Raw genomic sequence first — 171,654 nt, 5'->3', positions numbered from 1 at the left:
GGCTTCAGAGCTTTTTTTCGATGATGTCCTTGAGCGCAGTGTTTTCCAGGCTGAGGTCAGCGAACATCTGCTTGAGTTTGCGATTTTCGGCTTCGAGATCCTTCATCCTCTGGATGTCGGATGCCTCCATGCCTCCGTATTTAGATTTCCACTTGTAGTAGGTGGCGTTGCTGATGCCGTTTTCACGGCATACGTCCTTGACGGTCCGTCCGCCTTCCACAGACTTGAGGATCCTGACGATCTGGTGCTCAGTGAATTTTGATTTGCGCATACGAAACTCCTGGGCGCAGTTTGAGCCAGAAGTCTCTACTTGGCAATGGCCCTACTTTACGGGGACTTTACAAATTCAAGGCTCTACGCGTAAGCGTAGGGCCTTTTTCTTTTGCCTGCCTATGGCCGTCAATCGCGCCACAAAAGATCTTCGCATGAGGACTTGAGTCCAATCAACTTGAACCGGGCAGGCCTAGGGAGCAATCAACTTCATTGCCCCATTGTACAGAACATACTATACCATCTACAAAGAAACGCGATTGTTGTTGGCGGTTCTTTATTTTCCATTCTGAACTTATAGCCCTGCTGGTAAGGAGAGTGAGCCAAATGTACCGATTGATAAGTATTGCCACCATACTTGTCATACTTGCTTTTCCGGCAACATGCTTTGCTGGTGAATATCTGGGGACGTTGAACAACCATGCGCATGACCCGAATTCCATAAATAATCCCCATGGTGCCGGGAGCGAGTACAAGACGAATGGCGTTAACAATCCTTATAGTGAATATGGCAGCGAATACAGCAACAAGTCGGCCAACAATCCGTACGCAACCAATGCTCCTAAAATCTATGACAGCGAAGGAAACTATCGCGGAAGATTGAGTAACAACCCCTATGACCCTGAATCCATTTCCAATCCCTATGGGAAATACGGCAACCCTTATTCCCCTGACAGCATTCATAATCCTTATGGGAAAGGAAGTCCGGACAATCCGTATGGACCCGAACTGAAGGTTTACGGCCAATAGGGTGCGAGTGTTCTAAACGGCCATCTGTGTACAGAATGATTTTGCTCGGATTATCCGAAAAGTTCGGTTAAAAGCATAGAAGCCAGAAAAACCATCTGACACGGAAGCATAACAAAGGCCGCACAGTGCACTGTGCGGCCTTTGGCGTTGCTGTAGGACAAGGGATGGGGGAAGGCGCAGGGGGCCCAGTGCAACAGTCAGCCTGAACCTCTTCGTCATTTCAAAACAGCCCTATCTTCCACTAACGACGATCCTGTTTCGCCCGCCTCTTTTAGCTTCGTAAAGTACTTTATCCGCTCGGTTAAGAATAATTTTGCAATCAAGGTCGGCACATTCCTTCGAGACGTTGAAGACCCCGATGGAAACTGTCAATGGGATTGTTGCCTCTGGCGTTACGAGTGTTTCATTTTCGATGTTGCGACGGATCCGTTCAGCAACTTTTTCTGGAATATCCGACACGTTAAACGGCAAAAGCATGGCAAATTCTTCACCGCCAAAGCGCGCAACAAAATCACCTTCACGCAAGGTTCTCTGCATAATATGTGTGACATGCTTCAAGGCTTTATCGCCTACATCATGCCCCCATGTGTCATTGACTCTTTTGAAATGGTCGACATCCAACAGAAGCAGACTGAAAGCATTACCTTTCTCTTTCAGTTCGTTCACCATTGTCACTAGCCGACTATCAAATAAGCCGCGATTGGCTATTCCGGTTAGCGAATCTAAGGTCGCCTTTCTGAGCAGCGTTTCCTCTTCTTTTTTGCGCTCCGGTATATCAATTACAATACCAGCCATTTTCCTCATCTGACCGTCATCATCCAGACTGATTTTAGCGATTACCTCAATCCACACATATTCCTTATCTCGTAAAATACGCAGGTCTTGGCGAAAACTCCGTTCCCCCTGCTCGACCTGACGACGCAAATAATTGAGCATCCTCACCCTATCCTGAGGGTAGACCCGACGCAAAAGCTGCAGAAAGGAAAGGTAAACATTTTCATTCAATTCACGGATATTGGAAAAAATTTTGGAACTGCACCAACAGTATCCATTTCTAAAATCCAATTCCCATGCGCTGGATTCCGTGAGGCTTGAGAGAATGTCGAACTGCCGATTCGCTGAATTGAGCCGCTTTCGAAGGACAGCGGTGGAGATCAGGTGTGCCGTCATACGCACCAAGGCAATCTCTTCATCATTCCATTGGTGAGGCCGCATACAATCGTCTAGCCCAAGCAGTCCCCACCACTCACCTTGAACCATCACAGGCATGCTCACTGTCGACTGAACACCTTGATCCATCTGATATTCTTTGAAATCACATTCATCAAGTTCATGTATAATGGCTGTTTGCCACTCTCGGCGCCTACGACTCTCAACCAATGTGCGATAAGTGCTTGAACAGGTTTCAAAGTCCCAGTGCTTGGTATCGTAGCGCCCCATTTTCTTAAGAGCAGGCGTATGCTCATCAACCCATTCGAGCGGGAAATTCATGAGCATATGTTTTTCGCTAAGCTCCAAAACCTGAAAGAGCCATACGCGGTTAACTCCGGAGATTCGGCCCAGGTCAGCCATGAGGTCCAAAACACCGTCCGGCCATCCTTTACCACTGTTGAGTTCTTCAGCGCCACGAGCAAGCGCGGCAAGAAGATGGCACTGTTTACCGGGATCCAACGGAAAGAGCTCGGATATTTTTCCGGTGACAACTCCGGGAACACTACTTCCTTTACTCATTAAACAGCCCGTTAAGTTACATGAGATGCGTGTGCATTTTGATAAATTTTCTCGGAATTAAGATTAAACAACTGCCACCCTGACTTCAATCATTTATTAATTCCAACCGTAGAGCTTCTTACGACAATCTGCTTACTTGGCAAAAGGAAAGGCCGCACAACTTGCACTGTGCGGCCTTTGGCGTTGTTATGGAACAAATGGCTATGCGCCGATGGGCAGGACGGTGCGGCCGAACTGCTCGTTGATGACCTCGGCCATGGCAAGGTAGATGGCGGACGCGCCACAGACAATGCCCTCGTAGCCCGCGAGGGTGCCGATGAAGGCGTTGTGCGTGAAGTCGCGAACGGCCAGCAGGAAGAACAGCACGGTCAGGGAAAGAAAGACGAACTTCAGGACCGCGTTGCCCTTGAGGGTGCCGACGAACATGAACAGGGTGAAGATGCCCCACATGGCGAGATAGCAGCCCATGAACGCCTCGGAGGGCGCTTCGGCAAGGCCCATTTTGGGCATGACGATCAGGCCAACGAGGGTCAGCCAGAACAGCCCGTAGGATGTGAAGGCCGTGGTGCCGAAGGTGTTGCCCTTCTTGAACTCCATGATGCCGGCGATGACCTGCGCGATGCCGCCGTAGAAAATGCCCATGGCCAGAATCATGGAGCCGATGGGGAAGAATCCCGCGTTATGAATGTTCAGCAGCACGGTCGTCATGCCGAAGCCCATCAGCCCCAGCGGCGCCGGGTTGGCAAGTTTGGATTCCATCAATCCTCTCCTTCAAGTAAATTCGTTTCCAACACGCAACCCGTTGACGATCCGGAACCGCTTCCAGTCCGCGACAGCCCTCCCCCGAGCTCCCCTGCGCGGAACGTGGTCTGTTAGTGCGAGAGCGCAGCCCTGTCAACGATGCGCTGCGGCTTCGCGAGCTGCGCATCTCCTGTATAAAAAACGCATTGATCTCCATGCGCAAAAATGCTTCTGTTTTCTGATTGTAATCCGTTTCAATCACGCAATGGCAGGAGGGTCAGGGATGACGGACATGGTACTGGAATTCTGGAAAAACAACTCTGAGACGCTGCTGGACGCGGGGTACAGCACGCTGCTTGCCGTGATCATCCTGATCGCGGGGTCCGTCGTGGCCCGGCTGGTGCGCAAGGGAATCAGGAACGCTCATGAACGGCTGGAAAAACTGGACGCAACCCTCGTCCCGATACTGAGCACGGCCGCCACCTATCTTGTGTACACCATCGCGGGCGTGTTCATTCTGGACATCTTCGGGGTCAACACCGCCAGCATCATCGCCCTGCTCGGTGCCGCGGGCATCGCCGTGGGGCTGGCGCTCAAGGACACCCTGAGCAACATCGCCGCGGGAATCATGCTGCTTTTCCTGCGCCCCTTCCGCTCCGGCGACTATGTGTCCATCGGCTCCACGAGCGGCACCGTGCATGAGATCAACCTGTTCACCACCATAATGGAGACCTTCGACGGTCTGTACGTCTGCGTGCCCAACAGCACGGCGTGGGGCAGCAGCATCACCAACTATACGCGCAACGGCAAGCGGCGCATGGACATCGCGGTGGGCATCGCCTACTCGGACTCCATTGACGCCGGACTGGAAGTGCTGCGCCGCATCGCAGCCGAGGAGTCCCGCTTCCTGCAGGACCCCGCGCCGCAGACGCTGGTAGCGTCCATGGGCGACAACTCGGTGAATCTCCAGCTTCGGGGCTGGGCTGCCACGGACGACTACTGGCAGACCCTCTGGGACCTCAACAAGCGGGTCAAGGAAGACATCGAGGCCGCCGGGCTGACCATCCCGTTCCCCCAGCGAACCGTGCACATGCACTCCGGGGAGGAGGCGGCGAAATAGCGTCTTGCCTGTATCCTGTCGGACAAAAGAGCGGGCCCCGCGAATCATTCGCGGGGCCCGCTCTTTCGTGTCGCTGTTAATCCTGTTGCGCCGGGCTCAGGCGGATCAGCTTCCCGTCGTCCTCGTCGGTGAGCACGTACAGCAGGCCGTCGGGCGCCTGCGAGATTTCGCGGACGCGTTCGTCCATCTCGATCCGCTTTTCTCCGGTGACGTTCCCGGCCCTGTCCAGCTCCACGAGCCGGATGGTCTTGCCGCGCAGGCCGCCCGCGAGCAGGTCGCCCTTCCACTCCGGGAAGGCGTCTCCGGTGTACAGGCACAGGCCGGACGGGGCGATGCCTTCAAGCCATACGAGGGAAGGGTCGACCTTGCCCGGCAGGCTTGTGTGCTCGGATATTTCCTGAGCGAAGAGGTACTCCTTGCTGAAGGTCGCCAGCGGCCAGCCGTAGTTGGCACCGGGTTCGATGCGGTTGAGCTCGTCGCCGCCCAGCGCGCCGTGTTCACTGGCCCAGACCGTGCCGCGCACGGGGTCGTGGGCCAGCCCCTGAATGTTGCGATGACCCGCGGAATACAGCTCCGGCAGGCCGCCTTGCCCGGCAAACGCTCCCGAGCCAACGGGTGAGCCGTCATCATTGAAGCGCAGGATCTTTCCGAGGTGACTGCGAAGGTCCTGCGCGTACTTGCGCGAGAGCTTCCCGTCCACCTTCACGGGCGGGTTGCCGCCGTCGCCGATGGTCATGAGCAGCGTCCCGTCCGGAAGCCATACCAGACGCGACCCGAAGTGCTGCGTGTCCGGCTTGGTCTGTGTGACGCGGAAAAGCTCCTGCACGTCCGTGAAGCGCTCTCCGTCGAAGGTGGCCCGGGCCAGAGCCGTTCGGTTGGCCTTCTCCGTGCCGATGGACATGCTGAAGTAGACATGGCGGTTCGTGGCGAAGTCGGGGTGCAGCGCGATATCGAGCAGGCCGCCCTGTCCCTCGGCAAAGGTTTCCGGCGCGCCGGGGACGCGTCGCACTTCGCCGCCCTGATACAGCTGCACGCGGCCCGGACGTTCCGTTATGAGGATGCCGCCTCCCGGGAGCCGTGCCATGCCCCATGGATGCGAGAGGCCTCTGACCAGCACGGTCCTTTTCACGTTCTCGATTTCCGGCACCTCGTCCGGTGACATGAACGGCGCGGCCAGGGCCGGGACCGAGAGCGACAGGGTGAGCATAATGACTAAAAGATATCGCATGATTGCCTCGCTTCTTGTGTTTTCGCGACCGCCGGAAAAACGGCGAATCCGTGACGCACGGAGTCACGATATCACGCTCTCCCCGAAATGGACAGGGCAAGGGGAGCGGGGCGCAAGGCCCCCTGACAAGACAAAAGGCTCCAGCCGAGGCTGGAGCCTTTTGTCTTTCGCTCTCAGGAGCGATTATTCGGCAAAGTAGAGGGCCTCGAACTCCTTGAGGGTCTTGCGCATCTGTTCAACGTACTTCAGGTCCACGTTCTGCTTGCACTTCATGGCGCCGGTGATCAGGCCGTGCAGCAGCTTCAGGCGCTTGGCGTATTCGGGCTGGTCCGCCTTGATGCGCTGGGCCAGGAAGTAGGTGCTCACGCGGTCCTGAATCCTCTGGGCGTGGTGCTCCTTGTTGTTGATCCAGCGCACCAGCTGGTTGTAGTTCACCGGAGATTCCTCGCGCAGCTTCATGATGCTGTTCATGGACTTCTCGATGGTGGTCAGGTCCTCCTCGATCATGTGGATGCGCATGTGGTCATCGTAGATGCCGCAGGGAACCTCGCAGTGCGCGCGCACCGTGGACGCCATGGCAAGGACCATGACAAGGCAGGTCGCCATCGCCGCAGAAAGCATTTTCTTGCTGTAAGACATAGATTTTCCTCGCTTGGGTTTGCGTTCACATTGGACAGCAGTGTGACGGTAACGCTTTTTTCCGGCTGCGTGCAACACCGCACCGTTATAAAGCCGTCCATGAACCGCCTCCCGAGCCGGTATCGGTTTGAAAAATTGCGCTCGGATTCAGATAGTTAACAGCAGAACGAACAGATCCTCCGCGGGCTGTTCGCTGTGTTCGTAAGTGATGTTATTATTCGAAATAATTGAAAATGTAATGTTGCTAACTGTTCGTCTCCGCTACCGCGACAAAAAAAGGCGACCCGCCCCCCTACGGGACGAGTCGCCTTGAGGGGCAAATCCCGAATAAGGCTAGTCCCGGAAACCGTCCTGCATGGAAAGGTTGCTGACGTTGGTCCTGATACCTTCCTGACGAAAGGCGCGGACGAGCCTGACGGCGATTTCGCTGCGCCGGGTCCACGCGGTGGAGGGTGTATCCGCCCAGACAGTGAGGGCGCAAAGAAAACTGTCGCGCTCCATGTTGCGAACCCAGAAGAAGGGCTTTTCCGGCGCGTCTTCCGGGGAGAGCTCGGCCCCGATGGTCTCGGCAATTTCGGTCACCTTGTCGATGTCGGCGTCATAGGACACCCGAAATTCCATGGTGGCCCAGATGCTCATCTCGTTGATGGTCAGGTTGATGAATTCCTTGGTCAGCATCCGGCTGTTGGGGATGATGTAGCGCTTGGACTCCCACGTCTTGACCTTGGTGTGGGTGATGGAGATGTCCTCCACCGAGCCGTACTGGTCGTCGATGACGAGCGTGTCCCCGACGCGCAGCTGGTTCGAGAACGAGATGACGATGCCGGAGAAGAGGTTCTCCACGAACGGCCGGGCCGCGATACCCACGACGACCGTCACCGCCGTGATGACGATGGAGACGTATGTCCCGGAGAGGCCGTTCATGAACGGGAACGTCATGGCGAATAGCCAGATGATGCCCAGCGTGAGGTAGATGGTGCGGCTGATGATGGTGAACCGCTGCGCCACGCCCTCGGTCAGGGCCTTCTGCTGCTTGCGGATTTCCTTGCGGGAGAGGTCCTCCACGGGAAACGCGCCCACCTGCTCGATATCCAGATTTCTGGCCCGCTTGATGCGCAGGGACTTGAACCGTGTGATGCGCAGGTGCAGCCAGAAAAGAAAAAGGATTCCGAACACGCTGACGAGCAGCAGGTACAGCATGTTGGGATTGTCGGTGAAGAAGTTCATTGCGGTCTCGGTTGTCTGTTGAGGCGGGCGGTGATCCGGCCGCGCCAGTGCGGAAACGTAGTGCAGCAAAAACGGGTCCGAGGCAATGCCCCGGACCCGTTTTTTTGCAAAATGCGTTTGCGTCAGATGACCCGCTTCAGGAACTCCGGATTCTCGGCCAGCCCGATGGCGGCGATGCGGGCGCAGGCTTCGGCGTCCGAGAGCGCGTTGTGGTGGTCGAGCTGGATGCCGAGATGCTCGCAGACCTTGGGCAGCTTGTTCTTCGGCAGCTGCCACGTGCGGCGCGAGAGCTGTACGGTGCACATGAATGGCTGCAGCGGCATGTCCAATTCGAAGAGGCGGCAGCAGGCCTCCAGCACGGAGCGGTCGAACGGCGCGTTGTGGGCGCAGATGAAGTCCGCGCCCTCCAGCAGGGGGGTCAGCTCGGGCCATGCCTGCCCGAAGTCGGGCTCGTCGCGCACGTCCTCCCAGCTCAGTCCGTGGATGGCCTGGCAGTAGGGATTGAACTTGCGTCGCGGGGGACGGATGAGCCGGTACGATTTATCCACGATTTCCCCGCCCTCGACAGTCACGAGGCCGACGGAGCAGGCGCTGTCGCGCTTGGCGTCCGCGGTCTCGAAGTCGATGGCGACGTAGCGGAGTGATTCTATGGTGCGCATGATATTTCGGTGGTTCGGGTTGTTTCTTCGGGCGGATTATACACGCCGCCCCCGGGACGGGCAAATCTTGCTCCGAAGGCGCCGTTGCGCTATGAAGGCGGTACGAACCGGACCTTTTTTCCACATGAACCATTCCGAGGAGAAGCCATGAAATTCGCCGTCCGCATCCTGCTCGCCCTGACCGCCGTGGCCGTGCTGGCCGGGTGTCAGAAGACCTATTACTCGGCCATGGAACAGGTCGGCTACCACAAGCGCGAAATACTCGTGGACCGCGTGGGAGAAGCCCGCGAAGCCAACACCGAAGCCAAGGAACAGTTCGCTTCCGCGCTGGACCGCTTCAAGTCCGTGGTCGCCGTTGACGGCGGCGAGCTGGAGCAGAAATACGAAGTCCTGAACGCCGAGTATGAAGCCTCGGAAGACGCGGCGGAGGAAGTGCGCGACCGCATCGAATCCGTCGAAAACGTCGCGGAAGCCCTCTTCGAGGAGTGGCGCGTGGAGCTCAAGCAGTATACCAGCGCCAAGCTGCGCAGCCAGAGCCGCAGGCAGTACGACGCCACCCAGTCCCGCTACCGCGAGCTGCTGGCCGCCATGAAAAGGGCCTCCTCCCGCATGGATCCGGTGCTGGCCGCGTTCAAGGATCAGGTGCTCTATCTCAAGCACAACCTCAACGCCAAGGCCATCGCCTCCCTCGAAGGCGAGCTGGCATCCATCCGCGCGGACGTGGACAGGCTCATCACGGACATGGAAAAATCCATAGCCGAGGCCGATGCCTTCATCGCCTCCATGGAGACGCAGTAACCCGCCGAAAGCGAGAACGATTCCCGAATCCGAGCGCCCCGCACCGTCCCGGTGCGGGGCGTTATTCTTTCAAAAGCGTTGCAAACCGGGGCTTGACGGTATGGAAAAGCCCGGTGTACCGTTTACACCTACACCTACACCTGTCACCGCGTTCTGCGGCGAGGTGCCGGGAAAGGGGAGAACAGACGATGTCCATGCAGGGCGTTACCGATTTCATAGTCGCCGGGCCTCCGGGTCAGGTGCAGGCCGGACCGGCCGGCAGTTTCCAGGCGGCCCCGGCGGGTCACGTGGTCACCGGCGAGCCGGGGCACGTGCCCATCGACACGCGCGCCGCCATGGTTCCCATCGACACGTCACAGGCTCGCATCCCGTATGCTCCCGTCACGGCGGGCGACTCCACGGCCATCGCCGGAGGCACCGGCGGCGGTTCGACCGCGGGCGGCGTCGGCAGCACGGCTCAGGTCGGCGGAGCGGGCAGCTCCGGCGTTTCGGTCACCGGCGGCGCAGGCGGCGGAGGGTCCTCCACGGGAGGCGGCGCGTCCGCTTCCGGCCAGATGACCGGCAGCGTCAACCCCTCGCCTTCCACGGGCGGGGGCAAGGTGGAATCATACAGCGCCGGCCCCGGGCAGCCGATCATGACTACTGAGGGCGGCAGAACCACCCTCGCCAGCCCGGGCGTATCCGCTCCCCCCATGGGGGCCGGTCCCGGTCGCGTGGTGACGGACCGTGGCGCGGGCTCGTCCCAGGCGGTGAGTTTTCCCCCGGTCGGCATCTCTCCGGTGATAGCGGCCGGGCACGTCATCACGGCTCCTCCCATGGGCATCGGCGCGGCGCCCACCCCCTCGGGCTTCACGCCCATCTCGCCGGGCGGGTACGTCATGCCCCACAACCAGACCAACTGGCACGGTCCGGGCATCGGCCACACCATGAACTGGCCCGCCAAGAACACCCTGCGGCTGTTTGAGGAAAAGGGCTGGGAGCCCGTTGATTTCGACCCCATGTGGATTCCCACCGGCGACGGCTACGAGGCGTCCCTCATGATCGACCCCAACAAGGGGGAGTCGGCCATGACCAGAGACGAGGCCAAGAAGGGCGCCTATTACGACTTCAGCACGTCCAACGAATTTCAGCAGGACAGAAGCTCCTCCGTCACCATAGACAACTCCCGCGACGTGCAGCAGGTGCGCGAGTTCAACCCCGACTTCAGCACCGAGCGCACCCTGCGGACCGAAAACATCCGCAATTCGCAGCAGGACGTTGACCGCTCCTCGGAAGTCACCATGGACCTCTCGCAGGAGAACGTGGAGAACAACAGGACGGAAGTGAAGCAGATAACCGAAAACGAAAACACTTCAACAATCAGCTACGAAACGTCCGCAGAATACAACAACGAAAAGAATTTCGTGAACGACGTGGACAACCATCGCACCAGCAAGGTTGAAAACACTGAAGAAAAGCACATCGACGCCTCGAACACCAAGTTCGTGGAGACCCGCAATGTCCATAACAATCCGGACAATTCGGTAACCTACAACGTCGAGCAGAACGACCGGACCTACAGCGAAGACAACTCGAGAAACGTGGTCAACAACGTTGAGCAGACCGACAACTACAACACCGAGTACACTTTCGAGACCAAGGACCTCTCCACCGACAAGACGGTCAGGGAGTCCGAGGTCAACTACGTCACGAACCTGAGCCCCGAGTTCGACTTCAGCCGTTCCCTCGACGTCACCTACGTCAACCCGCAGGCGCCAGAGCTCGGCAACGCCGTGATGGCCGCCTCTGCCTGATCCCCGCCCGCATGACAGGGGCCGCTCCCCGTCCGCAAGTCGCTCATGAAGGAAGGTTGAGCGTGTATCCGGCGACCTCTGCGTAGCGGTGACAGCTCACGAGATGGTCGTTGACCATGCCCGTGGCCTGCATGTGCGCGTATACGGTGACGGGGCCGAGGAACTTGAACCCTCTCTTCTTGAGGTCCTTCGCAATCTTCCGTGAAAGCTCGGTCTCGGCTGGTACGTCCTCCATCTTCCGGAACTCGTTCTGAACGGGGTTGCCGTTCACGAACCCCCAGATGTAGTTGCAGAACGTCCCGAACTCCTCCCGCACCTTGAGGAACGCCTTTGCATTGTTGATGGCGGCTTCGATCTTCTGACGATTCCGTACGATGCCGGTGTCCTGAAGGAGCCGCTCCACGTCGGCTTCGCCGAATCGGGCGACCGCTTCGGGGTCGAATCCGGCAAAGGCCTTGCGGTAGCCTTCTCGTTTCCTGAGGATGGTCAGCCACGAGAGGCCCGCCTGTGCGGACTCCAGCACGAGGAACTCGAACTGATGCGCGTCGTCGAAGACGGGCACGCCCCATTCCCTGTCATGATAGATTGTTTCCTCTTCGGACTGAAGCGCCCAGTCGCAGCGGCGGGGTTGGTCGTTTCGGGCCATGGCGAATCCTTTGTGGTCTGAGGGTGTTCCAAACGTGTTCGCAAATATGTTCCTAAATTCATTAATTGCTTGATTTGAAAGAAAAAGTAAATGCGAAACCATGCGGGCGCAAAAGTCCCCGCTTTTCGGGCGGATGCAACGGCTCCGGCAGAACGGCGGGGTTAGCCCCGGACGTATTGGCGCGGCGTCGCGCCTGTGTATCGGCGGAAGGTGTTGGCGAAGTGGCTCTGGTCGGAAAAGCCGCTCTGCAGGGCTGCTTCCGCGATGGGCTGGCCGGATCGCAGGAGGGCTTTGGCGTGTTCCAGCCGCTGTTGCGTATGATAGCGATGCGGCGGGATGCCGACGCATTGGCGGAAGGTTCTCAGCAGGTGGTAGCGGGAGAGACCGGTGACGCGCGAGAGGTCGTCCAGCGACACTTTTTCTGCGAGGTGGTCATTCAGATAGTCGCGGGCGCGGCGCACGGCCAGAGGTTCCCGTGTTTTCGGGACCCGCGGGCGCAGGTCGCAGTGCCGGGCCAGCAGCGCCGCGCAGGCGCGGGAGAGGGCGGTGTCGAGCGTGAGCCGGTCGGCACCGGCGGACACCGTGTTGCCGAGGATGCACAGCTCGCGGCGGGCCGGTCCGTCGCACGCCACTACCGAGCGAAACTCGGGCAGCGCGTCTCGCTTTGCCAGTTGCCGGGCGGCGTCGATGAGCAGGTCGTTGTCGAAGTAGAGCACGCGGTAGGTGATGCGTGTGTCGGATCGGGGGATGATGCCGGAGTGCACGAAGCCGGGGTTGAACAGGGCGAGCTCGCCCTTGCGGACGTACGATCCGGACGAACAATAGCAGCCGCCCGCCTCCATCACGCCCACGGAATGCACGTCGTGCGTGTGGTTGGGGAAGGAGTGCCCCGACTCCACCACGGAACGGATCTCGAACCCGTTCAGGCTCTCGGGGCGCATGTATTCTACGGAACCCCTGCTCATGGTCTTCTCCGGACCGGAATGATGCCGATCGGCACAAAGGATAGAACGGGACTGTCCGGGCTGTCTTGCAAAAAATTGCGGTCGGCTAGAGCGCGGAGCGGATCAGCCCGACGGCGATGCCCCACATGGTCAGGCAGATGACGCCGTCCAGAATCCGCCATGTCAGGGAGCGCGCAAAGACCGGGGCCAGCAACCGCCCGCCGAGAGTCAGCGTCAGGAACCACGCCACCGACGCGGTTATCGCCCCGGCCCCGAAGACGTAACGCGCCGGCGTCTGATACTGGCCGCTCACGCCGCCGAGGAGCACCACGGTATCGAGGTACAGATGCGGGTTGAGCAGGCTGACGGCCAGCGTCATGCCGATGGTCCGCCGCAGGGTGTCTGCCGTGTCTGCGTCAGCCCGAAGCCGCTCATCGGAGAGCATGGAGCGAAACGATCCCCAGCCGTACCAGAGGAGAAACGCGGCACCGCCCCATGCCGCGATGTCGCCGAGGGTCGGGTTGGCCGCCACCGCGGTTCCCACGCCCGAAACCCCGACCGAGATGCACGCGGCATCGATGAGGATGCACAGCGCGGCCACGGTCAGCGGCCGGTTGTTGCGCACCCCCTGCGTGAGCACGAAGGCGTTCTGGGCCCCGATGGCCACGATCAGCCCGCCACCCATGGCGAATCCCTCTGCGTACGGCGTCAGCATCATGTGTGAGTCCTCCTCTCGGGGACCCATCTAGCGTTGGCGTCGGCAAAAGGGAAACTGATTGTTTTAATGAACCATTACTTGTACTGATGATTCATGTTGGATTATCGACAGGTAGAAGCGTTCGCAGCGGTTGTGGAGGAGGGCGGCTTTGAAAAGGCCGCCAAGCGGCTGCACCTGACCCAGTCCGCGGTGTCGCAACGGGTGAAGCTGCTTGAGGAGAACACCGGGCGCATCCTTTTGGTGCGAACGAGCCCGCCCCGGCCGACGGACTCGGGGCAGGCGGTGTTGCGCCATTACCGGCAGGTGCTGCGGCTCGAGGACGATCTCTCCAACGGCATCGGTGAGCGACGAGGGTCTTTCACTTCCCTGCCCGTGGCCGTGAACGCGGACAGTATCGCAACGTGGTTTCATCCGGCGGTGCGCCACTTCATGCAGACCCGGCCCGTGCTGCTCGACCTGCGCGTGGAGGATCAGGACAAGACGCACACGCTGCTGCGCGACGGCGACGTGCTCGGCTGTGTCTCCTCCCGCGCGGAGCCGTTTCAGGGCTGTCGGGTAAGCTACCTCGGGACCATGCGGTATCGACTCGTGGGGGCGCCCGAGTATCGCGACCGCTGGTTTCCGGACGGGCCGTCCTTCGAGGCGGCGACCATGGCCCCCGTGCTGATCTTCAACCGGCACGACACCCTGCACGAGCAGCTCTTTTTCAGGGCTTTCGAGGCACAGCCGAATCCACCGGCAGCCTACGCTCCTTCCGCATCCAAATTTCCCGAACTCGTCGCCGCAGGGACCGTGAGCGGCATGATCCCCGACGAGCAGAGCCGCCCGCTGCTGGCCTCCGACGAGCTGGTGGACCTTTTCCCCGGCGTGACCGTGGACGTGGCCCTGCACTGGCACTGCTGGAACATCGACTCGCCGCTGCTGGAGGATTTCGGTCGTGAACTGCTTGCAGGCGCGCGGCGGGAAATGGAGGGTGTTCGGGAACCGCAGATGGGAAGTTGACATTTGTCCCGGCTTTTTGCACAGTTCGGCCCGTTCTTATTCTCAGGGCGGGGTGCAATTCCCCACCGGCGGTATCCCGGCGCGTCCGGGGAGCCCGCGAGCGCCTCTCCCATCGGGGGAGAGGGTCAGCAGACCCGGTGAGATGCCGGGGCCGACGGTGACAGTCCGGATGGAAGAGGATAAGCGCCGAACGATGCCGCGTTCCGCGGCGCCGCGCCCTCTGGCGTGCGTTACGGCATTTCCTGCGCCCTGATTCTGGTACCCGAACGCCAAGGAGCGTTACCATGAATCAGTCACTTCTCTCACGTTACGGCGATCCCGAGCAGCGGGTCCGCAAAGCCCTCGAATCACTCAGGGCCGGATCGGGCGTGCTTGTCGTGGACGACGAAGACCGGGAAAACGAGGGCGACCTCATCTTCTCGGCCGAACACCTCACCGACCAACAGATGGCCATGCTCATCCGCGACTGCAGCGGCATCGTCTGCCTGTGCCTCACGGACGAGCGGGTCAGGCAGCTCGGCCTGCCCATGATGGTCGAAACCAACAACAGTCAGTACGGCACGGCCTTCACCGTGACCATCGAAGCCGCGGAAGGCGTCACCACCGGCGTTTCGGCCGCCGACCGCGTGCGCACCGTCAAGGCGGCCTCGGCCTGCGACGCCGGACCGGACTGCATCCACAGCCCCGGCCATGTCTTCCCCCTGCGCGCCCGCCCCGGCGGAGTGCTCGAACGCGAAGGCCACACCGAAGCCACCGTGGACCTCATGCGCCTCGCCGGACTCGGCGACTGCGGCGTCCTGTGCGAGCTCACCAACCCCGACGGCACCATGGCAAGGCTCCCAGAAGTGGTGGAGTATGCCGAAAAACACGACATGCCGGTCATCACCATCGAAGACCTGCAGGCCTACCGTCGCAAGTTGGAAAAAGCAGAACAGGAAGCCGCCTAGATTACAGTCAAAGCAAGCGTCCGATCGCTTACCGACATCCTCAAAGGGCCTTTCCGCATTGATGCCGCGGAAAGGCCCTCTTTCGTTCTCTCCGTCCCCGGAATCACAAAGAAGGCCGCGCACGGCTTGTTAGAATCGGCCCAAAAGGGTTATGAGATGAAAAACCGGTAAACAAAGCACCAAAGGAAAAGAAAATGGAAATTCTCAGAATCATCATCTCCGTTTTGCTGCCCCCGCTGGGCGCGTTCCTGAAAGTGGGACTCGGCCTCCAGTTCTGGATCAACCTCATCCTCACCCTCTGCGGCTACTTCCCCGGACTCGTCCACGTCATCTGGCTGCTCGTCAGAAAACCCTCGCGAATCTAAATGCCTCCGGCAACCCTCCCGTGAGGCTCCCCGAGGGCCCTCCGGGGGCTTAAGAACCCTTTTGCAAAAGGGTTCTTAAGAATCTCCCAAAAACCTTTGGCTTGCCAAGCCGCTTTGAGTTTTCCGAAAGCCTCAGCGCGTAGGCGGCTTGGCGGGGGGCGAACGGCGGTCGCTGATCACAAGGGACAGGGAGCGCCTAGGGAGTATCAAGCTGATCACTCCAGAAAGCTCACACATGAATCTCCATCAGCCAAGACGCACAGAACTCAAATCCCCGTCAGCGGAGGTGCAGCTTGGACGCGGCTTGCGCGGTCGCATGAACCCTGCGCTGCAACTCCGCTGACAACCCGGGGATTGCAAAGGGGGCCCGCCCCTTTGCCGGGGTGCAGGGGCGGAGCCCCTGCCCGTCGGAGACCAAAAAGGCCGCCGGAATGAATCCGGCGGCCTTTTTGATGGTTCTTGGCGAGCGTCTTACAGAGAGGCGGCGGCTTTTTCGACGGACTCTTTGAAGCCGTCGCGTGCGGCCTTGATTTTTTTGGCCACTTCTGTGTCGTTCAGGGCGATGATCTGTGCTGCGAGCCATGCGGCGTTCTTGGCGCCCACTTTATCGAGGGCGAGTGTGCCCACGGGGAAGCCCGGGGGCATCTGGACGGTGGCGAGCAGGGCGTCCATGCCGCCGAGGGGCGATGCGGCAAGGGGCACGCCGAGGACGGGTTTGGTGGTTTTGGCGGCGACGGCACCGGCGAGGTGCGCGGCGAGTCCTGCGGCGCAGATGAACACCTGCACGCCGTCGTCTTCGAGTTCGGAGACGAGTTTGGCGGTGCGTTCCGGTGTGCGGTGCGCGCTGCTGACGGTGAAAACGTGTTCGACTCCGAGTTCCTTGAGCAGGTCGGAGCAGGGGCGCATTTTTTCCTCGTCGGAAATGGACCCCATGAAGATGGCTACCTTGGTCATGATCACTCTCCTTTATGCTTGGCGCTTGAGGCCTTTATCGCCGATGTCTCGGCGGTAATAGCTTTTGTCGAAGGAAATCTTTTCGACAGCTTCGTAGGCTCGTTTCTTGGCGTCAGCGAGGTCGGAGCCGAGGGCGGTCACGCCGAGGATGCGTCCTCCGCTGCTGAGGATCTTGCCGTCTTCGAGTTTGGTGCCTGCGTGGAAGACCTTGACGTTTTCGAGCTTGTCGGCTTCGTCGATGCCTTTGATCTCCATGCCTTTGGGGTAGTCGCCGGGGTAGCCTTCGGCTGCCATGACGACGCAGATGGCGGTTTCGGGGCGCACCTTGACGTCGATCTGGTCGAGGCGACCTTCGATGCAGGCCATCATGATGTCCACGATGTCGGTGTCGAGCCGCATGAGCAGGGGCTGGCACTCGGGGTCGCCGAAGCGGACGTTGTATTCCAGCACGTTGGGGGTGTCGCCGTCGAACATGAGCCCGGCGTAGAGTACGCCCTTGAAGGGCTGCCCCTTGGCGGCGAGGTGCTGGAGGATGGGCCGGATGACGGCTTCGGCGGTCTCTTCGTATTTTTCTTCGGGCAGGATGGGGGCGGGGCTGTAGGCGCCCATGCCGCCGGTATTGGGGCCGGTATCGCCTTCGAAGACGGCCTTGTGGTCCTGACTGGAGGGGAGCAGGGCGTAGTGTTCGCCGTCGCAGAAGGCGAGGAAGCTGGCCTCTTCGCCTGTGAGGGTCTCTTCGACAACGACGCGGTCGCCTGCCGAGGAGAAGCTCTTGCGGACCATCATGTCGTCGATGGCTTCGATGGCTTCTTGCTCGGTGGTGGCCACCACGACGCCTTTGCCGGCTGCGAGGCCGTCGGCCTTGACCACGAGGGGGGCGCCTCTTTCGCGTACGAAATTCTTGGCGTTCACGAACTCGTCGAACACGCGGAAGGGGGCGGTGGGCACGCCGGATTCGTGCATGACGTTCTTGGAGAAGGCTTTGGAGCCTTCGAGATTCGCTGCGTAGGCGTTGGGGCCGAAGCAGGGGATGCCTTCCTTGTGCAGGGCGTTTTCAAGGCCGAGGACAAGGGGCAGCTCGGGTCCGGCCACGACAAGGTCGACCTTTCGGTCCTTGGCCAGCCGTACCAGTGCGGGGATATCGTCATCAGGAACCGGGACGTTTTCGCCGGTCTGGGCCGTGCCGCCGTTGCCCGGCGCACAGATGATTTCGTCAACCTTGGGGCTTTGGGCGAGCTTCCAGCACAGGGCGTGTTCACGCCCGCCGGAACCGACAACCAGAACTTTCATGGAACGCTCCCTGTTTGGGTGTTGGGATGTGACGTGGTTTAGGGGAAAACGCCGATTTTTTCAAGACGTGAACGACTGTTTGGGGGTCGGATTCCATACGCGTTCCACGGCCTCGACCACGGCGCGAAGCACGGGGTCTTCGTCCCTGCGGCGTCCGTGAGCGAAGCTCAGGGGGATCTCCAGTCCTTCCACCTCATGGCAATAGACGCGGCTGCCGATGCGACCGGCCGCCTCGGCCTCGTCCCGGCGCAGCACGCCCACGCCCCGCCCGGCCGCCACGAGCACCTTGGTGACCTCGTCGCCGTCCACCTGCACCGTTGTTTCGGCCTTGAGTCCTCTGGAGGCCAGAATCCGGTCCAGCAGGCTCTGGCAGGGGCAGTCCTTGGCGGTCTGAATCCACGGCAGGGCGGCGAGATCGCTCAGGTCCCCGTCGCGAACCTCCTGCGCCCACTCTTCGGAGCAGGCGGCGTAATAGACCGTCTGCTCCAGATGGCACCCGTCGAGGTCTTTCGAGGAAAAGGGGCCGAACACGAACCCCGCGTCGAGTCTGCCCTGTCGCAGGGCGTCGAGGATCAGCCCGCTGGAGCTCTGGAAAAATTGCAGGGTGATGCGCGGATGGCGTTCGCCGAGCTCGCCCAGCAGCTGGACGATGCGCAGGTACTCGGCGTCGGTGTTCAGGCCGATTCGCACGTCGCCGACAAGCTCGTCACTGAGCAGCCTCGCCTCGGTCCCGAAGGACTCGGCCGCGGCAAGAACCTCGCGGGCCTTGGGCAGCAGGCGCCTTCCGGCGTGGGTCAGCTCCATGCCCTTCGGTGTACGCACGAACAGGCGCGTCTCGAACTCCCGCTCCAGCGCGCGGATGTGGTTGCTGAGGCTTGGCTGGCTCGCGTGCATCCGTTCGGCCGCGCGCGTCAAATGTCGCTCTTCGGCAACGGTTACGAGCGTTTTCAGTTGATACAGTTCCATTCCGGCTCCAGATTGCGATAAAAAAAACCGAACGACATCATAAAACTTAATTATTGGATTGGATGAGGTAAAGCAACTAGATTCCCTCGCAGACCGCATTTCAGGCAGGCAGGGCCGATGACCGCATCGCCTGTGGACCCGGTCGGCGGGACTCGCTGTAGAGCAGAAAAGCACCTGACCCTCGCGCCGACACCCCGCCAAGTCTTCTCCTCCGAAGCTGGCGGACCCTGTGCCTCCGACCCTGCCAACTGACCGTAACTGACCATGGGAAGGTCCGTCATTCACTCTCCTTCCGACGGATTTTCCAAGTAAAAACCCCGGCTCGTGCCGGGGTTTTTCTTTTGTCTTCCGCCTGATTCGACTGTTAGCGCGCTCCGACTTCCGCAGGGTAGAGCGAGCGGAACCCGTCCTCGATGCGCTTGACGAACTCCGGGTCGCGCCGGGTGGGGTCGGCATAGCGCGGGTCGCGCATCATCTCCCTGAGCTTCTGCGCGCTGGCTTCTCCCTCGTTCATGCCCTTGCGTCCTTTGAAGCGCCCCTCGAGCACCAGCGGGGCCATGCGCGCAAAGGCGCTGATCACGGCTGCGCGGTTGCCCGCGCGGGTGGCTTCCAATGCGTCCAGCAGTTCCTCGCCGCCCACGGCCAGCGCGGTCTGGCGAGCCTGTTCCAGCACCTTGGGCATATCGCCGCGATGCGTGCTGCGCAGGGTCTCCATTTCCTGACGGGAGCGCCGCTCCTCTTCCGCGCCCTCCTCGTGCATGGTGTCCAGCACGCGGGGGATGAACCATTCGAAGAGGCCTGCGGCCTGCTGTTCGTTGAGGCCGAGCTGATGGGAGCGGGCGAGGAATTCCTCCATGAGGTCTTCTCGGATTTCAACGCCGTCGGGCAGGTCGAAGTCCGGCAGGCGATAGGCGGCGGGGGATTCGGGGCGGCCAAGGGCGTTCCAGACCTCCTCCCAGCCCTGTCCGTCGTCCTCGGAGGGCAGGGGCATGTAGCCTTCGGGGCGTCTGCCGAGCATGCGCTGGGCGTGGACGAGGGCCTTCACCGCCTCGTCCTTGCTGGCGTACTTGGCCAGTGCCGGATGGTCGCGCAGGGGAATCTCCTGTTCGCCCTGTTCGCCGCGCACGCGCACGGTCCAGTCCTCGGGCAGGCTCTGGCGCCAGTCGTTGATCTGCGAGTCGTTCATCGGGGGTCTCCATTGTTCGGGTTGAAGTTGTCGGGGTCGAGCATGTGCCGGACGTGCAGGCTCATGCTGCGTCTGCCCTCGTTGAAAGCCATGCGTCCCGGATCGGGGGCGAAGCTGCTGCCGCGCACGAAGGAACGCGCTTCAAGGTCTTTCAGCACCCTGCGCCCGTCCGGTGTTTCGAAAACGCGGCGGTAGCTTTTGTGCAGTTCCAACGGATCATCAGGCCGCATCGCCACCTCCGTTGTCGGGTGCGGAACCGGCGGGAGATGCCGCCCCCATGATGACGCTCATGGGATCGCCGCCCGAGGCTTTGATCAGTTCGGTGAGGGCGCTCGGCTTGCTCATGTCCGCTTCGGAGAGCAGTTTGGCGATGCCCGCCATGCGCTCCACGGTCTGAGACCGTTGCGCCTGTCCGGCGGACTGTGCCCTGCCGTTGCGCTTCTCGGCCACGGCCTGTTCCGGGAGCAGGTAGTCCGCGGGCACGCCGAAAAGCTCCGCGGCATGGCGCGCCACGCGGTCCGGGTCGAAGTTGTCCATGAGGCCGAAGGGGTCGCCCTGACCCATGAGCGGGGCCAGGTACTGCATGGCCTGCTGCATGCCCTGTGCCTCGTAGCGCTTCTGCGCCATGTTCACCGGCGAGGCGTAGCGGACGGTGAAGTCCTCGGTTTCCATGCCTTCGGGCATGGGGGGCAGAGCCCCGGTGCGAGCCATGATGTTGAACACGCGGCGTACCAGCGGGCCGAGCAGTTCGGTCTGGAGTCTGCCCAGCACGGGGCCGAGTACGCGCATCTTTTCGCTCTGACGGATGATCGCCTCGGTGGCGGAGATGGCGGGGCCGTCGGCCGGAGCCAGCTGGTCGCCGAGGAAGATGCTGCGGATGGATTCGCGCCGCTGCTCCATCATGGCCTGCGTCGAGCGCAGGTCCGCGTGGACGGGCAGGGCCTCCACCCGGTCGTTGGACCCGGCGCGGTAGTACGAGAGGCCGCCGGGGCCGGAGCGGATGGGGCCGAGGAAGCCGTCGTCCGGCACCATCAGCGGCGGGTCGCTCATCTTCTCCGCCGCCATGAGCGCGGTCTTGGCCATGGCGTTGAGCACCCGGATGTCAGAAAGCGCGGTCAGCCCGGGGCCCCGGCCGTATGTTTCGCCGGACGTCTTGCACCAGCGCGGCACCATGTAGGGCATCTCCAGATATCCGGACTCCTCCAGCAGATGTCCGGAGCGCGCCTCGAGGTATACGCAGCACCACGGGAAGTTGATCACCCCGATGCCGAAGGGATCCCTGTCGTCTCGGGGGAACACCGCGTGCAGCACTTCGACCGTGGATTCGGGCTGATCTTCGGCCTGCCTGCGGGTCTCGTCCGAGCAGTCGTCGCCCCACTCCTGCACGGCCTGTCGCGCGGTGAGTTCGTAGCGGCGGAACACGGTGTCCACCATGCCCCGCGCGTCCTCGGCCACGCAGATTTCACCCAGCGGGCGGGTGTTGAAGCGCACCACGCAGTCCGGGTCCGCCTCCACGTACATGACGCCGGAACCGAACAGGGCCACGTCCAGATACAGCTCGTGCACGTGGGTCTGGAAACCGGTGTTCTCGCTGTTGAAGACAGCAGTCATGCGCTCGCGCACTTCGCTCAGGAAGGCGCGCACGTCTTCGCGGTCCGCGACCTCGCGGTCCGTGGGGCGGATGTCGAACCACGGCACGGCCGGGTTGGTGAGCAGGCCGCAGAGGGCGGAGGAGAGCAGCTCGAGCGAGTGGGAAGGGGTGGAGTCGAAGATGCGGTCGTCTCCCTTGACCGGCGCGCGGGTTTCTCCGAATCGATCCTTGCGCGGCAGCACGTAGGCGGCGAGCTCGCGCCATGCCGGAACCCAGCGCGCCCGCCGCTCCTCAAGCCTGCCGAACCGTTCCTTGACGGATTCGGCCAGTTCCTTGTTTTCCATGTCAGCCTCCCAGCGTGTCCTTGAGCCGGGAGTCCCTGTCGGGGTCGCTGTCCAGACGCGCGAGGGCTGGCCGTCCGGCCCTGGAGGATTTCAGCCTCTTTTCCTCCAGAAGAGCCGCTTCGCGCCGGCGCTCGCGCTCCTTGCGGCGCTCGTCGGCCTCGGCCTGACGCTTTTCCCTTTCGCGCCGTTTGCGCTGTTTTTCCATGATGTCGGCCTGCGAGGGGCCAGAGGAGCCTCTGCCTCCGGCGAACTGTGACGCCACCGTCAGAGCCGAGGACACAAGCGATGCGGTACCACCCATGAGTTGCCTCCTTTGCGGGTTGTGATTGCAAGAGGCGGCCAGTATAGCCCCGGTTCGCGACGCGGGGCGTTTCGAGGCGGTTCACGGGTGTTTCGGGGACAACATTCCCTGTTGACAGGACGTGCGGGAAGGACCCGGGCCGGGGCCGGAAAGCAGGAGGAGGGCCCCGGGGGGCTATTCTTCGAAGATGAGGCTGCGGATGATGGCGTTGGAGACGAGCATGCCGTTCTTGGTGAGCCTGAGCCTGCCCTGAACGATTCGTACAAGGTTCTCGCGATGCAGCGCGGTTATGAGCCGCTCCTGCCGCTTGACGAGGTCGTACCCGGCGCGCTCGCGAAAGGCCTTGAGGTCGAGCCCCTTGGCGGTGCGAAGGGAGAGCATGACCATCTCCTGAAGCAGGTCGGTGTCCGAGAGCTGCTCGAAGTCGTCCCCGGCAAACGCCCCGCGCACGGCGGCGTCGTATTCGTCCAGATATCGGGGATTGGTGAAGCGCCTGCGGCCGATGGTGGAGACCGACGAGGGGCCGAGGCCGAGGTAGTCGCGCCCTTCCCAGTAACCGCTGTTGTGGCGGCTGGCAAAGCCCATCCGCGCAAAGTTGGACACCTCGTAGTGCATGTACCCCATGGACTCCAGATACTCGGCACCGTAGATGAACATGCGCCCCTGCTCCGTGTCCGACGGCAGGGTGATCTCGCCGGATTCGAGCATGCGCGTCATGGGGGCCTTGGGTTCCATGGTCAGGCTGTAGGCGGAGATGTGCTCGGGCTTGAGCTCGGCCACCTCCTTGAGCTGGTCGACCCAGCTCCTGAGACGTTGCCCCGGCAGGCCCCAGATGAAGTCGAGGCTGATGTTCCCGAATCCGGCCTCGCGCGCCTGATGGAAGGAAGAGACGGCCATGCCCGAGGAGTGCGGGCGGCCGAGCAGGGAGAGGTCCTCGTCCTTGAGCGACTGCACGCCGAGGGAGAGGCGGTTGAAGCCCATGGAAAGCAGGGCGCGGAACCAGCTGGTGTCGCAGGCGGAGTCCGGGTTGGCCTCCAGCGTGATCTCCATGCCTTCCTGAAACCGGAAGTGCCTGCGCAGGGAGCGCATGGTCTCGTCCAGCTTGCCGAGAGGATACAGGCTCGGCGTGCCGCCGCCGAAGTAGACCGTCTGGAGCTTGGGCTTCTTGAGGCGCTTGCCCCAGAGCGCGATCTCCTGTTGGAGTATCTTGTGGTACCAGGCGAACTTGATGTCGTCGAAGGCCTGCGAGTGGAACGTGCAGTAATTGCAGCGCGAGCGGCAGAACGGGACGTGAATGTACAGCAGCATGCCGCCGGGCGCAGGCTTTGCCGCCTTGGAGCTGCCGGATTGATCGGCGAGGAAGGGAAAGGCCGGGGCCACCTGCGTGCCCGGCTTGTGGGTTCCCGGCATCAGCGGCGTTTCCACGAGGGGCGTTGGCGGAAGACCACGGTCCCGGCATAGAGGAAGTACAGGCCGATCAGCAGGTCAAGCAGATACAGCGGCGCGCTGACCGGGGATTCGAAGGCCCTGCCCAGAATAACGGCGGCACCGAAGTTGAGCACGGTCAGGCCGCCGTTGACTACCATGAGGATGCTCGCGCCCCATGTCGCCACCACCTGCCGGCGCCACGTGAACCACGCGAGAATCAGGTAGACCGCAAGGGCGAGACCCTGTGTGCGTGCCATCTCCATGTCACCGGCGGACAGGGCGCTGCTCAGTTTCATCAGGGGGTTGAGAACGAAGGCGAAGAGGATCACCTCCAGCCTGAAGATCTTGCCCACGGGCGAACGTTTGAGGTCGATCATTCGTGCCTCCCGGTGTTCAGTTCGCGGTGATACCGTTCGTATTCGCTGTGAATGCACCCGCAGTATTGCTGGCGGTAGATGCCCCACTCCTTGGAGGTCTCGATGCCCTCCTTCCAGCCCGTGCGGAAGTCCTCATAGTGAAATGCGGTCTTGGGTGTGGCCATGTCCCTGCCGAGCGCGGCGATTTCGTCGTGTTTCTGCATCTTGCTATAAAGCAGCGTGGAACTGAAGAAGGGGAACCCGCCGCGTTTGGCGATGGACGCGGTGCGTTCCAGCCGCATGGCGTAGCAGTGGAAACAGCGGTTGTCCTCGCGCCATGCCACGGTCCGCAGAAAGTCGCGCGGGGTGTATTCGTCGTCCTTGACGATGACCTTGACGCCAAGCCGTTCCGCCACTTCCAGACAGCCGTCGCGCCGCTTCACGTACTCCGTGAGCGGGTGGATGTTCGGGTTGTGGAACAGGCCGGTGACCGCGAAACCCTGATCCTGCAGCGATCGGATGACGCTGATGGAGCAGGGGCCGCAGCAGATGTGCAGAAGAATTCTCTTGTCCATGACGACTCGCCGCCCGAAGTGTCGGGCAGGGGCAGTGTGCGACGCTTCGACGCGCTTGTAAAGGCCGTTCAGTTCGAATACCGGTCAAGAATCTCGATGTAGGCGTCCGTCTGCTTGAAGCGCTTCAGGTGTTGCGAGAACTCCTCGACGAGCTCCTCGGAAACCGTCTCGCGGCTGAAGAGGGGGTAGATGTGCCGGGTGCCGATGGCCTCGCCTACGGGGCGAATCTCATCACGAAGGCCCAGCTTCGTCAGAATCCACATGGCGTTGTCGTGATCGGCGATGATGGCGTCGAGCCGGTCGTTGGCGAGCTTGCGGATGTTGGTCTCGTCCGAACTCACCTGCTGGACCCTGGTCCGCCGCTTCAGGCCGTCGAGGTAGCCTTCGGGGTACTGGTAGCCAAGCACAACGCCCACGCGCACATCCTGCAGATCCGCGTCGCCGCGAATCTTCGAGTCCATAGGGGTGAAGACTCGCCACATGGCGGTCATGATCGGCTCGTCGGGGTACAGGTACCTCTGCTCGCGCTTCGCAGTGCGTACGCCGGAGACGAGCACGTCCAGATCGCCCCACTCAAGCAGCTGCAACCCGCGCTTCCACGGAACCTCCACCACGCGCGAAACGCGCTTGTCCATGCTCCGAAGCACCATGCGGGTCACATCCGCCGAGATGCCGTGGAGCATGTCTTCCACGATGAACTCGTACGGCGGCCACTGGTCGGCGCCCATGCGCAGGAGCTGAGGCCCCGCAAGGGATGCGGGCCTGTTGGCGGGCACCAGAACAGCTGCCGCCATCACGAGTATGAGCGTGAGGAGTCTGCGCATGGTTTACCATAACGCAAAAATCCCCCTGCGGACAGATGTTCGCAGGGGGACGGGGATGATAATCTTCGCTTGCGGCGTTAGTGCCCGCAAATGCTTGGTTCTATTTCTACCTCGATGGTCTTGCCGCAGCGGCTGCCGAGGCGTTCGAGCACCTCGCGCTTGCTGTTGAGCAGGTAGAGAGCCAGTTCCTGATGGCAGGAATAGATGAGTTGCTCGGAGCAGTCGGATTTGCTCAGCATGCGGTGGATGTCCTTGAGCGCGGACAGCGCCTGCCACTCCATGTTGCGCCGGATGCCGGTTCCGCCGCAGCAGGGGCAGGGTTCGGTGCTCAGGGAGATGGCCGAGGAGCCGAGGCGCTGGCGGACCACCTCCATCAACCCGAAGCTTGAGATGCGGCCGACGTCCGTGCGGGCGCGGTCCACCTTCATGGCCGAGCGCATGGTCTTCTCGACTTCCCGACAATGCTTCGGATCCTTCATCTCAATGAAATCGATGACGATCTGGCCTCCGATGTCGCGAAGTCTGAGTTGCCTCGCGATCTCCTCGGCCGCTTCCATGTTGGTCTTGAGGGCCATCTTGTGGAAGTTGCGCTCCCCGCCGATCTTGCCGGAGTTGATGTCCACGGCGGTGAGGGCCTCGGTGGCGTCGATGACCAGCCGGCCTCCGGATGGGAGGGTTACTTCGCGGGAATAGACTTCATGAATCTGCTTGGTGATGTTGAAGCGTTCCCACAGGGAAAGTTCAGGGTCGGAGTGGAGCTTCACGAGGTTGGGCTTTCTGGGGAAGGTCAGGGCCGCGAACTGCTTGACCTCCTCGAAGGTGTCGGCGTCGTCCACCCAAATCTCGACCACGTCGGAGGTCAGGTAGTCGCGAACGGCGCGGGCCGCGAGGTTGAGTTCCTTGTAGACGATGGAGGGCGCCTTGACTTCCTGCGCCTTCTTGCGGACGTCCTTCCAGAGCCGGTTGAGATATTTGTAGTCCCGCTCCAGCGCGGCCTTGGACTGCCCCACGGCGGCGGTGCGGGCGATGAGGCCCACGCCTTCCTCGGGGGTCATGGTTTCGAGAATGCTCTTGAGGCGGGTGCGCTCCTTCTCGTCCTCGATCTTGCGCGAAACGCCCATCTGGTCGCGCCCCACAGTGTAAACGAAGCTGCGTCCGGGCAGGGAAAGATTGGTGGTCAGGAACGCGCCCTTCTTGCCGGTGGGTTCCTTGACCACCTGCACGAGCATTTCCTGACCCGCCTTGAGGACCTGCTGCATGAGCGGGTACTTGGAGCCTTTGCGCAGCTTGTAGCTGCCGGTGTAGTATTCGGGATGGACTTCGTCGATCTGCAGGAAGCCGTTTCGTTCGGCCCCGTAGTTGATGAACGCGGCCTGCAGCCCGTTGTCGATGTTGTGGATGTAGCCCTTGTAGATGTTGCCGCGCGTCTTTTCCTGATGCGCCATCTCCACATAGTATTCCTGCACGCGGCCTTCCTCGGCCACGACCACCTCGACCTGTTCGCCCGGCAGAACCGAGATGAACATTTTCTGCCGCTTCTTTTTTGCGGTCATGTCTTCCTCTCAATGAAATATCGTTGCAAACCAAACGAGGCGTCTACTCGCGCATCTCGCGGCCCGCGCCGTGGTAGAAGGTGCCGCCGGGTTCCCTGCGGGCGACGAGTTCTCCCCGCCGCTCAAGTTCGATGCACAGGTTCTCCATGCGGTTCTCCCCCACGCCGAGCGCCTCCGAGAGCTGCGCGGCGGTCTGCGGCCTGCGGTCCAGCGACGCGCGGATCATCTCAATGATCTGCTCGTCGTCCAGAGCGTCCTGTCGCACAACCTCCCGCTCGGTGACCGGGACTTCCCCGGCCTCCAGCGCCTCGCGCCAACGGGCAACGGTTTCGGGGTCGGCAGCCAGCGCGGACCGCTCGGTGCCGGGGCGACTCAGGGTCACCACGTCCACCCGCTCGAAAACGTTGCGTCGGCAGAAATCAGCCAGCAGGTCCAGGTTCCTGTCGGAATCGTTCACACCCCGGACCAGCAGAATTTCCAGAAATATCTTGCCCCTGAAGTCCTTTCGGAACTGTTCGAGGCCCTGAGCCACGGTCTCGGCTTCCACGCCGGGGACCGGGCGGTTCACGCTTCGGAACTCGTCCTGAACGAGCGAATCGAGTGATGGAAGGATGACGTCCGCCTGCGCCAGCTCGGCGCGCACGGTCGGGTCGGGCAGGAGGGTGGAGTTGGTGAGCACCGCCACCGGCACGCCGGGAAAGAGTTTTCTGGACTCTTCGATGACGTACGGGAGTTCGGTGTTGAGGGTGGGTTCCCCGAGGCCGCCCAGAGTGATCATCTCCGGCGGTTCATGCCCTTCGTCCTTCCACTGTTCAAGCTCGTCGAGGATGTCCTCGGCGGGAATGTAGGGAGCGCGGGCAATGGTCAGCTGCCGGGTGGCGCCCACTTCGCAGTACACGCAGTCCATGCTGCAGATGCGCCCGCCAAGCAGGTCCAGCCCCAGCGAACGGCCGAGGCGACCGCTCATTACCGGACCGAATACGTATTTGTAGCCCATGCGACTCCTTGCATGGCCGCCCGTGAACGAAAACGGGCAGCAAGTTTTCTCAATAGCTTATCTAAACCATGTGTTGAGATTGTCAAGGGAGAGCTTGACTTGCGGCGACTTTGACCATAGGGCAAGGGCATTCAAAACGCCCGGAGGCCTTCAATGATCGAAACCGGACAGCTCGTGCTGCTCATCAGCCGCAAGAACAAGCGGTACATGCAGAAATTCGACCCCGAAGGGGAACTGCACACCAACGAGGGGAAGATCCTCATGTCGGACGTGGCCGAGGCCGGTTTCGGCAAGTATGTCCACTCCCACCTCGGCAGACCCTATCTGGTGCTCAAGCCCACGCTCTACGATCTCATCAAGAGCGTGAAGCGGCAGACCCAGATCATGTACCCCAAAGAGATCGGCTACCTGATGCTCAAGCTGGGCATAGGCCCCGGCTCCACCGTCATCGAGTCCGGTACCGGGTCGGGCGGTCTGACCACCGCCCTTGCGTGGACCGTGGGCGATACCGGTCGCGTCATCACCTACGAGCGACGCGAGGAGTTCTACAACCTCGCCCGGAAGAACCTTGAGCGCGTGGGCCTGAGTCATCGCGTGGAGCAGATCAATCAGGACATCACCGAAGGGTTCCGCCACAGCGGCGCGGACGCGCTGTTTCTGGATGTGCGCACCCCGTGGGAATATCTCGACAGCATCCCGGACGCCGTCATCCCCGGCGCCATGTGCGGCTTCCTGCTGCCCACCACCAATCAGGTGAGCGAGCTGCTGCACGGTCTGGAGCGCGGCCCGTTCAAGAGCCTCGAAGTGCTGGAAATCCTCGTGCGGCAGTGGAAGCCCGTTGCCGAGCGCCTGCGCCCGGACGACCGCATGGTGGCCCACACCGGTTTCCTCGTTTTCGCCCGCTACATGCAGCCCATGGAGCGCCCCAAGATCGAAGCGCCTGAACCGGCCGAGCCCGAAGCCCCGGAAAATGGCGGCGCTCCGGCCGAGGAATAGCCCTCGCGCTGCGGTGACCTTTTCCTAAGGTCCCGAAATAAAGACATGCCGACAATCGGTGCGACGTGCTGTGCGTTGCACCGATTGTTTTTTGAAAGCATTTTGTAATACGAAACGTTCAGCGAACCGTGAAGGTCAGGCTGTCCGTGCGGCCCTGCTCGTCCGTGACGGAGACGCGATGGATGCCCGGCCGGGCGTGATGGAACAGTTTGTCGTCCCCGGTGCTTTTCCCTGCAAAGCGGTTGTCCACGTACCACCACAACGGACGGTCCGGTTCGCCGGTGGCGGCTTCAAGCACGATCTGCTGATATTCGGAAGGGGCGTCGTCTCGCAGCAGATAAGGGGTGTCCCCTGAGGGTGAGGTGATGGACGGCCCACCGTCCGGGACTCCCGTGCAGAGGGGGCTCGGTTCCGGGGGGGCCGGGACCGGCCTGTGCTGAGCCGCGAGCCACGCCGCCAGCTCCGGCGGCACGGTTCGCACCACCTCGGACGTGGCCGGGCGCCTGAGCAGGCAGTCCCCCTGAAGCCGCAGGCCGGTCTGCGCGTCCACGAGCACCCGCCTGTGGTCCGTGCACCGGGGCAGGCTCATGCGAGGCCCGGCAACGGTTTCCACGACCTCGGGGCAGTCCGGACCGGCGGGCAGGCGGCTGGCGGCGCAGAGTCTGATCGTCCGGAGTTCGGGGGCCTTCGGGAGGTGCAGGTCCCGTGAAGCGGGCTCCAGCGCGCGCAGAACGTCGAACAGCAGCGGGCCGGCGTGTCGGCTGCCGGAGATGCCCTTGACCGGCGACCCGTCCGGATTGCCCACCCAGACCCCGACTGCCAGCGTGGGGCCGAAGCCCACGGCCCATGCGTCGCGGTGCCCGAAGGACGTTCCGGTCTTCCATGCCGCCGCCGGCCGGTCCCGCGTGAGCCGCCATGACTCAGGCATATCCGGCCGGGCCACGTTCGTGAGTATTTCCGAAACCATATGCGTGGCTTCAGGGCTGAAGAGCGCGGTGCCGGGACCGGGGTCTCCCGGAGCGATGCGCCATGGTCGGTGTGCGCCTCCCTGCGCCAGCGTGGCGTACAGGTTGGTAAGATCCATGAGCCGCACTTCGCAGGCCCCAAGCGCCAACGGCAGCCCGTAGGACGCTGCGGGTCGGTCGATGCTCTCCAACCCTCCCTTGGTCAGCAGACGGTGAAAGTCATCCAGTCCGGTCCGGGCCAGCAGCCGCACCGCCGGGACGTTGAGGGAGCGCGACAGCGCGTGCGAGGCGTCCACCTGCCCGGAGAACGTGCCGGAATAATTGTCGGGGCGATATCCGGAATAGTCGGTGGGCACGTCCAGCAGTCGCGACCCGGGCAGGGCCGTGCCCTTGTCGAAAGCCAGCGCGTAAAGAAACGGCTTGAGCGTGGAGCCGGGGGAGCGTGCGGCGAGGGCGTTGTTGACCTGCCCCTGCGTGCGATCGTCGAAGAAATCCGCGGACCCCGCCATTGCCAACACCTCGCGCGTGCGCCGGTCCAGCACCACCACGGCGGCGTTGTGCAATCCCTGATGCTGAATGCGTGCGACGTGGCGGGCCGTGAGCCGCTGCACCACGCGCTGGCTGTCGCGATCGAGGCTGGTTTCAAGGACGGTGGCGGCTCCCAGACGGTGTCTTGCGAGCAGGGTGAAGTGAGGGGCGAGCATCCGGGAGCTGCGTCGCGAAGCCACCATGGGCTGTCGCTTGGCGCGCGCCGCCTCGGTGACCCCGATGACGCCGCTTCCGGCCAGGGTGTCGAGCACGCGGTCGCGCACGCGCCGGGCCGTCTTCGGGTGCCGCGCCGGGTCATAGCGGCTGGGTGAGCGGGGAAGCACGGCCAGCAGGGCGCATTCTCCAAGCGAGAGCCGGTCCGGCGGTTTGCCGAAGTAGATGCGCGAGGCCGCGTCCACCCCGTAGATGTTGCCGCCGAAGGGGGCCATGTTCAGGTAGATGCCAAGCAGTTCGTCCTTGGTGTAGTGCCGTTCAAGTTGCAGGGCGCGGAACGCTTCGATGATTTTTGCGCCGAGCGTTCTGGGCCGGGGTTCCGCCATCCGCGCGATCTGCATGGGGATGGTTGACGCGCCCGATACCACGCGGCCCTGTATGAGGTTGCTCCACGCCGCGCGGACCACGGCCAGCGGGTTCACTCCCGGGTGCAGGCGGAACCAGCGGTCCTCGGACTCGATGAGCGCGGTTACAAGCCGCGGAGAGATCTTCGCAAGCCCTGTCGGGAATCGCCACATGCCGTCCGAAGCCGTGAAGCGGCGCAGTTCGACGCCGTCGCGGTCCAGCACCCGCACCCCGGAAGGGGGCGAGAGCCGTTCCTGCGGGAACGGAAACATGGCGTCAAGCACCAGAAAGGCTCCGGAAAGCAGGAGCAGCAGCGCGACAATGCGCAGCCCCCTGCATCCGGTCCGGCTGGGTCCGGAGCAGCGGTGGACTGGCTTCACGGCCTACTCCTTGACGGTCACGTCGGTCCGCCCCACCACACCTTTGTTGACCTCGGGACCGAGGGCGAAGATCGACGGATCATACATGGCCTCCGCCTGTATCGGGGGCAGGGCGAAGCTGCCCGGAGTGATGGCCCGAAGCTGCGTGTATCCTGCGTGCCAGAGGCCGCCTCTCAGGTCCGTGAAGAACAGGACGCGGTCGTCGCGCAGGTCCTGATGCCCCCCAAGCGGGCGTTCGCCCTCCCCTGAAAAGGCCGCGGTCTCCGAGGATTCGAGCCTCGGGTTCTCCACTTCCATTCCGGCGGGAAGCAGCGCCTGCACCACCACGTTTTCCACGGCTGAGTCGGCGCGGACCTCGGTCTTCATGATCAGCAGCGCTCCCTGCTGCACCGTGGCGACATCCACCGGGCGGCCCTGCCTGTCGAGGAAGGTGCGTCGCACGTTCAGGCCGCTGCTCGCGGCTTGCGCCTCCTGCGGGATGCCGCGCGTGGTCACGGACCAGAACGCGGTGGCTTCGGCATTTTCCAGCCTCAACTGCATGGCGTCGCTGCCGTTGAAGGTCCGGGCGAAGCTCTGCGCATCCTTGAAGGGATGGTCCGCGCCGCCCTGAGCGAGGGTTCCGGAAAGCGGGTCGCCGTCGCCGAGGTTCAGCGCCTTGCCCACGGCCGCGAAGGCCAGCGCGTTTTCCTGCGTGGTTCCCCATGAACTCGACGCCATCAAGCGCGAGACCTTTTCGGTCAGTTGCGGCACGAGCCGGTCGTCCGGTGCAGCATCAGCAAGGGTCAAAAGCATCAGGGCGCTGTCGCGCAACTCGGAGCGCATGCCCCCGCCGGAAGCCCGGCCAGCCTTCATTTCGGGCAGTTCAGACAGAAGGACATTGAAGGAGTCCATGTCGCCGGACAGGGCGTAGGCACTGGCCAGCAGGGTGCGGTCGGCGGCCGAGAGCCGGTCCTTGCGGTTGTCTCGCAGCTCGTCCATGGAGCCGCGGTCCGGGGTGCCGGCCTTGGCGAGGGCGAACAGGGCGTAGGCGGTCGAGCCGAGATCGGAGCCGCGTTGTGTCGCGAGGGTGCGCATGTGGCCGAGACTGCGCTGAAGCATGCCGGGAGAGGTGAATCCTGCCTGCTTCGCCTCCAGCAGGAAGTGCGTGACATACGCGCTCACCCACGGATGGGAGCGCGTGCCGCCGGGCCAGAAGGCGAAACCGCCGTCCCCGGTCTGCATGGAGAGCAGCCGCATGATGGCGGACTGGACCATGAATGCCGGGCCCTTCTCGTCCACGGCGTCGGGAGCCAAGGCGCGGGCAAGGTCGCCGAAGCGGATCAGCGGGAACGCACGGGAAGTGGTCTGCTCGGCGCATCCGTAGGGATAGCGCAGCAAGGTTTTCAGTTTGCCCGCAAATCGGGTCAGGGGCATGGAGCCCACGCTGACCTCGCGGGTCACGGTGCCGGTAACGAAACCTTGGGCCGCCGGGACCAGTTCGTCGGAACCCTTGAGGCTGCCGAAGGCCGCTTCGCGCTTGTAGGGGAGCGCCGGGCGGACCGGCAGCTCCACGGTGACGGTGCGCGATTCGCCGCCGCCCTCAGCGGTGACCGTGACGGTCCCCTTGCCGCCCGCGCCGGATGCGGCGGCCAGCGGCAGATGGATCGTATCCTCGGCCTCGTTTGCCAGTTGCAGAGTCATCCCCTTCGCCTCGCTGGAGAGCGCGCCCTCGGCCTTCACCCGGACAGTGATGCCCGCTTCGGAGCCGAGATCGTTGCGGACCGTCACCGGCATCTGCACGGTATCACCGGTGGCCATGAAGCGCGGCAGGGTCGGGGTGAGCGCGATGGGGGCGCGAACGCGGGTCATGTGTCGTGCCGCGCCGAAGCGCTTGCCGTCGAGGCTCACCGCCATGATGCGAAGCGCGCCCTGAAAGTCCGGGAGTTTCGCAGTGTAGCGGACCAAGCCGTCCGCATCGGCGGTCAACGGGCCGGACCAGAAGGAGACGGGCTTGACCCGGCGGATGCCCTCGGTGCGCATGAAGCGGCTCTCGGCCATCATGGCCATGCCGCCGCCCGCGTCGGCCCGGCCCATGATCCGGGCCAGATCCGGGTACAGCAGGGCGAAGGTGTCGTAGCTGCGCACGCCCAGCGCGCGTCTGGCGTAGAAGAAGTCGAACGGGTCGGGATCGTCACTGCCGGAGAGTTGCATGATGCCCTCGTCAACCGCCGCCAGCGTGACCACGGCGCCGGGGCTGGCCTTGACCGTCATGGTCAGCTCGGATTCGGGGCGTACCTCGGCGGGCGCGTCCACGCTGAGGTCCATCCTGTTGGAGAGGTTGTCCACGAGCAGCGGCGTGACGCCGAAGGCACGGCCCACCGAGCCCTCCGGCACGTCCCCGGCCCTGCGGATCAGCATGGCGGTGACGTAGGCGTTGGGCGCGTACTCAGCCTTGACCGGCAGGGTGACCTCGCCGGTGTTGCCGTCAAGCTCTACGGTCTGCGAGTGGTGGACTTTGTCGCCTTCCACGGTCACCAGCAGGCGGCCCGGGAACGGGGCTCGCACCTGCACAGTGGCGGTGTCGCCCGGATCGTACTGCTCCCGGTCCGTGACCAGTTCGATGCGCGCGGGATTTTCCAGCGCCCACGGCGAGTATCCCCAGCCCCCGCAGAAAAATTCCACTTGAGCCGAGGCCCCGGGTCCGGGCGACGAAATGACTGCGCGATAACTGCCATAGGACGGCGGGGTGAAGTCCACGCTGCCCTCGGCCTTGCCTGCCTGAATGACGGTCTCGGAAACCAGTTCCGGGTCGTTGACCGATTCATAGCGATAGCCGCCGGAAGGTGACTTGCGGACCACCGTGCGCCAGCGGTCCCGGTAGAAGGCGGCGCGCAACTCGTCGTGCTCAGTCGGTTTGCCGGATGGATCCGTCGTCACAAAATCGAAAGTTGTCGGTTGTCCGTATTCATATCCGTTTTTGCTGAGTTTTTTAATTCCGATATAGGTCTTGCAAGGGTGAATCGTCACCCTTTTCCGGGCCGTGACGCCGCGTCCACCGGACTCGCTGACGCGGCCGAAGATGGTAGCGCTCAATGCGGAGGGAGGCGTCAGGCCGTCGGGCACGGGGATGTCGAACCGCGCCTGCCCGTCTTCGCCGAGCGTCGCGTCTCTGTGGAATATCTCCTGCGGCTCGAAGGGCTGGTCCGGGTTGCCGAACACGTAGTCTGGATAGTCTTGAGCGGTGAAGGGCGCGGCTTCCAGCCGGACGCGGGTGGTGACGGGCAGCTTGGATGCGGGTGGACCGAAGAGATAACTGGAGCGCACCTCGGCCTTGATGGTCTGTCCGGGCCTGAAGGTGTCGTGGGCGGTCTTTACTTCGACCTTGATGCGATCCGGTACGAATTCCTCCACCTTGAAGTCAAAAGTGCCGATGCCGCGGTCCCCGGCCCTGAGGGTGAGGCTGTGGCGGCCGGTGAGCGCATAGTCTGGCACGGGGACCTCGAAGGCGGCCGCCCCGTTGCGGTCCGTGGTCAGGCGCAGCTTGCGTATTTCACGGCCGCGCGGGTCGTGCTGCACGAGCACCAGCGGCATCCGGGGCAGGACGGTCAGGTCGTCCTGCCGCACCACGGCCATGCCCTTGAGGGTCTCGCCGGGTCGGTACAGGTCGCGCTCGCCGTACAGGTACGCGCGCAGGCCGGAAGGCACGCTCTGCGAACCGGAGACGTCCAGACCGGTGGTGTCCACCTCGAAGCGCGACGGCAGCAGGAATGTGAAGTCGCCGCCGGTGCGTTCGGCCAGAATCAGGTAGGGGCGTCCTTCGTCGCCATCGGCCGGAAGCGGCAGGGAGGCGGTCCCGGCCCGGTCCGTTCTGGTGCGAGCCAGTTGCTGATTCTTGTCGCTCACCAGCGTCAGCCGGACCCCGGAGAGCGGTTCGAGCGTGGTGTTGGACACGGCCCAGACAAGAAAGCGGTCCATGCCGCGCTTGGCCATCAGGCCGATGTCCGACACGATCATCCAGCGCTTGGCTCCGTTCTGCCCCTTGACGGACGCGCTGACCTTGAACAGGCCGCGCTCACCTTCATCGAACGTGTCGCCAAACTGCAGGGGCAGCCGCACGCTCTCGTTGCGTTCGGCGTCCACCGGCACGGAGCGTTCCATGACCTTGCCGCCAAGGCTGTAGGGAACGCCGGAGTGGTTCCAGTCGTTATCGAAGATGCGCCAACCGTATTCGCGCAGCATGGAAAAGAGGTTGTTGGGGTAGACTCGGTCCACGCGCACCGTGATTTCGTCCGTGTTGACGGCATCCAGCGCCAGTCCGGCGCGGCGGCTGTCGGGCAGGAACAGCCCCTGTCCCACGAAATCGACGGAGGGCGGCAGGTCCGGCACGGTCACGGAGGTGGCCGCGTCTTCGGCCAGCTCGGCCCCGTCCGCAGCCGTCAGGCCCTTTTTCAGGCTGACGTCGTACCGCTCGCCGGGGGTGAAGCCGCCCTGAAGCATCAGCCTGTCGCCGTCCGCGCGCAGGTCGAAGTCCGCCTCCGGGGATACCGAGAGGTGACCTGCCACTCTGCGGGCGTCCATGGGCGTGGAGAAGGTGAGCCGGATGCCGGTCTCCCCGTCCGAGGCGTACAGATCGGCGCCGCGGAACGTCAGTACCGGGTTCAGCTTCAGTTCGATCTCGGCCTGCGAGTCGCGATCCAGCGCCAGCTCGGACCCGGAGCGCTTCAGGCCGCTTTTGAGAGTCAGGCTGTAAGTGGCCCCGGCCGGGGTTTTCTCCACCGGGTCGGAGCGAAGCTCCATGCGGCGTGAACTCCACGAGGTGGTCACCTGCAGGGGCAGGGCTTCGCCGCCTGCCTCGGTGAGGGTCGCGTTTTCCAGCAGTTCCTCGGGAGATACTGGCCCGGTAAAGCGGACGAAGGCCGAGATGATCGCGGTGCCGGGGCGCGGACCGGCCTGCTCGCGCATCCGGATTTCCTCCACCCGGAAGGTGCCGGTGCGAAGCGTGAACTCGGTTTCGCCGTCGAGGTTCAGGGCCGAAGCCATCTTCAGCGTGTATTCCGCGTCCTGCTCAAGCGGGCTGTCGGCCCGGAAGCGCAGCAGGTACGGGTTGCTCCATTCCCATTCCCCTTCGGTCTGCGGCTTGATGGAGGCCGCCTTGTCGGCGGGGACGGCGTCCGTGTCCGCCGGAGCGGTCAACTCCACCTCCACGCCGGAGCGGTCCGGGGCAGTGCGGGCCTCCTTGACCGACGGGGTGGGCGGAATCTCGGGTATGGGGCTCAGGTGCACTATCCACGCGGCCTGCGCAGCCACGAGGATGCACAGCACGGCGATGACGGCGGTTTTCAGGTTGTCGGCGTTCATGGGGAACCTCGTTATTCGTCCCACAGGAAGCGGAAGCGACATGCTTCGGCTCCGGTGGCGATGGTGCAGGGGCGTTCAAGGGTCAGGCGCGGATCGTAGGCTTCGGCAAAGGGGCCGTCGCGGTTGCAGGAGATGGTGCGGCAGAGCGCTTCGGGCAGGCCGAGGCGGCGGTAGGCGTCGACGTACCCGCACCGGGTGACGCGGAAAGCGAACTCGTCGGGTTCGTCCGTGTCCACCTCGATGTCCAGCGCACCTCCGGCGCGCCAGATGTCCACCACGGTTTTGAAGTGGGCGAGGCTCGGCCCGTCCGGGGCGGACGCGGCGAAGGCCTCGCCCCCCTCGCGACCGGCGCGTTCGGCAATGTTCCCAACCGCCTTCAGCGCGGCTTCGTCACCCAAGGCGCGGCGAAGTTCCGCGTAGACCCGTTCCAGCATTTCCGCTTCTATTATGCGGCGTTCGATCTGCGTCACGTTCATGAAAAGAGGGCTAGCACATACCGGAACCCTGTGCCAGAAAAGGAGTGATTTTTCCGTATTGGAAATGCCGTTTTTGGGAAAGGTTCTTCGGGATCTCGGCCTCTCCCGCGGCGCTGGCGGGAAAAATTTTTGCAGAAAAAACGCAGGGCGCCGAGATGTCTAGACTTTTTTGAATTGTCGGAATTGCGGGGGGTTGCGTTTGCGTGGGGGGTGACGTAGTTCGCTGCGGAAGTGGCTATGAAGCGGATTTTCGCGTAAGGTTCGCTAAACTGAATGAACAATGGGCCGATAAGGATGATGAAGGCCCAAAGCCCGGAAATATAAGGCGTCTCATGCAGGAATACACGCAGGCGAGAAAATCGGAACTGAGCGAAAGGGTTCAGGCGGTGCGGCAGGAACTGGACGAGGCCGCGAAAAAGGCGGGCAGAGCCCCGTCCGACGTGGCCCTCGTGGCGGTGTCCAAGCTGCATCCCGCTTCGGACATTGCGGCGCTGGCGGATGCCGGGCAGCTGGACTTCGGCGAGAACTACGTGCAGGAGGCGGCCGGCAAGCAGGAGACGCTGCAGGGGCTCGACGTGCGCTGGCATTTCATCGGCGGGCTGCAGTCCAACAAGGCCAAGTTCGTGGCCGGGAATTTCGAGCTGGTGCACAGCGTGGATTCGCTGAAGCTGGCGAAAAAGCTGGCGAGCAAGGCCGCTGAGCGCGGCACCGTGCAGGACGTGCTCATACAGGCCAGCCTCGCGGGCGAGGAACAGAAGAGCGGCGCGGAAGCGGACGAACTGGAGCGGCTCGTGGCCGAGGCGTCCGAGCTGGACGGCCTGCGGGTGCGCGGCCTCATGACCATGCCGCCGTTTTTCGACGAGCCGGAACGGGCGAGACCGTTCTTCGCGCGGCTGCGGGAACTTCGCGACGGCATCGGGCAGCGGCTGGGGCTCTCTCTGCCGCACCTGTCCATGGGCATGACCGGGGATTTCGTCCCGGCGGTGGAGGAGGGGGCGACCCTCGTGCGCGTCGGGACAAGGATATTCGGGGCCCGGCCTCCGAAATAGCAACACCTAAACCGGGGATTCGGGATGGATCTGGCAACTGTCATAGGTCTGGTGCTCTCATTCGGTCTGGTGGTCGCGGCCATCCTGACCGGCGGCAGCCTGATCACCTTCATCAGCGTACCGTCGGCCCTCATCGTGCTGGGCGGGACCATCGGGGCCACCTTGGTCAACTACCCGTTGAGCTACGTCATCGGGGTCATCGGGGTCATCAAGAACACCTTCTTTTCCAGCATCGACACCCCGGCCTCCATCATCGAGCGTTTCAAGGACTACGCCAACCGCGCCCGCCGCGAAGGCATCCTGTCCCTCGAGCCGCTGATCAAGGAGATCGACGACGAATACATGAAGAAGGGGTTGCAGCTGACCGTTGACGGACTGGAGCCTCAGGTCATTCAGGAAATTCTGGAAACCGAGATATCCTACCTTGAGGAGCGTCACGAGCTGGGCGCGGGTGTCGTGGCCATCATGGGCACCATGGCTCCGGCCATGGGCATGATCGGTACCGTCATCGGTCTGGTGCAGATGCTGCAGACCATGAGCGACCCCTCCACCATTGGTCCGGCCATGGCCGTGGCCCTTCTGACCACGCTGTACGGCGCGATTCTCGCCAACCTCGTGTTCAACCCCATGGCGGGCAAGCTCAAGGCCAGGAGCAAGGAGGAGATCCTGATCCGCGAAATGATTCTGGAAGGAATCCTCGCCATCTCCAAGGGCGAGAACCCGCGCATCATCGAGGAGAAGCTCAACAGCTTCCTGCCGCCCAAGGACAGGGCGGCCTCGGATTAGCCCACGGTCCGCCGGGCGCACAAGGGACGACGAAGCCCCATGGCAAAGAAAGAGAAGAAGCAGGAATGCGAAACCATGCCGCCCTGGCTCATCACGTTCACCGACGTGATGACGCTCATGCTGACCTTCTTCGTGCTGCTCGTCTCCATGGCCCGCATCGACGAACGCCGCAAGCTCGTTGTGCTCGGCTCCATCGTCGGCACCTTCGGCTTTCACGAACAGAGCTACGAACTCTATTCCAAAGAGGACACCAAGCGCACCGTCGAGCCGGGACCCATCGACTCCGGCGACCTTGAACCGCTCAAGCCCTTGCTCTGGGAGGACGTGCGGAACGACCTGAGCTTCCAGTCCAGCAAGTTCGTGCAGGTGCTCTCCATCAACGCCGACGTACTCTTCGCGCCCGGCGAGGTCCGGCTCTCGCGGCGCGGCATGGAGATTCTCACCGTGGCGACCCCGGTGCTGCGCAATCTGCGCTGGCCCGTGCTCATCGCCGGGCACACCTCGGAGATGCGCGACGAGGAGGGTTTCAATTATACTCCCTCGCTCGAGCAGGAGATCCCCGATCCTTCGTGGCGACTGAGCCTGAACCGCGCGCTGGCGGTCTACCGATTCTTTCTCGACGAGGACGTGCCCGCGGACATGATGCGCGTGGAAGGCTACGGCCGCTACAAGCCCCGCTACGGCAACGCCACGCCCGAAGGCCGTCAGGCCAACCGCAGGGTGGACATCGTTCTCGACAAGCGCAGCGACAACTCCGCGCGGGAGCTGGACGCCGACCTGCCGCCCGAGCAGGAGGTCGACGACGGCACCGTGGAGATCGACGGCTTCATTTTCGACGTCGATGAAGAGCTGGAGGAGCGGTAGCCATGGCCAGAAAGAAAAAGAAAGCCTGCGAGCCCATGGCGTTGTGGCTGGTGACGTTTTCCGATCTGGTGACGCTGCTGCTGACCTTTTTCGTGCTCTTGCTGACCATGTCCAGCATGGACAACACCCTGTTGACCACCGTGACCGTGACGCAGGCGGACCTCGGTCTGCTCAGCGCCCGAGGTTCCGGGCGGGTGAGCGCGAAGGAGCGGCTGGTCGCGGAGCTCATGGAGAAGCCGTGGGAAGTGCTGGAGAAGCAGAACCGGCTCAAGGACCTGCTGTTCCCGGACGAGGTGCTGCCGCCGGAGATCAACCGACAGGAGCTTGAGAAAAACCTCACCGTGTTGAGCAAGTGGGACGGCGTGGGGCTCGTCTTTACGGACCGGCTGCTGTTCGAGCCGGGCGGGACGAGGCTTTCCGACGCGGGGCGTTCGCTGCTGGACGCGCTGGTGCCCATCATGACCGCCACGAGCGCCCCGGTGGACGTGGCCGGGTATGCGGACGCCGTGGACGACGCGCCAGACCCGTGGCAGGTCTCCAAGGAGCGCGCCATCGCGGTGCTGGCCTTCCTGCGGGAGGCCGGACTCTCCGCCGACCGGCTCCTGCTCTCGGCCTACGGCGACTCCCGCCCTGCGGTCGCGGGCGATTCGCCCGAGGCCAGAAGCCGAAACCGGCGCGTGGAGATTCTGCTCAAGACCCAGCGGCCCATCGGCGGATACCCCTAGCCGGGCCCGGACTTTGCACAGACGCTCTCCCCTCTGGTAATCGGCGCGTTTTCGGGCTAGAAAAGGCATGACCAACGATAATAAGGACAGGTGAACCGTGGCTGAAGAAGAACTCCCGCAAGAAGAGAAGAAGAAAGGCGGAAAGCTCAAGTGGATCATCATCGCCGTGCTGCTGTTGGCTCTCGGCGCTGGCGGCTACTTTGCCTATATGAAGTTCATGGCTCCCGAGGAACCTGCCGCCGAAGAGACCGCCTCCGAGCAGTCCGCAGGAGAGGTGCCGCAGGAGGGCATCCTCAAGCCGCTCCCCGTCTTTCTCGTAAACCTCGCCGACCCGCTGGGCCGTCGCTATCTCAAGCTCGGTGTGGAGGTGGAGGTGCGCGACGAGAAGGTCCTCGAGGAGCTCGAGACCAATCAGGCCAAGATCAAGGACAGCATGCTGCTGCTTCTCTCCAGCAAGAGGTACGAAGAGCTTTCGACCCTTCAGGACAAGATAGAACTCAAGAACCAGATAGCCGACAGGCTCAATCAGGTGCTTGGGAACGGCAGCGTCCTCAGGGTCTACATTACCGAGATGGTGATCCAGTAGCACGGATTTTGCTTAACCACCTTCGGCGTGTCGAAAACCGGACGCGCGAACCTGTACAACATCAAGGAAGGTGTGGAAATGGCTGACGAACAAGACAAGCTGGCCGAAGAATGGGCCGCAGCGCTCAGCGACGACTTCGATACCGACGATGACGCCGGCGACGGAGCGGAAGCCGCGGCGAGCGGCGATCAGGCGCTTGCCGACGAGTGGGCCAGCGCGCTCGCCAGCGAGGAGCACGACGAAGTGCGCAACGAGAAGGAGCAGGAGTACCTCTCCACGCAGGCGCACGACTACCAGTTCACCGACATGACCGGCGAGGCCAAGAGCAGCGCCGGGGACGGCTCCAAGCGCGATCTTGACTTCATCCTCGACATCCCGCTGGACGTCTCCGCCGAGCTCGGTCGCACCAAGCTGCTCATCAACGAGCTGCTGCAGCTGGGTCAGGGGTCCGTGGTGGAGCTGAACAAACTGGCCGGTGAGCCGCTTGAAATCTACGTCAACGGCAAGCTGGTGGCGCGCGGCGAGGCCGTGGTCATCAACGAGAAGTTCGGTATCCGGCTGACGGACATCATCAGCCCCATCGAGCGGGTCAAGCAGCTTGGCTGATATGGCCTCCGCAGCCAACGCCACGTCGGCGGTCGCCAACGGCACCGCGACACAGGGGCCGGTGTTCGACACGGGCATCTCCGTGTTCAGCACGCTGGGCTGGCTGTGTTTCGTGCTGCTGCTCATCTATGCGGCGTACTGGCTGGTGAAGCGTTTCGCCCCTGCCGGGATCGGCACCGGGGGACGCGGCGACCTGAAGGTGGAAGAGCGGGTGATGCTCGGCAACCATCAGACGGTCTGCGTGGTGCGTTACGGCAAGCGCCGTTTTCTGGTGGGAGCGACGGCCCAGCACATCAACATGCTGGCCGATCTGGACCGGAAGAACCTGAGCGATTTCGAGGAAGCCCTTGCTGAAAGTGTCTCGGAAGACGACTAGCCTCCTCGGGTGGGGCCTTCTGCTTGCGTCGGCGGCCTGCGTGCTGCTGCCGCTGGTGTCGTTCGCGCAGGAACCGAGCATTCCGAGGCTCTCCATGCAGCTCGCGGCCGGACAGGCCGAACCGAGCGAAGTCTCCGCGCTGCTTGAGATACTGTTTCTGCTCACCGTGCTCAGCATGGCCCCGGCCATCCTGCTGACCATGACCTCGTTCACGCGCATCATCATCGTCTTTCACTTCCTGCGTCAGGCCATGGGCACGCAGCAGATGCCGCCCAACCAGGTGCTGGCGAGCCTTGCCATCTTCATGACCTTCGTGATCATGTATCCGGTGGGCAAGGACATGAACAATCAGGCCCTGCAACCGTATCTGGCGGAGGAAATCACCTTCGATCAGGCGCTGGAACGGGCGCAGCAACCGCCGCGCCAGTTCATGTTCAAGCACACGCGGGAAAAGGACCTTTCGATTTTCTATTCCATCACGGGAGCGGAACGGCCGCAGAACAAGGAAGAGGTCTCCACCATCCTGCTGGTTGCGGCCTACACCATCAGCGAGCTCAAGACCGGCTTCACCATCGGCTTTCTCATCTACATCCCGTTCCTGATTCTGGACATGGTGGTGGCGAGCGTGCTGCTTTCCATGGGCATGATGATGCTGCCGCCGGTGATGGTTTCGCTACCGTTCAAGATTCTGCTGTTCATTCTGGTGGACGGCTGGAACCTCGTGGTGGGTTCGCTGGTCAACACCTTCCAGTGACGCGCGGAAAATAGGCAAACCGGGGGAGAGGTGCGTCCATGACACCGGAATTCGTCATCGGCTTTGCAAGAGAGGCCATCGAGCTGACCCTGACCATCGCCCTGCCCATGCTCGGCGTGGGGATGGCGGTCGGCATCATCATCAGTATCTTTCAGGCAGCCACGCAGATTCAGGAGATGACCCTGACCATTGTGCCCAAGATCATCGCCATCTTTCTGGTGCTGCTTGTGTCGTTCCCATGGATCATGGACAGGATGGTGACATACACCACCAACGTGTTTCTCAACCTTCCCACGTATATCCGCTGACGTGGGCGTCGGCATCGTTTTTTCGGCCCGCGCCGAAAATGACGGGAGCGCCCCGATGCTCGGAGCGCTCCCGTCGTTTTAGGAGGTGACTGTTCCCTATCTATGGAGGTGAGGTTCGCCTACACCATGCCCAAGAAAAGGGATGCAGTCCTTGATTCAGGTCAAGAAAGGCGAAAATCAGAGCACGAAGTCCTTCAGCACGTGCCAGCCTGTGTAGAACTGGAACAGGGCGAGGCAGATCAGGACCAGATTGTTGAGCCCGTGGAGCAGCGGCAGCACCTTCCGGGGTTCCTTGAGGCGGTTCATGACCTCACCCGTGGCGAACCCGAACAGGATGAGTGGCAGCATCCAGAAGGCCACCTGCCAGTGCAGACCGGTGAGCAGGGTGGTGGACCAGAATATCCGGGCCATCATCAGCCCGCCCACCATGCCGAGCATCCACATGCCCAGCGCAAGGCGACCCACGAGCACGTGACGCTTCCAATTGAAGGCGACGCGCTTCTTCAGGTGGTTGAACTGGAACCGGCGGAACCCAAGTGTCAGCGCATAGAGCGCCAGCAGGGTGGCCACGGCCTGAAAGACGGGATGGAAGTACAGCATGGTTCTGCTCCTGAGCCAGAGATTCGCGGACTTTGGAACACCATAGCCGAATCCGCACGAGATTCAAGGGGGCCGGCGGAATGCATTGCGGAAAAGCCGAGCCGGGCGAACGCCGCGGGGCGAGCTTTGGCGCATCTTTTGCTTTGTGGACATGCGGGATGTCATTTTTTCCGCGGCACGAGCCCGGACAATAGGACGCGGCGGATGAGGCCGTGTCCAAAACCTCGGACGATCACATGACGGAATACACCCACAGCCCCAAGATCATTTGCCTTACCGGCCCTCGCGCCGCAGGGAAAACCACCGTTGCCAAGCAACTGGCGGACGAGCTGGGATACCTTCACATCTGGCTCGACGGCATCAACGGGCAGGTCTGTGAGCAGCTCGGCATCGAACTGGCGCAGGTGAACATGCACACCGCCGAAAACCAGAAGGCCTACGCCGACATCTTCCGCGACATTCTCAAGGGCAACCGGTATCAGAACATCGTGTTCGAGGGCGAACGCATCCGTTTTCCGTACATCCTGCACACGTTTTTGAACAACGCCATGAACTATTACGGGGAGTACGCCGTCATCAAGGGCTTCTCCCTGTCCCCCGACCGGGAGACCCACTACAAATACTACAAGCTGCGCGAAATTCAGCGCATGAAAAAGTACATCAAGGACAACGCGCACCGTTCCCCGGAAGAGCGCAAGGGCGACAACATCGCCCGCGAGTTCGACCTGAACACCATGCCGGACCCGGAGGGCTTCGAAGTGGTGGAGAGCCCGGAGGCCATCATGGAGTGGGCCCGGACCAACGCCGAAGCGCACCACCCCTCGCTGCCCCTCGAGTACGCCGAGGTGATCAAGAAAGTGGCCGACTCCGAGACCTATACGCCGTTCTACCAGACCATCGAGGTGGACGGGAAACGCATCATCAGCGGCATGACCCGTTCGGACAGGTCATGGAAGAACGTGTCCATGCTCGGCGTGGATTTCAGCGGAAAGCGCGTGGTGGACCTCGGGTCCATGCACGGCTATTTCTCGTTCAAAGTGGAGGAGTGCGGCGCGTCGGAAGTAGTCGGGCTGGAACTCAACCCCAGTTCCGTGAGCGTGGCCGAGTATCTTGCCGGCGTTCGTGACTCGGTGGCGGAGTTTCGCATCTGCGATGTGAACAGGGACCCGCTGCCGGAGTGCGACATCATGATGGCCATGAACATGCTGCACTGGGTGAAAGACCTTGAAGGCTTCGTCACCGCCATGGGCGAGGTCTCGAAGGAGCTGGTCATGGAGATCGGGGAGACGCAGATCAAGCGTATCGTGAGCGTGCTCAAACCGCTGGGCTTCACCATGCGCAAGACCGTCAAATCCCACCGCCCGGACAAGTTCATAGGGCAGCGGTATCTCTTCCATTTCGTGAAAAAGTAGGCCGTCGGTCCGCAACGGACCGCAAGAGACTACAGCGGTCTGCGACAGGCCAGCGGCATGCGCCAGCCCGTGCCGAAGGAGCGCGGGGTGAGCTTGATGCCCGGCGCGGCCTGCCAGCGTTTGAATTCCGCGCCCGCCACCAGCCGAAGCACCTGCGCCACCGTATCCGCGGCAAAGCCGCGTTCCACGATCTCGGGCCCGGTCAGGTGTTTTTCCACATGCAGCTCCAGTATGGCGTCCAGCACTTCGTAGGGCGGCAGGGAGTCCTCGTCCTTCTGGTCCGGGCGGAGCTCGGCGCTGGGCGGCTTGGAGATGATCTCCTCAGGGATGGCGTCGCGCACGTTGCGGTTGTGCCAGCGGCACAGGGCGAAAACGAGCGTCTTGTTCACGTCCGAGATGACGGCGTAGCCGCCGGACATGTCGCCGTAGATGGTGCAGTAGCCCACGGCCAGTTCGCTCTTGTTGCCGGTGGTCAGCAGCAGCGCTCCGTACTTGTTGGAGAGCGCCATGAGCAGGTTGCCCCGGATGCGGGACTGGATGTTCTCCTCGGTCGTATCCATGCCGTAGCCCTTGAACGGCTCGGCAAGCGTCTTGGAGTATTCCTGCATGATCGGCTCGATGGGCAGGGTCAGGGTCTTGATGCCCAGCTTTTCCGCAAGACTCACCGAGTCATCGACGCTGCCCCTGCTGGAGTAGGGCGAAGGCATGAGCACGCCCAACACGTTCTCCGCACCAAGGGCTTCCACGGCGATGGCCGCGGTGAGGGCCGAGTCGATGCCGCCGGAGAGCCCCAGCAGGACCTTGGAAAAGCGGCTTTTCCGCACGTAGTCGCGCGTGCCGAGCACGAGGCTGCGCCATGCCTCCGGTTCGGTGTCGAAGCTGTCCTCACTCACCGCGTCCTGTCCGGGCGTGTCGATATCCACCACGAACACGCTCCGCTCGAAACCGGGCGCGCGGGCGCAGAGGGTCCCGTCGGCGTCGAAGAGGCTGGAGCGGCCGTCGAAGATGAGGTCGTCGTTGCCCCCCACCTGATTCGTGTAGATCAGCGGCACGCCGAATTTCTTGGCCACGGCGCTCAACATGCGCTCGCGCAGCCGCTGCTTTCTCAGGGACAGGGGCGAAGCGGAGAGGTTCAGGATGCACGAGGGTTTCTGCGCGGCGGCTTCCTCAAGCGGGTCGCGCCTGTAGCTGCGGGTATCCCAGAAGTCCTTGTCGTTCCAGGCATCCTCGCAGATGCTCACGGCAAAGGTTCTGCCCTGAAATTCGAGGATGGACGATTCGGGGGTGAACTCGGGGTTCGGCTCGAAGTAGCGCGCCTCGTCAAAGACGTCGTAGGTCGGCAGGAGCGTCTTGCGGAAGGTGCGCTCCACCTCGCCGTTGCGGCACCACTGGGCGCAGTTGAAGACGGGCTTGCCTTCTCCGAGGGCGTTCTCGCAGATGTTGCCGAGCAGGAACGGCGGGGCGTCGGCCAGCTCCCGGGCCAGCTCCTCGGCAGCCTCGGCGGCCTGTTTCACGAAGCCGCTGTACAGCAGCAGGTCGCGCGGGGGATAGCCCGTCAGGGCCAGCTCCGAGGTCATGCAGAAGTCCGCGCCCTGTTGCGCGGCGTCGCGCACGGCTTCCGCGATCATGCGCGAGTTGCCTTCAAGATCCCCCACCACCGGATTGAGTTGCAGCATGCCGATTTTCATGGGCCCTCAATACGCCAAAGCGTGCAAGCGGGCAATATCCGAAAGCGTGCGGACCAATTGCGAAAACCGGGAGCATGGTCTATCAGGGGAGCGTTGCGCCACATTCGGTAAGCCTTTTGCATCACTGCTCGCAACGGCAGCGGCGACGGAATTATGACACGGCGGACCCCCCCAAGGTTCGCGAGAGGAAGGCGGAAAAACGACATGGACATTTCGGTTGCGGTCATCGGCGCCGGGCACTGGGGCAAGAACCTCGTACGCAATTTTCACTCTCTCGGCGCCCTTGACGTCATCTGCGATGCCAACGAGGAAGCCCTGAATACATTTGCCGAACAGTATCCCGGCGTGGAAACCTCGGTGGCCCTGAACCACGTGCTTCGCAAGCCCTCGGTGGATGCCGTGGTCATCGCCACACCGGCGGAGACGCACGCAGCCATAGCTCGCGAGGCGCTGCTCGCGGGCAAGCACGTGTTCGTGGAAAAGCCGCTGGCGCTCGACGTGGCCGAGGCCCGCGATCTGACGCGGCTGGCGCGCGACAAGGGACTCGTGCTCATGGTGGGCCACCTGCTCCAGTATCATCCCGCATTTCTCAAGACGCTTGCGATGGCCCGCTCGGGCGAGCTTGGTCGCATCGACTACGTCTACTCCAACCGCCTCAACCTCGGCATGATCCGGCGTCAGGAAAACAGCCTGTGGTCCTTTGCCCCGCACGACGTGTCCATGGTCCTCTCGCTCATGCAGGAGGAACCGGAGGAAGTGTTGTGTCAGGGTGGTTGCTATCTGCACAGCAAAATCGCCGACGTGACGGTCTCCATGCTGCGGTTCCCGTCCGGCGCGCAGGCGCATTTTTTCGTGTCGTGGCTGCATCCCTTCAAGGAGCAGAAGCTGGTCGTGGTGGGCGACCGCGGCATGTTGGTCTTCGACGACGGGCAGCCGTGGGAGAGCAAACTGATGCTGTATCCCCACGCCATCCGCTGGGAAGGCGCGGTCCCGGTACCGGACAAGGCCGATGGACAGAACATCGCCGTGGAGCCGGAGGAACCGCTCAGGCAGGAATGCCTGCATTTTCTGGAATGCATCCGCGACGGTGCGGTCCCCAGAACCGACGGTGACGAGGGGGTGCGCGTGCTGCGCGTGCTCAAGGCCAGCCAGCGATCCATGGACACCCGCCAGCCGGTCTCGCTGGAAGTGTTCGACAGGTCCTGCGCGGATGACGACTGCTTCGTGCATCCCTCCGCCGTGGTGGATGCAGGCGTTCAGGTGGGCAAGGGGGCCTCGATCTGGCATTTTTCGCACCTGCTTCCCGGCACTGAGCTGGGGCGCAACTGCAAGGTTGGCCAGAACGTGGTGATCGGCCCGGACGTGAGCGTGGGTGACGGCTGCAAGATTCAGAACAATGTTTCCGTCTACAAGGGCGTAACGCTTGAGGAAGATGTCTTCTGCGGGCCGTCCATGGTTTTTACCAACGTGCACAATCCGAGGTCGCACACCCCGCGCATGGATCAGGTGCGCGAGACCTTGGTGCGCACCGGTGCGACGCTCGGTGCGAACTGCACCGTGGTCTGCGGCGTGACCATCGGCCGGAACGCCTTTGTTGGCGCGGGGGCCGTGGTAACCAGAAGCGTTCCCGACCACGCGCTGGTTCTCGGCAATCCGGCGCGGGTCTCCGGCTGGGTCTGCCGCTGCGCCGAACGGCTTGACGACGAGCTGTGCTGCCCGGTCTGCGGCATCCGGCACACCGAGGGCGAAAACGGGCTGGTGCCGCAGGAGGAAAACAATATCCATGAGTGAGAATCCGAGACTGGCGGCCCTGACCGAACTCGGGGCCCTGTTCCGGGGCGGCAGGGTGGACGAGTGCGCTGCCGAGCCCGCCCGTGAGGATACGCCGCGCCACGTTGTTTCGGACCACACGCCGCTGTGGGCGTTCGAGCGTCCCCAGTATCAGCGCCCGTTTTCCGGCTCAGAGCAGGCGGTGTACGACTTTCTGCCCGAGGGATGCTCCGTGGAGCGTGCACAGGCGTTCACACGGCTGCACGTGGTTCTCGGCGCGGTACCGAGCAAGGAGTTCGACACCCTTTGCGAGGGCGGAACCAACGTGGTCTTGGTCTTCGACCCGGATGAAGAGCGCATCGCGCAGCTTGCCGAAAGCCGGGGCGTGAAAGAGCTGGTGGGCAAGGGGCTGATCTTTTTCAGCGGCGACGTCTACGCTTTTTCCCCGCCGCTTCAGGAGCTGCTGCCGGAAAAGCTCTTCACCATGGGCTTTCCGGTCTTTCACATCTGCGAGTCCCTGCGCGAAGCCTGCCCGCAATGGATCCGCAGCGTGATCGACTACGTGGAGATACTCTTCTACCGCCACGTGATCTACAAGGTGTGCAACCAGCGCCTGCTCAAGTCCGTGCCCATCCGCAGCATCACGCGGGGCATGATGTACGACCAGCAGCTGCACGCCTACGAGAACATCCCGGAATTCCTGAAACGTCCGGGCATGGACGCCCTGCGCAACGCCTTCTCCGACGAGACCGCCATACTGGTGGCGGCGGGACCGGACCTGAGCGAGAAGATCGACTTCATCCGCGAGAACGCGGACCGGGCCGTGATCATCTGCGTGAACAACGCGGTCAAGCCGCTGCTGGAAGCGGACGTGCGCCCGCACTTCGTGATCATCAACGACAACTCGCTGGCCTCGGGCGAGGTCTTCCGCCGCATCCCCCAGTCTCCGGGAACCATCCTCGTGGGGCACTGCCTCTCGGACCTCGGGGGCGACCGTTTTCGCCAGAAATATCTGTTCGGCTCTTTCATGCCGGAAGTCTTTCCCGAGCGCCCCATGCTGCGGCTGCACGGCTCGGTGATCTCCACCGCGTTCTCGCTGGCGAGGCACATGGGCTGCGCTAGGACCGTGCTGGTGGGGGCGCGCCTGGGGTCCGACAACCCGTGGAGTCTGAGCTACGCCAAGGGCACGGTTCATCATGACTCCCGCGATACTGGCGCTCGCGAGCTCATCAACCGCCATCCACAGCTCTGTCCGGTGGAACTGCCCGACGGCAGGACCGTCTACTCCACGCCGAATTTTCGCGACGCGGCCCTCTGGCTGTGCGAGGAAATCCGCACCTCGGGCATCGAGTGCGTGAATACGTCGGAAGGGAGCCTGCTCTTCGGTAAAGGCATCGCGTACGATCCGGCTCCGGCGCTGGAGCGCAGGAGCATCGGCTCGCGTTTCAGCAGGCTCTTCTCGGCCTCGGAACCGAGGGTGAACCTGCGGGGCTGCACGACGTTCATCGAGCGTGACCTGTCCCTGTGGAAGCAGATCGCGGATGCATCCAAGCAGCTGCGGCAGGCGGACGACGCCTCATTGCTGGCCAAGGGCGCGGCTGTGCTGGAACAGATGGACGGCTCCAACATCAGCAACATGGTGGAGCGGTTCGACGGGTTCGATTCGCGTCATTTCCACGCGGAAGTGTTCGAATCGCGCGATCCGCAGCAACAGGCCGAGGGCCTGCGCTATTATTTCCGCCACGTGGAGCGCATGGCCAAGACCTTCCTTATGGCGCTCGGCAAGGCCCGCCGTGCCTGCGACGCGGCCCGCGAGCGCGGCTAGGGCAGTCCCTTTTCCGCCATGAGCCGTTCGGCCAGTTCGCGGTCGCGGATGTGGAAGAACGGGTCGTTGATGTTGCGGGACTTCACCCGGCAGGTCCGGCAGCTCTTGGGCTGCTTTTCGGTGTTTACCGTCTTGCGGAAGGGTTTGACCGTTTCTCCGAACCACATCTCGTCAAAATCCGTTTCCAGAATATTGCCAAGCGGCGGGGTGCTGCCGCAGCAGAAGCGCACGTTGCCCTCCATGTCGATAAGGCAGTTCTTCCACGGGCTGTGGCAGGTGTGATCCACCTCGGCCTCACTGAAACTTGCCGGAGGCGTGCCGAAAAAGCCCGGCACGGTCACGTCCACGCCGTGGCGTTTTCCGGCGTCCAGCGCGGCGGCCATGCATTCGTCGCTCAGGTTCTGATGCAGGAAGAGGGATTCGCGGGCCAGCTCCTCGCGGTTCTGGGCGTTCATGAACAGCACCAGCACGCGATCCACGCCGTGATCCGCCGCCAGCCGCACGAGGTCCGGCAGCTCACGGATGTTGCGCTCCATGGCCACGAAGTTGATCTGCAGCTGCGGCTTGTTCCGCCCCTTTCTGGAACGCTCGTCTGCCAGCGCCTTGAGATTGCCCAGCGTGGCGAAAAGGTCGCCGCCGCGGATGGATTCGTAGGTCTGCTGCGTGGCGGCCTCGAGGCTGACCTTGATCAGCGAGGTCTCGTTGTCCACGAACATGGACCGCCGCCGCTCGTCCAGCATGGAGCCGTTGGTGATCATCTCCAGCTCGCAGCGGTTCTCACGGGAGAGCTCGCACAGCTCTTCCAGTCTTCCATACAGCAGGGGTTCGCCGCCGAAGGCCTGCACCGTCTTGACGAAGGGCAGCACGTGCCGCAGCCGCTCCACGATGTTCCAGTCCATGTCGCCCTTGAAATGCTGCTGGTAGCACATCCAGCAACGGTAGTTGCAGCGCATGGTGGTGGTCAGGGTAATCAGCTTGGGGTAGGTGACGACGTCCTCGTGCCGGTTCTCGGCCACATAGCGGTCGTTGAGCTGGTCGTTGATTGCGGTGACTCTGGCGAGGTCCATGGCTGATCTCCTTGGCCTGACTCGTTTTCGGGCCCGTTCCTCGGGCCGGATTGCTGTTGCGGTCTACCTGACGGCCTTGAGGACCGCCCTGTAACAGTAGAGGTCCTGGTCGCGGTAATTCTTCCAGTGTTCGTGAAGGCGCTTCGGCGGCACGGGCCGCACGTCCCGTTCGATGACGGACACGTCGAACCCTTCGGATGCGAACATTTCCGCGATGTCGTTTATCCGCCACAGGTTCGTGCCGCGCTTCATGGCCTGCCACCGGCTCGGCTCATGGCTGAGAAATTCAAAGTTGATGTGGGAGAGGTCGTCATGGTCCTGAAGACCTATCTCGTGGATCATGACGCCGCCCGGTCGCATGGTGCGCCGCAGGTAGGCCGCCAGTCCCGGCATGTCCATCACGTGCTCCAGCACCATTCGGGAATGGCAGAAGTCTATGCTTTCCTGCTCCAGCGGCATGGCCTGTAGTTCCCCGTGATGGAATCGGCTCCGTTCGCCGAATGTCTCGGCCCTGTGCCGGACCGCATCGCCGGGCATGGGAGCCACGCCGGATTTGGCGAGCAGCCGAAGGAAGGCAAGACTGTCCGCATAGCCCTGTTCGGAATGTTTATACACGTCCGCACCGTGGACTTCGTCGAAAACGTGCGCCAGCAGCAGCGAGGTGAGCGGGGTCTTGCCGTGGCCCACTTCGAGCGATGCGTGCCGCCGCTGCGGCAAATGCGCGCAAAGACGTCTGGCCTGATTGATCTGCATGGCGATGCGCAGGCTGGGGTCGTACGGACTCATCAGCCGCAGGGCCTCGTCCAGCAGTTCGGGAGAGTGCAGGCCGTAGCGCTGTTGAATGAATGTGTCGAAGGATTCACGCGCAAGCCGGTCATTGCCGGTGAACGCGTTCAGGAATGCCTCGGCCACGGCCTGCGGCACGGCGTTTCGTTCGCCCGCGAACAGCAGCTCCCACAGGAAACGCTCGCGCGGGCTTTCCATGTCCGGCTCGGCCTCGATCATCAGCCCGCTGGCCTGCTGCGCCTTTTGCGCAAACACGAACGGCGGCAGAGGCGTGCGATGGTTTTCGTGGAGCACCTCGGCCGTCTTGCGGTTCAGAACCGCGAAAAACTTAGGCGCGATGACGTCGCCCGGATGGTACAGATCGGCGCGACCGTTGCGCACGGCTTCGAGTCCGTTGCGGATGGCGGGGGCGTCCATGAGCACGCTGTAGGAGGGCAGCACCGTCGCGGTGGCGAGGTCGTGCCGCTCCATATGTCTGAGAAGCCGTGTCTGCGGCGTGGCGTGGCGGCTGACTACCGTGCTTGCGTGTTTCATCCCGGCCAGTGCTGTGCGAACCGCATCCGGGGTCTCGTCCGGTACGGAGATGACGACTTCGTCGAACACGCCGAGCCGGAGTAGCTCGCCCAGCACCGTGTCCACGGCGAATCCGTCTCCGGTGGGCGTCAGGAGCGGGTCGCTGTGGTCCATGGGGCGGGCCAGCAGAATAGCCGTGTTTGCGCGGTTCATGGGCTACTCCTGTTCTCCGGAAAGAAACACCCCGTCCTCGATCCACAGGCCGTGATAGGGCCGCCACGCGTCCGCTTCCTCGCGGGGGATGATGTGGCGGATGTTCACGGTCAGCGGGCGTGGATGCCGGGCACGGGCCTCCGGGCCGATGAACGGCAGGCGGCTCTTGTCCAGCCCGCGGATTTCCTCGGTTACATCGAAATAGTCGGTCTGTCGCTCAAGAGGCGGGCGGTTGCGGATGTCCCAGTTATTGCGAAGCTGCTCGTCGCGCATGACCTTGAAGTTGCACTGCTCGTGCACGCGGTAGTGGTAGAGCTTTTCCGGGATGTAGCGGACCTTTTCCGGCCCGGCCAGCTCCGCCATGGGCAGATACAGGGCCAGATCGCCCGCCGCGCGGAAGTAGTTCCCGTCGCGGTCGCGGAAGGTCTCGTCCGAAAGCTGCGAGAACAGATACCCCTTGAAGGTTCGCAGCTGGGAGAATCGCCACGACTGTTTGCGCACGGGGGCGGACGGGATGAGCGGCGCGGCGATGGAGTGTCCGCCGCCGTCGATTTCCTCGTCCGTGTACACGAGGTCGAACCCTTCCCGATGTGCGCGCATGATCTTGTCGAGGCATTCGGGCAAAAGCCAGTCGTCGCCGTCCAGAATGGCCACTACGTCCGACGGAGCCGGGGCGAGGGAGCGCAGGGCCGCCAGCGTGTTGCCCATGAGCCACTTGCGCTGCTCGCCCTGACGCAGGGAGATTCTCGCATCCTCTCGCGTGTAGGCGTGCACGGCGGCGGCGGTGCCGTCGTCCGAGGCGTCGTCGGCCACCAGTGCGGTCCAGTCGCCGAAGGTCTGCCGTTGCAGGGAGTCGAGGCATTCGCCGATGTAGGCTTCACAGTTGCGGCACGGGATGACCACGTGCAGCCGGTTGGGATAAAGTGCGCTCTCAGTCATGGGTTCGCATCCAGTCGCCCGCATGGCGGATCATGAGTTCGAGGTTCTGGTACCGGGGCTTCCAGCCGAGTCGCCGGGTCGCCAGTCGTGCGTCTGCCACCAGTTTCGAGGGGTCGCCTTCGCGCACCGGACCGGCTTTCCACGCCACGGGGCTCCCCGCGACGCGTCCTGCGGTCTCGATGACCTCCAACACGGAGTACCCGTTCCCGCAACCGAGGTTCAGGGCGTGATTGCCGCCCTCGCGTCGCAGCAGGTCCAGCGCCAGCGCGTGCGCCTCGGCGAGGTCCGTGACGTGGACGTAGTCCCGCACGCAGGTGCCGTCCGGGGTGTCGTGGTCCGTGCCGAAAACCGTCAGCTCCCGCGCCGGATCCATGGCGGCCCCGAGAGCGAGGGGGATCAGGTGCGTCTCCGGATCGTGCCGCTCGCCCAGTTCGCCGTCCGGGTCCGCCCCGGCGGCGTTGAAATATCGCAGGGCCACGGACTCCAGTCCGTAGGCGGTGCCGAAGTCGCCCATGATCCGTTCGATCATCAGCTTGCTCGCGCCATACGGATTGATGGGCGCCACCTCGTGGGTCTCGTCCAGCGGCAGGCGCTTGGGCGAGCCGTAGACCGAGCAGGTGCTGGAAAAGATGATCCGGCCGCAGTCGTGCTCCCGCATGGCTTCGAGCAGGTTCAGGGACCCGGCCACGTTGTTGCGGTAATACTTGGCGGGTTCGCGGACCGATTCACCCACATAGGCGAAGGCCGCGAAGTGCATGACCGCGTCCGGTCGGTATTCGCGGAAGCACCGGTCCAGCGCGTCGCGGTCGAGGATGTCGGCCCTGACCAGCGGACCCCATTTTACGGCGTCCTCGTGCCCATGGATCAGGCTGTCGAGCGTGACGGGCTCATGCCCCTGCCGTGCCAGCGCCTTGCAGGCGTGGCTGCCGATGTAGCCGGCTCCCCCGGTCACCAGTATGCGTTCACCCATGCGCGCCTCCGGAGCGGGCCGCTTCGGCCATAATGGCGTCCAGCCGTCCCAGCTGTGTTGCAAAGTCGTAGTTGGCGCGGACGTGCTCGCGTCCGGCTTGGCCGTAACGAGCCGCAAGCTGCGGGTTGCGGGCCATGCGCAGCATGTTCTCCGTCATGACGTCCAGCTCGCCTTCCTCGCAGAGCAGGCCGGTGGTCTCGTGCACCACCGCCTCCCGGATGCCTGCGTGCCGGGTGCTGACCACGGGCAGGCCCGAGGCCGAAGCCTCAAGAACCGAGTTGGGCGTGCCTTCCTTGTCGCCGGTTTCCGGCGTGACCGAGTGCTGCACGAAGCACCGCGCCGCGCGCATGGCCTCCGCCACTTCTTCGTGCGGCAGGCTGCCGGGAAAGTCGATGCGGTCCGAAAGACCGAGGTTGCGGGCCAGCCGCATGGCGCTCTCGCGCAATACCCCGTCGCCGATCATGAGCAGGCTGGCCTCGGGAATCGACCTTGCCACTTCGGAAAAGGCGCAGATCACGGTCTCGGGAGCTTTCTTGTCCACGAAACGGCCCACCGAGATGAAGCGCGGAGCAGCGTCGGCCGGAGTTGCGCTGTCGAACAGCGACGCGTCCACTCCGTAGGGATTGACGTGCAGCCGGTCCTCAGGCGCGCCCAGATGCAGCAGGTCGCGCCGCATTTCCAGTGAAACGCCCACGATGGCGGCGGCTTGCTCGAAAAGCCTGGCGTAGCCCTCGCGGTATTTCGCGAGCACCGGCTTGAGCGAGGCGTCGAAGCCGTGAAAGTGTGTCACCAGCGGGACACCGGCGCGCCTGCACGGCTCCAGCATGGCCACGCCGGTGGGACCGTATTCCGCCAGCACCGCGTCGATGCCGTTATTGCGCAGAAAGTCGGCCATGGTCGCCGCTGCCTGCTCGTGCACTTCGTTTTCCACAGCACCGGAAGGCGAGAACAACCGGGCGGCATCGGCGGGAAGATTCGGGTGCAGCGAGGAGTCGTCCTGCCGGAAAAGCGGCATGTGCCCGCCGTACAGGACTTCCGCCACAGCGCGCAGGCGCTCGGTGTGCGCCCTGATGAAGGTCTCGCACGCCGGGCCCGGGTTGGGGTGGATGATGCAGATGCGCTGCGGTGCGGTCATCCGTCTCCTCCTTGTTTTCGCGCGGTGGCGTACAGGCCGGTGATCATGAGCCCCTCGCGGAAATCGTCTTTCGGTTTGTCCATGGCGTTCAGCGCCTTGACCGCCGGGGCGGCGAGCATCGAGAGCAGGGGGCGTGCGATGCGGGTGAAGATCGGGCGGCGTGACCTGCGCCGGACGTAGAGGCCGAGCATCTGGGCCATGGCCGCGTCGAAGCCGCCCAGCGGGCGAACGCGCGCATCAGTGAAACCCGCCTCGGCGAGCAGTTTTTCCAGTGTCCAAGGCGTGTAGCGGCAGACATCCTGCGGCACGTCGTGCAGGGGCCACAGGAACGGCACGGTCAGAAAAAGCAGGCCGCCCGGCTCCAGAATGCGGCGCGCCTCGCGCAGCACGGCGGCCGCGTCCTCGCAGTGTTCCAGCACCTCGGTGAGCACCACGGTTCCGGCAGAGGCGTCATCTAAGGGCAAGCGGCAGCCGTCCCATGCCATGTCCGGGGCGTCGTAGGGACCGCAGTCGAAATCCACCGCGAGGTAGCCTGAAACGTCCGGGGCGTCGAGAAAGAGATTGCGATACGGAGCGCTACCCGCGCCGATGTCCACCACGCGGCCCTTGGCCAATGGCAGGATGTCCTGCACCGCGCCAAGGATGCGTTTGCGCACCGTGTAGAGATCGGCGAAGCGCGGCAGACAGCGGGGATTCACGAAGGGATGGTGCCCGCGCGCGAAGAGGCTTGCGAGAGTCGTGCGCACGTCCTCAAGCGGCGTGGCGCGGTCGTCTTCTCGTAGGCCGTTGTTGGCGGGCAGGTCCAGCCGCAGGGGCATACGTATGCGTTTGGGTGTCGCGGAGCTGCCCGCGTCGCGGATCAGTTCGGCCCAGTTATCCGCACATGTCTCGGGCGAATAGCGCGAGCGGACGAGTTCGGTTGCGGCGGTGGAGATGCGCTCGAAGGTGCCGGGTGTCCTCAGCGCATCCACGGCCCGGTCGAGGTCCGCGTCGAGGTCCCGGAGCAGGAACCCGGTTTTGCCGTCCTCGACGAGTTCCGGGATGCCGCTTCGCGTGGGCGTCGCCAGCGGCACGAGTCCCGCGTCCATGGCCTCCAGCAGGCAGAGCGGAAGTCCTTCGTATTCCGAAGCCAGTATCGCGGCGTGATGCTCTCGCAGCACGTCCTGAATACAGGCGCTGTTCACGGGCGGATGCAGCGTGACAGCGGCGTCCGGGTATCGGCGCAGGACAGCCTCCACGCGCTCGCGGTCCGGTCCGTCGCCCACGATGGCGGCCTGTACATCATCTCGCCGCCGGGTGAGTCGGCACAGGGCTTCGGTGAGCGTGGAAATGCGCTTCTGACGTTCCACCAGTCGTCCCGAGTAGACGATCTTGAGCGGCTGTCCTTCCGTAGGTCCCGGCAACCCGCTGCGCGAAGCCGCGCCGCAGTGGTCGCAGCTCGAGGGAATGGCCTCGGCCCGGCTGACATGGGGGCTGATGCGATCGCGGAGGTATTCGGAAACGCAGACCCAGTGGTCCACGCGGTCCCGGTCGCGACCCGTGATGAAAAGCTCTTCGAGCTGATGATGAAAGTCGTCGTCCGAGCGCATGACGCCGATGGACGGGATGCCGCGCTTTTTCAGGTGCGCCGCCGTAAAATAGGCCGCGGGCATGAGGTTGGGCACGAACACGTCGGGCCTACGTCGTGATGCGGCCTCCAGCAGCCAGCGTACCCGCTGCTGCGTGGTAGGGTGATACGGAGCGTGCTGGAAGGGGATGTCGTTCTCCCGCAGAGTGCGCATGGCGGGGCATTGCCCCTCGTCTCCGAAAGTGAGCAGCAGACATTCCGGCCGCAGGCCCCGTGCCTTGAGCGCGGGCAGCAGCCGCATCAGCCCCGCGTTGGGGCCGCCCACGTAGCCGGGGCGGTCGTATGCGCAAAAGGTGACGCGCATCAGTCGAGGTCCTCTTCGAGCCTGTCGGGGATCGCCACCACGTCGAACACTGCGCCGATGGATTCGCGGGGGATGACGTACTCGTCGAGCTTGATGCGCCGTCTCAGATCGTAGGCCGCGACCCTCGAAGGCAGGACGCGCGTGTATTGGCCGGTTCTGGAGTTGAGGAAGTGCTCCACGTTGTCCTTCCACTTGGTGGTTCGAAGCGTGGTGAAGCCAACGTAGGCCACGTCTCCCTCCACGTGCAGTCCGCGGCACCAGCCCAGCGGGAGGTCGGTCTCTTCCACGGCCATGAGGTCGATCACCTCGTCGATGGCGAGCGTGGCGGTGTTGAGCACGATGATCTTGCCGTCCACGCTGGTGAAAAAGGCGTGGTCGCCGACCACGTGTCCGTCGTGAACGCGCTTGTCGGACAGGGGGACGGCCCGCCGGTCTGTCAGCCGCATGACGTCGCTCTGGTATCCGCGCGTTACCCACGGCTCGCCGTTCATGGACAGCAGGAAGTTCGGGTGGGCGTCGTGCGGCTGGGTGGTGTGAACCTTGCGCCAGTCGGATGCCGGGTCGTACTTGAACCACGGATCGTCGGAGACGGTGTTGAGGTACCGTTTCGGCGCGAGGGTTTCGTCAAGGTCTATCACCATGTCGAGGCCCGTGGACGCCACGGTCACGCCCCCGTTCATCGGGGCGACGTGGTGAATGTCGTGAAAATGAGGATGCGTGGAGTACTGCAGCTGTTCGAGCTCCGGCCACGAGTATACCAGCACCTCGGTGCCCGTGCAGAGGTAGAGGCGATCGCCCTTGAGCGTCATGGCGGTGAACCGGATGCCGGGGGTGTCGTCCGGGCGGGCGCCCTCCGGCGTCTCGTAGTCCATGAGCACGGTTTCCGACTTGTCGGGCCAGTCCAATCTGGAGAGCCTTGCCCGGTAGTAGTGGTTGCCGGACGTGGAGGCCATGGCCTCGGCCTCCGGGCGTTGCAGACCGCCGGTGATAAGCAGGGGGGATAGCTTTGTATATGTTTCTGATGTCATAAAGGCTCCTCAGGTGACTGTCTCGCATGAAATGGTGCGGAGTCTGGAATCGTTTGCCAAGTCGTGTCGCTTTTTTGTCTGCCGCTAACGAACAGCATTCATCATGCAAAAATCATGTGTATGCGGTTGATGCCGCATCATAAGGGTTAAAATTATCCGTCTCCCTTGGAGCAATCAGTCCGGTTGTCATGGGAAGGGGCGCTCATGTCAGTCAACAGCAACGCTTTCATCGTGTCGAAAAAGTGCGTCTGCATGTTTAGTGCTTGCCCGGGACTGAAGTCGAACATATTGAAACGGTGGAACATGTTCAGCGTCTGGTCGTCTTCGGGCGCATGGTGCAGTCTGGTGTGCTGATACGACTGACCGTTACCGGGGGGGCCGTTGATGCCGTTGTCCTCCATGTACAGAGTAGGGAGACGTTGACTGCCACCACGATGCCCTTGTGTGCGTTTTTCAGTTTATCGAAAGGCAGCACGTCCACGTCAGGAAAAATGTCTGTGTCGAGTGATTCGGACGGGTCGTACTCCTGCGCCAGCTCCATACGGCGAGGGGCGTCGTTGAGCAGGCATTCCAGATCCGTGAGTTCCTCGTACGGCTGCTGCAGAGAGATGGATTGCATGGACGAGTTCCTATTGTTTGTGATCAAGACTTACGACGATGTGTCGGTCGTCCTCATAAACGGTTTCGTAGCGATCCAGAGGGTAGTGTATACCTTGCTCGGCGGCCTTGGGGAGAAATGTCTTGTCGGCCACGACGGTGTCGATGCCGTAGGCGTTTAGGAAGTGGTCGAGGTCCGGTCGCGGCATTTCAAACCATGCATAGTCGTTTTCCTTGTACTTAAGGCCGTTCTTCGGCGTGTTGATGGCCCTGTAGTAGTATTTGTTTTTCCCGGACTGGTCAGAAAACTCGAAAGCCTGCTTGGTCGGGATTGTCAGAACGCGCAGACTGTTGTTGCGGACAAGAAAATCTTGGACTCCCTTTTCTGTGGTCTTCTTCAGGGCGTTTCGTACCAGAGAGTAATTGGAATAAATGGCGTTGATGAGCGAAAAGCAGATTTGCAAGAGCACCAGCAGCAGCACGGCTTTTTCACTCAAGAGCCCCTGTTGCAGGGCGTCTATGCTAACAATGGCGGCATAGGGAACGGTGTATTCGAAATACCGTTCTGCCTGTCCGAGGAAAAGGAACGGACGCAGTGAAGTGATCAGGAAGACGAAGGTCCCCGCGAAAACGACGTGGGCAGAGAAGTGCATGAAACTGTCTCCGCCGGGGGCGTCAAAGCTCCACAGAAGCACGACCCAGAAAAGAGGGAACGAATAAAGCGCGATGGAATAACTGCATCGGCGCATGAGCACGCCGAAGAAGATGTCGATGTTCGCCCGGGCCAGCTTGGGCAGCGCAAGGAGGTCTTTGAGTCGGTTGCGTGCCGAGCCGGTGGTCCCCGTGTGGATGTTTCTGACGTACCATGTGGAGTGAGCGTACATGAAGGAAAGGACGTCCCGCAGGCCCAGTCCGGGGATTGTTATGGCCCCGACGGCCGCCGCGGCCAGAACCATCAGGGGGTAGGGGTTCATGGTCAGCAGCGCGATGAACGGCGTCGTGAATATAATGAACTGCACGGCGAATTTTGATGTCAGGACGCAAAGGACTGCCATGGCGGCAGCGCCCAGGATGCCCGTGACGGGGTGCCCGTTCATGCCGAGCCACAGGAAGAGCAGATAGCCCGAGACCTGAAGATTGCCCAGCGTACGACCGCCCAGCGACTTGATGCGGGAGGTGATCGGAAGAAGGATCGGCGAGGTGCCGACTAGCAGAGCCGCAGTTTCGCCGGGGCTTAGCAGTCCCGATGCGTCGGGGAAGCAGTATTCTCCAGCTGCAAAAGCGCCGAGGACGAGAATGAGGTCATACAATACGTTGAGTGCCTTTCCCGCCATGCGCCAGGACTTTTCAGGAAAGAACGCGACAAGGTGGTGCGAAAGCGTTGGGTAGCCCCTCTTGCCGGGTAGGATCGAGTCGATCGGCGTGTGCGATTTCATGTCCCCGAGCCGTTTTCTCAGCCGGATGTTCCAGAGGTGCACTTGATCATCGGTGGAGGGAGAGGCCCAAAAAAGAATGCGCAAACAAAGGGCCAGAAAGAGAATGACCGGTGTGGAGAACATCCTAGCGCTCTCCCTTCAAGAGTACGCGCAGGAGGAAATAGCGAAGGAACTTCCCTGCATCCACCCAGTCCTTGCGGTTGATCCGCCGTGAGGTGATTCGGTAACCGAGCCGGCGCACCACATAGAATAGATGCATGACTTTTTTCGCAAAGAGCATGTCGCGTCTGTTTCTGTAGGGCCCCTGGGGGAAAGCCTTGTGGTTGAGGTAGTTGCTCCAGTCCGTGTCTTGGAGCTGATTCTTCTCCTTGAGCCTTTTGTAGAAGAGAGAGCCTGGCATCAGGAAGAGGGGGCCGGAAGAGTATGTGTCCGGGTCGACGCGGGCCAGAAAACCGGCATTTTTCCAGAGTGTTTTGACGTTTTCTCCCGGGATGCCCGGCGTCATGTAGATGTGCACCGTCATGCCGAGTGCCCGGATGCGTTCGCACAGGGCTTCGGTCTGTTTGAGATTGCATTCCTTGTTAATATATTTCTGAGTCTTAGGGTCACATGTTTCGATTCCGAGGCGAACGTCGATACAGCCCGCATCACGCAGAAGTTCAAGAAGCTCGTCATCGAAAAGTTCGACCCTGTTCTGCACACAGAAGCTGATTCCGAGTTCGGCCTGCGCCAGTAATCGACAGATGCTTTTGGCGCGCTTCATGTTGATGGCGAATTCGTTGTCAACGAAGGCGAAGAAATCGATGCCGTACCGCTTTTTGTAGAAGGCGATGGTTTCAAACACCTTTTGGGGAGACTGCATGCGCACCGGCCGGCCCTGATTCGACTGACAGCAGAAAAGGCAGTTGAAAAGGCAGCCGCGCGAGGTGTTGAGGTTGAAAGCCCTGGGATGGGAAATGCCCGGAATTTTCTCCCGTTTAGCAATGTATCGTTGCGGGTCGAAGTGTTTGCTGTGGGGCAACGGCAGGTTGTCCATGTCTTCCCAGGCCGGTGTTCCGGTGTCTCTCCATCCGTTCTTTTCCCGAACGAGAAAACCCGGAGTCATCCGGATGCGGCCAGTGTCGCGGAACTCCCGGACGGCGTGGCATACAGAGAATTCAATTTCGTTTTTACAGAGGTAGGGGGTGCGGAGGTCATAGAGTTCCGCCGCTTCCAGATGGTCTACGTTCTGATGAAGGATGATGCCTAGCGTGGGGTGGTCCAGTTCGGCGCAGTGGCGGTCGTTCGGAATGTGCAGTGCGGAAAGGTAGGTGATAATCAGGTCGGGCGATGTCTCATCGCAGTATGTCCGCACGGCCTCGTCATCCATGTCCTCCAGCTGGGCGTCGAGCGCGGTGATGCGGACATCGGGAAGTTCCTGCTCAAGAAGGGCTGCCAGTGTCTGCGAGGTCCTCGGGATGATGACCTTGGGGCTCGCGCCTATATGCTTGTCCTCCCGGGCGACCCATTGGCCGTCCACTTTTGGCGGTATCAGGATGAGTACGTTCATGCGGATGGCTCCGTGCGGTCCGGGTTGATTCGGAGTTCAAAGGTATTTCTGTAAAAAAGAGTGCTTCCCAGTCCTTCCTTGAAGCGAAGCAGGCCGTGGCGTAAAGGTGCGTCCGCCCGGCTGGAGGCGCCGAGATCGCAGTACAGTTTTCCGCGGTCAGAGTAGTATTCGAAGATTTTTCGGAACAGTAGGGCCAGCGAACCGCGCACACCGTTTGAATGGTCGTGTGCGTTATAAAACGCAAAGACGCAGGGAGATGCGTTTTCCAGCACGAGGACCCCCGCCTGGGGCGCTTTTTCCAGTTCGGCAAGGAAGACGCGCACGTTTCCGGGCAGGGACTGCGCAAGGTAAAGAAACTCCTCTCTCGAATGTGTCGGCCGGCTTCCGTGTTTTTCCTGAAGGGTTGCGAGCAGAAGGTCGTAAAACGCTTCATGAGAGCCGTCAGGAGTGACGCGCACTCCGGACTTGCGTGCGTGGGCGGCGTTTCGCTTCATGTTGGTTGATAAGGGCCGGGGAGCAGTCAGATTCACTACAGAGGTGACCCGGGGCGGGAAAACCCTGAATGCCGGGAAAGAGTGCAGCAGGAAATACTCCTGAGCCACGCCCTGCGTTCGGGAGTAGCACGCTGGAGGCTGGGACACGACGAGACGATCAATGCCCTGACGTTGAAAGTGTTCGTGAAGAGTCGCGCAGACAGGTTCAAGGTCTTTTGCGCGGGTGCTTGTCGTTACGAGCCCGCCGAAGCTGGCTCCCCACGGCGAAACAGCCACGCTGCCGGTATCCGTGTTTTCGGTCCGGTATGTCATGATTCCGACGATTCTGCTCCCCTGCCTAACCACGATGTCGTTTCTCCCTTCGACGTTGCCGTGGTAGGCGAGAAAATCGGTCCTGTGGAAGAGCGTTCCGTTGTCGGAGTTTTCAACGAACGCGTTCCATTCCTCGAACTCAGACGGAAGAAGAGGGCTGACGGTTAAGCTGTTCATGATGAAAGCCTTATGCTGATAGTGCTTTGATTTTCATACAGTATCTTGTCAAAGTCTTTCGCATGTCCATCAGCCGGTCCTCGTCGAGCCATGAATTGATCACTTTGTTGCGGCAGCCATTCAGAGCGTGGCGTTGCAGCGCCTTTCTGAACGCGCGTATGAATGGCAGAACCATGGGCGTGGCATGTGCGGCCTCCACTGTTTTGAGGAATTTGATTCCCAAAGCGGTGGTGTGCAGCTTTTCCAGATTGAAGTTAGCAAATTCAGTGCCGTAGATGGTTTCCTGCAGGTCCTGCACTTTGAATGCGGTCACATCCAGATACGTCTGGAAACTCAGTTTATCCAGAACGTCGCGGTAGTAGTGACGTTGCAGCTGGGTGCCCATGACCGGACGGATGGAGTTGAAACCAACGAGCAGGTACTTGTATCGGTTCATGTACTCCATGGCCTTGTTCACCTCGTAACGGATGTCCTCTTCCGTCTGCCACGGCAGGCCGAGAAGGACGGAGCCGGAAAGAAAAAGGCCGTATTGGTCGCCAAGTGTCAGCAGCTTTTCCAGGGCTTCCTTGGAATAATGCTTGTTGAAACGCTTCAGCGTGTCGGAGTTGAAGCTTTCCAGTCCGAAAAAGAGTCCTTCGCACCCTATGTCCGAAACAGCCCGAAATATTTCGTCGTCCGCGTCCTCGACGGTGACGTCCAGATAGCCGCCGATCGAGAGGCGCGAGTTGCCAAAGAGTTCGAGCGTACGCAGGGCGTGATGCTTGTCGTGGAAAAAGTTCAGGTCCTTGAGTTGGACCCTGACGGAGCCGTATACCTTTTCCAAGGACCGAAGATCCTCGTGGACGAGCTCCTCCGGACGCAGCGAATAGTCGGCGCCGATCTTGCGAAGGGTGTTGTTGTAGCAGAAGTAGCAGTTGTTCGGACAGCCGAATGATGTCTGGTATCCCGCCACTAGGTCGTTCAGGCGATACTTGTCGGGTTCCTTCAGAAAGCTCATATCCAGGGGGTAGGCCCCCCAGTCGCACGCTCCCTCCGCAGAGAATCGGGCCGAAAGCCCGTCAGCCTCGACCTGCCTGAGGAACTCGGCGATGCTGCCGATGTTGAGTCCGTGAATAATCGTGTTGAACGGGGCGAAAAGTTCGGGATAGACCTCTGGAGTAACGCAGGCCCAGTATCCGCCGATGGCCATGGGGAGCGTCGTGCTGCGGCGGAGACGTTGCGCGAACTGGAACAGGCGCATGATGTAGTGATGGCTCTTTGCCGCCTTGCTTTCCCACAGCAGAACCATGTCGTCAGGGCCGCAGGCCGTTTCCAGATAGCGCTGCACCGTGTCGCTTTCACCGGGAAAGACGGTGATCAGTTCACTCTCGACACCCAGTCTGCGCAGTTCGTAAGCCAGAAACATTTCTACCATGGGCAGAAACCTGGGGGGGGAAGCGCCAAAATTCACGATGTATACTTTCTTCATGAGAAAGCTCCCGTTTTGCCAAGGTGTTCAAAAGTGGTGGTCTGTTCTGGCGGGATGCGGTCCAGAACCTTGAAGAACAAATCCCTGAGTCCCGGATCGGGTCGATGGGCATTGTCCTCGGCCATGGCGCGAAGTCTTTCGGGGTCATCTCGCATCAGGCGCTTTATTTCGGTCCACTCGTCAATGCTCGCCGTGTTGAGGGCGATGTGGATGGGGTGAAAGTTGAATACGCGGATGGGACCGAAGGCATCGATGGCTTCCAGTGCGGCCTTGATGTTCTTCCTCGAATCCAGGAGGGACCAGTCACCCATTGAAATGGGGTAGCGATTGATTCCCGAGACTCGCAGGGGAGCCTTCAGGGAGTGCCCCGGCGCGGACAGAGAGCTGTCGTCAGTGAAGCCGAGTTGCCTGAGGTGTTCGCCCAGACCGTGCCACCAAAAGAGGCCGTGCGTCCTGCAGACCGTGCATGGGCCAACCTTTTCCAGCAGCGACTCGAGAATCTCTCTGGCCCGCCCGACCGCATGGGGCGAGAAGAAATCGGGGTGGATGCCAACCTGAACGCGGTTTGCCTGTGCCAACTGTGCACGCAAGGCCGGCGCAGGAGCGTCGGTTAGAAAGAAGGTGCCTGCCATTCCACGGGTTTTCAGAATGTTCAGCGTTTCTTGCAGCATCCATTCAGGGCACCAGTCGCTGTCGAACGTCAGGAGGTGAACCGGAGTCATGACGCTCCCTCCAGAAGACCTGTGCGGACCAGTTCCGAGCGGAGCTTCGTCCTGTCGGCGCACTGAAGCTCTTCCTCCGGAGTAAGTGCAGGAGCTTTGTTGGTTCGTGTCGGAGAGACCCCAAGCCGTTCGGAAGCGGCCATCGTCTTGTCGATAAATGCGTCCGGCGAGTTGCAGAGGTCGTTGTAGTTCACGTTGACGACCTCTGCGCCGTGGCTGCGAGCAGCACGAGGCAGGGACTTGTCCAGCATGTCGCGTAACCCGGCAAGCTGCGAGGCAATCTGTTCGGTCCAGCAGCGGTCTTCGATGCCTTTCCGGTAGCCGCTTCTCAAAGACCACCACCGGTTGCGGTCCCCGTAATAGGCTTCTCTGGCCCGCATGATGGAGATTGCATTGTCCAGCGGATCGCGCCAAATCCGGATGAGCACCACACGCGGAAGGTGGGCGGCGAGTTGTTCCACATGGTGGTTCAGCAGCAGGTTCTTGAAGGCTAGCGGGCGATCGAATTCTCCTGCCAGCAGAAAAAGTGTCTTCCGTAAGCCATCCCAGTCGACCTGGTCCGAAGTTTTCAGATGGTCCCTGCTTCCGAACAGCGAGGACCAGAAATACCCGAACTCGTGCGGGTCGGTGGGCAGCGGAGTGACCCCGAATTCAGAGTGGAACGAGGCCGTTCGTTGCCCGGAGAGTACAATTCGCGAAAGGCGAGCGCCATGCACCGGAGCGTCCCAGAATCGTGCTATGAGATTGTTTATGTACCCTACGTCAAGGCAGTGGGCCAGCAGCTGCATGGCCAGCGTGGTGCCAGAGCGAGGAGGGCCGACAACAAAGATGAACGGGAGATCCGCCCGTTCCTGTGCATGGGGAGGCAGCGACGAGGCTTTCAACGCCTCGTTGCAGCGAATCAGAAAGAGTTCGTCGTCATCGCTCTTTCGGTAATTGCTCCGACGCGATGCGTTCTCTGATTTGATGAATTCGTCCATGTCGTTACCTCTTTCGAGATTGTGGCGTCCGTCAGTCCGCAGGTTCCACTTGGCGGTTCATGCTCCATATCGGAAGCGAAAACTCCCATGGTGCGTCCAACTCGTATCTGTTTTTCCAGGGAACCAGCACGGGCGGGCTGTCCGGTGTGTCGTCGGGCGGCATGTTCAGGAGTATGCACGCACCATCGCGCTTGTATACCGCCTTGAGGTTCTGACTACCGGTGATCTTCGTTTCGTCCTGAATGAGGCCGGCTAATTCGGGAAACCGTTTGAAGGCCGGCTGTAGCTTTCCGGATTTCGTGATGAAACGCTTTTTGCCAAAAAGCCGTTTCGGCACGAGCTTGGTCCACAGGGGGTGCTCATGCGAAGTGGCAGCGGAAACGGAAATCAAGGCGGGGGCATTTCCCTCGTTGTGCAGAAGATCGTTGATCCTGTCGGGGCATATCTGGCCCTGCAACGGATTGAGATACAGCACACGGTCTGTTTCGACCATGGAGGAGGCCATGGTCCAGATACGCTTCAGGGCTTCACACGGCAGCAAGGCGGCAAATTCTTCCGGTGCGTCGATGACTCTGCATCCCGGGGGATCTGTGGCGCCGAAGCGGGACGGTGCCCGGCAGAAAATGGTCTCGGCTCCGGGTAAGGCGGATTGAGCCGCTTCACGACAGTAGTTCGCAAGCCGCAGCATCCTTTTCGGATTGAGAAAATATCGATCCCGTGGGCATCTCTCGGTCATGTCAAGAAAGATCACTGGCATATGCTGCACCCGAAATCGTATTGTCGGTTCTCGACGATGGTTTCCATGGCGCGGAAGTCGTCGGAGTTGTCTATGTCGATCATCTCAATCGGGGAGTTGATGACGTGAACGTATGTTTTCTTTCCCTTGCCCGGGAGGAAGTTGAATCCGGAGATCATGCCCATTGTCTTGAAGAAGCTGAATCCGTCTACATCAGGGAGAGGGTGCGGGGCGAAAAGACCGTCACCCGGTTCGCGCAGAATCGTGTGCCGGAGGTCGGTGTCGGTGTAGACGCCGCTGCAGACGTAGGGAACGTAGTCGAGCTTGTCTATGATGGCTTCAATGACCCTGCGATTCCTGAAAGGGCTCGTGGGAAGGAGGGTGACGAGCTTCTTGAGGGGATATCCCTCGTCCATGAGATATCGTTTGAGATAATAGGTGGCGAAGGTAGGCGGGCATTTGCTGTCCGCGAATTCGTCTGGCCTCAGAAAAGGAGCTTCGGCCCCGAAGTCCCGGGCAAGAGCGGCATAGCGAGGGCTGTCGGTGTTTACGATGACCCGGTCCACGTTCCTCAGCTGCTTCGCCAAAAGGATGGTATAGGCCAGCAGGGGAAGGCCGCAGACCTCATGGACGTTCTTGTCCTTGAAGCGGGAGGAGCCGGCACGCGCAGGGATCTCTACGGCGGTTTTCGAGAGAGCCTTGTCGAAATCCTTGACCCAGGTAAAGCGATCCTGTCTTTTGTATCTGAAATATTTTGCGATATCTAGCTTGTTCATGCCTGCGGCACCTTCTTTTGATTACCGGCGAGACATTGGAAGGGAAGGACGTACCCATACGGATAGCCTTGCAGCAGTTGCCCGGGGGTCCTGTCGAGCAGGTCGCTGCCGCCCTCATGCAGTTTCACGTAGTACCGGTAACGGATGTCCTGCGCGGCCCATTTCTTCTTGAAATTGTATACGCCGTCCTGCGTAACCCAGGTGCCGCCCCAGTTCCATCGTTCGTAGCCGAGCATAGCCGCTTCGGACATGGCCCGATGGATGACCAGGCTTTGCGGGGCGAGATTGCGCGTGTGCGGCGTGGTGGCCGGGGTGAAGTACTCCACGATGCGCCCATGATACATGAGCAGCAACGCGGACACCGGTTGCTCGTCGAGGATTCCGAGATAAAGGCGGTAGTCAGTGCCCGCGGTGAAACGATCCTTAAGCTCCCGGAAAAACTGGTTGGGCTTTGCCGTGCCGCCAATGCTTTCCATGTTTTCCCGATGTGTCCTTATGCAGAACTCGAAGGCCTCACCGCTGTTGTCCTGTTTCACGCTGACTCCGGATTTCAGGGCTTTGCGGATGTTTCTGCGTCTGACGCCGGAGTAAGCCGAGAGCAGGCGCTCTGCGGGATTTTCTCCGACAGGAAGTGCGGTGATCTGTCCGATGCGTTCATCCAGCATGTCGTATTGACAGAACGCCTCGTATAGCCTTCTGTCCTGAGTGAAGGGAGACGATATGATGGTGGACGCGACGCAGCGCGTATCTCGGGCGAGCTTCTGCCATCCCTGCAGGAGCTCTTTGTATATGGCTGCGTTGAGCTCCCGGCACATGACTCCGCCATTGCATCCGAAAAAAGGGAGTGAGTTGAGGATATTTCCGTAAGGTCCCTGCATGAGTATTCCTGGCAGAATGCCGCAGATATCCCCTGCATCGTCACATGCCACGAGGTGGTGTCCGCTGCCGTCGGTGAGGGACTCGAGCAGTCGGCACCAAGCGGGGGTATGGCTGATCTGCGCCCAGCCGGAATTCTGCACGAAGTAATCCCATGCCGGTTCGTCGTCGGGCGTCATTCTGCGGACCTGAATCTTCATGCTGCCCCCCTGAACTGCCGCAGCCACTGCTCCACGTTGAGCAAAGACCAGATGAGCAGGCGTCGGTTCTGCGTTCCTTCCAGATGCTCCATGACCAGCCGCCGCACCGCGTCGGGGTCGAGAAATTCGTAGATGGCCGCGTCGTTCTTGATGAGGGTCTCGGCCACGAAGCGGATGCTGTCGCCCTTGAACCATGACGCGTCAGGTGCGGAGAAGCCCTGCTTGACGCTCATGGTGATGTCCTCGGGCACGAAACGGGAGGCCAGACGCCGCAGCAGGCGCTTGCCGTCGTTGGTCTTTTGGAAATACCGCTTGAACTTGGGTCCGACCTCGTTCTCGTTCATGGAGACGACCTGATGCAGATTGTTGAGCTTCATGCTCACGGGCACCTTGGTGGCGAAGTCCACGAGGTCGTTGTCCAGAAACGGCACGCGGTTTTCCAGTCCGTGGGCCATGGAGAGTTTGTCTTCCACCACCAGCAGGCCGTGCAGGAAGGTCTTGGCCTCGAAGTACAGGGAGTTGTTCACCGCTTGCTCCGGGGTGCACGGCAGGGTTCGCCGATCGCCGAACACGTCGCAGAAGATGTCCCGCGTCCAGACGTGTTTTACCTCGGGCCAGACAGGCGCGAAAACCTGTTGAATCAGCCGGTTGGGAATCAGGCGTTGCCAGAAGACGTAATACTGATCCACATAGTGCTCAAAGTCGTCGCAGACCAGCGCTCTGTAATAGCGCCACGGATAGCCGCCGAACAGCTCGTCGCCGCCGGAGCCGCTCAGGACCACCTTGACGAAGCGCGAGGCCAGCTTGGCCGCGTAGAAATTCGGGTAGCTCTGGCCCACGCGCGGCTCTTCCAGGTGTCGGGTCAGATCAGGCAGGCAGCGTTCCATGTCGCCTGCCTTGAGTACCATCTCGTAATGCTCGGTCTTGAACATGTACGACATGCGCTCGGCCGTTGCCCGTTCGTCAAAGGTCAGCTCCAGTCCCGAAGCCGAACTCAGGTCGAAGCCGCAGGTGAAGCTCTTGATGTAGGACTGTTCCCCGGCTGCCACGGCGGAGATGGAACCGGAGTCGATGCCGCCGGAGAGATAGGCGCCCAGCTCCACGTCGCTGACCATCTGCCGTTTCACCGCATTGTTGAAAAGGTAGTCGAGCTCTTCGAGGTATTCCTCTTCCTTCAGGTGCGTATCCGGCTCCGTGAAGTCGAAGTCCCAGTAGCGGCGCAGGGGCAGCTCGCCGCCGACTTCGTCCGCGCCGAGGATGGCGGTACAGCCCGGAGGAAAGAGCCTGACGCCCTTGGACAGGGTCTTGTCCGTGAAGAAATTCTGGAAGGTGAAGTATTCGAGCAGCCCCTCGAAGTCGATCTCCCGTCGCGCCTCGGGGTGCGCGAGGATGGCCTTCTGCTCGGAGCCGAACAGAAAGGTGCGGCCGAAGAAGGCGTAATAGAGCGGCTTGATGCCGTAGCGGTCGCGGGCCAGAAAGAGTTCGCGCCTGCGGTCGTCCCACACGGCAAAGGCGAACATGCCGTTGAAGCGTTCCACGCAGCGCTCGCCCCATTCGGCGTAGGCCTTGAGCACCACCTCGGTGTCGGAGGTGGAGTAGAAGCTGTGGCCCCGGCGTTCCAGATCCTGACGAAGTTCCCGGAAATTGTAGAGTTCGCCGTTGTAGGAGATGGAGAACCTGCCGTCGCCCGTACGCATGGGCTGCGCTCCGGTCGGGGAGAGGTCCAGAATGGCCAGCCGCCGGTGTCCGAGCCCGGCGGGGCCGCTTATGAACACGCCTTCGCCGTCCGGGCCGCGGTGGGCGATGGCGTCGGTCATGCCCTGCAGCGCTTCACGCGAGGGGCTCCTGCCCGAAAGGTCGAGTATTCCGCAGATGCCGCACATGACCTAGCTCCGGGCTCCTTCGTGGAATTGTTGCCACAGGCTGTTGGATGAGCGCAGGTAGCGATCCTGCTCTGCGCCTCGGTTTTTCAAAATCCGCGAGAGAATTTCCGTGGTCCTCACGGGCTCGTCCCACATCCACCACTGGAGAAAGATCCGCTGCCAGCCGGCGGAGATGAGCAGGTCGATGCCCATGCCCTCGAACTGCCGCCTGCTTGCGTCGTCCTTCATGGCGTAGGTGGCGGGATGCACCACCGGAACCCCGAGGCTCTCGGCCAGCGGGCGCAGGTCCTGATAGTCGGCAATTCCGTCGCTGTGGGAGGCGTCCATGTGCAGCAGGCAGGCAACGTCGTATCCCGCTTGGCACACGGCGCAAAGAATGTCTGCGCAGGTGGACTGGTTGCCCGCTATGGCGATGGTCTTGCCGCGGTTCATCACAGCACCTTTTTCAGGGTTTCGAGTACCTTGTCCTGTTCCGCCGCGGTCATGCCGTGGTACAGAGGCAGGGCGAGGGCTTCGTTGTACGCCCGGATGCTGCCGGTCATGTCGCCTTCGATGCGGCACAGGGGATTGTCCGCAAAGGCTTCGTGCATGTGCAGGGAGAAGGTGCCGATCTGCACCTCGATGCCCGCAGCGCGCATGTCCGCCATGACGCGGTCGCGCTCGGGGACGAAGACGCAGAAGGTCTGCCACGAATGATCGCCGTCCGGGGTGATGCCGGGCAGGGAGATTCCGTCCGCGCCGTCGAGCTTTTCCCGGTAGGCTTCGGCCAGCCTGCGGCGTTCGGCGAGCAGGTCGTCAACCATGCCCATCTGCTCAAGTCCCACCGCCGCAAGCAGGTTGCTCATCTTGTAATTGGTGCCGATGCGGCTGAACTGCGATCCTGCCCTTGAAGTGGCCGCACCCATGCCGAAATGCTTGTAGGAGAGCATCCACTCGGCCCACTCGGTGTTGTTCGTGGTCACGGTGCCGCCTTCACCCGTGGTGATGAACTTGCGCGGGTGGTGGCTGAATACCGAGATGTCGGCCAGCGCACCGGTCATGGTGCCGTCAAAGGATGACCCGAGGGCGCACGCGGCGTCCTCCACCATATGCAGTCCGTGTCGCTGCCTGATTTCGTTCAATCTCTTCCAGTCCAGCGGGTTGCCGAACAGGGAAACCGGGATGACGGCCCGCGTCTTGTCGGTGACGGCGGCTTCCAGCGCATCGCAGTCCATGAGCATGGTGTCCGGGTCCACGTCGACGATCACCGCGGTAGCCCCTACGATGTTCACCACGGACGCTGTTGCCGGATAGGTGTAATCCGGCACGATAACCTCGTGGCCCGGACCGATGCCCAGCGCGCGCAGGGCCAGTTCAAGGCCGGTGGTGCAGGAGGTGACCGCGAGGCAGTGCGCCGCGTCGCAGAATCCGGCGATGTGCTGCTCGAACTCACGGGTCACGGGGCCTTCCGTGAGGTAGCCGGAGTCGAGCACCTGCGTGACGCGCTCCTTGAGGGCGTCGGTGATTACCGGTTTGATGAGCGGGATCTCGTACATGCTATTTGGCCTTCCTGCGCCTGCGGTCCACTTCCTCGATGTGGCTCTTGCGCCACTCGATGAGTTCGGACAGGCCTTCGCGCAGCTGTTTTTCGGCCTTGAAGTCGATCTCCTGCTCCGCCTTTTTCGGGCAGCCCACGCGGTTCTTCACGAAGGTCAGCCCCCCGGGCTTGTACTCGATTTCGAGGTCGGAGCCCGTCAGCTCCAGCAGCAGTTCGGCCAGCTGCTTGATGGAGGTCTTGATGCCGGTGCCGACGTTGTAGAAGCTGTCGGTGGCGTCGGATTTCATGGCGCAGATGTTGGCGCGGGCGCAGTCGCCAACGTACACGAAGTCGTAGGACTGGGAACCGTCGCCGTAGACCACCGGGGGCAGCCCCTGATCCAGCCTGTCGAGAATTTTCATGATCACCGCGATGTAGGTGCCCTGATAGTCCTGACGCGGGCCGTACACGTTCATGTAGCGCAGCCCGTTGTAGTCGAAGGCCTGATCCGTATCCTTGTAGCGATGGTGCAGGGAGCGGCACATGTGCTCGCCCGCGATCTTGGTGGCGCCGTAGAAATTGGTGTTGTTGTACGGGTGGTCCTCCTTCATTGGTTCGGAGACCGCGTCGCCGTAAACCGACGCGGAAGAGGAGTAAACCAGCTTTTTGACGCCGTTGTTCAGCATGGCTTCGAGCACGTTGAAGGTGCCGCCTATGTTGACCTCGAAGGCGGAACGTGGAAAATCGTAGCAGTGCAGCAGCCACAGGGCGGCGAGGTGGAACACCCCGTCCACGTCCTTCATGGCGGCGTCGAGAATGTCGCGGTGCAGCAGCTCCCCGCCGAGGTCGAAGATGGTGACGCGCGGGTCTTTCAGGGCCGAGGCGAGGTTCTCCTCGCTGCCGCGCGTGAGGTTGTCGTAGACGCGGACTTCCCGGACGCCCTCGTCCAGAAGTTGATCCACGAGATGGGAGCCGATGAACCCGGCGCCCCCGATGACCAGCATTGTCTTGTCCTTGAGATCCATGTTTCCGCTCGCTGTTTCGTTTGGTAGAGGTCGAAGATGTGTAGCAAGGCTCATGCCACGGCGGGTGAGCCCGGGGGCCGCTTCAGGGTCAGTCTCGGCAACTGTATAGCCAACAAAACCGTTTATCAACCTGTTGATCGATTCATCGACGGTTTCTCGCAGGGACTTTATGCCTCGCGCCGGGATGGGAAAACCTTTCCATGTCCGTCAATATCCCGGCAGGCAATGTTTGCCCGGTGTTTGCGGAGGGCTGCCTCATCTCAACGCGCCATGGCACGGCAAGAAAGAAAGGGAAGACGGACAAAGCGAACCAATCATGCACTTAATGATTCCAGCTCCCAAGAGGCAGAAGCGAAAGAATTCGCTTTTCCCGGTGTTTATCCCCTTCGCAGGGTGTCCGCACCGGTGCGTGTTCTGTTCGCAGAACGCCCAGACAGGGCAGGAGTCGCGACCGCTCTCCGAGGTGCTGCAACAACTGGACGCCGACCTTGCCAAGGCCCGCAAGGCTGGTCGGGGGCCCTATGAGCTGGGATTCTTCGGCGGCACCTTCACCGCACTGCCGGACCCGTGGCCCGAACGATTTCTCGCCGCTGCCGCGCGCCATCGCGAGGCGGGCGCGGTTTGCGGTGTCCGCTGTTCCACACGTCCGGATGCGGTTTCGTCGGAATCGCTCGCCCGACTCAAGGAATTGGGGCTCGACATGGTCGAACTGGGCATCCAGAGCTTTGATGACGACGCTCTTCGCAGGTCCGGCAGAGGGTACGACGGCAAAACCGCCAGTGACGCCTGCGACATCGTGCGTCGGTCCGGACTCGGCCTGGGCATTCAGCTCATGCCCGGACTCCCCGGTGACCGCCCCGGCGTGTTCCGAAATGACGTGGAGATCGCCCTGCGACTGGCCCCGGACTGCGTGCGTCTGTATCCCTGCGTGGTCATGGAAGGCACGCCGCTGGCCGAAACATGGCGGCGCGGCGAATACCGGCCATGGCGCCTCCCCCGTGCAGTGGAAGAGCTGGCCGAGGCCCTGAACCGCTTCCGCGAGGCCGAAATCCCGGTTATCCGCATGGGGTTGGCCCCGGAAGCGGAGATGAACACCTCGCTCCTAGACGGCCCGTGGCATCCCGCCTTCGGCCAGTCCGTCAAGGCGCTCGCGCTGTACCGCCACCTCAAACCGCATCTGCAAAAACACCCCGGCCCGGTCGCGCTCGCGGTGCCCAGACGCCTTCAGGGAGAATTTCTCGGTCACGGCAACGAGTTGCTGCCGGAATACGAAACCCTCGGTCTGTCCCGTCACGCCCTGCGCTTCGAAGAGCGAGAGGATTTCCTGCTAGAAAACCTGCAAACGACGGTGGACCCCGAAGACAAAATCCGTTAGTCACCATGCAGCCGCGCGCAGCGGAGGGGTCCGTTGCGCCAAAAAACCGACGAATCGGAACATGACCGAACTGCACCGCGCAGCACGCGCACTGACGCTGGTCCCCGGACAGCCGCCCATCATTGATGCGGCAATTCTCGTCCGCAACGAGACCATCATAGAGGTCGGCACCCACGCCGACCTGTCCCGCTCCTTTTCCGGCAGAACCATCGACCACCACGACGCCACCCTCGCCCCCGCACTGGTCAACGCGCACTGCCACCTCGAACTCTCGCATCTCGAAGGACAGACCATAAACGGCACCGGCTTCGTCCCGTGGGTCGAGCACCTGCTCTCGCTCCCCCTCATGGATCCGGACCCGGAAACCGTCCGCGAAGCATGCCGAAAGATGAAACGATCCGGGACCGCGATGGTCGGGGACATCGCCACCCGTTTTCCAGAAACAATGGCCGGAATCCTTCAGGAAACCGGCCTTTTTTTCGTCTCCTTCGCCGAAGCCATAGGCGAACAGCTCCCGGACTCCACCATCCCCGGCGGCCACTACGAAATCGGCAGACACTCAGCCGCAGGACACAGCCTCTACACCACCCACACCAAGCTCCTGCAAGCCGCCAAAAAGGAAACCGCAGCACGCAAGCTGCCGTTCTCCCTTCACCTGTCCGAACATGAAGACGAACGCAACATCATGCTCGGCAACCAAAGCGATTTTCTCGACATGCTCCAGTCCAGAGGAAGGCTCCTCGACTTTAATCCACCCGGCAAACGCCCAGTGCAACACGCAAACGACCTCGGCCTGCTCGACAACCAAACCCTCGCCATTCATTGCGTGCAACTCGACGAAGCCGATATCCAAACCCTCGCGAGGACCGGAGTCACAGTCTGCCTCTGCCCACGTTCCAACGAGTTCATAGGCGTCGGCCGAGCCCCATGGGAAAAACTGCACCAAGCCAATATCCCCCTCTGCCTCGGCACCGACTCCATAGCCTCCAATCATGACCTCGACCTCTGGAACGAGGCCCTGCATCTCAAACAACACTGGCAAGGCAGACTGGAACTCGAAGATATTTTGCAAATGATGGCGCCGAACCCCGCACGCATCCTCGGCGAAAACCGGCTCGGAACCATCGAACCCGGCAAGGCCGCACGATTTGCCAAAGTGCCGCAAGACGTGCTGGATGCCTTTCGGTAACGGTGCCTCCGGCGGGCGGGGCGCTGCCCCTGCACCCCGCCAAAGGGGCGGGCCCCCTTTGGAATCCCTGAGTTGTCAGCGGCGCTGCTGCTGCCGGGGATAGGGGGGCGCGAAGGACGCGTTTGTGCAGCATCGCTGCTGACGGGGTCGGGCAGGAGTTTATTGTGGTCTGTTGGGGCGGTGGAGATTGTTGAGGCGGACTGTTTGGGGCCTCGCCACCGCCTGAAGCGGTCCGCCAAGCCGACTACGGGCTTGCGCTTTTGGAACGCTCGAGACCGGCTTGGCAGGCCAAAAAGTTTTGGGAGATTCTTAAGAACCCTTTCCCAAAAGGGTTCTTAAGCCCCCGGCGGGAACAGGCCTCCGGCGGGCCTTTCAGGCGGACCAAAGGGGCGGGCCCCCTTTGGAATCCCTGGGTTGTCAGCGGCGCTGCTGCTGCCGGGGATAGGGGGGCACGAAGGACGCGTTTGTGCAGCATCGCCGCTGACGGATTTGGTCAAAGATTTTTAGTGGTTTGTTGAAGTCGGTTATGGCTGGAGCGGTAGGGGGATGAAGTAGCTCCACCGCCCTGAACATTCCGCCAAGCCGACAACGGGCTTGCGCTTTCAGGGAGCCGAGGCCCGGCTTGGCAGGCCAAAAAGTTTTGGGAGATTCTTAAGAACACTTTTCCAAAAGGGTTCTTAAGCCCCCGGAGGGTACGAGTTGTCGTGCGCGACGAACCTTTCGGGTTGTGATAATGGATCAAGGTAATAGCGAAGAGATATCGGCCTAGGCCGTCGGAGGCAGAGACATGCAGTGGTTGCACAAGGATTTGTTGGACGTTTCGCAGTTGTCGCGATCGGAGGTGATGTCGCTTTTCGAGACGGCGCGGCATTTTCAGGAGATCAACGAGCGTCCGGTGAAGAAGGTTCCGACGTTGCGGGGCCGCAGCGTGGTGTTGTTTTTTGCCGAGCCGAGCACTCGTACGAAGACGAGTTTTGATGTGGCGGGCAAGCGGCTGTCTGCGGACACGTTTTCGTTGGCCAAGAGTTCTTCTAGCCTGACGAAGGGCGAGACGTTGAAGGACACGGCGTTGACGTTGCAGGCCATGGCTCCGGACGCCATTGTGATTCGTCACTGGTGTTCGGGTGCGGCCCGGTTCATGGCGGACCGGTTGGATTGCAGTATCATCAATGCCGGGGACGGGCGTCATGCGCATCCTACGCAGGCGTTGCTGGACGGGTTCACGTTGTATCAGGAGTGGGGCGATCTTTCCGGCAAGACGGTGTTGATTCTTGGTGACGTGACGCACTCGCGGGTGGCTCGTTCCAACGTGATTCTTTTGAACAAGATGGGTGCCCGGGTTCGGATATGTGCTCCGCGGACGCTTCTGCCTCGCACGGTGAAGACGTGGCGGGCTGAGGTGTTTCATGATCTGGACGAGGCTGTTCGTGACGTGGATGCGGTGATGTGCCTGCGGTTGCAGCTTGAGCGGCAGAAGCAGGGGCTGTTGCCGGATCTGCGGGAGTATGCTTCGACGTACGGGCTTTCGGCGCGGCATTTGGAGAAGGCTTCGCGGGATGTGCGGGTGTTGCATCCGGGGCCGATGAACCGGGGTGTGGAGATTGCTTCCGACTTGGCTGACGCGGACTGCTCGCTGGTGCTCGATCAGGTGGCCAACGGGGTGTCCATGCGTATGGCGCTGCTTTTCCAGTATATGACCCGCAAGGGCGGGGAAGAATAGGAGACCGGGGATATGTCCAGAATGGATTTGCTGGTCCGTCGGGCCATGTTCGAGGGCCGCGAGGTGGACGTGATCGTCAACGAGGGGCGCATCGTGGAAATACGCGACTGCTCCGCGGAGATCGATCTTGAGGAGTTCGAGCTGGTGGAGGATGCGTACGGGCTGCAGCTCATGGCGAGCATGACGGACGTTCATGTGCATCTTCGCGAGCCGGGTTTCGAGTACAAGGAGGACATCCGGTCCGGTCTCGGCGCTGCGGCGTGGGGCGGGTTCGGCAACGTGCTCTGCATGGCGAACACCAGCCCGGTGAATGATTCGGCTTCGGTGACCGAGGCCATGCAGGAGAAGGCGAATATCTACTGGCCGGACGGGCCGAGGCTCTTTCCCATAGGTGCGCTGACCAAGGGGCTTAAGGGCGATGAACTGGCACCCGTTGCGGAGCTTCGTGACGCGGGGTGTGTTGCGGTCTCCAATGACGGGGTGCCGGTGAAGAACACCGATCTTTTCCGCAAGGCCATGGATTACGCGGCCAACTTCGGCATGACGGTCATCGACCACTGCGAGGACCCGTACATGGCGGTGGGTGTCGGGGTGAACGAGGGCGAGGTGTCCGACCGCCTTGGTCTGGCGGGGCAGCCGGATATTGCCGAGGCGCTTCAGGTCTCGCGTGACGTGCTGCTGGCTGAATATCTCGACATCCCGATTCATCTGGCGCACGTCTCGTGCGAGAAGGCCGTGGAGATCATTCGGCAGGCCAAGGCGCGCGGGGTGAAGGTCACCGCGGAGACCTGCCCGCACTATCTGCTGCTCACGGACGAGTGGCTGGAAGTGCCGGAGAACGAATACAGCGCCATGGGCAAGGTCAACCCGCCGCTTCGCACGGAGCGTGACAGGCAGGCCATGGTCGCGGCGCTCAATGATGGCACCATCGACTTTCTCGCCACCGACCATGCGCCGCACGGGATGCATGAGAAGGAAGTGGAGATGGACGTGGCTCCCTGCGGCATCTCCGGGCTGGACACGGCCCTGGCGTCCACCTGGGCGCTGGTGCAGGACGGCACGCTTTCCCGCGAGGCCTTCGACCGCGCGTGGGTGACCGGGCCGGCGCAGACGTTTGGGTTGCCCGTGAATCGTTTCCAGCCGGGAGACTCGGCGGACTTTTTCCTGTTCGATCCGGAAGAGGAGTGGGTGGTCGAAGCCTCCGCCATGCACTCCAAGGGAAAGAACACCCCGCTTGCCGGGACCACCCTGAAAGGGCGGGTGAAAACTCATTTTCTTGCAGGGAAAAAAATAGTATAGGGAACCCTGCGTCCGCCCGGACGACTCCCGCTAAGGATAAATAATTCCGCAAGGAAGGAGATATATGAGCCAGCCTTTCAAAGAAGCCGTGGGTTTTTGCAAAACCATCATGCGAAACGGCTTTGACGCCTACGTCATCAATGCGCGCCTGCAGGAACTGACTCTTACCGAGACCGGGGCCGAGCAGGAACTGGACATCTGCACCGAAGCCAACCTCGAAGAGCTCCAGCGGATGTTCCCGAACATCCAGCCCTCGCAGGACAAGGGCATCGTGGGGACCTTCACCGAAGGGGGAGTGACCTACTATTTCTACCCTGCCGACGTGGAGCTGAGTTCCTATACGGAAGACACTGTCTCCAAGATGACCCCGCGCCTGCTCAAGCGCCTCGAAGCGCGCGGCGACATTCCCCTGTCCTCGGTTTGCCCCTACATCCCCAAGGCCAAGGACATGTACGCGGACTTCGCGGACCTGTCCTCCGGGGTCATCCGGTTCAAGGGAATCGCGGACGAGGCCCTGAAAAAGGATTACTCTCTGGCCTACCGCGCCCTTCGCTTCGCGGCCAACTACAATCTGGAGATCGAGCCCAACAGCTGGATCGCCATCGTGCGCAATTCCCGCCGCGTGCTCGACTACGTGCCCACCCGCGAGTTCATCGACGAGTGGCGCAAGGTCGAGGCCGAGAGCATGTACAAGTTCCTTGAACTGCTCTTCGAGTCCATGCTGCTGCACGGTCTCGTGCCGGAACTGGCGGCTCTGTCGCGCGTCAAGCAGATCAAGAACCCCGAGGAAGGCGAGGAGTCGGTGCTGCAGCACACCATCGACGTCATGCGGGCCTACCCCGAGGAGCTGCCTTACGACTGGTACGGCACCGTGGCCTGCATGTTCCACGACGTGGGCAAGCTCTACACCGCGGACTACTATGACGACGAGTGGCATTTCCTTCAGCACCACCGCGTGGGCGCCAAGGTCACCCGAAAGATCCTCAAGCGTCTGAGCTTCATGCCCGAGGATATCGACCTGATCTGCGATCTGGTGCAGAACCACATGCGCCCGCACTTCATGCTCACAGACCGGGGGATCCGTCGCCTCAAGTCGCTGGACGAGTATCCGCGCATCATGGAAATGGTTCGTGCGGACATCAAGGCCCGCGGCGGCTCCTGGCGTGAGTTCAACCACAACCTCAAGATGGCCGAACGCGCGGACATCCCCGAGGACGAGATCGAACCGCTGCTCAACGGCAACCAGATCATGCAGGCCACCGGCCTCAAGCCCGGTCCGCAGGTGGGCGCCATTCGCGACGCGCTGCTCAAGGCGCAGATCGCCGACGACGTGCATACCGAGGAACAGGCGATCGCTTTTGCCAAGGCCTACAAGGTCCGCCACGGCATGTAGGCAGCGTTTGCAAAAAAGACAAAAAGGACCTCGCCGAGCGCGGAGGTCCTTTTTTTTGGCCGATGATATCCGGAGTAGCGTTCGGAATACAGGTATTCGTGCCTCAGCGTTTGAAGTGCGTGCTGTTCAGACCGGCGAGGCCGGCCGTCAGCAACTGTCCGGCAGAGAACGCTGACAGGGGAGGGGCCGGTCGCCGAATGTTGCCTGATCGTTGCAGGCCGTACACGCGTAGCCGATAATCAGCTATTGCGTAACTCGCCATGACTCGTTATGTAATCAGGCCCGACCCGCCGCCCGGGTCGCAAAGTATACATTTACAAAGGTGTAAAAATGAGACCAGACTTCGAGAAAATGAACGGCTTGGTTCCCGCCATCGCACAGGACGCCGAGAGCGGCGAGGTCCTGATGATGGCCTACATGAACGAGGAATCGTGGGATAAGACGCTGGAGACGGGAGAGGTTCATTACTATTCCCGCTCGCGCAGGAAGCTTTGGCATAAGGGCGGCACTTCGGGGCATGTACAGAAGCTTCATTCCATTCGTCTGGACTGCGACGACGACACCATACTCTTGCTTATCGAGCAGCTCGGCGGCGCGGCCTGCCACAAGGGTTACCGCAGCTGCTTTTACCGTGAATTGAAGGACGGGGAAGTCACTGATTGCTCCCCCGTGGTTTTTGATCCCAAGGAGGTCTACAAGTAATGTCCGGAAACAATCTTCGACTCGGTGTTCCCAAGGGTTCCCTTCAGGAGGCAACCACCAAACTGTTCGCCAATGCCGGCTGGAACATCCGTCTGCACCACCGGAATTACTTCCCCGACATCGACGACCCCGAGCTGACCTGCTCCCTCGCCCGCGCGCAGGAAATGAGCATGTACGTGGAACGGGGCACCTTCGATGTCGGCCTGACCGGCAAGGACTGGATCATGGAGAACAACTCCGACGTGGTCGTCGTGGATGACCTGATCTATTCCAAGGTCTCCAACCGTCCGGCCCGCTGGGTGCTCTGCGTCAACGGCAGCTCTCCCTTCAAGCGCCCCGAAGACCTCGAAGGCTGCAAAATCGCCACCGAACTGGTCGGTTTCACCAAAAGCTACTTCGAGTCCATCGGCGTGAACGTGGAGGTCATGTTCTCCTGGGGAACCACCGAGGCCAAGGTGGTGGAAGGGCTCTGCGACGCCATTGTCGAAATCACCGAGACCGGCACCACCATCAAGGCCAACGGCCTGCGCATCATCGCCGAGCTGATGCAGACCAACACCCAGCTCATCGCCAACAAGGACGCCTGGAACGATCCGTGGAAGCGCAAGAAGATCGAAGAGATCAACATGCTGCTCCAAGGCGCCCTCAGAGCCGAAAAGATGGTCGGCCTCAAGATGAACCTGCCCAAGGACAAAATGGCCGACGCTCAGGACCTGCTGCCCGCAGTCACCTCGCCCACCGTGGCAGAGCTTCAGGACGGCAGCTGGCTCTCGGTCGAAATCGTCATTGAAGAAGCCGTGGTGCGCGACATCATTCCCCAGCTCAAAGACCTCGGCGCAGAAGGCATCATCGAATACCCGCTCAACAAAGTCGTCTAACGATACGCTCCACTATAGAAAAGGCCGCCTTCCGAAAGGAGGGCGGCCTTTTTTTGTTTTCGACGCGAGAGAAGAAATTTGCCTCCGACGGCAGGAGTGCGAAGGTGCTGCCGCATGGCACCAGTCAACCGTCGGCCGACCGTCTTTTTGGCTTGCGCCGCCGCTTTCGGCGAGGGGGCTATAATGCGCCAACTGCTCCGTGCAGAGCATCTGTGGCCCCAGACACCGCCCGGACCTTCATGACCGGGCAAAAGAACCCTTATGCCACGACTGGCAATTGCTGCGGCCCTTGGTGGACGGGAGAAGATGCTTTGCCGGGAGTTCTGAAGGGAGTGTCCGGGCTAACGGTGTTCCTTGAAACTGAATCTGATTAAGGGAGTCCGTCAGCCAAGACGCACGACACCCAAATCCCCGTCAGCGGGGTTACAGCATGGACGCGGGTTGTGCGGTCGCATGGACCCTGCGCTGCAACCCCGCTGACAACCCGGGGATTGCAAAGGGGGCCCGCCCCTTTGCCGGGGTGCAGGGGCGGAGCCCCGCCCGCCGGAGGCAAAAAAGGCCGCCCTCCCAATGGAAGGCGGCCTTTTCCTGCATCATGAAGTGAAGTCTCAGGGCAGTTTGAGCCCCATGGATTCGGGGTAGAGTTCGCCTTTGAAGACGAGGGTGGCGGCGCCTTGCAGAAAGGTGTTGCCGTTCTCGAGTGCGATGGTGAGAACTTCTCCGCCGGAGGTGGTGAGGGCGGCTTCCGCGTTGGTCAGGCCGAGTTCGTGTGCCACGAGCTGGGTGGCGGCGGCTCCGGTTCCGCAGGCGTAGGTTTCGTCTTCGACGCCGCGTTCATAGGTCCGCAGGAGCATCGTGTCCTTGTCGAGCACCTGTGCGAAGTTGGCGTTGCAGCCCGCGGGGGCGAAGTGGTCGTGATAGCGGATGGCAGCGCCGAGGCGCTGAATGTCGATGGCGTTCACGTCGTCGAGGAAGACGACTGCGTGGGGGACGCCGGTATCCACATGGTGGACGGTGAGGGTCTGGCCGTCCACTTCAAGCTCGGTGTTCAGGGTCATGCCCTGCGCCGGGGTGAGTTGAATCTTCACTTCGCCGGCTTTCTCGCCTTCGAGGATGACTTCGGCCTTGATGGGGCCGGCGTCGGTGCCGAAGGTGTGTTCGCGGGGGGCCGCGCCGAGCTCGTAGGCAAGGCGGCCCATGCAGCGGGAGGCGTTGCCGCACATTTCGGCGCGGCTGCCGTCGCTGTTGAAGAAGTGCCAGCGATAGTCGACACCGGAGCCTTCCGGCGCGTTGTCGATGAAAAAGAGTCCGTCAGCGTAGACGCCGAAGGCGCGGGCGCAGATTTTTGTCACCCAGTCCTTCATTTCGGCTTCCGGCAGACCGAGTTCGCGATTGTCGATGACCACGAAGTCGTTGCCGCAGCCCTGCATCTTGAAAAAGGGCACGCTCTGCCCGAAAAAGTCGCTCATTGCTCAACTCTCCGAATGTATCTTGGGATTGATCGTCTTCAGTCCTTGTCTGCCAAGGGTTGCCCGTTGCGGGCCGAATGTCAAGCCGCGCAAGGTCAGGGCTTGAGCTGGGAGATGATCATGCCCACCAGCATGAGACCGCAGCCGATCAGGGCGCGCACGCTCAGGAGTTCGCCGAGCATGAGGAAGCCGCCGATGGCGGCGAACACGGACTCGAGGCTGAGAATGATGGCGGCGTGCGCTGAGTTGGCGTCGCGCTGGGCGACCACCTGCAGCGTGTAGGCCACGCCCACGGACATGAGGCCGCCGTAGAGAATCGGCAGGGCCGCGCCGGAGAGGCCGACCATGGTGATTTCTTCGGTGAGCAGCGCGCCCACGAGGCTCAGGAGGGCGCAGACCGCGAACTGGACACTGGAGAGCTTGACCGCGTCCACGCCGTCCATACCGGGACACATCTTGCCGATGATGAGCACGTGAACCGCCCAGAAGACCGCACTGACGAGCACGAGGGCATCCCCGAAGTCGATGGAGAAGCTGCCGGAGAAGGAGAGCAGGTACATGCCGATCACGGCCAGTACGCAGCCTATCCATGAACCGAGTCCGGCGCGCTGGCCCATGGCAAGGCCCATGAGCGGGACGAAAACCACGTAGAGTCCGGTAATGAATCCGGCCTTGCCCGCTGTGGAGGGGGCGAAGCCGAAGCTCTCGAGAAGCGGGGCGGCGAGTCCCAGCTGCTGGAAGGTGGAGCCGAGGAACAGTGCCGTGCCAAGGATGAGTCCGCCCTTGACGAGAAACGGTGTGGTGGCGGGGGAAACGGCCGGGGCGTCGTCGGGGACGGCGACCGGCTTGGCGACTCTGGCGGCGTCGCGCTGACGCTCCATCACCCTGATGAGCGGAATGAGCGCGGCAGCGCCGAGGGCGAAGCGCACCGCGTTGAAGGTGAGCGGCCCCACGTGGTCCATGCCCACGCGCTGGGCGACGAAGGCGAAGCCCCAGATGGCGGCGGTGACAAACAGCAGCAGATCGGCCCGGAGCGCGCGTGTATTCATGCAATGACTCTCCTTCGAATGTCCTGTGAACTGCGGGTGAATATCCCGAATGTGCGCTGATTTCAAGCGGCTGCGAGCTGCGGATTTCCCGAATCGGGATTTACCCCTATTGCTGTGGCGCGAGTAGGCCGATCAGAAGTACGGCATCGTAATTCAGCACAAGGAGCGTGCATGGGAACCGTAGTTGCGCTAGACAGGTTCCGCGAGGCGGCCCGCCAAGGGGAAACGGCGCGTCCGCCCAAGCCCGACATCCGCGGCAGCGAGATATGGGGACGGAACTATTCGAATATCGAGGACGTGGTCTTCGGCCTTCTCAAGGCCCGGGACATCGTCGGCTATCACATGGGACACCATGACGAGGACGTGGCCATGATGATGCTCGACGCACTGGAAAAGGCTTATAAACTTGACGAGTGCGGCCACGAGGCGCTGGTCGTCGCCATCAGACCTCTCAAGCAGTATCTGGTGGATTGCATGACCGAGGGGAACCGCCGGGACATCTCCATGGCCATAGTCATTCTGGACCTGATCGAGAAGTCGCCTCTGCATCAGAAGAAGTAGCGTTGCCCGGTGCCGGTGCCACGGCACCGACAGTGGCATTGTCGGCGGAGGCGGCTCGGGTCGCGTTGTCCTGTGCGCCGTGCTGCTCGGGCTGTCCGCTCGGGAAGGCTCTGTTGCGTTCCCGCATCTGCCTTTTCTTCAACTCGCGGAACTCGTCTTCGTCGAGATACCGCACGAACCCGCCTTCTTCCCACAGGGCATGGCGGACCGTGCCGTCCGGATAATGAACCGTACCGGGACCGTGCCGCTGACCGCTCTTGTAAGCGACCACGAACAGAAAGCCCTCTGCCTGCCGGAATGCGCCCGGTCCCTCGCGCATGTCGCTCTCGAACCGCCCCATGAACACGTCGCCGTCCGCAAAGTGGTAGATGCCCTCGCCGTGACGCGTGCCGTTGACTTCCTCGCCCTCATAAACGTCACCATTGGGGAAATAGCGCGTCCCCTGCCCGAAGCTGCGGCCTTCGCGAAATTCGCCCTCGTACCGCTGTCCCGTGTCGAACACGTAGACGCCGGTGCCGTCCGTGCAGTCTCCGGAAAGACAGCCCGTGGGATATTTCGGGTCCCAAGGGACTTTGGGCGGGGCAGGAAGCGTTCCGTTCCACTCCAGCTCGGTGGGCTGCTCACCATGCTTCAGACGCCGCACGAATCGACCGTTGATCCACAACTCGCGGACAACGGACCCGTCAGGCTCCACACGCAGCGCGGGCCCGTGGCGGTATCCGCCGGCGAAGGTGCCGTGAAAGCGGGCGCCGTCGCGGTCGGTGAAGATGCCGTCGCCGTGCTCCCAGCCATGATGAAAGCTCCCTTTGTGCTTCCAGCCGCGCCAGCCGTGCAACGTGCCATTGCCGTGCGGTCTGCCGTCATAGACGTCGCCTTCGTACCACGCGCCGGCGGGATAATGGATGGTCCCCGTGCCGTCGGCCGTAGCGTTGTGGAACTCGCCCTCGTAGCGCTTGAGGTCGTCGTAAAGATATATCCCTTCACCTTCCGTGCAGTTGCCCGAAACACAACGCCCCGCCAGTGCAGGCGTCACGTTCACGGCAAGCAGGCCGATCACCAGAAGCAGCATTCGCATCGTCGTCCTCCAGCCGGAGTTGTAAAACATAGCGACCCTGAAATCCACCACCGTTCACCGCCGCATCACGGCCCTTCCCCGAATATCCCCTTGCTTTTGCCTCTGACCGGGGCATGATGCTTTCATGGAAGCCCCTTCGCACCCGACGGTACTGCTGTCCACCGGCAGCCTTTTCCACCTGCCGCCCGCACACGTGGCAGGGCTGGCCGCTCGCGCAGGGTTTGACGGTCTGGAACTCATCGTCAATTCACCCGAAATGGCCCCGGGAGAAGGCATGACCGCCGTGCACGAGGCCTGTCCGATCCGCAGCCTGCACGCCCCCTTCCGCAACTGGAGCCGCTGGGGCGGACACCTCAACTCGTGGCGCGCCACCACCGCCCTTGCCAATCATCTGCCGCAGGCCAACCACATCACCCTGCACCCGCCGCAACCCGGACTCGGGGGACTGATCTCCTCCCGCTGGTTCCAACGCGCCTACGACCTGGCCGACCTGCTCGACGCCAAGGGTCGCGTGGAGTATTCGCTCGAAAACATGCCATGGGTCGAAAGCCCCTTCGGCAAGGATCCGCTGGACAAGCTCATGGATCAGTGCCGCGACAAGAACGTCGGCCTGACCCTCGACGTCTGCCATCTCGGCGTTTCCGGCCGCGACATCCTCGCAGCCCTCCACCGCGTGCCCGACGAGTTGCTCCGGCACGTCCACTTCTCCGACGCCAGAGGACACCGCGAACACATGGCCCCCGGAACCGGAACCCTCCCACTTGCCGATTTTCTGCGCGAGCTCGCCGCTCGCCGGTACAGCGGTCTGATTACGCTCGAGCTGGAACCCGCGGCCTTCCCGAACGACGACGAAGGCATCCTCGCCGAACTGAAAACGCACCTGCGCTTCATGACGGAAAAACTCGGCCTCTGATCTTGCCGTAATCCACAGGATTGCTATCATGGTTCAAAAAAGGACTTACGACCATGATGCACGCAGTCTGCCCAAAATGTTCAGCCACCAACCGGATCGACGTCAGCCGGGCCGCTCAGGCTGCCTGCGGCAAATGCAAGACGCCGCTCCTGCCGAAGCACCCCGTCGAGCTGACCAGCGCCAACTTTGAAAAAATCATCGCCAACTCCGGCGTACCAGTGCTCGTAGACTTCTGGGCATCATGGTGCGGCCCCTGCAAAATGATGGCGCCGCAATTCGAAAAAGCCGCCACAGAACTCGCACCCGATATGCTCCTCGCCAAAGTCGACACCGAAACCGAACAGCAGATCGGTGCACGATTCGGCATCCAGTCCATCCCAACACTGGTGCTGTTCGAGAAAGGACGCGAAAAAGCAAGGCAGCCCGGAGCCCTCAATAGCGCAGACATCGTCCGCTGGGCATGGGCCAATGCATAGGAACGCTCCGGTCACGGAGACTGTTTTTTGCCTCCGGCGGGCAGGGGCTCCGCCCCTGCACCCCGGCAAAGGGGCGGGCCCCCTTTGCAATCCCCGGGTTGTCAGCGGGGTTGCAGCGCAGGGTTCATGCGAGCGCACACCCCGCGTCCATGCTGCAACCCCGCTGACGGGGATTTACGTTCCGTGCGTCTTGGCTGACGGAACTTCATGTGTTGCCTTCTTAGGTGATCAGTTCGATCCTCCTCAGACGCTTCCCGTCACTTGTGACCAGCAACCGCCGTTCGCCCCTGCCAAGCCGCCTACGCGCCGAGGCTTTTGGAAAGCCTCAACGCGGCTTGGCAAGCCAAAGGTTTTTGGGAGATTCTTAAGAACCCTTTTGCAAAAGGGTTCTTAAGCCCCCGGAGGGCCGCCGGAGGCACTGCAAAAAAAGGGAGGATCGTTTGATCCTCCCTTTTTGATTGCCGGATGGCTTTTCCGCTTGTGTTTGTTTTAGGCCTGTGCGTCGACGGGCTTACCGACGAAGCGCACGGTGAGAGCGACGGCGAGCAGTCCGCCGGGCAGGGTGATGTAGAGCGGCACGCCGAGTCCTGCGGGCAGGTAGCCGAACAGGATGGAGATGGTGGCGACGCTGATGGCGTACATGAGCTGCGTCTTGACGTGGTCTATGTGGTCACACGCCGACCCCATGGAGGACAGGATGGTGGTGTCCGAGATGGGGGAGCAGTGGTCGCCGAAGATGGCTCCGGTGAGGACGGCGCCGACGTTCATGACGACATAGTCCGGGGCCGGGTTCAGGGCGAACGCCAGGGGGATCGCCAGAGGCATGAGGATGCCCATGGTGCCGTAGGAGGTACCGGTGGCGAAGGAGATGATGGAGCCGAGGATGAAGATGATGCTCGGCAGCAGGAACGCCGGGAGGGTCTCGGAGAGCACGTTGACCAGATAGGCGGCGGTGCCGAGTTCTTTGATGACGCCGGACAGGGACCATGCCAGCAGCAGGATGACTGCGGTGATGTTCATGGACTTGACGCCGGTGACCCAGGTCTCGATGGCGTCCTTCACGGGCATGATGCGCTGGAAGACGGCCATGGCCATGCCGACGATGCCTGCAATGAGCGCGGCCTGGAACAGAACCACGGAGGCGTCCGAGGCGCCGAAGCATTCACGCATGGCGGCGAAGGACAGGGGCGAGGCGTTGATCTTTTCGAGCAGTGCGGGGTCTTCGATGGCGTTGTAGCCGTTGAAGTAGAAGCCGAGGAACGCGGCGACGATCAGGGTGCCGATGGGGACGATTGCGTTCCAGATGCTCGGAACTACGTGCGATTCGGGTTCCAATCCGGTGGCTTCGTCGGCGATCATGGGCTTGGCGTTGTCGGCCAGCACCTTGCCGGTCTTGCGGGCGCGCAGTTCGGCTTTGCGCATGGGGCCGTATTCGCGCAGGAACCAGATGGTGCAGATGATGAAGAACAGGATGAGGATGTTGTAGAAGCGGTACGGGATGGTTTCCACGAACACGCCGTATGCGTTGGCGTCCACGCCGATGGCATTGTAGCCGTCTCGGATCAGGCCCACTTCATAGGCGACCCAGGTGGAGATGAGCGCGATGCCCGCGATGGGAGCGGCCGTGGCGTCGATGACGAAGGCCAGCTTCTCGCGGGAGACCCTGAGGCGGTCGGTGACCGGGCGCATGATGGGGCCCACGGTCAGGGAGTTGGCGTAGTCGTCGAAGAAGATGAACAGGCCCATGACCCAGGTGACGAACTGGGAGCTGCGCGGGCTTTTGGCGCGCTTGGCCAGTGCGTCGGCGATGGCTTTTGCGCCGCCCATCTTGGAGACGAGGGCGATCAGGCCGCCGATGGCGAGGCACTGGAGCACGATGCCCGCGTTCCAGCTGTCGGCCAGCGAATAAAGAATTTCCATGGAGAGGCGCAGGAATCCGTCGACAAATGCGGAGTAAAGGTCGAATCCCTTCAGGTCCAGCATGAAGCAGCCGGAGAAGACGCCGAGAAAGAGGGAGAGAATAACGTTCTTGGTAATGAAGGCCAGCACGATGGCGACCACGGGCGGAATGAGGGTAAGCATTCCGAAAGTGGCGGCGTTGGCCGGGCCTTTGGAGGCGTCCGCGGCCAGAGCCGGGAACGCCACCGAAAGCACGGCGAGCGCCATGAAAGCGACGAGCCAGAAATTCCGTCGTAGCATGATGAGTCACACCTCGCTGTGAAAAGGGTTAATGTTGAGCAGAAAAGCAAGATAGACGTAATGAACTTTGTACAAAATTGCAATAAACATTCGTTTGCAAGCTCCGTGGCGGTCGAAAATTCGTTTCGCTGCGGTTATTGCGCTGATTATTCGATTGCACTATCCTGCCCTATCATCCAAATCGAATTCTACGGAGGTACCCGATGCGTTTCCTTTCCGCCCTCGTGCTTGCCCTTTCCCTGATGCTGACCGCTCCGGCGCAGGCGGCGCCCAACAAGGTGGTCACGCTCCAGACCAGCATGGGTCCGGTCATGATCATGCTGTATACCGACAAGGCTCCCAAAACGGTCGAGAATTTCCTGCGCTACGTGCAGGAGGGATTCTACGACGGCACCGTCTTTCACCGCATCATCAACTCGAAAAACATGAAAATCGTGCAGGGGGGCGGGTTCGAGCCGGGGATGCGCCGGAAGCAGACGCACGGCCCCATCGTCAACGAAGCGATCTATGGTCTGAAGAACGAGCGCGGCACCATCGCCATGGCGCGCACGCAGCATCCCGACTCGGCCACAAGCCAGTTCTTCATCAATCTGCAGGACAACGACTTTCTGAACGCCACTCCGGAGAATCCGGGATATTGCGCCTTCGGCAAGGTCGTCCGCGGCATGGACGTACTGGACAAGATGGTGGAGGTCCCCACCGGACACATGGGACGCTTCAGCGACGTTCCGCTCAAGCCCATCCTCCTCAAGAAGGCCACCATACGGCAGTAGGCTGGTCTTCCACACGGCATAAAAAGGGCGACCGCTTAAGCGGTCGCCCTTTTTATGCCGTGAAGTATGCTGTTACCTGCTGCGGAGTGCGTTCAGGAGCGCCCCGGGCAGGGGACCTGGTGGGAAATGTAGATTTCCCCGAGGTCGTGGATGAGCTTTTCGTTGTCGAACACATCCAATACCTTGCTTCGTGCCGCGGGGATGATCTTCGCGCGCAGGGCCGCGTCGGTGAGCAGGCGTTGCATGTTGTCGGCCAGCGCCTCGGGCTGATCCGGCGGGCAGAGCATACCGGTCTCTTCGTGGCGCACCAGCTCGGGGACGCCGGAAACGTCGGTGGCCGCCACGGGGACACCTATGGCCATGCTCTCCGCTACCACGTTGGGGATACCGTCGCGGTCGCCGTCTTGCGCCATGCGGCAGCCCAGAACGAACAGGTCCGACCTGCGGTAATGCTCCAGCACCTGTTCGTGGGCGATGGTGCCGGTCATCTCCGTCACATCGCGGAGGTCCAGTTCGCGGATCCAGCCTTCCACCTTTTCGCGGTCAGCGCCGTCTCCGGCCAGCACGTAGCGCACGTCAAGCCCGCGGTCACGCAGGGTGCGAAGCGCCTTGAGAACGGTATCGAGGCCCTTTTTCGGCACGAAGCGGGCCACGGTCATGACCGTGTAGGGCGGCTCGGCCTCGGTGGGCCTCCCTTCGGGATCGAACAGCCTGAGGTTGATTCCGTGATAGACGCAGTGGACGGGCTTGCTCGCCGGGGCGATGCCGGAGAGGTGTCGCTCGTTGTACTTGGTGCAGGTGACCACGAACTTGGCCAGCTCGAGCTTATCGGCGAAGCGCTCGGGGGCCTGCGTGTAAATGTCCTTGGCGTGCGCGGTGAAGCTGAACGGCACCCCTTCGAGGTGCGCCGCGTACATGCCCACGGTGGTGGGGGTGTGCGCGAAGTGGCAGTGCAGATGCGCCAGCCCCATGCCCTTGGCCTTGCGCACGAGGAAGCAGGCCTGCATCCAGTGCTTGAGCCAGGTGTGCTTCTTGGGGGCGAGCCGAAAGCGTTTCGCCATGAGGGCGAGGCCAGAGAGGAACCGGCCGGGCCGCTCGACCATGCAGGCCAATGTGTTCCACAGCATGGCGGGCAGTCCGGCGATCATGGACTCGGGAAGATAGGTGACCCCGGCCCGGATATGCCGCACGGAGCCGTGGGTGAAACTCTCGCGAGGCTCACGCATGGAAAAGATGTGGATATCGAACCCCATCTCCTCAAGAAGCCTGATTTCGTTGGAAATGAATGTCTCGGAGATTCTGGGATAGCCCTTGAGGACCATCCCGAGTTTCATGCGTTCCGGTTCTTCGCTCATTTGTCGCAATCCTCGGACCGGGCCGTGCGCTGCTCCTCCCGCCGCTCGAGAAACCGCTCGAGACGCGAGCGCATGAACTCGAGCCCGGTCATGGAAAAATCATTCATGGCCTTCTGGTAGGGGGAAGGGTCATCCAGCATGGATTCGACCTTCTCGCGCATCAGCTCCGGCGTGACCTTGTTCCACTGGATGAAGTCGATGAGGCCGCTCTCCTTGAAGACCTCCGCACGGATGAGCTGTTCGCGGCGCGGGGTGTCCCGGGGGATCACCAGCGCGGGCTTTTTCAGGGAGAGAATCTCGCACATGGTGTTGTAGCCGCACATGCCGATGACCAGATCCGCCGAGGCCATCTTCTTTTCGATGTTCTTGACGAACGGCACGATGCGCACGTTCAGCTTGCGGGCGCGTTCTGCCAGCGCGTCCAGCATGTCGGACGGCAGGAACGGTCCGGTGATCATGAGGGTCCGAAAACCCACGGTGCCGTTCTGCTCCAGCATCTTCAGGTAGGTGTCTAGCACGGGATACCCGTCGCCCCCGCCGCCGATGGTCACCACCACCAGCTTTTCCTTGCGGCGCGGCGCCCGGATCTTGGGTACGCGCCGGGGAATATAGCCCGTGAAATGCGTCTTGGCGGCCACATCCTCCGGGAATCCGTACTCTTTCACCGGGTCGAACATTCTCTGCTCCCCGTAGACCCACACCTCGGAATACAGGTCGCGCAGCACTTCGTAATACTTTTTGCGCTTCCATTCCGCGCGGGTGCTTTCTGCGTCGTCGAGGATGTCGCGCAGGCCCAGCACGATGTCGGTCTGAGGGCGGCATTTGCGGAACCAGCGAAGGATGGGCAGCACCTCGCCCTTGAGCCCCACGGGCACCTTGTCGACCACGAACAGGTCGGGGTCGAACGCCTTGGTGGTGGCCGTGATGATCTTTTTGCGAATGCCGATGGCCTTCTTGGGGTCCACCTTGATGGAATGCGGGACGTAAACCTTGTTGCTCTTCTTGATCATGCCCGGCACACGGACGAAATCAATTCCCTCCGGGACGCTGAAGCGCCCGACGATGGGGGAGCCGGTCACGATGAGGATGTTCACCTCGGGGCTGACGAGATGGCGAGCGATCGCCATGGTTCGGCGGATATGGCCGAGCCCGTAGGTGTCGTGCGAGTACATAAGAATATTGAAGGTGCCCGAGCTCATGAAGCCGCCTGGGAAAAAAGTCGATTATGCAAAACAATGGCACCCTAACCCCGAAGCACCATCATGTCCATAACATGGCGAAAAGAGCCCTCCTACGCGTGGCTCGAAACGGCGCATTCTATATTGCAAAAGGGACGGCGCGGCAGGTCAGCTCTGCCCAAAAGAGTTGAAATCCCCAACAGTTCTGCTAACAATCTGTGGCCGCGAGGTTAGCATGGAACAAGGTCTGGAAGACTCCCTTACAAGCATGCTCGACAAGCTTTTCGCTCAGGGGGCGACGTTCTGGTGGCGCGATGACGACGCCGCCGAACCCTCTCCTGCGCTTGACCGCCTGCTGGAAATCTCCCGCAGCAGGAGCTTCCCCTGCGCCCTGTCCGTCATCCCGGCAGCCACCGGCCCCGCGCTGGCGAAACGGCTGGAAAACCACCCTGAAATATCCGTCATACAGCATGGGTACGCACACACAGACCATGCCCCGAAGGGGGCGGGCTCGTGGGAGCTCGGCGCCCACCGTCCCGTCGAAGAGGTGCTGGCCGAGCTCGATCAGGGCCGTCGGATTCTGCGAGAACTCTTCGGCTCCCGTTTCGTGCCCGCTCTGGTCCCCCCATGGAACAACATCGCCCCGGAACTGCTTCCGAAACTGCACGACAAAGGTTTCCTCGGCCTTTCCGCCGATGCCGACGCCCCGCCGCCACCGACGCCCGGGCTGATTCACGCCCATGCCCACAGCGACCTGCTGCGCTGGAAGAAGGGGCCGGCCCGCTTTGCGGGCGAACGCAAGGCAGTGAACCCCATCGTCGAGGAGCTGCAGCGACAGTCGACAGGCGCACACCCCGGCCCCGTGGGGATCCTCACCCATCACCTCGAGATGGACGAGGCGGCGTGGTCGTTCCTTGAATCATTATTGGACGTTCTGAACAGCCACCCGGCCGCGCGGTCCGTATCCGCGGCCAGCATCTGGCAGGAGAATTCATGACAGCCATCATACGAACCATGGAGATGAGCGACGTGGAGGAGGTCTGCACCCTGCTTCACACCCACATGAACCCGAACTTCTCCCCGGAACGCTGGGCCGGGCTCTTCGTGCGCGACTGGTGCATCGCCGAACCGGAACTCGGGCTCGTGGTGGAGGACAAGGGGGAAATTGTCGGCTTCCACGGTCACGTCTGCTCCAGACGCTGCATCGACAACGAGTGGAAGCGGTTCGTCAACTTCACCTCGTGGTATCTGCGGAAAGAATATCGTGGTCAGGGGCTGGGCACAGGGCTGGTGAAGAAAGCCATAGAACGCCCCGACACCACCTACACCGTCTTCTCGCTCTCGCCCAAGCGCATAGAACTCTTCAGGAAACTCGGCCTCAAGCCCCTCGACACCCAGCGCCTCGTCTGGAGAAAGCGCGATCCGGAGATCGTCATCTGCGTGGACGACGACCCCGAGTCCATCCGCTGGAAGGTGGAATGCGAGCACTCACGCGTCATGCTCGACAACCTGCCCTACAACGTCAAACCCTACCTCGTCTCCACCAACTGCAACCAGTGCCTGCTCATCACCAACGAGGCCGTAAAGGACGGCGGCGTGCACTATCACGACGTACTCTACCGCTCGAATCCCACTTTTCTCGCCGCTCACGCGCAAGACATCGCCAACGCACTGCTCAAGGACGAGCACCACGTACTCGCCGCCGACAGACGTTTTCATCCCGGTCCGCAGCCCCTCGAAGCCTGCGTGGAGACCATCGCGTCGCCCAGGTTCTACCTCTCCGACGAAGTGCCCCCGGAATGCGTGGACATGCTTTATTCCGAATTGCAGCTGTTGGACATGAAGCTCGACTAAGTCCAGCGCCGGGGCTCCGCCTACCCTTTGCGGACGCACCCACGCTGAGAGGAAATCAGCTCATGGCCTCCGGCCCGTAGAGCATTTCCATGAAACGGTCCAGATTGTCGCGCGGGCCGATGGCAATAAGCGTGTCGCCGGCGTTGATCGGCTCAAGCGAGGATGGGTTGTACACGCGCGACCCGTTGCGACGCTGGATGGCCACAATGATCAGGTCAAAGTCGTTGCGGATGCTGGAATCCATGAGCGTACGATTCACAAATGGCGCATCCTCGGGCACATGCAGTTCCTCCAGCTGCAACGGAAGCCCGCCCTCGTTGTTGATGGCGGTATCCAGAAAATCCGTGATGGTCGGACGAAGAATGTTCTGAATGATGCGCACCGCCGCACTGGCATAAGGCGAAACCACATGGTTGGCCCCGGCATGGTACAGCTTCTTTTCCACACCCTTGGTGTTGGCCCGGGCACTGATGAATATATCCGGATTGAGCGCCCGCGCCGTAACTACGATAAACACGTTGTCCGCGTCCCGGTTCACCAGTGAAATGACCGCCTTGGCTCGCTCAACCCCCGCCTCGACCAACGCCTCCTCGTCCGTGGCGTCCTGATCCAGATAGGTGATGCCCGCCTCCCGGCAACGCATCAGCGCATGTTCCTCTCGCTCCAGAACCACCAGCTCCTTGCCGTTTCGCTGCAACTCCGCAGCAACGATCTGCCCCATCTGACCATGACCGCAGATGATGTAATGATCCGAAAACTTCTGAAGCTTCTTCTGCACCTTGCGCCTCCGATACAGTTCCAGCCCGTTGGCATCCAGAAAGATGTTGCCAATGGCCGCAGCCGTGGCGGCCACAAGCCCGAACCCGAAAAAAATGAGGATCAACGCAAAAACGCGACCCTCGTCATGCAACTCGAACGGAGCGACCGTCGTCAACGTACCAATAGTCAGGTACATCGCCTCGATCACGGAAATCCTCTCCAGAACCATGAACCCGGCAATGCCGAAGACAAACAGCAACAGCAAAGAAAACAACAAGATCTTCGCGTACCGTATCTTTCTGGAAATAGAGCTCAAATCCATGAACAACCACTATTGGCTGAACCGCCCAACTGTCAAGCCAAGCATGACAACGGGGGGGGTGCCTCCGGCGGGCAGGGGCTCCGCCCCTGCACCCCGGCAAAGGGGCGGACCCCCCTTTGCAATCCCCGGGTTGTCAGCGGAGTTGCAGCAGCCGGGTTCATGCGACCGCACAAGCCGCGTCCAAGCTGCACCTCCGTTGACGGGGATTTGAGTTCTGTGCGTCTTGGCTGACGAATTATGTTAGCCAGATTCGTCAATCGGAACGTGTTCGGTGCACAGATTCCCCCACCAGAACTCACAATAAACCATCCTGTCCCGCTATCCAAGTGTCGCAGCAATGCCTCCGGCGGGCCTTTCAGGCGGACCAAAGGGGCGGGCCCCCTTTGGAATCCCTGGGTTGTCAGCGGAGTTGTAGCGCAGAGGTCATGCGACCGCGCAAACCGCATCCAAGCTGCACCTCCGCTGACGGGGATTTGAGTTCTGTGCGTCTTGGCTGACATATTATGTTAGCCAGATTCGTCAATCGGAACGTGTTCGGTGCACAGATTCCCCCACCAGAACTCCCAATAAATCATCCTGTCCCGCTACCCAAGTGTCGCAGCAATGCCTCCGGCGGTCCTTTCAGGCGGACCAAAGGGGCGGGCCCCTTTGGAATCCCTGGGTTGTCAGCGGAGTTGCAGCGCAGAGGTCATGCGACCGCGCAAACCGCATCCAAGCTGCACCTCCGCTGACGGGGATTTGAGTTCTGTGCGTCTTGGCTGATGGAGATTCATGTGTGAACTTTCTGGACTGATCAGTTTGATACTCCCTAGGCGCTCCCTGTCACTTGTGATCAGCGACCGCCGTTCGCCCCCGCCAAGCCGCCTACGCTTTGAGGCTTTCCGAAAGCCTCAAAGCGGCTTGGCAAGCCAAAGGTTTTTGGGAGATTCTTAAGAACCCTTTTGCAAAAGGGTTCTTAAGCCCCCGGAGGGCCGCCGGGGGCTTTTCCTAAACTTCGCTCCAGCACTTATCGATATGTGACCGTTCGTAGGGTGCGCTGAATTTGCTGACTGTTACAGCGATGAGTGCGGCAGCGGGCAGCGCCATGACGTTGGGGTCGATGAATTGGAGCATCCATGGGTATGCGTTCTGGGTTGCGGTAGAGACGAGGGTGGGGTGTCCGGTGAGGGCTTCGCAGAGGCCGATGCCGGAGGCGGATTTTCCGTGGATGAAGAGCATCCAGAACATGGAGCAGGCGAAGCCGCCGAGCATGGAGGCGATGGCTCCGGCGCGGGTCATGCCTTTCCAGAAGAGGCCGAGCAGATAGGCGGGCAGAAAGGTGGCGAGGCACAGGCCGAAGAAGAATGCGGTGGCTCGTGCGATGATGGAGCCGGGCAGCACCCATGCCCAGACGAGGGTGATGAAGACGGTGGCTGTGACGGCGTAGCGGGCCACTTTGACGGACGCGCTGGAGCTCGTGTTGGCGTATTGTTCGTATACGTCGCGGCCGAGGGAGGTGCCGCCCACGTGGTATTGCGAGGCCAGGGTGCTCATGGCGGCGGCGAGCATGGCGAGCAGGAACAGCGTGGAGTACCAGTGCGGCATGATGGTTTCGATGAAGGTCGGGATGATCTTGTCGAGGTTGCCATCGGCCATCTGGATGCTTATCTTGCCGAATTGTTGGTAGAAGATGGCGTTGGTGAATGCGCCGACTGAGTAGATGACACCGGGAATCAGCAGGATGAAGAGTGTACCGTAGATGACGCCTTTTTCGAGTTCGCGGTCGTTGGGCACGGTCATGAACCGCACCACGAGCTGCGGTTGTGCCAATACGCCGAGGCCGACGCCGTAGATGAGGGTGGTCCAGATCACCATCCACATCGGCGAGCCGGGGTCGGCCCCTTGTGTCCAGCCGTTCATGCCGAGCGCCTGCAGCTTTTCGGGCATGAGGGGGGCCATTTCGGACAGTGTCTGGAGGCCCTCGGAGAAGCCGCCGAGCATGTTCCAGACAACGTAAAGGAGCACGAGCATCATGCCTACCATGATGCAGCCTTGAAAGGCCTCGGTATACATGACAGCCTTCATGCCGCCGGAGATGACGTAGACGGCCAGCAGCAGGGTGAAGCCCACGAGCGCGAAGTGAAAATCGAGGCCCAGCGACACTTCGAGCATGCGGCAGATGCCGATGAGCACCGCGGCGGCGTAGAGCGGGATGAACGTGAAGATGGTTCCGCCGGCGAATGCCTGAATGAAGCGGGATTTGTAACGCCTGCCGAGCAGCTCGGGGAACGTCTCGGCATTGAGGGCCAGCCCCATGCGGCGGGTGCGTTTGCCGAATATCAGCATGGCGATGACGATGCCGACCACGATGTTGAGCACCATGAGCCAGAGCAGATCGAGGCCGAACATGGCAGACGCGCCGCCGAAGCCGATGATGGCGCTGGTGGAGATGAAGGTCGCGCCGTAGCTCATTGCCATGACGAAGGATTTCATCTTTCTTCCGGCGAGCATGTAGTCGTCGGAGCCGGTGGTTTCCTTCCAGCCGCGGTAGCCGAGGTAGAAAACGACGGCGAAGTAGGCGAGGGCGGTGACGATCTTGACGGTAAGGGCGCTGGGCATGGCCTCTCCTGCGAAATGTTTTCGGAAAGGGATACTGGTAGTCGGCGCAGCCGTAACCTGTCAATCGGACTGGAGGTAATTCATGGAGATATTCATACCCGGAATGGGGAACCTGAGACCCGAGACCGTCGTGGTCGACTACAACGGCACCATTGCGCAGGACGGGAGCCTGCTCCCGGGTGTGGCCGAGCGTCTCGAACGGCTGGGCGGGTTGACGCAGGTGGTTATCCTCACTGCGGACACCCACGGTGACTGTGAGGCCAAACTGGCGGGCCTTCCCGTAATTGTGGAGGTCATCTCCCCGGCGGAAGGTTTGGGTGAGGACGAGGCCAAGCTCGCCTATGTCGAGTCCATCGGCGACTTCTCCTGCGTGGCCATCGGCAACGGGCGCAACGACGGTCCCATGCTCAAGGCCGCCGCGCTCGGTATTGCGGTGGTTCAGCGCGAAGGGGCTTCGGTGCGCGCTCTCACGTCTGCCGATGTGGTGGTGAACGACGTGCTGGACGCCTTCGATCTGCTCCTGCGTCCGGACCGTCTGCGGGCCACGATGCGACGTTAGGCCGCGGATCAGGACTCAAGGCCGTTCTCTTCGACTTCGGCGACGAAGGCTTCGACCACTTCAGGGTCCAGCGCGGCGCCGGAGTTTTCGCCGAGAATGCGGAAGGCGTCTTCCGGCGGTCTGCCTCTTTGATAGGGGCGGTCCGTGGTAATGGCGTCAAAGCAGTCTGCCACGGCGATGATGCGCGCTCCGAGGGGAATCTCCTCCTGAGCCAGTCCGCGGGGATAACCCTGCCCGTCGAGGCGTTCGTGGTGCGCATGGACGTATTCGAGGGCCGGGCCGAGGAATTCGAGCCCGGCGAGGATGTCGAAGCCCCACTGCGGATGGCTGCGGATCTCCAGCATCATGGATTCGTCCGGGCTCATGTCGTCGTCGCGGAACATGCGGTCTGAGAAGCCGATCTTGCCGATGTCGTGCAGCAGTCCTGCCACGCGAAGGTTTTCGCACTCCCTGCGCGGCAGGCCCATGCGTCGGCCGGTGCGCATGGAGTATGCGGCGACGCGTTCGCCGTGGCCCTCGGTGTACTGGTCGCGGGCGCCAAGGGCCTGCGCAATGGAGGTCACGGTGCGAAGGGCGTTGTGCTTGACGGTCTCGTTGAGCTGCTGGAGGTGCTGTTCTCTGGCTTCGATGCGGACCATCATGGTCGCCACGGCCTCGGCGATCTCCTGAATCTCCACGGGGTGCTCCGGCCCGGTGAGGTCGAGAATCTCTTCGGAGTAGTTGCCCGCAGCGATGTCGCGGATGATTCTGATGAGCCGTGTTCTGGCTTCGCGGGGACCGGGCATGGGGCTACTCCCGTTCGAGGGACGCGAGGTAGTCGGCGTAGGAGCGCGGGTCACGTCCGGTGATGTGACGGACCGCGCCGGTGACGTTTCCGGCCATGCCGCGTTTGGCGATGCGTGACAGGCTCAGGAGCATGTTCCGGGACCATTCGTCGAAGCCCTGCTCTGAAAGCACGGCCAAATAATCATTTTCTTCAAGATCTTGAGCTTCAGGGCGCTTACCGGAAACTTCACCCATTGCGCGGGTGAGGTCCTCCGTGGCGAGCCCTTGCGGGCCGGTGACGGCATAGGTCCTGCCGTTGTGGGCTTCCGGGTCGGAGAGGATGGACTGCACACAGGCGGCGAGGTCCCGGCCGTCGAGATAGCTCACGGCGGCATCGCCGCTGGGAACGCGCAACACGCCGTTCAGCTCGCCGGGCGTGGGCAGGGTCTGCATGAGCATGCTGGGGCGCAGGATGGTATAGGGCAGGCCGGATTCCTCCACGGCCAGATCCACGCGACCGAGCTCGCGGCCGAGCCTCCAGTGCGCGTCGTTGGCCGAGGCGTAGAGCGAAATGCGGATCACATGGCCGATTCCCGCCTCTTTGGCGGCGTTGACGAGTCCAAAGCCCTGCCTGACGAGCGTCTCTTCCAGAGGAGAAACGAGCGCGAGGACATCCGCATCGCGCATGGCCTCGACCGGATCGGTGTCAGGCGCGTCCGTGACGATGTCGACGCCGGTTCCGGCAAGCCCCTGGGATACGGCGCGTCCGGCAGGGGTGTCTGCTGCAGCGAGAAAGAGTCTGGTCATGTGGGTCCCTCCGTCGAGTTCTGGCCGGTTCTGGTGGAGGGAGGATGGTACGCTTTCGTACGAAAAAAGAAAAGACGCCGCGCTAATGCGCTTCCGCGCCTTCCGGCATGGTGTCTTCCTGCTCGTCGTTCATGCGGACGATCTGGGTGCTGAACGAGGTCTCGCCGGGCTTGCAGGACGGGCAGCCGTCGGAGATGATGGCGCAGTGCTCGTCGATCTCCTCGTCCGCGATTTCCGCGGCGTCCAGAATCTTTTTGGTCTGGCCCGGCCCCCACAGGATGGGCTGGCCGCACTTTCCGCATTCCACGTATATGAGATCGGGATCGTATGTTTTTGTCATGCCGGGAATGTAAGCATCCTTGACCGGGAATGCAAGGAGCGCCCTACTCCCATTCGACAAACAAGCGGCGGACCTCTTCGGGGGTACCGGCCATTGCCAGCGTCAGCATCAGCCGAATGCGCGCCTTGGGCCCTCCCATGCGGCGCGAGAGGATGACCCCTTTCGACTTGAGTTCCGCGCCGCCGCCGGGATACCCGTAAACAGGCCAGACCCCGCCCTCGATGCAGCGCGTGGCGAGCACCACCGGCACTCCGGCGTCGAGGCAGCGTTGGACGCCGGGCAGGGCGCCCGGGGGGATGTTGCCCGCTCCGAACCCTTCCACCACCAGTCCGCGCGCTCCGCTCTCCCGCGCCTGATCGAACGGCAGGGAGTCCATGCCGCTGTAGCAGGTGATGAGGGGGACGCGCGTCTCGAGCCGCTCGGCAGGGAACTTGCGCCTCGGCTCGGCCGCCAGCGGACAGCCCGCGAGGATAACCTCTTCCCCGGCCACATAGCCAATGATTCCGGCCTCGCGGGAGTCGAACGCGTCCACGTTCAGGGAGTTGATCTTGACCGCCTCCCGGGCCGGGAAGATGCGGTCGGTCATGAGCAGCGCGGCGCCGGTCCCGGGGGGCAGCGGCAGGAGTACGGTCCTCACCGCGTTGAGCAGGTTGCGGATGCCGTCGTATCCGGTCTCGGAGTAATAGCGCATGCTCCCGGTGAGCACCACGGTCTTGCGAGTGTCCACCACCAGATCGCACATGTAGGCGGTCTCGGCCAGCACGTCGGTACCGTGAAGCACGACCGCGCCGAGGCAGTCGTCCGCGTCCACGGCCTGCTGGATGTCGCGGGCGAGGCGGAACATGTCTTCGGGCGTCATGTGCGGGCTGGGCTTGTCGGACCACAGCACCGGCTCGAGGCGCACGCCCTCCGGCGGCGAGGCCAGTTCGTTGAGCAGCCGGGAGAAGTTGTTGCCGGGGGCGACGCCCTCGTGCCCCTCGCCGGGACTCATGCCGATGGTTCCGCCTGTGAAGAATACCTTGATGACGCCGTGCCGCGTGCCCATGCCTGCCTCCGTGTTCGCTGGTTACGCGGATGCAATGGCAGAGAACCGCGTCGCTGGCAAGTCTCCGGCATTGCCGGGGATGCGCTCAGGACACTTCTCCGGCCCGCACCAGGGCGCGCCGCAGGTCGCGGAGTCTCGGGCCGTCGGTGAGCTTGGAGCCGTCCGCCTCGCGCACCCGGAACACGTCCAGCGCGCGGCCGGAGATTGTCGAGACCCGCGCGGAACCGATGTCCAGGCCGAGCTCGGCCAACACCCGCGCGAGATCGTGCAGCAGCCCGATGCGGTCCGAAGCCGAAATCTCCAGCAGGGTGAACGCCGGGTCCGCCTCGTTGTCTATGCGCACCGAGAGCGGCAGGTCGGGGCCGCGGCGCGGTGCCAGCAGGGAGCTTCTCTTCTCCGCAAGCCTGCCCGCAACGTCCAGTTTTCCGGCCATGGCCCACGAAATATTGGAGGAGAGCCGCTTCAGCAGGCCGTCATCTGGCGCGGAGCCGTTATCCCGCCCCACGGTGAACACGTCCACGGCGGTGCCGCCTCCCCATGTGAAGATGTCCGCCGACAAAATGGAAAGGCCGAGCAGGGCCATGCAGCCCGCCACGGTGGAGAAGAGCCCCGGCGAGTCGTGCGCCGCTACCGTGACCTCGCGCACGTCCGGGACCGGGCCGAAGGCGCTTCGGATGACGTTCACCCCGATACCGCCCTTGCCGCCGGGCTTTCGCACCCTGTCCCGGGCCACGGCCGCGTCCAGTTCCGCGACCATAGCGGCATGTTCCGCCAGCGTCGCCGGGGTCAGCCTGCGACGCGCGGGGTCCGGTATGCGGGAGAGCATCTGCGGCTCGACGTCAGGGATGGTTTCGGATGGCGGAGGCTCGGTTGGTCCGCCGCAAGCCGAATCCCGACAGCCCTTTTCCAGAAGGCTTCTCGCCGAGATGTAGAGCCGCTCCCGAAGCGACCTGTTCCAGCTGCCGGATACCTTGGGGCCGGTGGCTTCGGCGTCCGCTGCGGTCAACAGGTGCAGCATGTCCAGCCGCCGCACGGTGCCGCAGGTTCTGGCCACGGAATCCGCCGCTCCCTGATCCTCGGGGTCGTGTCTTGCGGCGGTGGCAGGGAGCAGCAGGTGGTTGCGCACGAGGAAAGCCACGTCCTCAATGGTCTCACGGTCATACTCCAGCTGCCGCAGGGAATCGCGCGCGAGCATCTCTCCGGCCTGTTCGTGGTCCGGTTCCTCCTTGCCCAGATCATGAAACATCGCCGCGGGCAGGAGCGGCTCGGGGGCTTGGATGCGGTCGGCCAGAGCGCTTTCCGTGCCTCGCCGTCCCGCGAGCATGTCGCCGACGGCGGCGCAAGTCGCCAGCGTATGCCTGCCTACGGGATGCACGTGGATGTCATCGAACTGCACGAAATGGCGCACGCGCGCAAAGGGCGGCAATACCGCCCCGAGCAGTCCGGTGCGTGCCAGCGGCAGGACCGCGCTTCTGGCGTAGGGCAGCGTGAACAGCTCCACGATGCGCCGGAACAGGTCTGGGTCGTGGTCCAGTATTTCCGCCTGCCCGGCCACCGCGGCGGAAACCGCCCGTCTCGCGCGCCAAGACAGGGGGATGCCCGTGCTCGCGGAGGCGGTAAAGATGTCGAGCAGCCTGTCCGGTTCCGGCGACCCCTGCGAAAAGCGTAACCCTTCCGGTTCGGCCGAAATGCCCGGAGGCAGCCCCTGCGACTCGTGACGCTGGCCGGCCACGTGCAGCACTGCGGCCTCGCGCATGGCCGCCACGTTGCCGAGCACGCTGTGCAGGCGGGTCAGGAAGAATTCCACGGCGCGGCCCGCCTTGTCCGCCTCGTCGTCGGGAGCCACATACCCGAGCAGCGTCGCCACTTGTCGTTGCAGGTCGAAATGCAGCCTGTCCAGCCCGCGTCCGGCGGCGTGATGCAGGGCCGTGCGCACCCGGAGCAGGAAGGCCTCGTGTCGCCGAAGCCGCGCCATTTCCTCCGGCAGGAACGGATTGCGGGACGGGGCGATGCGCACGAGCCAGTCCACGGTCTGCACATCCCGCAGGCCGCCGATGCCGTTTTTGAGGTCGGGCTCGAGCAGGCTCGCGGAATCGCCGAACGTCTCCTCGCGGGCGCGGGCTTCGGACGCCGCGGCGCGCGCAACGGCTCGCTCGCGGCCGTTCACGGCCTTGCGGTGCACGGTGCGCAGCAGTTTGCCGAAGGTCTCCTCGTCGCCGCACAGAAGCCGGGCCGTCAGCAGGGAGGTGAGCACCTGAAAATCCGAGGCTGCCAGAGACGCACAGTCCTTGACCGATCGGACTCCATGGCCCACTTTGAGGCCCACGTCCCAGAGGGGGTGAAACAGGGCTCGCGCGAACCGTTCGGCCTCGCCGGGGATACGGCCGGGGTAGATTACCAGCACGTCGATGTCCGAGCCGGGGCAGAGGGTGCGTCTGCCGTACCCGCCCACTGCCGCCACGCAGAATGATTTGGCCCTGAACGCTCCCTCGCAGACCAGTTCCTGAACGCGCTGCCGGAAGTAGGTGTCGGCGGCATGTCCGAGTGCTTCGGGGAAGCTCTGCGGCACCCGTCTGGCGAGTCCGCTCAACAGGGTCTCGCGGGCTCGTTTCAGGGTCTGCGCGCTTGAAGCTGGCGTCTCGTTCGGGGCTTGTGATATGCTGCTGCTCATTGCTTGAATCCCGGTGCAGAAGGCACCACATACTTATGGAAAACGATATGATACTGCCACAGATACAACACAAGAATGACGGCGCCGAGCGCCGGGTCGGACTGGAGTTCGAGTTCGCCAAGCTCGGCCCGGAAGCCGCGGCCGAGGCCGTGCGCGAGGTCTTCGGCGGCGAAATCAGGCGCAAGAACAGCTTTGTCTTCACCGTGGAGGAGACCTCGGTGGGCAAGTTCACGGTCGAGATGGACGCCGCCATGCTCAAGGAAAAGCGATACGAAGAGTATCTCGAATTCATAGGCATCGACGTATCCGACGAAGCCCAGCGGCTCGAGCAGATGCTTCTGGGGCTGGCATCCGATCTGGTCCCCTGCGAAGTGGTTACGCCGCCCATGCCCTTTTCCAAGCTCTCCGAGGCGGAGACACTGCGGCGCAGGCTGCACGAACTCCATGCGCGGGGCACGCGGGCCAGCTTCACATACGCCTTCGGCCTGCACTTCAACGTGGAGCCGCCGGACACATCCCTTAAGACCCTTCTGGCGTACCTGCGCTCCTTCCTGCTTCTTGAGGACTGGATTCGCGAGCGCGGGGTGGACCTTACCCGGGTCATCTCTCCTTACATCGACAGGTTTCCGGCAAGCTATCTCAGGTTTATACTTGACGAGAAATACTGGCCTTCCGACGTACGAAGTTTTGCTGATGACTACATGAAATACAATCCTACCCGCAACCGGGCGCTGGACATGCTGCCCATGTTCGCCGAGCTGGTCCCCGAAGAACTGGAAGAGCATCCGGTGGAGCACGATCTCATTCAGGGGCGTCCGGCGTTTCACTACCGCCTCCCGGATTGTCGTCTGGACGACTCTGGGTGGAGCGTGGAGTTCGAGTGGGAGTCGTGGCTCGAAGTGGAGCGGGTGGCGAACGACCCGGAACTGCTCACCGCCATGACGCGCGACTGGTTTGAATCCAGACGCATCTCGGAGCGGGTTCTCGGTGACTCTTGGCCTGACAGGGTGACGAAATGGCTCGGCCGGTAATTGGCGTCTGCGGGCCGGACAAGGGGGGCGGGCCTGCCTGGTGGTTCACGGCGCTCGCCGTGTTCCGTGCGGGAGGACGTCCCGTGCGCATCACCCCCAAGCGCCCCAGACAGATTTACGAACTGGACGGGCTGGTGCTCGGCGGCGGCGCCGACGTCAGCCCCGAAGTCTACGGCATGGAGGCCCTCGATCCCGGCCCCAAGGAGAAGCCGCGGCCGACCGATCTCGGGCTGGCGGTCATTCTGCTTCTCTTGCGCTGGCTGTTCGGTCTGAAATTCGGCCCCAAGCGCGACCCCGCCCGGGACGACCTCGAGCTGCATCTGCTGACCCGGGCCATGGACAAGGATATGCCCGTGCTGGGGATATGCCGTGGCTGCCAGTTGATGAACGTGCATCTGGGCGGTTCTCTGCATCAGGACCTCCGGGATTTCTACGAGGAGCATCCCCAGATTCAATCCGTGCTTCCCCGCAAGCGCATCCTGCTTCAGCCGCAGACGCGACTCGCCGAACTGCTGCGGGCAAGGACCGTCTTCGTCAACGCCCTGCACCGCCAGGCTGTGAACGACGTGCCCCCGGGGCTGGTCGTGGCCGCGCGGGAGCTTAATCACGTCATACAGGCTGTCGAACACTCCGAAAGCAGGTTCATGCTCGGGGTGCAGTGGCATCCGGAATACATGCCGCAGTCGAAACGTCAGCAGGCCCTGTTCCGGGCCCTCGTGCGGGCATCCGCCGACTGATCTTCCCCCGGTTTGGGCGGACCGCAGATGGGGGGTACGGTCCGCCCAAGGGGAGGTGTCCGGTTCGCCTAGATGGCCTCGTCGCCGGTTTCGGAGGTGCGGATGCGCACCGCCTCATCGACGGGGTAGACGAATATCTTGCCGTCGCCGACATGCCCGGTGAAGGCGGCGGTCCTTGCGGCTTCCACCACTTCTCGCACCTGCGCGTCGTCGATGATGATTTCAATCTTGATCTTGGGGACGAAGTCCACCTGATACTCCGCCCCGCGGTATACTTCCTTGTGACCGCCCTGTCTGCCGAAGCCCTTGACCTCGGTGACGGTCATGCCCTGAACGCCGAGGTCGGTCAGGGCGACCTTGATGTCGTCCAGCTTGAACGTTCGCGTTATGATTTCCACTTTCTTCATGGCGATACTCCTGTCTAAATCTGATACCCGGTTTCGCTGTGCAGGGAAACGTCAAGTCCGCGCACTTCGTCCTCTTCGTTCGCCCGCAGGCCGACCACGGCATCCACGACCTTGAAGATGATCAGGGTCATGATGAAGCAGAATGCCCAGGTGGCGACGACGGAGACGAACTGAATCCACAGCTGGCCGGGGTTGCCGTAGAGCAGCCCCTTGGCTCCCTCGGTGGCGAAGATGCCTGTGGCGAGGGCGCCCCAGGTGCCGCCGACACCGTGAATGCCCACCACGTCCAGCGAATCGTCGTATCCGAACTTGTTTTTGAGCATGATGCCGCCGTAGCAGATCACGCCGGCGCCGAGGCCGATGAGGATGGCGTTCATGGGGTTCACGAAACCTGCCGCCGGGGTGATGGCGACCAGTCCGGCAACTGCGCCGGAAGCCGCGCCCAGCGTGGTGGGTTTGCCTCCGTGCAGCCACTCAGCGGCGAGCCAGGAGAGCAGCGCGGCGGCCGTGGCCATGTGCGTGGTTACGAATGCGTTGGCCGCGCTGCCGTCCGCGGCGAGGGCGGACCCGGCGTTGAAGCCGAACCAGCCGAACCACAGGATGCCCGCGCCGAGCACGGTCATGGGCAGGTTGTGCGGGATGAAGGCGGTCTTGCCGTACCCCTTGCGCTTGCCGAGCAGAACCGCGCAGGCCAGAGCGGCCGCCGCGGAACTCATGTGTACGACCGCGCCGCCTGCGAAGTCCAGCGCGCCCATCTCGCCCATCCAGCCGCCGCCCCATACCCAGTGGCACATGGGAGCGTAGACCGCGACGATCCAGAGCGTGGAAAAGAGCAGGAATCCGGAAAATTTCATTCGTTCGGCAAACGCGCCCGAGATGAGTGCGGGCGTGATGACCGCAAACATGCACTGAAACGCCATGAAGGTCAGGTGCGGCAGATTGTCCGCCGGTGAACCTTCAGTGGTCATCCCGACGCCGCTGAGGAAGGCGAAATCGAATCCGCCGATCAGGCCGCCGATGTCGCTGCCGAAGGAGAGGGTGTAGCCGACCACCGCCCATACGATGGATGCAAGGCCAAGGAGCACGAAGCTGTGCATGATGGTGGACAGGACGTTCTTGGACCTGACCAGCCCGCCATAGAAAAGTGCCAGACCCGGCGTCATGAACATGACCAGCGCCGAGCAGATGATGATAAAAGCATTGTCCGTTGCGTTCATTTGTTACCTCCGTTTGCAGCTGTTGCAAATCGCAGGCCAAACAAACATGCCTTAAAAAGGGGCTTTTGTACGTTTTTGCCACAGTGAACATGCCAAAAATGCAAATAGGAGAGGCTTGTATTACAAAATTGTATTTTAGATAAGAAGGAGGAGGCTGAGCGCCATGACTGCCATCCCGGCGACGACGCCACTGATTGACCAGTGGTGCTCACCGTACTCTTCCGCGGCGGGCAGGAGTTCGTCGAGGCTGATGTAGACCATGATACCCGCCACGAAGGCAAAGAGGAGGCCGAACAGCGTCGGGGTGAAGAAGGGCATGAGCAGCAGGTATCCGACCAGCGCTCCCACCGGCTCCGAGACGCCCGAAAGGAAGGACAGCTTGAACGCCTTGGCCCTGCTTCCGGTGGCGAAATAAATCGGCACGGAGACCGCTATCCCTTCGGGAATGTTGTGGATGGCGATGGCCACTGCGATGGCGACCCCGAGGGTCGGATCGGTCAGGGCTGCGGTGAAGGTGGCGAGCCCCTCCGGGAAGTTGTGGATGGCGATGGCCAGCGCCGCGAACATCCCCGTGCGATGGAGCTTCTTGAAGTCATGGGCCTCGTTTTTGGGCAGCGTCTCCATGCGTTGGTCCATTTCTTCGATGGAGTGCATCTCGTGAGGGTTTTCATAGCCCGGAACAAGCTGGTCGATGGCGGCGATGAGCATGATTCCCCCGAAGAAGGCGCCGACGGTAGCCCATGTGCCCGGTACCTCGCCAAGCGCCAGCGTGAGCGAGTCTTTCGCCTTGAAAAAAATCTCCACAAACGAGACATAAAGCATCACCCCGGCTGAAAAGCCGAGGGAGAGCGACAGGAAGCGGGTGTTGGTGGATCGCGAGAGAAACGCGATGGCGCTGCCCACGCCGGTGGAAAGGCCGGCGAAAAGGGTCAGGCCGAATGCGAAAAGGATCGTGCTGGCGTCAAATTCCATGGCTGCTCCGGGAAGAACGTGTAAGAATGGCTGATAGGAATCGGAAAAACCGCGCCGACCATATCATGAAAACGGCTCACGAAGCCAGCCGCGGGCCGGGGTAATTTGACACGCTCCCGCGATTCGGGACAATACAATAGTATAGTCCCAAACCAACATGGAGAACCGATGACGAAAAGAATCCTTCTGGTCCTGACGGTCGTTTTCCTCATGAGCGGGACGGCGCAGGCTGCAACCAAAGTTGTAGTGAGTATCGTTCCGCAGCAATACTTCGTGGAGCGCATCGGCGGCGACCTCGTTGACGTGTCAGTCATGGTTCAGCCCGGAGCGAGTCCGGCTTCCTACGAACCAAGGCCTCGGCAGATGACAGCGCTGTCCCGCGCACGGTTGTACTTCTCAATAGGCGTGCCGTTTGAATCCGCATGGCTGCCGAGGATGCAATCGGCAAGTCCGCAACTAGCTTTTTTCGCTATGGATAAAGAGATCGATAAGCGACCGATGGTAAGACATCGACATCATGGCCACGAGCACGGCCATGACGGCCACGGGCATGAAGATCATGCTGACGCAGGGAAGCAGCGCGGCATTGCCGACCCGCATGTATGGACCTCTCCGCCTCTCGTAAAAAAAATGGCCGGAGTGATACGCGACGCGCTGATCGAGGCGGATCCTGCAAACGGGGCCGTCTACAGGGAAAACCACAAGGCGTTTGTCGAAGATGTCGAAACGCTCGATGCAGACTTGAGACGCCTGTTCGACCAGACTGAGCGAAAGCGGTTCATGGTCTACCACCCGTCGTGGGGCTATTTTGCGCAAGCCTACGGGCTGAAGCAGATCCCCATAGAGCTGGAAGGCAAAGAGCCCGGCCCAAAGGAACTCGGCGAACTCATCTCCCATGCCGAGGAAGATGACATCCGGGTCATTTTCGTTCAGCCCCAGTTCTCGGATAGTAGCGCCGAGCTCATCGCAAAGGCCATAGAGGGAGAGGTGATCAAAGCCGACCCGCTCGCCTACGACTGGATTGACAACCTCCGAAAAGTGGCCGCGGCGTTCAGGACCGCACTGAGGTAAGGCGGCGCTCCGGCGGCCTGCGGAAGGGACGGGTTGCCGGGAGGCGCGCTTTGTGTTTGAGTGCCCGGCGCGACGCATCCTCAACCATGATCACAGGAAAAAGCATGACCAAAACGGCCGTTCTTTCTGATATTCACGGAAATTCGTATGCTCTCAGGGCGGTGTTGGCGGACGCTGCACGGCGTGGCGTCAGCTTCTTTGCCAACCTTGGGGACATCTTTTACGGGCCGTTGGATCCCGCCGGGACATGGGACATCCTTTCTGCCATGGACATGCCCACGATCCGGGGCAATCAGGACCGGCTCATCCTTGACGAGGGAGAGGATTCTCCCACCATGCGATTCGTGCGGGAGCAGCTTTCGCCCGAGGCGCGGGACTGGGTGTATTATCTGCCTGCCATGCTTCAGGTGCGAGGCCTTTTCATGCTGCATGGCGCGCCGGGCGACGACGCGGCGTGTCTCATGGAAGATGTGAGTTCCGGGGCGCCGGAGATGAAGTCCTGCGCCGATATGTTGCGGGGGCTGCCGATCCCCCCGCCGCCGATGGTGCTCTGCGGACATTCGCACATCCCCCGCGTCACGCACTGCGAGGGAGCCGTGCTGGTCAATCCCGGCAGCGTGGGGCTGCAGGCCTATCGTGAGGAGATCCCCTCACATGCCGTGCAGACCGGCGATCCCAGAGCCAGATACGCCGTCATAGAGGACGGACCGAACGGATGGGAAGCCGAGATCGTCTGCGTGGAGTACGATCATGACGCCGCGGCATCGCTAGCGCGCAGGAACGGGCGCGAGGACTGGGCGCTGTGGCTGGAGACCGGCCGGGCATAAAGTTGTCCACACCTCCCTTGTCCGCTCTGGACTTTTTGTAGATAATCCTTAAATATGGCCCGAAGCCGTTGAATGCCGGTCGGGACGGCTTTGCCGTGCGCTTCGCACCGGACGAAACCGCAGGATGGGAAATGCTTCCGAGAAGACAGCTCGCCGCGGCGTTTGCCGCCATGATAATGATCGTTCTCGTCTCGGGTGCGGCCTCCGCCGCTCCTGCGAGTTCATATTTCAACACGACGTACAAGAAATTCCATTCCTTGCGGAAGGACTCAGACCGTGCCCGCTACCGCTCCAACTGGCGCAAGGTGGAAAACGGCTTCAAGAAGGCCTACCGCAAGGACAGGAGCGGGCCTTTTGCCCCCAAGTCACTGTACTACCTCGGAAGAACCAACGAGGAGCTCGGTCGCTGGAGCGGGCTGAAGAGCGACTACCGTCAGGCGGTCAAATATTTCAGTCAGGCAGTCAAGCAGTTCCCGCACCATTCATGGATCGACGACTGCATTTACCGGCGGGCCGTCATACGCTACACCAAGCTCAACGAGCGGACCAACGCCAGACGCGATCTCGCCTATCTCATTGACAATTATTCGGGCGAAGACATGGCGCCCAAGGCCAAGCGGCAGCTCCGCGCATGGGGCGGCCGGATCAAGGCTGCCAAAAAGAAGAAGGCCAAGCCGTCCCCGAAACGCAGCGGCGCGGTGCACGCAACGCCGACCAAGGGCGCGCACCTTCAGATGGTGCGCTTTCGCAGCAGCGACGACTACACCCGCGTGGTGCTCGAGATGGCCGGCAAGGTTCCCTTCCGGTACAAGCTGCTTGATCCCGCACCGAAGCACGGGCGTCCTCACAGGCTCTATTTCGATCTGGTCGGCGCCCAGCTCGACCGCGATGTGAAGCGCAAGACCAACGTGGCGGACGGCATCCTCAAGCAGATCCGCGTGGGCCAGAAGGACAAGGAAACCGCTCGCGTGGTGCTCGATTTCAATTCCCTTCAGGACTACAAGGTCTTTCCGCTGGACAATCCCTTCCGCATCGTGGTGGACGTCTATTCCCCCCAGAGCGACGGCACATCGGCGCCTCCGCCCTCCGAAGGGCACAAGACCGTGGACAACAGCGAGTACCGCCCTCCCAAGGAGAGCAAGAAAATGGCCGGCGATCTGCTCGAACAGCTCGGGCTGACCGTCAACACCGTCATGCTCGACGCCGGACACGGCGGGAAGGACCCCGGCGCGGTGGCCAACGGGCTGTACGAAAAGAACGTGAACCTGCGGTTCGTCAAGATTCTCGGGCGCCGCCTGAGTCAGGCCGGATTCAAGGTCATGTACACCCGCGACGACGACACCTTCATCCCGCTTGAGCAGCGCACGGCCATGGCCAACGTCAAGAAGGTGGACCTGTTCCTCTCGGTGCATTGCAACGCCCACCGCAGCAGCCGCATCAGCGGACTCGAGACATACAGCCTCAACCTCGCCAAGACGCAGGACGCAGTCCGCGTGGCAGCGCGCGAGAACTCCGTGGATCCGCGGAGCATCAGCGATCTTCAGTTCATCCTCACCGACCTCATGATCAACTCCAAGATGAAGGAGAGCAAGGATCTGGCCGGAGACGTGCAGCGGCGTACCCTCGCGTCGGTGCGCAAAACGTGGAAGGTCAGCGACAAGGGCGTGCGCGAGGCCCCCTTCTATGTGCTCATGGGGGCGAAGATGCCCTCGATTCTGGTGGAGCTCGGCTACATCACCAACCCCACCGAGGCCAAGCGGCTGAAGCGCAAGGCGTACCTCGAGAGGCTTGCGCAGGGCATTGTTCAGGGCATCATCACCTACAAGCAGAAAATCGAGCGGTTCGCCCTCAAGTAGTCTCCGGGGACTGCGTCTCGAACTTCTCCGGCAGGGCCTGACACACGGGACACCGCTGCGGTACGTCGCCTTCGGCGATGAAGCCGCAGACCGTGCAGACGTGGAACGGCTCTGTCGCGTCCTCGTCCAGCCGGTCCATGCGGGCCTTGTGATTCATGGACGTCTTCAGGAACTGCGTCAGCAGGGACTGGGCCGCCCCTTCCGCGTCGCTGACCAGCTCGGACAGGCGATCCGGCAGCGCGTCGAGCGTCTTCCCGGCCTCACCGATGTTCTCGGACGTGGTCCCGATGCGGCCGCGAAGCTGCATCAGGGCTTTTTTCGCATGAACGTCCTTGGCGCGCGCCACGGCCCGCAGGAAAGCCGCGGCCCTCGGCCTGCCGTCCTTCTGTGCCCGCATGGCGAAGAGTTCGAATCGCGCGGCCTGCACCGCTTCCTCAAGATACGCCGCTTCAAGGGATGTGTATTCCATGCCTTAATCATACCCGCGGACACAGGTTCCCACAAGTCGGGACCGTTGTCCTCGTCCGCAAATTGTGCAATCTTGTATACTTCATTATCAATTCCAAAACCAAGGAACACCCATGAAGACGCTTCTCGCTGTCCTGCTGATACTGATCGCCGCCACTCCCGTCCTTGCCGACAACGACCAGCGCAAGGAGCAACTGCGTGAAATGGGAATCATCCGAACAGAGCAGTGCGATGTGGATTGTGACGGTGTGCTCGACCTGAAGGAGCTTGAAGCCATCGGGCTGGAAGACAAGCTGCCCGAAGGCGTCGCTGTGGACTCGTTGGACAAGGACAAGGACGGCTTCATTTCCGACGCGGAGCTTGAAATGTACTACGACAGCGAAATCGAGCGAAAGGACCGTAAGCGCAAGAATCTTCAGGAGAAGGCGCGGGAGTCCCACCGGCCCAAGATTCACTTCTAGGCCATCCCGCCGCCAGAACCGAAAGCGACGCATGGAAAAAAGCCCCCGTCCAAGGACGGGGGCTTTTGCATTTCGCGAGTGTCTGCGACTAGCAGATGCGAGGCAGCTGTTCGCCTTCCAGCATGTTCAGAAGGCGCTTCCCGCCGAGTTTTGTGATCATCACAACCTTCCCGGGGTTGGCGTCCGTGACGGTGCCTATGCGACGCGCGTCAGCACCAAGCTCGTCTCCGTGCATGATCGCCAGCGCCTTTTCCGCGTGCTCTTCGGGCAGAACGCACAGGAACTTGCCCTCGTTGGCGAGATAGAGCGGGTCAAGGCCGAGGAACGAGCAGCCGCCCGCCACTTCGGGACGCACCGGAATGCTCGGCTCGTCAAGCTCGCAGCAGGCATCGGAACTGATGGCGATCTCGTTCATGGTGGTGGCAAGGCCGCCGCGGGTGGGGTCGCGCAGCACGTGAATTTCGGGAATCTCGCGGATGAGGCGCACCAGCAGATGGTTCAGGGCGGCGGAGTCGCTCTGCACGCCGGTTTCGAACTCGAGGCCCTCGCGGGTGCCGAGCACGGTCAGGCCGTGGTCGCCCACGGTCCCGCTGATCAGGATCGCGTCGCCGGGGCGGGCGAGGTCGCCGGCAGGGGGCGTGTCCACCACGATTTCACCGATACCCGTGGTGTTGATGAATATCTTGTCCACGGCCCCGCGCGGGACCACCTTGGTGTCGCCCGTGACCACGCTGACGCCCGCCTTGCGCGCGGCTTCGCCCATGGCCTCGACGATCTTCTCCAGATCGGCAAAGGGCAGCCCTTCCTCGATGATGTAGCCGCAGGTAATGTACCTGGGGACCGCGCCGAGCATGGCCACGTCGTTGACGGTGCCGTGCACGGCAAGCGAGCCGATGTTGCCGCCCGGAAAAAAGATCGGGTCGACGGTGAAGGAGTCGGTGCTCACCGCGATGCGGCCGGAGACCTGCAGTTCCGCAGCGTCGTTCAGGCGGTTGAGCTCGTCGTTTCCGAGGTGCTTCAGGAAGAGGTCGGACACCAGCCGCTGGGAGGCCTTGCCCCCGGAGCCGTAGTCCAGAAGAATCTTGTCGCTCATGCTCAGTCAACCTTGTATTTGTAGTAGGCGGCGCAGCTTCCCTCGGTGGAGACCATGCAGGGCCCCACGGGTTTGGCCGGTGTACATGCCTTCTTGAAAAGCGGACACTGTTCCGGGGAGATGATGCCTTTGAGCACCTCGCCGCATTTGCAGCCCGGAAGCGGTGGGACTTCCTCGATGGCGATGCCGAACTCGCGCTTGGCGTCCATGTCGGCCCACTCGTCACGAATGTCCAGCCCGGAGCCGGGGATCATGCCGATGCCGCGCCACAGGGCGTCGCCGGGCTGAAAGACCTGATGCATCACGCTCATGGCCTTCTTGTTGCCCTCGTCGGCGACGATGCGCGTGTAGTTGTTCGTCACCTTCGGCGTACACTCGTTGCGCCAGCGGACCATGTCCAGCAGCGACTGCAGGATGTCCACCGGCTCGAATCCGGTGACGATGGCACTGCGCTGGTACTTGTCCGCGATGTAGCGGTACGGCTCCAGGCCGATCACAGCCGAGACGTGTCCCGGCAGGATGAATCCGTCGATGCGTGTCTGGACGTCGTCCATGAGGGCGGCAAGCGCCTCGGGAACCGTCTTGTGGAAGGGCAGGACCCGGAAATTCGTCAACCCCTGCTGCCGCGCCATGATCATGGTGCCGGCGATGGTCGGGGCCGTGGTCTCGAACCCCACACCCAAAAAGACCACTGTCGAGTCCGGGTTCTCGGCGGCCAGTTTCAGGGCGTCGAACGGCGAGTAGATCACATTCACCCGCGCCCCGTCGGCCTGTGCGGCCTTGAGGTTGCGCCCGCCATGGCCGGGGACGCGCATCAGGTCGCCGAAGGTGGCTATGATCACGTCGTCGCGCTCGGCAAGGTCCAGAAACGCGTTGACTTCCGACTCGTGCGTCACGCAGACGGGGCAGCCCGGACCGGAGAGGTGCACGATGCCCTCGGGCAGCAGTGAACGCAGCCCGCTCTGGAAAATGGCCACGGTGTGCGTGCCGCACACCTCCATGAATCTGAGTTCCCCCTCAAGCTCACCGGAGAGCTGGTCCAGCAACCTCCGGCACAAATCGGGGTTATGAAATTCTTCAAGAATGTCGAGGCTCAAAACGAACTCCCCGTTAACGGTTCCAATTCCGCAACCCTTACCTGACGGACCGGCCGGAAGCATAGCCGGAATGCCCGGAACGAGCAAACAAAATTGCTACGGGAACGCCTAACCGCCGGATTCGATGGGAAAAGCGTCATCGGGCCGCGACACGGAGTCTTTCGCATCACTCCCCCGGAAAATCATGCACGTCGGGGACTTTCGTGTTACAAGGGTGATTCAAAGTGCCCCAAAGTGGTTGCCATAATTGAAAAAACAAGGCATTACGCAAGGATGCAATCGTCTTGAGGCAGTAAAGACAAGGAGAGAAGCATGACCGACATACTTGACTGGACCGGGGCGGATCTGGAGCGGCTGGACATCGAGTCCGGCACAGCCAAGGCCGAGACCGTGGCCCGCAGGCTCATTCAGGAAACGGGAAGCGGCGATCTGCCGTTTCTGACCATGCCCTATCTCGACGAACTCAAGGCCCAGCTGGCCGAACTCCGCGGCCGCCTGCGGTCCTTCGACCACATGCTGCTGCTGGGCATCGGCGGCTCGGCCCTCGGGGCGCGGGCGCTGCAAAAGGCCTTCTTCCCGCAGCAGGACATGCCCGGGCACGAGGGGCCGTGGCTTTGGATCGCCGACAACGTGGACCCGTCCACGCTGGAAGGCTACCTCGACCGTCTGCCACCGGAAAAGACCGTGGTCGTCACCGTGTCCAAGTCCGGCGGCACCATCGAAACCGTGGGCCAGTATTTCATCGTGCGCGACTGGCTGCGCACGGTCCGCGGCGACCGCTGGAAGGAGAACATGCTCTTCGTCACCGGGGAGTCGGGCTTCCTGCGCGACGAGTCCGAAGCGCACGGCATCACCGCGCTGCCGGTCCCCGAGAATCTTGGTGGTCGTTACTCCGTGCTCTCAGCCGTGGGCATGATCCCCGCCATGTTCCTCGGCCTCGATGTGGACGCGCTGCTGGAAGGCGCTCGCGAGGTCGCCGCGCCGCTGACCGACCCGGAGCTGGACGCCGTCAGCCTCGGCAAACACGAATCCTTCCGGCTGGCCTGCTGGGGCAAGTCGCTCATGGACGCAGGGTTTGCGGAGCTGATCTTTTTCGCCTACATTCCGCTCTGGGCCGACTTCGGGGACTGGTTCTCGCAGCTCTGGGCCGAGAGCCTCGGCAAGAACGGCAAGGGCAGCCAGCCCATCCCCGCCGTGGGCGTCACCGACCAGCACTCGGTGAACCAGATGTTTCTGGACGGCCCGCGCAACAAGGCCTGCCTGTTCCTGACCTGTCCGGAGCTTCCGGACGGCCCCCGGTTCCCGGACGAGCTGCCCGCCAAGTTCGATTATGTGCAGGGCAAGCCCTTCGGGGAACTCATCAGGGCCGAGGGACTCGGCACCATGATGGCCCTGCAGAAAAGCGGCGTCCCCCTTGTGGAACTTCGCATGGAGCAGGACGGCCCCAGACAGGCCGGAAAGATGATCGCACTGCTCGGAGCCGCCACCATCCTGACCGGCTGGCTCATGGACATAAACCCCCTCGACCAGCCCGCCGTGGAACTCGGCAAGCGGCTGGCCAAGGCCCGCCTCGGCGCGGACGGCCTCGAACCCGAAAAAAAGGACCTCGACGCCTTCCTCTCCGCCGGACGGGAAATCCGGGAGTTCTGAGGAATTGCATAAGCAGACCGGAGGCGGCGGCAGGCCGCTGCAGAGCGTTAAAGTCCTGTCGTGGAGCATCTTCACGCTGATCCTCGGATTCAGCCTGCTCCTGTCCATATTCCTTTCCGAGAGGACCGAACGTTCCATGCTCAAGAAGCAGGAACAGTTCGGTCTTCTTCTTGCCGAGAACGTCAGCCATCAGGTCTGGACGCGCTTCGCCCTGCCCGTGCTCATCCGCTACGGCTCCATCAAGATATCAGACCCCGAGCAGTTCAAACGCCTCGATCAGGTGGTCCGCTCCACCATCCACAGCTTCAAGGTTCTCAAGCTGAGAATCCTCGACGCGGACGGCACGGTCACCTATTCCCTCGATTCCGACGAGTTGAACAAGCAGGGCCCCAACCCCGAACAGGTCGAACAGACATGGGTCAGCGAGGAGTTCACCGCCAATATCGACAGCCGGGTCTCCAAACTCGGAGCCCTCTTCAGCCTCAAACTGAAGCCCGGCTCCATCGTCATGACCTCCCACTACCCCCTGCGCGCAGAGTCCAACCTTGCCTCCATCACCGACAACCCGGTCATGGGCATCCTCGAGATATCGCAGGACATCACCGACGAATACATGGAGGTCATCAACTTCGAGCGACTGATCATCTCTTCATCGCTCCTGACCTCCATGGTCCTGTTCTTCATTATTATTTTTCTGCTCGGCCGCGCCGAACGCATCAACAGCCAGCGACTCGAAGAAAAACAGCGACTCGAACGCGAACTGCTCCAGCAGGAAAAGCTCGCAGGCATGGGGCGCATGGTCTCCGGCGTGGCGCACGAAATCCGCAACCCGCTGGGCATCATAAGCTCCACCGCAGAACTGCTGATCAAAAAAGCCGAAAAGGACGGTCGCAACACCCGCCTGCTCGACGCCCTGCACGAAGAGGCCAAGCGCCTCTCCCGGACCGTCTCCGAGTTCCTCGACTACGCACGCCCCAAACAGCCCGTCATGAACGACGTGGACCTGTGTCGGATGCTCGAGCAGATCGCCGTTTTCCTTGAACCGGAATTTGAAAAACTCGGCATCACCGTCCATCGTGACTGCCCCGAGAACCTCGTCACCAAGGGCGACAAGGACCTGCTCTACCGAGCCCTTTACAACCTCGTTTCCAACGCCATGCAGGCCATGGAAGGCCCCGGTGAAATCTTCATCAACGCCGAGCAGGACGCCGAGGATGACAGCATCACCATCACCATCCGAGACACCGGACCCGGCTTCGATACCGAGAAACTCGACAAGTACCGGGACCCGTTCTTCACCACCAAGGACTCCGGCACCGGCCTCGGACTCGCCATCGTCAGCAATATTCTCGAAAGCCACGAGGCAATCCTGACCCTCGACAACGCGCCCGACGGCGGCGCACAAGTCACCGCACAGTTCAAAGGGAGCCACGACTAAGCGTTGCCATCGCCTCCGGCGGGGCCATGACGGCGCACCGGGGCTCTCCGAGGGCTTAAGAACCCTTTTGCAAAAGGGTTCTTAAGAATCTCCCAAAATCATTTGGCTTGCCAAGCCGCGTTGAGGCGTTTCCAAGGCTACGGCGTGTAGGCGGCTTGGCGAGGGGCGGACGGCGGGCTCTGGTCACCAGGGTGTGCCGAACTGGTCAGACAGGAATCATGGACCGTAACGCCCCGTCAGCGGGGTGTTCAATGGAGACCCGCCTCTTTGGTCCGCCTGAGGGTCGGCCGGAGACAAAGGTGCCTGTTTTTCATCCAAATAATGGATGAAGCGTGAAAAACGGTATATGGTATGCCGACACGGAACTATCAGGGGTACCCGGTTCATGAGCCTGCTCGTCGTCAACATTTCGGACATGAAGATCTCCACGAATCCGGAAGACGTTATCGTCACCTATTCGCTCGGGTCCTGTCTTGGGGTTACCGCTTATGATCCCAAGAAGCGGATAGGCGGGCTGATTCATTGCCTTTTGGCGCGTGCTTCGACTTCTCCCAAGCGCGCGCAGCAGAATCCATACATGTTCGTTAACACCGGTGTCGCGATGATGGTGCGCAAGATGGCCATGAAGGGTGCGGACATCAAGCGGCTTGAGTTCAAGGCTGCCGGCGGCGCGAACATGCGCAACGAGGACACGTTTCTGACGGGGCAGAAGAATTACGAGGCGCTGTTGCGCTTGATGGAGCGCAACGAGATCAAGCTGAAGGCTTCCGACGTTGGCGGCTCGATTCCGCGGACCATCTTTTTGCATCTGGATACCGGGAAGGTCGTGATGAAGTCGCTCGGGCGGATCAAGGAACTGTGATTGCGTCAGAAAATAACGTGGACGGGGCTTTTTCATCGCTCGGAGCTTTGCTAGGGTGGACGCATGATCGGCAGAGTGAGCAGTTGGTTCAAGCGAAAGTGCGGTTCGAACAAGCGAAACCGTAGCCGCGTGCATGTGGGGTTCCCCGCCTTCATTGAGGTCGGGGACGTGATTACGCCTGTGACCACGCAGAACCTGAGTATGAACGGCGCGCTGTGCACGGGGGCCGACTCCTTCATCGAAGGGGAGGCCTGTCAGCTGATCATTCCGGTGGCGGGTGGCATCCGCATTGCCGTGGAGGGTGTCGTGGTTCGCTCGGACGGGGAGTCCACGGCCATCCGTTTTACCGGCATGGACCCTGACAGTTTCACGCATCTGCGGCGGATGGTGGAGCTCAACGCGAATGACCCGGACCGCATTGAGCGGGAGCTGCGCGGGGAGGATCCTACTCCGCCTGAATGTCGTAAGTCTTGAGCTTGCGGTAGAGTGAGCTTCGCTCCATTCCAACCGCCTTGGCGAGCTGCGCCACGTTGCCGCCGAATTCCCTGAGCTTCGATTCCAGAAAACGCGCCTCGAAGTCGGCCCGGGCCTGCTTGAAATCCACGGGGCCCTGCTCGAATTCCTGCATGTGCGGCGCGTCGGGCTGTTCCACTTCGGGGGCCGTGCTGCGAACGGGGCATATCTCCGGCGGCAGGCGGTCGGGGGTGACGGTGTCTCCGGCGTACATGATGAACATGCGCTCCACGAAATTCTTGAGCTCGCGAACGTTTCCGGGCCAGCGGTAGGCCGAGAGGCACTGCATGGCCTCGTCTGCGAAGGCCAGCTGCTTGAATCCGTGCTGCTTGACGATCTTTTCCATGAACGCCCGGATGAGCAGGGGGATGTCTTCCGTCCGTTCGCGCAGGGGCGGCACCTCCAGCGGAAAGACTTTGAGGCGGTAGTAGAGGTCCTCGCGGAAGTTGCCCGCCTTGATCTCTTCGGCAAGGTCCTTGTTGGTGGCGGCGATGACGCGGGCGTCGACCTTGATCGTCTTGCGGCCGCCGACGCGCTCGAAGCTCTGCTCCTGAAGGATGCGCAGAATCTTTGCCTGCGTCTTGAGGCTCATGTCCCCGATTTCGTCGAGAAAGAGGGTGCCTCTGTGGGCCAGCTCGAATTTGCCGACCTGAGCGGTCTCGGCTCCGGTGAAGGCGCCTTTCTCGTGGCCGAAGAGTTCGGACTCGATGAGCTCCTCGGGGATGGCGGCGCAGTTCACCGCCACCATGGGCTTGTCGGCGCGCATGGACTGCGAGTGCACGGAGCGGGCGACGATTTCCTTGCCGGTGCCGTTCTCGCCGGTGATGAGCACCCACGCGTCGGTGGGGGCCACGCGTTCGATGACCTGACGCAGGTGGTCGATGGCCGGGGAGTCTCCGGTGAGGCGGGTGGTGCGGTCGCCGTCGATGCGGGAGCGCAGTTCACGGTTTTCCTGCTTGAGTCGCGCCACTTCGAGGGCGTTGCGGCTCGCGGCCTCGACCTTCTCCAGCGAGAGGGGTTTTTCGATGAAGTCGAAGGCGCCGTTCTTGAGCGCCTTGACCGCCGTCTCGATGTTGCCGTGGCCGGAGATCATGACCACCGGGATGTGGGCGTAGTCGCGGCCGACGACTTCGAGCGCTTCGAGGCCGTCCATGCCCGGAAGCCAGATATCCAGAAACAGGATGTCCGGATTTTCCGTCTTCAGCAGCTCCAGACCGTCCTCGGCGTTCTCCGAGTCCACCACATCGAGGCCTTCGTCTTCCAGAATGCCCCTGAGCGAGAAGCGGATGCTCTCCTCATCATCTATGATCAGTACTTTGCCCGCCATGAATCCCTCCGTGATAAGCTGACGCCGACCGACAGTGTAAGGCAAGCCGGGCCCGGCTTCAAGAACGGTTCAGAATATCCGGCAGCGCGTCCTTGAGCATGGGGAAGCGGAACTCGTATCCTGCCTTCTGGAGACGTTCGGGAAGGGCGAACTGGCCGTTGAGCAGCACCTCGTCCGCCATCTGACCGAAGATGAGCCGCAGCATGAAGGCTGGCGGGTTCAGTTTGTGCGGCCTGTTCAGGGTTTCGCCGAGGACGCGGGCGAACCGGCGGAAGGTGACTGGGGTGGGGGCCGTCAGGTTGTAGGGGCCGCAGGTCTCGGAGTGCTCCATCAGAAACTTGATGGCCCCGACCTCGTCCTTGAGATGTATCCACGAGACGCCCTGATCGCCCGAGCCGGGAGCGCCGCCGACGAAAAAGCGGAATGCCGGGAGCATCTTTTCCAGCGCGCCGCCGTGGCCGAGCACCATCCCGGTGCGGATGATGACGCGGCGGATGCCCATCTCGTCGATTTCCCGAGTGGAATTTTCCCACTTTCGGGCCACGTCGGCAAGGAAGCCCGTCCCCGACGGGGTATCCTCGGTGACGGGGGTGCTTTTATGGTGGCCGTAATAGCCCACGGCCGATCCCTGCACGAAGGCGCGCGGGGCGTCGCTGGCCTGTCGGATGCCTTCGATGAGGCGCTGTCCGGCCTTGAGGCGGCTCTGGAGGATTCGTTCCTTGACCTTGGGTGTCCAGCGTCCACCCGCGATGCTGGAGCCGGCAAGATTCACGATGGCCGTGGACGGATCGATGAGCGACGGCCACTCTCCCCCTTGCCAGGTGAATCCCGAGACGCTTTGCCCGAAAACTCGCGATACCGAGGACACGGAGCGCGACAAAACAATGATTTCATGCCCGGCCGCCATGAGGGTGGCGGCGAGCGACCTGCCTATGAAGCCGGTGCCACCGGCGATGATGACTCGCATGGTATACCTCCGTGTTGTGCAAACGTAGCACATCCGGGGCATCCACGCCACATTGCAAGGAAAAAATAAGGTGCGTCAGGCGAGGGGCAGTTCGACGCGGACCACGGTGCCGCGCGGTTTGTTGGCGTGGGCCGTGACCTTGCCGTGATGGTCCGCGATGATGGAGCGCACGATGGTCAGGCCGAGACCGGTGCCGCCCTTCTTGCGGGAGAAGTAGGGTTCGAACATGCGGGAGGCGCCGTCCTTCGGCAGTCCGGAGCCGTTGTCGGCAACGCTGACGACCACGCGGTTCTTTCTGGGCTCGTGGACCGCCCTGACGACCACGCTGCCGTCTTCCTGATTCTTGAGGGCTTCCTCGGAGTTGGTGAGCAGGTTGATGAAGACCTTGCCGAGAGCCTCGCGGTCGAAGGACATTTCGGGCAGGTCGTCCGGCAGGTCCATGCGCCAGTCTATGTTGCGGTGGGTGTTCTCGAACATGCCCACGGTCTCCTCCAGCAGCGGGCCGAGGTTGCCGGGCCGGGGCTGGACCTCGGGCAGCTTGGCGTAGGCGGAGAACTCGGAAACCATCTGCTGAAGCCGCTCCACCTGACTCACGATGAGGCCGGTACAGTCGTCGAAGACCTTGTCGTCCACGTTCTCGCCGAATTTTCGCTGCAGCCGCTGGGCCGAGAGCTTGATGGGCGTGAGCGGGTTCTTGATCTCGTGGGCGATGCGTCGGGCAACCTCGCGCCACGCTGCCAGTCGCTGGATTTTCTCCAGCTCGGTGATGTCCTCGAACACGGCAACCGTGCCGACCTCCGCGCCGGGGATGCCGGGCAGGGCCACCACGTTGACCAGCAGCTTGCGCACCCGCTCCGGGGTCTGGATGTCGAGCTGCTTCTGCCACTGCTCGCCGGGGTTGCTGCCCACCGCCTCGAGCGCCTCGCGCATGATGTCCGCGAACTCGCCGGAGAGCAGGGTGTGCGGCTTCTTGCCGATGAGAAATTCGCCGGGGGTGCCGAGGATCTGTTCCGCAGAGCGGTTGACGGTTCCGATGCGGCCGGAGGCGTCCATGGAGATGACGCCGGAAGTGATGTTGTCCAGAACCGCCTCGATGTAGCGGCCGCGGCGTTCCAGCTCCTGATTCTGCCTTGCCAGCCGTTCGCCGGCCTTGAGCTCGTTGTGGCGCGCCAGTTCAAGGTCTTCGGTCATGCGGTTGAACGAGCGCACGAGGAAGCCCAGCTCGTCGTCCGAGCGGTCTTCCAGGCGCACAGACAGGTCGCCGCGCGCGATGCGTTCGGTGCCTGCGGCCAGCGCCTGCACCGGGGCTGAGAGTTCCTTCGCCAACCGGAAACCGAACCAGATGGAACCGAGGATGATGAGCATGGTCATGACCCCGAGGGTCAGGTAGAGTGTCATCTTCCACGGGTATTTCAATGTTTTGAGTTTCTTGTATTCGTCCAGGCCGCGCACGATACGGTCCAGCTTGTGCAGCAGGCCGCGGCCCACGGTTTCGCCCAGAACGAGGAACCCGGTGGTGCCGTCGTCCACGGGCGTCACCCCGACGATGAGGTCGCTCTGCGGGGTCGGGATGATGGTGGACCACTGGCGGGGATCGGAGCGCAGGCCCTCCCAGTCGATTTTTTCCTGAATCTCGGGCCATGCCTTTTCCCACTGGGCCGAGTAGTGGGTGTTCTGCACCGACCCCTTGGGCGTGATGACCCCTACGAGGCTCAGGTCGTACTCCTCGAACTTGTCGCCCAGAAAATCGTTCATGCCCTTGCCGCCCCACGCGAAGCGACGGTCCACGATCTCGTCGATCATGTTCTTGCCGCGCCGCTGGAGCCTGTCCTGCGAGGAACCGTAAAAGGCCCGGCCCAGTTCAAGGGCCTGCTCCATGGATTCCTCCACCTGCCCTTTGAACCAGTAGTCCACGGAGGTCTGCACGAACTTCACGCTCACGAGGAACATGAGCACGGTAGGTATGAGCGACAGGGAGATGAAGGCCAGCACAAGCCGCGTTCGCAGCTTGGAGCCGAGGACCCTGCGGCGGCGCTCCAGCAGCAGCTTCACGCCGTTTCTAGTGACGATGAACAGCACCACCAGAAGCAGGATGAAGTTCAGGTTCAGCAGTCCGAGGAAGAGGTAGGAGTTGCCTCCGAGATATTTGAGCTCGACCCACGTCAGGACGGCGATGAGGGCGAAGCAGAGCCCGGCCGCGATCAGTTCGCGCTTGCGGCGGCGGCGCTCCTTCTGGCCCACCTCGTCTATCTTGATGTAGCGCGAAGTCATGGCGTCAGTACCTGAATTCCAGCGTGGAGGTCACGGTGGGGCCGCCCTGCCAGGACCAGAACAGGAAGGTCCGGGTGAACCAGTCCGGCACGTCCATGGGCATGAGCGCCACTTCCACTTCCAGCTGGTAGCTCTTGCCGCGTTCCAGACTGCCCCACGGGCAGAGGGGAATGGAGAACGATTTCCAGCCTTCGGCGAGCAGTGCGCCGAGGTCCTCGTTGCGCATGGCCTGCTCCTGCCCGGGCAGCATGAGCGCGAACTCCTTGGTCAGCGCGTCGTACTGCACGGCGCCCTCGATGGCGCTTTCGCCGAGGGTGGAGTTGAAAAAGAACCGGCGATTCAGGGAGATGGAGGCGCGACAGGCCAGCTTGATGCCAACGCCGTTTCGCAGGGTCTCGGCGATCTCGTCCGCGCCCTGAAGGGCCACGCCGAACTGCGCGGAGAGGGTGTCCCCCACGCGGGTGGCCGAGACCGATTCCAGACTGATGACCTGCGCCCGGGCCGGGAGCGCGGTCGCCAGCAGGATCAGCGGAACGAGCAGGCTGAAAAAGCGTTTCATCATGGTTCCCGAAGTGGTATCAGCAGCCGGGGGAAAGAACAAGCGGCAGGCATTGCCCGAACCGGCGGCGCCGGGTATCATGGCGCTCTCGGCAGGGGATTCTTGAATGCCGGAGCCGTTCCGGCTACCCTCCGGGGACAAGGTCCCGCCGAAACCCCCCGGTGCGCCCCCGCGGCGACCATAGTGGAACGGGACACGAACACACTGACACGAGGACGCATGAGCAATACACGTATGCCGCGCCCGCTGGCCGTTTCCCGGCTGCGCGCCGCGCTGGACCCCGCGAAGGTTCCTTTCGAGAACAGCGACGCCATACCGGACAGCGATCCGACCCCGTCGTTTCAGCCCCGCGCCATCAAGGCCCTTGAGCTGTCGCTGGCAGTGAGCGGGAACGAATACAACGTCTATGTGGCGGGCGAGCCCAACATGGGCCGCAGCCACTTCATCGGCAGTTTTCTCGGCAAACGCGCCCGCAAGGCGCCCACGCCGCCGGACTGGGTCTATCTCTACAACTTCGAGGACGAGGACCGCCCCGTGGCCGTGTCCCTGCCCGCGGGAGTGGGGCGCAAGTTCAAGAACGCCCAGCAGAAGGCGGTTTCTCGCCTGCGCTCGCGCATCCCGGCCCGGTTCGAGGAGGAGTCCTTTCAGAAAACCCACGACCGGCTGCTCAAGAAGTTCACCCAGCGTCGGGACGAGCTCTTCGCGCGCATGGAGGAGGAGGCCGAGAAGACCGGCTTTCGGCTGTCCATCGACGAGGACTCCGTCATAACGCTGGCGCCTATCGTGGACGGCAAGCCCCTGACCGACAGCGACTACGACACCCTTGACCCCAAGCTGCGCAAGGAGCTCAAGAGCAAGGGTGAGAAGCTGCTGGAAGAACTCTCGGACGACCTGCGCAGCATCAACCGCAACGAGCAGGGCCTGAAGAAGAGCGAGGACGACCTGCACCGTGATACGGCGCGCGACGAGGCCAAGGCCGAGATGCAGCCCCTGCGCGACGAGTTCGGCCACATCGAGGGGCTCAAGGAATACTTCGACGCGTTCGAGGAGTGCGTGGTGGACAATGTGGACCAGTTCACCGGCAAGGAGAGCGCCATGCCGTCGCTGTTCATGGACACCCAGAGCTCCGGCGAGGACTTTTTCACCCGCTTCGAGGTCAACCTGTTCGTGGACAACGGCAAGACACAGGGCGCCCCGGTGGTGAACGAAGACCACCCCACGGCGTTCAACCTGCTCGGGTCCATCGAGCGCGAGTCGGAAATGGGCGCGCTCTACACGGATTTCACGCTGGTCAAGGCCGGGGCGCTGCACCGTGCCAACCACGGATTCCTGATCCTCAACGTGGAGGACCTGCTGAGCAACCCGCACTCGTGGGAGGGCCTGCTCCGCGCTCTGCGTGCCGGACACGCCAAGATCGAGGATCCGGTAGAGCCGGACCAGGTCCGCGCGCGGACCATCGAGCCGCAGCCGATCCCCATCGAGCTGCGCGTCATCCTCATCGGCACGGACATCAACTATGAGCTGCTGCTGTATAATGACGACCGGTTTTCCAAATATTTCAAGCTCAAGGCGCATCTGCAACCCACCTGTGACCGCGACGCCCCCAACGTTAAGCGCTACCTGCGCGCGCTGGGGCGCATCGCGAGGCAGGAGAAGATGCCGCCGTTCAATCGCGAGGCGCTGGCCGGGCTGGTGGACCTCGGTTCCCGGCTGTCCGAGGACCAGAAGCGGCTGTCGCTGTATTTCCCGCTGATTCGCGAGCGTATGGTGGAGGCCGCGGCGCTGGCCCGGATTCGCGGTGGCGACGCGGTGGAGTATGCCGATCTGGCGCAGGCCATCGAGGACCGGGACTACCGTTCTGACCTGTATCAGACCGAATTCATGTCCGATTATGATCGAGAGGTCATCAAGGTGGCGACCGGCGGCTCGGCCGTGGGCGAGGCCAACGGTCTTTCGGTGACCCAGTTCGGCGACCACGAGTTCGGCCTGCCGCACCGTATCGCCTGCAAGGTGGGCGTCGGGCACGGGGGCATCATCGACCTCGAGCGCGAAGCGCAGCTGGGCGGTCCCATCCACACCAAGGGGATGATGATCCTCAAGAGCTATCTGGTGGGGCTGTTCGCACAGGACAAACCCTTGGTCATGACCGGCAGCCTGTGTTTCGAGCAGTCCTATGCGGGCATCGAGGGCGACTCCGCCTCCGGAGCCGAGCTCGCCGCGCTGCTTTCCGCGCTCTCGGGCGCGCCCATCAACCTGTCCTACGCCTTTACCGGGGCGGTAAGCCAGAGTGGCTGCATCATGGCCGTGGGCGGCGTGAACGAGAAGGTCGAAGGGTTCCACAGGGTCTGCTCGCGCCGTGGCCTGACCGGGGAGCAGGGCGTGCTTATCCCGGCGGACAACGCGGTCAACCTCATGGTCAACGACGATGTGGTGCGCGATGTGCGTGAGGGCCGTTTCCGCATCTACCCGGTTTCCACCATCGAGCAGGCCATGTATGTACTCACGGGGATGAAGACCGGCGTCCGCAACGCACAGGGGCGATTCCCCAAGGGCACGCTCTACCGCATGGTGGACGACAGGCTGGCCGAGCTGGCGGATCTCGCCAAGAAGAAAAGCAAGTAGGGAGGGGGCATGTCCCGCAGCTGGATTCGAGCAAAACTACCGGAGTTCGTGCGCGACCTGTTTCGCATGTTCTGCCACTCCTCCGTGGCGCTGAACCGGGAATTCGAGAGCTTTGACGAGGAAGGCGTGGTCTGCTTCGAGTGTCTGCGGGACCTCGTGGGCACGGAGATGGACAAGGGGCTGCTGTGGCGCATGAAGGACACGGCGCACCACGTGTTTCGCAACGATCCGGAAAAACCCGCGGAAGGACAGTTTCTCGACTGGGCGCTTGGCTATATCTTTCACGAAACCGTGAAGCTGCGCGAGGACGCGTATCAGCTCCAGAACTACGGCCCCTGGCTCCAGGAGATAATGGAGGAGGACGCGCACGGGCCGCAGCAGGAAGTCTCCGGGCGGCTCGTGGAGGTGCTGACCCAGACGCGAGAGAGTATGCGCAGGGAGATCGACAGGATACGCTTTTTCATGGATAACTGCCGCACCCTGCTGCCGGTGTATCTTGTGCGGCACCGTGACAATGCGCTGCTAGCGCGGTTCATCTTCTCGCACGAGGAGCTTGTCAGGAACGCTTTCGGCAGTGATTACGGCATGCTGATGGAGGGCGTATACAGAGACGAGCCGGAGCGCATGTACGTGCTGGCCTGCCGGAGCCTCCGCATGGGCGGCTGGTTCGCGGAAGCCAACCGCGCCATAGAGGCCGCGCTTCAAGAACGTCCTGAAGGGAAAATGGTGTTGCAAGAAAAAAAAATAATTGATAATTGGGCCAGTAGGATCAAGTCCTGAGCTTACATTGAAGAGTGAATTCTAAAGACGTCAGAACAATACTTGAGAGGAGGCCGTCGATGAAGAAACTGCTGCTGCTTGCAGTCGCCTGCATGATGATTTTTGCATGGGGCTGCTCCAAAAAGGTCAACCCCGAGCCGGAAGTGGTCGTGGTTGAAGAAGAAACCACCGTTGTCGAAGAAGAAGTGGTCGTGGACCCGATGGCCGTGTACAAATCCCAGTACGACAGCCTGCCGACCACCCACACCGTGACCAAGGGTGAGTGCCTGTGGTGGATCGCCGAGTACAAGCAGGTGTACAACGATCCCTTCATGTGGCCCCTCATCTTCAAGGCCAACCGCGGTCAGATCGACAACCCGGACCTGATCTACCCCGGCCAGCAGTTCGAGATTCCGCGCTACGGCTTCACCCTCGACGAAGTGAAGCAGGCCCGCAAGGAAGCCGGCGCTCCGTGGAAGGACCTTGAGCCCGGCCCGGACGCCTGGGTGCCCGCTGAAATGCGCGCCGCCCTCGGCTACAGCTTCTAAGTCGGCCGACGATGAAGATTCGAAGCCCCCGCATCTGCGGGGGCTTTTTTTGTGTCTAATCGGTTTGTGTGTTCTTGGAATATCAAACCCATCAGGGTCGCGTGGAGCAGTCCGTGGTGGGTCGAAATCAGCTTGCGAGAAGTGCAAGGATTCAGGATTCGTAGATGTCAGGGTGTCCTTCTCGTTCCGGGATGGCGCGGTGGTATTGAAGGAGATGCTGTTTGTGCGGACCCGGATTCTTCTGAATTATATTTCAGTAAGGACGCCTCTTTTGGAGAGTTCTTCTCTGGCGTTGTTAACTTTGGTTGCAATGATTACATGCCGGCCGAAGAAGGATTTTTCATTAAGGGTGATTAACACCTCAGAAGACTTATGAAATAAAAGTAAAAGTTGTGTAGATGATGGGCGCTCTTTATTTCGCTGTAGGGGACGAATTTGCGCCAGAAAATCCTGTTCAAGAGGACTCCGTTTTCAGTGAATCTGTAAAGTCCCCGTATAGTAGGTCCATTGCCAAGTAGAGACTTCTGGCCCAAACTGCCGGAAGTGTCTACTGTTAGCTGGCCCTAAGATGGGGGACGTTATAATGGTTTAAGATGAAATCCTCTTTTGATGAATTCTTCTTTTGCGTTGTTCAAATTGTCTGAAAGAATGTAGTATAGGTCGAATGGAGATTCTCCTTTGATCAGTATCGCCGGTTTTCTGTAAGGACCGAAATCCCAACTATATTTATAATACACATGCCGAATGTTGGAGTAAGGGATAAATTTATGCCTCCAGATCGTTTTTATACGTATACCTTCATCTGTGCATTCTATAGGGAGGGCCATATGTGCAAAAAGAAAATTTACAATTGAAATTACTACGATAAAATGAGCTTTAAAAAGGAGCGATGCTGATATTAATGGTACGAACATGTATGCAAAGGCAGAAAGGATATATGATGCAATTCTTGTAAAATTAAAGCATAAAAGGGTGATCCAGGAATAAGTCATGGGGTCTCCTTTACAAAAGGCCGCCAAGGCGGCCTGTGAATGTTGAGTGAATTCATTTCAAAAAAAATCATCAAGAAAATCTAATGAAAATGTTGTTGTATCCTCACGTGTGACTGAGGTAGAAACTGGGGTAAGGTCTACTCCATAGGAAATGTTGTAGTTCTCTCCATCGTAGCCATCTCCGGATACTTTTTCCATGCCAACATTAAATGGGATAGTCGGGGGACCCACAGAAGCGCCAGCTTTTCCAGAGGTTCCAGAAATCTGGTCCACGGATTCAGCATTGGTTCTTTGATAGGTACCGGTAAAATCCGCACCGAATCCAGAGGATGCACCATATTCGCTGCTTAGCTCCAACACTCTGTGCCCGTTGTCGTCTTGCGAAATCATCACACTGCCACCTGCTTTAGCGCCAAAGCCGGAGAGACTTCCCCCGATTCCTATCCCTTGACTGTCCAGCCCTGTCAGGTCCACCGCATTGATGGGGTCGTCGAGACAGTATCCGTACCAGTCGGGGTCGCCGCCTGCGTTGCCGATGGGGTCTTTGGCGGTCCAGCGCCCTGTGTCCGGGTCATAGTCTCGCCAGCCGAAGCGGACCAGTCCGGTGTCGGAATCGGCAAGTCCGCCGGCAAAGCCGAACGGAATGCGAAAGCGTGGGTTGGTGTCCCTTATGATGTTGCCGAAGCTGTCATAACGGATTTCCTTTACCATGTTGCCTGAGTGCTCTGCAACAGCCACAACACTGCCGATTTGATCGATGCAGAAGTTGAAATGCAGGTCACTGCTTCGCATGGCAACCGGAAGTCCCAACCGGTCGTAGTCTATGCACCAGAGTCTCTCTCCATCGTGCCATCCGGTAAGGTGAAAGCGATCCTTCCACGCGTATCCGGCGACCAGTTTGCCTTTGACATACTTGACGGCACGAAGTCCGTCTTCATTATGCCCATAACTGATGTGGCGGCCGTCGGGGAGTCTTACCGCTTCCAGTCGATAGTCCGGAGCGTAAGCGTATCTTGTTGTGCCCGAGGGGGTGATCCGGGAGCATCGAAAGCCGTCGAAATCGTGTTCGAAGCGGGCATCACCTGCGCTCAGAAGCCGGTTGTCCCGATCGTACGTGAATCGACGGCACCCCTTTCCGCGCAAGGGATTGCACTCCTCGCTGCGACGGCCCTGTCGGTCGTATATGTATTCCTCCGCACCACAACCGTCCCGTCGAGATCGGACCAGTCTGCCGTCTTGGTCGTAGTCGTACTCCCACACGACCGGTTTCCCGTTTGTTTTTTCTTCCTTGCGGACAATGCGGCCCTTCGCATCGTGCTGTAATGAAATCTCGTACAACCTGCTCATGATGATATCTCTTCCAGACTGCTTCGTTCCCGGCTTCATGCGGGGAATCGGAACCATCATACATCGACATCGGAATACAAAGCGTTTCCGGCTTCCGCACGGGCGTTTTTGGGAAGTCATTCCCTCTTGACGGCATAAAAAAGGCCGCCCGAATGCTTCGGGCGGCCTGTGGCTGTTTCGTGGCAGTATTGTGGACGGTTATTTCTTGTACCAGCCGCTGGCCTGGGTCAGCAGGGACTGGATGCGGCCCACGAGAGCGTGCGGGTCCTGCAGGTAGCCTTCGAGCAGCAGGGCGGATTCGTAGAGCTGGCGGGCGGCCTGTTCCACGAAGGGGTCCTGCGCGTCGGCCTCGTAGATGCGGATCAGGTTGCGGGTCAGCGGGTGGTCCGGGTTGACTTCCATGACCTTGGCCGGAATGGAGGTGTCCTTCTGGATGTGCCGCATGACCTTGTCCATGCTGCTGGTCATGGCCCCGTCCGGGTTCGCGAGGCAGGCCGGGCTGTCGGAGAGGCGGTCCGTGGTGCGCACGTCGGTAACGGCGTCGCCAAGCAGCTCGTTGATGTGCTTGAGCAGGTCGTCGAGAGTGGTCTGTTCCGGTTCGGAGAGTTCCTCGGGCTTTTCCTCGGTCTCCTGCTCTCCGTCGATACCGGAGAGGTCCGCGTGCTCTGCGGGAACCAGCTGGTACTCGCCGTACTGCTGCAGCGCGTCCATCACGAATTCGTCGATGGGCTCGTACAGGTACAGGACCTCAACGCCCTTCTTGCGGAAGATTTCGAGGTGCGGGCTGAGGGAGAGGGCCTCGCGGCTCGGGCCGTAGGCGTAGTAGATCTCCTTCTGGCCTTCCTTGAGGCGTCCGGCGTAGTCGGCCAGCGAGATGAGCTCGTCGGCGTTTTCACAGGCGGAGGAGTTGAACCGCAACAACTCCACAAAGCGGTCCTTGTGGATGAAGTCCATGTAGCCGGCGCGGAACAGTTTGCCGTGCACGCGCCAGAAGGTGTCGTACTTCTCCTTGTCGTTCTCGGCCATCTTCTCAAGCGCGCTGTAGACCTGTTTGGTGAGGTTGGAGCTGATCTTGCGGATCAGCACGTTGTCCTGAAGCGTCTCGCGGGAGATGTTCAGGGGCAGGTCCTCGGTGTCGACCACGCCTTTGCAGAAGCCGAGGTATTCGGGCAGCAGGTCCTTGTTCTTGTGCTGAATGAGCACGCGGCGCACGTACAGGTCGAGGCCGCGGTTGTCCTGCGTGCCGAGGCCGAACATGTCGTCGTCGATGGCCGGGATGAAAACGAGGGCGTTGTACTGGACCGGAGCGTCTACCGAGACGTGGACCTTTTCGAGCGGGTCCGTGTCATCGTTGGTCAGGAAGGTGTAGAATTCCTTGTACTGTTCCGGTTTGACCTGGAACTTGGGCTCGCGCCACAGGGCGGGAACCGTGTTCACGCGCTCGTCTTCCACGAAAATGGGGAAGTTGACGAAGTTGGAGTGCTTCTTGACGATGTGCTTGAGGTGCTCGGTGTTGGCGAACTGGGAAACCAGGTCTTCCTTGAGCTTCAGGGTGATGCTGGTGCCTCGCGCAACGTCCTTGTCCAGCTCCCGGATCTTGTAGTCGTTGCGGCCGTCGGAGGTCCATTCCACCGGGGCGGCCTCGGGGTCGGCGGACCGGGTCACGAGGGTGACTTCGTCGGCCACCATGTAGACGGAGTAAAACCCGACGCCGAAGCGGCCGATGAGGGTGTCGAGGGATTCCTTGCCCTCGGCGGCGAGCTTGGTGAGCTCGGCGGTGCCGGAGTGGGCGATGGTGCCGATGTTCTCCCGCACTTCCTCGCGTGTCATGCCCACGCCGGTGTCGGTGACGGTGAGCGTGCCTGCGTCCTTGTCGTGGGTGATGCGGATTTCAAGCGGCGTGTCATCCGCATCCATGTCGCCCGTCTGGGTCTTGAAGCGGTATTTGTCCAGCGCGTCCGAGGCGTTGGAAACGAGCTCTCTCAGGAAGATCTCTTTGTTGGTGTAGAGGGAATGAACCAGTATTTCCAGGAGCTGGTTTATTTCAGCCTTGAATTTGTGCGTACTCTTTTTGCCCATTGTCGGCGAACCTCCTTGATGAATGGAAAAATGCCCCGCCGAAACGAGGGGGCGTGTTCCGGCGGGGAGCCACGGATGATCGGGAATGGCCGAAATGCTCCGTGATGGCGGCGGGTTGGGGGACCCGTTGCCATGGGGTTGGTTTTAACTAGTCACGCTTTTGATCTTGTCAAGAAGGTACTTTTCCATTTCACGGCGATCCTTGCGCAGGCGGACCATTTCCGCTTCCATAATGGAGAGCTTTTCCTTGAGCTGGGTATTCTCGTCGCGAAGCAGCTGAACCTCCGCGGCGTTGGCGGCGATCTGTTCGGTGGCCTTGGCGAAGTCCTCTGGCAGGGCCGCCTGTTCAGGGGTACCCAGCGCCCCGCGGATGCCCTCGCTGATGGACCGGGCCATCTCGGCGCCCATGGCGGCCGCCATCTTCACGGCGGTCTCCATGCCATACTGCTGAACGGGCGAGTCGCTCTCCGACGCCTCGGCCAGCGCGTCGGCCTGCATGGGGTAGGACTGGCTGAGGCTGTCCATGACGTCGCGGGCGGTGTGCCCTTCCTTGAGCATGCGGGAGATGGTGGAGAAGACCTCCACGGCTTCCGGCTTGAAGCGCTTCTGCCGTCCCTTGCCCACGCTCGGGAGGTGCTGGGCGAAACGGTTTTTCCAATAGTGGACCGTGGACTCGGGAATATCGAGTTCGCGGGCGATTTCCGCAACGGAGAGTAGCTTCTTGCCTGTCATGCAGCCCCCGGAAGGTTGTTGGTTTTCATTGGAGTACTACGCTTGAAGATTGTGATCAAGTGTGAATCGGTTATAACATGCCGAATTGTCGCACATTATTTTGTGTTACAAGTGCGGGGCGGTTGCGGTTGAACCAGCGGAATTTTCTAGAGAAAATCTCAAACTCCACGATGGATGTCGGAACGGGAATAGGATAGAGCAACGCAATGGTTTTTGTTGTTGCGTATTGCATGTAACGATTGGATTCGTTTCATCGGCTCGGGTAATCGTGGTTTCAATTATATGTTGATGTTGAAAAGGAGTGTCCGGTGAAGAGGATTGTTCTCAGCAGACCTGTTCAAATGGCGCTGCGACTTGCGGTCGGCGGTGCGTTCATTGTTGCCGGAGTCATCAAGCTGCAAGACCCGTGGGCTTTCGCCATGGTCATAGACGGGTACGGGCTGACCCCCGGCTGGGCCGATCTGCCGCTTGCGTACGGGCTGCCGATTCTCGAGATCGCCAGTGGAGCGGGCCTCGTCTTCAACATCAGATGGTCATTGGAGTTGGTGGCAGCACAGCTGTTGCTGTTCGTCGCGGTTCTGGCCTACGGAATGCACCTCGGCCTGAACGTCGATTGCGGCTGTTTCGGCCCCGGCGATCCGGAAGGGCAGGCATACTCGGGCATGAGCGAGTCGATGGTTCGCGACCTGATCATGCTTGCAGCGCTGGCCGCGGTGTACTGGCGCAGAAAGGCGCTGCAGGAACCGCCCCGCTCCATGGCCGTTATCCTGAAACCATTCGGAGGAGTGAGGCGATGAAGTTGAAAGGAATTTTTGCGGCCCTCGCGGCCGTTCTCGTGATGGGTATGCTCACCGGCTGTCTCGGCGAGGACAAGTTCAAGCAGGAAGTGGAGAAGGAAGCCGGAGCCGTCAAGCTGGTGCGCGAGGTGCAGCGCGGCGATTACGACGTGATCACCACGGCCGAGCTCAAGAAGCTCATCGACGCCCAGAAGGACATGGTCATCGTGGACACCATGCCGCTGGAAGCCAGCTACGAAAAGAACCACATCCCCGGCGCGGCCCAGTTCCTGTTCCCGATCCCCGACATGAAGAGCTGGAACACCGAGGAAACCGCAGGCAAGACCAAGGCCGACTACGAAAAGCTCCTCGGCCCGGACAAGGACAGGCTCATTGTGGTCTACTGCGGATTCGTGAAGTGCACCCGCTCCCACAACGGCGCGGCCTGGGCCCGCAAGCTGGGATACACCAACGTCAAGCGCCACCCCGGCGGCATCTTCGCCTGGAAGGGCGCCGAGTACCCCGTGGAGACGGGCAAATAGCAGCCCGCAGCACGAACCGATAGGGATGAGGCCCCGTCCACTGGACGGGGCCTCTTCGTTTTCGCGGCTCGTCTTGACCTGCAACGAAGCGGCGGGTAATTGAAGCCCTGCGTCGTGCGCCTGTGGAGGATAAGCCCCTTCGGCCCCGGCCCATGCTTCGGCAGACGCAGATCCCGCAGCGGTCCGCAACACGGCCCGCCCGCCTAACCCGTACCACAAGCACATGAAAGACATATCCTCACTGAACCCCGAGCGGATCCTGGTCTGCCAGCTGCGCCAGATCGGCGACGTGCTGCTCTCCACCCCTTCCATCCGCCTGCTGAAGGAGCGCTTTCCGAGCGCGGAGATAGAAGTCTTCACGGAAAAGAAGTGCGCACCCGTGCTGGAGAACAATCCGCACATCGCCAAGGTGTGGGCGCTGGACAAAAACGAGCTTGCCTCCCCTCTCAAGGCGCTGGGATATTATGCCCGCGTCGGGCGCGGCAAGGACCTGATCATCGATTTCCAGCAGCTGCCGAGAACCCGCTGGGTTGCCATGCTCTCCGGTGCGCCCGTTCGTCTGACCTTCACGCCGCCGTGGTACAACAGATTTGTCTACACGAACTATCGGCCCAATGAGGACGGGTACGCCGCCAAATGCAAGGCGAGCATTCTCAAGCTGCTCGGTATCGAGTGGGACAGGCACCCGCCGGAGATTTTTCTTTCCGACGCAGAACGCGCCTTCGCTGACCGATTTCTGAAAGACCTCGGGGCCACCGAAGGTGTCGTGACCGTGGACCCGAGCCACCGCCGCAAGACGCGCAAATGGCCCGAAGAGCATTTCGCGGGCCTGATCCGGGGCATCCGGGAGCACTACCCCGGCCTGAAGTTCGTCCTGCTCTATGGTCCGGGGGAAATCGACGTCTGCCGCAAGGTTGCCGATCTGGCGGGCGAAGGGGCCGTGATCTCCGAGGACATGCTCACGCTGCGGCAGATGGCCGCGGTCCAGCAGCGCGCCCTCTTGCATCTTGGCAACTGCTCGGCCCCGCGCCACATGGCGGTGGCGGTGGGCACCCCGTCGCTGGTGATCCACGGGGCCACCGGGTTCGGCTGGCGCTTCCCGTCGGACGAGCATGTTACCGTTTCCAGAAAGCTGCCCTGCCAGCCCTGCAATGAAAACGAGTGCAGCCACATCGACTGCCTGAAGGGGCTGGACTCCTCGGAGTGCCTCCCGCAGGCGCTGGAGCTGTTGCGCACGTCGCTTGGCCGCAAGGGGGAGACCCATGGCTGAACCGGCCGGGAATCGGAAGCTCAGGGTCGCACTGGTCGTCGGCGGACTGCCATTCGGCGGCGTGGAGACCTCGTTCCTGCTCGTGGCCAGAAGACTGCGGGAACTCGGGCACGAACCGGTGATCATCAATGTCTCCGGCACGGGCGAGTATGAATCGGTGTACAGAGAACACGGCTTCGACCCCATCCATGCAGGGGAGAGCAAGAAGGTGCTCAAGACGAGCCGCCTCGACACGGCGCTGCGGCTTCGAAAGCTATTGCGTTCGCTGAAGCCGGACATCGTCCACACCGCACATTTCTCCGCCAACTATCACGTGCGCATCGGCGCGGTGGGACTGGGCATCCCGGTCATCATGCACTGCCGGAACATCAAGCGCATGAGGTCCTTCCGCCGTTTTGCGGACAAGGTCCTGTCCCATGCCACGACCAAGTACCTTGCCGTCTCGAAGGCTGTGGCCGAGGTGGTCCAGCAGGACCACAACGTCGCGGGCAGGCCGGTGGAGGTTCTCTATAACGCCATCTCTCAGGAAAAAATGAGCGTGGAAGCTGCCGATCTCACAGAGTTTCCGGAGCTCAAGGGGCGCGGCCCGCTGGTCGTCACCTGCTCACGTCTGGTGCGGCAGAAGAACCTCGACCTGATTCTCCGGGCCTTTGCCGACGTTCGCTCGACTCTGCCGCAGTTGCGGATGCTGATCCTCGGTGACGGTCCCGAACGCTCGGAACTGGAAAAGCTGGCAGGCAAGCTGGGTGTCGCCGAGAGCATTTGTTTTGCGGGGTTTCGCAAAGACGTGCCCGAGATCCTGCACGCAGCCGCCGATCGCGGGGCCGTGTTCGCCATGGTCTCGGATTACGAAGGGTTCTCCAACGCTCTGACGGAAGCGATGTACTGCGGAATGCCGGCGGTTATCAGCGAGCACGTGCCGAACCTCGAGGTGACCGGAGAGTCGGCTCTGGTGGTGCCGGTGGACCGCGAGACGATAGCCTCGGCCCTGCTGAAAGTGCTGTCGGATCAGCAGGCGTATCAGCGCATGAGCGCCGCGGCCAGAACGGTTGCCGCCGGTCTCACCATCAACGCCTATGTGGACAGGCTGGTCGGGGTGTACGAAGAAACCCTCGGAGCGGATGCAGGTTAGCCCTGCTGCGATCTCCGGGTCCAGTTCCAGCTGTCCCTGACCATGTCTTCAAGTGTCCGTTCGGCGCACCATCCGAGTTCCTCCTCCGCCTTGTCGGTGGCCGCCCAGCAGGCAGGAGCGTCACCCTCACGTCTCGGCGCCATGATCCTCGGCACCTCGACGCCGTTGACCTTTTCGAAGCAGTCCACCATTTCCAGAACGCTGATTCCCTTTCCCGTTCCGAGGTTGTGCACATGCAGTCCTTCGGAGGCGGCGAGGTGTTCCAGAGCGGCCACATGCCCGCTGGCGAGATCCATGACGTGGATGAAGTCCCTCACGGCGGAGCCGTCGGTGGTGTCGTAGTCCTGCCCGAATATCCTGAGCGGCGCGTCCTTGCGTGACGCGGCACGGCAGATGAGGGGCATGAGGTTGGTCGGCGTTCCCGCAGGGCTTTCTCCGATCAGGCCGGAGGGATGCGCTCCAACAGGGTTGAAATAGCGCAGGATGGAGATGCGGAACTCGGGGGAGGCGAAGTGGAGGTCCCTGAGCATGTCTTCCATCATGATCTTCGTCCGCCCGTATGGGTTCAGCGCCGAGACCGGGTGATGCTCCCTGAGGGGAAGCTCTCCGGGGTTGCCGTACACGGCGGCGGACGAGCTGAAAACGAAGCTGTGAATGGCGTACTTCTGACACGCCTGAAGCAGGTTGATGCTGGAGACGAGGTTGTTTTCGTAGTATTCGAGGGGGATAGTCAGCGACTCGCCCACCGCCTTGTACCCCGCGAAATGAATCACGGCATCCACGGGCGTGTCCTGCAGGACGGAGAAGAGATGCTCCCTGTCCCTCAGGTCCACGTTGAAATGGCGAAAGCGGCGGCCCGTGATCTGTTCAACGCGGTCGTAGGTGTCGGCCTGTCCTCCGCAGAAGCAGTCGAGGCTGACGACATCGAAACCGTGCCGGAGCAGTTCCACGATTGTATGGCTGCCGATGTATCCGGCGCCGCCTGTCACGAGTATAGTTTTCATAAATGTCTTTGCTGGGAATCTGGTTCCGGTATTTGGGGGTCAGCTCTTGATCCCGGGCAGGCCGGAACTGTTCGCGTCGTCGTAGAAGTCCCTGTAGAAGCGTTCGCTGTTTTCCGCCTTGGTGAAGTCGCGGGCATGGCGCGACCAGTCAGTCGTGTGAATGTCCTCGAAGCGGATGAAATGCGCTCTGTCCATGCAGGCCTCAAGCCCCTTGGCCGTGAACTTCCTCGCGCCGAGTTCGATAAAAATTATGTTCTTGTTTGCCAGCGCGACGCTGTTGAAGGCGGAGGCCGGGTAGTCGAACACGAACGTGTCGTACTTCCTGCACGCCTCGTCAAGGCCGCACCGTTCGATCGTGAGCCGCTCTCCCCAGAGTTTGATGAACGTATCCAGATCCCACTGCTTCGGGTGGACCTTGTAGACCACTTCGAGGCCGGCGCGCTGCATGGCTTCGATCATCTCGAGCTGGGCCTTGAGGTAGAAGGGATCCAGAACGCTGTTGTTCGGTCCGAAAGAGCGCATGCCGGGGAAGGAGGTCGGGACGAAGCAGACCGTGCCGCTGCCGGTGCGCGGCATCACGCGAAAGGTGTCGGTGCTGCGGCCCGGCAGCGGATGGCAGTTCGGGGCGCACGAGACAGGGCACTCCGGTCGGATGTACTCCAGCCCCTTGCGCGAGTCCGTGATCAGATTGCTCGCGAGCAACACCTCGCCGGTGAGGTAGTCGATGGGCGCGGTGAACCCGAAGGCGCCCCCATGGGTGGAGGCGAAGAAGTTCGGATTGGAACCGAAGCGCACGGCAAGGGCGCGGTTGAAGGTCTTGGTGGTATTGTTGATGTAAACGTAGTCATTCTCTCTGACGGTCACATTTGTTGAGCCGGCGAGAAGGTATGCATGTTCGTCAGTCAGCTTTCGGATTTCGTCGGCGAGCTGGTTGGTGCTTTCGGGAAACAGTCCGGAACAGATGTCGAGGGTCTCCGCCTCGGCCTGCGTGTCCCGCTCGTCGGGGTGGTACTGCGCGTCTCTGCGAACGGCAATGCGCAGCATGTGATGCTTCTTGCGGGCGCTGTTCGACAGGTACCAGGGCGAGCCCGAATAAAACCGGCGGACCGGAGCCAGCGTGTTGGCAATGCGATAGTAGGCTTCCCGGAATCGCCAGCGCAGCCGCTTCAGGACCGGTGCGGGGCGATCCATGGCCCTGAGTCTCTTCCCCGAGCCGGTCTCTGCGAAGATTGTTTCCAGCCCGAGCTGTCTGCACTCGTTCAGCAGCAGGGCGTTTGTGCCGAGGCTTTCGTCCATCAGGATGCGCTCGCCGCCGTGTCGTTCCATGGCGAATTCCAGAGAGCGGCGCATGATGTACGGAATCGAGATGACCTGCAGGAGCGGGCGCAGGAGCAGCTTGAAAAGGGAGCTGTCCGTCCTGGCGAAAGCCGTTTGGGTAAGGGCCTCGGCGACCTGTTCCAGCCGAAGATTTATCTCACGGTTGAGGGCGAGATATTCCGCCGTGTTGAAGTCGAAGGCTTCCTGATGGTGGGCCAGCGAGAAGATGTCCAGAGGAATGACGCTGTCGTCGATCCCGTACCGGTCAAGCATAGCCGGATTGTAATCCGGACCTGTGAGAAGAAATGTCGTCATTGTGCAGGCGGTTAGCGCGCTAGCTCGAACTCGTGGCGCAGAAGCCCCATGGTGATCACGTCGAAGCGCGTCCCGTCGCGTTCGAAGGCTTCGCGCTTCAGTCCCTCCCGCCGGAAGCCGAGCTTTTCGTAGAGCTTGACCGCCGCCGTGTTCGCGGCGTTGACCCCGAGCTCAATGCGGTGGAGGTTGAGCTTGCGGAAGCAGTGGGCCAGCAGCAGGCGGGAGGCGGCAAAGCCGATGCCCTTGCCCTGAGCCTCCGGCGCGATCATGATCGCATAGGTGGCGGTGCGGTGCACCCAGTCTATGGAGCCGACTTCAATGTTGCCGACATGGCGCGATGACGCGCGGTCCTCTATGGCAAGAACCATCTTCGAGGAGGAGACGCTGCCTGAGGCAAAGTCCCTGAGATCCTGAAGCGAGTGCGGAAAGATGGCGTGCTCGGTGAACTCGTCCGCGCTCTGATCATTGATCCAGGTCCGGTATGGCCCGTCTGCGTCGGAAGGCTCCAGAGGCCTCAGAGAGATGAAGTCGTCTTGTAAAAACATGATGGCGCGGCTTATCCAAGCACTTTGTTGAAGACGTTGACGATGTCGCGAATGTCGTCCCACGTTTGCGGCAACCGTACATGTTCATTAATCAACATTTCCTTGTAGTGCAATCGCTCGGCCGCCGGGCACGCTCCCTCGGAGTAGTCCGGGGTGCTTCCGGCGTTTTCCGGGGCGCTGAAGGGGTACCCGTTCTTGAAGGCGTTTTTCTGCTGATAAAGCGGCTGGGTATAGAGAGGCTTGACGTACCCCTGAAAGAACAGCAGCCCTTCGGCGTTGATCGCCTCGACAAATTCTTCGCGCCGCACTCCGGCCTTTTCCGGCAGGAACCGGCAGGGATACACGTAGTAAGTCGCCCGGGTGCCGTCCTCCACGCTGCCGGTGGGGCTTTCCGCCAGAGGCTCGATGCAGTCGTGCCGTGAAAGCTCGTCGTTCAGGTATTTGACGTAGTCCACGCGCGTCTTGTTGATCCTTTCCAGCTTCTTGAGCTGTTCCGAACCGATGGCCGCCTCGAGCTCGCACATGCGGTAATTGAAGCCGACCATGTTCGTGATGTTCTCGTAACCGGCAGGACCGACGACGGCTTCGCCGTGGTTGCGGATCAGGGCCAGCCTGTAGTGCAGGTCGGGGTCGTCGGTGACGCAGAGCCCGCCCTCTCCTGTCTGGATGGTCTTGTTCACGTTGAGGCTGAAGACGCCGATGTCGCCGATGGTACCGACGTGCCTGCCCTGATAGGTGGCTCCGTGCGCCTGCGCGCAGTCTTCGATGACCTTGAGGTCGTGGCGCTTCGCGATATCCATGATCTCGTTCATCTTGGCGGGTATCCCGAACTGGTGCACGACCTGTATGGCCTTGGTGCGTTCGGTTATGCGGGCCTCGATGGAGCGCGGGTCGAGACTGCCCGAGTCCGGGCAGACGTCGGCGAAAACCGGAACGGCTCCGTAGATCATCGGGCTGACGGCGCAGGCGCTCATGGTGTACGGCGAGACGATCACTTCATCGCCGAACCCGATCCCGAGGGCGCCGATGGCGGCGTACAGACCCGAGGTGGCGCTGTTCACGCTCAGGGCGTGTCCGCTTCCCACGGCCGCGGCCCACTCGCGCTCCAGCTTCTGCACATAGGGGCCTCCCCAGAAACTGAACGGGGGGTCTGGCGTGTGGGAGCCCTCGAACAGGGAGAGATAGCCGCCGTCCAGAACTTCAGCCGCAGCCTTCTTTTCTTCTTCGCCCATGGTGAAGTTGTCTTTCCAGGGGGCGGTGCGCACCGGGGTGCCGCCGTTGATGGCCAGATCCTTATTCTTGAGCATGGCTGAGGTCCTTGTCGTTCGTTGCAAGTTCATGAGCGTCCCAGAGTGTCCGCATGGTGTCGGCCGCGTGCCGAAGATCGCTGTCGGTGGTTACATCGGAACCGCGCAGGTGGTCGCCGATGGTGTTCACGGCCTGCGGAAGCGGTGAGACGAGCCCGCGCATGGGGGAGCCCGGCAGAGGCTTCAGCTCCCTCTCGCCGATGGCGTTCACCTCGACGCCTTCCAGATGGATTTCGCTGCCGAAGTCATGAATGCGGACGCGGCCGGCTTCGAAAAGAAGCTCCATTTCAAAGAGCTGGTAAAAGGACTCGTCGAAAGCGTCCAGCAGGACGGGAGCGGCACCGTAGCGAAGCTCCACTTGAAGGTCCGGATCGCCGGGTTTGCCGTGAGGCAGGGCTGCGGCCCCAACGACTTCGGGCGGCTCTCCGAGCAGAAGATTAAGCGTGTCCACAAGGTGAACGCCGTTGTGAAGCCAGCCGCCGTAGCATACCGCACTGCCCCGCACGAGCGGACCGAACCGGCCGTCGCCGATGAGCTCCGCGGCGCGTCGGTGTGCCGCGTCGAAGCGTCTGGTGTGATTGACGAGCACCAGCGAGTGAGCTTCGCCCTGCAGCCGGAGGAGTGTCTCCAACTCGGGGCGGCGCAGGCAGACCGGCTTCTCCACGAGGATGGCGCGTGGCGGCGAGGCCGACTGAAGCGCGGCGGAAAGCTGCGGGAAGTGCTGCTCGTTGGGGCTGGCGATGACCAGCAGGTCGGGCCGGTGGGCCTGAAGCATTTCCCCGGTGTCGCCGTAGGCGTGGTCGGCCCCCCACGTTTCCCGAAAGCGCTCCCTGCGCTGGACGTCGGGGTCGGAGACGGCCGTCAGGCGGAAGCCGCCGTGACGATGCAGGGCCTGCGCGTGGGTTCGCGCCGGGCCGTCGGCGCTCGGGGAGTCCTTGCCTCCCGCAATGATGCCGCACCCGGAAATGGCGGCAGTCCAACGTTCGTCACGAGGCATTACGAGTCCTTCCTGAAGGCTTTCCAACGCCGCTCCTCCGCCTGATTGCGGCTGGCGAGCTCGGGGTTGGCGAGCATGAACTCGATGACCTGAGAGAGGGTGAAGCCGGGGTTGTGCGGGTAGAAATGTTCGAAAATCGCGGTCATTACCTCGAAATCGGCAGCGGTGTCCACTTCGAGATACAGCTCGGGATAATGATACCATGGGCTGGCCTCGATGCAGTGGAGCCGGTACCGGTCGGGATTCTGGTAGATGTGGATGCCGACGTGCTCCCTGAGGGACTCGTCCTCGACATGCCTTTCCGCGTCGAGAAGGGAGCGTGAGGGGTAGACGTACACCTCCGCGCCCGGAGGGTAGGTCGTCTTGAGGGCGTTGCTCACGTAGTCGTACCTGTCGGCATTCTTGAGATAGAAGCCGATGACTGAGTCCACCAGCATGGGGTCGACGAGAGGGCTGTCGCCCATGAACTCCACGTTGACGTCCACCGCGAAATTCCGCAGGGCACCGGTGATGCGTCCGAGAACGTCGTCCTCGCTGCCCCGGTGGCAGCTGACTCCGAGCTGCTGGGCGAGCTCGGCGATGGGGTCGTCCTGCTCTTCCACCGTGGTGCAGATGATGATCTCGTCGATGAGCATGGACTGGGCGATGCGTTCGACCTGCAGGGCGAGCATGGGCTTGCCGCAGATGTGACGGAGGACCTTGCCCGGAAGCCGGGAAGAGCCGGTTCTGGCCTGAATTGTAGCTGCTATCTTCATTTTCGTACCTTGTTGCTCAATACTGCTTGGAGTACCTGTTCCGCCGCGTCCTTGCGAGCAAAGTCCGGGCGTGAGAGGTCCGCGGCGGCTCTGCCGCGATTCTTCAGCGTGCGGGCAAGCCACTGCTCCAGATGCCCGGCGTCCGACAGCTCGGGTATTAGCCCGAGGCGGACGGCAGTGCAACACTGGGCGCCGACTCTTCCGGGCTGAAAGGACGCGGCGGGCCGCCCGAGCATCCGGGCTTCCAGAAGACCCATGGAGCGCATGCTGACCACGGCGTCGCTGTGCAGGAGCAGGGGCCACAGGTCGGTCTTGTCCACGGTCGTCAGCCGGACCCCGGGGGGAACCTCGCGGCTGCCCTGCGGCCTGTCATACGCCGCCGGGTGTCTTTTCTCAACAATCTGCAGGGGGCTGCCCAGTTTTCCGGCGACCCGCAGCAGCGCTTCGAGAACGGATTCCTCCGTGTATCCGAGAAACGGTCCGAGCGGGCCGCAGGCTCCCGCAGCGTCGCCGAAGTCCTCGGCGTGGGTTTCGGAAAGAAACGTGACCACGGGCGTCTGCGGCGCCAGAAACCCGGGGACGGCGGGCGGCGTCCGGCGCAGCCGCTCGGCCTGATCCATGAGCGCGGCCAGCGCGGGGCTCCCGGTGGCGCGGCAAAGGCTCTCTGGCAGGCCCTCGGCAACAGCCTCCCCGACAGCGGTGTCGTCAGCGAGGGCGACCGTGTCCGGCAGAAAGGCGAGCCTCCCCGCCTCATCCTCGAACCGCAGCCGGTAATTGTACCATTCGTCCACGACCGCGACGCTCGGTACGTTCATTCGTCGCGCCTCGAGCGTCAGGCGACGCTCAAGCCCGGCGGGAGAACGGCAGGTGCCGGCGATGAAGGCGTCCGAGCCGCGCAACAGCTCCAGCGCCTCGTCAGCCTCAAGCCCGTCCGAGTCAGTCGGCTCCAGCCCCGGGGCCAGATGGAAAAGGCTTCTCGGTATCAGGAGCGTACCCTTGCAGCGGACAGGGGTCGCCCTGAGCACCGCCGCAAGATTTCTCGCGCCTCCCGGGTCGGAAGCGCAAAGGAGAATGCGTGCCATCGCTCGCCTAGTCCTTCAGCTTGCCCCATGTGATCTGGTCGTCCTCTTCGATGTCGCAGCTCGCGCTCATGCCCACCACGTCGTCGAAGAATCTGGGGCTGACGCCGGAGGCGGGGCGCTTCCACGTGAGGTCCTCGGGCTGGATGACCTTGCCCGCTGGGATGGCGCGCGCGCTCACGAGACTGCGCCTCGCGTTCGTCCTGGCCGGAGCTTCGGACTCCTGAGCAGAGATCGCGAACTCGCCAACGGCCGAACGGATGATCGCAAGCTGCTCGAAGAAGCGCTTGAGGTCTTCCTTGTCCATGGCGTGGTAGTGGTCGTTCCCGGGAAGGGTCTTGTCGAAGGTAAAATGCTTTTCGATGATCCGGGCGCCGAGGAGCGTGGCGATCTCCATGATCTTCATGTCTCCGGGGAGGGTGTGGTCGGAATAGCCTATGACCCTGTCGGGGAATGCCTGCGCCAGCGCCGCAATGCCGCCGAGCTGTGCGTTTTCGTTCATGGTCGGGTAGTTGAGTACGCAGTGAAGCAGGGCCAGATCCGTGCCGAACTCGTCGATCCAGGAGACGGCCTCGTGTATTTCCCACAGGTGCGCGGCTCCCGTGGAAAGGATGATGGGTTTGTCGAATCCGCACAGAAACCGGATGAACGGCTTGTTGGAGATGTCCGACGAGGAAATCTTGAAGACATCCATGAGGTCGTTGAGGAACTCCGCAGACTGCGTGTCGAAGGGGGTGCTCAGGAATTCTATCCCGGCGGCGTCGCAGTGTTTCTTGAGCTCCTCGTACTCGCCTTTCCAGAACTTGTCGTATTTCTTGAAGAGTTCGTACTGGCTGGTGGTTGGTTCCTGATTGAGGTCCCAGTAGGCCGGTGACTTCTTCGAGGCTATCGTGCCCGCCTTGTACGTCTGGAATTTGATGGCGTGGGCCCCGCCCTCGCAGGCTTCGTCAATGAGCCGCTTGGCCAGATCCATGTCGCCCTCGTGGTTGACGCCGGCCTCCGCGATGACGAGAGGCGTCCGGAGGCTGGTCTGCCGGGAACGGGGTTCCGAAAAGATATCTTTGAGGCGCATGCGCAATACTCCTTGAGGGTTCGATTGTGATCGGGTGGGACGAGACTAGTCAAGCCGGGGTCAGGCTTCAAGCAATTCGTGCATCAGCGAGACGACTTTGGCCTTGTTTCCCGAAAAATCGTGTTCGGTCATCCGTTCGTGCAGCCGTTTTCGTTCCTGACGGTTCTCCACGAGCGTTTGGACGGCGGTGAGCGTCTTTGCCGGCGTGTCTTCGTCGACCACCCCGAGATTGATGAAGCCGTTATCGGGGCAGGCGAACGTGTGCGTGTTTTCGCGCGCGTGCTGGGATACGACCACTGCGGGCAGGTTCATGTGGCACAGCTCGTAGGTGGTGCGCCCGTTGGAGCACACGGCAACGTCGCTGTCCTCCATAATTCTGGACATGACGCCGGTGGCGAAGGTGAACGTGACATGGTCCATCTCCGGCCGGTCGAGCATCCTGGCGGTCTCTTCCTTGTGGGCGTAGCCGGGCCCGGTGACCACGTTGATGCGGATGCCGTTCTCGCGGCAATAGGGGGCGATGGCCTGCAGCGTCTGTCGGGTCAGGTCGTGCTGGTCCGTACCGCCGAAGGTGACGAGCACGCTTTGAACCGTTTCCGGGAAGACGTGCACCGCGGCTCCGTCGAATTCGTCTCTCAGGAAGAACCAGCGGTTTCCCCACCGGATGTGCCTGCCGTCCATCTTCGGGGTCTCGTACAGGTCGTTCAGGGTCATGTCCGCCAGCGGCGCGCCGTCGCCGAGGTCCTCGAAGTTCACGGTAAGGATGCCGTGATCGGCGAGGGTGCGCATGTAGTCCGCGTCGGTGTCGAGGATGTCGTTGACGACCATGTCCGGACGAAGGTCGAGGATGCCCTCCAGCGTCTTGTCGGGAGGGAAAGCCTGCACCGGATAGTCGCTGCCCGCGATCCGGTCCACCGCGAGGCTGCTGCGCTCGTCGCAGACAAAGAGGATCTCGTGATCCGAGATTTCGTGCGCGAGGGCCAGCGCCCTGTAGATGTGTCCCATGCCGACTTCGGAGTAGCCGATGACGCGGAAGACGAGCCGCTTGCGCTTCATGAGCTTCTCGCACACCCACCAGTCCCGGTAGTTGCGGATCTCTATGATGGCGTCGCTTATGGGGTAGGTCCCCACATCGACGCGCGCGTCCTGTCCAGACACGATGGAGGAGTGGAAAACCGCCAGCTTGTCCACAAGGAGCTGGACGGGCTGGAGGCGATGACGCGTGAGCAGCTCCGCGGCTCCGGCCCGCTCGGAGAAAATGGGGGCGTCAACCTCGCGCACGGCAACGAGACAGTCCGACGTCGAATGCAGGAACTCCTCGTACATGGAACGCAGCTCAGCGCTCGTCATGAGCGGAAGGTACGGGGAAAACAGTATGATGTCCCGATAGTCACGCTTTAGCCCGAGCAGGAACCGCTTCAGGCTGTGCAACATGCTGTCGCCCTCGAGGGTCAGGTCCGGGTCGTAATGGTGGCGTACGTTTTCCCTTTCGCAAATGAGCGATATTTCTTCCGAATCGGTTGCGACGTGGATGTCGTTGAGCGGCGCGAGTCCCTTGGCGGTGTGAATGGCGCGCTGGATCAGGGTCACGCCGCACATTTTCTTGATCAGATCATCGGGAAACGCGACGTTCTTTTTGATTGCCGGGATTACTACGCTGAATTGGTTGGGAATTTGTTTTTTCATATATGGTGGTATCGCGAGAAAGTTTTTTGACAGGCCGGTTCTTTTGGTGTTCTTTTGGCTGGCAAAAGCAACGTGCTCGGTTGCCATTTGGAAGAAGCCATTCAAAAAACGTCGCAACGTGAGGTGGCTCCGAGATGCGGACGTTGAAAGATGTCTCGACGGAGACTCCTCGGCAGTCGCCTGCAGGGACTGCGGAACCCGTGAACGGGTCGCGATCGTGGAGCCTTGTTTTGAGCCAGTCCGAAAACCGGGCAACAGCTTGCGATGTTGACGGCAAATGAGTGAGTAACGATTACCTGACTTGCCTTGAAAGGACAAGATATCCGGCGAGAGCAGGCATTTCACGCGCTCTTTACCCAGTGCGGTGGAATCTGTTGACTGAGGGCGGTTCGGCACTCGCCGGAAGCAGAGCCGTCTGAGAAGGCAAGCCCGCCATGAGTCGTTCAGACGGCTTACCGGCTTTTGAGGTCGGACAATCCGAGAGTTATTGTATGAAGAGCTATCTTTTCTTTCTGAAGACGTTCAACACACCGATCATTTGTCGCCCGTCATCTGGTATCTGCTTGAGAAAGGTGCCTTTGTGCACCTTTTTTGTGTGGGGGACGTCAAGCCTTCCGAAGACAGGGTCGCGTTCCTGAAGTCTTACCCCAATGCGAGGGTTTATGACGCCACCTCGCGCCCGGACTCCAGATGGGCGAAGCGCCGCAAGTCCCTGTACAATACGTTGCCGTTTCTGTTCTATTTCATGCTGAGGCATCGGATCGGCTGCGTGGCAGGCGAGTGGGCCAGACCCGAATACGGCGTGCTGAGGGGAAAGGCCTTCTGGCTGGCGAAGCGGCTTGGGATCAAGACCCTCGTCCTTCCGCACGGATACAACGTCTTCACCAACGATGACATCAATGACCTGCTCAAGGAGAACATGCAAAACATGCCGTGGCAGGATCGAAACGTGTTTGACTATTACTGCAACTGTACGGACAGGCATGTCGAGCACATGGTGCGCATGGGGATCGATCCGGCCATAAGCAGAACCATCGGCTCCTGCCGGTTTGCGAAAGAGTGGTCGCGGATTTTGCTGGAAAGAGTCGAGTCAGAGGAATGGAAGCGGGCCGCAAGCCACTTCGAGAAGGACTGCGTCAATGTCCTTTTCATGACCCCTCACTGGGATTACAACTCCCACCGCGACGAAACGATCCGGCTGATCAATGAAATCGCCGCGATTGACGGGGTCAACGTCGTCATCAAGCAACACACCCGAGGAACCGGCTCGTTGGCGCAGGACGAGGTATACCCTTCGGTGAAGCTGGCGGATGAAAGCTCCTGCTCCCTCATCTCTCACTGCGACGTAAGCATCATCTGCGGATCGAGCATCATGTTCGAGGCGCTCCTGCAAGGGAAGATCGCAGTCAACCCGACCTACTTGCACTCCAACCAGACCATCTTTGATTCATACGAAGGGGTTCTGACGCTCGACTCCCCGGAGCGTATATTTGAAATGCTCAGGAACATGCACGCTGAGGGGTCGGAATATGAACGGTATCGCAGCATGGACCATACCGCCTTTCTGGACGAGCATATCTCGAACGGGACGGGCAGGTCTCCCTTTGCTCTGCTCGATGACCTCGTAAAGGAAATCGAAGCGGCCTGAGGCTGAACATGCGTGAGGCGATCCCCGGTCGCTGCCCTGACGACGCAGCCGCTCCCTGATCGCCGTGTTCTTCAGGCGCCATGCTTTTCCGGGCTGTTTGCCCTAAATAAAACGGGACCACCGGTAAGCGCCGGGGTCCCGTTCTTTCTAGGGCAAACCGTTAGTGACGGCTAGATAGCCGTCAGTGTCTCGCGCGTCTTGTCCAGCATGTACTGAAGGTCGTCGTCGCTCAGCCAGTGGTGGAACGGGAACGAGACCATGTTGTCGAAAAACAGTTCGCTGTTGGGGCAGTCGGCTTTGCCCGCGCCGAACTTTCTGTAGAAGTCGTAGCGGTGGAGCAGCTGATACTGCACCACGCACTGCACGCCGTGCTCATAGGCCATTTTCCGCATGAATTCGTCCCGCAGGCCGTTGGTCATGCGCGCCGCCAGCAGGTGGTAGTTGTGGCGGGTGGACGGAACGCGGTGGAACTCAAGCTCCGGGTGAGCGGCGAGGGCGTCGATGAAGTCGAGCGCGCGCCGCCGCTTCGCGGCGTTGATTTCGTCACTGCGGTCGAGGAGCTTTTCGCCGAGGGCGCACTCCACTTCGCCGAGGCAGAAGTTGTTCGGCCAGAGCCTTTCGCCGTTCAACTCGGGAAAGTCGACGTTGCCCATGGCGGGGATCCAGTAGTCCTCGCGCTCGAAGTCGAACGCACAGTGCCCGTTGTGGCGGAGCATGGGGACCACCTCGGCCGTTTGCGGGTCTTTGACCACCAGCATGCCTCCCTCGCCGAGGGTGGTGATGTTCTTGTGGGAGTGGAACGAGAATATGGAGAAGTCGCCGAAGCTCCCCGCCTTTTTGCCGTTAATCTCGGTGCCGAGGGCCTGCGCCACGTCCTCGATGACGATGAGCCCGCGCTTACGGGCGAGCTCCATGACGGACTCCATGTCGACCATGTACCCGTATAGATGCGGCACGATGAGGGCCTTTGTGGCGGGAGTGACGGCTGCGGCCAGTGTCTCGGCCGTCACGACGCGGGTCGCGGGGTCGATGTCCGCCCAGACGGGGCGGGCTCCTTTCTTGAGGAAGGGGTAGACCGAGGCGGTGAAGGTGTGCGTCGGAGCCACGACCTCGTCCCCCGCACGGAACTGGCAGAGCTGGGCCGCCATCTCAAGGGCGGCGGTGGCGTTGCAGACGGCAAAGGCGTGCTCCACGCCGACGTGTTCGGCGAAGCGGGCTTCGAAGGCGCCTCGGTACTTTCCCTGCGTGAGAGGTTCGGCCTGCTGCATGACCTCGGCCACCAGGGCGACCTCCTCGTCCGTGTACCGGTGGCCGGTGCCGCTGAATCGAATCTTGAACTCCATGGTGATTCCTCGAATGGTTTCGTGGGGCTACATCGCCTCGAAAATGGAGCGGACCTTTTCCGGCGTCAGAATGTCCCGGAAGCCTTCTCCGAGGGCGTTGGACAGGGGCTTCTCGTGAATGACGGTGGAGTCGTGCAGCGCCTGGAAGGTCGCTTCGTCAAGCCCGGAGCAGACACCTTCGGGAATGTCGATCCGCTGCTTTTCCGCCAGACGCAGGAACTCGGCGTGCTCTTCCGGGTAGAACTCGCTCAGGGCCTTCATGGCGATGCAGTTGGCGATGCCGTGGTGCATGCCCAGCACCACGCTGAGTCCGGCGGAAAACGGGTGAACCAGCCCCACGAAGCTGTGAGCGATGGCGCAGCCGCCGAGGTAGGAGGCGACCATCATCTTTTCGCGGCTTTCCTCGCTCTGCATGTCCTCGCTTTCAAAGACCTCCCTGCACAGGTTGATGGATTCGCGGGAGAAGGCGTCGCCCACGGCGTTGCGGAAGCCTCCGCGCAGGGATTCCACGCAATGCAGGTAGGTGTCCATTCCGGTGTAGAAATACTGGTTTCGGGGCACGGTGCGGGTCAGCTCGGGGTCGAGCACCAGCTGGTCGTAGATGGTGTGGTCGCTGTTCATGCCGAGCTTGAGCCCGGTCTCGGCGTTGGTCATGACGCACGTGCGGCTGGCCTCGGCGCCGGTCCCGGAGAGCGTCGGGACCGCGATCTTGTATATGCCGGGGTTGGGGACCAGGTCCCAGCCCTGATAGTCCTCGGCGTTGCCGTCGTTGGTCATCAGGTTGGCTATGGCCTTGCCGGTGTCGAGGGTGATGCCGCCGCCTGCGGCCACGATGACGCAGGGCTCTGTCACGCCCTGCTGCACAAGCTCGTCGCGAAGCGCGTTGATTCCGGTGGTCTTGGGCTCCTCTTCGGTGGGAACGAACCGCAGGATGTCGCCTTCCCTGTACCCGAGAGTCTCGTGCAGCTTCTTGTCCGAGAAGTATTCATCAATGTAGAACACGGCCCGGCCGTCTACGCCCCGGGCCTCGTCAACCAGCGTCGCGGTGTCCGCGGCGGTGTTGTTGCCGAAGATGAATTTGTTAACGTTCTTATTGTTTTTCATGATCTCTCTCCGGGATAAGGAAAACGTGATCCTGTTTTCCTGATTCTGTGTCGCGAGGACCTTCTGTATGGTCTGTGAAAAAAGCCGGTCCGCCATGCAGACCGATGCGGGACGGTAGCCTAAGGAAACCTGCGCTGGCAAGCGCTAACCCCGGTTTCCTGCTTGACCCCCCAAGTCCGTATGGTAGAGACTGCTTTATGCATTTGCCAACACGCATTTTCAGAGGATGAATGATGAATCTCAAGCAGAAACTGGCGACCAGCACATTGACGCTCGGGTCCTGGGTGACCATAGGGCACCCCTCGGTTGTGGAAATACTTTCGCAGGCAGGGTTCGAGTGGCTGACCATAGATATGGAGCACAGCCCCATCGGATTCGAGACCGCGCAGACGCTCATCACCGTGACCCAGGGTTGCGGCATGCAGTCGCTGGTGCGCGTGGGCCGCAATGACGAGCTGATCATCAAGCGCGTCATGGATTCCGGGGCCGACGGCGTCATCGTCCCGATGGTGAACTCCGCCGATGACGCGCGCAGGGCCGTCGCATCCGCGAAGTACCCGCCTCAGGGCAGGCGCGGCGTCGGACTGGCCCGGGCCCAGAAGTACGGGACCGGCTTTGACGAATATCGGGCCCGGCTCGAGGATGAGGCCGTGGTCATCGTGCAGATCGAGCATGTGGACGCGGTGCGGGACATCGACTCCATCCTTGCCGTGGACGGCGTGGACGGCGTCATCATAGGGCCGTATGACCTCTCGGGGTCCATGGGGCGCCCCGGCGACTTTGACTGTGACGAGATGAAGCAGGCCATCGCCGACGTGGAAGACGCCTGCCGGCGCGCAGGCAAGCCCGCAGGCTATCATGTCATCGAATCCGACCCGGCCTCGCTACAGAAGAGAATCGACGCGGGCTTCACCTTTCTCGCCTACAGTCTGGACTTCTTCTTCCTCGGAGATGCGGCTCGCAAAGGCATGGACTGCATAAGAACGAATCAGGAGCAGAAATGAGCAAGAATATAGTTGCTGTCATTCCGGCGAGGATGGGGTCGTCGCGATTCCCGGGAAAGCCGCTCGCCGAGATTTGCGGAATTCCCATGGTCGGCCACGTCTACTATCGCACCCGCATGAGCGAGATGCTCAGCGAAACCTATGTGGCCACCTGCGATCAGGAAATATTCGACTATGTGGAGAGCATCGGCGGCAAGGCGGTCATGACCGGCGACACGCACGAGCACTGCTCCGACCGTTGCGCGGAGGCCATGCTCAAGATCGAGCAGGATACCGGGCGCAAGGTGGACGTGCTGGTCATGGTGCAGGGTGACGAGCCGCTGGTGACGCCGGAGATGATCAGCTCGGCGGTGCGGCCCATGCTGGAGGACTCTTCGATCAAGGTGGTCAATCTCATGGCCGAGATGGGTTCGGTCAGGGAGTTTGAAGACCCCAATGAAGTGAAGGTCGTGGTCGGGCAGGACGACTTCGCGCTGTATTTTTCCCGCGAGCCGGTCCCGTCCAGGAAGAAGGGGCACGCGGATGTGCCGATGAAAAAGCAGGTCTGCATCATCCCGTTTACCCGTGACTATCTTCTGGAGTTCAACGCCATCCCCGAGACCCCGCTGGAACGCATCGAGTCGGTGGACATGCTCAGGGTTCTGGAGACCGGTGACCGGGTCAAGATGGTCCCCTGTCAGGCCGACACGATCGGCGTGGACACCCTCGAGGACCTCGCTCATGCGGAGAAGCTGATGCGCGCTGACGCGCTCTTCGGGTCTTACGGGGCTGAATAGGTATTTATGAAGAAATTCGTCGAGCGTCGATCCATACCAAGATTCATGAGGACGGCACCGAGGACGAGTTCGCTTCCGGTAGGCGGGCGTAAGCGCAATCCGGTAGCGCAGATGCATGCCGGCTTTGTCCTGAAACAGAAGCGACATGCTGAGCGATATGACGAGGGGCGCTTTCGGAATGTCTACAACCATTTTTTTGAACGGGCCTGAGTCTTGCCGCCGCATTGCCCGAATGCGGCGACACCTGTTCCCCGTCCGTGGTGAGGGTATTGAATGAAGCGTCTGAAGATAGCCGCCATAATCGGCGAGTCCCTGCTCAAGGCCGGCGGCTACGAGGTCTTCACCTACAACCTGCTGAGCCGCCTCGCAGGGCGGGGGCATCGCGTGGTCCTCTATGTCACGGACCGGGAGGCGAGGCGAAACGGTCGCTTCTACGACCGGGCGGCTTTCGAGTACCGTTCCATGCCGTGGAACTGCATGTCCCTTTTCAAGCGCTTCCCGGCGCTGCTGAATCTCTGGTTTGGGTGGCAGCAGCGAAGGGAGTCCTTCGATGTCTGGCAGGTCATGGGGGCCTACCCTGAAGCGGCGATGGTCTCCTGTCTCTCCGGCCGGGTGCCGATGGTGCTTCGCACGCATGGCGACGATGTGCAGGTCGTGCCGGAGATCGGCTACGGGCTGCGGCTTGATCCCTTTTACGACCGCGCCGTCAGGGCGGCGCTGAAGGACATGGACCGCGTGGTCTCCCTGACCGAAGGGGTCGCGCCAGAGCTGGAGGAGCTTGGTGTGGAGCGAGAGCGGATCGAGGTGATTCCCAACGGAATCAGTTGCGATGTCTGTTCTCGTAACCGTGACACCGCGGCCGACAGGAAGCGTTACGGTGTCGGGACGGACGAGTTTCTGCTGGTTACCGTCGGGAGAAACCATCCGAAGAAAGGGTTCGACCTCATCCCCGCCGTGGCCCGCGGATTGAAGGAGATGGGCCTTGCCTTCCGGTGGCTCGTGGTGGGCAAGGACTGCTCCGCCCTTGAGCCGGAGCTTGAGCGTCAGGGAGTCTCCGGGATGGTGACGACTCTGCCCGGGATCGTGCCCGACGATTTTGCCGAAGCCATGGAGAGCGGGCATCTTCCCCCGGAAGAGCTCGTGAGGATTTACGCGATGGCCGATCTTTTCTTTTTCCCGTCGCGTATCGAGACCTTTGGCCGGGTGCTGATTGAGTCCATGGCCAGCGGAACTCCCGTTGTCGCCACGGACTGCCTCGGCTGCAGGGACGTAATTGAAATGGGCCGCTACGGAGCGGTGGTGGAGACTGACAATGTTGACATGATGATCGAGACCGTCGCAGACCTCATGCGCGACCGGCGCAAACTTGCTGAGTACCGTGAGCTGGGGCTTGAACGTGCGGCGCATTTCGATTGGAGCAACGTGGTGGATCGTTATCTGGCGGTCTACCGTGAGCTGATCAACGACTGAATCGGTTCAGAAACAAATTGTGCAGGCTACTATGAGTGAAAAGATACTTTGTACGACATCCTCGTTCGGCACGAGTGCCCCGCAGGCGCTGCAGCGGCTTGAAGCCGCCGGGTACGAGCCCGTTGTGAATCCCCATGGCCGGAAACTGACCGAGGCGGAGCTTCTGGCGCTGTTGCAGGAGCACGCTCCGGCGGGCCTTCTGGCCGGCACCGAGCCGGTCACGGCCGCCTGCATGGAGGCCGCAGCCCCGGCTCTGAAGGCCATCTCCCGCGTGGGAGTCGGCTGGGATGCCGTGGATCACGACGCGGCGAAGCGGCTGGGCATTCCCGTGGCGCGCACCGAGGGCGTGCTGGACCAGTGCGTGGCGGAGCTGTCGCTGGGCATGATGCTCGATGCGCTTCGCAACATTTCCCGGCAGGACCGGGAGATGCGCGCCGGCGTCTGGAAAAAGCGCATGGGCGCGCTGCTTTCCGGCAAGACAGTGGGCATCCTCGGGTACGGGGCCATCGGCCAGCGGCTCGGGAAGCTGTTGGACGCTTTCGGTGCCAGGGTCCTTTTCCATGACCCATGCGCCGTGGAGGGGGAAGTCGGCACCTCGGCCAGCATGGAGGAGCTCCTTCGGGGCGCGGATATTCTTTCGCTTCACGCCAGCTGCGCCAAGTGCCTGATCGGGCCTGACGAGCTGGCAATGACCCGGCCGGGTGTTATCATCGTCAACACCGCACGAGGGGAACTCATCGCCGAAGCGGCGCTCGTGGAAGCCCTCGCGAACGGGCATGTGGGATACGCCTGTCTGGATGTCTTCGAGAAGGAACCCTATCAGGGCAGGCTGCTGGAGTTTGATAACGTCGTCTGCACCCCGCATGTCGGCTCCTACGCGCTGGAAGCTCGCGTGCAGATGGAAGAGCTGGCAGTGGAGAATCTTCTGGCCCTGCTGGACAAGGAGGCTGACGATGGGCGCTAAGGGCAAGGCCGTCGTCACCGGCGGAAGCGGTTTTCTCGGCAGTCATATCGCGGACGTGCTTCAGGACAATGGGTACGAGGTGCATGTCTTCGACCTCGTGGAGTCCCGGTGGCTGCGAGACGGGCAGACCATGTGGACGGGGAACCTGCTGGACTCCGACCGCATTGCCGAGGTGGTAGAAGGGGCTACGTGCGTCTACCATCTTGGAGGCATCGCGGATATCGGTCAGGCGGCCTCCGATCCGGTGACCACGGTGCAGTGCAACGTCCTCGGAACGACCAATGTGCTTCAGGCCTGCGTGGACGCCGGGGTGAAAAGGATCATGTTCGGCTCTTCGGCGTACGTTTATTCCGATCAGGGGTCCTTCTACCGCGTGACCAAGCAGGCATGCGAGGCGCTCGTGGAGGCCTACTACGAGAAGTACGGTCTTGAATACACGATTCTTCGCTACGGCTCCCTCTACGGTCCGAGGGCTCAGGAGTGGAACGGCCTCAAGAGCATCATCCGGCAGGCGGTGGAAAGCGGCAGCGTGGTGTACAAGGGCACCGGCCGCGAGCGGCGCGAATACATTCACGTGGTCGACGCCGCCAAGCTCAGCGTCAGGGCGCTCGAGGATTCGTTCGCCAACGCCTGCCTCATGCTGACCGGAACGCAGGTGCTGTACTCCACGGAGCTGCTCGAGACGATCAACGAGGTCATGGGCAGCACGCTCGAGATCACCATCGACGACACCAACGTCAACAAGCACCACTACAAGCAGACCCCCTACCGCTACACGCCGAAGCAGGGACACAAGATCATCCCTGAGGTCTTCGTGGACATCGGGCAGGGCATACTGGACGTGGTCGAAGAGGTGCATCAGGAGATGTCGGGAGAGAACGGCGATGGATAGTCACCGCCCCTGCGACATACTCTTTTTCGATTTCGACGGCGTGCTGGCCGACTCCGTCACGGTGAAGACCGTGGCCTTCGGCAAGCTGTTCGAGGAACACGGCGAGGCAGTTCGAGAGAAGGTCGTGGCGCATCACCTCGCCAATGGGGGCATGAGCCGCTTCGACAAGTTCCGGCACTACTACGAGGCGTTTCTGGGGAAGGAGCTCGGGGAAGAGGGGATGCGTCAACTCTGTGACCGCTTTTCCGCGCTCGTGGTTGACGAGGTCGTGGCCTCCGCGGAGATCCCCGGCGCCGGAGACTTTCTTGAGACATGGGCCCACCGGATACCCTGTTACGTTGTCTCGGCGACGCCGCACGAGGAAATCCGGAGCATTGTCGAACGTCGAGGCATGGCGCAGTATTTTCAGGACGTACTCGGCGCCCCGGTGAAAAAGGCGGACCATGTGCATGCCGTGCTTGACGCGACCGGCGCTGATCCAGCGCGATGTCTGTTCATCGGAGACGCCATGAGCGACCTCAGGGCCGCCGAGACGTGCGGGGTGCCCTTTCTGGGCGTCGTCCCCGAAGAGGGATCGGCGCTGATCGAGGCGCGACCGGACATCCGCAGCGTGCGAGACCTTCGGCAGATGGCGGTACTTCCGGAGTTTCAGGGATAGCCCGTGTCGTCCTGTCTGTGTGTCATCGAAGGCAGCCGCCCCGACGAACGGCTCGTCGACTCCGCAGCCGCACTGGGCCGTGCCGCGGCCGGGTATTCCGACGTGGAGCTGATAGTCTTTGCCGATGACCCGGGCCGGACCCTCTCAAAGGCCTTCCGCGCCTCCTGCCCGCAGGTCCGGCTGCTGCCGGCAGCGGAGCTGCTCACCCGCTCCTTCCAACCGACACTCCGAGGCATCGAGGCGTTCACCGAATCGCTGCGGCGAAAGCTGACTGCCGTCGTGCGCGACTATTGCGGCGAACGGAAGGCCGGAGCCTTCGCCGAGCTCTGGTGGTACGGCAAACTGTCCGAACGAAACGTGCTGGGCGAGGACGAGTGGTGGCATCTCTTCCGATATGCAGGCGTGCGGCAGGCCATGGCGTCCTCCGGAGCAACGCGGCTCATGATGGTCGGCAGCAGGGCTCTCGACACGCTCTTCCGCTGTTCCGATATCGACCCCGGTCGATATGACGGCAGGACGCTGCGCGAAACAAAACCCAAGACGCTTACGAAACTTCTGCGAAAGCGGTTCAAGCGCGGCTGGCGTCAACTTGGCGCGGCCCGTCTCGCTCGCGCTCAGGCGGGATCGGCCACACGGGCGGATACGATTCTGGTGTCGGGGTATCCCCGCATGTGGACCGAGCGGTTCTCCGTGCGCACCGACATGTATTACGGCCGCCTGGCCGACGAACTCCAGCGCCTCGGCTGCCGTTGCGGATGGTGGCTGAACCTGCATGACAACACCGACGCCGGCGTGGCTCCCAAGACGTACCGCGAGTATCTGGAGCGGCTCGACGGGGAGTCCATTCCCGAGCCGGAAGTCACAGAGGGCAGCATCCCCGTGTGGGATGGCGCGCGAACCTATCTTGACGTTTCCATGGTCCGGGCGTTGCTGAAGATACGGCGGCGGCCCGAGACCCGGGCCTGTTTCGACTGGCAGGGGACGAACCTTCACGCATTGCTGATGCCCATGCTGGAGGAGTCGATGATTTCCCAGTGGCCCTACTACCAGTGTCTGGAGGGTGGGTATGCACGGCTGGCGGCGCAGACGCGTCCGAAGCGCGTGGTGCTCTACACCTTCGAATACCGCTGGGGGCGTGCGTGGGTTCGTGGAATTCGGCGAGGCAGTCCCGAAACGGGCATTGCGGGCATTCAGCACGGCCCCGGAGCCGCGATCACGCAGTTCGGCGGCTGCCCGGAAGAGCTGGCGGGGGAGCACCCGGTGCCGCTGCCCGACCTCGTTTGCGCAGACGGACCGGCGAACGCCATGCAGCTGCGTCGACGGGGACTGTCCGAGGGCAGGACGCCTGTCTGCGGCGCTGCGCGGTTCGACAGTCTTTGGGAAGCGGCTTCGGAGCGTGCCGGGAGCGACCGCGCCGAGGCCGACGAGCCGTGCCGGGTGCTGGTGGCCCCGGGGCTGCATGACACCCGGTTCGTCATCAGCTTCGTTACGGAGGCTCTGGCGGACACGCCGGGCGTGGAAGTCCTCGTTCGTCCGCATCCGAAAGTCTCTGACGAGGCCGTAAGGTCGATCATGAAGGAGGCCGGTGCGCGGAAGGCGGGCAACATCCGCATGGAGCGCAGCGGGACTATTTACGACAGCATGCGCTCCGCGGAGCTGTTTTTGGCAACCTACTCCTCCACGGGAGTGGAGAGTCTGGCGTTCGGAGTGCCGACGATAATCCTGCGCTCGGGGCGCGTGGCGGATGTCAGCCTGTTTGCGTTCACCGAGACTCCGGCAGAGGCGGTGGAAACTGTCGAAGCGCTGCGAGAAGCCGTTTCGGCGATGGCTGCCGATCCGCAGGCGCGGGCGGCGTACCTGCAGAGCCAGCTCCCGGCGCTCGAACGGAGCTTTCATTTGCAGGACGGGCTTGCGGCCCGGCGGCAGGCCAAAGCCGTGGTCAAGACGCCCGGGCGCTAGCTCCGCGCCCTTTCACGACATCCTTTCCTAGCCTTCGTGCTCCATGCCGCGGGCTTCCTCTTCGGTAAACTCCGTCTGGAACTGCAGCCGGTGCAGGGTCTGGTAAAGGGAGCAGGTCTCCACAAGCTCTTCGTGGCGCCCGGTGGCCACCACTTCTCCCTTGCTCATGACCACGATCTTGTCGGCGTTCAGCACGGTGGAAAGCCGGTGCGCGATGACGATGCTCGTACGGCTCTCCATGAGGTTGTCCAGTGCCTTCTGGACGATGCGCTCCGCCTGCGTGTCCAGCGCGCTGGTAGCCTCGTCGAGGATGAGCAGCGCCGGGTTCTTGAGAAGGGCGCGGGCAATGGTCAGCCGCTGCTTCTGTCCGCCGGAGAGTTTGACCCCCCGCACGCCGCAGACCGTGTCGTATCCGGACGGAAGCCCCTCGATGAATTCGTGCGCGTAGGCCGCCTTTGCCGCATCCTGCACCTGTTCGTCGGTGATGTCGTCCTGACCGTAGGCGATGTTGGCGCGGATGGTGGTGTTGAAGAGCATGGCGTCCTGCGAGACCATGCCGATGTTGCGCCTGAGCGAGCCGAGGTCGAACTCCTCCACGTTCACGCCGTTGATGCGGATGGTGCCCTCGTCCGCGTCGTAGAAGCGGGGCAGCAGGTTGACGAGGGTGGTCTTGCCCGATCCGCTGGGGCCGACGATGGCCACGCGCTCGCCGCCGCGAACATTCAGGGTGAGGTCCTTGATGGCGGGCTCCGACCCGGTGGGGTAGGAGAAGCTGATGTTTTCGATATCAAGGCTCTTCAGGGGCGTCTCGAACTGCGTGTCGCCGCCGCTCTCGGGCAGGATGTTCTCGGAGTCGAGCAGGCCGAAGACGCGCTCGCCGCTGGCGAGGGAGCGCTGGATGGTCTTGTTGGCGTCGTTGATCTTCTTGATGGGCTCGTACAGCATGATGAGCGCGGCCACGAAGGAGAAGAACGTACCCGGCGTTGATTCTCCGCTCAAAACGCGCGACCCGCCGTACCAGAGTACGAAGCTCACCGCGACGCCGCCCACCATCTCCATGATGCGTGAAGACAGCTCGCTGGCCAGCACCTGTTTCTTTGAGAGCTTCAGTATGCCGCTGCTTTCCTTTGAGAATGATTTGATTTCGTCCTTTTCAGCGTGGAACGCCTTGATGAGCCGGATGTTGCTCAGGCACTCCTCGGCCACGGAGTTGATGTCCGCGGCCTGAACCTGCAGCTTGCGCCCGAGCTTGCGCAGGCGCTTGCCGAAGAGGATGACCGGATAGCAGAGCAGGGGCAGCACCAGCAGGGCGATGATGGCCATCTTCCAGTCCTGATAGATGACCACGCCGATCAGGCCGATGCAGGTGAAGAACTCACGGACGACCATGATCATGGCCGGGACGCTCTGGCGGATGCCGTTGACGTCGCCCAGCACGCGGGACATGAGCATGCCCACCCGGCTTTCCTCGAAAAAGCGGATGGAGAGCATCATCAGCTTGGAGAACAGTTCGCTGCGGAGCTGGTGCAGCACTTTGAAGCCCGTGACGTTCATGATGTACGTCTGGGTGAAGCGCGCGATGTTCTTGATGGTGATGACGCAGAAGTAGGCCAGCGGTATGAGGATCAGCGCGTCCCGGTCTCCCTTGACGAAGATGTCGTCCATGGCGGGCTTGACGAGGTACGCGGTGGCGCCGGTGGTTCCGGAAACCACGATGGCCGCGAGAAAGGCGATGAGTACCCGCCAGCGGTACGGCCAGAAATAGGAGGCGCACCGCTTCAGCAGGTGGCGGTTTCCGAGGTTTTCTATATTCTTGAGATCGTATTGCGACAAGAGGATGCTCCTCATTCTGTGATATGATTGGCGGCCGTCGCCGACCAGGGCCGGGCGCGCGGGACCGGGTGCAGATTTATCGTATCACCCCCGGTGGAGCAACCTTCTTTTTGGTTGCGGGAAAGTGTCGTGATTCAGGGCGCGAGCACGTTCAGGCGAAGCGTGTCCGTCATGCCCAGCGGGGCGTCGGCGTGCTTGGTGTCGAGAAAATCGCGCATGGCGCTTCGCTGGACCTCGTTGTCGTCCGCTCCGTAGTAGCCGAAGGCATAGTCGGCCACGTCCTCGAAATCCTTGAACCACCATTCGGTTTGAAAGTGTTCGGTGGCGATGCACCGGTCCCTCCAGCCTGCGAGCGTCTTCAGCGCGCGGTCCAGCCGGTGGTTTTCGTTCTCGAAGATGTTGCAGAGCCGCTGCACCTCGCTTTCGGCGCAGGGTTCCAGCACCAGAATCCGGCCTCCCGGACGGAGCATTCTGCTGGCCTCGCCGAGCGCGCGGTCCGCGTCCGGGTGGTGGTGCAGGGAAAGCGTGAAAAGGACGATGTCGAAAGCCTCGTCAGCAAAGGGCGCGTCCATGCCGGACGCGCAGAGGACGTGTGTCCGGCTCAGGGTGCGTGAGGCCACCTTGGCCGCCGACTCTTCGGGCTCGATGCCCACCGTGATGGCAGGTGTTGCCTCGTACATGGCGGTGACGCGACCACCGCCGCAGCCGATCTCCAGCGCGCGGGCTCCCTCGAACGTTGCGTGGCGCAAGAGCATGGCCAGCGTTTTGTGTTCCTGATCCTGAATCATGGTGGAACCTTACAGGGGCCGGGGCATCTTGGCAAATCGGCGCCGCTACCACTGCACCGGCAGCTTGACCTTCTGGCCCGCCTTGTTGGTGAAGAAGACGTGCCCGTGCTCACGGCCGAAGAGGTACAGGTCGCGCGTCACTGCCACGTCCTGCCGACAGTACTCGGTGATCAGGTCGAGCCTGCCTTCCTGCCACCATTTGAGGGCCTGCAGCCCGTCCGCTGACTTGGCGGCGTCGAGAGTGGCCTGCGCCGCGTTGTCGAGCTTGATGGCGTAGCCCAGCCGGTTCCTGATGTCCGAGCAGAGGTCCAGCGAAGGCAGTTGCCGGAAGCGGAACGGATGCAGCCCGCCCAGCACGGCATAATCGAACTTGATGTGGTTGTAGCCGATGACCAGATCGAACTTGCGCAGATGCTCCACCAGTTCGCCCATCTGGTGCTGCTCGTAGTCGAAAATCCTGTCGTGCTTCTGGTCGTACAGGCAGGCGATGGAGACGCCCATGCGGTCGGCGCGGTTCCAGCCACCCACTTCCTGCGCGGAAAAGCGGGTCTCAATGTCCAGCACGCCGTAGCGCGTGGGCGCAGGCGTTTCGGAAATCGTCTCGCCGACTTCAATCTCCCGCAGCTGCACCGAGTTCGGGTCGCCGCTGCGGATGGCTTCAAGGGTGAAGATTGCCGCGCTCTTGTCGATGGGCCGGTTACCCGAGCCGCACTTGGGCGAATGCACGCAGGAGGGGCAGCCCAGATCGCAGGGGCAGTCGCGCACGGCTTTGAGCGTGGTCTCCACCAGCTCGTCGGCCTTGTGGAAGGCCTGTCGGGTCAGCCCGGCGCCGCCGGGAACGCCGTCGTAGACGAAGACCGCCGCGCCGCCGGCCTGCTCGTGGTACGGTGTGGAGATGCCGCCAAGGTCGTTGCGGTCGGTCATGACCAGAAGCGGCATGATGCCGATGGCCGCGTGCTCGAAAGCGTGGATGCCGCCCATGAAGTGGCGGTAGTCTTCCTCGCAGCGGCGGCGGATTTCCTCGGGGATGTCGAACCAGATGCCTTCGGTGGTGAACACGCTCGGCGGCGCATCCAGCGGGATGACGCCCATGAGTTTGCTGCCGCGAACGCTGCGCTTTTCGTAGCCCGTGACCTGTTCGGTGACGCGCAGTTTGCCCAGAAAAACTCTCGTGCCGAAGCAGACGCGCTGGTCGAGCACCTCCAGAATTTCGGTGGACTTCTCGCGGCGCACGCGGGTGTAGTAGCCCACTTTGCGCTTGAGGGCGCGCACCGTGCCGTGGGCGTCGTCCACTTCCTGAATGACGTAGGTGTTGCCGCGATGCAGATAGACCGCGCCCGGATGCGTTTCCAGCCATGCGCGGTGGTTGTCGGTGGTGCCGATGACCGGCGCCTTTTCCGCGCCGCGCGTGATGTCCTCGATGTGTAGCGTCTTGCCGGAGCTGCGCAGGTCCACCTCGCGGTGCGGACGTTTGCGGCTGGTAACGATACCGGCCGGGAGCCCGGGCGCGTCCGGTTCTGCCTCGAAGAGCGCGCCCTGTTCGATCATGGTCTCCACGCGCTCCAGTACCTGTGGCTCTGCGAGGAATTCGTCGCTGCGGTACAGGCTGAGTTCTGCGGCGGCGCAGACCAGATGCCGGTCCATCACCGCCGGGTTGAACGGGTTGAGCATGACGGATTCCGGTGGGCGGGAGAAAAAATCATCGGGGTGACGCATGAAATACTGGTCCAGCGCGTCCTCCTGCGCCACAAGGCAGACGGCCGAATCCTGCCGGGCGCGCCCCACGCGGCCGCCGCGCTGCTGGGTGGCCATGACCGTGCCGGGGTAGCCCACAAGGATGCACAGGTCGAGCCCGCCGATGTCGATGCCGAGCTCCAGCGCGCTGGTGGAGATCACTGCCAGCAGGTCGCCCTCGGCCATACGGTGTTCGATGTCGCGCCGTTCCTCGGGCAGGAATCCGGCGCGATACGCGGAGATTCGGTCACGGTACTTGCCGGAGCGTTCCGCGCACCACAGGGAGATCAACTCCGTGAGCTTGCGCGACTGGCAGTAGACGATGGTTCGCATCTCGCGGGCCAGCGCGGCCTGCAACAACTGAATGGCGGACTGGGCCGGACCCGCTTCGGGATTGAGAAAGACCATGTGCCGCTGTCCGGTGGGCGCGCCGGATTCGCGGATTTCCCTGACGTCCAGCCCGGTGAGCATGGTGCACAGCTCGGCCGGGTTGCCCACGGTGGCGGAGCAGAAAATGAACGTCGGGTTGGAGCCGTAGTGGCGGCACAGCCGGATGAGCCGCCGGAAGACCATGGCCATGTGCGAGCCGAGCACGCCCCGGTAGGTGTGGACCTCGTCCACCACGATGTGGGTCAGGTTGCCCAGCAGCTCGGCCCAGGAGTCGTGATGCGGCAGCACGGAGAGGTGCAGCATCTCCGGGTTGGTCAGCAGGGCGTTGGGCGGGCTGGTGCGGATCTTCTTGCGGAAGTGCGGGGTGGTGTCGCCGTCGTAGGTGGCGGCGGTGGGCCGTCGATGCTCGGGCATGTACGCGGCCAGTTCATTGAAATTCTTGAGCTGGTCCTGCGCCAGCGCCTTGAGCGGGAACAGGAAGATGGAACGCGAATCCGGGTCGCGCAGCACCTGTTCCAGAATGGGCAGGGTGTAGGTCAGGGTCTTGCCGCTGGCCGTGGGGGTCGCCACCACCACGTTCCTGCCCGCCCGGATGTGGTCGTGCGCCTGCACCTGATGCGAGTACAGGTCGTCGATGCCCATGCGGGCAAGCGCGTCGAGGATGGGGCGGGGCCACGGTTCGCGGGGCTTCTCGAAGTGCGCATCGCCGCCGGGAAGCACGCGATGGTGCGCCACCTGATGGCCAAGCCGCTCGGAGTCGAGCAGGGCGCTTACATATTCCTGAACCGGCGACTGCATGGCTGCGCAGTCTACAGCAACAGCTTGCGGAAGTCTTCCCTGAGGATGTTGAACAGCTCGGGCACGTTGGCGTTGGCGGTCTGGGAGAAGGCCAGTGCGAATACCGGGTACTTCTTCCAGTCGATGTCCCGCAGTTCCAGCACCTTGTCGAACAGCGCGGCAAAGGCGTCATGGTCGTAGCCGGTCATGGCCTTGCGGTCCACGTCCTCGGGCACGTCGCCGATGGTCATGGCCGTGGTCACGCCCGCGCGGGTCTCCAGCAGGCGCGGCCAGTCCGGACGCTGGTTGGTGAAGTAGAACTCGTACGGGTCGAAGCCCCACGCGTGGCGGGTTATGTCTGCCACGCACCAGCCCGCGAAGCGCAGCGGGTTGGCCTCGATGGGCAGCATGGAGTTCTTCTTGCGCCGGAACTCGACGTGCGCCGGGAAGTTTCGGAAGCCGCAGGTCTTGCCGAGCTGGGCCGTGAACTCCGTCACCGGGCCGAGCATGCGGTGCATCACCTCGTCGGAAGTGTAATAGAGCCGGTCGCTCACGTCGTCGGCCGAGCCGAAAGGGTGGTGCAGGATGTTGATGATCACGGGCCAGCCGCCGTCGTCCCAGTAGACGTCCACGGCGTATTCCTCGCCGCCGGCGGCCTCCTCCACGATGTAGGTGCCCGCGTTGACCACCTCGGAGGGGTACTGGTCGTTCAGGCGGTCCTGTTCGCGCAGGATGGCTTCCTTCACCTCGGGCCACTCGTCATCGTCCTCCACCCGGTGCACGCCGAGGCTGAAGAAGCCGCGCGCGGGCTTGATGATGAACGGCAGCGGCATGCTGGACGGATCGAAGTCCTCCAGCTCGTCCACTTCGAGGCGGGTGTAATGATAGTCGGGGTACATGTCCGCGATGGTGTCGCGAAACAGGGCCTTGTCCTTGCAGGTCTCGATCATCTCCGCCACCGGGCTGTCGCCCAGCTCGCGCATGATGAGGTCGAGGCTGTTCTCGGAGTTGGCGTAGATGCGCGATGTCCGCGCCTCCGGGAAGAAGGCGGACTTGGGGGTGAAACGCAGGTCGGCGTCGCCCGCCATGGCGCGGGCCTGCGCGGTGTCGAGCACCGGCAGGTTCTGGCGCGACGCGCTGCACTTCAGGAAATTCGAGACGTATGGCTTGTCCAGTATGATCATTTACTCTTGCCTGCCAGGCCGTATTTTTTCAGTTTGTACTGCAGGTTGGATTTTGACAGGCCGAGCATCTCGGCTGCCTTGACCTGCACGAAGTCGGCCCGGACGAGGGCGCGCCTTACCAGAGCACCCTCTATCTTGTCCATGGTTTCGGCAAGGTTCAAACGCGCGGGGAGCAGGTCCACTGCGCTCTTGAACTGGGACTCCTCGTCCTTGATCTCCGGGGGCAGGTCTTCAGCCTCGATGACATCGCCGCGGGCCAGAACCGTGCACCGTTCCACCACGTTTTCGAGCTGGCGGACGTTGCCGGGCCACTCGTAAGCGGTGAGGTAGTCCATGGCCGAGCCGGAGAATCCGGAAAACTCGATCTGGTTTTCCTTGGAATATTTGTCGAGAAAATGCTGGGCCAGAAACGGGATGTCCTCGCGGCGTTCCCGAAGCGGCGGCAGGAAGAGGGAGACCACGTTCAGGCGGTAGAACAGGTCCTCGCGGAACTCGCCCTTGGTCACGGCCTCCTGAAGATTCTTGTTGGTGGCGGCCACCACGCGCACATCCACGTCGATGGTCTCGCCGCCGCCAACGCGCTCGATCTGGTGCTCCTGCAACACGCGCAGCAGCTTGACCTGCACCTCCTGACTGAGTTCGCCGATCTCGTCGAGGAACAGAGTGCCGCCGGACGCCTGTTCGAAGCGGCCCTTGCGCATGGAGGTGGCGCCGGTGAAGGAGCCCTTCTCGTGCCCGAACAGCTCGGATTCAAGCACGCCGGCGTTGAGGGCCATGCAGTTTACGGAGACGAACGGCTTGTCCGCGCGCGGGCTGGACTCGTGGATGGCGCGGGCGATGAGCTCCTTGCCGGTGCCGGACTCGCCCTGAATGAGCACGGTGCTTTTGCTCGGCGCGGCGCGGTGCACCATCTCCAGCACCTGCTGCATGCCACGGCCGCGGGCAATGATGTTGCCCGAGCCGAAGCGCTCCTTGATCTGCTGGCGAAGGCGCACGTTCTCCTGCTGCGTGCGGGCATAGGACGCGGCCTTGGACAGGGTGAGCAGCAGCTCTTCGTTGGCAAACGGTTTGGTGATGTAGTCGAAGGCGCCGATGCGCATGGCCTCCACCGCCGACTCGATGGAGCCGAACGCGGTCATGATGATCACCGGAATGTGCGGATAGCGTTTCTTGACGTGTTCCAGCACGTCCTGTCCCGTGAGCTTGGGCATCTTCATGTCCGTGAGCACCACGTCCACCTCGGAGTCTTCGAGGTAGGCCAGGCCCGTTTCCGGGTCCGAGAGCGCGGTCACGGAGTAGCCCTCGTCTTCGAGCAGGCTTTCGAGGATCAGAAGGTAGTTCTTCTCGTCGTCGAGGATGAGAATGTTGTCGGCCATGCTTGCCTCCGCGGCTCTCCCGGGACCGGAGCGCTCCGGTCCCGGGTGACGCCGCTACTGATATTTCTTCAGATCCGCCTCGCGGATCTCCTTGCGTTTGATCTTGCCCGATATGGTCTTGGGCAGGTCCTTAACATATTCCACGATGCGTGGATACTTGTACGGCGCGGTCACGGACTTCACGTGCGCCTGGATGCTCCTGGTCAGCTCGTCCGAGCCCTCATAGCCCCTGGCGAGCACCACGGTGGCCTTCACCGCCATGCCCCGGACCGGATCGGGCACGCCGGTGACGGCGGCCTCCACCACGGCCTCGTGGGTGATGAGCGCGGATTCCACCTCGAAGGGACCTATGCGGTAGCCGGAGCTCTTGATGAGGTCGTCGGTGCGGCCCATGAACCACATGTAGCCGTCCTCGTCCTCCCACGCCTTGTCGCCGGTGTGATACCAGCCGTCGAATTTCACCGAGGCGGTTTTTTCGGGCTCGTCCATGTAGCTGTCGAACAGGCCGAGTACCGGCTTGTCGATACGGATGCAGATTTCGCCTTCCTCGCCGCGCGGCACGGGGGCGCCGGTCTCGTCGAGCAGGGCGATCTCCCAGCCGGGAACCGGACGGCCGATGGAGCCGGGCTTGGGTTCCATGAACTTGAAGGTGGCGATCTGCAAAGTGGTTTCGGTCTGGCCGTATCCTTCATAGATGGGCAGGCCGGTGGCCTCCTTCCAGTTGTGGAAGACGGACTCGTTGAGCAGCTCGCCCGCGGTGGTGCAGTGGCGCAGCTCGGAGAGGTCCCAGCCGCTCAGGTCCTCGCGCACGAGGAAGCGGTAGACCGTGGGCGGCGCGCAGAAGGTGGTGACCTTGTTTTCGCTCAGGATGTCCAGCAGGTCCGAGGGCTCGAACTTGCCGCGGAAGTCCCAGACGAAGACGGCGGCCCCGGCCATCCACTGGCCGTAGAACTTGCCCCAGACCGACTTGGCCCAGCCGGTGTCGGACAGGGTCAGGTGCAGGTCGCCGGGTTCAAGGTCGTGCCAGTGCGCCCCGGTGGTGAAGTGGCTCACCGGATAGTCGAAGCGGTGCAGGACCATCTTGGGCAGCCCGGTGGTGCCGGAACTGAAGAAGATGACCATGGGGTCGTCCCCGCCGGGCGCGTTCTCGGCGCGCGGAAAGTCCGGGGTGCCCTCGGTGACGACCTTGCCGAAGGACTCCCACCCGTCGGCGGGCTGGCCGTCGAGCTGCAGCAGCAGGTTCAGGCCCGGACACTCGTCGCGGGCGGCCTCCACGCGGTCCGCCACGGTGTCCTCGCAGATGACGCAGGAGATCTTCGCGTAGTTGACGCGGGTGACGATGTCCTTGGTGGTCAGCAGCGAGGGCGAGGGGATGGGCAGCGCGCCGATGCGGTGCAGGGCGAGCATGGTGGTCCAGTACTCCACGCGGCGGTACAGGATGATCATGACCCGGTCGCCCTTCTTCACGCCGCGCTTGACCAGCGCATCCGCCAGCCGCATGGACTGGTCGCGGAAGAAGGCGAAATCGTATTCGGTGCGGTTGCCCGCGTCGTCCACGTGCACCAGCGCGGTGCGCGTCGGGTCGGCCTCGGCGGTCTTGTCGAGGAAGTCGTAGGAAAAGTTGAAGTTCTCGGGCGCTTCGAGCGTATAGTTCTCGCAGAAGTCCCTGTAGTCGGCGTATTCGTTCTTATTCATCGTATCACTCCGTGATTCCGTAGGGTTGACTCATTGTCGGGTCGCAGTCGTACCAATGGTTGCGGGGCTTGGTGCGGGCGGACCTAGCGGCCAGCCCTATAGAATCACGTCGATGAAAACGGCGTCGGCGTCGTTGAGTCCGCGCAGGGCGTGCGGGGATTCGGAGTTGAAGTACAAGCTGTCGCCCGGTTCCAGCGCGATGGACTCGCCGTTGATGCGGATTTCGAGACGCCCTTCGAGCATGTAGATGAACTCCTGCCCCTTGTGGCTGACTTCGCTCATTTCGGCTTCGGACTTGGGCGGCACGCGGATGTGGAAGGGCTCCATTTCGCGGCCCACGAATTTGTAGCCGAGGCTCTTGTAGTCGTAGTCCTCGCGTCGGTCCACTGCGAAGCCCTCGCCCTTGCGGACCACCGCATAGGACTTGAGGTGCGGCTCGCGTCCGGAGATCAGGGTGGTCAGATCCACCTTGCACAGCCGGGACACGTCGAGCATGTAGCCCACCGGGATTTCCTCGGTGCCGGATTCGAAGCGGTTTACGTCGCCTTCGCTTCTGCCGAGCATTTCCGCCATCTCGCCGACGGTCCAGCCCATGTCGTCGCGCAGGCCCGAGAGTCTCGCCGCGATCTCCTTGTATTGCTGTTCGGCCATGGTCGCTCCTTTTGAGCGGTTCGGGTTCCTGTGCCGGGCCGTGTGGCCCGGATGCCGTTGCCGTGAAACGCCGCCCCGGAGGCTCCGGGGCGGCGGTATCGTCTATTGTCAAATGCGGGTCAGGCGCCGAGGGGCGCCTTCCGGCCACTGCGCCGGGCGGTCCCGCGGGTTATGCGTCGGGAAACAGATCCCCGGCGATTTCCCTGAGTTTGTATTTCTGGATCTTGCCGCTGGCGGTCATGGGGTATTCGTCCACGAAGGCCACGTATCTGGGCGTCTTGTACCGCGCGATCTTGCCGCGGCAGTAGTCCTTGACGTCCTCGGGCTGCATGTCGGCGTTCTCCTGCAGGATGATGAACGCGCCGACCTCTTCGCCGAAGCGATCGCTCGGGACGCCCGCCACCTGCACGTCCTGCACGCCGGGCATGGTGTAGAGGAATTCCTCGATCTCGCGAGGGTAGATATTCTCTCCGCCGCGGATGATCATGTCCTTGAGGCGGCC

Annotated in this window: 153 protein-coding genes, 1 pseudogene and 1 riboswitch (1 of these 155 cut by a window edge); of the genes and pseudogenes, 59 read left to right on the top strand and 95 right to left on the bottom strand. The window is 62.0% G+C overall.

From position 1 onward, the window contains the following. Positions 1–10: 10 nt before the first annotated feature. Positions 11–271, bottom strand: a pseudogene (locus BR24_RS06910) (transposase); the annotation flags it as partial. Between the two features lie 326 nt (positions 272–597). Here BR24_RS06910 and BR24_RS06905 point away from each other — a divergent pair. Next, positions 598–1,020: a hypothetical protein gene (locus BR24_RS06905; protein WP_496540758.1), complete on the top strand. Its 423-nt coding sequence runs from the start codon at positions 598–600 to the stop codon at positions 1,018–1,020. A 231-nt stretch (positions 1,021–1,251) separates the two neighbouring features. On the opposite strand, the gene BR24_RS06900 is transcribed toward BR24_RS06905, so the two are convergent. Then, the gene (locus BR24_RS06900) at positions 1,252–2,751 is read right to left on the bottom strand and encodes a sensor domain-containing diguanylate cyclase (RefSeq protein WP_496540757.1); all 1,500 of its coding nucleotides are present in this window, start codon (positions 2,749–2,751) and stop codon (positions 1,252–1,254) included. A 201-nt stretch (positions 2,752–2,952) separates the two neighbouring features. Next, the gene (gene satP / locus BR24_RS06895; protein WP_496540756.1) at positions 2,953–3,510 is read right to left on the bottom strand and encodes an acetate uptake transporter; all 558 of its coding nucleotides are present in this window, start codon (positions 3,508–3,510) and stop codon (positions 2,953–2,955) included. Between the two features lie 265 nt (positions 3,511–3,775). Between satP and BR24_RS06890 the strand changes: the two genes are divergently transcribed. Beyond that, entirely contained in the window at positions 3,776–4,612 is an 837-nt protein-coding gene (locus BR24_RS06890; protein ID WP_496540755.1) for a mechanosensitive ion channel family protein, read from the top strand. 76 nt (positions 4,613–4,688) lie between these two features. Here the strand turns inward: BR24_RS06890 and BR24_RS06885 are convergent, their stop codons facing one another. The 4 genes from BR24_RS06885 to BR24_RS06870 form a co-directional block, all read right to left on the bottom strand. Continuing rightward, positions 4,689–5,840: a PQQ-dependent sugar dehydrogenase gene (locus BR24_RS06885; RefSeq protein WP_496540754.1), complete on the bottom strand. Its 1,152-nt coding sequence runs from the start codon at positions 5,838–5,840 to the stop codon at positions 4,689–4,691. A gap of 183 nt (positions 5,841–6,023) precedes the next feature. After that, a complete protein-coding gene (locus BR24_RS06880) occupies positions 6,024–6,446 on the bottom strand; it encodes a superoxide dismutase [Ni] (RefSeq protein ID WP_496540753.1) in 423 nt (140 codons plus the stop codon). Positions 6,447–6,812: 366 nt separating this feature from the next. Continuing rightward, positions 6,813–7,706 carry a mechanosensitive ion channel family protein gene (locus BR24_RS06875; protein ID WP_496540752.1) on the bottom strand — a complete coding sequence of 298 codons (894 nt, stop codon included), beginning with the start codon at positions 7,704–7,706 and terminating at the stop codon, positions 6,813–6,815. A gap of 122 nt (positions 7,707–7,828) precedes the next feature. Next, the gene (locus tag BR24_RS06870; protein ID WP_496540751.1) at positions 7,829–8,365 is read right to left on the bottom strand and encodes a 3'-5' exonuclease; all 537 of its coding nucleotides are present in this window, start codon (positions 8,363–8,365) and stop codon (positions 7,829–7,831) included. 147 nt (positions 8,366–8,512) lie between these two features. Here BR24_RS06870 and BR24_RS06865 point away from each other — a divergent pair, with 147 nt between their 5' ends. Continuing rightward, positions 8,513–9,163, top strand: coding sequence for a DUF2959 domain-containing protein (locus BR24_RS06865; protein WP_496540750.1), 651 nt, complete (start codon positions 8,513–8,515; stop codon positions 9,161–9,163). Positions 9,164–9,351: 188 nt separating this feature from the next. Beyond that, entirely contained in the window at positions 9,352–10,956 is a 1,605-nt protein-coding gene (locus BR24_RS06860) for a hypothetical protein (protein ID WP_496540749.1), read from the top strand. A 43-nt stretch (positions 10,957–10,999) separates the two neighbouring features. Here BR24_RS06860 and BR24_RS06855 read toward each other — a convergent pair whose 3' ends face one another. The 3 genes from BR24_RS06855 to BR24_RS06845 form a co-directional block, all read right to left on the bottom strand. Then, positions 11,000–11,602, bottom strand: a complete 603-nt coding sequence (locus tag BR24_RS06855; RefSeq protein ID WP_496540748.1) for a DNA-3-methyladenine glycosylase I — start codon at positions 11,600–11,602, stop codon at positions 11,000–11,002. A 161-nt stretch (positions 11,603–11,763) separates the two neighbouring features. After that, positions 11,764–12,567 carry a helix-turn-helix domain-containing protein gene (locus BR24_RS06850; protein ID WP_496540747.1) on the bottom strand — a complete coding sequence of 268 codons (804 nt, stop codon included), beginning with the start codon at positions 12,565–12,567 and terminating at the stop codon, positions 11,764–11,766. 85 nt (positions 12,568–12,652) lie between these two features. Continuing rightward, positions 12,653–13,264 carry a LysE/ArgO family amino acid transporter gene (locus tag BR24_RS06845; RefSeq protein WP_496540746.1) on the bottom strand — a complete coding sequence of 204 codons (612 nt, stop codon included), beginning with the start codon at positions 13,262–13,264 and terminating at the stop codon, positions 12,653–12,655. A 93-nt stretch (positions 13,265–13,357) separates the two neighbouring features. On the opposite strand from BR24_RS06845, the gene BR24_RS06840 reads away from it, so the two are divergent. The 3 genes from BR24_RS06840 to BR24_RS06830 all read left to right on the top strand — a co-directional run bounded on the left by BR24_RS06840 (position 13,358) and on the right by BR24_RS06830 (position 15,578). Further along, a complete protein-coding gene (locus BR24_RS06840) occupies positions 13,358–14,266 on the top strand; it encodes a LysR family transcriptional regulator ArgP (RefSeq protein ID WP_496540745.1) in 909 nt (302 codons plus the stop codon). A gap of 34 nt (positions 14,267–14,300) precedes the next feature. Continuing rightward, positions 14,301–14,451: riboswitch (FMN riboswitch) on the top strand. Between the two features lie 99 nt (positions 14,452–14,550). Then, positions 14,551–15,213, top strand: coding sequence for a 3,4-dihydroxy-2-butanone-4-phosphate synthase (gene ribB / locus BR24_RS06835; protein WP_496540744.1), 663 nt, complete (start codon positions 14,551–14,553; stop codon positions 15,211–15,213). A 194-nt stretch (positions 15,214–15,407) separates the two neighbouring features. Next, a complete protein-coding gene (locus BR24_RS06830; protein ID WP_496540743.1) occupies positions 15,408–15,578 on the top strand; it encodes a YqaE/Pmp3 family membrane protein in 171 nt (56 codons plus the stop codon). A gap of 471 nt (positions 15,579–16,049) precedes the next feature. Here BR24_RS06830 and purE read toward each other — a convergent pair whose 3' ends face one another. The 13 genes from purE to BR24_RS06765 form a co-directional block, all read right to left on the bottom strand. Then, positions 16,050–16,532: a 5-(carboxyamino)imidazole ribonucleotide mutase gene (gene purE / locus BR24_RS06825; RefSeq protein WP_496540742.1), complete on the bottom strand. Its 483-nt coding sequence runs from the start codon at positions 16,530–16,532 to the stop codon at positions 16,050–16,052. Positions 16,533–16,544: 12 nt separating this feature from the next. Then, positions 16,545–17,822 carry a phosphoribosylamine--glycine ligase gene (purD, locus tag BR24_RS06820; RefSeq protein WP_496540741.1) on the bottom strand — a complete coding sequence of 426 codons (1,278 nt, stop codon included), beginning with the start codon at positions 17,820–17,822 and terminating at the stop codon, positions 16,545–16,547. A gap of 60 nt (positions 17,823–17,882) precedes the next feature. Continuing rightward, positions 17,883–18,788 carry a LysR family transcriptional regulator gene (locus BR24_RS06815; protein ID WP_496540740.1) on the bottom strand — a complete coding sequence of 302 codons (906 nt, stop codon included), beginning with the start codon at positions 18,786–18,788 and terminating at the stop codon, positions 17,883–17,885. 364 nt (positions 18,789–19,152) lie between these two features. Next, positions 19,153–19,974: a hypothetical protein gene (locus tag BR24_RS06810; protein ID WP_496540739.1), complete on the bottom strand. Its 822-nt coding sequence runs from the start codon at positions 19,972–19,974 to the stop codon at positions 19,153–19,155. Then, positions 19,971–20,204, bottom strand: coding sequence for a Bbp19 family protein (locus BR24_RS06805; protein ID WP_496540738.1), 234 nt, complete (start codon positions 20,202–20,204; stop codon positions 19,971–19,973). The genes BR24_RS06810 and BR24_RS06805 overlap by 4 nt, the downstream gene beginning before the upstream one ends. Next, the gene (locus BR24_RS06800) at positions 20,194–21,909 is read right to left on the bottom strand and encodes a portal protein (RefSeq protein ID WP_496540737.1); all 1,716 of its coding nucleotides are present in this window, start codon (positions 21,907–21,909) and stop codon (positions 20,194–20,196) included. The genes BR24_RS06805 and BR24_RS06800 overlap by 11 nt, the downstream gene beginning before the upstream one ends. 1 nt (position 21,910) lies before the next feature. Further along, a complete protein-coding gene (locus BR24_RS06795; RefSeq protein ID WP_496540736.1) occupies positions 21,911–22,210 on the bottom strand; it encodes a hypothetical protein in 300 nt (99 codons plus the stop codon). 174 nt (positions 22,211–22,384) lie between these two features. Then, the gene (hemW, locus tag BR24_RS06790) at positions 22,385–23,620 is read right to left on the bottom strand and encodes a radical SAM family heme chaperone HemW (protein ID WP_496540765.1); all 1,236 of its coding nucleotides are present in this window, start codon (positions 23,618–23,620) and stop codon (positions 22,385–22,387) included. Beyond that, a complete protein-coding gene (locus BR24_RS06785) occupies positions 23,620–24,015 on the bottom strand; it encodes a hypothetical protein (protein ID WP_496540735.1) in 396 nt (131 codons plus the stop codon). The genes hemW and BR24_RS06785 overlap by 1 nt, the downstream gene beginning before the upstream one ends. Next, positions 24,012–24,569: an epoxyqueuosine reductase QueH gene (locus BR24_RS06780; protein WP_496540734.1), complete on the bottom strand. Its 558-nt coding sequence runs from the start codon at positions 24,567–24,569 to the stop codon at positions 24,012–24,014. The genes BR24_RS06785 and BR24_RS06780 overlap by 4 nt, the downstream gene beginning before the upstream one ends. A 68-nt stretch (positions 24,570–24,637) precedes the next feature. Next, the gene (locus BR24_RS06775) at positions 24,638–25,393 is read right to left on the bottom strand and encodes a substrate-binding periplasmic protein (protein ID WP_496540733.1); all 756 of its coding nucleotides are present in this window, start codon (positions 25,391–25,393) and stop codon (positions 24,638–24,640) included. A gap of 77 nt (positions 25,394–25,470) precedes the next feature. After that, positions 25,471–26,946 carry an Rne/Rng family ribonuclease gene (locus BR24_RS06770; protein WP_496540732.1) on the bottom strand — a complete coding sequence of 492 codons (1,476 nt, stop codon included), beginning with the start codon at positions 26,944–26,946 and terminating at the stop codon, positions 25,471–25,473. Positions 26,947–26,989: 43 nt separating this feature from the next. Further along, complete coding sequence (locus tag BR24_RS06765; protein WP_496540731.1) at positions 26,990–27,943, bottom strand: radical SAM protein; 954 nt, start codon at positions 27,941–27,943, stop codon at positions 26,990–26,992. A 153-nt stretch (positions 27,944–28,096) separates the two neighbouring features. On the opposite strand from BR24_RS06765, the gene BR24_RS06760 reads away from it, so the two are divergent. Beyond that, positions 28,097–28,939 (top strand): tRNA (adenine-N1)-methyltransferase, encoded by an 843-nt coding sequence (locus tag BR24_RS06760; RefSeq protein WP_496540730.1) that lies wholly within the window; start codon positions 28,097–28,099, stop codon positions 28,937–28,939. A gap of 118 nt (positions 28,940–29,057) precedes the next feature. On the opposite strand, the gene pbpC is transcribed toward BR24_RS06760, so the two are convergent. Genes pbpC through BR24_RS06745 form a run of 3 tightly spaced genes read right to left on the bottom strand, consistent with a single transcriptional unit; the run spans position 29,058 to position 37,198 of the window. Beyond that, the gene (gene pbpC, locus BR24_RS06755; protein WP_496540729.1) at positions 29,058–31,391 is read right to left on the bottom strand and encodes a penicillin-binding protein 1C; all 2,334 of its coding nucleotides are present in this window, start codon (positions 31,389–31,391) and stop codon (positions 29,058–29,060) included. 3 nt (positions 31,392–31,394) lie between these two features. Next, the gene (locus BR24_RS06750) at positions 31,395–36,728 is read right to left on the bottom strand and encodes an alpha-2-macroglobulin family protein (RefSeq protein WP_496540728.1); all 5,334 of its coding nucleotides are present in this window, start codon (positions 36,726–36,728) and stop codon (positions 31,395–31,397) included. Between the two features lie 11 nt (positions 36,729–36,739). Continuing rightward, positions 36,740–37,198 carry an L-2-amino-thiazoline-4-carboxylic acid hydrolase gene (locus tag BR24_RS06745; RefSeq protein WP_496540727.1) on the bottom strand — a complete coding sequence of 153 codons (459 nt, stop codon included), beginning with the start codon at positions 37,196–37,198 and terminating at the stop codon, positions 36,740–36,742. A gap of 338 nt (positions 37,199–37,536) precedes the next feature. On the opposite strand from BR24_RS06745, the gene BR24_RS06740 reads away from it, so the two are divergent. The 9 genes from BR24_RS06740 (at position 37,537) to fliQ (ending at position 43,258) form a co-directional block, all read left to right on the top strand. Then, positions 37,537–38,253 (top strand): YggS family pyridoxal phosphate-dependent enzyme, encoded by a 717-nt coding sequence (locus BR24_RS06740; RefSeq protein ID WP_496540726.1) that lies wholly within the window; start codon positions 37,537–37,539, stop codon positions 38,251–38,253. 24 nt (positions 38,254–38,277) lie between these two features. After that, a complete protein-coding gene (locus tag BR24_RS06735; RefSeq protein WP_496540725.1) occupies positions 38,278–39,039 on the top strand; it encodes a motility protein A in 762 nt (253 codons plus the stop codon). Positions 39,040–39,078: 39 nt separating this feature from the next. Then, the gene (locus tag BR24_RS06730; protein ID WP_496540724.1) at positions 39,079–39,903 is read left to right on the top strand and encodes an OmpA/MotB family protein; all 825 of its coding nucleotides are present in this window, start codon (positions 39,079–39,081) and stop codon (positions 39,901–39,903) included. A 2-nt stretch (positions 39,904–39,905) separates the two neighbouring features. Continuing rightward, complete coding sequence (locus BR24_RS06725) at positions 39,906–40,628, top strand: OmpA/MotB family protein (RefSeq protein ID WP_496540723.1); 723 nt, start codon at positions 39,906–39,908, stop codon at positions 40,626–40,628. Positions 40,629–40,725: 97 nt separating this feature from the next. Next, positions 40,726–41,214 carry a flagellar basal body-associated FliL family protein gene (locus tag BR24_RS06720; protein WP_496540722.1) on the top strand — a complete coding sequence of 163 codons (489 nt, stop codon included), beginning with the start codon at positions 40,726–40,728 and terminating at the stop codon, positions 41,212–41,214. 78 nt (positions 41,215–41,292) lie between these two features. After that, positions 41,293–41,820, top strand: a complete 528-nt coding sequence (gene fliN, locus BR24_RS06715; RefSeq protein WP_496540764.1) for a flagellar motor switch protein FliN — start codon at positions 41,293–41,295, stop codon at positions 41,818–41,820. A gap of 1 nt (position 41,821) precedes the next feature. Next, positions 41,822–42,196, top strand: coding sequence for a flagellar biosynthetic protein FliO (gene fliO, locus BR24_RS06710; RefSeq protein ID WP_496540763.1), 375 nt, complete (start codon positions 41,822–41,824; stop codon positions 42,194–42,196). A gap of 94 nt (positions 42,197–42,290) precedes the next feature. Further along, positions 42,291–42,950, top strand: a complete 660-nt coding sequence (gene fliP, locus BR24_RS06705; protein WP_496540762.1) for a flagellar type III secretion system pore protein FliP — start codon at positions 42,291–42,293, stop codon at positions 42,948–42,950. A 38-nt stretch (positions 42,951–42,988) separates the two neighbouring features. After that, entirely contained in the window at positions 42,989–43,258 is a 270-nt protein-coding gene (gene fliQ, locus BR24_RS06700) for a flagellar biosynthesis protein FliQ (protein ID WP_496540721.1), read from the top strand. A gap of 177 nt (positions 43,259–43,435) precedes the next feature. Here the strand turns inward: fliQ and BR24_RS06695 are convergent, their stop codons facing one another. Further along, a complete protein-coding gene (locus BR24_RS06695) occupies positions 43,436–43,858 on the bottom strand; it encodes a DUF4079 family protein (RefSeq protein WP_496540720.1) in 423 nt (140 codons plus the stop codon). A gap of 236 nt (positions 43,859–44,094) precedes the next feature. On the opposite strand from BR24_RS06695, the gene BR24_RS06690 reads away from it, so the two are divergent. Next, positions 44,095–45,270 (top strand): methyltransferase domain-containing protein, encoded by a 1,176-nt coding sequence (locus BR24_RS06690; protein ID WP_496540719.1) that lies wholly within the window; start codon positions 44,095–44,097, stop codon positions 45,268–45,270. A gap of 29 nt (positions 45,271–45,299) precedes the next feature. On the opposite strand, the gene BR24_RS06685 is transcribed toward BR24_RS06690, so the two are convergent. Further along, the gene (locus BR24_RS06685) at positions 45,300–46,958 is read right to left on the bottom strand and encodes an NAD+ synthase (RefSeq protein WP_496540718.1); all 1,659 of its coding nucleotides are present in this window, start codon (positions 46,956–46,958) and stop codon (positions 45,300–45,302) included. A 204-nt stretch (positions 46,959–47,162) separates the two neighbouring features. On the opposite strand from BR24_RS06685, the gene BR24_RS06680 reads away from it, so the two are divergent. Further along, positions 47,163–48,749 (top strand): Gfo/Idh/MocA family oxidoreductase, encoded by a 1,587-nt coding sequence (locus BR24_RS06680; RefSeq protein ID WP_496540717.1) that lies wholly within the window; start codon positions 47,163–47,165, stop codon positions 48,747–48,749. Next, positions 48,742–50,553, top strand: a complete 1,812-nt coding sequence (locus tag BR24_RS06675; RefSeq protein ID WP_496540716.1) for a 6-hydroxymethylpterin diphosphokinase MptE-like protein — start codon at positions 48,742–48,744, stop codon at positions 50,551–50,553. The genes BR24_RS06680 and BR24_RS06675 overlap by 8 nt, the downstream gene beginning before the upstream one ends. Here BR24_RS06675 and BR24_RS06670 read toward each other — a convergent pair. The 21 genes from BR24_RS06670 to BR24_RS06570 all read right to left on the bottom strand — a co-directional run bounded on the left by BR24_RS06670 (position 50,550) and on the right by BR24_RS06570 (position 73,882). Further along, positions 50,550–51,620, bottom strand: coding sequence for a radical SAM protein (locus BR24_RS06670; RefSeq protein WP_496540715.1), 1,071 nt, complete (start codon positions 51,618–51,620; stop codon positions 50,550–50,552). The genes BR24_RS06675 and BR24_RS06670 overlap by 4 nt on opposite strands. A gap of 63 nt (positions 51,621–51,683) precedes the next feature. After that, complete coding sequence (locus tag BR24_RS06665; RefSeq protein ID WP_496540714.1) at positions 51,684–53,132, bottom strand: class I SAM-dependent methyltransferase; 1,449 nt, start codon at positions 53,130–53,132, stop codon at positions 51,684–51,686. 3 nt (positions 53,133–53,135) lie between these two features. Next, on the bottom strand, positions 53,136–54,071 hold the full coding sequence (locus BR24_RS06660) for a glycosyltransferase family 2 protein (RefSeq protein ID WP_496540713.1): 936 nt from the start codon (positions 54,069–54,071) through the stop codon (positions 53,136–53,138). Next, entirely contained in the window at positions 54,064–55,041 is a 978-nt protein-coding gene (galE, locus tag BR24_RS06655) for a UDP-glucose 4-epimerase GalE (protein ID WP_496540712.1), read from the bottom strand. Before galE (BR24_RS06655) ends, BR24_RS06660 begins: the two co-directional genes overlap by 8 nt. Next, entirely contained in the window at positions 55,034–56,176 is a 1,143-nt protein-coding gene (locus tag BR24_RS06650; protein WP_496540711.1) for a glycosyltransferase, read from the bottom strand. Before BR24_RS06650 ends, galE (BR24_RS06655) begins: the two co-directional genes overlap by 8 nt. After that, positions 56,173–58,107 carry a glycosyltransferase gene (locus BR24_RS06645; RefSeq protein WP_496540710.1) on the bottom strand — a complete coding sequence of 645 codons (1,935 nt, stop codon included), beginning with the start codon at positions 58,105–58,107 and terminating at the stop codon, positions 56,173–56,175. The genes BR24_RS06650 and BR24_RS06645 overlap by 4 nt, the downstream gene beginning before the upstream one ends. Further along, positions 58,107–59,135 (bottom strand): hypothetical protein, encoded by a 1,029-nt coding sequence (locus BR24_RS06640; RefSeq protein ID WP_496540709.1) that lies wholly within the window; start codon positions 59,133–59,135, stop codon positions 58,107–58,109. Before BR24_RS06640 ends, BR24_RS06645 begins: the two co-directional genes overlap by 1 nt. Before the next feature lie 307 nt (positions 59,136–59,442). Then, the gene (locus tag BR24_RS06635; RefSeq protein WP_496540708.1) at positions 59,443–59,754 is read right to left on the bottom strand and encodes a hypothetical protein; all 312 of its coding nucleotides are present in this window, start codon (positions 59,752–59,754) and stop codon (positions 59,443–59,445) included. Between the two features lie 10 nt (positions 59,755–59,764). After that, positions 59,765–61,066 (bottom strand): hypothetical protein, encoded by a 1,302-nt coding sequence (locus tag BR24_RS06630; protein ID WP_496540707.1) that lies wholly within the window; start codon positions 61,064–61,066, stop codon positions 59,765–59,767. A 226-nt stretch (positions 61,067–61,292) separates the two neighbouring features. Further along, a complete protein-coding gene (locus BR24_RS06625; RefSeq protein WP_496540706.1) occupies positions 61,293–62,717 on the bottom strand; it encodes a B12-binding domain-containing radical SAM protein in 1,425 nt (474 codons plus the stop codon). Beyond that, a complete protein-coding gene (locus BR24_RS06620) occupies positions 62,714–63,700 on the bottom strand; it encodes a GNAT family N-acetyltransferase (RefSeq protein WP_496540705.1) in 987 nt (328 codons plus the stop codon). Before BR24_RS06620 ends, BR24_RS06625 begins: the two co-directional genes overlap by 4 nt. A gap of 10 nt (positions 63,701–63,710) precedes the next feature. Beyond that, on the bottom strand, positions 63,711–65,168 hold the full coding sequence (locus BR24_RS06615; protein ID WP_496540704.1) for a B12-binding domain-containing radical SAM protein: 1,458 nt from the start codon (positions 65,166–65,168) through the stop codon (positions 63,711–63,713). Next, on the bottom strand, positions 65,165–65,890 hold the full coding sequence (locus BR24_RS06610) for a polysaccharide deacetylase WbmS family protein (RefSeq protein WP_496540703.1): 726 nt from the start codon (positions 65,888–65,890) through the stop codon (positions 65,165–65,167). The genes BR24_RS06615 and BR24_RS06610 overlap by 4 nt, the downstream gene beginning before the upstream one ends. Next, the gene (locus tag BR24_RS06605; RefSeq protein WP_496540702.1) at positions 65,887–66,870 is read right to left on the bottom strand and encodes a sulfotransferase; all 984 of its coding nucleotides are present in this window, start codon (positions 66,868–66,870) and stop codon (positions 65,887–65,889) included. Before BR24_RS06605 ends, BR24_RS06610 begins: the two co-directional genes overlap by 4 nt. Positions 66,871–66,901: 31 nt before the next feature. Beyond that, on the bottom strand, positions 66,902–67,558 hold the full coding sequence (locus BR24_RS06600; protein ID WP_496540701.1) for a hypothetical protein: 657 nt from the start codon (positions 67,556–67,558) through the stop codon (positions 66,902–66,904). Positions 67,559–67,617: 59 nt separating this feature from the next. After that, the gene (locus BR24_RS06595) at positions 67,618–68,382 is read right to left on the bottom strand and encodes an acylneuraminate cytidylyltransferase family protein (protein WP_496540700.1); all 765 of its coding nucleotides are present in this window, start codon (positions 68,380–68,382) and stop codon (positions 67,618–67,620) included. Next, positions 68,379–69,458 carry a GNAT family N-acetyltransferase gene (locus BR24_RS06590; RefSeq protein WP_496540699.1) on the bottom strand — a complete coding sequence of 360 codons (1,080 nt, stop codon included), beginning with the start codon at positions 69,456–69,458 and terminating at the stop codon, positions 68,379–68,381. Before BR24_RS06590 ends, BR24_RS06595 begins: the two co-directional genes overlap by 4 nt. Continuing rightward, the gene (gene asnB / locus BR24_RS06585; protein WP_496540698.1) at positions 69,455–71,341 is read right to left on the bottom strand and encodes an asparagine synthase (glutamine-hydrolyzing); all 1,887 of its coding nucleotides are present in this window, start codon (positions 71,339–71,341) and stop codon (positions 69,455–69,457) included. Before asnB ends, BR24_RS06590 begins: the two co-directional genes overlap by 4 nt. A 3-nt stretch (positions 71,342–71,344) precedes the next feature. Next, entirely contained in the window at positions 71,345–71,773 is a 429-nt protein-coding gene (locus BR24_RS06580; protein ID WP_496540697.1) for a hypothetical protein, read from the bottom strand. After that, the gene (locus BR24_RS06575; RefSeq protein WP_496540696.1) at positions 71,773–72,876 is read right to left on the bottom strand and encodes a DegT/DnrJ/EryC1/StrS family aminotransferase; all 1,104 of its coding nucleotides are present in this window, start codon (positions 72,874–72,876) and stop codon (positions 71,773–71,775) included. The genes BR24_RS06580 and BR24_RS06575 overlap by 1 nt, the downstream gene beginning before the upstream one ends. Position 72,877: 1 nt before the next feature. Continuing rightward, positions 72,878–73,882 carry an NAD-dependent epimerase/dehydratase family protein gene (locus tag BR24_RS06570; protein ID WP_496540695.1) on the bottom strand — a complete coding sequence of 335 codons (1,005 nt, stop codon included), beginning with the start codon at positions 73,880–73,882 and terminating at the stop codon, positions 72,878–72,880. Between the two features lie 316 nt (positions 73,883–74,198). Here BR24_RS06570 and BR24_RS06565 point away from each other — a divergent pair, with 316 nt between their 5' ends. The 7 genes from BR24_RS06565 (at position 74,199) to hisG (ending at position 82,438) form a co-directional block, all read left to right on the top strand. Beyond that, positions 74,199–75,257, top strand: coding sequence for an elongator complex protein 3 (locus BR24_RS06565; RefSeq protein WP_496540694.1), 1,059 nt, complete (start codon positions 74,199–74,201; stop codon positions 75,255–75,257). 61 nt (positions 75,258–75,318) lie between these two features. Further along, entirely contained in the window at positions 75,319–76,446 is a 1,128-nt protein-coding gene (locus BR24_RS06560) for an amidohydrolase family protein (RefSeq protein ID WP_496540693.1), read from the top strand. Between the two features lie 787 nt (positions 76,447–77,233). Further along, on the top strand, positions 77,234–78,166 hold the full coding sequence (locus BR24_RS06555) for an aspartate carbamoyltransferase catalytic subunit (protein WP_496540692.1): 933 nt from the start codon (positions 77,234–77,236) through the stop codon (positions 78,164–78,166). Between the two features lie 12 nt (positions 78,167–78,178). Beyond that, complete coding sequence (locus BR24_RS06550; protein ID WP_496540691.1) at positions 78,179–79,465, top strand: dihydroorotase; 1,287 nt, start codon at positions 78,179–78,181, stop codon at positions 79,463–79,465. 64 nt (positions 79,466–79,529) lie between these two features. Further along, positions 79,530–80,858, top strand: coding sequence for an HD domain-containing protein (locus BR24_RS06545; RefSeq protein ID WP_496540690.1), 1,329 nt, complete (start codon positions 79,530–79,532; stop codon positions 80,856–80,858). A gap of 330 nt (positions 80,859–81,188) precedes the next feature. Next, positions 81,189–81,560: a phosphoribosyl-AMP cyclohydrolase gene (gene hisI, locus BR24_RS06540; RefSeq protein ID WP_496540689.1), complete on the top strand. Its 372-nt coding sequence runs from the start codon at positions 81,189–81,191 to the stop codon at positions 81,558–81,560. Further along, entirely contained in the window at positions 81,560–82,438 is an 879-nt protein-coding gene (gene hisG, locus BR24_RS06535; protein WP_496540688.1) for an ATP phosphoribosyltransferase, read from the top strand. Before hisI ends, hisG begins: the two co-directional genes overlap by 1 nt. A 608-nt stretch (positions 82,439–83,046) precedes the next feature. Here the strand turns inward: hisG and dapF are convergent. Continuing rightward, entirely contained in the window at positions 83,047–83,907 is an 861-nt protein-coding gene (gene dapF, locus BR24_RS06530) for a diaminopimelate epimerase (RefSeq protein ID WP_496540687.1), read from the bottom strand. 95 nt (positions 83,908–84,002) lie between these two features. Further along, positions 84,003–84,956, bottom strand: coding sequence for a DMT family transporter (locus BR24_RS06525; RefSeq protein WP_496540686.1), 954 nt, complete (start codon positions 84,954–84,956; stop codon positions 84,003–84,005). 171 nt (positions 84,957–85,127) lie between these two features. Here BR24_RS06525 and BR24_RS06520 point away from each other — a divergent pair, with 171 nt between their 5' ends. Next, positions 85,128–85,517 carry a hypothetical protein gene (locus BR24_RS06520; RefSeq protein ID WP_496540685.1) on the top strand — a complete coding sequence of 130 codons (390 nt, stop codon included), beginning with the start codon at positions 85,128–85,130 and terminating at the stop codon, positions 85,515–85,517. On the opposite strand, the gene BR24_RS06515 is transcribed toward BR24_RS06520, so the two are convergent. Next, positions 85,471–86,592: an MORN repeat-containing protein gene (locus BR24_RS06515; protein WP_496540684.1), complete on the bottom strand. Its 1,122-nt coding sequence runs from the start codon at positions 86,590–86,592 to the stop codon at positions 85,471–85,473. The genes BR24_RS06520 and BR24_RS06515 overlap by 47 nt on opposite strands. 124 nt (positions 86,593–86,716) lie before the next feature. Between BR24_RS06515 and BR24_RS06510 the strand changes: the two genes are divergently transcribed. Next, complete coding sequence (locus BR24_RS06510; RefSeq protein ID WP_496540683.1) at positions 86,717–87,505, top strand: sugar phosphate isomerase/epimerase family protein; 789 nt, start codon at positions 86,717–86,719, stop codon at positions 87,503–87,505. A 53-nt stretch (positions 87,506–87,558) separates the two neighbouring features. After that, positions 87,559–87,981, top strand: a complete 423-nt coding sequence (gene trxC, locus BR24_RS06505) for a thioredoxin TrxC (protein WP_496540682.1) — start codon at positions 87,559–87,561, stop codon at positions 87,979–87,981. A gap of 489 nt (positions 87,982–88,470) precedes the next feature. Here trxC and BR24_RS06500 read toward each other — a convergent pair whose 3' ends face one another. Continuing rightward, complete coding sequence (locus BR24_RS06500; protein WP_496540761.1) at positions 88,471–90,147, bottom strand: Na+/H+ antiporter NhaC family protein; 1,677 nt, start codon at positions 90,145–90,147, stop codon at positions 88,471–88,473. 236 nt (positions 90,148–90,383) lie between these two features. Between BR24_RS06500 and BR24_RS06495 the strand changes: the two genes are divergently transcribed. Beyond that, the gene (locus BR24_RS06495) at positions 90,384–90,953 is read left to right on the top strand and encodes a peptidylprolyl isomerase (RefSeq protein WP_496540681.1); all 570 of its coding nucleotides are present in this window, start codon (positions 90,384–90,386) and stop codon (positions 90,951–90,953) included. Positions 90,954–91,045: 92 nt separating this feature from the next. Here BR24_RS06495 and BR24_RS06490 read toward each other — a convergent pair whose 3' ends face one another. Continuing rightward, positions 91,046–92,308 (bottom strand): glycosyltransferase family 4 protein, encoded by a 1,263-nt coding sequence (locus tag BR24_RS06490; protein ID WP_496540680.1) that lies wholly within the window; start codon positions 92,306–92,308, stop codon positions 91,046–91,048. After that, the gene (locus tag BR24_RS06485; RefSeq protein ID WP_496540679.1) at positions 92,305–93,507 is read right to left on the bottom strand and encodes a glycosyltransferase family protein; all 1,203 of its coding nucleotides are present in this window, start codon (positions 93,505–93,507) and stop codon (positions 92,305–92,307) included. Before BR24_RS06485 ends, BR24_RS06490 begins: the two co-directional genes overlap by 4 nt. Positions 93,508–93,721: 214 nt before the next feature. Here BR24_RS06485 and BR24_RS06480 point away from each other — a divergent pair, with 214 nt between their 5' ends. Continuing rightward, positions 93,722–94,483 (top strand): polysaccharide deacetylase family protein, encoded by a 762-nt coding sequence (locus BR24_RS06480; protein WP_496540678.1) that lies wholly within the window; start codon positions 93,722–93,724, stop codon positions 94,481–94,483. Next, the gene (locus BR24_RS06475; protein WP_496540677.1) at positions 94,480–95,340 is read left to right on the top strand and encodes a GNAT family N-acetyltransferase; all 861 of its coding nucleotides are present in this window, start codon (positions 94,480–94,482) and stop codon (positions 95,338–95,340) included. The genes BR24_RS06480 and BR24_RS06475 overlap by 4 nt, the downstream gene beginning before the upstream one ends. Positions 95,341–95,395: 55 nt before the next feature. On the opposite strand, the gene BR24_RS06470 is transcribed toward BR24_RS06475, so the two are convergent. Next, positions 95,396–96,376, bottom strand: a complete 981-nt coding sequence (locus BR24_RS06470) for a potassium channel family protein (RefSeq protein ID WP_496540676.1) — start codon at positions 96,374–96,376, stop codon at positions 95,396–95,398. Positions 96,377–97,408: 1,032 nt separating this feature from the next. Then, positions 97,409–99,019, bottom strand: a complete 1,611-nt coding sequence (locus BR24_RS06465; RefSeq protein WP_496540675.1) for a sodium:solute symporter family protein — start codon at positions 99,017–99,019, stop codon at positions 97,409–97,411. A gap of 82 nt (positions 99,020–99,101) precedes the next feature. Between BR24_RS06465 and BR24_RS06460 the strand changes: the two genes are divergently transcribed. Continuing rightward, positions 99,102–99,578: an HAD family hydrolase gene (locus BR24_RS06460; protein ID WP_496540674.1), complete on the top strand. Its 477-nt coding sequence runs from the start codon at positions 99,102–99,104 to the stop codon at positions 99,576–99,578. Positions 99,579–99,586: 8 nt separating this feature from the next. Here BR24_RS06460 and BR24_RS06455 read toward each other — a convergent pair whose 3' ends face one another. The 5 genes from BR24_RS06455 to BR24_RS06435 form a co-directional block, all read right to left on the bottom strand. Continuing rightward, entirely contained in the window at positions 99,587–100,363 is a 777-nt protein-coding gene (locus tag BR24_RS06455; RefSeq protein ID WP_496540673.1) for an HD-GYP domain-containing protein, read from the bottom strand. Between the two features lie 4 nt (positions 100,364–100,367). Next, on the bottom strand, positions 100,368–101,150 hold the full coding sequence (locus tag BR24_RS06450) for an NmrA family NAD(P)-binding protein (RefSeq protein ID WP_496540672.1): 783 nt from the start codon (positions 101,148–101,150) through the stop codon (positions 100,368–100,370). Positions 101,151–101,232: 82 nt separating this feature from the next. Beyond that, positions 101,233–101,490, bottom strand: a complete 258-nt coding sequence (locus BR24_RS06445; RefSeq protein WP_496540671.1) for a hypothetical protein — start codon at positions 101,488–101,490, stop codon at positions 101,233–101,235. Between the two features lie 43 nt (positions 101,491–101,533). After that, on the bottom strand, positions 101,534–102,535 hold the full coding sequence (locus BR24_RS06440; RefSeq protein WP_496540670.1) for an asparaginase: 1,002 nt from the start codon (positions 102,533–102,535) through the stop codon (positions 101,534–101,536). 85 nt (positions 102,536–102,620) lie between these two features. Continuing rightward, complete coding sequence (locus BR24_RS06435) at positions 102,621–105,206, bottom strand: [protein-PII] uridylyltransferase family protein (protein WP_496540669.1); 2,586 nt, start codon at positions 105,204–105,206, stop codon at positions 102,621–102,623. Positions 105,207–105,253: 47 nt separating this feature from the next. Between BR24_RS06435 and BR24_RS06430 the strand changes: the two genes are divergently transcribed. Together BR24_RS06430 and BR24_RS06425 are read left to right on the top strand one after the other, a co-directional pair. Then, complete coding sequence (locus tag BR24_RS06430) at positions 105,254–106,237, top strand: amidoligase family protein (RefSeq protein WP_496540668.1); 984 nt, start codon at positions 105,254–105,256, stop codon at positions 106,235–106,237. Beyond that, complete coding sequence (locus BR24_RS06425) at positions 106,222–106,974, top strand: gamma-glutamyl-gamma-aminobutyrate hydrolase family protein (protein ID WP_496540667.1); 753 nt, start codon at positions 106,222–106,224, stop codon at positions 106,972–106,974. Before BR24_RS06430 ends, BR24_RS06425 begins: the two co-directional genes overlap by 16 nt. Before the next feature lie 68 nt (positions 106,975–107,042). Here BR24_RS06425 and BR24_RS06420 read toward each other — a convergent pair whose 3' ends face one another. The 3 genes from BR24_RS06420 to zupT all read right to left on the bottom strand — a co-directional run bounded on the left by BR24_RS06420 (position 107,043) and on the right by zupT (position 109,570). After that, positions 107,043–107,381 carry a P-II family nitrogen regulator gene (locus BR24_RS06420; protein ID WP_496540666.1) on the bottom strand — a complete coding sequence of 113 codons (339 nt, stop codon included), beginning with the start codon at positions 107,379–107,381 and terminating at the stop codon, positions 107,043–107,045. Between the two features lie 14 nt (positions 107,382–107,395). Beyond that, the gene (locus BR24_RS06415; protein WP_496540665.1) at positions 107,396–108,598 is read right to left on the bottom strand and encodes an ammonium transporter; all 1,203 of its coding nucleotides are present in this window, start codon (positions 108,596–108,598) and stop codon (positions 107,396–107,398) included. Positions 108,599–108,733: 135 nt separating this feature from the next. Then, a complete protein-coding gene (gene zupT / locus BR24_RS06410; protein ID WP_496540664.1) occupies positions 108,734–109,570 on the bottom strand; it encodes a zinc transporter ZupT in 837 nt (278 codons plus the stop codon). 168 nt (positions 109,571–109,738) lie between these two features. On the opposite strand from zupT, the gene BR24_RS06405 reads away from it, so the two are divergent. The 3 genes from BR24_RS06405 (at position 109,739) to BR24_RS06395 (ending at position 113,324) form a co-directional block, all read left to right on the top strand. Beyond that, positions 109,739–110,641, top strand: coding sequence for a metal ABC transporter solute-binding protein, Zn/Mn family (locus BR24_RS06405; protein WP_496540663.1), 903 nt, complete (start codon positions 109,739–109,741; stop codon positions 110,639–110,641). Between the two features lie 104 nt (positions 110,642–110,745). Next, a complete protein-coding gene (locus BR24_RS06400) occupies positions 110,746–111,468 on the top strand; it encodes a metallophosphoesterase family protein (RefSeq protein ID WP_496540662.1) in 723 nt (240 codons plus the stop codon). A 131-nt stretch (positions 111,469–111,599) separates the two neighbouring features. Next, positions 111,600–113,324, top strand: a complete 1,725-nt coding sequence (locus BR24_RS06395; protein WP_496540661.1) for an N-acetylmuramoyl-L-alanine amidase — start codon at positions 111,600–111,602, stop codon at positions 113,322–113,324. Here the strand turns inward: BR24_RS06395 and BR24_RS06390 are convergent. Then, positions 113,317–113,793 (bottom strand): rubredoxin-like domain-containing protein, encoded by a 477-nt coding sequence (locus BR24_RS06390; RefSeq protein WP_496540660.1) that lies wholly within the window; start codon positions 113,791–113,793, stop codon positions 113,317–113,319. The two genes, BR24_RS06395 and BR24_RS06390, sit on opposite strands and share 8 nt — an antisense overlap. A gap of 112 nt (positions 113,794–113,905) precedes the next feature. On the opposite strand from BR24_RS06390, the gene BR24_RS06385 reads away from it, so the two are divergent. After that, entirely contained in the window at positions 113,906–114,253 is a 348-nt protein-coding gene (locus BR24_RS06385) for a hypothetical protein (RefSeq protein ID WP_496540659.1), read from the top strand. 88 nt (positions 114,254–114,341) lie between these two features. On the opposite strand, the gene hypE is transcribed toward BR24_RS06385, so the two are convergent. Both hypE and hypD read right to left on the bottom strand, forming a co-directional pair. Further along, the gene (gene hypE, locus BR24_RS06380; protein ID WP_496540658.1) at positions 114,342–115,346 is read right to left on the bottom strand and encodes a hydrogenase expression/formation protein HypE; all 1,005 of its coding nucleotides are present in this window, start codon (positions 115,344–115,346) and stop codon (positions 114,342–114,344) included. Between the two features lie 2 nt (positions 115,347–115,348). Next, positions 115,349–116,443, bottom strand: a complete 1,095-nt coding sequence (gene hypD, locus BR24_RS06375) for a hydrogenase formation protein HypD (RefSeq protein ID WP_496540657.1) — start codon at positions 116,441–116,443, stop codon at positions 115,349–115,351. Between the two features lie 312 nt (positions 116,444–116,755). Between hypD and BR24_RS06370 the strand changes: the two genes are divergently transcribed. The 4 genes from BR24_RS06370 (at position 116,756) to BR24_RS06355 (ending at position 120,867) form a co-directional block, all read left to right on the top strand. Further along, a complete protein-coding gene (locus BR24_RS06370; protein WP_496540656.1) occupies positions 116,756–118,093 on the top strand; it encodes a phosphoglucose isomerase-related protein in 1,338 nt (445 codons plus the stop codon). Positions 118,094–118,097: 4 nt separating this feature from the next. Next, positions 118,098–119,531 carry a sensor histidine kinase gene (locus BR24_RS06365; protein WP_496540655.1) on the top strand — a complete coding sequence of 478 codons (1,434 nt, stop codon included), beginning with the start codon at positions 118,098–118,100 and terminating at the stop codon, positions 119,529–119,531. Positions 119,532–119,916: 385 nt separating this feature from the next. After that, positions 119,917–120,393, top strand: a complete 477-nt coding sequence (locus BR24_RS06360; RefSeq protein ID WP_496540654.1) for a chemotaxis protein CheD — start codon at positions 119,917–119,919, stop codon at positions 120,391–120,393. A 63-nt stretch (positions 120,394–120,456) separates the two neighbouring features. Next, on the top strand, positions 120,457–120,867 hold the full coding sequence (locus tag BR24_RS06355; RefSeq protein ID WP_496540653.1) for a PilZ domain-containing protein: 411 nt from the start codon (positions 120,457–120,459) through the stop codon (positions 120,865–120,867). On the opposite strand, the gene BR24_RS06350 is transcribed toward BR24_RS06355, so the two are convergent. The 4 genes from BR24_RS06350 to BR24_RS06335 all read right to left on the bottom strand — a co-directional run bounded on the left by BR24_RS06350 (position 120,839) and on the right by BR24_RS06335 (position 126,033). Beyond that, the gene (locus BR24_RS06350) at positions 120,839–122,233 is read right to left on the bottom strand and encodes a sigma-54-dependent transcriptional regulator (protein ID WP_496540652.1); all 1,395 of its coding nucleotides are present in this window, start codon (positions 122,231–122,233) and stop codon (positions 120,839–120,841) included. The two genes, BR24_RS06355 and BR24_RS06350, sit on opposite strands and share 29 nt — an antisense overlap. Before the next feature lie 58 nt (positions 122,234–122,291). Continuing rightward, positions 122,292–123,200, bottom strand: a complete 909-nt coding sequence (locus BR24_RS06345) for a TIGR01777 family oxidoreductase (RefSeq protein WP_496540651.1) — start codon at positions 123,198–123,200, stop codon at positions 122,292–122,294. A 75-nt stretch (positions 123,201–123,275) separates the two neighbouring features. After that, positions 123,276–125,471 (bottom strand): sensor histidine kinase, encoded by a 2,196-nt coding sequence (locus BR24_RS06340; RefSeq protein WP_496540650.1) that lies wholly within the window; start codon positions 125,469–125,471, stop codon positions 123,276–123,278. A gap of 4 nt (positions 125,472–125,475) precedes the next feature. Next, positions 125,476–126,033: a DUF4390 domain-containing protein gene (locus BR24_RS06335; RefSeq protein ID WP_496540649.1), complete on the bottom strand. Its 558-nt coding sequence runs from the start codon at positions 126,031–126,033 to the stop codon at positions 125,476–125,478. Positions 126,034–126,249: 216 nt separating this feature from the next. On the opposite strand from BR24_RS06335, the gene BR24_RS06330 reads away from it, so the two are divergent. The 3 genes from BR24_RS06330 to BR24_RS06320 are packed head-to-tail and all read left to right on the top strand — an operon-like array spanning position 126,250 to position 129,959. Beyond that, the gene (locus tag BR24_RS06330; RefSeq protein ID WP_496540648.1) at positions 126,250–128,652 is read left to right on the top strand and encodes a Lon protease family protein; all 2,403 of its coding nucleotides are present in this window, start codon (positions 126,250–126,252) and stop codon (positions 128,650–128,652) included. Positions 128,653–128,661: 9 nt separating this feature from the next. After that, positions 128,662–129,432 carry a hypothetical protein gene (locus BR24_RS06325; protein WP_496540647.1) on the top strand — a complete coding sequence of 257 codons (771 nt, stop codon included), beginning with the start codon at positions 128,662–128,664 and terminating at the stop codon, positions 129,430–129,432. A 59-nt stretch (positions 129,433–129,491) separates the two neighbouring features. Further along, positions 129,492–129,959: a LysM peptidoglycan-binding domain-containing protein gene (locus tag BR24_RS06320; protein WP_496540646.1), complete on the top strand. Its 468-nt coding sequence runs from the start codon at positions 129,492–129,494 to the stop codon at positions 129,957–129,959. Positions 129,960–130,537: 578 nt separating this feature from the next. On the opposite strand, the gene BR24_RS06315 is transcribed toward BR24_RS06320, so the two are convergent. The 4 genes from BR24_RS06315 to BR24_RS06300 all read right to left on the bottom strand — a co-directional run bounded on the left by BR24_RS06315 (position 130,538) and on the right by BR24_RS06300 (position 135,109). Then, positions 130,538–130,951 carry a hypothetical protein gene (locus BR24_RS06315; RefSeq protein WP_496540645.1) on the bottom strand — a complete coding sequence of 138 codons (414 nt, stop codon included), beginning with the start codon at positions 130,949–130,951 and terminating at the stop codon, positions 130,538–130,540. Between the two features lie 57 nt (positions 130,952–131,008). After that, entirely contained in the window at positions 131,009–132,298 is a 1,290-nt protein-coding gene (locus BR24_RS06310; RefSeq protein ID WP_496540644.1) for an RHS repeat domain-containing protein, read from the bottom strand. A gap of 198 nt (positions 132,299–132,496) precedes the next feature. Then, positions 132,497–134,377: a molecular chaperone HtpG gene (gene htpG, locus BR24_RS06305; RefSeq protein WP_496540643.1), complete on the bottom strand. Its 1,881-nt coding sequence runs from the start codon at positions 134,375–134,377 to the stop codon at positions 132,497–132,499. 144 nt (positions 134,378–134,521) lie between these two features. Continuing rightward, positions 134,522–135,109, bottom strand: a complete 588-nt coding sequence (locus BR24_RS06300; protein WP_496540642.1) for a MerR family transcriptional regulator — start codon at positions 135,107–135,109, stop codon at positions 134,522–134,524. Positions 135,110–135,450: 341 nt separating this feature from the next. Here BR24_RS06300 and BR24_RS06295 point away from each other — a divergent pair, with 341 nt between their 5' ends. The 4 genes from BR24_RS06295 to BR24_RS06280 all read left to right on the top strand — a co-directional run bounded on the left by BR24_RS06295 (position 135,451) and on the right by BR24_RS06280 (position 138,829). Continuing rightward, positions 135,451–135,906: a MauE/DoxX family redox-associated membrane protein gene (locus tag BR24_RS06295; RefSeq protein WP_496540641.1), complete on the top strand. Its 456-nt coding sequence runs from the start codon at positions 135,451–135,453 to the stop codon at positions 135,904–135,906. Then, positions 135,903–136,427 (top strand): rhodanese-like domain-containing protein, encoded by a 525-nt coding sequence (locus tag BR24_RS06290; protein ID WP_496540640.1) that lies wholly within the window; start codon positions 135,903–135,905, stop codon positions 136,425–136,427. Before BR24_RS06295 ends, BR24_RS06290 begins: the two co-directional genes overlap by 4 nt. 223 nt (positions 136,428–136,650) lie before the next feature. Continuing rightward, complete coding sequence (locus BR24_RS06285; RefSeq protein ID WP_496540639.1) at positions 136,651–137,697, top strand: glycosyltransferase family 9 protein; 1,047 nt, start codon at positions 136,651–136,653, stop codon at positions 137,695–137,697. Continuing rightward, the gene (locus BR24_RS06280; RefSeq protein ID WP_496540638.1) at positions 137,690–138,829 is read left to right on the top strand and encodes a glycosyltransferase; all 1,140 of its coding nucleotides are present in this window, start codon (positions 137,690–137,692) and stop codon (positions 138,827–138,829) included. The genes BR24_RS06285 and BR24_RS06280 overlap by 8 nt, the downstream gene beginning before the upstream one ends. Here BR24_RS06280 and galE (BR24_RS06275) read toward each other — a convergent pair. From galE (BR24_RS06275) to BR24_RS06235, 9 genes are read right to left on the bottom strand one after another with little or no spacing between them, the layout of a single operon-like run. Beyond that, positions 138,826–139,833 carry a UDP-glucose 4-epimerase GalE gene (gene galE / locus BR24_RS06275; RefSeq protein WP_496540637.1) on the bottom strand — a complete coding sequence of 336 codons (1,008 nt, stop codon included), beginning with the start codon at positions 139,831–139,833 and terminating at the stop codon, positions 138,826–138,828. The two genes, BR24_RS06280 and galE (BR24_RS06275), sit on opposite strands and share 4 nt — an antisense overlap. 39 nt (positions 139,834–139,872) lie before the next feature. Then, positions 139,873–141,423, bottom strand: a complete 1,551-nt coding sequence (locus tag BR24_RS06270) for a hypothetical protein (protein WP_496540636.1) — start codon at positions 141,421–141,423, stop codon at positions 139,873–139,875. Positions 141,424–141,476: 53 nt separating this feature from the next. Beyond that, on the bottom strand, positions 141,477–142,010 hold the full coding sequence (locus tag BR24_RS06265; RefSeq protein ID WP_496540635.1) for a GNAT family N-acetyltransferase: 534 nt from the start codon (positions 142,008–142,010) through the stop codon (positions 141,477–141,479). A gap of 11 nt (positions 142,011–142,021) precedes the next feature. Beyond that, positions 142,022–143,317 carry a DegT/DnrJ/EryC1/StrS family aminotransferase gene (locus BR24_RS06260; protein WP_496540634.1) on the bottom strand — a complete coding sequence of 432 codons (1,296 nt, stop codon included), beginning with the start codon at positions 143,315–143,317 and terminating at the stop codon, positions 142,022–142,024. Continuing rightward, positions 143,304–144,314 carry a Gfo/Idh/MocA family protein gene (locus BR24_RS06255; RefSeq protein ID WP_496540633.1) on the bottom strand — a complete coding sequence of 337 codons (1,011 nt, stop codon included), beginning with the start codon at positions 144,312–144,314 and terminating at the stop codon, positions 143,304–143,306. The genes BR24_RS06260 and BR24_RS06255 overlap by 14 nt, the downstream gene beginning before the upstream one ends. Further along, the gene (locus tag BR24_RS06250; RefSeq protein ID WP_496540632.1) at positions 144,314–145,069 is read right to left on the bottom strand and encodes a cytidylyltransferase domain-containing protein; all 756 of its coding nucleotides are present in this window, start codon (positions 145,067–145,069) and stop codon (positions 144,314–144,316) included. The genes BR24_RS06255 and BR24_RS06250 overlap by 1 nt, the downstream gene beginning before the upstream one ends. Beyond that, positions 145,066–146,151 (bottom strand): hypothetical protein, encoded by a 1,086-nt coding sequence (locus tag BR24_RS06245; protein ID WP_496540631.1) that lies wholly within the window; start codon positions 146,149–146,151, stop codon positions 145,066–145,068. Before BR24_RS06245 ends, BR24_RS06250 begins: the two co-directional genes overlap by 4 nt. Positions 146,152–146,158: 7 nt before the next feature. Continuing rightward, positions 146,159–147,220: an N-acetylneuraminate synthase family protein gene (locus tag BR24_RS06240; RefSeq protein WP_496540630.1), complete on the bottom strand. Its 1,062-nt coding sequence runs from the start codon at positions 147,218–147,220 to the stop codon at positions 146,159–146,161. Between the two features lie 60 nt (positions 147,221–147,280). Further along, positions 147,281–148,906, bottom strand: coding sequence for a glycosyltransferase (locus tag BR24_RS06235; protein WP_496540629.1), 1,626 nt, complete (start codon positions 148,904–148,906; stop codon positions 147,281–147,283). 595 nt (positions 148,907–149,501) lie between these two features. Here BR24_RS06235 and BR24_RS06230 point away from each other — a divergent pair. Then, the gene (locus BR24_RS06230) at positions 149,502–150,554 is read left to right on the top strand and encodes a hypothetical protein (protein ID WP_496540628.1); all 1,053 of its coding nucleotides are present in this window, start codon (positions 149,502–149,504) and stop codon (positions 150,552–150,554) included. Positions 150,555–150,724: 170 nt separating this feature from the next. Here the strand turns inward: BR24_RS06230 and BR24_RS06225 are convergent, their stop codons facing one another. Then, positions 150,725–151,897 (bottom strand): DegT/DnrJ/EryC1/StrS family aminotransferase, encoded by a 1,173-nt coding sequence (locus tag BR24_RS06225; RefSeq protein ID WP_496540627.1) that lies wholly within the window; start codon positions 151,895–151,897, stop codon positions 150,725–150,727. 27 nt (positions 151,898–151,924) lie between these two features. Further along, the gene (locus BR24_RS06220) at positions 151,925–153,001 is read right to left on the bottom strand and encodes an iron-containing alcohol dehydrogenase family protein (protein ID WP_496540626.1); all 1,077 of its coding nucleotides are present in this window, start codon (positions 152,999–153,001) and stop codon (positions 151,925–151,927) included. Between the two features lie 230 nt (positions 153,002–153,231). Here BR24_RS06220 and BR24_RS06215 point away from each other — a divergent pair, with 230 nt between their 5' ends. The 7 genes from BR24_RS06215 to BR24_RS06185 all read left to right on the top strand — a co-directional run bounded on the left by BR24_RS06215 (position 153,232) and on the right by BR24_RS06185 (position 160,724). Continuing rightward, a complete protein-coding gene (locus BR24_RS06215; protein ID WP_496540625.1) occupies positions 153,232–154,005 on the top strand; it encodes an HpcH/HpaI aldolase family protein in 774 nt (257 codons plus the stop codon). Beyond that, entirely contained in the window at positions 154,002–154,781 is a 780-nt protein-coding gene (locus BR24_RS06210; protein ID WP_496540624.1) for a 3-deoxy-manno-octulosonate cytidylyltransferase, read from the top strand. Before BR24_RS06215 ends, BR24_RS06210 begins: the two co-directional genes overlap by 4 nt. A 273-nt stretch (positions 154,782–155,054) precedes the next feature. After that, positions 155,055–156,251, top strand: coding sequence for a glycosyltransferase family 4 protein (locus BR24_RS06205; protein WP_496540623.1), 1,197 nt, complete (start codon positions 155,055–155,057; stop codon positions 156,249–156,251). A gap of 31 nt (positions 156,252–156,282) precedes the next feature. Beyond that, the gene (locus BR24_RS06200) at positions 156,283–157,215 is read left to right on the top strand and encodes an NAD(P)-dependent oxidoreductase (protein WP_496540622.1); all 933 of its coding nucleotides are present in this window, start codon (positions 156,283–156,285) and stop codon (positions 157,213–157,215) included. After that, the gene (locus BR24_RS06195; protein WP_496540621.1) at positions 157,205–158,107 is read left to right on the top strand and encodes an NAD-dependent epimerase/dehydratase family protein; all 903 of its coding nucleotides are present in this window, start codon (positions 157,205–157,207) and stop codon (positions 158,105–158,107) included. The genes BR24_RS06200 and BR24_RS06195 overlap by 11 nt, the downstream gene beginning before the upstream one ends. Continuing rightward, positions 158,100–158,765, top strand: a complete 666-nt coding sequence (locus BR24_RS06190; RefSeq protein ID WP_496540620.1) for an HAD family hydrolase — start codon at positions 158,100–158,102, stop codon at positions 158,763–158,765. The genes BR24_RS06195 and BR24_RS06190 overlap by 8 nt, the downstream gene beginning before the upstream one ends. A 3-nt stretch (positions 158,766–158,768) precedes the next feature. Beyond that, positions 158,769–160,724: a CDP-glycerol glycerophosphotransferase family protein gene (locus BR24_RS06185; RefSeq protein ID WP_496540619.1), complete on the top strand. Its 1,956-nt coding sequence runs from the start codon at positions 158,769–158,771 to the stop codon at positions 160,722–160,724. A gap of 27 nt (positions 160,725–160,751) precedes the next feature. Here BR24_RS06185 and BR24_RS06180 read toward each other — a convergent pair whose 3' ends face one another. The 8 genes from BR24_RS06180 to BR24_RS06145 form a co-directional block, all read right to left on the bottom strand. Beyond that, positions 160,752–162,572, bottom strand: coding sequence for an ABC transporter ATP-binding protein (locus BR24_RS06180; RefSeq protein WP_496540618.1), 1,821 nt, complete (start codon positions 162,570–162,572; stop codon positions 160,752–160,754). Between the two features lie 119 nt (positions 162,573–162,691). Then, entirely contained in the window at positions 162,692–163,345 is a 654-nt protein-coding gene (locus BR24_RS06175; protein ID WP_496540617.1) for a class I SAM-dependent methyltransferase, read from the bottom strand. Between the two features lie 45 nt (positions 163,346–163,390). Continuing rightward, the gene (locus BR24_RS06170; RefSeq protein WP_496540616.1) at positions 163,391–166,267 is read right to left on the bottom strand and encodes a DEAD/DEAH box helicase; all 2,877 of its coding nucleotides are present in this window, start codon (positions 166,265–166,267) and stop codon (positions 163,391–163,393) included. Between the two features lie 11 nt (positions 166,268–166,278). Further along, a complete protein-coding gene (locus BR24_RS06165) occupies positions 166,279–167,430 on the bottom strand; it encodes an ATP-grasp domain-containing protein (protein ID WP_496540615.1) in 1,152 nt (383 codons plus the stop codon). Further along, on the bottom strand, positions 167,427–168,806 hold the full coding sequence (locus BR24_RS06160) for a sigma-54-dependent transcriptional regulator (RefSeq protein WP_496540614.1): 1,380 nt from the start codon (positions 168,804–168,806) through the stop codon (positions 167,427–167,429). The genes BR24_RS06165 and BR24_RS06160 overlap by 4 nt, the downstream gene beginning before the upstream one ends. Positions 168,807–168,860: 54 nt before the next feature. Then, positions 168,861–170,501 carry an AMP-binding protein gene (locus BR24_RS06155; RefSeq protein ID WP_496540613.1) on the bottom strand — a complete coding sequence of 547 codons (1,641 nt, stop codon included), beginning with the start codon at positions 170,499–170,501 and terminating at the stop codon, positions 168,861–168,863. 96 nt (positions 170,502–170,597) lie between these two features. Then, on the bottom strand, positions 170,598–171,152 hold the full coding sequence (locus tag BR24_RS06150; protein WP_496540612.1) for a helix-turn-helix domain-containing protein: 555 nt from the start codon (positions 171,150–171,152) through the stop codon (positions 170,598–170,600). Between the two features lie 169 nt (positions 171,153–171,321). Beyond that, positions 171,322–171,654, bottom strand: partial view of an AMP-binding protein gene (locus BR24_RS06145; RefSeq protein ID WP_496540611.1) — the end only. Its footprint extends 1,317 nt past the window's final position; only the last 333 of its 1,650 coding nucleotides appear in the window; its start codon lies off the right edge, out of view; its stop codon occupies positions 171,322–171,324.

The sequence above is a fragment of the Pseudodesulfovibrio halophilus DSM 5663 genome, from assembly GCF_059568665.1.
Note: the sequence above shows the minus strand (reverse complement) of the source record. Positions and strands in the feature narration are given on the sequence as shown.

Coding starts and splice junctions, on each gene's coding strand:
- BR24_RS06905 (WP_496540758.1), top strand. CDS start 598: ATGTACCGATTGATAAGTATTGCCACCATACTTGTCATACTTGCTTTT.
- BR24_RS06900 (WP_496540757.1), bottom strand. CDS start 2,751: ATGAGTAAAGGAAGTAGTGTTCCCGGAGTTGTCACCGGAAAAATATCC.
- satP (WP_496540756.1), bottom strand. CDS start 3,510: ATGGAATCCAAACTTGCCAACCCGGCGCCGCTGGGGCTGATGGGCTTC.
- BR24_RS06890 (WP_496540755.1), top strand. CDS start 3,776: ATGACGGACATGGTACTGGAATTCTGGAAAAACAACTCTGAGACGCTG.
- BR24_RS06885 (WP_496540754.1), bottom strand. CDS start 5,840: ATGCGATATCTTTTAGTCATTATGCTCACCCTGTCGCTCTCGGTCCCG.
- BR24_RS06880 (WP_496540753.1), bottom strand. CDS start 6,446: ATGGCGACCTGCCTTGTCATGGTCCTTGCCATGGCGTCCACGGTGCGC.
- BR24_RS06875 (WP_496540752.1), bottom strand. CDS start 7,706: ATGAACTTCTTCACCGACAATCCCAACATGCTGTACCTGCTGCTCGTC.
- BR24_RS06870 (WP_496540751.1), bottom strand. CDS start 8,365: ATGCGCACCATAGAATCACTCCGCTACGTCGCCATCGACTTCGAGACC.
- BR24_RS06865 (WP_496540750.1), top strand. CDS start 8,513: ATGAAATTCGCCGTCCGCATCCTGCTCGCCCTGACCGCCGTGGCCGTG.
- BR24_RS06860 (WP_496540749.1), top strand. CDS start 9,352: ATGTCCATGCAGGGCGTTACCGATTTCATAGTCGCCGGGCCTCCGGGT.
- BR24_RS06855 (WP_496540748.1), bottom strand. CDS start 11,602: ATGGCCCGAAACGACCAACCCCGCCGCTGCGACTGGGCGCTTCAGTCC.
- BR24_RS06850 (WP_496540747.1), bottom strand. CDS start 12,567: ATGAGCAGGGGTTCCGTAGAATACATGCGCCCCGAGAGCCTGAACGGG.
- BR24_RS06845 (WP_496540746.1), bottom strand. CDS start 13,264: ATGATGCTGACGCCGTACGCAGAGGGATTCGCCATGGGTGGCGGGCTG.
- BR24_RS06840 (WP_496540745.1), top strand. CDS start 13,358: ATGTTGGATTATCGACAGGTAGAAGCGTTCGCAGCGGTTGTGGAGGAG.
- ribB (WP_496540744.1), top strand. CDS start 14,551: ATGAATCAGTCACTTCTCTCACGTTACGGCGATCCCGAGCAGCGGGTC.
- BR24_RS06830 (WP_496540743.1), top strand. CDS start 15,408: ATGGAAATTCTCAGAATCATCATCTCCGTTTTGCTGCCCCCGCTGGGC.
- purE (WP_496540742.1), bottom strand. CDS start 16,532: ATGACCAAGGTAGCCATCTTCATGGGGTCCATTTCCGACGAGGAAAAA.
- purD (WP_496540741.1), bottom strand. CDS start 17,822: ATGAAAGTTCTGGTTGTCGGTTCCGGCGGGCGTGAACACGCCCTGTGC.
- BR24_RS06815 (WP_496540740.1), bottom strand. CDS start 18,788: ATGGAACTGTATCAACTGAAAACGCTCGTAACCGTTGCCGAAGAGCGA.
- BR24_RS06810 (WP_496540739.1), bottom strand. CDS start 19,974: ATGAACGACTCGCAGATCAACGACTGGCGCCAGAGCCTGCCCGAGGAC.
- BR24_RS06805 (WP_496540738.1), bottom strand. CDS start 20,204: ATGCGGCCTGATGATCCGTTGGAACTGCACAAAAGCTACCGCCGCGTT.
- BR24_RS06800 (WP_496540737.1), bottom strand. CDS start 21,909: ATGGAAAACAAGGAACTGGCCGAATCCGTCAAGGAACGGTTCGGCAGG.
- BR24_RS06795 (WP_496540736.1), bottom strand. CDS start 22,210: ATGGGTGGTACCGCATCGCTTGTGTCCTCGGCTCTGACGGTGGCGTCA.
- hemW (WP_496540765.1), bottom strand. CDS start 23,620: ATGCCGGGAACCCACAAGCCGGGCACGCAGGTGGCCCCGGCCTTTCCC.
- BR24_RS06785 (WP_496540735.1), bottom strand. CDS start 24,015: ATGATCGACCTCAAACGTTCGCCCGTGGGCAAGATCTTCAGGCTGGAG.
- BR24_RS06780 (WP_496540734.1), bottom strand. CDS start 24,569: ATGGACAAGAGAATTCTTCTGCACATCTGCTGCGGCCCCTGCTCCATC.
- BR24_RS06775 (WP_496540733.1), bottom strand. CDS start 25,393: ATGCGCAGACTCCTCACGCTCATACTCGTGATGGCGGCAGCTGTTCTG.
- BR24_RS06770 (WP_496540732.1), bottom strand. CDS start 26,946: ATGACCGCAAAAAAGAAGCGGCAGAAAATGTTCATCTCGGTTCTGCCG.
- BR24_RS06765 (WP_496540731.1), bottom strand. CDS start 27,943: ATGGGCTACAAATACGTATTCGGTCCGGTAATGAGCGGTCGCCTCGGC.
- BR24_RS06760 (WP_496540730.1), top strand. CDS start 28,097: ATGATCGAAACCGGACAGCTCGTGCTGCTCATCAGCCGCAAGAACAAG.
- BR24_RS06750 (WP_496540728.1), bottom strand. CDS start 36,728: ATGAACGCCGACAACCTGAAAACCGCCGTCATCGCCGTGCTGTGCATC.
- BR24_RS06740 (WP_496540726.1), top strand. CDS start 37,537: ATGCAGGAATACACGCAGGCGAGAAAATCGGAACTGAGCGAAAGGGTT.
- BR24_RS06735 (WP_496540725.1), top strand. CDS start 38,278: ATGGATCTGGCAACTGTCATAGGTCTGGTGCTCTCATTCGGTCTGGTG.
- BR24_RS06730 (WP_496540724.1), top strand. CDS start 39,079: ATGGCAAAGAAAGAGAAGAAGCAGGAATGCGAAACCATGCCGCCCTGG.
- BR24_RS06725 (WP_496540723.1), top strand. CDS start 39,906: ATGGCCAGAAAGAAAAAGAAAGCCTGCGAGCCCATGGCGTTGTGGCTG.
- fliN (WP_496540764.1), top strand. CDS start 41,293: ATGGCTGACGAACAAGACAAGCTGGCCGAAGAATGGGCCGCAGCGCTC.
- fliO (WP_496540763.1), top strand. CDS start 41,822: ATGGCCTCCGCAGCCAACGCCACGTCGGCGGTCGCCAACGGCACCGCG.
- fliP (WP_496540762.1), top strand. CDS start 42,291: ATGCAGCTCGCGGCCGGACAGGCCGAACCGAGCGAAGTCTCCGCGCTG.
- fliQ (WP_496540721.1), top strand. CDS start 42,989: ATGACACCGGAATTCGTCATCGGCTTTGCAAGAGAGGCCATCGAGCTG.
- BR24_RS06695 (WP_496540720.1), bottom strand. CDS start 43,858: ATGCTGTACTTCCATCCCGTCTTTCAGGCCGTGGCCACCCTGCTGGCG.
- BR24_RS06690 (WP_496540719.1), top strand. CDS start 44,095: ATGACGGAATACACCCACAGCCCCAAGATCATTTGCCTTACCGGCCCT.
- BR24_RS06685 (WP_496540718.1), bottom strand. CDS start 46,958: ATGAAAATCGGCATGCTGCAACTCAATCCGGTGGTGGGGGATCTTGAA.
- BR24_RS06680 (WP_496540717.1), top strand. CDS start 47,163: ATGGACATTTCGGTTGCGGTCATCGGCGCCGGGCACTGGGGCAAGAAC.
- BR24_RS06675 (WP_496540716.1), top strand. CDS start 48,742: ATGAGTGAGAATCCGAGACTGGCGGCCCTGACCGAACTCGGGGCCCTG.
- BR24_RS06670 (WP_496540715.1), bottom strand. CDS start 51,620: ATGGACCTCGCCAGAGTCACCGCAATCAACGACCAGCTCAACGACCGC.
- BR24_RS06665 (WP_496540714.1), bottom strand. CDS start 53,132: ATGAACCGCGCAAACACGGCTATTCTGCTGGCCCGCCCCATGGACCAC.
- BR24_RS06660 (WP_496540713.1), bottom strand. CDS start 54,071: ATGACTGAGAGCGCACTTTATCCCAACCGGCTGCACGTGGTCATCCCG.
- galE (WP_496540712.1), bottom strand. CDS start 55,041: ATGGGTGAACGCATACTGGTGACCGGGGGAGCCGGCTACATCGGCAGC.
- BR24_RS06650 (WP_496540711.1), bottom strand. CDS start 56,176: ATGACCGCACCGCAGCGCATCTGCATCATCCACCCCAACCCGGGCCCG.
- BR24_RS06645 (WP_496540710.1), bottom strand. CDS start 58,107: ATGCGCGTCACCTTTTGCGCATACGACCGCCCCGGCTACGTGGGCGGC.
- BR24_RS06640 (WP_496540709.1), bottom strand. CDS start 59,135: ATGACATCAGAAACATATACAAAGCTATCCCCCCTGCTTATCACCGGC.
- BR24_RS06635 (WP_496540708.1), bottom strand. CDS start 59,754: ATGCAATCCATCTCTCTGCAGCAGCCGTACGAGGAACTCACGGATCTG.
- BR24_RS06630 (WP_496540707.1), bottom strand. CDS start 61,066: ATGGCGGGAAAGGCACTCAACGTATTGTATGACCTCATTCTCGTCCTC.
- BR24_RS06625 (WP_496540706.1), bottom strand. CDS start 62,717: ATGAACGTACTCATCCTGATACCGCCAAAAGTGGACGGCCAATGGGTC.
- BR24_RS06620 (WP_496540705.1), bottom strand. CDS start 63,700: ATGAACAGCTTAACCGTCAGCCCTCTTCTTCCGTCTGAGTTCGAGGAA.
- BR24_RS06615 (WP_496540704.1), bottom strand. CDS start 65,168: ATGAAGAAAGTATACATCGTGAATTTTGGCGCTTCCCCCCCCAGGTTT.
- BR24_RS06610 (WP_496540703.1), bottom strand. CDS start 65,890: ATGACTCCGGTTCACCTCCTGACGTTCGACAGCGACTGGTGCCCTGAA.
- BR24_RS06605 (WP_496540702.1), bottom strand. CDS start 66,870: ATGGACGAATTCATCAAATCAGAGAACGCATCGCGTCGGAGCAATTAC.
- BR24_RS06600 (WP_496540701.1), bottom strand. CDS start 67,558: ATGCTGCGGCTTGCGAACTACTGTCGTGAAGCGGCTCAATCCGCCTTA.
- BR24_RS06595 (WP_496540700.1), bottom strand. CDS start 68,382: ATGAACAAGCTAGATATCGCAAAATATTTCAGATACAAAAGACAGGAT.
- BR24_RS06590 (WP_496540699.1), bottom strand. CDS start 69,458: ATGAAGATTCAGGTCCGCAGAATGACGCCCGACGACGAACCGGCATGG.
- asnB (WP_496540698.1), bottom strand. CDS start 71,341: ATGTGCGGCATCTGCGGAATACTCGACCTTTCGGGCAGGAGCCCCTCG.
- BR24_RS06580 (WP_496540697.1), bottom strand. CDS start 71,773: ATGAACCGCGGCAAGACCATCGCCATAGCGGGCAACCAGTCCACCTGC.
- BR24_RS06575 (WP_496540696.1), bottom strand. CDS start 72,876: ATGTACGAGATCCCGCTCATCAAACCGGTAATCACCGACGCCCTCAAG.
- BR24_RS06570 (WP_496540695.1), bottom strand. CDS start 73,882: ATGGATCTCAAGGACAAGACAATGCTGGTCATCGGGGGCGCCGGGTTC.
- BR24_RS06565 (WP_496540694.1), top strand. CDS start 74,199: ATGCACTTAATGATTCCAGCTCCCAAGAGGCAGAAGCGAAAGAATTCG.
- BR24_RS06560 (WP_496540693.1), top strand. CDS start 75,319: ATGACCGAACTGCACCGCGCAGCACGCGCACTGACGCTGGTCCCCGGA.
- BR24_RS06555 (WP_496540692.1), top strand. CDS start 77,234: ATGCAGTGGTTGCACAAGGATTTGTTGGACGTTTCGCAGTTGTCGCGA.
- BR24_RS06550 (WP_496540691.1), top strand. CDS start 78,179: ATGTCCAGAATGGATTTGCTGGTCCGTCGGGCCATGTTCGAGGGCCGC.
- BR24_RS06545 (WP_496540690.1), top strand. CDS start 79,530: ATGAGCCAGCCTTTCAAAGAAGCCGTGGGTTTTTGCAAAACCATCATG.
- hisI (WP_496540689.1), top strand. CDS start 81,189: ATGAGACCAGACTTCGAGAAAATGAACGGCTTGGTTCCCGCCATCGCA.
- hisG (WP_496540688.1), top strand. CDS start 81,560: ATGTCCGGAAACAATCTTCGACTCGGTGTTCCCAAGGGTTCCCTTCAG.
- dapF (WP_496540687.1), bottom strand. CDS start 83,907: ATGAGCGACTTTTTCGGGCAGAGCGTGCCCTTTTTCAAGATGCAGGGC.
- BR24_RS06525 (WP_496540686.1), bottom strand. CDS start 84,956: ATGAATACACGCGCGCTCCGGGCCGATCTGCTGCTGTTTGTCACCGCC.
- BR24_RS06520 (WP_496540685.1), top strand. CDS start 85,128: ATGGGAACCGTAGTTGCGCTAGACAGGTTCCGCGAGGCGGCCCGCCAA.
- BR24_RS06515 (WP_496540684.1), bottom strand. CDS start 86,592: ATGCGAATGCTGCTTCTGGTGATCGGCCTGCTTGCCGTGAACGTGACG.
- BR24_RS06510 (WP_496540683.1), top strand. CDS start 86,717: ATGGAAGCCCCTTCGCACCCGACGGTACTGCTGTCCACCGGCAGCCTT.
- trxC (WP_496540682.1), top strand. CDS start 87,559: ATGATGCACGCAGTCTGCCCAAAATGTTCAGCCACCAACCGGATCGAC.
- BR24_RS06500 (WP_496540761.1), bottom strand. CDS start 90,147: ATGGCGCTCGCCGTGCTTTCGGTGGCGTTCCCGGCTCTGGCCGCGGAC.
- BR24_RS06495 (WP_496540681.1), top strand. CDS start 90,384: ATGCGTTTCCTTTCCGCCCTCGTGCTTGCCCTTTCCCTGATGCTGACC.
- BR24_RS06490 (WP_496540680.1), bottom strand. CDS start 92,308: ATGAGCGAAGAACCGGAACGCATGAAACTCGGGATGGTCCTCAAGGGC.
- BR24_RS06485 (WP_496540679.1), bottom strand. CDS start 93,507: ATGAGCTCGGGCACCTTCAATATTCTTATGTACTCGCACGACACCTAC.
- BR24_RS06480 (WP_496540678.1), top strand. CDS start 93,722: ATGGAACAAGGTCTGGAAGACTCCCTTACAAGCATGCTCGACAAGCTT.
- BR24_RS06475 (WP_496540677.1), top strand. CDS start 94,480: ATGACAGCCATCATACGAACCATGGAGATGAGCGACGTGGAGGAGGTC.
- BR24_RS06465 (WP_496540675.1), bottom strand. CDS start 99,019: ATGCCCAGCGCCCTTACCGTCAAGATCGTCACCGCCCTCGCCTACTTC.
- BR24_RS06460 (WP_496540674.1), top strand. CDS start 99,102: ATGGAGATATTCATACCCGGAATGGGGAACCTGAGACCCGAGACCGTC.
- BR24_RS06455 (WP_496540673.1), bottom strand. CDS start 100,363: ATGCCCGGTCCCCGCGAAGCCAGAACACGGCTCATCAGAATCATCCGC.
- BR24_RS06450 (WP_496540672.1), bottom strand. CDS start 101,150: ATGACCAGACTCTTTCTCGCTGCAGCAGACACCCCTGCCGGACGCGCC.
- BR24_RS06445 (WP_496540671.1), bottom strand. CDS start 101,490: ATGACAAAAACATACGATCCCGATCTCATATACGTGGAATGCGGAAAG.
- BR24_RS06440 (WP_496540670.1), bottom strand. CDS start 102,535: ATGGGCACGCGGCACGGCGTCATCAAGGTATTCTTCACAGGCGGAACC.
- BR24_RS06435 (WP_496540669.1), bottom strand. CDS start 105,206: ATGAGCAGCAGCATATCACAAGCCCCGAACGAGACGCCAGCTTCAAGC.
- BR24_RS06430 (WP_496540668.1), top strand. CDS start 105,254: ATGATACTGCCACAGATACAACACAAGAATGACGGCGCCGAGCGCCGG.
- BR24_RS06425 (WP_496540667.1), top strand. CDS start 106,222: ATGGCTCGGCCGGTAATTGGCGTCTGCGGGCCGGACAAGGGGGGCGGG.
- BR24_RS06420 (WP_496540666.1), bottom strand. CDS start 107,381: ATGAAGAAAGTGGAAATCATAACGCGAACGTTCAAGCTGGACGACATC.
- BR24_RS06415 (WP_496540665.1), bottom strand. CDS start 108,598: ATGAACGCAACGGACAATGCTTTTATCATCATCTGCTCGGCGCTGGTC.
- zupT (WP_496540664.1), bottom strand. CDS start 109,570: ATGGAATTTGACGCCAGCACGATCCTTTTCGCATTCGGCCTGACCCTT.
- BR24_RS06405 (WP_496540663.1), top strand. CDS start 109,739: ATGACGAAAAGAATCCTTCTGGTCCTGACGGTCGTTTTCCTCATGAGC.
- BR24_RS06400 (WP_496540662.1), top strand. CDS start 110,746: ATGACCAAAACGGCCGTTCTTTCTGATATTCACGGAAATTCGTATGCT.
- BR24_RS06395 (WP_496540661.1), top strand. CDS start 111,600: ATGCTTCCGAGAAGACAGCTCGCCGCGGCGTTTGCCGCCATGATAATG.
- BR24_RS06390 (WP_496540660.1), bottom strand. CDS start 113,793: ATGGAATACACATCCCTTGAAGCGGCGTATCTTGAGGAAGCGGTGCAG.
- BR24_RS06385 (WP_496540659.1), top strand. CDS start 113,906: ATGAAGACGCTTCTCGCTGTCCTGCTGATACTGATCGCCGCCACTCCC.
- hypE (WP_496540658.1), bottom strand. CDS start 115,346: ATGAGCGACAAGATTCTTCTGGACTACGGCTCCGGGGGCAAGGCCTCC.
- BR24_RS06370 (WP_496540656.1), top strand. CDS start 116,756: ATGACCGACATACTTGACTGGACCGGGGCGGATCTGGAGCGGCTGGAC.
- BR24_RS06360 (WP_496540654.1), top strand. CDS start 119,917: ATGAGCCTGCTCGTCGTCAACATTTCGGACATGAAGATCTCCACGAAT.
- BR24_RS06355 (WP_496540653.1), top strand. CDS start 120,457: ATGATCGGCAGAGTGAGCAGTTGGTTCAAGCGAAAGTGCGGTTCGAAC.
- BR24_RS06350 (WP_496540652.1), bottom strand. CDS start 122,233: ATGGCGGGCAAAGTACTGATCATAGATGATGAGGAGAGCATCCGCTTC.
- BR24_RS06345 (WP_496540651.1), bottom strand. CDS start 123,200: ATGCGAGTCATCATCGCCGGTGGCACCGGCTTCATAGGCAGGTCGCTC.
- BR24_RS06340 (WP_496540650.1), bottom strand. CDS start 125,471: ATGACTTCGCGCTACATCAAGATAGACGAGGTGGGCCAGAAGGAGCGC.
- BR24_RS06335 (WP_496540649.1), bottom strand. CDS start 126,033: ATGATGAAACGCTTTTTCAGCCTGCTCGTTCCGCTGATCCTGCTGGCG.
- BR24_RS06330 (WP_496540648.1), top strand. CDS start 126,250: ATGAGCAATACACGTATGCCGCGCCCGCTGGCCGTTTCCCGGCTGCGC.
- BR24_RS06325 (WP_496540647.1), top strand. CDS start 128,662: ATGTCCCGCAGCTGGATTCGAGCAAAACTACCGGAGTTCGTGCGCGAC.
- BR24_RS06320 (WP_496540646.1), top strand. CDS start 129,492: ATGAAGAAACTGCTGCTGCTTGCAGTCGCCTGCATGATGATTTTTGCA.
- BR24_RS06315 (WP_496540645.1), bottom strand. CDS start 130,951: ATGACTTATTCCTGGATCACCCTTTTATGCTTTAATTTTACAAGAATT.
- BR24_RS06310 (WP_496540644.1), bottom strand. CDS start 132,298: ATGAGCAGGTTGTACGAGATTTCATTACAGCACGATGCGAAGGGCCGC.
- htpG (WP_496540643.1), bottom strand. CDS start 134,377: ATGGGCAAAAAGAGTACGCACAAATTCAAGGCTGAAATAAACCAGCTC.
- BR24_RS06300 (WP_496540642.1), bottom strand. CDS start 135,109: ATGACAGGCAAGAAGCTACTCTCCGTTGCGGAAATCGCCCGCGAACTC.
- BR24_RS06295 (WP_496540641.1), top strand. CDS start 135,451: ATGGCGCTGCGACTTGCGGTCGGCGGTGCGTTCATTGTTGCCGGAGTC.
- BR24_RS06290 (WP_496540640.1), top strand. CDS start 135,903: ATGAAGTTGAAAGGAATTTTTGCGGCCCTCGCGGCCGTTCTCGTGATG.
- BR24_RS06285 (WP_496540639.1), top strand. CDS start 136,651: ATGAAAGACATATCCTCACTGAACCCCGAGCGGATCCTGGTCTGCCAG.
- BR24_RS06280 (WP_496540638.1), top strand. CDS start 137,690: ATGGCTGAACCGGCCGGGAATCGGAAGCTCAGGGTCGCACTGGTCGTC.
- galE (WP_496540637.1), bottom strand. CDS start 139,833: ATGAAAACTATACTCGTGACAGGCGGCGCCGGATACATCGGCAGCCAT.
- BR24_RS06270 (WP_496540636.1), bottom strand. CDS start 141,423: ATGCTTGACCGGTACGGGATCGACGACAGCGTCATTCCTCTGGACATC.
- BR24_RS06265 (WP_496540635.1), bottom strand. CDS start 142,010: ATGTTTTTACAAGACGACTTCATCTCTCTGAGGCCTCTGGAGCCTTCC.
- BR24_RS06260 (WP_496540634.1), bottom strand. CDS start 143,317: ATGCTCAAGAATAAGGATCTGGCCATCAACGGCGGCACCCCGGTGCGC.
- BR24_RS06255 (WP_496540633.1), bottom strand. CDS start 144,314: ATGCCTCGTGACGAACGTTGGACTGCCGCCATTTCCGGGTGCGGCATC.
- BR24_RS06250 (WP_496540632.1), bottom strand. CDS start 145,069: ATGAAGATAGCAGCTACAATTCAGGCCAGAACCGGCTCTTCCCGGCTT.
- BR24_RS06245 (WP_496540631.1), bottom strand. CDS start 146,151: ATGGCACGCATTCTCCTTTGCGCTTCCGACCCGGGAGGCGCGAGAAAT.
- BR24_RS06240 (WP_496540630.1), bottom strand. CDS start 147,220: ATGCGCCTCAAAGATATCTTTTCGGAACCCCGTTCCCGGCAGACCAGC.
- BR24_RS06235 (WP_496540629.1), bottom strand. CDS start 148,906: ATGAAAAAACAAATTCCCAACCAATTCAGCGTAGTAATCCCGGCAATC.
- BR24_RS06225 (WP_496540627.1), bottom strand. CDS start 151,897: ATGGAGTTCAAGATTCGATTCAGCGGCACCGGCCACCGGTACACGGAC.
- BR24_RS06220 (WP_496540626.1), bottom strand. CDS start 153,001: ATGAAAAACAATAAGAACGTTAACAAATTCATCTTCGGCAACAACACC.
- BR24_RS06215 (WP_496540625.1), top strand. CDS start 153,232: ATGATGAATCTCAAGCAGAAACTGGCGACCAGCACATTGACGCTCGGG.
- BR24_RS06210 (WP_496540624.1), top strand. CDS start 154,002: ATGAGCAAGAATATAGTTGCTGTCATTCCGGCGAGGATGGGGTCGTCG.
- BR24_RS06205 (WP_496540623.1), top strand. CDS start 155,055: ATGAAGCGTCTGAAGATAGCCGCCATAATCGGCGAGTCCCTGCTCAAG.
- BR24_RS06200 (WP_496540622.1), top strand. CDS start 156,283: ATGAGTGAAAAGATACTTTGTACGACATCCTCGTTCGGCACGAGTGCC.
- BR24_RS06195 (WP_496540621.1), top strand. CDS start 157,205: ATGGGCGCTAAGGGCAAGGCCGTCGTCACCGGCGGAAGCGGTTTTCTC.
- BR24_RS06190 (WP_496540620.1), top strand. CDS start 158,100: ATGGATAGTCACCGCCCCTGCGACATACTCTTTTTCGATTTCGACGGC.
- BR24_RS06180 (WP_496540618.1), bottom strand. CDS start 162,572: ATGAGGAGCATCCTCTTGTCGCAATACGATCTCAAGAATATAGAAAAC.
- BR24_RS06175 (WP_496540617.1), bottom strand. CDS start 163,345: ATGATTCAGGATCAGGAACACAAAACGCTGGCCATGCTCTTGCGCCAC.
- BR24_RS06170 (WP_496540616.1), bottom strand. CDS start 166,267: ATGCAGTCGCCGGTTCAGGAATATGTAAGCGCCCTGCTCGACTCCGAG.
- BR24_RS06165 (WP_496540615.1), bottom strand. CDS start 167,430: ATGATCATACTGGACAAGCCATACGTCTCGAATTTCCTGAAGTGCAGC.
- BR24_RS06160 (WP_496540614.1), bottom strand. CDS start 168,806: ATGGCCGACAACATTCTCATCCTCGACGACGAGAAGAACTACCTTCTG.
- BR24_RS06155 (WP_496540613.1), bottom strand. CDS start 170,501: ATGAATAAGAACGAATACGCCGACTACAGGGACTTCTGCGAGAACTAT.
- BR24_RS06150 (WP_496540612.1), bottom strand. CDS start 171,152: ATGGCCGAACAGCAATACAAGGAGATCGCGGCGAGACTCTCGGGCCTG.